This is a genomic window from Runella defluvii (assembly GCF_014195535.1).
GTDB lineage: Bacteria > Bacteroidota > Bacteroidia > Cytophagales > Spirosomataceae > Runella > Runella defluvii.
The window spans coordinates 1-230686 of the sequence record NZ_JACIBY010000012.1; the positions used below are offsets into that span (position 1 = coordinate 1).

Here is a 230686-nt window from a genome sequence, read left to right on the forward strand (position 1 = left end):
TGTCTATTCGTGGAATAAATATTTGAAAATCAAAGACTTACGGGCTGTTTTTACGAGAAAAGGCAATTCAATTCGAATCTCGCCTTCGTCACCAAAAAACCCCGATAGCGTCAGTTATCGGGGTTTTTATTTGCCTAAAACGTAATGCTAAACGTTTGAAGTAGCTCTTCATCCAGCTTTGAAATGATGGGCGAAAATGCCCCAACAAACTGTTTTTGAGGTGTTAAAATGAGTTTTTCGATGGGGGTAGAAGGCAGTAATGTAATGGCTGTTACCGAGACAATGTAGCTTTCGTATAAAATATCTACGCGAAAAGTCGCCTTTGCCAGACCAAGCGATGGAGCATGAAGGAGTGTGCCCGTTAATACATTGTTTGTTCTGTTACTTTCCAACTGAATAAATCCTTTTTTTTGCAGCGATTCGGCCATGGCTTCCACGATAATGGGGGTGTCCATGTCTTTAATTTCAACGGTTTCGACCCAAGTCACTACGCCTTGGTTGGCAATAAAGCGGTCTTTTTTTATTGTTTGAGCAATTACATTTGCCGAAACAAGGTTTAATAATTCCCACAAACCAAGGAAAACAAGTATTTTATGCGTCATATCATCAATTTTATTGGAATCTCACCTTACAAAGAAACCGTTTTACTGGCATTAACGCAGCTTTTGCCCCATTTCGTCCTGTTTAGGCTCGAAAATTTATCGCCCGAACAAGAAGCCGACGAATGGCGGAAAACGTGGATTGCCTCTCTTGAAGCTGACGCCTGTATTTTGTACAGTGATGGCAACTCCGAACACCTGTCGTTGTTGTTGGACCGACTTTGGCGCGCCCCTGGCACAAACATTTTTACCCTCGATATGGCCGAATTGGAAGAAGATGATTTGACTTCATCATTTTCTATCAATAAGGTGCTAAAAGAACTACTTCCTGCGGATTTTTAGGTTTTAGGTACGTTATAACCAGTTACTGATGAGATACCATCAACGAAAACAAAAATCCCGCCAGTAAGTTTACAAGCGGGATTGAGACTAATTGTACATAAGAACTTTCGTTCGCATACCTTAACGGACTCATACAGGGTTTATTTTAACATTTGCTTCATAAAACCATCACATTAGACAAAATTTCGAGACTTTTGTAATTTGCAGGGGGAAAAAGTGATTTTATGGATTCAAATTATAAATCTTCTGAAAATCAACGTAATGAATTGATTGAAAGAATTATATCAATTGATAATGCAGAGGCGTGCAGAACTTTTTTTAAGACTCTGCGGGAAATGATTGATGTAACCAATCTTTCAGAAAATGATACAAAACTAGGTTTCAGTATTCCTGAGGGGAGAAAAGCAATTGTTGCTAACCTTAATTTCTATGTTGCCTTCGAGATTTATTCAGTTAAAAATCAAGTTTCATTTTCTTTGATTTTTCGTAAGTCCGATAGAGAGCGAGTAGAGTTAGTTGATAAAATCAAGATTGAAGATACTCTAGCCAAATCATCCCCGTATTTATTTGGTACTATTAGTTTTGAAAATTCCCATTTACTACAAAACCCAATTATTCTTGACTATTGGCAAAAGTGTCTTTTGGAGGTTCGGGAGGATGCAAAATCTAGCTTAAGGCATGGATGGCACAACCCGATCGTTTATAAAGCTGCTATGGATGATGGTTTTCGTGAGGAAATTTTTGCAACGGTTTTAAAGAAACAGAAACATAAATATTGGGTTTGCCATTCTAATCCAGACTACTTTGATGGTTCCGCGGAAATCGCTGAACAAGAGTTTATTGATTTTGAATTTCAAGAAAAATTTCAAAATGTGGTTAATGTCGGCGATAAAGTGTTGTTTTGGATTTCAGGCAAAAATGCTGGTGTGTATGGTATAGGCGAAATTTGGGAAGCTCCGTACAAACGATTGATGAAGGGGCAAGGAATGAACTACGCTAAGGACTCTAATTCCGTTCATAAATTTAATGTAGAAAGGTTAAGGGCATTTATCAAGGTTGTTGGTCGATTATCAGACTCACCCATTTTAAGGGAAAAAATCTTAGCAGAGGAGGAATTATCAAAAGTTAGAGTTTTTGTTAATCCTCAAGGAGTTACAAATTCTGAAATTACGGAAGCTCAATTCAATAGAGTGCTAAGTTTGACGAAGCAATCTTTTGTTTTTTCGGAGCCTAAGGAAACTTATAGTGTACCCAAAGTGATAAACCGCCCCGCCATTCCCCTCAATTACATTTACTACGGAGCGCCAGGGACGGGGAAAACCTACGAAGTGCAGCGGTTGTGTCAGTTGTATGCACATAAGATAGTGACGTTTCATCAATCGTTTGGTTATGAGGAGTTTGTAGAAGGGATTCGACCCGAAACAATTGGTGATAAAATCACGTATAAAGTTCGGAAAGGCGTTTTTTACGAAGCATGTTTGGAGGCATTGCGGGCTGCCGATTACCAAAGTTTTGAAGGCTGTATTGCTGACACCGCCGAGAGCCGTCAAAAACGATTTGCTCAGGCGCCTGTTGTACTTATGGTGATGGATGAAATCAATCGTGCCAACGTCTCAAAAGTGCTCGGAGAATTGATTACGCTTATTGAGCCTTCAAAACGATTGGGGGCCGCCGATGAGCTTTGGCTTACGTTGCCGTATTCGCAAGAAAAATTTGGGGTGCCTGCCAACTTGTACATTGTCGGGACGATGAATACCGCCGACCGTTCGATTGCTTTGTTGGACACTGCCTTACGTCGTCGTTTTTATTTTAACGAATGTTTGCCCGATGTGAGTGCCCTTAGCGAAAAGGTGATTGAAAATACCAATGTGGGGAAGCTTTTGACGACGCTCAACGAACGGATAGAGTTTTTGCATGACCGTGATCACGTCATCGGCCATGCGTATTTTCTGAACATACAGACTTTTGAGGAGTTGTGTGAACTGTTTCGTTTTCAGGTGATTCCGCTGCTGCAAGAATATTTTTACGACGATTGGCGAAAAATTCAATTGGTTTTGGGAGATAATGAAGCATGGGGTAAGCCGCTGGATGCCAAACTCATTCAAACCAAACGACAATATACTGCCAACATGGAACGAGAACTTTTTGGTGAAGACCTCGACAATGCGGACGCCGTCGTGACGTATCAACTCAATCCGATGCTCACGGAAGGGCGTTTTGGTGAATTACCCCGAGATATGTTCCGCCGAATTTATGAAAGATAACCTCATTCAGCGTCAAGTTGAGCTGTCGGCCCACGTGGTGGCTTTTAGCCGCTTTTTGAGGGGAAAAGGCTTACCCGTTGGTCCTGACCGTGAAGCCGATGCGCTCAAAGCATTGGCCGAAATTCAGTTGGGAGAGGAAGAACAATTTTACTTGGCAATGCGGAGTGTTTTTCCTCAAAATCGAAAGCAACTACGCGAATTTGACGAATTATACACAAAGTATTGGAAAGAATTAGCAAAGGCAGTTGATTCGAAAATTAAGGACGAGGCCAAAGAAAGCGAGCAGAAAAAGAAGAAGCCGAAACAAAATGGAGAAGCGGCTTTTGAGGCGTTGAAAAATTGGCTAAATGGCAATAAACAATCGCAGACGGAAGAGTTGGCGTCGTATAGTTTGGGAGAACCTCTGACGTTGAAAGATTTTGGTTCTTACACCGACGAAGACCTTCACGAAGCCCGCCGTTTGGTGCGCCAAATGGTACAGCGAATGGCCAAAACCATGAGCCGACGGTATGAAATTACCAAAAATGGCGGGCAGTTGGATTTACGGCGAGTGTTACGAAACAATTTTCGGAAAGGTGAAGAAATCATCGATCTTTTTCACCGAAAACCCGCCCGAAATAAAATCCGTTTGGTATTGCTTTGCGACGTCAGTAAATCAATGGATTTATACAGCCGCTTTTGGGTACAATTTATGTATGCTTTTCAAACGTTGTATCAGTCCATCGAAACCTTTGTGTTTAGTACAAAATTGGTACGAATTACGGAGGATTTAAAGGAAATGGATTATACTCAAGCCCTTGAAAACCTCTCGGAACGCGTTCCCAATTGGTCGGGTGGGACGGATATTGGAACCATGCTGCGGCAATTTGTGGACGAATACGCGATGCGAAAGCTAAATTCACGGACGATTGTCCTAATTGTCAGCGATGGCATGGATACAGGAGATGGAGAAGATTTGGCCAAAAATATGGAGCGAATTCGGCGAAAGGCGAGGCGGGTGATTTGGTTAAATCCTTTGGCGGGTTCGCCCGATTTTCGCCCCGAAGTGAAAGCGTTAAAAGCGGTTTTGCCCCATTTAGATTTACACGCTCCTGCCCACAATTTGGAGAGTTTGAAACGAGTCATTGAGCAATTACGTTAGGAATAAAACTTGAATATGAAAATAACTGTATTAGCGTTTGGGATTGCCAAGGAGATTATTGGCCAACTCGAACTGACCTTACAACTGTCCGAAGAAGCAACGGTGGCAGATTTGAAAAGCCATTTGGTCAGCCAATTTCCCGATTTTCAAAAACTGGCTTCCCTGCGCGTAGCTGTCAATACCGACTATGCGGACGATACCCAACTGCTCCATTCCAACGATGAAATTGTACTGATTCCCCCCGTGAGTGGAGGATAAATTCGTGGTCTTGGTTGCTCACAACCAAGACTTTATTACTTAATTCGTAGTGTTGGTTGCTCATAACCAAGACTTTATTACCTAATTTGTGGTGTTGGTTGCTCACAACCAACACTTTACTTCATAATTTATTAGAAATAAAATGAAACTCATTGAATGTCCGCGCGATGCGATGCAAGGATTAGAAAACTTTGTACCGACCGACGCTAAAATAAATTACTTAAATAAACTCCTTCAGGTAGGTTTTGATACGCTTGATTTTGGAAGTTTTGTTTCTCCCAAAGCGATACCTCAGATGCGTGACACGGCTGAGGTGGTTGATAAATTAGACTTATCGACTACTTCCACCAAATTGCTAGCCATTGTTGCCAATGTTCGTGGAGCAGAGGATGCAGTACCATTTGGGCAAATTCAATATTTGGGTTTTCCGTTGTCGGTTTCAGAAACGTTCCAGCAAAAAAACACGAACAAAACCATTGCAGAGGCTTTTGGCGAAGTGGCAGAAATTCAGAATCTATGCCAAAAAAAGGGCAAAGAATTGGTGGTTTACCTTTCGATGGGTTTTGGAAACCCCTATGGTGATGCTTACAGTCCCGAAATCGTGGAGGAGTTTACCGAAAAATTGGTTCAACTAGGGATTAATATCATCGCCCCTTCTGATACGATAGGTTCGAGTACTACCGACGAAATTAAGACGTTGTTTGGGCATTTGGTGAAAAAATTCCCAAATGTGGAATTTGGGGCGCATTTGCACGCCAAATCGTCGCACACCCCTAAAAAAGTGAAAGCAGCTTACAAAGCTGGCGTTAGACGAATTGACTGTACCGTGCGTGGTTTTGGGGGCTGCCCATTAGCCGATAATAAGCTTGTTGGTAATTTGGCAACTGAGCTGGTAGTGAGTGAATTAACACAGCTTGGCGTCAATTTGCCCATTGATGACCTAAAACTCGCCCAAGCCATGTTGGCATCTCAATATGTTTTTGGCTAAATGTCACAAATGCGACAAATGTTAAGCTTCTCCGAAGCTGTTTTTCGACAATTCTGCCTCGGAGAGGCGCAACGTTTGTTGTCACAAATGCGACAAATGTTAAGCTTCTCCGAAGCTGTTTTTCGACAACTCTGCCTCGGAGAGGCACAACGTTTGTTGTTACCAATGTTAAGCTTCTCCGAAGCTGTTTTCGACAATTCTGCCTCGGAGAGGCACAACGTTTGTTGTGACAAATGTTAAGCTTCACCGAAGCTGTTTTCGACAATTATGCCTCGGAGAGGCACAACGTTTGTAGTCACCAAAGTTAGTTTTTTTGATATTTTTGCCTCGGAGAGGCACAACCTTTGTCGAATTACGTTTGTGGAAGTTTGTTTTTGGGTTTTTTGAAAAGGGGAACTGTACTACAAGGTTCACCAAACATAAGCGATTGCACAACGGGTTGAAGTTTGCGCGTCAATTCTACGTAAGCCGCCGTCGGAACGGGGTGTTTGCTACAACCTTTTACCACCACGCGAACATCGCGATAAGCCTCTACATCAATGCGATTAATGGCATCAAAATAAAGTTTTTCGTCAAGATCGTTGAGGGTTCCAAACACTACAGTATGGGCGTGAGGCTCAAGTTGTAATGTTAGCAACATGTATGCCCAAGTTGGGATGATGGCGTCTTCGGTGCAAGTGATGGCCACATTTTTGCCTGCGTACTGTGCCCAATCGTGACTTTTGAGGAACTCACGAAAGTCTTTTTCCTTGAGAATCATCCCCATAAAAAGGTTGTCTTTGAGGTCATACACGACACGCTCGCCTTGGTGGTAATAATCTTCCAAATCCAAGGTAACAAGCCCACTATTGGCTACTTTATTAATTATTTCTTCCATTGATGCTTTTTTTCTTCCTGAATGAACACCAACTCACGGGCGAAAGTTTAAAGAAATAGTATCTTTGCAGTTTGCAAAAGCAATCCGAATGAATTTTAGTGAAGTTTTAGCCTCCAATCCCCTTTTTCAAGTCATTGCTGATAGCGCCCGTGAACTGGGTGTTGAAGCCTATGTCATTGGTGGATACGTGCGTGATTTAATTTTGAATCGTCCTTCCAAGGACATTGATATAGTGAGTGTTGGAAGTGGTGTGGAGTTGGCCGAAAAAGTGGCAGAACGGCTTGGAGTACAGGTGATTGTATTCAGAAATTTTGGTACTGCCCAACTCAAAACGGACGACCTTGAGGTGGAGTTTGTAGGGGCGCGCCGCGAGTCGTACCGCAGTGAGTCCCGCAAGCCGATTGTGGAAGATGGTACGTTGCAAGACGACCAAAATCGCCGTGACTTTACCATCAATGCCATGGGAATCAGCTTAAATATAGCGAACTATGGCGACCTCATCGACCCATTCAATGGGATGAGTGATTTGCGGAAAAAACTCATTCGTACTCCCCTCGAACCTGGCATTACTTTTTCAGACGACCCGCTCCGAATGATGCGGGCAGCCCGTTTTGCAACCCAACTCAATTTCGACATTGAGCCAGATACGTTTGACGGCCTTGTGCAAATGGCTGAGCGTATTTCCATCATTTCAAAGGAGCGTATCAATGACGAACTCAACAAAATTATTTTAGCCAAAACCCCTTCTTACGGCTTTAAATTGCTGCATCAAGCGGGAATTTTAAAATTAATATTCCCTGAGTTTGTAGAGCTACAAGGGGCTGAATACCAAGATGGTAAGGGGCACAAAGATAATTTCTATCATACGCTTCAGGTACTTGATAATATTTCGAAACACACCAACGACTTGTGGCTGCGTTGGGCGGCAATCATGCACGACATTGCCAAACCTGCCACCAAGCGATTTGACAAAAAAGTAGGCTGGACATTTCATGGTCACGAAGAATTGGGCGCTAGAATGACTCCACGCATTTTTCGCCAAATGAAATTGCCCATGAACGAAAGTATGCGGTTTGTGCAAAAACTCGTTCGCCTTCACTTACGTCCTATTGCCTTGTCAAAAGAAGAAATTACCGATTCTGCTTTGCGTCGATTGTTGTTTGACGCGGGCGATGATTTGGAGGCATTGATGACGCTTTGCCGCGCCGATATTACGTCTAAGAATCCCGATAAAGTTCGTAAGCATTTGGCCAATTTTGACAAGGTTGAGCAAAAACTATACGACCTCGAAGAACGAGATAAGATTCGGAACTTCCAGCCCGTCATTACGGGGGAGGTCATCATGCAAGCCTTTGCCCTCAAGCCTTCGGCTGAAGTAGGCATTATCAAAACGGCCGTTCGGGAGGCGATTCTTGATGGAATCATTCCTAATCAGTACGAACAAGCGTTTGGTTTGATGGTGGAAGAGGGAAAAAAACTCGGCCTCGAACTCAAAGTCGTTGCCGAATAAAGCTTTTTTGAACCATATAAGACATATAAGGCCATATAAGTTTTTTCTTATAATCACTTATATGTCTTATATGGTTGCAAAAAAAGAGCCAAAAAAAATTACTTCTTATAAGCAGGCATTTCATCAATCCCAAGGGTTGTGAGAACAGGATTGAGTATGCAAGGAGTAATCAAAATCCTAAACACCTTATGTCCTGCTACTTCAAAATCGCAGTGGTATTTATTCTTCATTTTAAGCCCGCGATAGACCGCCGTATAATTGATTTTTAGTGGCCAACCGTTTAAGGCGAGTTGGGCTGTCAAATTCTCTACAGTCTTCTTTAAGTTTGAAAAATAGCAAACAAAAGGCTCCCGTTCGCGCAGACCCGTAAGGCTACCGATGTAGGTAATTCGTACTTCGTAGATGGTTTGTTGGAGCATATATCTGTCACTTTTTTCGAGAAAAATCAACAAATGTTGATTTTATGCAATAAAATGAAAAATAGTGAGATTATTTTTCAATGCTAAAACTATTTCTGCCTGAGCGTCGTTTTTATATCAGTTGCGTTTATCAACGACAAAAGCCGCTCTGTCAAGTAGCGGCTTTTGTTATTTTGGGCAAGTTACTATTCTTCTAAAGAGCTCAGGCAGTCGTAACTTTGGTGCCTCTCAAAAACTCTTCAATTCCCATTCTTTTCTTGCCTTCCAATTGTAGTTCGTCAATGGACAACCAACCATCGGTAGTTTTAAAACGTAGTACGTGTTTGTTGTCCGTAAATAAGTGGCTACCGTTGTCAGTTGGTACGTGTGTTGCCACTGAGCTTTTGTAAATTTTACACAATTTGCCATTTAAGGTAGTCCAAGCGGCAGGATAAGGCGATAACCCCCTGATAAAATTCCGAACCGCTTCAGTGGACTGATTCCAATTGATTTCGCAAGTTTCTTTAAAAATCTTAGGGGCAGCTTTGAGGACTTCGCTTTGCGATTGGGGTAACTGCGGATAGTTTCCTGCCTCTACGGCATTGACAGTCCGAACGACCAATTCCGCTCCTTTGTGCATCAATCGTTCGTACAAAGACCCAACGTTATCTTCGTAGTGAATCGGTTCAGTTTCTTGAAAAATGATGTTTCCTGTATCAATTTCGTGCTCAAGAAAAAAGGTAGTAACGCCCGTTTCGGTTTCTCCGTTGATAATCGCCCAGTTGATTGGCGCTGCCCCGCGAAACTGAGGTAGGAGAGAGGCATGGAGGTTGAATGTGCCTTTAGGGGGCATGTTCCAGACAACTTCTGGCAGCATCCGAAACGCCACAACAACCTGCAAGTCGGCTTGATAGCTACGTAATTCTTCCAAAAAAGCAGGGTTTTTTAGCTTTTCAGGTTGTAAAACAGGGATACCTTGAGAAACGGCATAGTGTTTTACAGGAGAGGGGGTGAGTTGCAGACCACGACCAGCAGGCTTGTCGGGGGCGGTAACAACGGCCACCACGTTGCACCCGCTTTCTACAAGGTTTTGAAGGCTACTCACTGCAAACTCAGGAGTACCCATAAAAATGATTCGAAGCTTTGACATATACACTGAGAAAATCGTTTTGTCGATTATTAGATATGATTTTTAGAGTAATTTTTTGGATACAAACGGATGTAGTCTTGATTCCCGTTGCAAATATTGCTAATTTTGTGGTTCAAATTTCGACCATGAACCGACACAACCAATTCTTTTCGGTCTTTTAGGAAGAAGTGACAGAGCTACCCCATTTGTAGTAGAGCGGTCATTTCACCGTTCTTTTTTTTTGTCTTTAGTGGAAGAAATAAGTGATAGGACAGATATATAATACTAAACAATTAACGTACACAACAGCACTATGGCTAAGTTACAATATTACACCGAAGAAGGTCTCAATAAGCTCAAGGCTGAATTGCAGGACTTAAAAACACGCGGTCGGCAGGAAATAGCTCGTGCAATAGCCGAGGCCCGTGATAAAGGTGATTTGAGCGAAAATGCCGAGTACGATGCAGCCAAAGATGCGCAAGGCTTACACGAAGCAAAAATCGCTAAATTAGAAGAAATAGTAGGTAACGCGCGGGTCTTGGATGAATCGTCGATTGATACATCGCAAGTGAGCATATTATCAAAAGTAAAAATCAAAAACTGCCGTAACAATGCAGTTGTAACCTATACATTGGTGGCAGAGGAAGAGGCAGATCTTAAACAAGGAAAAATCTCAGCAGGCTCACCCATTGGGAAGGGCTTGATGGGGAAAAAAGTAGGCGAAAAAGCCCAAATCCAAGTACCAGCTGGGGCAATGGAATTTGAAGTACTTGATATTTCTCGGTAATTTTTTACCAATAAGACATCATATATAGACTAAGGGGACGCGGGAACGCGTCCTTTTTTGTCTTTTAGTGAAAATATTTTTTTGCTAAAAATGAGTTGTAAAAAGGGAGATAAAAAGGCATTTTTTTGAAAATACCTTTAAACTTGGATGCCGTCAAAGGAAAAAGTAATAAAATAGGTGTTTTTCTCTTTGGATTAGCTTAAAACGCAACTAAGTATAAAATATAAATAATTCAATAAAATATTTAAAAAGTTATGAAAATAGATTTGTGTGTGCCATTTTTGTCGCATTCCAATAGTTTTCTAAGTAGAAAAGCTAAGTATTCCAATAATCAGATTAAGTAAAATGAACTATCAACCACCTGTTTATCTGACGCCTCATTTGTACATGACCAATGAGGAAGAAGAAATTATTGATGCACTGGTTGACCATCACGAAATGCCCAAGAAGTTTGACGTTGACAAAGTGATTTCTTACTTCGAGGGTGAAAATTTTTGCCTTGTCCTTTATTTTGCCAATTTACAAGACCGAGGATTTCAAAAGTTTGTGGTGAATGACTTTTCAGTGAATGTCGAAGAAATGTATATGTTATCGGCATCATTTGGCAAATTGCTCGAACAAGAAGTAAACATTCATGTACTCAGTCAAGCCAAAAATCGGGTTGATCATGTCATTCACATGGCGGGTACTTTTCGGGCGTTGTTTAGAAAAAAAGAAGTTGTCGATTAGGTTAGATTCAATCCATCAAGCATCAACAAAACCAAGCACGAAGCCCGACTTAATTAGCTAAGTCGGGCTTCTGCATTTAAAGGTTATTTTTATACACTTTGCCGTCTTTCATTATAAACTTCAAAAATTCTTCGGGCTTCGTGACAATCTCTAACTTTTCGAGGGGATTCCCGTCGTAGATTAATAAATCGGCATACGCACCTTCTTTAATGACTCCGAGCGGGGCGGGGTATGGGTTCAGTTTTCCCGTTTGGGCAAACAGTTCGGCATTGAGGGAGGTGGCTTGGCGAAGGACTTCGACAGGGCTGTACCAACGAAGCCGAGAAGTAAATTCTTTGAGAGCATCGGTTTCAATGCCAATTTTACCAAAGACATCGGTACCAAAAGCTACTTTTACCCCGTATTTTTTTGCCAAAGCCATTTCATTGAGTGCTCCTTCTTTGACAAGTTTGAACTTTCGGGCGTTCGACGAAAATTGGAGTGGAATGTCCGCCCAGTAACTTTGAGGTACCAAAAAAGCGCCTTTTTCCTTCAAAAGCTGCATGGCCTCTTCGTCGATTAGGTGGCCATGTTCTATCGTTTTGGCCCCAGCAGTCAATGCTCTTTTGATAGCATCGGGATAATAAGCGTGAACCGAAACGTAGGTGCCCCAATCGGCCGCCGCCTCGACTCCCGCTTGTAATTCGTCGAGGGTAAATTGAACCGTATGCAAGGGGTCAAAGACGGTAGAAATACCTCCACCTGCCATCATTTTGATTTGTGACGCACCTTGTCGAAGGTTTTCACGTACGGCATTAAGGACTTGTGGGCGGCCATCGGCTAGGTACCCCCAGCCTTGCGTTTGAGCTACGTTTACGGCTTGTCCTGTCCAATTCGGGTTTGCGTCATTGCGATTCCGTAAATCTCCATGCCCCGAAGTCTGACTGATAAAAGCCCCTGATGGATAAATACGGGGGCCTGGAATGGTTCCCTCGTCGATGGCTTCCTTGATGCCAAAAATAGGGCCGCCCATGTCGCGAATAGTGGTAAAACCTAGCATCAAATACGAGTGAACAGATTTAGTAGCGCGTGCGCTCACATAAGCCCAATGAGCGGTGTTGCTAACTGCACTCATCGAGACGTTGAGCATAATGTGTAAATGCGCGTCCGATAGTCCAGGAATGAGTGTTTTTCCTTTGCCATCAATGACTTTTGCCCCCTTAGGAACGGTCAAGTTGTTGCCCACTTGCTTAATTAAATTGTGAACAATAATCACTTGAGCATTGGGCGTCACCGACTCGGAGAGCCCATCCCAAAGAGAAACGTTTTTAATGACAACTACGCTGTCGCTGCTGATTTGAGCTAAAAGAGAAGAAGAGGCAAATAAAAGTAAACCAAGTAAAATACGCTTCATAAAAAAGAGTTAAGGTGGTTGATGAACGATTAAGTTTAGGCGAAGAGACTAAGCTGGAAATTATCAAAAAAAAATGAAAAAGCGTTGTTTTAGGCAATAAAAAAGGTGCCGAAAATCTTCGGCACCTTTTTTAAAGGAAAGTTATTTTTAAACCTACACATTGAAGCGGAAGTGCATGATGTCGCCGTCTTGTACAATGTATTCTTTGCCTTCTACGGAGATTTTGCCCGCATCGCGGCAACCTGCTTCAGTTTTGTATTTTTCGTAATCGGGAAGTTTGATAACCTCCGCACGGATAAAACCACGCTCAAAGTCAGTGTGAATCACTCCTGCTGCTTGTGGGGCTTTCCAGCCGCGCTGAATCGTCCAAGCCCGCACTTCTTTGACACCTGCGGTAAAATAGGTAATCAAGTTCAAAATGGCGTACGAGGCACGGATAAGTTTGTAAAGTCCCGATTCGGTAAGACCATATTCGCCTAGAAACATTTCACGCTCTTCAGCATCTTCCATTTCAGCGATTTGGGATTCGATGGCGGCGCAAAGCACAATTACTTCGGCATTTTCTTCGGCCACGGCTGCTTTGAGCTGATCTACGTACTCGTTGCCCGTCTGAATGGATGTTTCATCCACGTTGGCTACATAAATAACGGGCTTGATGGTCAGAAGTTGAAGATCGGCAATGGCTGCTTTCTCATCGTCCGTCAAACCGACAGCACGTACGCTTTTTCCTTGAAAGAGCGCATTTTTGACGCGTGTCAGAATTTCGAGTTCTACTTTGGCTTTGGCATCACCTACGCGGGCTGCTTTTTCTACCCGAGCAAATTTTTTCTCGATAGAATCAAGGTCTTTGAGTTGAAGCTCAAGGTCGATAATTTCTTTGTCACTAACGGGGTTGACGCGGCCTTCTACGTGAACAATGTTGTCGTCCGAAAAACAACGAACCACGTGAATAATCGCGTCCACCTCACGAATATTAGCCAAAAACTGGTTGCCAAGCCCCTGGCCTTTGCTGGCCCCACGAACCAAACCTGCAATGTCAACAATCTCAACGATGGTTGGAACGGTACGTTGTGGATTAATGAGGCGTTCGAGGACAGTGATGCGCTCGTCGGGTACTTCAACCACTCCGACGTTGGGCTCAATGGTACAAAAAGGATAGTTGGCAGCTTCGGCTTTGGCACTTGATAATGCGCTAAAAAGGGTGGATTTACCTACGTTGGGCAATCCGACAATACCACATTGGAGAGACATTAGTTGATTTACGATTATTGATTGACGAATGTTAGTGCGGGCGTATGATGGCCTTTCGCTGCAATCCGTACAATACTAATTGGCGATTATAAGTAATGGTAGCAAAATTAGTGCTTTTTGTGGTGGCTACAAAACCAAAAGCCTCTGGGCAACCAGAGGCAGGGCATAGGATAGGTCAGGAAAGGTTGATTAATCCCACTTCAAATCGCTACCTGTGTAGTCTTCTTCTTCACGTACGGCGTACTGAGAAAAATCTATGTCGGGCATCAATTCGGTTTTAATGTGGGCTACGGTTTCTTGAAGGGCATCTACAAACTTATCGAAGTCTTCTTTGTAGAGAAACATTTTGTGTTTTTCGTAAGCAAACCCATCTCCTTGCGGAAAACGGCGACTTTCTGTAATCGTCAAGTAGTAATCATTTGAACGAGTTGAACGCACATCAAAAAAGTAAGTTCTTTTCCCTGCCTTTACGCGTTTCGAGTAGATTTTTTCTCTGTCTTTGTCTTCCACTATCCTTTTGAGGTTTAGAGTTATACCAAACGCTAAAGTACGTCTTTTGTTGTTGGTAGTCAAAATATTTTCAAAATAAAGTTGTTGGTTTTTACGTTGTTATAGGCTGGGGTTGGTATGTCAATTTGTAAAAAACGTAGTTCGTGTTTGTTTTTTGCTTAATTTTCAGCCCTTAAACTCAAAAAAGGTTGCATTTTTTTGAGTATGCGTTCAAGGGGACTCCTAGTCAAATTGTCATTTTTGGTGAAAAATAACCCGAACAAATCTATGTATTCTACCACTTTTTATGTACTTGTATTGTTGTCGCTGATCAAAGTAAATCCAGCATCAGCCCAATTGTTGGGGAAGGAAGAGCAAGGAAGAGCATCATTTTATGCACAAATCTTTAACGGGCGCAAAACATCATTAGGTGAGCCATTCAATCAGAAAGAATATACTGCCGCGCATCGTACATTGCCTTTCAACACCATGGTGGAGGTCACAAACCTTTCCAATAAGCGCACGGTGATTGTGCGTATCAACGACCGCGGGCCGTACCACCGCACCCGCCTGATTGATTTGAGTCGTTCGGCGGCACAATATTTGGGAATTTTGGGCTCTGGCGTTGCCAATGTCACCCTCCGCGTGGTTGGGATGGAAGGAATGGTGCTGCTGGGCCAAAATGAAATGATTACCGACACAGGTGACATTATTGAGCGGGCTTTGTCCAATTAAAGTAAAATTTTCTCCTTCTTCCGTTTTAAGTTTACAGTCTCCAAATAATGTAGTTTATTAGCACGATATTTGTGCTTGCAACGGCTGTAAACTTAAAACATCCTTGCTTGGCTTCACACCCCAAAAACCTTTTAACGACATGAGCGCTCGCAAATTTGACATTGCAACGGTAAGACAGTACGGAAATTTAGAGTTTTTGGCGAGACAGCTCGTCGAAGGGTTTATCACGGGATTACACAAATCGCCCTTTCACGGTTTTTCGGTCGAATTTGCCGAACACCGCTTGTATAATACAGGAGAAAGTACGCGACATATCGACTGGAAGGTGTTTGCAAAAAGCGACCGCTTGTTTGTAAAACGCTACGAAGAAGAAACAAACTTGCGTTGCCATTTGCTGGTCGATACGTCGTCGTCAATGTATTATCCTGAGCCTAATCACGATAAAATTACGTTTAGCGTGTTGGCGGCAGCAAGTATCGCCAATTTGCTACAGCGCCAAAAAGATGCGGTAAGCTTGTGTACATTTTCGGATAAAATCGAAGTTCAAACTCCGATAAAGTCCACCCCATCACACGTTCATAAGGTGTTTTTGGATTTGGAAAATGTTCTTAAAAAGCCCAAAGAACTCCGTAAAACGGCCGTGGCAGATGTATTGCACGAAATCGCCGAGAAAATCCACAAACGCTCGTTGGTGGTGATTTTCAGTGATATGTTTGAAGACATAAATCAAGCCGAAAGAATTTTTTCGGCCATGCAGCATTTACGTCACAACATGCACGAAGTGTTGTTGTTTCACGTTACTGACCGCCGTACCGAAGAGGAATTTGCTTTTGATGACCGTCCGTACGAGTTTATTGATTTGGAATCGGGTGAGCGGGTGAAAATTCAGCCTGGACAAGTGAAAAAGCAATACCAAGAAGCCGCCAAAAAATACTACCACGAACTTCGACTCAAGTGTGGGCAATATAAAATTGATTTCATCGAAGCCGATGTTGCCAAAGGCTTAGACCAGATTCTGACGGCTTACTTGGCCAAACGAGCAAAAATGCGGTAGTCTTTACTCAAGACTACCCGTCCAGCCCAGTTTCTGCAATTCTTTCGCGCTCATCTTTACGACCCGTACTTTAAGCGTAATCGGCTTGAGAGGCGTGTCTGTTGAGTCGGTTTTGACGGCAACGATGGCGTCCACAATGTCCATCCCCTTAAAAACTTGCCCAAATACCGTAAATTTATCGTCGAGGCGCGCAAGCCCATTTTTGTTTTGAACAATGTAAAACTGACAACCCGCCGAAAGCATATCGGGGTTGTTGTCGCGGCCTGCTCCCACGGCGCCATACACGTGCCGAATCTTTTTATCGAACTCTGGCTTGAGTAAATAGGGAGAATTGGCAAAACCTTCGGGCGTATCGGGGCAACCGCCTTGGGCAACAAAATTATTGATGACTCGGTTGAAGGTCAGTGAATCCCAGTAATGCTCTCCCGCTAATTTGGTAAAACTTGCTTTGTGGTTGGGCGTTTCGTTGTACAACCAAAAGTAAATATCCCCCATGTTGGTTTTGATATGACCAACATCGTATTTTTTTTCTTTAAATGTAAAACCAAGTAAAACGGCCGAAAACAGGGCTGCCAGTAAACTTTTGTACATGATGCGCGGATTTTAAAAGTTATGTTGAATCATCAGCTAATGTACGAAAGTAAGGGGCAATTTTGCAAAGGGCAAGTTTGCCAGATAAGCAAATGGGCAAGTTGGCAAGTAGGCAAATGAGCAAATTGGCAAAAAAGCAAATGGGCAAACCAACTTGCCCTTTGCCTCTTGCATACTTGCCTCTTGCTACTTGCCCCTTGCATACTTGCCTCTTGCATACTTGCTACTTGCATACTTGCTCCTTATTCTTCCTCTCCTTCGCCTTTGGTCAGTTCGGCTTGCAAGGTTTGCGCGCCTGTGATAACGATGGGTAAGGTTGGTTTTTGGTTGAAAATAACTTCTACAAAACCATCTTGTGAAGCGCCCGTTTTGACGTCGATGGGGCGATAAATTCCTTGTGGAGTTTTGACAAATACGTGAGCTGTCTCTCCCGTGCGAACAATCGCGGTTTCGGGGAGGGTCTCGGCTTGGCGCGGCGAGGATACCACTTTCCCATTGACGTATTGGCCTGCCAATAAGCGGGTTGCGCTGAGGGTGGCGTAGGCATCTACGGTACGGCTGTTGGGGTCGAAGGTAGTTCCTAAGCTGCTGATGGTGGCTGTGCCATTGTCAAACGTTACTTTTTGACCTACTTTTATGCGGGCTACATCTTTCTCAAATACTTTGAGTACCAAACGCGCACCCGTCTGATTAATGATTTCAAACAACGATTCGCCGCCATTAATGGACTTTCCAAGGGTTGTTTGAACGCTCTTAACTACGCCGCCAATCGGAGAGCGAAGGGCGATGGTGCGTACAATTTGATTTGTTTTGAGCGATTTTGGGTCGATGCCTACCACTTGAAGTTTTGCTTCGATGCCTTGTTTGGTCGCTTCCAAAACGCGCATTTCCGATTCAGCTTGTTGTAGTTTGCGTTTGGCTCCTACTTCTTCCTGCGATAGGGTCGTTTGACGTTGGCGTTCTTGTTCGGCAAATTGAAGTTGGCCTGCCGTTTTCCAATAATCTTCCTGTAACTGAATGAGTTCGAGGCTTTCGATGGTGGCAAGTGTACTCCCTTTTCCGACTGAATTGCCAGACAAGGCCCCAATACTACGGACAATCCCTGTGAGCGGAAAGCTCACACTCGCGCTTTGTTGAGGCGATGATTCAACCACTCCATTGAGAACGATGGCGTCAAATACCGTTCGGGTTTCGGGACTACCGAGGCTAATACCAAAATTCTTTTCTTGTTCCGCCGTGAGTTTAAGTTCGGTTGGGGCCTTTTCGGGAGCTGCTTCTTCGGTTTGGGCGGTTTCGGTCTTATTGCAACTGCTCAGAGCTGTTGTTAGGCAAAGGGCAAGGGGCAAGGGGCGAAGGGTAAAATGCAAAATGCGAGAGGCAAATGGCAAGGGGCGATGGGCGAGGGATAAAATGCGAAGGGCAAAATGCAAAGGGCGTATAGAGTGAATTAATGTGTTCATTGGAATTGTGTTGAAGTGGTTAGTCGTCATTCGTCATTCAAAAAATCGTCATTCTATTCAATACCTAGCCATTTTTCAAGCTCAATGACGGTTTGGGTAAAGCGCAATTGTTCGGTCAAATAAGCCTCACGGATTTGCCAAGCTTGACGGGTATTTTGGAAAAATTCTACGTATTCGATGTCTCCCAAACGAAATTGCTTGTAGGCGGTTTTAAGCAATAACTCTGCTTGAGGAAGTGCCGATTGTTCGTAATAATTGAGCGTTGTTTGAAGTTTTTGGAGACTTTCTCGTAAAATTTTGGTGTTGGCTTCGGTCTGAAACTGAATGGCTTTGAGCTGATTTTCGCTGGCTTGCTCGCCCACTTTTGCCGCCTCGATGCGCGCTTTTTGAGGTTTATTGGTCAACGGAATCCCCAAGCCACCAGAAAGGTACATAAAGCCAAGTTTGCCTTCAATGGATTGATTAGCGGCGCCAATTCTCCAGTCGGGTTTGAGTTGTGCCCGTTCTAAGTCCGTAAAATTACGACTCAATTGCGATTCTTCCGTCGCAAGGGCAGCGTACCGATTAATTCCTTCTTGGGAGGGCGTGGGGCGTTGTAAATTGAGCAACGTATCAATCATTAAGGATTCATTGCTGTACAGCAAAGTTTGTAAACCCATGAATGCCAGCTGAATCTCGCGGTCAATGACCGTCCGACGGTTCTGAATCTCACGCCGATTGGTTTCGCTCGCCACCACTTCCAACTGGTTGGTTTCCCCCGTTTTGTAACGAGATTTGGCGGCCTCCAGCGCTTTTACGTACAAGGTGTCTTGCGCTTGAATTAGTTGACGATTTTTATACAAAAACAGAATTTGATAATACTGCTGCTTGACGCTGAAAGCCAATTCATTGCGCTGGATTTCTTGTTGTTTTTGAGTTACATTCACTTGTTGGGCCAACACTTTTGCGCGGTTTCGATAGACGCCGAAAGGCTCAAAACTCTGCACGGCGCTGAGCGTATAATCAAAAGGACGGCTTTGAGTTTGCCCCGCCGCCAAATCGGCAGAGAGCTTGGGCAGCTGCCAAGCCGAACCTATCAATGCCTTTTGCGATTGTTGAGTTAACTCAGTTGTTTTTAATGTTAGGTTATTCTGTGAAGCTCGTTCAATCGCCTGTTGTACGCTGATTTGCGCGTGGGAAACAATTATTAATCTAGGCATTAACATAAGCAAAAAACATACTGTAATTGCTTTGATGCCTATTTTGTCACCCTGAAAGGGTCTAATCCCTCCAACTGAGTAGGCGACAGAATTGATAGCCTGGGGAATAATTGGTCTTTTCAGGACAGCAAAACCCGCTAATCTTCTTGTATTTCGTCGTTTAAGAATTTCCATGTTGGGTTGAAATCATTGATTATAGCTTCTTTTTTGTCTCTTTTTAAGAGTTTTATCTCTTTTTCTGATTCAATCGCATGCCATACATATTGAAACCGTTGCCAAAAAACTAAATAGATACATTTGTATTTTCCCGCAAATGTTTTCTGAGGCCCTTTGGAATCTGCTTCGTGTTCTTGAAGTCTTCGTACCAAATCATTTGTCATACCTGTATAAAGTACAGTTTTATTGTAATTTGTAAGGATGTAAACAAAGTAGTTATGAATTTTAGGCATGGCGATTATGAGTAATATCACGTTTAATAACTTTGACATTTCATGATGGTTTGCTCTAATAAATCTTATGGCAAACAGACATGTTTTTAGACCCTTTCAGGGTGACAAAGTCTCTGATTTTTTCTTCGAAAACAACGCATACAGCACAGGCAAGACAACCAGCGTAAGGAGCGTAGCGGATAAAATCCCGCCAATCACAACCGTGGCCAGTGGACGCTGTACTTCGGCTCCTCCCGAATTGGAAATAGCCATGGGTAAAAAACCTAAGGAAGCTACCGTCGCCGTGATGATTACGGGCCTGAAGCGTACCTCGACGGTTTTTAAAATACGTTCTTTTAAGTTAGTAACTCCTTCTTTTTCAAGGTCGTTGAGGTAGCTGATAAGTACAATTCCGTTCAAAACTGCTACCCCAAACAACGCAATAAATCCAACCCCAGCCGAGATACTAAAGGGCATGTCGCGCATCCAGAGGGCGATGATTCCTCCGATGGCTGACATGGGAACGGCGGAGAAGATTAAGAGCGATTCTTTTAATGAATGAAAGGTAAAGTAGAGCAACGTAAAGATGAGGAAAAGTGCCAACGGGACGGCAAAACTTAGGCGTTCTTTGGCGCGTTGAAGGTTTTCAAAAGCACCCCCGTAGGTATAAAAATAACCCGATGGTAAGGCCACTTTTTTCTCAATCGTAGCCTGAACGTCGTTGACGACGCTTTCAACGTCGCGGTTGAGAACGCCAATACCAATTGTAATGCGCCGACGGGTTTCTTCGTGGGAAATCTGGGCGGGGGCTTTGCGGAAACCAATGTCAGCCAACTCTGCCAACGGAACCGTTCCCCCTTGTGGCAATGGAATGAGCAATTGTCGAACGTTTTCAATGTCTTGACGATGTTGCGCATCCAACCTTACGACTAAATCGAAACGGCGCTCTTGTTCATAGACGGTTCCAGCGGTTTCGCCCGCAAAACCACTGCGAACGAGGCGGTTGATGTCGGCAATACTTAGGCCGTATTGGGCAATTTTCGCTCGATTGTAGTTGATACTGATTTGGGGTAAACCCACAATTTGCTCCACACGTACGCTGGCGACGCCCTCAATTTTTTCGATGACTTTGGCCGCAGCGTTAGCTCGTTCGTACAACACATCAAGGTCGTTGCCAAAGATTTTAACCACCACATCGGAGCGTACTCCCGTAATCATTTCATTAAAACGCATCTGAATGGGTTGGGTCATTTCTACGCTGGTTCCAGGGAGTTCTTCGGCCAATACCGCCGCCATTTTTTCGGACATTTCTTCGCGGTTTTTGGCATTTTTCCACTCTGAAATGTCTTTCATGTTAATCATTTGATCCACCATTTCAATGGGCATGGGGTCAGTAGGAATTTCGGAAGCACCCACTCGCCCTACAATCTGTTGAATTTCGGGGAAATGTTTTCGGAGAATTTGATGGGCTTTGTTAGCGGAATTAATTGTTTCTGTCAAAGAAGTTCCCGATGCCGTGCGGAAGTCAATCGCCAAGTCGCCCTCGTCGAGGGTAGGGACAAATTCACCGCCAAGACGGTTAAAGACAAGAAGTGAGATTACAAAAAGTCCCAAAGTAATGCCTACTGTGGCTTTTCTCCATTGTAACGACCAGATAATGAGGGGTTCATATCGGCGGTATAACCAAGCGAGCACGCGCTCTGAAAAATTCCAGTGTTTGTGTAAGTTTTTGCCCATTACCAACGACGACATCATCGGAACGTAGGTCAATGATAAAATGAACGCCCCAAAAATGGCAAAACCAACCGTCATGGCCATGGGTTTGAACATTTTTCCTTCAATTCCGACCAGTGATAAAATAGGCAGATACACCATCAAAATGATGATTTCGCCAAAGGCTGCCGAGGTACGAATGCGTTTGGCGGTTTCATACACCAACTGATCGCGTTCGAGTGGGTCATCGACATTATTGCGTTTGTTGTCTTCGTACCAAACCTGAAACCGATGGACGATGGCTTCCACGATAATCACGGCACCGTCCACAATCACCCCAAAGTCAATCGCACCCAACGACATTAGGTTGGCAGAAATGTCGAAGGTATTCATCATGCCAATGGTGAATAACATGGCCAACGGAATGACCGAAGCCGCTACCAACCCTGCCCGCAAACTACCCATGAGAAGTACCAGTACCACAATCACGATGAGTCCCCCCAAAAGCAGGTTTTCGCTGACGGTAGTGATGGTTTTATTGATGAGTTTGGTGCGTTCAATAAACGGCACAATTTCAATGCCTTCAGGAAGAGTTTTTTGAATGCGAGAAATACGGTCTTTGACGGCATTGACGGTATTGGCGGAGTTGGCACCTTTGAGCATCAATACAATTCCTCCCACGGCTTCGCCTTCGCCATTCCGTACCAATGCCCCGAAGCGGTTGGCATGACCGAAATCAACCCCCGCTACGTCACGCACCAAAACGGGGATTCCGCTCACGTTTTTAATCACAATTTGCTCAATGTCGCTGAGACTTTTTACAACCCCTTCGCCACGAATAAACTGCGCTTGACCGATTCGTTCAATGTAACTTCCGCCAGTGTTAGCGTTATTTTTTTGCAAGGCATCATACAACTCCGATAGCGTGACATTGTGCGCGCGGAGGCGTTCGGGATTGACACTTACTTCGTATTGTTTGACGTATCCACCAAAACTACTGATTTCGATCACTCCTCCAATTCCGACTAATTGGCGTTTGACAATCCAGTCCTGAATAGTACGAAGCTCCGTAAGGTCATATTTGGACTTCGCCCCTTTTTTAACGGCCAAGGTGTATTGATAAATTTCTCCCAAACCCGTTGTGAGGGGTGCAATCATGGGTTTTCCGAACTCTGCAGGAATATCGGCTTCTACTGTTTTGAGTTGTTCGGTTATCCATTGTTTTCCTCGGACAATGTCCACCTCGTCCTTAAAAACGACCGTCACCACCGATAGCCCAAGTTTGGATACCGAGCGAATCTCGGTCACATCGGGGATGTTGGCGAGCGACAATTCGATGGGCGTAGTCACAAATTGCTCCACTTCTTGGGCAGCCAATGTCGGCGTGAGCGTCAAGATTTGCACTTGGTTGGTGGTGATGTCAGGAACGGCGTCGATGGGCAACCGCGAAAGTGAGTACCCTCCCCAAATCACCAGTGCCACCACTGCCAATCCGATGACCAGCTTGTTTTTGATACTGTAATGAATCAGTGAATCAATCATATTTTGTTTTATTTTTGTTGAAAATTGAAGTTGTAATCTTATGCAAATCACTGTCACCGTCCCCGAAAAAAAAGCAGAAGAGTTTTTGGCGCTCCTCAAGGAACTTGGTTATAAACACAAGTTGGAAACGCCTAAAAAATCGAAACCTAAAGAACCACGATTGTAGGGAAATCGGTGGCCGATGCTTTGATTGATGAATGGATTGAGAATTTGCCCGAGTGACCTATTGTTAACATAGATGAAAAGCGGGAAATGCAGCATTGAAAGGATACACTTCTCCCATCAAAGAAAAAAGCCCTAGGCTCGGGGTGGACAAATGAGTGCCTTGAATGATAAAAAGGCGTAGGAATTGAGCCAATGAAAATTGGCGGAAGTTAAGAAGGTAACGACAGTTTGGGCATCAAACGATACAGAAGCCGATGGCAGCACAAAAAAACTGGCTACACTGTTGAAATCAAAACTTGGAAGATGGTGCTCTTTTTGTTTGGTATGCTCCGAATCGGCGGAATAGTGCATCCACAAAAAATCAAGAAAACTTAATGAAGCAGGGCGCTCCGCCTTGTGCTCCTCAAAATGTTTCCACACGTCAGGTGAATGCAACAACTCAGTCGCCGACCGAGGAAGGAGACTTTGTGCAAACACAATGGAGGCCAATAAAAACGCGAGCGTGGCTTTCATTCGACGGCGAAAAATGGAAAAGCAAATGTAGAGTTTGGGCCAAAACAATGTATTGATTGAAGTAATAATCTTTAAAATTTAGAATTAGTATAGATATTGTTTATCGTAATGTATTGATAAACAGTTGGGTATGTGCTCGTATGGATGGCTTCTTTGGAAAACATGATAGGTATCATTTGATATTGTTGGCTTGAAAATGTTATTTTGTGTGGTTCTATTTAAACTCAATCTAAATAAATTGCGTTATATGACTCAAACCCTTTTGAGAAAATAGACTGAACCACCCGTCCAATATGAAAACCATCGCCGACTTACAACTGGGAGAAAGAGCTTTTGTGAAAGAGTTTCGCCAAGAAGATTTATCGTTGAAACTACTCGAAATGGGTTTTTTGCCTGGCATTGAGGTGATGCTCGATTTTGTGGCACCTTTGGGCGACCCAATTGGTGTGCAAGTAAACGGCTATTGTCTGGCAATGCGCAAAGAAGAAGCGGCTACGGTTATTGTTGAAGAAAGCATTTAATATCCCTTGAAAAAGAATCCCATCATCGCCATCGTCGGCAATCCCAATATCGGTAAGTCATCGTTGTTTAATCAACTGACTGGATTGCGTCAAAAAGTTGGAAATTTCCCGAGTGTTACGGTAGAAAAAAAATCAGGCCCTTGGATGCTCAATGATGCTACTGAGGCAGTGGTTGTTGACTTGCCAGGTCTGTATAGTTTATATCCAAAAGCGCTGGATGAGCGAGTAGTAATTGATATTTTGGCCAATCCCTCCCACGAAGATTATCCTGATGTAGTAGTGGTGGTGGCTGATGCCTCCAACCTCAAACGTAATTTGCTGTTGTTTACCCAAGTAGCAGATTTAGGTTTACCCGTTGTTTTGGCCTTGAACATGCTCGACGTAGCGCGGGATAAAAACCTGCAAGTCAATGCCGTAAAATTAGCGATGAAATTGGGCGTGCCCGTCGTTCGCATCAATGCGCGGGTAGGAGAAGGCTTAGACCAACTCAAACAGGCCGTGGTGCAACAGCTAGAAAGTCCCAAAATTTCGGTTGAGAAATATTATTTTAATCCTGCGGAGCAATTCCCCGAATTGATTGACGAAGTAAAACGCACGAACGCTATTTCCAATAATTATTTGGCATTGCACCACGTTCAGCAACACGATATTTTTTCGTTTGTACCGCAGGAAAAGCGGGTTGCTTACGATAAAATGATTGAAAAACACGGCTTCAAAGAAAGTGGTTTTCAAGCAGCCGAAACCATGCACCGATATGCGGTCATCGATGGTCTCGTCAAAGATTCGGTAAAAACAGTGGCAGAGTTTCTAGTGAAACCATTGTGGACGAGGCGTTTAGATAAAGTTTTACTTCACCCTTTTTGGGGATATGCCGTTTTCTTGGCGGTGCTGTTGGTCATATTTCAAGCCGTATTTACGTTTGCCAGCTATCCCATGGACCTGATTGATGCAGGAATGGCGTCGTTGAATGATTGGTTAAAAGCAAAACTTCCAGAAGGCGCATTGACCGATTTATTGACCGATGGACTGGTGGCGGGCATTGGCGGGGTTGTGATTTTTATTCCTCAAATCGCCTTCTTGTTTTTCTTGGTTTCGTTGCTTGAAGAATCGGGCTACATGGCTCGGGTGATGGTCATTATGGACAAACTTATGCGAAAATTTGGCTTAAATGGTCGGAGTGTGGTGCCCCTTATTTCAGGAGTAGCCTGTGCCGTACCAGCCATTATGGCAGCCAGAAGCATCGGAAATCGCAAAGAACGACTGTTGACAATATTGGTCACGCCGCTGATGAGTTGTTCGGCTCGTTTGCCGATTTACACGGTGCTTATTGCGCTGGTTGTGCCTTCTACGGCAGTACTTGGTTTTTTTACCCTCCAAGGACTAACGCTCATGGGCTTGTACTTGCTGGGGCTAATCAGTGCCTTGGTATCGGCTTGGGCCATCAAAGGAAGAGTTGAAAGCGCCGAAACGGGCTATTTTGTCATGGAAATGCCTACCTACCAAATTCCGCGCTGGTACCATGTGGGTATTGCCGTTTGGGATAGTGTTAAATCATTTGTGACCCAAGCGGGTAAAATCATCGTTGCCATCTCTATTATTCTTTGGGTGCTGGCTACGTATGGCCCAGGCGATGCCATTTCAAAAGCAGAAGAAACCATTCAAAAAGAGCAACCTACGCTGACAGGAGCTGAAATGGAAAACGCAGTAGCAGCGTACAAGTTAGAACATTCGTACGCGGGTCATTTTGGAAAATTTATTGAACCTGCCATTGCGCCTTTGGGTTATGATTGGAAAATTGGCATTGCGTTATTGGCTTCGTTTGCCGCCCGCGAAGTGTTTGTGGGTACTATGAGTACCATTTATAGCATTGGAAGCGAAGCCGATGAAGACAACGGAACCATCAAAGCCCGAATGCGTGCGGAAATAAATCCTAAAACGGGCGAAGCCATGTACACACCCGCGCTGGCGTTTTCGCTGTTGGTGTTTTACGTATTTGCGATGATGTGCATGAGTACAATTGCAACTGTAAAGCGCGAAACCCACGGCTGGAAATGGCCCCTCATTCAGTTGGCATACATGACGGTTTTGGCGTATGGGTTGGCGTTCTTGACTTACCAAGTTTTACAGTAAAAGATTAAAAATATAGCTGCTGTGCAATTCGGTACGTATTACAATGCGCTTCCACAATATCGGCCAAGCGCGGAGAATAGCCTCCACCCATCGAAACCACAACAGGGATATTGCGTTGTTTACACTGAGAAAATACAAACTCATCACGTCGATAACAGCCCTCGCGGGTTACTTTCAATTTTCCCAATTTATCCGTCTCCAAAATATCAACCCCCGAAATGTAAAAAACAAAATCGGGCCGTTGTTGGTCGATGAGGAAAGGTAATGTCTCATAAAGCAAGCGGAGATAGTCTTGGTCTTGCGTTCCCGTAGGGAGTTCGATGTCGAGGTCTGATTTTTCTTTGAACAAGGGATAATTGTCTTTGCCGTGCATTGAAAAGGTAAAAACCTGAGGGTTGTTCTGAAAAATAACGGCCGTTCCATTGCCTTGGTGCACATCCAAATCGACCACCAGAATGTTGGTCGCAAGTTGCTTCGAAAGTAAATAATTGGCGGCGATAGCCACATCGTTCAACAAACAAAACCCTTCGCCACGATCAGCATAAGCATGATGGGTACCGCCTGCGACATTCATCGAAACGCCAAACGTCAACGCAAAATGACAACATTCAATCGTTCCTTGGGCAATGCGTGTTTCGCGCTCAATGAGTCGTTGATTCAGCGGAAAACCAATCCGTCGAACCATTTTGTCAGAAATTCTCACGTTTTTTAAATCTTCCCAGTAGGTAGTATCGTGTACCCCCAAAATCCAATGTTCGTCCAAGTGGCTAGGAGAGAAGAAGTTATCGTACGTGCAGGTGCCTTCATACAGGAGCTGCTCGGGAATAAGTTCGTATTTGGCCATTGGAAAACGATGAGGTTCTCCATTGGGGCCTTTGGGAAGCGGATGACAAAAAATTGGGTCGTGGGCAATTTTGAGCATAAAAAAGATGAAATGATTTGGGCCAACTTTTCGTTAGTAGGTTATAAAAAAACCGAGAATAAACCATGAAAGTTAAATTTCAAGCACTTATTTTAGGAGTAACGGTCGCAATAATAGCCACTGCCTGCGCACCTGACCCCTTGAAAGATTTGACGGTAGAGGAAACCCAAGTTTTTATTACTAATTACGAACCTACGGTCAATTTTGCTAATTACCAGACCTTTAGCTTGGCCGATACTGTATATGTAATTCAAAATCAGCAGACGGGCGTTTCGACTTCTACGCAAGATTATTCGGCATTAGACCGTATCACATCAACCATGACGCAGCGCGGATACAAGCGAGTAACGCGTGAAGCAAAACCAGATTTGGGCGTTAGTGTAGCTCGTATCAGAGAAACGCAAACGGGGCTTGTCGCCAATTATAACCCATGGAACAGCTACTGGGGATATACTGGCGGCGGCGGATTTTATTATCCTCCAACCTACTCTTATTATCAAACTTCAGAAACGTATTGGTATTTGGAAATGGTGGATTTAAAAAATGCGACCAACGGGCTGCAACCCAAGGTGGTTTGGAATGCCCAGATTCGAGGAAATGGCATTTTTGACGCAGCGTCTTTGACGAATGTGATTGACAATGTATTTAAGCAGTCGATGTATTTGAAAAAGTAGTAAAACAACAACTTATGATGGTTGGCATGAAAATTAGAAAAGTAAAAACAATAAGCGCCATTGTGCTCTGCTTTATGGGGGTGTTTTTGGTAAATATAGCTGAGGCACAACAAGTTATTGACCGACCTCAGTTATTCAAAAGAGAGTCGCCATACTTGAGATATACCTCGTATCGTGTTTCTTTGACGGGAGGTTTGGGAGTTGCCACGGGTTCGCTAGGTGATTTTATGGCGGCCAATACGTTTCGTAACTATTCATTGGCCGTTGATTTTGTTTTCCCCAAAAACAATATGTCGGTGGGGTTTGCGATTGGGTCACAGTATTTTGTGAACCGCTTGCCTCGCCAGGTGTATGAATATGATAATGGCGCAATTTCGGCCGTGCAAACGCGTACAGTCACGGCTTATCCGATTACGTTGACGGGTAGCTATCACGTTGGGGATGTCAATGCGCGTGTTCGACCGTATGTGCAGGCGGGATTGGGGGCAGCGTTTGCCGAAGTAGCCAATTACTACGGAATGTTATCAACGGGCGACAATGGCTTTAAGTTTGTGGCACAGGGAGGCGCTGGAGTGCGCGTGTTGCTGAGCAAAACAGGAAATGTGGGGCTTGAACTGGGGGCAACCTATCAGCACATCCCTTTTAAAATAGAAAGCGAAGGAATCAACGCCGCTTCATCTATCAATGCGCGGGTTGGTTTGTTTTACCGTTGGTGGTAGGCGTTTTTTGAGTTTGGGGCTTTTGAACTCCCAACGGGAAAACCCCCAAACTCAAAACCTATTTACTCCTCAATGGTAATGGTGTGCCCGATTTGCGCTAAAGGCTCAAATTGAGCCGTGGCTGAGCAATATTTCTCCATCGAAAGCTTCACCGCACGTTCGATTTTGGCACGGTCGAGGTTATTTCCTTTAAAGAAATAATGAATAGTGACCGAGCGGAAAGGTGAGCGTTCGGTCGTTTCTTCTTTTACGCGGTCGCCCTCTACGGTGATTCTGAAGTCGGTAACTTCTTGGCGTTGTTTTTTGAGAATAAGCACAACGTCAATCGCACTACAACTCCCAACACCCATCAACAACAACTCCATGGGGCGTACCCCCGCGTTTTGGCCACCAATGGCTGGCGACGCATCGGTGTGTACTTTTATATCTGACGAACCTGTGGCCTCGAAGTGAAACCCATCGTCAACGCGAACTAATTCTACTTTCATACGTAGCTTGGCTTGTGATTATAATGAAAATACAACTATTAAAAGCACTTGGTTCAAAAAAGCTTACTACATTGTTGGCGAAGTAGTACTATTTTTTATCCGCAGAAAGGCGTTACTCGGTGGTTGACCAATGGGCATTTTTGTAAAAAAAGTGAAAACTATTTGTTCGGAAAATAGTTTTGATTGCATGGCAAATCATGACGTAATTATTGTAGGCGCAGGCATGGCGGGGCTTACCTGTGCTACTTACCTAAACCGTTTTGGGGTTTCATCGTTGGTATTGGAAGCATCGGATGCCGTGGGTGGCCGCGTTCGTACCGATAAAATGGATGGTTTTTTACTAGACCGTGGATTTCAAATTCTTCTAACGGCATACCCCGAGGCGCAAAAACTGCTTGATTACCAAGTCCTTGATTTAAAAAGCTTTCGTTCGGGGGCACTAATACGCCTCGACGGTACTTTTTCGGTCATGAGCGACCCTTTTAAAGAGCCTGCTCAATTGGTCAATACGTTGCTTTCTCCCGTAGGTTCGTTAGTGGACAAACTCAAGGTTTTACAGTTGTCGAATGAGGTTTCTAAGGAGTCAACGGAAGCCTTTTTTAACGATAAGTCCACCGATACCCTGTCGTATTTGCGCGATTTGGGTTGGAGTGAAGGCATGATTCGGAATTTTTTTAAACCCTTTTTTGGGGGTGTTTTTCTGGAAAATGAATTGGCAACGTCGAGCAATTTTTTTCGATTTGTTTTCAAACAATTTTACAACGGTGAAGCCGTAATTCCCGCTCAAGGAATGCAGGAAATCCCGAATCAGTTGGCGGCCAAACTTCCCGAGGGTGCGGTGCAACTTCAAACAAAAGTTGCTAAAATCGTTGGAAATACGGTGACTTTGGCCGACGGTCAAACCCTCACTGCAAAGGCCGTAGTGGTAGCAACGGATGCTTTGCAAGCAGATCGACTTTTGGGCCGAAACGTTCAACGGAGTTTCAACAAAACAACCTGTACGTATTTTGCCGCCGAGCGTTCTCCGTTGACGGAAAAAATGCTGGCCTTGAATCCCAATCGCCTTTCAACTGTTCACAATATATGCATGCCAAGCGACATTGCGCCTTCTTATGCCCCCGCAGGGAAAACGTTGGTTTCGGTGAGTACGCAGGGATTAGAAGGGGTAGATGAACAAAAGCTGACGACGCACATTGTCAAGGAGTTAACAGAATGGTTCGGAGCGGATGTCAAATCGTGGAAGCACTTACGAACGTATCATTTGCCCGAATCGTTGTTGAGCTTTCCTGCCAATTCAGCAGCAACTGAATTAAAAATAACCGATACTTTGTACGAGTGTGGCGACCACGTAGCGTATCCGTCCCTCAATGCCGCAATGGCAACGGGAAGGAAAGTTGCGGAGATGATTGCGGGAATTTGATTCAATAAAATCAATCAAGGTAAATTAAGCTCGGTCGCATTCTTTTTAAAACACATAGGGAACAATAGAATAAACACATAGTAAACATAGACAGTCTTTTGTGTGCTATGTGACAATTCTACGTGGACTATGTGTTTACCTTGGTTGCTGATAAGAACTAAGCCAATCCCCGCCAATGTTGGTTTGATTCACTAGCCGAACGCCCGTGGGGAGTAGGGGAGCGGCAGTGCCTTTTTGTATAGCATTTGCACTCTTAAAAATGTGTATTTCGTCAAAAACTCCTTCGTTTAGAAACGTTTGTAATACCAACGTTCCTCCTTCTACGATAATCGATTGGATTTTGCGTTGGTATAAATCAGCTAGCAAATGTTTGAGAAAATTTTCGTCAAAATCAATTTGAACAAAGGCCGTATTGCCTTGTTCTTCGTTCTTGAAAGCGTTGTAACAGAGGGTCTTTTGTGAATTGTCAAATAAGTGTAACTCCTGCGGGAGCCGTAACGTACGGTCAATGACAATTCGAGTAGGGTGGGGGCCTTCCCAAAGTCGGGTATTCAATTGGGGGTTATCGTAAAGCGCCGTGTTGGTGCCTACCAAAATGGCATCTTCTTCACTACGCCATTGATGACTCAATACCCTTGATTGCAGGCAACTGATAGAAAGGGGCTGTTTGTGCTCGTCGGCAATGAAACCATCGGCAGTTTCGGCCCATTTCAAAAGGAGATAAGGGCGTTTTTGCTCAAAAAATGTAAAAAAACGGGCATTTAGTTGCCGTCCTTCTTCTACCAAAATTCCATTAATTACTTCAATCCCTGCCTCCCTGAGTTTTTGAATACCCTTCCCTGCCACCAGCGGATTGGGGTCGTCGTTGCAAATGACAACTTGTTTGACTCTTTTTTCGACCAACAAATCTGCGCAAGGCGGGGTCTTACCAAAATGTGAGCAAGGTTCTAGGGTAACATAGACGGTGCTTTCGGGCAATACATGTTCATTTCCCCGTGCAATCGCGTCATTGACGGCATTGACCTCCGCGTGCCAATCGCCGTAGCGACGGTGCCAGCCTTCTCCAATGATTGTATCATTGTGCACAATCACACAGCCCACCATGGGGTTGGGGCTTACGTTTCCTCGTCCAAGTGCGGCTAGTTCAAGCGCACGAACCATGTATTTTTCCATCATTTGAAAGCAATTTGATTCATTGTCTTGGGGTGTATGAATAAATACAGGAGATGGTAGCATTTAGTAAACATAGACCTTTGGATTTGTGTGCTATGTGAAAATTCTATGTGGCCTATGTGTTTACGTTTGCTGAGTCACCTGAAAAGTTTCCTATACCCAATCTGAAATAAACGAGACAAAAAAACGGAGAACTCATTACTTTTGCACACTTTTCTGAAAAATAGACAAAAAGTAACTATTTAATCTGATACTGACGTGATAACAACCATTATAGGAATTGGACTTTTGGGAGGGTCGTATGCCCTTTCTTTGCGCGATAAATACCCAAAAATGCACTTTATTGGCGTTGATGCTTCTGAAGTTCATGGGCGATTGGCGGTGGCCAAAGGCATTGTGGATGAAATATTGCCGCTCGAATTGGCCGTACCTAAGTCGGATTTAGTCGTTTTGGCTGTTCCCGTTAACCACATTGTTACGCTAGTCCCGCAAGTGCTTGATTTAATCGGCGACAAGGGGACAGTGATCGATTTGGGTTCTACCAAACGGCTAATTTGCGAAACGGCAGATACACACCCAAAGCGTGACCGTTTTGTGGCGGCCCACCCGATGGCGGGAACGGAAAACTCAGGGCCGTCGGCGGCTTTTCGAGAGTTATTGCCCGAAAAAAACGTGATTTTGTGCGATTGTGAAAAAAGTAGCCCCGAATGTGTGGCGTTGGCAGAGGCATTGTTCCGCGATATTGGCATGAAAATTCACTACATGACTCCTGCAGAGCACGATTTGCATCTGGCGTATGTGTCTCATTTGAGCCACGTTACCTCCTTTGCTTTGGGCTATACCGTGCTTGAAAAAGAGCGTGACGAACAGAATATCTTCGATATGGCCAGTACGGGCTTTAGTTCAACGGTGCGTTTGGCCAAAAGTTCACCCGCGATGTGGGCACCTATTTTTGACCAAAATCGGGAAAACCTCTCACGGGCGTTGGGGGATTATATTGAGTTTTTGCAGCAATACAAGCAGTTTATCGACGACCGCGACGTAAAATCAAGCTTTGATTTTATGCAGCGGGCCAACGACATCCGCCGTATTTTGTCAGGAATTGAAAAACGGTAATGGCTCATCCGCATGACGAATTTATTTCGGGTACTTACCCTAATTTTTATAGTTTGGTTTCCTTCGGCAGTCAATGCGCAAACGAAGGAAGCCAAGCCATTTGTGCTTGGAAAAATTGAGCAGATTCAGTCGGTAGAGTTGGGTGAACAACGCACCTTAAATGTTTATTTGCCCGACGGCTATTCTCCCGATTCCGCACTGCGATACCCTGTTATTTATTTGTTGGATGGTTCTGCCGACGAGGATTTTATTCACGTGGCGGGCTTGGTGCAATTTTGTAGTTTTCCTTGGGTAAATATCTTGCCAAAAACCATCGTCGTGGGGATTGCCAATCGCGACCGTCGTCGAGATTTTACCTTTCCAACGACCGTTGAAAAAGACAAAAAAGACTTCCCTACTACGGGAGCTTCTGCCAAGTTTATTGCATTTTTAGAAAAAGAAGTTCAGCCATTTGTTGACCAAAATTATAAAACGAACAACAGTAAAACACTTGTTGGGCAGTCACTTGGAGGTTTGTTAGCCACCGAAATTCTTTTTAAAAAACCGCACCTTTTTAACCAATACGTAATTGTTAGCCCAAGTCTTTGGTGGGATAAGGAATCGTTGTTGGTCACCAAACGCCAACCGTTGACGTCTTCAACGAAGGTATTTGTTGCGGTCGGAAAAGAAGGGAAAGTGATGGAAAGCGACGCAAAAAGCTTGTTTGAACTGCTCAAAAAAGACCACAGTAGCTTGCTGAATGCCCTGTACCATTATCTTCCCAACGAAAATCACGCTACTATTTACCATCAAGCCTTGTACGAGGCATTTGTGCAGCTTCAAAAAGCGCCTTAAATCTGGTACGTGAACTACTCTATACTTCTTTAGCAACTGTTTGTCGTTGCAAACGGTAAATAAAGTCATAATCTCTCTTACATTTGTGCAGGATTATTCCAAGCTAAACCAAGTAGATGAGTAACAAAATCTTTGACGATGCAAGCCTCAGATAAAATTCAGATTTTAGACACAAAAAACGAAGAAGCATTGCTCGGTGGCGGTGCCAAGCGCATTGAGCAGCAGCACAAAAAAGGGAAACTTCACGCCCGTGAGCGCGTAGAGTTGTTGCTCGACCCCGATTCTTTTGAAGAAATTGGGAAGTTTGTCATGCACCGTTGCAAGGATTTTGGCCTCGACAAAGAATATTATTTGGGCGACGGCGTCATTACGGGTTATGGTACCATCGATGGGCGTTTGGTCTATGTTTTTGCGCAGGATTTTACGGTTTTTGGAGGTTCTTTGTCCGAAACTCACGCCGAAAAAATCTGTAAAATCATGGATTTGGCCATGAAAAATGGCGCACCCGTCATCGGTCTCAACGATTCGGGCGGGGCACGTATCCAAGAAGGCGTGTTGTCGTTGGCAGGTTATGCCGATATTTTTTACAAAAACACCCTCGCTTCGGGCGTCATTCCCCAAATATCGGCCATTATGGGGCCGTGTGCGGGCGGTGCTGTCTATTCACCAGCCATCACCGACTTCATCATGATGGTAGAAAATACGTCGTACATGTTTGTGACGGGGCCCAACGTGGTAAAAACCGTTACCCACGAAGACGTAACTTCGGAAGAATTGGGTGGAGCAATGACGCACGCGTCAAAATCGGGAGTGACGCATTTTGTGAGTGCCAACGAAGTGGAATGTATCAGCGATATTCGCCGTTTGTTGAGCTATATGCCTCAAAATTGCGAGGAAGAAGCTCCTGCGTTACCCTACGAAGGTGGCAATGAAAAGCGGGCAAAACTAGCTACAATTATTCCCGAAAATCCTAACCAACCGTACGATATGCGGGAGGTCATCGGTGAAATTGTTGATGAGGGAAGTTTTTGGGAAGTACATAAATATTTTGCCGAAAACATCGTCGTAGGCTTTGCTCGCTTGGGTGGTCGTAGCATTGGAATTGTTGCCAATCAGCCCGCCGTGTTAGCAGGTGTTCTCGACATTGATTCAAGCACCAAAGGCGCACGTTTTGTGCGTTTCTGCGATAGTTTTAACATTCCGTTGCTCGTACTTGAAGATGTCCCAGGCTTCTTACCTGGTACCGACCAAGAGTGGAATGCGATTATTACCAACGGCGCCAAATTGTTGTACGCCTTTTGTGAAGCTACTGTTCCGAGAGTAACGGTTATTACCCGCAAAGCCTACGGCGGGGCTTACGACGTAATGAACTCAAAGCACATCGGTGCCGACATGAACTACGCTTGGCCAAGCGCCGAAATTGCGGTGATGGGGGCAAGTGGGGCCGCTGAAATTATCTTCAAAAAAGAAATTGCTGAAGCGGAAGACCCTGCGGCCAAATTGCAGGAAAAAGTCCAAGAATATACCGAAAAATTTGCGAATCCGTACCGTGCGGCTCACCGTGGCTACATCGACGAGGTGATTTATCCTGAGCAAACGCGCGAAAAATTGTTGCGCGCCTTCAAAATGCTTGAAAATAAAGTGGCGACGCTTCCCAAGAAAAAGCATGGGAATATTCCTTTGTAGGACAGCTGCCAACCTTCCCGAAAGTTTTGAACTTTCGGGAAGGTTTAAAACTTTCGGAAGGTTTTGAACTTTCGGGAAGGTGAGCCTACTCAAAAAACTGAGCGTGGAAATTCATCATAAAGACTTCATCCGTGGCGCGGGTTACGGCGGTGTAAAGCCAACGCACAAACTCACGGTTCAGTTGGTCTTCGGGCAAAAAACCTTGGTTCACAAACACCGCCTTCCACTGCCCACCTTGTGATTTATGACAAGTCAGGGCATAGGCAAATTTCACTTGTAACGCGTTGAGGTACACGTCCTGACGGATTGCTTCCGTTCGTGCTTTTTTCGTTTTAAGGTATTGGTAATCTTGCGAAACAGCATCGTACAGCCGCCGATTTTCTTCTTGACTCAGCGACGGACTTGGGGAGTGTAGTGTATCTAAAAATATTTTTGCTTCAAACGGCGGTTGGTCTTCGTAATCAAGCAATTGGAGCTCGACGGTGGCAAAACGGAAACCGTGAACTTCTTCTTCGCGGCGGATTCGTTTTACTTCCACAAAATCCCCATTGGCTAGAAAGCCTGCGGGGGAGTCTTCGCCTAAAACGGTGTAATTGTTTCGAACAATCATCAGCAAATCGCCCGTATCTAATTCTTCTTCGGCTCCGTTGATTTGCCGCCTTACAAACTGATTGAGCTGTACGGCCTCGCGGTTTGAGCGGGTGATAATCGTCACATTTTCACGTCCATATTTATCATACGCATACCGCAAACCATCTTCAAGGCGGTCGCTGGGCATTTTGTAAAAATCCCGTAAGCCTTTGGTTTGTAGTTGAATAGAAAGGTTTTCTTTGGGCAACGAGTCCCGCAAGCGCGTCGCATTGTGAAGAATGCCAGAATCTTGCCCTTGGCGGGTCACCTCGGTCAGTTCTTGTTCATAGACGCTCATGTAATAGGCGGCTTCGAGCACCGACTTATCGAGGGCAGGGCTTATGTCTTTGTTGACAGGAGGGAGCTGTGCCACATCCCCCACAATCAGCATTTTGTTGCCAATTCCCTCAAAAACGTATTCTACTAAGTCCGACAGCAACCCGCGCGAGCCAAACTCCGCTTCGTCCGAAATCATGGAAGCTTCATCGACGATAAAGAGCGTGTCGCGGTGTTTGTTGGATTGTAATTCAAAGTGCAAAGCGCCAGTATAAGCATCTGCTACCTGGCGATAAATTTTTTTGTGAATGGTCAACGCTTTTTTGCGCGAGTAATTGGCCATTACTTTGGCGGCTCGGCCAGTGGGCGCAAGCAAAACTGTCTTAAATCCAAATTTGGGAATTACTTTGATGAGGGTGCTAATCAGTGTCGTTTTACCCGTACCCGCATACCCTTTCAGCAAAAAACAATCACGTAGGTTTTCATCTTCCAAAAATTCGGCTATTTTTAGGAAAAAATGTTCTTGTCCAGCAGTGGGCTCGTGCGGAAAACTCTTTTTGAGTAAGTCAGACGGCGAAGGAGGCGATGTTTCTTTCATGTATCCAAAACTACGGCAGGAATGCAAAATTCACAACCATTTAAAATTATTCCCAACTAAAAGTTGCCATTATAAAAGAAAAAAAACTATTTTGATGCCAATAACGCGTTCAAAATGGAAACGCCACCTTGTAAAACCCGTAGTTAATCTTTTATAAATCCTATAACTTAACCTTCCAAATGAACATTAAAAATGTACTTCGCGACAAGTCTCGCAATGCGATTTTCTCAGTAACCTCCGAAACAACCGTGTATGAAGCGCTTCAACAAATGGCTGAAAAAAACATTGGAGCGGTATTGGTCATCGACGAGGGAAATCTTACAGGGATTTTTTCGGAGCGGGATTATGCCCGTAAAGGAATTTTGCAAGGCCGCTCGTCCCAAAGCACCCTAATCAAGGACGTGATGACCTCAAAACTAATTACAGTGAGCTCCGAACAAAAGTTGGAAGAGGCCATGTTGATTATGTCAGAAAAGCACATTCGCCACTTGCCTGTGGTAGATGAGGGCGAGCTGATTGGAATTATTTCTATCAACGACGTTGTTTCAAGTATCATCAAGGACCAAAAAGCGCGCATCCAATCGCTCGAAAGCTATATTTCGGGTAGCCCATATTAATATATGCGTATCTTTGCAGCCTTGTAAGAAAACCATAACTGTTTTCAACCGTTGGAAAAGGCGAGAGAAGAAGTAGCACGACTTTATGGAAACCGACTTCGCATACGTGTTTGCGGGGTGTGTATCCAACATAATAAAATATTGATGTTGAGTCACCGTGGTATCGGGAATACCGATGTTTTTTGGTGTCCGCCTGGGGGAGGTATCCAATTTGAGGAATCAACCTTAGAAGCCCTACAGCGTGAGTTTGTGGAAGAAACAGGCTTAGAGGTGGAAGTAGGGAATTTGTTGTTTGTCAACGAATTTATGCAACCACCTCTACACGCGTTGGAATTATTTTTTGAAGTGAAAGTGGTCGGTGGACAACAGCACCTTGGAAGTGACCCCGAAATGACCGATGCCAACCAAATCATTCAAGAAATGAAATGGATGAGTATCGAAGACATAAAAAAATATCCTGCGAACGAAGTTCATGCCATGTTTAAGTATTGCGACTCGCTGGAAGCTATTTATGACTTAAAAGGGTACTTAGGACACGTCCCTGCCGAAATGCACGAAGAACGTAGCACAAGACAAATCGTATTTCAAAACTGATGATTGGTACGCAAGTGGCTATTACTCCATTGTTGGAGATCAAAGACCCTTCTTTCAACCCCGATAAGTGCGCCGAGTACGAATTGATGCTGGAATTGGGAGTTGAACGTTTTCGGTTTTTTGTATTAGAAAGCAAAACCAAGCACGTTCTGTGTTTGGAAGATTATTCTATTGGCGGACTCCCCATGGAAAATAAATGGGTGGTTTGGCTAAAACAATTGTACGAAGAGCACCCATTTTTGAACAGTAACCTTTGGAAGAACGTATCTGTGTGTTTCAATACACCTTCATTTACCTTAATTCCCGACGTCTTTTTTAGAAAAGAATATGCCAATAGTTACTTGGGATTGGTGCAAGGGGAGGTGCCTGAAGGGGAACATTTGTTGCACCACGAGGTTCGTAAACTTGGTGCGCGCAATGTGTTTATGGTAGAAAAAGAAATCTGGGAATGGTTTCTGACAACTTATACGCAACACGTGCCTCATTTTATTCACCAAACGAGCGCGCTTATTGAAGGAACGCTCAGCTTGGCGTCGGTAGAAAAAACACGGACTTTGCTGACCTGTTATTTTGAGGACGACTTTGTGACGTTGACAGTTGCAAAAGCAGATAAGTTGCTGTTTTGTAATAAGTTTGGTTACAAATCGGCCAACGATATGGGGTATTTTGTGATGTTCGTACTCGATTCTCTCGGCCTTGCGCAAGAAAATGTGCTTTGTAACATCTACGGCGAAACAACCCCGTACTCAGAAGATTATCAATTGCTCCAGAAGTTTTTGCCTTATCTTCAATTAGGTAAAAATCCGACGGGTTTCTTATTGAAAGAAGTTTTTGAAGACCTGCCCGAACACCGTTATTTTAGCCTTTACAACGTTTATTTTGCAACCCAACCTCCCAAAAAATGACAGATCGCATCGCTCTTTTTCCTGGATCATTTGACCCATTTACTAAAGGCCATGAAGACATTGTCTTGCGGGGGCTTAATCTGTTTGACCAGATTATCGTCGGAATTGGACATAACTCTAACAAAAAGAGGTATTTCTCCCTGGAGGCTATGCAAGGGCTGATTGAAAAAACCTTTGAAGCTTTTCCGCAAGTAAGTGTTGTTACTTATGATGATTTGACAGCCAATATGGCACGCTCGCTTGGGGCTCGGTTTTTGGTAAGAGGTTTGCGAAACACCACGGATTTTGAATACGAAAATAGCATTTCACAAGTAAACCGCCACGTGTACCCCGACGTAGAAACGGTATTTTTGATTACGTCGCCCCATTTAGCCCCCATCAGTTCGACGATTATTCGCGAACTACACAAATACGGACATAATGTAGATGAGTATCTGCCTTATCAATTGTCAGAAGTTACCATTTAGGTACGTTACGGTGCGGATTTTTAGGTGCTTCTGGGTCATAGCTGACAAAAATATTAATCCAAAGCAATCGACCCCAACGAAAAAAAAGTGGTTGTGAAATGATAATGACGGGGATTAATACGCCCAAAACGTAAAAAATGTTCATTTCCCACATTACTACACAAGTAACAAACACTGCCGCAATCAGTGCGGTATAAAGCGCGTAGCTGCCGTACATCCCTCCAAAATAAAAGCCAGGTTCCCGCTCGAAAGGCTCGTTGCAGACTTCGCAGTGGTCGTTCATTTTGTCGAAGTCTTTAAAATTGAACGGATTATCGTTTTTAAAAAAAGCACCCTCGTGGCAATGCGGGCATTTGTTGCCAAAAATACTGTACAGTTTGGTTCCTTTTAACATAAGTGGCATCGTTACTGCCCAAAAGTACGCCTTTTTTACTACAACTTACAGCAAACTGCCGTTGAGTAGCCCTTTTTCAAGCGCAACCCCAAATGCCTTCGACCGAAGGGCGTCGGACGCTTGTCCCCAATCACGCAGGTTGTGCGCGTTACTGCCCAAAAAGTCCACGAGCCCTTCATTGATGAGCCGTTCGGCTAGGAGGCGAGTCGCGGGATGATTCGATTGCCAAGCCCCAAGATTTACCTGAAAAAGAACGCCACTTCGATGTAGTCGAAGCACTTGGTTAAAATCTTGTTGCAAATAGTAATAACGCTCGGGATGGGCTAAAACGGGCGTCAGTTGCTGTTTTTGTATGAGTGAAATGGCATCATTTAAGAACGACGGAAGTCCCACAATGCCAGTTTCAAAGAGTAAGTAGTTGTTGGCAATCGTTAAAAGTGGTTGTTGGGTGTCAAGAAGTGATAAAAAAGAAACATCAAGGTAATATTCGGCCGCTACTTCTAGCTCAATTGGGATACATCGGCGAATGAGGGCGTGGTTGAGTACCTTTTTGGCAATTTGAATATCTTCAAAACTGTTTGGGTAATAGTCGCCCATGATGTGGGGAGTGGCAATGACTTTACGAATACCTTTGGAAGCCATTTCATGCAACAAAATAAGCGCGTCTTCGAGGGTTTCGGGGCCATTGTCTAACTTTGGCAGTACGTGCGCGTGCATATCTACCGTAAAAGCAGAAGAACGTGGGATGGTGTCGGGCGTTCGGTTGCGCTTTAAAAATGAGAATGGCATAAACGAATCAAATCATGGAAAATCTATATGCTTTTTAGGTATATAATTCCCATGAATTGTGCCAAACTAGCCCCTGAAAAAAAAATAAATTCTTTTGCCTTTTAAAACATAAATACGTGCTTTTTTAACTCTTTTGGTACATCAAAAAAAGCAAAGTAAAAAGTGTGGTATGTAAATTGCTAAAAGGAAATTTGGTCAAATTGGGGCAACTCAAGGTCTTTTGGGGAGACAATAGGGTTCGTTACTTGCCAGTCGATATTGAGCGTAGGGTCATTCCACAGAATACCTCCTTCGGCGGCTTTATTATAGAGATTGGTACATTTATAAATAAATACCGAATCCTCTAAAGCGACAAATCCGTGGGCGAAACCTTCGGGTACATAAAATAGGTTTCCGCGGGTTGCGTCAAGCTCAACGGCCTCGTATTGACCAAAGGTGGGGGAGTTGGGGCGGATATCAACGGCAAAATCTAACACACGACCCATGACAACCCGAACCAATTTTCCTTGGGCGTGCGGCTCGCGTTGAAAATGTAAACCACGTACTACCCCTTTTTTGGAAAAAGACTGGTTATCTTGCACAAAATGAGTGGGCAATCCGTGGGCCTCGAATGCTTGCTTATTGTAAGTCTCAAAAAAATACCCTCTTTCATCTTTATAAACCGTTGGTATAATTTCTAGCAATCCTTCGAGCGATTTTTTGATAACTTGCATAGGTGAGTTAAGATTGAAAACTTCGACAAAATTAGATAAATTGAACGAATGACGAAAAAAAGAATATATTGGATTTGCCAAGTTGGAGGATGGACGGCGCTAATTCTTTCTGAATTAGCGATTTATACCCTCGAAGGAGAAGTTACAACAGGGGACTTTTTTTTCGCTCTGGCTAATATTTTAGTGTGTGTTTTACTCACCCACTTTTACCGCCTTATCGTGCGAGAGCAAAATTGGGTGAGCTTACCTGTTTATCAAATCGCCCTCAGGGTTATCATTTCTGGTTTAAGTTTAGGGCTTTTAATGACCCTGATGAATTACCCAATTGATTTAAAAGTCTTAAAGGATACCTTTAAAAGTCAACCTTATATCTTTTTTGCCGATTGGCTTTCATGGAGCAAAAGCATGTTTATGTGGGTGTTGAGCTACACGGTTTACCATTACGTAGAACACAAACTAGATGCCGAAATCGAGCGTATTTTACTCAAAACTTCCATCAAAGAGTCGGAAGCCAAAGTACTTCGTTCTCAGCTGAATCCACACTTTGTTTTTAATGCCCTCAATTCGATTCGGGCGTTGGTGTCGGAAGACCCTTCCAAGGCACAGCAAGGTGTTACGCAGCTTTCTAATATCCTTCGCAATTCGTTGTTGGCCGACCGCCGAAAAACCGTGGAATTACGGGAAGAACTCAAAACAGTAGAAGACTATTTAAGCCTTGAAAAAGTTCGTTATGAAGAACGTTTGAAAGCCGACTTCCACATTGATCCCAAAACGGTTTACTTACAAGTACCACCCATGATGCTGCAAACCTTGGTCGAAAATGCCATCAAACATGGTGTCCAAAAAGCCATGAGTGGGGGGTTTGTGCAAGTAACGACATTTCTTGAAGGCGATTATGTACACATTCATATCCGAAATACGGGCATTTTGGCCAAAAAAGACAGCATTGACAAACAAAAAGAAGCCAGCGGATTTGGCCTTGAAAATACCGAACGTCGCTTACATTTGTTGTACGGAGAAGATGCCAAGTTCCGAATCTTTCAAGAATCGGAAGAGGTGGTTCGGGCCGAAATCATCGTTCCTACCCAAACCGAAGGCGTTTTTAAGAGTGGCTCCAGCCTTTCTTTTTCAAAATTGACATCCCAAACGTCGTAAGAGAATCTACTAATATATAACCAATAACCGTGGCTTGCCCACTTAACTACCACGAATGAAAGCCCTTATTATTGATGATGAACGGTTGGCGCGAAACGAATTGCGTCGTTTACTTGAAAATTTTCCTAAAATTGAAATAGTGGGAGAAGCTGCCAACGCCGACGAAGCCAAAAAACTCGTAGAAGAGCTTCGCCCCGACTTGCTTTTTTTGGATATTCAAATGCCTGGCAAAAATGGATTTGAATTGTTGGAGTCGCTCGAAGATGATACCATTCCCGAGGTGATTTTTACAACTGCCTACGATGAATATGCGCTCAAAGCGTTTGAATACAATGCCTTGGACTACATCCTCAAGCCGATTGATTTGGCGCGTTTGAGCGAGGCCGTTCACCGCGTTTTTGAAGAATTTGACCGCAAGCACGAAGGAGAGTCGGTGTCTGAACGTAAAATTTTGGGCGAAAACGACCAAGTCTTTATCAAAGACGGCGAAAAATGTTGGTTTGTAAAATTAGGAAAGGTGCGTCTGTTCGAGTCGATGGGCAACTACGTGCGTTTGCATTTTGATGATCAAAAACCGTTGGTTCTCAAGTCATTGAACGCCTTAGAAGAGCGACTTGACCCCGTATGCTTTTTCCGTGCGAATCGCAAGCACATCATCAATTTACAGTGGATTGACAAAATTGAGCCGTGGTTTTCGGGAGGGCTTTTGGTTACGTTGAGAGGAAGCGGGGAGAAAATAGAAATTTCGCGCCGCCAAGCCATCCGTTTCAAAGACATGCTGAGTTTGTAAGAAATAATACAAAATGGTGCGGCCCTTCTTCGTCTAGGAGAAGGGCTTTTTTGTCTTACTTATTACGTTCAATCGTAAACTGCACCAAGCCTTCTAAGGAATTACGATACGCCGATTCGGGGAATGAATGCAAGATAACCTTAGCCTCGTCCACCAAGCGCTGCATGGCCTGTGTAGCGTACTGAATGCCACCCGATTCGCGAACAAATTTGATGACTTCTGCTACTTTTTGCGGCTTGTCGCTGTGGTTTTTAATGAGATTGATGATGTGGCGTTTGGTACTCCAAGAAGACTGACTCAGTGCATGGATGAGCGGAAGCGTCATTTTTTTCTCTTTGATATCAATACCGAGCGGTTTGCCAACTTCCGCATCGCCAAAGTCAAAGAGATCATCTTTGATTTGGAAAGCAAGCCCGACTTTTTCGCCAAACTCCCTCATTTTTTCCACTAAATCTTCGGTCGCACCTGCCGACTGGGCACCTACGGCGCAGCAAGAAGCAATGAGCGAGGCCGTTTTTTGCCGAATGATTTGAAAATAAACTTCCTCCGTAATATCTAACCGACGGGCTTTGGCCAATTGGAGCAATTCCCCCTCACTCATTTCACGAACGGCATTTGATACGAGCTGTAGGAGCGTAAAGTCTTTATTATCAACGGATAAAAGCAGCCCTCGTGAGAGCAAGTAGTCGCCTACTAATACCGCAATTTTATTTTTCCAAAGGGCATTGACCGAGAAAAAACCGCGACGGTAGTTGGAGTCATCCACCACATCGTCGTGCACAAGGGTTGCAGTATGAAGCAATTCGATAAGCGCAGCACCACGGTAAGTAGCTTCTGTAATTGTACCACTTACGCCCGCCGTTAAAAAAACAAACATGGGTCTCAGTTGTTTGCCTTTACGACGGACAATGTAATTCATGATTTGGTCGAGGAGCATCACCTCGCTTTTCATAAACTGCCGAAATTTGCTTTCAAAAGCATCCATTTCGGAGGCAATTGGCGCCTGAATATCTTTTATTGAGAGGGACATATTATCAGTGGGCTATTCAGTAAACAGTGAATGTGGGGAAAATAGTTTAGCTGAAAGTGCCTGCAACTTTAACCTTTTTTTGATTTGTTGTCTAACAAACGCCAAATTTGGGACAAAATCTATTAACATTACACCAAAGTGGCATAATTTGTTTGGAATTTGTGAAGAAAATAAAAAAATCAGGCTAAAGATAGATGTATGAGAGCATTAGTATTGGGCGGTGGTTCGCTTAAAGGGGCATTTCAAGCGGGAGTTATTCAAGCTATTTTAGAAGAGGGTTTTGAACCCGACATGATTTACGGAGTCTCGGTCGGCAGTTTGAATGCAAGTTATTTGGTAAACGAAGCGGGGCGTCAGACAATTGAACATAAAAAAATCGATTGGCCGCGTTTGAGTCGCCTCCTCATTGAGTTTTGGATCAAAAATATAACAGGCCCCGAAGCCATTGCAAAACCCCGCTCACGTCTTACATTAGGTTTTGATACGCTTACGAGCCGTTTTGATGGCCTCTTGGACAATACGCCCCTAAAAAATTTGCTGCGTTCAAACGTGGATGAATTTATTTTACGCACAAGCCCCATCAAGCTCAAAGTAGGTGCGGTGGACGTTATCAGCGGAAAAATGGTGTATGCCACGCCCCAAGAACCCGATTTTCTGGATTATGTACTTGCAAGCAGCTCTTTGCCTACGATTATGCCGCCTGTCTTAATCAAGGGTCAACGAAAAACGGCCTTGTTAGATGGAGGGTTGAGGGTGGTTGCGCCTCTAAAAGCAGCCTTGGAAGACGGAGCGACTGAAGTGGTGTGCGTGGCTTGCCACTCCGAACATATTTACGGCGAAACGGTCAATTACCGAAATGTACTGCAATTGATGGAGCGAGTAAAGGACATCAACGTCAACCAAATTGTAAACAGTGACATCGCTTGGGCGCAAAGCTATGTCGAAAATGAAAACCTAAAGGGGCGACCGCTGAAGCTAAAGGTGATTCGTCCACACGAACCTTTGCATTTGGACATGCTCAAATTTCAATCGGAAGATATTGTACGGTTGATTGTACAAGGGTACAAAACTGGCGTCGAGTATATTCAATTAGAAGACAACAAGTATTTTTTTTCAAAGTAAGTAGTTATGCAAATTACCATTCGTAAAGGTACACCCGAAGATGTGCCGCAAGTATTCGCTTTGGTTCAGGAGCTTGCCTTGTATGAGCGTGCACCTGAGCAAGTCACCAACACCCCCGAAATGATGTTGAAGGATGGTTTTGGCCCAGAACCCATTTTTGGCCTTTTTGTGGCGGAGGTAGATGGACAAATCGTCGGGATTTCGCTCTATTATTATCGGTACTCGACTTGGAAAGGAAAACGACTCTATTTGGAGGATTTGATTGTGACGGAGTCGATGCGGGGGCATGGCTTGGGAAAGATGTTGTTGGATACCACCGTTCAAGAGGCAAAAGATACCAATTGCACAGGAGTGATGTGGCAAGTGCTGGATTGGAATGAGCCGTCCATTAAGTTTTATGAGCGCTACGGCGCGCGTTTGGATGGAGAGTGGATCAATTGTCATTTAGATTTTTAAAGGCCAAAGAAGGATGGGTATTGCTGAAAATATACAACAAATAGTAACTGAAATTTCACCTGCTGCACGGCTCATTGCTGTCACCAAAACCAAGCCTGTTGAGATGCTCATGGAGGCATATCAGGCTGGTTTTAAACGGTATGGCGAAAATAAAGTGCAAGAAATGGTGGGTAAATACGAACAAATGCCGAAAGACATTGAATGGCATTTGATTGGACATTTACAAAGCAATAAAGTCAAATACATGGCTTCTTTTGTGGCCATGATTCATTCGGTGGATAGCTTGAAATTGTTGCAAGAAATCAACAAACAGGCGGCCAAAAACAACCGAGTGATTGATTGTTTGTTGCAGGTATTTATTGCCCAAGAAGAAACAAAATTTGGACTTTCTGAAGAAGAATTAGAGGAGCTACTGGTTTCAGAGGAATTAAAATCAATGCAAAATGTGCGTATTGTAGGGCTGATGGGTATGGCATCAAACACCGATGATGAAGCCCAAGTGCGGTTGGAATTTAGAGGGTTAAAACAGCTTTTTGACAAGCTCAATGCACGTGCGGCTGATTTTCCTGCAAATGTTGACTTCAAAGAAATTTCGATGGGTATGAGTGGTGATTATCTGCTGGCGGTAGAAGAGGGAAGTACGCTCGTCCGCGTAGGTAGCGCCATCTTTGGCTCACGCTAACTGTGAAGAGGGATGCTCACATCCCGACGCTTTTGTGTGAAGGGTTGCTCACAACCCAACCAAGAGTGAAGAGGGTTGCTCACAACCTGGACTTAAACGAGAAAGCCCCAACCATGCGGTCGGGGCTTTCTCGTTTATTCAGTACAGCAGAACTTAGGCGATGACGACACAATCGCCGCGTTCTACTTCGTGTTCTACTTTCTTGTATTTTACATCTTTTACCACACGGCCATCGCGGTACTGAACCGTTACTTTTTGGTTACGGTCGGCGATTTTAATGGCACGTACAGGCATCGTTTTTTCGGTCTGACGAGCAGCGTAGGCATCTGGGCCACCTACTTCTTCAAATTCCTCGTCCTCGCGGTTGGTATGAAGTTCTGGCTCAGGCTGACGCACTTGGCGTTGCGATTGCTGCTGTGGTGGTTCTTCTTGTGGAATGAACGATTTCACTAAGAAACTTACCGTCTCAAAATTGACTTTGCTCATCAACTTCTTGAACAATTCAATCGACTCAAACTTATAGATCAACAACGGATCTTTTTGTTCGTAAGCTGCGTTTTGTACCGACTGTTTGAGGTCGTCCATGTCGCGAAGGTGCTCTTTCCATTCTTGGTCAATCAGCGAAAGAACCACAAATTTTTCCATTTCACGCACAATCTCACGACCATTTGATTCAATGGCCTTCACGAGATTGACGCCAATTTGCGTGCCTTTGATACCGTCGGTGAACGGAATTACGATTTCTTGGATGGTTCCACCGCGTTCTTCGTGGATTTGTTTCAGTACAGGCAACACTTGCTCTGCAATGAACTTATTTTTATTCGCATAGTGGCTCTCAGCTGCTTCGTACAAGCGTTGAATACGCTGCTCAGGTTTTAGCTTGTTGTAGTCATCGCGCGTAAATGGTGGTTCAATGCCAAAATTGGTAATGACGGCTAATTCGAGTTCTTCGTAGCTACCTTCGGTGTTATTGATGATGTCGTTACAAACATCGTACATGGTGTCGGCAATGTCAATTGCAAGACGATCCCCAAAAAGGGCATTCCGACGACGTTTGTAGATGCTTTCACGTTGCATGTTCATGACGTCATCGTATTCGAGGAGGCGCTTACGTGTACCGAAGTTGTTTTCTTCGACTTTTTTCTGCGCTCTTTCAATCGACTTTGACACCATCGAGTGCTGAATCACTTCACCTTCTTCCAAGCCCATGCGGTCCATCACACCTGCGATGCGGTCAGAACCAAACATACGCATCAGCCCATCTTCCAATGACACAAAGAACTGCGACGTTCCTGGGTCTCCTTGGCGACCAGCACGACCCCGCAACTGACGGTCAACGCGACGGCTTTCGTGGCGTTCGGTACCAATGATGGCCAAACCTCCCGCTGCTTTTGACTCTGGTGTAAGCTTGATGTCGGTACCACGACCTGCCATGTTGGTCGCAATCGTAACCGTACCAGGTTTCCCTGCTTCCGACACAATTTCGGCTTCACGTTGGTGTTGTTTGGCGTTCAAGACTTGGTGTGGAATCTTACGGAGGGTAAGCATACGGCTCAATAACTCCGAGTTTTCGACCGAAGTTGTACCCACCAACACTGGGCGTCCTTTGCCTACCAGCTCAACGATTTCATCCACCACGGCGTTGTATTTCTCCCGTACCGAACGATATACTTTATCTTCTTCGTCTTTACGTGCAATCGGAATGTTGGTCGGAATACTAACCACGTCCAATTTATAAATCGTCCAGAATTCACCTGCTTCGGTTTGGGCGGTACCTGTCATACCACAAAGCTTGTGGTACATACGGAAGTAGTTTTGGAGCGTAACCGTGGCGTAGGTCTGTGTAGCGTCTTCTACTTTTACGTTTTCTTTGGCTTCAACGGCTTGGTGCAACCCATCTGACCAACGGCGACCTTCCATGATACGGCCCGTTTGTTCGTCAACGATTTTTACCTTTCCGTCCATCAACACATAGTCCACGTCACGTTCAAACAACGAATAGGCTTTCAACAACTGCTGGATGGTGTGAATACGCTGCGTTTTGACCGAATAATCGCGCAAGACTTCTTCTTTGCGAAGAAGTTTTTGTTGATCGGTAAGCTCAGAATCTTTGTCAATCAAATTCAAATCAATCGACAAGTCAGGCAATACGAAGAAGTTAGGGTCTTCGGCTGAGCCTGTCATATAGTCAAGCCCCTTTTCGGTAAGCTCGATGCTATTGTTCTTTTCTTCAATGGTAAAATAGAGTGGAGCATCGGCTTCTGGCATTAACTTTTGGTTTTCTGCCAAATAGATTTTCTCCGTTTCTTGCATGAGGGTTTTAATACCCGTTTCACTCAAGAACTTAATAAGCGGTTTGTATTTTGGGAAACCACGGTGCGCGCGGAAAAGGGCCAAACCTCCTTCTTTTTTGTCGCCAGCCGCAATTTTCTTTTTGGCTTCATTGAGCAAATCTGTCACGAGGCGTTTTTGGGCTTCGACAATGCGCGATACGCGGGGTTTAAGCTCGGCAAAATCTTGTTCGTCGCCACGAGGCACAGGGCCGCTGATAATCAAAGGTGTACGGGCATCGTCCACCAAAACGGAGTCAACCTCATCGACCATGGCAAAGTGGTGTTTGCGTTGCACAAGCTCTTCGGGCGAGTGCGCCATGTTGTCGCGAAGATAGTCAAAACCAAATTCGTTGTTGGTTCCGTAGGTGATGTCAGCCAAGTAGGCTTGGCGGCGCGCGTACGTATTGGGTTGGTGGCGGTCGATACAATCAACGCGCAAACCATGAAACTCAAACAATGGGGCATTCCACTCACTATCGCGGCGGGCAAGGTAGTCGTTGACCGTCACGACGTGCACGCCTTGGCCTGCGATGGCATTTAAGAAAGCAGGTAGCGTTGCAACGAGGGTTTTACCTTCACCCGTAGCCATTTCGGAAATTTTCCCTTGGTGCAATACCGTTCCACCGATGATTTGCACATCATAGTGAACCATGTTCCACTTAATAGGGTGGCCTGCCACATCCCAAGTCGTTCTCCAAACAGCCTTATCGCCGTCGATGGTAATATGATTCTTCCTAATTGCGAGTTCGTGGTCTAAAAGACTGGCAGTGACCTCAAGACTTTCATTTTCGGTAAAACGACGCGCCGTTTCTTTGACAATGGCAAAGGCAGTGGGCAAAATCTGCATCAGGACTTTTTCCAACTCCTTGTCGCGCTCAAGCCCTAAGCTATCAATTTTTTTGAAAATGTTCTCTTTGGCATCAACGTCCATGTCGATATTGGTAGCCACTTGCTGGCGCAGCGCGTCTATTTGGTCGTCGATGGCCTTGAGTTCATTCGCAATAAAAGTCTTGAGTTCTTGCGTTGCGTTTCGAAGCTGGTCATGGCTGAGTGTACGTAGTTTAGCAAATTCAGCATTTACTTTGTCCACGTAGGGGGCAAGTTCTTTCAAATCACGTTCCGATTTGGTCCCAAACAGCCCAGAAAAACTTTTTGTGAGGAATTTAATCATTGTTACTGTATGAGTCAACCAACAAAGGCCAACGGTTTATGTATTTTTCTATATCACAAATATCGCACCCGCTTCGGGAATTTGCTACAAAATTAGCTTTTTGTCAGCAGTTTAATGACATTTTAAGGGTTAGATTGCTTGTTTCGGTCAAAATGTCAGCCTTAAATTAAAGTCGGCTTGCTCGTTGAGCAGGAATAAACGACACCAAAATCGTGATGGAAATGACGGTGACAGCCGTAATGACAAAGTCTGGCCACTCCATTTTTACGGGATAAGCATCCACCACCGAACTCACCATTCCCATGGAGACAAGGCCGTAAGTTTGCTGAAACCAACAAACAATGATGCCCAAAATCAATCCAATAAACGCTCCAGTGAATGCCACCAAGCTGCCTTCTAGCAAAAAGATACGTTGAATGGTGGAGGCAGTGGCACCCATGGCAAACAGCATTTTAATATCGTCTCGTTTTTCAATCACCAACATCGAAAGCGAAAAGAAAATATTGACTGCTGCCACCAAAATAATGAGTCCAAGGGTGACGGTAACAAACAATTTTTCGATGCGAATGGCGCGTAAAAGATCGGCGTTTTGTTCATCGCGGGTACGCACTACAAACTTATCTCCAAGTAGGGTTTGGATTTGAGTTTGTACTTGATCTGCCTTTGCACTGGGTTGAAGCTGAATTTCAAGCGCTGAACGTTGGTGGCCATACCCAAGTAGCTCGGTGGCAAATTCAAGAGGCACAATCACGTAATCGTCAAACCGAAGTTCGAGCATATAAACGCCTCCCACGCGAATGATTTGTTGGTTAAAAGCGTCAGCATTGGTCAAATTAAGCGTTTTTACGTCCGAACGAGGGTAGGCGAGTTCCAGGGGGGTAAACAAGTTGTTGACCGAAATGCCCAGCAGCTGCTGCACCGTTCCTCCGACAATTGCTTTGGGTTCATTGTCGGTAGTAAGGGCAAATTTCCCTTCAATCATCGCGGTATCTAACTGATGGCGCTGAATAAATGTCTCATCCACTCCCTTGATTTTAGTCACTACCCGACGGTCGCCGTAGGTGGCAAGTGCATTGTCTTCTACTACTTGGGTAACAAACTTAACACCTTCCGTTGCCCGTAATGCTGTCAGCGTTTTGGACGAAAGGGTAAACCGCTTGCCTTGAGCGGGCGTCACTTTAAGGTCGGGGTCGAAACTTCGAAATAGCTGTCGATTCAGTTCTCCCATGCCATTAAAAACCGACATCACAATCACCAACGCCATTGTCCCAACTCCCACACCCAACATCGAAATGTTGGAAATGAGACTAATAAAGCTTTTCTTTTTCTTTGAAGTAAAATAACGACGCGCTACAAATAAGGGGAAATTCATTTATCTGTTTCTTGTTTTCTGTTTGGTCTTTTGGGTTCCCAAAGAAGTAACCCATTGTTATTTTGCCCTTTGCTCCTTGCACACTTATAACTCCTAACTCCTCTCTCATCACTCCTCTCTTACACATTTGCGTCTCTTATTTCCCAATTACAAGTGTCCAATCACAAGTAGGGCAGGCTACGGGAGGTTTAAATTCTTGAATACCTTCGTTTTTTACGGCTCCAATTGGCGTTGAAACACCATCGCGGGGGTTAAACCAAGTGGCTTTGAGCTGAGGGATGGAGAACTTGGAAAGGTCAATTTTTAATGGTTTTCCTGTTGGAGAATAAGCAAACATAAAATCTTTATTTTCACCAACGGCTGCCATTTGATACCCAGCATCTTCGGAGTTGTCATTTTTTAGAACGCCTTGGTCGGGTATTAGTTGCGCCCAAGGATAGGCTTCAAAAAGTTTACGCATGTATCCCATTTGCCAAGCCCCTTCGTGATTTGTGGCTGACCGCCAATGCGTGCGGGCTACCGAAATGGCGGGATTGCGGTTTGGGTCAAAAAACTGCCAAACGTTATGATCGCCGTAGGTATGGCCTGCACCACCCGAAAGCATCGCCCACCAAGCGGCCTGCCGAACATCGTGCGAATTGAAATAATCTTTTTCAGGTTTCCAATCAATCGGATGGTCTTCGTAGCGTGGTTCACCATCGAGGGTAGGCTTTACGGGAAAAAGTTGGTAATTCTGGCGCTGCATGACGTAGTTTTTGGCGTTTTTTGCCGAGTGCCCTGACTGAAACATGTTGAAATTGAGCCAGTTTTCTTTGTGAAAAAACGCGGCTGAATTGCTGCCGCCTGTTGGATGGTAGGTCATAAGTTGAGTGCCTCCGTGACCCGCTTTGAGGCCCTCGGCCATGGCATTGATGATAGCAAAATGTTTTTCGGTTTCGGGGTTACGGTCGCCGCCCAAAATCCAAACGATGGGCTTGCCTTTATAACGCTTTCCAAGCCATTGGCCATATAGTCGGGCATTTTCGGGGGTAAAAACCTCGGGGCCGACGCCCCATTTTTTGTTGAATTTATCCCCCCACGTAGGCAGCATTCCAATCACAAGCCCCAACGAAGCAGCTTTGTTTACTACATAATCAACGTGTTGGAAATACAACTCATTGGGCTGCGAAGGGTCATTGTTTTTTAAGGGAAGCTGTCCGTATTGGTTGGGCTGCCCCAGTCCGTCAAACTCTGCCAAAGCCACGGCCTGAATGACGGTAAAGCCTTGTTCTGCACGACGTTTGAGGTAAAAATCAGCCTCGTCTTTGGTCAACCGATGAAACAATTCCCAAGCGGTATCTCCCAACCAAAAGAACGGTTTGCCATCGCCGCGCGAAATGACCCGTTTGTCGGGAGCGATGTATAATTTTGACCATTGCGCTTGTTTGGGTGCAGGTTGCGCAAAGCCATAAACACTCAGGCAAACTACCGATGAAAAGGCCAACAAAAATCGTTTCATGAGGTTGAAATGGTTCAGTTTAGGGAGGCGAAAGTACTAAAAAAAGCCGACGGTTGGTCGGCTTTGGGGAGGTTAATCTAGTTTGGTTACTTTCAAATTTACTTGCTGTGTTGGGGAGGTTATTCGTAGGAAATAAAGCCCCGTTGGCAAGCGCGTAATGTTAAGCTGCTCCGTGTGATTGTCTGTTTCGGCGACAAATTGACTTTTGTGATGCACTCGCCCAGTAACGTCCACCCATTCATACTGAATTTCTTGGTGTTTGGCTTGTTTCACGCTGAGAACGGCGGTGGCAGCGGCTGGATTGGGCGTAATACTAAATAAAGGAGCGTCTGGCGATGAGTCAACGGAACGCCTAGCCGAGGAAGCCCCCATCTTTGATTGAATACGAAACCAGTGTTCTTGGTAAGAAGTGGATGACCCTTGAGGAAACCGTAGCGAAGGGGTTAGGCCCATCCCTTTTTGAGGCCAATAACGAATACTGAGTTTGTACAAACCTGCTGGTAGTCCATCGTCGTAGCGGTTTTGTTTATTTTCGCTTTCTGCATAGAAACCAAAATTAGGGTGGTTTTGGGCGTATAACTCCGAAAAACCGTCTCTATTGGCGTACATAAAATAGGGTACATTATTTTCATGCGTATTGAAAGAAACGGGAATGCCAATCTCTGGAGTCGCTAGCATGTCAAACGAAACCGATCCTTCGCTAGAAACATCACAAATGTCAACGTAAGCTGTCCAAAAACGAGGTTGAGTTTTGTTGGGATTATCGAGATAATAGATGCTAGGGTTTGTTTGTGAGCTAAAGGCCAAAGACGGGCCATTGTCGGGGGTAACAAATTGCGAGTTCCAAGCAGAAAGTGCGACATTTTGCCCCTGTTTGGTTGCACTTTTTGACTGGCCAATGTTGATGAGAACCACCTCAAAAGGTTTCCAAAAAATGGTTTTAACGGGGCTTTCGGCCGATTGAATGGCGCCTGTGCTGCATTTTGCCGTAAAGGTTCGACTAGTTTGCGTGGACGAATGGATGTCGATAAATGGTGCGTTTTCTCCTGTGCTCCAAAGGGTAGCGGAGGTGGGAGGACAACTGGAAGTGAGCCGAATTGTTTGGGATAAACAGACTGTATCTCGTGGGCTTGCCGTGATTGTGGGTGGCGACAGCGATTCATCTTTTACCATCAACGTAAATGCTTTGGCCGTGAATGTTCCAGAACAAGCAGAAGTGACCACCAACCGATACTCACTGCCATTGTCGGCGACAGTTACGTTGGGGAGTGTATAGACAAAGTCGGCATTGGTAGCGGTCGCGATGGTATCAATTTTCAAGTCAGAATAATCACTGTCGTTTAATTTTTTACGCTGCCATTTTATGGCTACAGTACCTGTATAGTTGCGTTTTACAGTTAATGAAACGGTTGTGCTTGGTGTCACAGGATTAGGGGTATTGGCCGTAACGTCCGAAAGAATAATGGGGTTGCTACATTCGGGGTAAGTGGTAAACGAAGCATTATTGTAGCCAATCAATGAAATTCCGCTTTTTAGGTTTTTTAAGCATCCAATTTTGTGACTGTCGAATTGTAAATAAGTAAGTGAAAAGGGCAGGGATGGAAGGCAGGTGATTTTATTAGAAGAACAACGTAAATCGATTAAAGTAGAGGGTAGTGTCGGAATTGTTGAAATTTTATTGTTGATTAAATCTAGCCTTTGTAACCTGTTTGGAAGCGTAGGTAACTGTGTTAAGGAGTTATTACTGATGTATAATTCAGTAATATTATCAGGCAGAGAGGGAATGGATTGTAAAGCATTAGCCCTTACTTCGAGTGTGCGTAAAGTAGAGGGCAATGTGGGTAATGTTTTGAGTAAATTTCCAGAAACATACAGAGACTGAAGAGACGCGAATCCTTCAATGCCAGTTAAATCGGTTATATTGCTGTAGGCTATTGAAAGGGACGTGAGTGATGCGGCAGGTGGCAATAAATAATTACAATCATCGATACAGTTTGAACAATTTCTCCGAATAGCATTGGCAAAGTTTATGTCATGAATAAAAGTACTACAGGCTGATGGCTTAGGAATTATTTCACCTTTTGAGTTGAAAACTTTTAAATTCAAATTTTCACTTGACACACATTTGATTTTTTCTTCATCAATTTTAATTGAAGATACCGAGTTTGGCAAGGGAGAAAGGCAGGTAATAGGGTTGTTAGAAATGTCAATTGATTCCAGATTTGGAAAAAAATGTAAGTCCACAATTTTGGTAATATTCTTTCCTGAAATGGCTAATGATTTTACTTTTTGAGCTTCATTAGTATTTATTCTCATACAATCATCAAAACAGCTCGGACAATTCTCTGCAATGGCTTTTTGTAGATTTGTGTCCGAAATTCCACAAAATGGAAGAAGAGAAGAATTTGCGCTTATGTAAATCCCGTTTACTGAATTTGGCAAACAGTTTATTTTTGTATTATAAATACTGAGATTTCTTAGCTTTTGGGGGAGGAATGGTAAACACTCAAACTGCGGGTTCTGGTCGAGATTAATTATGTTTATCTCGGAAGGTAACTCTGGGAGTTTTGTTAAATTATTATTGCTACTTGATAAATAAGTAAGGCTCTGAGGTAGTTTTGGTAAAGCCGTGAGTGAGTTGTAATTACAAGTAAGATTGGAAATTGAAGATGGTAATTCATCTATTTTTAACATATTGTTTGAAGAACAGTTTAAATAGGTCAGTTTTTTGGGTAAATTATTAAGATTTTTTATTGAATTATAAGATATATTTAAGTAGGTTAAGTTACTTGGAAGTTCTGGAAGAAACGTTAATTTATTGTCATTGCAATATAGAGTTTTAAGTGACTGAAAACCAATGATTCCTATCAAGTCTTTTATGTTGCTATAGCTGATGCTCAAACTCTCAAGTGCTTTGGCGGGCGGTAAAAGGTTGTTGCAATCATCCAAACAAGTAGGGCACTGTCGTTTGATTGCCTGGGCAAAGTTGATATCAGAAATACGTTCTGGACATAATTCAGGAGTCTTTATTAATTGCCCACTTTTATCATACACTTTGAGATTGAGGTTGTGGGCAGGTAAGCAGGTTATTTTTTCAGTATCAATGGTCAATGAAAGAAGGTTTTCGGGTAAAAATGGAATGCAAAAAATATTATTATTGCTTATATTTAATGTCTCAATATTGGGGAAGTTTTCAAGCCCTACTAAACTGTTTATATTTTTGCCTGAAATGTTAAGATTTGTTATTTTTAAAGCTTCCTCATGGTTAATTTCGAAGCATGAGTTGAAGCAATTACTACAAACTTCACGAATCGACAAGATTAAATTTGGATCACCTAAACTGCAAATAGGTAGTGGATTCGTATAATTAGTGCCTAATATAAGATTATCAACTTTATTGGGAAGACATTTGATTTCAGCATTTCCGTATATTTCTAGGTACGTTAATCCTTGGGGTAAAAAAGGTAAACAAGTAATTAGGGGATTTTGACTGCAATTTATAACTTGTAAAGATGAAGGTAGGTCTGGAAGTGAACTTAATTGATTATATCGGACATTAAGTTCAATAAGTGAGTTTGGGAGGTTAGAAATATGGGATATTTGATTGACTGAAACGTCTATTCTTTGTATCAAAATAGGCGAATTGTCGAATTTTGTTAATTTGTTATTTCGTAATATTATTTTTCTTAGATTTTTGGGTAGATTTGGTACCTCGGTAATATTATTTGTGTTAAAATCTGCCTCTTGTAAACTATCTGGTAAATTATCTATACGAGTTAACCTTCCGTTTGTCCAAGTTAATGAACGTAGATTCTTGGGAAGGTTAGGTAATTTTTCTCCTGTACAATTATTGCAGCTTAAATTGGTTAAGGATTTTAATTTTATTAATTCATCTACAGCACTGCTTTGAAAAAGTGATATTTGAGTTAAGGATTGAGAAGGTGGTAAAAGAATATTGCATTCATTAATACAATTATAACAATAGTTTCTTATGGTGTTTGCTAAATAGCTGTCTAAAATTTTGACACATTTTTCAGGAGTAGGTATAAGTTGACCTAGTGAATTATACACTTTTAGCGCTGGCAGTGAATCGGGGATACAAGTAATTTTGTCGGTATCAATGGTTATACTTGTTAGGCTTTTAGGCAGCTTGTGGAGACAAGTGATAGGGTTATTGCTGATGTTTAAAGACTCAAGCGATGTGAATAACTCAATATCTTCAAGCGACGAAATATTCTGTCCAGATAAATTGAGATTTGTGATTTTCTCAATTTCTTCCATTTTTAATTTTAGACATTCATCAAAACAAGAAGGGCATGTTTTTTGGATAGCACTAATAAAGTTGATGTTGGATATTCCACATAGAGGAAGTTCTTTTCCATTGAGATAGATAGTGCTGCCTTTAATTTTATTTGGGATACAACTTATGGGGTTATTAGTAATTGAAATGCTATAAATTGAGTTAGGAAGCAGTGGTAAACACGTAATTGAATTATTATCGCAATAAAGTGATGAAAGTTGAGATGGTAAAGAAGGTAACTTGGTAAGTGAGTTAGATTTGACATCCAGCGTGCTTAATTGAGAAGGAAGAGGAGGGAGTTCAATTAATTGATTATTGTAGGCTATAAGTGAGTTCAGATTGGATAATGACGCAGGTAATGTACGAAGGAGGTTATTACTACAAACTAGGAGTGTAAGTGTTGAGGGGAGTTTTGGTAAAAAGGTAATTAAATTATTGTTACAATATAACTCTCTAAGAGCAGCGGGTAAACTGTCAATTTTAGTAAGCTTGTTTTGTGCCAATTGCAGATATTGAAGGTTTGGGGGAAGATTAGGCAGTGACGTGATTTTATTGTTCTGAACATCAAGACGTAACAAGGAATTTGGCAGATTATCAGGTAAACTTTCTAGTTGAGCATAGCGACATGAGAGGTTCTGTAGGGACTTGAAATGTTCAATTCCGCTAAGTGAGTTAGTCGGAAGCCCATCAAGTTCAAGATAAGTTAAAGTGAAAGCATAGGGAGTTAAATTATTACAATTGTCAAAACAAGCCGAACACCTGCTCTTAATTGCGGTGAGTAAAACGGGATTGCTTAACGTCACACAAATCCCCATCCCTTCCGTAAGATTTCCCCTCGCATTATAAACCTTCAAGCCTGAAACGACTGTGGGTAAGCAGTTAATTTTATCGGTATCTAAGTACAAAACAGACAGAGAACTGGGTAAGGCTGGCAAACAGCTGATTTGATTCTCCTGACAGTACAAAGTCGTGAGGCTGTTTGGTAGAGTGGGTAATTGGGTGAGTTTGTTGGATAAACAAAACAATGTTTTAAGACCCACAGGCAAGGCATTTGGCAGGGCCGCCAACTGATTGTTGGAACAGGTGAGCGATGTTAGCGTGTTGGGGAGTTCGGGTAAGTTGGTAAGCTGGTTGTTGTTGCAGGCTAAGGCCGTTAGGGTAGTGGGAAGATTGGGCAAAAATGGTAGCTGATTGTAGCTGCAAGATAGGGTGGTCAAACCCGCAGGTAAAGTTGGTAAACTCGTGATTTGGTTGACATCGCACTGGAGGGTCGTCAGGGTGGACGGGAGGGTGGGTAATTGGGTAAGTTTGTTACTGTGGCAATTCAGTGATTTTAACGACGTAAACCCACCAATCCCAGTTAAGTCACTAATTCCTTTGTTAGAAATGTCCAAAGACGTTAGGCTCGTTGCGGGGAAAAGCAGCTTGTTGGCGCCGTCAATACAAGTTGGACATACCTCTCGAATGGCTCCTGCAAAGGCATTGTCGGTAATGGTTTGGGCTTGCGTAGGAAGCGTTCCCAAAACGCTCGTCAAAACTAAAAAAAGCCATTTGCAAACGTTTGATGCAGTTAATGAAGGTAAAATAGGTTTCATGGCAAGGATATTTTCAGTAGATTTACTCGGAATAGCAAGCAATTCTAACTCACAAATTCTAGATAAACAAGTTAAAACCTGATTTTTTCGTTAACCTAAACTTTACTCTTCATCATGCTTCATCGTTTTATTTTTCCAACCCTTATTGGTTTTTTAGTACAATCGTTCGCTTTTGCCCAAAATTTCTCAACGGAAGAAGTTGCCAAGTTGCAACAGCAAGCCAACCAAATCACCATCGTCAAAGACAAGTGGGGAGTGCCTCACGTATATACGAAAACCGACGCCGACGCCGTGTTTGGGATGATGTACGTTCAGTGCGAAGAGTTTTTTGCTAAAGTAGAAAACTCATTGATCGTTAGACTTGGACGACAAGCAGAAGTGAACGGGGAGTCGGATTTGTACCAAGATTTATGGGCAAGGACGTTTATTGACCCTACCAAAGCGCTTCAACTGTACCATCGCTCGCCCAAATGGTTACGCAAATTGTGCGATGCCTACGCCGCTGGGATTAATTTTTATTTGATTTCCCATCCCCAAATAAAGCCTAGGTTACTGACGCGCGTTGAGCCTTGGATGGCATTGATGAACAACATCCCTTCCATTGCCAACAGTAACTTGACCGAGGCTGAATTTCGGACATTTTACGGGAAAGACGCCAGCGTTTCATTGGCTTCTGTAAATCCATCGCTCGAACATGACTTTCAGCAAGCGGGTGGGTCAAATGGCTGGGCGATTGCGCCTTCACGGACACAAAACAAAAACGCTATTTTACTCATCAACCCCCACTCCGAGTTTTATGGCCGTATCGAAATCCACCTCGTTAGCGAAGAAGGACTTAATTCTTACGGAGCTCCATTTTTGGGGCAGTTTAATATTTTTCAGGGATTTAACGAACATTTGGGCTGGATGCACCCTGTGACGCTGTCGGATGGGAAAGACCTGTATGCCGAGGCCGTAACCCGAAAAGGAAATGGCTATGTTTATCAGTACGAGGGTAAATCGAAAGCAGTTGATAGTTCAAAAGTAACGCTGAAGTACAAAAAAGGAGAGGAGTTGTTGTCAAAAACATTTACTATTTACCATACTCACCACGGCCCAGTGGTGGCAGTACGCAATAAAAAGTGGATAAGTCTCAAATCCCAAGAGTCGAATATTGATTTGTTGGCAGTAAACTGGCAAAAAATGAAGGCAAAAAATCTGACGCAATTTACCAAGGTGCTCAACAAATGCGTGATGGTGGGGAATAACATTGTTTATGCCGACCGCGATGGAAACATTGGCTACTGGCATGGCAATTTTGTGCCAAAACGTAACCCTTCCTACGATTGGAAACGCCAAGTGGACGGCAGTACGAGAGATACCGAATGGCAAGGAACGCACGCATTGGAGGAATTGCCACATTACATCAATCCTGCCAACGGCTGGGTACAAAACTGTAATTCCACGCCTTTGTATGCCGCAGGGAAGTTTGATTCGGTTATGAATCAAAAGCCACTTTATATGCTTCCTGACGGAAATACGCCAAGAGCAGTCAATGCCGTTCGGGTGTTAAGTCAGCTTCAAAATGCGACCTTAGACGACGTAATTAAAGCCGCTCACGACCCTTATTTGCCAAATGCTGCTCGTTTTATTCCTCCGCTGATTTCCTCTTTCGAGAAGGTGAAAAATGATACGGTTTTTGCTTCTTTGGCAGGGGTAATCAAAACGTTGAGCGCTTGGGATTATCGTACGGATACTTCCTCCGTAGCAACGACCTTGGCCGTATTATGGACAGAACGATTGGTTCAAATAAACGTGGCCAAATTACCAAGACCCATCACGAATGAAGAACAATACTCCGTAACCAACGGCTCCAATTTGTCGGTTGATTTTTTGTCGCCTGCCGAACAAGTGAAGATGCTTAGTCAGGTAGTGATGGATTTGCGGAAAGACTTTGGTACTTGGGAGGTTTCCTGGGGAAAAATCAATCGTTTTCAGCGTCCAGCGGAGGGGAAACCTTTTAGTGATACAGAAAAAAGCTGGGCAGTACCTGCTACACCTGGGTACATGGGCTCGCTCAATGCGTATGTGAGTCGGAAATCACCCCAAACCAAGGCCCGTTATGGCGTCACAGGTAATACGTTTGTGGCAGCAGTTGAATTTGGTAAAACATTGAAAGCCAAAACTGTGCTGACAGGTGGAGCTAGTACCGACTCGACTTCGATTCACTATACCGACCAAGTCAATGGATATATCCATGCGCAGTTTAAGGAAATCTTTTTTTATAAAAAGGATGTTTTGGCAAATGCCGAACGAACCTATAAACCTGGAGAATAATGTTTTTTATGAACCATATAAGACATATAAGAGCATAAAAGGTCTTCTTATAATCCTTTAAATGTCTTATATGGTTCAAGAAAATAAAAAACAGCAATCGTCGGCAAAAAGCCTAAACATGTCCCCCAAAATGCGTTATCCGCAGAATCTTTCTGGCAAACCATTACTTTTTGCATCATTTTTGCGTTATCTTTAAACGTATTCTTCGTACAAGGAGTTATTTTACTATTGACTAAACACCAGCCAATAAAAAAATCGAGTTTATGACAACCCCAACCCTTTCCGTACTGCTGGAGCGCATTGGTGAGTACAAACGGAAATTTTACCTCAATCAGCTCATCAAAGGCGTCATCTTTGCAGCCGCTTTTGTTTTGTCAGCCTATCTGTTTGTCAACACGTTAGAGTACTTTGGGCGATTTAGTTCGGGCGTACGTGCGGCGCTTTTTTATGGATTTATTGGCATTTTGGGCTATGCCCTTGTGCGCTGGGTAGCCATCCCTATTTTTCATTTGTGGGGGTTGCGTAAATCACTGTCGGACGAAGAAGCCGCCAACCAAATCGGAAGCTTTTTTCCCGAAATTGGCGATAAACTTGTCAATACCCTCCAGCTTCGCGGCTTGTCGGGACAGCAAACCGACTTGATTGAAGCCAGTATTCAGCAGAAATCAAAGCAATTGATGATTGTTCGGTTTTCGGATGCTATCAAAATCGAGCAAAACCGCCGTTACCTCAAATATGCGGTTTATCCATTGGCCGCAATTGCGTTGGTTTTGGCCATTAATCCCCGCTTTTTTGCAAGCAGTTCTGACCGTATCATTCACTTTGAAAAAGAATTTAACGACGCTCCTTTTACTTTTCAATTAGATAATCCAAATCTGAAAGCGTTTCGTAATGAGGATTTTACGCTTCGGTTGTCGTTGGCAGGTGGGGCTTTGCCAGAAGCTGTGTATGTAGTGCACAACAAGGCAAAGTTTAAACTTGATGCCGAAGACAACAATACGTATTCTTATACCTTCAAAAACGTGCAACGTCCGATTGATTTTCAATTTGAGGCAGCGGGTTATAAGTCAAAAGAGTATGAATTGACCGTGGCCGAACGCCCAAGTTTGCTTTCTTTTGATGTTACGTTAAATTATCCTGCGTATTTGGGAAAACCTGCTGAACAGTTAAGCAACGTGGGGAATTTGACGATTCCTGAAGGGACAACCATTAGCTGGGATTTTAATACGGATGCCACCAAAGACATGTCATTGGCTTTTGAAGGTGATCAAAAAGCCTATACGGCCGAGAGCAAACTGACGGGGGGCTACGAGTTTAAACGCACGGTGCGCCGCTCGGGAAATTACGAAATCAAACTCAAAAACGATGATTCGCAAAACCGCGAGAAAATAAGCTATTTCCTCAATGTCATCAACGACAAGCACCCAACATTGACCCTTGAGAATTACCAAGATACGACCCTGTATAATTATTTTGTGTTGGGAGGAAATATAGCCGACGACTACGGGTTTTCTAACCTGCGGGTCTTTTATAATTTGCGCCGCAAAACCGATAAAACCGACCCTAAAAAAGTGGCTTACAAAGGATTTAGTATTCCTTTTAATAAATCTACGACGAGCCAAACGTTCTATTTTCAGTGGTATGTTGATAGCCTTCGCCTGACACCTGGCGACCGCATCGAATACTACGTTCAGGTGTGGGACAACGACGGCGTAAACGGGCCTAAATCCGCTAAGTCGCGCATGATTGATTTTGCCGTTCCGTCGAAAGAAGAGGTGCGGGCTGAAGCCGAAAAATCGGCCGAAAAAACTGAGGCCCAAATCAACAAAACCCTTCAAAAAGCAAAGAGCTTACAAAAAGAAATCGAAAAGCTCGACCAGCGTTTGAAGAGCGAAAAAGAGTTGGATTTTAAGGACAAAAAACAAATTGAAGACTTGTTGAAAAAACGCGATGAACTGCAAAACGATATGAAAAGTATGCAGGAACAAGCGCAAACTTCGCAAGAAAAGCAAGATAGATTTTCGGAGCAAAGTCCTGAGATGAAGCAAAAAATGGAACAGTTGCAAAAACTGATGAAGGAATTGCTCGACCCAGAAACGCAAAAATTGTACGAACAACTTGAAAAATTACTGGATCAACAACAGCGCGATGACAAAATGCAGGAGTTGATGAACAAGCTGAAAAACAAGGAGTTCAACGCGCAAAAGGAAATTGAAAAAGCCCTTGAGATGTTCAAACAAATGCAGGTGCAGCAAAAAGCCGAGCAAATTCAGAAGGATTTGAACGAAATGGCGGAAAAAGAAGAAAAACTTGCCGAAAAAGCCGAGCAGTTGGCCAAAGAACAAGAGCAGAAAGAGAAAGACCAAAAGGGCAAAGACCAACAAAATAAAGACGGTCAAAACAAAGAACAGGAGCAGAAACAAGAAGAGCTCAAAAAAGAACAGGAAGAGTTGAACAAGGAGTTTGATGAGACCAAAAAAGACATCGAAGAACTAGAAAAACTCAATGAAGAGCTAGACGATAAAAATGACATTGATATGGGGAAAGAAGACCAAAAGGATGTCGATCAGGAACAAGACAACAGCTCGAAACAGTTGCAGCAAAAGCAAAACAAGAGCGCCTCTAAATCGCAGAAAAATGCGGCGAAGTCGATGAGAAAAATGGCGCAGAAAATGCAGGAGTCGATGGAAAGCGCTGAAATGGAAGCGATGGACGAAAACATTGACAACCTCCGCGATATTCTCGAAAACCTCATTCATTTGTCGTTTGACCAAGAACGCGTAATGAAAGATTTTCGCGGCGTAGGGCTGCAAGACCCTCGTTTTGTGAAATTGGCACAAGACCAACTCAAGCTACAGGACGACGCCAAGGTGATTGAAGATAGCCTCTACGCGTTGGCAAAACGGGTGATGCAAATTCAGACGTTTGTCACCCGCGAGCTGAACGACATGAAGTTTCACATGACCGAAAGTACGCGTTTTATTCGCGAACGCCGTCTGAATATGGCCACCAGCAAGCAGCAATTTGCCATGACGTCGATGAATAATTTGTCGTTGATGTTGAGCCAAACCCTCCAACAAATGCAAGCTGCTATGATGGCTATGAGTATGCCAGGGAAAGGTAGCAAAAAAGGAAAAGGGAAGAATCCAGGGCAAAGCATGGGTGATTTACAAAAGCAACTAAACCAGCGGATTCAGCAACTTCAGAAAAACCAACAAGGTGGCCAAGGTGGCATGGGAGGGCGCCAAATGTCGGAACAGTTGGCTAAAATGGCGGCTGAACAAGCCATGATTCGTCAGATGATGAAAGAACTGATGGATTCGCAGAAGGGGACAGAAGCTGGTAAAAAGCTGGGAAATGAAGTCAAAGATTTGATGCAAAAAATGGATGAAACCGAAACCGATTTGGTGAATAAACGGGTGAATCCTAATTTGATAAAACGCCAAGAGGAGATTGTGACGCGGTTGTTGGAGTCAGAAAAAGCGCTCCGTCAGCAAGAAGAAGACAACCAGCGGAAATCGGAAACGGCCAAGCCTCAACCCAAAACACCGCCTGCGGCTTTTGAACAATACGTCAAAGAAAAGCAACGCCAAACGGAGTTGTTGCGCACGGTGCCGCCAAGTTTTGCACCTTTCTACAAACGAGAAGCCGACAATTACTTCCGAAAAACGGGAGGGAAGTAAGGATAAAAGTACTGATACATGAAAAAAGGCGGGTTAACCCGCCTTTTTTCATGTATTCCAATTGCAAACACTTACACTTATTTATTTCAATACGCCTATTTGTCAGCGCGAGTCGTATTCTTTACTTCTGTTTTTGTGGAAGAAGGCGCAATAACTGTTGATTTGGCTACTGCAACGTTTTCTACGACAACGGCTGGAATCTCTACGTTTACATCCTGCGTTGGAAGCATTGAGATTAAGCGCAAATCATTCTTAGAGAACAATACAGTTGACGTAGGCTCTGTGAAGTTATCGTGTGTTGGCAAAGATGCCATCAATTGTTCGGCAATCTGTGTTTGGGTGCGGAGGCTTTTGCCATCTTGTGCCTCTGCAAAATGTCCAAGTGTCGAAACACTTAAAACAAGGGCAATCATAATAGATTTCATAGTGGTACTCTGTTTAAAATTAACGATTTAGCAATCTGCTTTTGGCTGTTGTGGTGTATCAGAGATGTTGTTGTTCTGATGACAATGCAAATGTGCAGCCTTTTTTTGGGTTGAAGAATTGAAAATGGATAAGTGGATTATTTTAAGGGATGAGCGGTTGGTGAAATTTTAAAAAACAGAATAATATTCTTAAAATATACCAATTATACGCAATTGAATATAAATAGTTAAATGAAAAATAAATAAAATACAATTTAAAACAAAATAAAATTTTGTTTATTATATAGTATTATTCCGCGACGATTGAACTTTGGTAAGATGACAGGTAGGTGCTGTAGAAGAAAAATAGATAAATCATTGTTTTTGTGATACTTATACTTATTTTCACCGTCGTAAGTGCAAATTCTCCTTTTCACCACCAATCCCCTCATTACGTACTATGTCTTCAGGTGTCAAAACGCTTGCTTGGATTCTGCTTGTTGGCTGGATAGGTGGGGCTACCTACTGGCACGTTTGTAAAATCAAACTCCTGTGTGATGGTCCCTCAACTATGACTACAGCTCCCACTTATGTGAATCCCCCGCTGTCTATTGTTGATGGCGCCCAGCTCAACCTAAGTTCGCCGCTGAATTTCGGTTTTAAGAAATCGGTAGCCGATCCCAACTACGCCAATGTGAAGAAAGAGCTAGATTCGTTGGCTGCTTACCTCAAAGCAAACCCAGGTCGGAAACTGACCGTCACGGGCTTGTATGCGTCCATTGAGCAAAACAACACGACTTTTCCCGACTTGGGATTCGCCCGGGCTGATGCGCTCAAGAAGTACCTTGTTGATGCAGGTGTGCCAGCAGCGCAGCTCCAAACGGCAAGTAGGTTGATTGATTTGCAGTTTAGCATTGATGATTCTACGCATGGAATGGAATTTGGTTTTGATAGCCTTGCCCTTCCAAAATCAGAAGAAGCGCTGGCCGCCGCCGAAAAATATGAGGATGTTTTTAAACCAATGGATTTGTATTTCAAAACGGGAAGTTCTGATTACATCCATACACCCGACAATGAGAAGTTTTTGGACGAAGCTAAAAAATACCTAGCTACGCACAAAGATAAAAAGCTGTCGTTGACGGGGCATACCGATAACGTGGGGGCTGACGATAAAAACTTGGCACTTTCGGGCAAACGTGCCGCGGGTGTGAAGTCAGCTTTTGTGAAATTTGGCATCGCTGCCGACCAACTATCGACCGAAGCCAAAGGAGAAACGCAACCCAAGGCATCCAATGATACTCCCGAAGGCCGCAAAGCCAATCGACGTGTAAGTATTGTGGTTCAATAAACATTTACTCATTCAAATTTGACTTCTATGTACGGACATTTTAATCCTTTTGAACAAACAGGTGCGTGGTGGCAGCATATACTCATGGTTGTGATAGCGGCGGTGTTGGGGTACATTATTGGCTATATCACCAAAAAAAGCGAAGCAGAAAGCCTAGAGGCAGAACTAGCTTCTTTGGATGCGTCAGTGGATGATTGCCAAAAAACGCAAGTGATTTCAGTAGCGCCTGCACCTGTCAAGGTCGAGACTGCAACGGTGGTACCTGTCGCAGCAGCAATTGCACCCGTGGTTGTTCCTGCGCCCGTTGTCGTTCCTGACGATTTAAAAATTGTGGAAGGCATTGGGCCAAAAATTGAGGAATTACTCAATAATGAGGGTATTCTGACTTTTGCCCAACTTGCAACGACCTCCCCAGAACGTATCAAAGAAATATTGGTGGCTGGAGGCTCGCGTTTTCAAATGCACGATCCAACTACTTGGCCTGAGCAATCGGCATTGGCCCGCGACGGCAAGTTTGAGGAATTGAAAACGTGGCAAGACGAACTCAACAAAGGCCGCAAGGGATAATGGTTTTACTTTCAAACAGACTTTTACCATGATTATATTACAAGTAACTCCTTTAAGTCAAAATTTTTGGGTCGCAGGTTTAGAAGCAATTGCACTACTTGCGTTGGCTGCTTACATTGGTTGGTGGCTAGGACAGCGAACCTTTGCCGTCAAAATAGAAGGTTTACACGCTGATATTGACGCAAAACGCATCGCGTTAGACGATTGTAAAAAGTCAAAAGTGTTGGTCAAGGTAGCACAACCACCCGTTGAAGTTCCAGTAGCTCCTGCGCCACTGGCGGTGGCGGCCCTTGCTCCCGAACCCGTTGTGCCTGTCGTGCCCGATGATTTAAAAATTGTAGAAGGTATTGGGCCGAAAATCGAAGGGCTACTCAACAACGAGGGCATTGTTACCTTTGCCCAACTTGCTGCCACTGCCCCTGAGCGCATCAAAGAAATATTGGACGCCGCAGGGCCCCGCTTCCAAATGCACGACCCAACTACTTGGCCAAAACAATCGGCCATGGCGCGCGACGGCAAATGGGATGAGCTAAAGGCTTGGCAAGAAGAGCTGAATAAAGGTAGATTGGAATAAATAATCCAAACGCTCCGCTCTAAAATTTTACACAATTAAAAGAAAGCCCCTTTTTGGGGCTTTTTTATTACCGTTTAATAAATCGACATACCGCTAACTAAGTTTAACATCCAGTTTAGGCAGCATTCAAGCTAGTTTTGATGAGTACATCGCGTACTAATCAGGTAATTAGGTTTTTTTCAATACTTTAAACTGTGATTGTTATGAAAATCCTTCCTGTTGTCAGAGGTGGCATCGGCCTCTTTTTTCTGCTTTTTTCTTCTTCCAATTTTCTGAGTTGTGCTTGTTTGGATGCGACCGTAGGCGAACCTGCCGAAACGGTTTCTGGCCAAGTAGTGGTCAATGTAACGGGGCTTGAACAGCTTTCAACCAGTGGCGAAAAAAAATACGTTACGGTGAGCTATTCAGGGAATCTAGAAAACAGTGATTCAAAATTTGGCGAGACGGCTTTTAGCGTCAATCGCTCTTACGAAATCAAAGCGGGGAGTGTACATCCCAATCCTTCCATTACCCGAGTTGCCCTGAAATACGGGACGTGGACTGTGCGGGTTCAGGCCGACAGTTGGTCGAGCCAATGTAGCTGCAAAATGGACGATAAACACAGTCCAAGGTTCGTTTTTACCTATCCAAACTCCCAAGGAGTGTGCCAGTAGCGTACGCATTAACCTTTTGTTTTACACCTAAACTTTCATGTTATGAAGTCAACCCAATTCGATGTGTCGTATCGACAACTCAAGGTTATGCTTTGGGGAATGTCGTTTATTTTATGCCTATTTCCTCTAAAAATGGGCCGTGCCATGGCCGATGCCGATGTGGATGTAAAAATCCCGATTGAAGAACTTCAGCGTTTGATTCAGCAACTCGAAGACGTTACGCAAGGGCTAACGGGGCAGTTGGGGATTGAGCTACGGCGAACGGTAGATGAGCTGAATGATAAAATTACGCAGCAAATTAGCAACATCAAAGATGCCTCCATCGACGTCTTGAAGGCGGCCTCTGCCGAGATTCGCGCCATTATTCAAACCCTCACCCAAGAAGCTCGAAAACTGCTGGCGGAGGTCAATCAAATGGTACGCGATGCCGTCAAATGCCTTGACGAGGTCTTGGCAAAACGGATTGCACAAATCAAAGATACCATGATTGAGCTCATTGATAAAACCTCGGTCGTCATCCAACAAACGATTGACAGAGTGCGCATTGGGGCCGTTGAAATTATTGACCAAGGTACAAATAGTGTGGTGGTTGTGCTTGACAAAACCCTCGAAAATGCCATACGTATCGGGTTATTGGTGGCTATTTTTATTTTACTTTTTTGGATGGTGCGTACCCTGTACAAACAAAACATCAATCGGATGCAAACCCACCAAAAAATAGTGATGGGGTTTGTAACAGTGGTAATGATCGGGATGGGCACGGTGCTGCTGTCAAGTTCGGCCATGGCCAAAATCGCAGGAAAAGAGATTAAAATCCCCAAATGGGAAAAGTACTGCGAAGATGGCGACGCTTATTATGCCCAATTCGTGACCCAAAAAAACAACGGAGCAAGCACTGCCGATTTGCATATTATTGGCATGAAAGCCCTCGAAGCCCTTGACATGTGCCGCGTAGCCACGGTCAGTGCCGAAGTAGCGCGAAGTAAGCAAATGGCTATCAACGAGATTTCGGTGATTCTTTATCCACCCGCACCCACGCCCGAAACGATTCCAACGTCAGACCCGCTGGTGGCAGATTGTAAACCAAGTAGCCCGTCGGGGCCAAAAAAGCCATTTTACCCAGGTTGGTATTCTAAGTATGATTTTTTGAAAATAGCCACCTTGGCGAAAATGCAAGAGGAGAAAAAAATCAACGTGAAGGACATTTACGTGCGCGTTTCACCTCAATTGATGACCGTTTCGCCAGCCCAAGTTGAAAAAACGTACAAGCAAAAAATTTCGACCTACACAAAAGTGTCTCCACAATCGCTTGAAGTGCAGCGGGTTACTCCACTGATGTTTAAATACAATGGTGCTTTGCAAAAAATAAACTCCCAACGTTAACGCTCTAAAATTATGCCAGGTCCAGCTGTCCATCACTTGGTTTCGGATGAAGTGGCTAAACGCATAGACGCCCTTCATCTGACTCCCGACGCCGCAAAATTACTAGCTGATTTTGCCCCGTATTTACATTTTGGTGCCCAAGGCCCCGATCCTTTGTTTTTCAACACCAAAGATTTGAGTCCCGAACTACGCACACTCGTCAGGTTGTATTTTGACGCGGTGGATTTTATGGAAGAATTCAAAAAAGAAATTTTGAAAATCATTCCCCCTGAATTAATTGAGGCTGTAGAAACCCTCGAAGCGGTTTGGGATAACGTCGCGGCACGTTCCTCGACCATCACCGAAATCCAACAACTTTTGGGCGAGTCGCAGGCATTGCTGGGGCTGTTACAATCGACTTTACAACAAGCGGCGATTAAGTATTTGACCGACACGGTCAATGTTTTTAATCAGCTTAAACACCCGATTCAGGACGTGGGACAACCCCATGATAGTTGGTGGTGGTTCGATACGCTGCATTATCGGCGCACGGGACAGTTTGCTCAAACCCTGCTCAAAAATGCGACACCTGGCACAGCCGAACACGCTTACGCCATTGGTTATTTGACCCACTTTGCAGCGGATACGGTGGGGCATCCGTTTGTCAATATCATGTCGGGAGGGCCGTACCGAACCCACGCCCAGCGCCACAAATTTGTGGAGAATCACCAAGATACCTACGCTTTTAAGGAAATGCGCTCGGGAGAAGAGTTTGTAGAAAGTAACCTTTGGAAAGACTACGTGATGGGGAGTGAAACAAAGCTGCCCGATGGGGTGAGAAACCTCATTTTGAAAAGTATCAAAGAAGTCTATTTCAAAAATAACGACTCGCAATATGGGGCTGAAATGACCGAGGAAGACCTCGATGATGTGTATCGAATGTGGCTAAAATGGTTTAAAAATACGACGCAAAGTGGGGAGTTGCCTCCGCCAGTGCCTTATTCGTTTACGGCCGAAATTGCGGAAGTTTGGGAAACGTTTACCGACAACGTAGGTGACATTGGTGACATGGTGTCGGGTGCCGCTCCAGGTGATTTTAGCTTGGCGTCTATTCTAGAGTTTTTAGCGGCATTGGTACTTGGTGGAGCGTTGTTGGCGGCGGCATTGATTGACTTTTTGGCGGGTGCTATCACTACTCTGGGCGCAGCCCCCATCCGATTTTTGATTTCTCTGGCCTACGAAAGCCTCTACCATGCCTTCATGAATTTCTATCAAGGAGTGGTGCTGAACGGCCTTGCTTTTCCTACCAAAGCACAGTTGGGGCATTATTTGTCAAAACATACGGTAGCGAGTTATTTACCCGACAACATGGGACAAACCGCCAATAGTTTGCTTGCAATGTATCCCACGCGATTTTTTGAGGTGGAAGGTTTGGAGCAAGATTGCCACTTGGTGTATCCTGTACCAGCGCTTGCCAAGCTCGAACCCGATGCCACGACGGGCGCGCCGAGTAGCTACTACAAGGCCACCAATTTGCATTATATTCAAGGACAAATCAAATTTGAAAAGGAGATTTATAAAGAACTGAAGGAGTTTAGGGACAAAATTGCACCCACTGATACCCCCTCCGACATTCAGATTCGGTTTGACCGCATGGAGCGAAAAGTGGTAGGAGACACGCTCGGGAATGCCATTGATTTTTCGGTTTTTCTGTACCGTGAGTTCCTAAGTGGTGAAAAGATTCCTGATTTTAATTTGGACGGAGATAGGGGAGTGGGGTATTTGTGCTGGCGCAAAGTTAAGGACGATACGGCGCTCAACGACCCTGCTGCGCCGACGGTGGCAGTGTTGCCCAGTGAAACGGTGAAGCACGTTCAGACCGACATCATCAGTCCAAATTCTTCTACTATTCTCTAAACCAAACTTCTTATGGACACCCTTAAATTTATTCGTGAGCGTCGTCAAAAGGCCAAGAAAAACATAGAAATTTTTCAGAATAGCCGTGATTTTAAAGAAATGCGTCAGCACGAAAAGCGCCCGCCCAAGCCCTATCGTGATAAAACATTTTTGTACATCAAAGGGTATGATTCGGATACGGGCAACCGCCCCATGCCCAGTGGTACGGTGTTTTGGATGAGCCCCGATATTGAAATTTTTGACGGAACAACGCCCATTGCCAATAACCAGTTGGTAGCAGGAAAAAACTACCAAATTGCCGTTACCGTTCGGAACGGTGGTGATTTGCCCTGTTATTCGTGCCACGTTGAACTCTTTATCTGCAATCCATCCTTGGGTTTTGATCCCATACACGGCACATTATTGGGCGTACAAACGGCACAAGTGCAAGCCCAAGGCGATACTACCCTTTCGTTCCCAATTGTGGCAACCTCCACCATGATTGGGCATCGGTGTCTTTTTGCAAGGGTGTTTAGTTTTGTCAATAATGATTTGCCCAGTTCAGCTACTACTTTTCCTGTGGTAGAAGATAGGCACATTGGTCAGCAAAATCTGAACATTATTCAGCAAAATAATTTTGTTAAAGTGCTGATGACAAACGAGTTTGCGGCTCAGAAAAACTTTCAAGTTAAAGTGGTACCGCGTAAAATGGACGTCATTAAAGGCACGCGAATACCGCAGCTTCGGAGACTAATCTCGCCCCTTCAGGCTGTAGTTCTCCCCGAATTTTCAATTAAACCCTTAAAAGTAAACGCAGGAATTGAGATAAATAGAATGCGAGCAACTACCCCAAACCGTGCCTTATTGGTAAGAAATCCCGCTTTAGAGGTTGCTAACTTGGCCGTTTTGGCTCCTGTGCGAAAAAATTTGTGGGATTTTAAATTGGAGAAAGGTACAAGAGAGCTAGAGGTGGCGATTCCTGATTTTAAACTTAAAAACAACGAAGCCGTAGTGGTCGATATTGAACTAACAGATGCTGACCAAAACAAGGTGGTGGGTGGAATTCGTTTTGTAGTGACGGCTTAGGTTAATTTCCCCAACCCTTTTTAATAGTGAGGTTGGGGAAATTTTATTTACTCAAAAAAAGGAACGCCTTTGGGGGCGTATTTTCGCATTCCTTCTTCGTTGATGTCAACGCCAATGCCAGGTTTTTCTGAAAGTGGAATGTAGCCGTCCTTCACCATGGGGCCGTCGAACGTGACAATTTCCTTAAACATCGGGTCTTCGTGGAAGTAAATTTGCCATTCCAAAATGAGGAAATTGGGCACGGTTGCGCACACGTGAGAAGCCGCCATTGCTCCCAAATACGACGCTACCATGTGCGGCGCAAAAGGGACGTAATAGAGGTTTGACAGGTTGGCAATCCGCTGGCCTTCGCCGAGTCCGCCTGCTTTTTGCAAATCGGGCATGACGATGTCAACCGCTCCTAATTCCAATAATTTACGAAAACCGTGGGCTAAATAGTGGTTTTCTCCCGCACAAATGGGCGTTTGGGTTGAATCGCGGACAATTTTATAGGCTTCAGGATTGTCGGCGGGAAAGGGCTCTTCCAAAAACAATAGCTTCAAAGGCTCCATCATTTTGGCTACACGTTTGCCCGTTGTGGTGTCATATCGTCCGTGCATATCAACACAAATATCGACCTTAGGGCCTACTGCTTCCCGAACGGCAGCGATTTGGTTGTACATCCGTTCGAGTTCGCCATTGCTGGCCGTCCAGTTGTACGAATCAAATTTATTGGGGTCGTTGCGTTCGTCAATGTCAAATTTTACGGCCGTAAAACCCATTTTTGCGGCATTTTTGGCCGCTTTGGCAAAATCATCGGGTGTGGGGCCGCTGGTACGGTAGGCACCTGTATCGCAGTAAACGCGAATTTTATCCCGAAACTTTCCGCCTAACAACTGATACACAGGAAGTCCGAGGGCTTTGCCTGTGAGGTCCCAAAGCGCCGTTTCGACGGCAGAAAGTACCGCAATGTACATGCCCGCTTGTGACCCTTCAAAATAGCCCGAACGACGAATGTCCTCAAAAAGTCGGTGTACGTTGAGTGGGCTTTTTCCCTTGATACGGTCGCCCATCATTTTGACCAAGTGGTACGTCCCTGGGGTTGCGTCAACGCCTTCGCCGCAGCCGTAAATTCCTTGGTTGGTATAAATCTTCACAAACAAGCTGTGCCCGCCACGAATAAATCCGCATTTGATGTCAGTGATTTTTAGGTCTGAAGGGGCCGACGAAAGGGGTGTCCGTTCGATGGCGGTTTCCAGTCCTTGTCCAAAACTTTGGAGGGTCGATAAGCCAAGCGCCGCCGAAATAGCGCCCTTGGTTAAAAAGTTACGGCGTGATGTCATGAGGTACTGATGAGGTTTATGTAAACTGATAGGTAATGTTGCAACTGAAGTCGGGGAGGCTACCACGTCCGTTTTTTGAGGTATTCCTGAATTTGCTCTTTGGGAACGGGCAATTCGTTGATGTGGGCGTTCAACCATTGCGAAAAGTCCTTTTCAATTTCGTCAGACCAGCGGTTGTCAATTTGCCCAGGGGTATATTTTTGTTGACGGAGACGTTCGTGCCCAAACATGTCACGCAGACGAACAATTTCGGAAACCGTAACTACTTTTTCGGCCAAATGAGGGGGTATAAAAGTGACAGCACCATCGCGACCAAGTACAATATCGCCTGGTATCACCATGACTTTTCCGATGCGGGTTGGGCGGTTGATGGCCACGAGGGTCGTATTTAAGTCACCGTCAGGGTTGTTGAGGTGATGCGAAGGGTGGTAGCTCCGAAAAAAAGAGGTAAATCCACCAATTTCTTTTAGCCCTGCAATGTCACGGATAGCACCTTCATAAACAATTCCATTGCCCGTTTTGGCATAAATAGAATTTCCCAAATTGTCACCAATCGTCGGGCCGTTTTCGTGGGCACCTAGCTGGTCAACCACGTACACGTCTCCTCTGACGAGCATGTCAATCGGCCAGGCGTTTTGAGATTTGATACGTCCGTCTTTTTCGTGCCCTTTTTTGTCAATAACCCGATGAACATCAGGGCGTCCAGGCATAAAAGTAGCCGTAAGCGCCCGTCCAATCAGCACGCTATCGGGATTAATACATTGCCAACCTTCGGCGTATTGATAGCGAAAGTTTTCACCTTTCATAACGGCCCAAGCTTCTTCGTGGGTAACCAAACGCATTCGTTTTAAAATGGCATCGGGCACTTTGGGGCGGCCATCGGCAAAGCGTTCGCCTTTCCATTCGGGGGTGAGAAACAGGAGCTCTTCTTTGGAAATTTGTTGGGCAAAAGCAGGAAAATAAAGGCAACTGCATAGCAGTAGCACCTTACAAAGGGATACGAATTTCATGATTACTGATGATGGTTAAGGTTACGAATCTACGACTATAAAAGAAGGGTTATAGTTCAACTTACTTTATCCGTATAGGATGAATGTGAAACAAAAAAGCTAGGTTTAGATTGCCCAATCTTTAGCCATGCTTCTGTATTTAACTGCTACGAAACTATTCACCCCCCAAAAAAGGTTTTGGGAGAAACACAGATTCAACCATGACGACGGAAAATATACTTTTTTCACCCCTGAAAATAAAGGGAATTACCCTCAAAAATAGAATTGTAATGTCGCCCATGTGCCAGTACTCAGCCACCGATGGTTTTGCGGATGATTGGCATTTGGTTCATTTGGGCAGCCGCGCGGTAGGCGGTACGGGCCTGATTATCACGGAAGCAATGGCCGTGTCCCCTGAAGGGCGCATTTCGGCGGGCGATTTGGGAATTTGGTCAGATGACCACATCGAACCCCTTCGTCGGATTAATCGCTTTATTCATAGCCAAGGAGCAATGTCAGGTGTACAACTGGCCCACGCGGGCTACAAAGCAAGTTCGGCAGTGCCTTGGAACGGTGGGCGCTACGTTTCGGTAGAAAATGGGGGTTGGGTACCTGTTTCACCCAGTGCGACCTTGTTGAGCGACCATCAAACGTACTCGCAAGAATTATCAACTCCCGACATTGAAAAGGTAATTTTGGATTTTAAAAAAGCGACCCAACGGGCGCTAGAGGCAGGGTTTGATGTCATTGAAATTCACGCGGCGCATGGGTATTTATTGAACGAGTTTTTATCTCCCGTGGCCAATCACCGTACCGACGAATACGGTGGTAGTTTTGAAAACCGAGTACGGTTATTGCTCCAAGTGGTAGAGGCTGTGAAAGAAATAATTACGTCCGAAACACCCCTTTTTGTGCGCATTTCGGCCACCGATTGGCGGGAAGATGGCTGGACGGCTGATGATTCGGTGCGATTGGCGCATTTGTTGAAGGACGCAGGAGTGGACCTCATTGACTGCTCAACGGGTGGTTTTGTTGCTCCTTCCGCGATTCCCATTGCCCCCAATTACCAAGTACCATTTGCCGAACAGATTAAAGCTGAAACGGGAATTAAAACGGGAGCAGTAGGGCTAATTACGTCGGCAGAACAAGCCAATGAAATCCTTCAAACGGGCAAAGCCGATTTGATTTTTTTGGCACGAGAAATTTTGAGAAACCCTTATTTTGCCCAAAATGCCGCGTATGAGCTAGGAGAGGACGTAGAAGTGCCTGTTCAATATTTGAGAGGAAAACGGAGCTAGATTGGATAGCGCTTTTGCGTGAAGTGTCCATTCACGCAAAGGCGCGAAGTTGAAAAGAATTGTCATTTGCTAGTTTGTCATTTTGTGAAATTCTCTAAAATCAATGCCAAAAAATACCCAAAAAAAAGCGCTCAATTTTTTTGAAAAACAAGAGTTTAACAAAGCTTTGCCCCTTTTTGAAGAAGTTGCAGCAAACGATAATCGTGCTGAAAACTGGTTTAATGTGGCCACTTGTGCCGTTATGGCGCGGCAACTTCCCCAAGGACAAGAAGCATTGGCCAAAGCCACGACTTTGGCAGACAAAGAATCAAACCCCGATGGCCTTTCGGTTGGAATGATGCACTTTTATTTTATGTGCGCTTTGCGAGATAGTGGTTTTGTGGAGGAGGGTATGAAAGAATTGGAGGGGTTTCGGGAGGGCTACTCTTCCTTGAAAATTACGGATGACATGTTTTTGAGTATTCGTGGTTTGCCTTCCCTTCAACAATTTTTGGCAATGGGGGTAGGTCTGCTTAAAATGCAGACGAAGGTGCTGCCGCAAGAATGGTTAGCCCAATTTGGAACTACCCTCGATGCCGAAGGACAAGCCGAGATTGCGGCCTTTGTAAAAGAGCAATTCTAAACTAGCTGGGTCTTTGCGACGCTGCGTACTCAAAATTGTTGTCCTAAAGTGGAATTTTGAGCGTGACACGCGTGCCCAAGCTTTGCCCTAGTTCATCTAGTAAATCGTCGTAATGCATCAATTCTTGGGAGTTTAAGGACGAACTTAAAAGCCTAAGCCGCTCGGAAGTGGCAGCCGTTGAAAACGATTCGTGCGAAGCGAATCGTTTTTGTTTTATTTCTGCTGATTTTGCCCTTCCGACACCGTTATCCTCTACTACGCAAATGATATGTTCTTCCGTTTCGTCCATCGAAAACATGATTGACAACCGTTTGTCGCCATTTTTATGCAACAATCCGTGTTTGATGCTATTTTCAACGAAGGGCTGAATCAACATGGGCGGAAGTTGGTGATAATCTTCATCTAATTGATTATCGAGTGAAATTTTGTAGCTGAAACCTTCCGAAAAGCGCATTTTTTCGAGTTCAAGATATTTCGTAAGAAGCTCAATTTCGGTGGCCAGCGTGATGCGTTTTTTTCCTGAAATACTTAAAATTTGGCGAGTAAGGTAGGTAAAATTCCCCATTTGCTCATTGGCAAGGGTTTTGTCACCGTACATAAACTGTTCTTGAATGCTATTGAGGGCATTGAACATAAAGTGGGGATTCATCTGGCTTTTTAGGGCTTTCAGTTCGCTTTCGGTCGCTTTTTGTTCAATTTCAATGCGGCGTTGCGCTTCTTCGAGTTGGGTGGTGAGGAGTTCGTTTTGTTTTTGGGTTTTAAAACGCATAAACAACGCGTAGGCCAAAATACTTCCAATCAGTAAGAACGCCAGAATGGTATAAATAATGGCCGTTTTTCTTCCCGATTCAAGCTCCGAAATTTGTTTTTGTTGAGCCAACGATTTGATTTCGCTGTCCTTTTTTTCGGTTTCGTATTTGGTATTAAGTTCTTGGATGGTTTTGTTTTTCTCCGAACTAAATGCGCTGTCTTTCAGGATACTATATTTTTCTAAATGCTCGAAAGCGGCTTTAAATTGATTGGTTTGGGCGAATCCTTTTTGCATTGCAAAATAAATATCTCGAAGCGCCTCATTGTCCTGATTTTGAAGGGCAATGGCCTTGGCTTGTTGCAAAAACGTTAGCCCTTTGGTAGAATTACCAAGCGCAGAGTAGGTTTTACCTATGTTATTGAGGTTTTTCCCCCTGACAAAATCAACGCGGTGTTTTTCTATTTCAATCTTGGCTTTTTCAAAATAATCAAGGGCTTTGGGGTATTGTTTTAACTCAAAATAGGTTTTGCCAAGGTTGTCGAGCGTAAGCGCAAGTCCAAAACCGATGTTCAATTTTTGACAAATAGCAAGAACCTCGTTGTAGGTTTGAATCGCTTTGGGGTATTGTTTTAATTGAAAGTAAGAATTGGCCAAATTAGTCAAAATAGCCGCTCTATTTTGGGTAAAGACTTGCCCATTTTTGAGTAAAAGTTGGTCACATTCGTTCAATAATTTGATGGATTTTTGGTCTTCAAAATTATGAGAAAAAACGTTAGCCAAATTACTTTTTCCGATGACAATATTTGAGTAATCGTTCCTTTTTTCGGCGATTCGGAGCGCTTGGAGGTAAAAATTTATCGCTTTGTCGTTGAGGGTACGGCTAAAATAGTAATTCCCCAAGCAGTTTAGCGACCGAATTTTTCCCAACTCATAACCCAATTTATTGGACAACTGGTTGGCTTCTGTCGCCATTTTTAACACCAAGGTATCGGCCCGAAAAGTGGCAGCTACACAAGCGTCCACGAGCAATTCTACCCGAACACTGTCTTGAGGGCTGTGTTTTTTAATATCAACGAGCAGTTGTTCGTACGTTTTCTGACCCCAAAGGCTTTGGGTCATGAGTACCAAAAGAACGAGAATAGAGGGTTTCATTATTGGAAGCTATTGTTAAACGCGAATACCAGCAATAAAATCATCAAACTCTTTGACTTTTTCGCGGGCAATGGGCACACTCAAACCGTTCTCAAATTCGACAGAAGCACCGTCTTTTTTGTTGTATTTTCTAATTTGGTGCGTATTGATTAAAAAAGAGCGGTGAATTCGATAAAAGCGCGCGTCGTTACTGAGCAATTCATCAAATTCCTTGATTTTTTTACTCACCAATGTCTTTCCGTTTTTGGTGACGACGTGGGTGTAGGAGCCATCGGCTTCAAAAAAGAAAATATCCTCCAATTGCACAAAAACAAGACTGTCTGACATCGGAAGGGCTATTTTTTGAAGGGTAGTAACGCTTAAATTCTCTCGTAACGTTTGGAAGCGTTGCGGCAATTGAGGCTGTCCAATGAGCTTGGTTGCTTTCTCAACGGCGGCTACAAGTTTTGAAATGCTAACGGGTTTGAGAATGTAATCCACGGCCGAAACTTCAAATGCCTGGAGTGCATATTCCGAATAAGCCGTACAAAAAATAACCTGAAAAGTAGGCTGATTGAAGTAGTCAAACAAGGCGAAACCGTTTTCTTCGGGCATTTCGATGTCCAAAAATACCACATCTACGGCGTGTTTATTAACCAATTTGACGGCCGATTTTACGTCGGCGGCCTCTTCAAGTACGCGTACAGCAGGGCAGTGTTCCGAAAGAATTTGTCGAAGCAATGAACGCGCAGAGGGTTCATCATCGACAATAATTGCATTGACGAGCATAGGTAGGGGATGAAACGAACGGCTAAAGATACTTCATGTTTTGGTATATTTTAAAAAATCGCATCTCTGTTTTTGGGTTTATGAATTGAAATAAACAGTTGGTGGATGGTAGCCTACGTTTCGTGAACTGGGCAAAAGCAGCGGAGTTCTTCCGTGTACTTTTGTGCTGTCAAATCGCTAATCAATTTTAAATCAAATTATTACCTCTATTCTTACAATGAAAATAGTATTGAGTTTTGTCGCAACCCTTTTGACAATGAACGTAGCTTTTGCACAAGCGGCACTTGAATTGACGGAAGACAAGCCCTCTGCATTGAATGGTATTGAATTTAGTTACACCATTCGTAACGAACGTACCGAAGAGACCTATTCGCGTTATGAAGTGTCGGTCGTAGCACAAAATAAAAGTGGGTGTATGTTGATTTATTTCAAAAAAGAAGGAGATAACCTCAATAGTATATTTGAAGGTGACCCGTCGGCCATTGCGCGTTTTGAATGTACGAATGCAACTGGAAAGCGCCTGACTTCTAAAGGTGCCAACGTAAAGGCTAAACCTTTCTACGTTCCGTACACGGTAAATGGCTCTACGACCAAAGTGGAAGGGGGATATTTGTTGAAAAACGGCTCACGGGTTTCTACAGACCTCATTGTGATTGTGCCTAAAGGAGAACGTCCCAAATTCAAAGTTCGCCCGCAAGATTTTGCTGAATTGACTGACTAATTATTAACAAATGTTGCACTTTAAACTTTCTCCAAATATGAAATCATTTCTTTTCCTTGCTATGTTGTCGTTCTCAACGATGCTTATTGCCAAACCTTTAGCAGAAGTAGTTGATGAAAAAGAAGGGTGCTTTACCGTTGTCCTATTACAGCCAAAAAATCAAAAAACGGTAGCGCACGTGACCAAAGTTGTAGCGTCGATGCTGGGTGTATCTCAGAAAGAGGCCAAAGCGATTGTGGCAAGCGCACCTGTTTCGATTCTGACAACTCCTGCCAAAGAAGAAGCCGCAACGATTAAGTCGGCTTTGGAAGCAGCGGGGGCTGAAGTGGAAGTAAAATAAAGTAGATAGGGTGTTGGGCATAACCACCAGTACGTTCGGTATTGGTGGTTTTTTTAGCATTTGAGTCAGGTCTTACTGAATTAATTTCCAATTTTCTTCGTCAAAGGGTAAAAACTCTACGCCCAAATAAATGTCCTCAAGCGAAAGTTGTACATCTATTGAATGAAGTTGAACGGTATCTTGCAGGTTATTGTAAGCGCGGTATTCCCAAACGTCAAGCGTATTTTTGAAAAATACTTCAACCAAAGGCAGGTATTGGTGTACTAAAACGTACTCTTTTAGGGTGTCAATCATGCGATAACGCATAAATTTTCCCCCACGGTCGTAGGCTTCAGTATCTTGTGACAATACCTCAACAATCACAACGGGGTTATTGGCCGCATTCTTTAACTCTTCAAAATAAGTAACCTTGCCACAAACTACCGTCACATCGGGGTAAACATAACGATTGCGTGAAGTCGCAACGCGCAAATCGCTGTTGTAGGTAAAGCAACGTTTTTTTCTGAGAGCTATATTTAAACTGGTGCCCACGTTATTTGAAATCAAACTGTGCGTAGGTGTACCACCTGCCATGGCATATACTTCGCCGTCGTGGTATTCGTATTTGGTGTCCGTTTCTTTTTCCAACGCAAGGTATTCTTCGATACTAAAACGTGGCTGATATTCTGGTTGTCCCATATTGTTCCAATAAAATTTCAAGGTAAAGATACAAAAAAGCGGCTTACCCTCAATATGAAGGTGTAAGCCGCTTTTAGTTTTTCTTTTGGCAACTTTTATTTTGCTCCTGCTGGGCAGTGTTCTCTCAAATAGTTGGTAAACAGTGTATTTAAGTGCTTCGACGTACCATCGCCTTCGTAAATTCCGTGCGAGCGATTAGGGTATGGCATAAACTGAAACTGTTTGTTGTGCTTGATAAACTCATTAACCAATCGCTCAGCATTTTGATAATGAACGTTATCGTCGCCCGTGCCGTGGATGTACAATAGGTTTTGGTTCGATTGTAGTTTGTGCGCGTGCGTGATGGGCGAACCAGCTACAAAGTCTTCACGGTTTTCTTGCGGAATACCCATGTAGCGTTCTTGGTAAATGTTATCGTAGGTCAATTGGTCGGCTACGGCAGCTACAGCAATGCCTGTTTTGAACAAGGCAGGGTATTGGAACAACAAGTTGAGGGTAGAAGAACCACCGCCGCTCCATCCGTGTACGGCTACGCGGCTGGTATCAATGAACGAGTTTTTCTCAAACATAGCTTTGGCGCCCATCGCCATGTCACGAATATTGATGACGCCAATCTTACGATAAATGGCTTTTCTCCAGTTTCTTCCGCGGGGTGAGGGTGTGCCACGGTTGTCAACCGATGCGTAAATGTAACCATCTTTGGCCATGTCACCAGCGTAGAGTCCATTGCGCCCTGTTCCCCAGCTATCGCGGACGGTTGCGCTGGCAGGTTCGCCATAAACTGTGAAAACGATTGGGTATTTTTTGGTAGGGTCAAAGTTGGCAGGTTTTACCATCCAAGCATCCAACTCAATGCCATCTTCGGTTTTTACTTTAAAAAACTCCACTCGTTTGGGGGCATCGGCTTTGGCTGCTAATTTTTTTGAAATATCGTCGGCGTCTTTCAAAGCTTTGTGTTCAGGTAAACGAATCCACTCATTCATGGGCGATGTGTTGGCATTGGAAAACGAATGCGAAGCCCACATGGCGTTAGGGGAGAGGTCGTAGCGGTGCGAGCCCGACTGGTCAGCAGGGGTAACGCGCTCTGCTTTTTTGCTGCCATCGAGTGGGGCACGGTACAAATAACTCTGCGTGGCATTTTCGGGCGAGGCCATAAAATACAACTGATTATTTTTTTCATCGACCAACACCACCGAAATAATGTCATAGTCGCCAGCAGTGATGCACTTTTCACTTTTACCGTCGCGGGCTACGCGGTACATGTGACGCCAGCCGTCTTTTTCGCTCATCCACAAAAACTCTTTTCCGCCGTTGATCCAATCCCAACCTTCGGGCGTTTCGCTCCACGAATAGCTACTTTTGGTTTCTACCCAAGCATCGTCGCGGTCGGTATAAAACTGGGTAGTTTTTCCAGTTTTGATGTCGGCTGCCAAGATGCTCGACTCATTTTGTTTACGGTTCAACTGCTGCATAATGAGTTCATTGGCACTTCCCCATTCCATGCGTGGAATGTAGGTATTGCCAGGGTCACCAGGGGTGTTCATCCATTTGGTGAGGCCACCGTTGGCATTTACTACCCCAATTTTGTAAGGAGAAGGGCGTTCACCTACTTTTGGATATTCTACTGGAACGTTGAAAGCGTAAATGGAGTCGGTATTGTTAATCATCAAGAAGTTGCGGATTTTGGTGGCATCAATTTGCCAATACGCAATGTTTTTGCTGTCGGGGCTCCAACGGAAACCATCGCGGCAGTCAAATTCCTCCTCATATACCCAGTCAAACGTACCGTTGATGAGGCGGGTGGTGCCGTCTTTGGTGAGTGCGGTAATTTTGCCCGTGGCAAGGTCTTCCGAATACACATTTCGCTCACTTACGTAAGCTACTTTTTTACTATCGGGAGAAAACTTGGCAAACATAAGCGACGAAACGGGGCGGCCTTTCCCGACTTGGGTAAGGGTATTTTTATCTAAGTCCAAAACCCAATAATCACCGCGTGTATCGTAGCGCCAAACGCGTTGGGTATTGGTATAGATGAGGACTTTACGGAAATCGTTAGAATACGTGTAACTACGTACGTTCAAAGGGTCGGTTTTGCCCGTTGGTGTAAGTTGAGCGGCACTTACGACCACTTTTTTTTGCAAATCAGGCAGGTTATACTGGACAATTTCCTTGTTTTCTACGCGGTAATAGGCATTGCCGTCTTTGGTCCACTGGACACCACGGTTGAATTGTGCGAATAACGTACTGCTGATGAAGAGAAGTGAAAGAAAAAATGAGGTGTGTTTCATTGGTTACGGTATTTAGCCATTGCTTCTTTTATTTTAACGATTCGATTTTCGGGATTTGGGTGCGTGCTTTGAAACTCGGCGGGGCGCTCGGAGCCACCAGCTTGGGCCAAAATTTCCATGACCTGAATCATTGCTTCGGGGTCGCGCCCTGTTTGAATCATGTACTTAACCCCAAAATCATCGGCTTCCAATTCGTCATCGCGTCCGTATTTTAGGTTCATTAAGTTCGCGACATACTGGGCGATGTAAGCGCCGCTACTGGGGGAGTTTGGGTCAGACATCACGGTCGAAGCCGCTCCTGCCAATCCACCTACCAATTCTTGCTTGGCCATTTGCTGGGCCGAATGCCGCCCTACCACGTGCCCAATTTCGTGTCCCAAAACTCCCGCTAATTGGTCTTCAGTTTTGAGTCGTTTGAGCAAACCCATCGTGATAAAAACCTGTCCGCCTGGGATGGCAAACGCGTTGATGGTTTCGGGGTCAGCCAAAACGTGAAAGTCAAATTGGTAAGGAGAGTTTTTGGCTTCGGTATTTTGAACGATGCCTTGCCCTACTTTTTTGGCCAAAAATTGCACTTTTTCATCACGGTATAGGCCGCCATACTCGGCCGCCATTTGGGGCGCACTTTGTAAGCCGATGGCAACTTCTTCTTCGGGCGTGAGACTTACTTGTTGCTTTTTGCCCGTCACGGGATTGACTTGGGTTTTGCTGAAATACCCAAAAAGCGCCACGACAGCCATGATAATCCCAATCAAAAGCCGTCCACCAATTCGCGTACGTTGCATAGATGTTTAGGGTTGAAAATCGAACTTCCCGAAAGGTACAACTTTCGGGAAGTTGAACGGTGAAAAGTATTAAAATAGAAGCCCCGCAATCGTAGCCGACATGTAAGAGGCTAATGTGCCACATATCAGGGCCTTAAAGCCCAAACGTGCCAAGTCAGACCGACGGCTCGGAGCCAATTCACTGATGCCACCTACTTGAATGGCGATGGAGCTAAAGTTGGCAAAACCACAAAGGGCAAAACTGGCAATCGCAATTGTTTTGGGGTCGAGTGTTTCTTTGATTTTTACAAGGTCAAGGTAGGCTACAAACTCGTTAATAACCATTTTGGTGCCCATCAACGAACCCGCAGCTTCTACGTCTTTGGCTGGAACACCCATCGCCCACGCAAAAACAGAGAACACTTTACCTAGAAGAAAATCGAGGCTTAATTGTGGAAAAGCAAACAATCCACCTGCTTTGCCAAGGCAATAATCAAGAAGGCCAATCAAGGCGATAAAACCAATCAGCATCGCAACCACGTTGAACCCTACTTTAAGTCCTTCGCTGGCTCCTGCCGCAATGGCATCGAGGAGATTAGCGTGGGCTTTTTTGATTTCTAATTTTACAACCCCTTTGGTTTCAGAGTTTTCTGTTTCGGGAAATACAATTTTGGCAATTACCAATGCCCCTGGCGCAGCCATCAAACTGGCCGCAATTAAATAGGGAGCAGGTACACCTAATTTGATATACGTTGCCATCACCCCGCCCGCGATACAGGCAAAGCTACCCGTCATGGAAGCCAAAAGTTCCGAGTTGGTCATCCCTTTTAAATAAGGCTTAATCATGATTTGGGCTTCCACTTGTCCCACAAAAGCCGAGGCTACGTTTGACAAAGCTTCAGCACCGCTGACGCCCATCAACCATTTCATCAGGCGTGCCAATACCGCCACAATGCGTTGCATCAGGCCAATGTGATAGAGCATATTGACCAATACCGCCACAAAAATGATGGTAGGAATAATGCTAAAGAAAAAGATAAAGCTATTGCTTTCACCAAATGCTTTGCTGAGAACGGTGGCATTGACCAGCGGACTAAATACAAACTCGGCTCCTTTGTCAGAAAAGCTCAGCGTTTTTTGGACAGCACGTCCGAGCCAGTCGAAAATATTTTGTCCGACGGTCGTTTTTAAAATAAATACGGCCAAGCCAAACTGCAAACCGAGCCCTACGCCAACCGTGCGATAGTTGATGGCTTTGCGGTTGTTAGACATGGCGTAAGCAATGCCCAAGATAAAAACGATACCAATGAGTCCAGTAAAACGTTCCATGAAGTGTATTTGGTGACTTATAGTTAGGTTTAAAGTTGATTGAATCAAGCGAGTAAAGATAGGAAGGGCATTTGTTTTTTGGTAATTCTTCGCCCTTTTTCCAAAAAATACTACCTTAATTTGCCCCAAATTGGGGTAAAATTTGAACGATAGTAGGACTTTCTACAACTATTTAGCAAGAATTTTAGGGTATTTTGCTTTACAGTTTGTAGTTTTATGGCTGGAAAATTAACTCATCCTATATTAATACCATGGCGTTATTCGATTTAGATATGATGCAGGGCCTCTACGCAAAACTCGGTGAACGAGTGGAGGCGGCTCGTAACGTAGTAGGACGTCCTTTGACCTACACAGAGAAAATTTTGTACGCTCACCTTACCCAAGGTGATGCCACTACTGTTTATGAGCGCGGCAAATCATACGTTGACTTCGGACCCGACCGTGTAGCTATGCAAGATGCCACTGCTCAGATGGCCTTGTTGCAGTTTATGCAGGCTGGCCGTCCGAAAGTAGCAGTTCCTTCAACAGTACACTGTGACCACTTAATTACTGCCCAAGTTGGGTCTTCGGAAGACTTAGGCAAAGCGGTAGTTGAAAACCAAGAAGTGTATGATTTCTTATCGTCGGTTTCTAATAAATACGGCATCGGTTTCTGGAAAGCAGGGGCGGGTATCATTCACCAAGTAGTGATTGAAAACTACGCTTTCCCAGGCGGTATGATGATTGGTACCGACTCACACACCGTAAATGCGGGTGGTTTGGGTATGATTGCGATTGGGGTAGGTGGTGCCGATGCGTGCGACGTAATGGCGGGCCTTCCTTGGGAGCTTAAATTCCCTAAATTAATCGGGGTTAAATTGACAGGTAAACTCAATGGCTGGACTTCTCCAAAAGATGTTATCTTGAAAGTAGCTGGTATCCTTACTGTAAAAGGTGGAACGGGTGCGATCGTAGAATACTTCGGTGAAGGAGCAACTTCAATGTCGTGTACGGGTAAAGGTACTATCTGTAACATGGGTGCTGAAATCGGTGCCACGACTTCGACGTTTGCTTACGACGAGTCGATGGAGCGCTATTTGCGCGCTACGGGTCGTGACGCCGTTGCTGACCTTGCTAACTCGGTTAAAGAACACCTTACGGCGGATGCAGGCGTTTATGATGAACCAGAGAAATACTTCGATCAAGTAATCGAAATCAACCTTTCGGACCTTGAGCCACACTTGAACGGGCCTTTCACTCCAGATTTGGCTACGCCAATTTCTAAAATGAAAGAAGCCGCTGCGGCCAACGGCTGGCCAACCAAAGTGGAGGTAGGCTTGATTGGTTCTTGTACCAACTCGTCGTACGAAGACATCGCTCGTGCGGCTTCATTGGCAAAACAAGTAGCCTCTAAAAATCTTAAAACCAAGGCTGAATTTACCATTACACCAGGATCTGAGCAAGTTCGCTACACGATTGAGCGCGATGGTTTCCTCGAAACATTCGATGAAATCGGCGCAAAAGTGTTTGCTAACGCTTGTGGACCTTGTATCGGTATGTGGGCACGTGTTGGCGCTGAAAAGCAAGAGCGTAACACCATCGTTCACTCATTCAACCGTAACTTCGCCAAACGTGCCGATGGTAACCCTAATACGTTGGCGTTTGTAGCGTCTCCAGAATTGGTGACTGCGTTGGCCATTGCGGGTGACTTGACGTTCAACCCATTGACGGATACACTAATCAACGAAAATGGCGAACAAGTAACCTTGGACGCGCCAACGGGTGACGAATTGCCACCGCGCGGTTTTGACGTAGAGGATGCAGGATACCAAGCACCAGCAGAAGACGGTAGTGGTATTCAAGTAGCAGTTTCTCCAACGTCAAATCGTTTGCAGTTGCTTGATCCATTTGCTGCTTGGGAAGGTACTGACCTTAAAGGTTTGAAATTGTTGATTAAAGCCAAAGGAAAGTGTACAACTGACCACATTTCAATGGCTGGTCCATGGTTGAAGTACCGTGGTCACTTGGATAACATTTCTAACAACTTGTTGATTGGTGCGGTTAACTTCTTCAATGAAAAAACGGACAACGTCAAAAGCCAAGTCACAGGAGAGTACGGGCCAGTTCCTGCTACCCAGCGCGGGTACAAAGCCGCAGGAGTGGGCACGATTGTAGTTGGAGATGAAAACTACGGCGAGGGTTCATCACGCGAGCACGCGGCGATGGAACCACGTCACTTGGGCGTTCGTGCGGTATTGGTAAAATCGTTTGCCCGTATCCACGAAACGAACTTGAAGAAACAAGGGATGCTGGCCTTGACGTTTGCGGACAAAGCAGATTATGACAAAATCAAAGAAGACGATTCAATCGACATCGTTGGATTGACAGAATTTGCTCCTGGCAAGCCACTTACGTTGGTTCTCAACCACGCTGATGGCTCAACCGATGAAATTACGGTAAACCATACCTACAACGAACAACAAATCGAGTGGTTCAAGGCAGGTGCGGCCCTTAATATCATTCGTGCGCAAGTAGCAGGAAATTAATATGATTTAGACTTCCCAAGTTGCCAAAACTTAGGAAGTCTTTTTCTTTTACAGACCATCCAAGATTGACTGATTAAGTTTGTGTCAAATTTGGATGGTCTTTTTGCATTCTTACAGACCTTCCAAGTTTGGCCATTTGTTGCAGATGAAACTTGGAAGGTCTTTTTGCATTCTTATAGACCAACCAAGTTTGGCTATTTGTTGCAGACGAAACTTGGAAGGTCTTTTGTATTCTTACAGACCATCCAAGTTTGGTTATTTGTTACAGACGAAACTTGGAAGGTCTTTTAACGCCCTGAAACCCTTTTCAAAAAGGCTGTAACATCTTCAAACTCTTGAAACAGGCTCTTCTCAAAAAAGTATTTACTACCAAGGAGCAAAAAGCGCATATTATTTTTGGCTAAACTCAAAACCCAACGGGAATTAGTAGAACTCTCACAGAATTCTACCTTACTCCAACAAACTCACCAAGCAGCAGAATCGTTTGCTCGGAAAATGGTGGAAAATTTGTAACTATCACAGCCAGCTAAAGTAAAGCCCCTTATAAATACGTAGCTTTGTTTGGGTGGGTCTTGAAAACATGGACACTCATTTTACTTTTAAGTAAAATTTGTATCTTTGTTGTATGAAGTTTGAAATCGTAGAATTAGAAGAGTTTTCTGGAAGGAAAGCGTCTGTTTATTCTGTGTGGATCAATGATGAAAGCACCACGTTGTTTGACCGATTTGTAGAAGAAAATCAAATGCAGCACCCACTGGAAATCCAATCTATCGTTGACCGTATCGAAATCATAGGGCATAGTACGGGGGCAAGGGAGCATTTTTTTAAACTCAACGAAGGTACGCTTGGAGATGGTATCTGCGCGCTTTATGATTCTCCCGATAAAAAACTACGATTGTATTGTATTCGTTACGGTGCTTCGTGCATTTTGTTGGGAGGAGAGGAGGAGGGTTGAAAAATGTACGAGCATTGCAGGACGATGAAAAACTTAAACAGGAAAACTACCTGCTGCGCTATATCTCCAAACAAATCACAAAAGCATTTAAATCAGAAGATTTACGCTGGACAACCGACGGAATGAGATTGGAAGGAAAATACATTTTTGAAGATTAACGCAATGAACATAGAACCAAAAAAATATCGAAGCGAAATAGTAGGGTCTTTAATGGCAAACCGTAATCCTACCGAGTTTGAGAAAACCAAGCGCAATATGCTCTTAGCAGCACGAATTGACGAAGCACTGAAGGCAAAAGGGTGGAGCAAAAAACAGTTGGCTGATACGATGCACAAAAACCCTTCCGAAGTGACCAAGTGGTTATCTGGTACGCACAATTTTACTTTAGAAACCCTCTATTTGATAGAATCTTATTTGGGGGTCACCCTGTTTGAAATCCCAAACACCACGCTTGTAACTGTATAACCTACCCAGCCAACCAAAGTAAATACCCTTATTGATGCGTAGTTTTGTTTGGAAGGTCTTTTAAGGTCCAGCAACCCTTTTCAAAAACGCTGTAATATCCTCTAAAAACTCTTTGGGTTTCTCGTAGTGGACATTGTGTCCTGTATTTGGATAAATTTTGTGTGTGATGAATTTTGAATGTTGCTGTTGTAGGGCAGCGTTATCTTTCTCGAAGGGAAAAAGGTCGTTGGGGGAAGTTGGGTCGATGATCAGGAGAGGAACGTGCAGGTTTCGATAAATAATTTTCGGTTCAATCAGTGACATTGATTTTCCAAACAAAGATGCTTTGGTGGGACGTAAAATGGTTTCTTTAAACTCAACCTCGTTGCGCATGTGAAATAGCTTCTCGACACCCGCCCCAATCGTCCATTTACCCTCCGAATCCTTTCCTAGCCAAGCCAACAGCTCAAACTGAGTGCCCGACGACGAATAATCGTAATAGGCTTTGTATGCCTCAAATTCTGTGTCAAAAGTAGCAGAGGCAAATCTATCCGTAAATATACTTTTTACTTGAGCATTCAACGTACTATCAGGCAGTTGATGGTAGTGGGTGTTGGTGGCTACCGACCCGCCGTCTTCGAGGACCAAGCCTAGTACCTTTTCGGGATAAGCGTCATAAAATGCCGTAGCAATGAAACCTCCCCTTGACCAGCCTCCAATGACCGCTTTGGGCAGTTTTTTGACCGACATTAGGGTGTTAATATCGTCGGCGATGTGATAAAGCGAGACGTCGTGAGTGGGAATGGGAGTTTGGCCGTGACCGTAATAATCAATCGCAATGACGTAATACCTTTTTTGAACCAATTCTTTTGCAAGGTCAGCAAATTCGTAGGCATTAGTGAAGCTACCATGCACCCAAATGAAGGGGGTATGTCGCGGATTTCCCCATTCGAGGTAGTGCATTTTTACGTTTTTGGTATGCACGAACCCGCCGTGTTTTTTCTCAAATTGTGTAAAATCAACCCGAGCACTATCGTACTTGGCTTTGATATTAACTGGGTGAGAAGGGCTTTCTTGCGACCAAAGTAGGAGGGAAGAGAAGCCAAAAAACAAAAGGAATAACAATAGTCGCATGGTGTGAAAAAGCTGACAAGAGATTATAAAACGGAGCGTATGGCAACTCATGTTCTCATCAGCATTTACTCCGACGTTTTTTTAGTAGTAAAGCAGGAGTTAATAGTTACACTAATTAGCTTTGTTAACTGTAATTTTTTTGTAATCAATGCATAATGTTAGTGTGAACATTCTGAAATATGTTGCTGAAACGTATGTGGAATATTTTTTACTTTTTACAGCATTTTGTTTGTTGGAGTTCTGATTTTTTGGGAAATATGCTATCCTTTTTATAAACAACTACAAAAAGGGTAAGGCATAAAACAATTTGTAGAACCCATAAGAATTTTGTAGTCTTAACAAACCTCTTGTTACTATTCTTGAAATTATAATATTTCTCCCAACCCCACCCTTTTCCGTCTAATTCTGATGGGTTTTCAAGGTAATAATTTTCAATTTTTAACAGATATTCACCTATCCACTTTATATTGTCATAAATAAAAAGTACGCTTATGCCATATACTAACGTGGAAATAAAGGGTATAAAACTGATTGCAATCAGAAGCTGAAATTCTTCATCTCGTATATTTGCTAAAACCCATCCAGCCACTCCAGTAATGATAGTGATTGAGTACTTTTCTCTAGAGTTGGCCTCATCCAATAGCTTCCCCACTTCATTATTCAACTTTCCTACTTCTAGTTTGAGATATTCCTCTTGTTTATCCTCCAAACGGATTTTTTCAGGTTCGTTTGTTTGTGCCATAATTCTTTTGTTTGCCTTAAAAATGAAATTTAACAAGCATAATTTGTTCAAAATTAGATACTTATTTATTTGTTGACAAGGCTTTAATTAATTCTTTATAGTCCTTTTTCAAACTATCATTCTCTTTCTTAAGCTCAATCACATAACGCGTCAATTCTTCTACTTTTTCCAACAATTTTGCCGTCATTTCCTGCGTACTGACGCCCTTTTCAACCGCTTCGCTTGCGGTGGGGATGCCAGGCAAATGCTCATGCTCTTTAATATATTCATCTAACTGTGCTAATGGCATTAATACATAGCCTTTTTTAAAAACTCTGTCTGCCCATTGATTTTCAGATTTGTATTTCATCTTAAAGTTAGAAACAATAAACTCTCCTTTCTCTCCCAGCTCAAGGAAATCCAATCCGTTAATTTTTAGGGCAGGTTGATTAAATGCCGCCCGCATGTTGATCACGCCTTTAACTTCTAAGCGGAACTTTGGGTCATGAACTCCGATGCCAACTTTGAGGTTGTTATTCTCAAAATCTCCAAGAACGATGGCGTCATTGATAGAAACACGTGCATTGTAGCCAATGGCACCGGAACGTTGAAGCGTACCCATATTAGCTCCAAAACCATTAGCGCTACTGCCAAGAAATACATTTCCTTGACCTGATGTAATTCCTATTCCTGCGGTACTTCCTAAAAAGGTGTTGTTTGAACCTGTCGTGTTGGTTCCTGCATTTGTACCTACAAACATATTGGCTGTGCCAGTCGTGTGAATAAGCTTATTTGTACCAAGTTTAATTACATCTGTCGGCAAAGTCGTTGATACTTCTGCTGAATACATTTGTTGAACCTCTACGGCTGATAATGCACGATTATATACTCTTACTTCATCTAACGAGCCTGAAAAATAATAAGGGCCGAATGTTAAACGCCCTATAGCTAGAGGTGTGTTGAGCGTATTTAAAGTTACGTTAGTGCCTGTTCTTTGTAATGCACCATCCAAATAAAGTCTCATGGTGCTTCCGTCATGGGTAAATGTCATCAGATGCCAACGACCGTCGTAGTATTGCAAATCATCTGTTACAGCAATCATATTAGTGTTTGTGGCAAAAAAGCCTAAATACCTGGTAGGGTTAATATTATCAGTATAAGTACCTAAAATACTCGAATTATTGGTGGTTAATGCTCCCCATGAAAGCATATATTGGGGTGAGCCTGAGGGCAAAGTCGTTTTAAACCATAACGACATGGTTCTTGCGGCATTTCCAGTTAAAATATCCCAACTTGCTGTAATACATCCATTCGAGCCATTGAATAAATAAGCTTGTCCTACATTTCCATAGCGGTCTATTGTAGGGGTAACTCCACCCACAATAGTACCGTTACGGCCGTTACCGCTGGCATCGTTTACATTGCCAGTAAAAGGGTAATAGGCTACCAAGCCATTGGTAGGGGCTTGTGAAAAAATGGGGCTATTAAAAAAGGTGAGCCCCAGCAATATCAAAACGATTTTTGTTGAATAGTTCATAGTTACCTCATTTAAAATCATGGTAAAATAATTGTACCGCTATTGTCATAAACTAAATACCCTGCTCCTTTGATAATCAGCTTGGCATAGCCAATGGAGTTTACATTTACTTGATGGTTGATAAACACTTCATCATTTACGGTGGGTACCCTCCCGCACATCCAGGTATTGGGGTCGTTCCAATCGCCTACTTGTTTGGAAATGATAACATCACCCGTCAGACAGCCGGATATACCACCAATGAGAATGGATGCTGTTCCCAAATTAGGACAGTAGGTACTTTGGCAAGTGGCTGTAAAGACCGTAGATGAACCGTAAACGGGTACATTGGTAGGCGTACCGATATTGCCCGATGACCAATTAACCGTGCCATCCGTACACCCAAAAGCAAACAATGTGACCGATTGGCCATACCTGACAGAGGGCGAGGAATCCAACGTTTTAACGGAAAGTTGTACGGCAGGACATTGAATGATGGAAACCGTAGTGCGGGCAAAACCATTAGTGGCACAGCCCGGTACCACGCACTGAGCCGTGTATTGGGTAGTTGCCGTAGGATTTACGACAATTTGGCTGCCGTTTTGATTCACGGGTTGCCACTGAATACTCCCCCCCATACAGCCCGTAGCCAAAAGCGTGCTTGGTTGGCTCGGGGCTACCGCCTCCGGGCTTGCCGTTACCGTTGGGTGCGGGCTGCTGCCTTTTATCTGCTTACTGATACGATTGCCGTTGGCATCGTAGGTAAAAGTAATAAGTCTCTGACTGAACCCAAATTGGGACAATAATAATACTATTAATACAGGTAAGATCTTCATATATTTATTCATTATTTACCAATCTTAGCTTGTCCTCTAAAGTATATTTTATATGGTGTGCCATTTCCATAAATTTCAGAACCAACAGCAGTACCAGCATTACGCCACAAAGTTGCTTTTGGTTTATAGTCAAAATCTAAATCATCGTATCCAGCAGTTGCTTCTATTGTATTAATATTTACTAAAGTTAATTTTATTTGACCAAGCACTAATGCTCTATCATCGAATTGAGCTAGTCGTACGGGAGTGAAAAATTGGAAATATTTTGATGATCCAACGCCATTTGGGAAATCATTTGCAGAAATATCGCTAAAATCATACCCATTTAATGGTACTGAGACAGCATGCCCGCTACCATATTGATACCAAGCTTTAGCTCTCTCAAAACCCCAAGTGCCACCTTTATGGATAGCTTTTGACATATGGTTAAACATCATCACAAAAGCGCCTGTCATTGCACCATTTTGAAAGTTGCCCCCCGTGAGCTCTGAGGTCACTCCACCAACAATTGCCGCTGCAGCAACTTTACTTCCAAAATCCGGAAAGTTATCTGCAATTAAATCTTCTGTTCCACCAGATATTGCTCCTGTAATAAATCCGTGAATAAACCGCCCACCTCTTGCTTCAGTCATTGTCCCTTGCACCGTCGCATGTCCTAATACTTTAATGCCATAGTATTGTGTCTTTTCTAACATGGTGGCATTGTCTGCTAATTTGCCAGCCCATTGTCCCACTCCATACGTTAATCCCGCACTTGCGGCACCTATTATTGCACCTTTAAACCCCGATTTTAAGGCGTCTCCAAGCCCACCACCATTGAGTAATGTTCCTGTGACATTTGAAGCAAATCCTGCGGCGGCTCCTGATTTAGCAGCCACAATCCAAGAATTAGCACCAATTCCTCCAGTAAAATAGGTTACAGCGATTGCCACGGCAATTGTTAACAATGGTTTCCAGTTCTCTTTTACAAAATTTACGACCGCTTTAATCGCTTTAAAGATTTTCTTAAAGAAATATCCGCTTGGGTCGGTATAACTTAGGGGGTTATTCCCAACATAACTATACCGATTTAAATCCTGTAAATCAGTCATGTCCTGCACAAACGGATCGGGCTGTAAGAAACGGCCCAATACCGCATCATACACCCGTCCATTCATGTCAATCATGGCAAAGAGGTCATAATGCTCATGGTTGGTAAAGCCTCTTTCGTGGCTTCCGTTGTAGCTTGCAGTCAGCGGAGTCCAATCGGCATTTCTCCGCTGTCCCCACGCATCAAAACTCATTTCTTCCAGCAATACGCCTCCTGCTCCCGTAAAACCTGTGTTGGATCCTAAATGGTCTTTGAGGTAGTATTTGAGGGTCGTGGTGGTAGTTGCTCCCTGTGTTTCCACTACCTGCATTCCAATGCCACCGATAAAATGGGTGGTTTTGGTTTTGCCGTTGCTGAAGGTTTCAATCTCGGTAATGCCGCCTATGTAGAGTTTCGTGCGCGTCAGTACGTTGCGTACGTACATTTTCTGCATGATACGTTGCTGATCGGGACCGTAAAATACCTCTACCCGTGCGGTATCGTTGGAGATTACTTTTACTTTATTGAACGAGGTGTAGGTCGTGTTGATATTGAGCGTAAAGGAACATTGTACGTTGGCGTTGTTGGTCCGCACGTTTAGCAATCGGTGCGGGCCGTTGTTTACCCCGCCGTACTCATAATATCCCACGTCCGATTTGTAGGTGATATTGCCCAGTTCGTCGTAGGTAAGGGTCGTGGCCGTAACGTTATCAATTTTTGTCTCTTTCAAACGATTGACCTCATCGTACAAAAACGACTCGGTTTTGTTCCGTTTTTCATCCCGCCGTTGGGTCAGGTGCGCCAAGTCGTTGAATTGATAGGTAAAATGCTGCAAAGTAGTGGTGTTGTAATACGAACGGATGGATTGCAGGTACTGCGTAGCGGCTTCAAACTGCTGTTCGGTTCTCACGCCGTTGCCAAACTCCTGCAACAGAATATTGCCTTTGGCATCCATCGCATTCACTCGCCAAAAAAGACTGTTGTCGGCGTTGTTTCTTAATTCCGACAAATACCCGTACGCATTATAGACATTCTTCAGCACCAAACCTGTCGCGGGATAGCTCAACGTATTGGGTCTTCCCTGCGCATCATACGTGTTTGAAGTGGTGTACGTCTGACCGTTTACCGTAACGGTTTCCTGATTCTTTCGCCCCAGATTGTCATACGAAAAGGTATGAGAAGACACATAGCTGCTGACCGCGCTTAGTTTTCCAATGCCTTTGTTGCCCGTATCGTAGGTATTGGTCGTCGTACCGTCCACATCCACACGGGTCAACATTCGTCCCAAAATATCGTAGGTCATCGTCACGACATTGCCGTTGGGATAGGTCTGTTTAATCAATTCGCCAAAACCGTTGTATTCGTACAGGTACGTCCCCATGTCGGGGTCAATCATCTTGGTTTTTAACCCCCGGGCATCGTATTCGTTGGTAGTGGTATTGCCTTTGAAGTCTTTGATGGTCAATACCCTATCACCGGCATCGTAGGTAAAAAACACATTGTTGCCCTCATTCCAACGACTTTCCACTACCCGATCTTTAACATCCTCTACATCGGTTTTCTTTTGATTTTTGAAATTGAAAAAATCAGTTATCGGCCCTCCATAGGCTGACGTAGCGGTGCGAATTCCGCCCGTTTTGGTCTCTTTCATTGCCACAACCCGCCCCAACACATCCAATTCTTTTTGGGTGTAGCCAGTCGAGGTTTCTCCTTCGTAGTAAGGAAAATTGTCTTTGATTATTTCCCGAACATCGGGTGAATCCGTTCGGCTAAAGGTATGATCTATCAGCACCCATCGCCCGTCGAACCCCTTCGATTTTGTCTGCACTCCCCGATTGTAGGAATCAAAATGCTCTACTGAAATCTGCCCAACGCTATTTTGGGTATAAGTCAGGAAAACGGCATTGGCAGGGCTTTGAAAATTCGCCGCGCTTGCTTTTCGGTACGAAATGGCTTTCCAAGTTCCATCAGGCATAGTTTCTTTGATTGCCCTTGAAAACCCATCGTATTCAAAGGTAGCAGTTAGCCCATTGGCATCGGTTTGGGTCAGTGGCAAGCCAAATTTTTGTTCATAGGTAGCTGTAGCAGTATGGCCTAATGGGTTAACCGTTTGAACGACAAAGCGTTTGGTGAGGGCATCAAAGGTCGTTTGGAGGGTTCTGTTTTGAAATACTGAACCCGTCCAGGTATTGGTAGTGCTTTGCGTAATATTGCCGAATGTGTCGTAGGTGTAAGTTTTTATGACCCTTTTATCAGCGGCCAGATTGGCATCGGAGGTTTCTTTGGTCAGTAAACCGGTCGTCGCATCGTATTCAAAGGCAGCCTGCCGAACTTCCGTCGTAAGATTCGGGGCAATTTTATGAACGGTGGCTTGGGTGAGCCGCCCCAATAACCATGATGCCGTATTGTCGGTGTAGACGTTGACCGTTGAATCCTTAAAACCTTGTCCGTAATCAGCGACAATGTACGTGGGATTCCCATAGGCATCGTTTAATTTTCGGGTTTTTCGGGTTTTGGTATTGACAAAATCTTCAATGACTTCTTCCTGTTCGTAGGCATGAAAGCTCGTGGGGTTGACCGTTGGATAACCAATCAAGACGGGATTGTGCGCCGTTCGTGAGATTAAGACGTTGTTTTGGTAAAATCGTTCGGTTTTAATAACCGTTTCGCCCGTATATTTCCATTGGTCACCCCCCTGACGGTAATAGCGTACGTCATAGATTCCCGTGATGGTGTCCGTTTCAATAATCTTGGTAAACCCTCGGAAACCACGCCCTTCTACGTTGATGGTCGCTCCGTTGTAGTGGTATTTTTTGGCCGTCTCGTCGCCCGTGGTAGTGATGGTTTTGATTTTTGAAACCATGTACAGCGGCGACTGAATATCCACATTCGGGAATGTTACCTGCCCTGCTTTCTCATAAAGCGCCGAATTGAGCAGGTTATCATATTTGATTTCAGTGGACAAGCCCGCTCCATTCGTTATTTTCTTAATGGTAAAGCCCTGACTTTGCCGCATCCTTTGGACAAACCATTTGTTTTCCAGGGTATTGAAATACAGAAAATCGCTGTGGGAGCCTTGCTGGAAATTACCCGTGACGGGCTTGGGATTTGTCCCGGTGTCTTTGAAACGCGCCAAAGGCCAAACATCGGCCAATGGAGAAGAAAAGTCATTAAATCCGAATTGACCTTTATTCAGGTATGTTCGGCTGGTACCATTGACAGTTTCATAGAAAGTCAAATCCACCAAACCATCCGCATTGAAATCATTGGGGAAAACATTGGGATAGGTACTGATGATTGATACAATCTTAGTGATATGTGCCGATTCAAACTTTTTATCACCCTTATTGGGAATGATAACTACTTTATTACTGTCGGGTTTAATCACTAAAACCTCGGGTAAATTGTCGGCATTCAAATCTACCAAAGCAATCTTATTGGTTGCGCCTATCAGCCAAGGTGTCTGAAGACTTTGGCGCTGCCCTGCCGTAATTCTCGCTCTAAATTGATTTTTACGAGTACCCACATCGGCTACGGTTCGATTGGCCTCCGGATAAATGATTACATTATCGCCGGTTACTTTATCAAAAATGAATATATCCGTCAGCCCGTCGCCATTGATGTCATCAAAAAATTGTTCCGGTGCTGCGCTGTTTGGCCAGCCTGCATTATAACCGCTGAGGTTGAGCGCAGGCTGAACCACTGTACCATAATAAGCCTGAACGGTGGCGGTATTGGTCGGTAGATTGACGGCGATACGTGCTTCAGTCAGGATGGGTTTATTCGTCCCGGCTTCGGTTTGCAGGTCAATAAAATCAGAAATGCCGTCTTGGTTGATGTCCACGATATAATCATCCCAAACCGAATCCCCAATCGTACCCAACTTCGTATAATAAGTACACGGGTAAGTATAAGTTGCCCCGGCTACGGGGACAGGAGGGTTAGAAACAAGAAATAAGCTGTTGGTCGTTCCGGGAGTAGTTGGGAGCCAGGTAACAATGATGTCATTGATGTTATCGCCGTTTACCTCTCCGGTTTGTACCCGTAAATTACTGCCGCCTCCGGGAATACTTGTCGTACTTCCGCTGGATGGCGAGAGAGTAAAATCACCGCTGCCATTGTTAATATAGAATTGAAATACGATGTCAGCCGTGTTGGCCGGAATATCCCAAGTCGCAATATCGGTCATCCCGTCTCCGTTAAAATCGCCGAACAGTCTTTTTTCGGCGGTCGTGTTGGGGATGGTGTTTACTACTTTGGGGGTTCCTAAGCCTAATTCAATATTGGACCAATCAAAAACTGTCGGTTCTAAACAAACCTGAGGAGTGCTGCCATCACATTCCTGCATTTGGGTAAGTAACGAGTATTGGTTGTAGGTGTAAGAGAGCTTGTATTCTCTCACGAGTGTGGTCTGATAGAACACCTGTACCGCACTTAATCGCTTTTGGTAGGTATTTTTCTGTTGATAACGAATGCCGTACACCTCCGATTTGTCCGGGCGGGTCTCCCATACAAATTGAATTTTATTATAAGGAGTAAGTGAACCGGCAGCATTGCCGGTATATTCAATTTTATCGGGGTAAACTTCCCCCGTCGTTGCATCCTGTGTATAAGAAAAGGTCATGTAATTTCCTTTTCGGTCTTCGATGCGATTGACCAACCACTGATACGCTACATTTTTGGTCGGGTCAACAACACGGCTGTTGGTGGTATTGCCATATTCAAAAATCAACCCTGATTTAGTAAAAACCTTAAAATACTGAGGACTCAGCGTAGAAGCATTCTCATATAAAACTACTTTACTGAAACTGTTTTGCTCGGTATAGTAAACCGTCTGGTTGTTTCCGTAATTATCGTCGAATGGGATACTCGTATTAACAGATTCAGGTGCCAAAACCAATCGTTCTCCATCTAAACTGAATCGGTCAGATTTATTGTAGGCAATGCCCAACGAAACCGCCTTGGTTTGCTGATTGGCATCAGCTGTTTCGTCTTGAGCGCGGGTCTTTGAACTTCGCGTAATACTCGAAAGTCCACTCAACGACCAGCCCAAGCCCACAAAACTATTACCTCCCTGACTGCTGTAACTCAAACCCACTTTGGGCTGTAACCCGGCCGTTCCGGCAGGAATTACAAAAGGGATATAATAAGTAGCTGCCCCTCCATCCGAAACGCCAAATGAACCTTGGGTATAGCCGAAGTTATTGCCCGGCACGGGTGCTTGCGCAATGAGATTTGTAGCAGTAAGATAAAGTAAAAAATAGCCTAAGAAACGCGAGATGTACAGGTGTGGCATAGGTTAGAGCGTATCGTTGAGGATTCGGCTTCTAAGCTACTAAAGGGCTATTTTAACTCCAAGAAAAAAAATAAAATGTTATCAAGTGGTAAGAAAAAAAGCAATAAAAAAGCCCCTCAAAACAGCTGTCTTGAAGGGCTTTTTGTGGTCACGTAGGGACTTTTTAGACCTACAAAAACCGCTGTTTTAGCCATTATAAGCCCATAGCTTATTGAATGCACCCCAATTTGAACCCATTACCCACAAAAAAAAAGAGGTAATGCCGCAAATCTGGCTAAGGGTACACTATCCGACTTTCCCAATAAAACATTTATTTGTTTATCCTTCTCAATAACTTGCCCTTTTAAAAAGTTCACCATTTCTTCTAAGTCAGATAAACGACGTATTAGATAATTGTCTTCACTTTTAAAGGGAGTTTCCGTTTGTAATACTACAGTATTACTATAGCCAGCTTTTTGCATTACATCATTAACGGTTACGCCAATCACCTTTGCGTATTTTTCAATAGTTTTTGGGCTAACATTCGCCCGTTTGTAGGTCGCGTACACTGATTGTCTGTCAATTGATAGTAGTTCAGCAAGTTGTTCAGCAGACAGTTTTTTTTCATCTGCTAAATTCCTGATAGCCAGTCCGATGTGAATTTCATTCATACTATTATTAAAATTATTTCAGTTAAAGTATTGCATTTTGTAATATTATACTATTACATTTGTTCAACAAATCGCCACGAATCGCAACGATTTACAACAAAATAACGCAAAACCTAAATAAAAGTGCAAGGTCAAGACGATTTTTTTTGTATGAAGAAAACTTACCAAACGTTGACATTGGAGCAAAAACGGCTCCTTGCCAAAGAGTTGTACGACTATCACGATAGCATTGTACAGACTCAAATTATGTCCGAATATTCGGAGAAGTACAATGTCGGACATCGGACGTTCAAAGAGCAAATTGCCGAACGGCGTCAGATGAAAGAATCACAAGCCCAATTTGTGATCGAGTCATTAATCCCTCACACTTCGCAACTAGGTATTCGTGAATTGTTTCGCCGCTTATTCGATGCCGAACCCGAAGCGTTTGGCTACATTATCGACGCTGCGGATGCGCTTGCCCTTGAAGAATCGGAGAGTTTGTTTAATCGCTGGAAACACAAAAAACTATTGCCAAGCTAATGAAAATTACAATCAACATCAACTTAGACGTGGTCAAAGCGATTGCCGTGAGCGCAATAGCTTTCTTTCCAGTCGTAAATTATGTGCTTTTCGGCGGCTCTCCTTGGTGGGCATTGATTTGGGCCACAATCGTTTTGTTTTATACTTCCAAGAAATAGCGCCATGACTAATATTGAACTACGAATACAAAATCTTCAAAAGGAGAAAGCACGCCTAATTCTTGAAAAGGGCGAACTGGAAGCCAGGTATAACAGCATTGATGAGCGCCCCAAGTGGGTATTTTGGCTAGTTTTCCGAAATAAGTACGAGTTATTGAACGCGCTTCAAATGCAAATCAGGGCTGTGCAAGATTTTATTGATGACATAAACCGTAACCTTCGATTTCTGCACCGAGCCAAAGCAGCAACCGACGAATCTGAGAATAATGGCCATTGGAAGATGAAAAATTGACCAACAATTCTTTGAGGTATCATCATGAAAATCATACCAAGAATTAAAGAAGAACTTACGGAAGCTGAGAAAATCAAGGAAACCGCCCATCAGTATCGTCAAGGGCTTTGGCTTGGTTATCACAAACGAAAAACCGACGAACACCGCATTAAAGATTTTCATAATTATATGCTAAAAATGGCGGATGAATGGGAAACGAAGTACCTAAAAAAAATAGGCCATGAACCTGGGTGATATGTACGAATTGGCCATGGCCAAATTGAATGACGACCCTCGTAATACCTACCTACTACAACACATAGAGCGCTACGTAATTGCCCTTGAGGCAGAACATCACCGACTCACTACCGAACTTGAAACTATCAAAAACGCCGACCGAAAACGTGAACTTGGGCAGTTGGCCAAACAAGTTATTCTTCAATTAGAACTACAATCTTTCGAGTCACTTTAATACCAAAATCAAATCAAAATCATGGCTTTTCACGAAGACAATTCTACGGTCTTTTTCACCGTCTATGACTCAAAACTTACGCGACGTTTTGAGTCTCCCAACAACAAAACCATTTCCCGTATCAATCGCAATGGTCGCCAGGTACACGAGCAATACTTCAAAGCCATTGAAGGAATGCTCTATGACATCGAACTAAAAGAATCCGATTTTGGCCGTCAATGGTTCCTATGGTTTCAAGACGGCATGGATAAGTTTGTTCTGCAACTTGATTATCGTTCTAAGGAAGCGAAGGATTTCTTTTCGAGACTTCCAAACACCAAACTTGATTACTACATCCGAACCGAAGTATTCAAGAACGAAAAAGGGAAAACGCAATTATTCACCAAACAAGGCAAATCATCGGTACCATCGGCTTTTACGATCGACAACCCAAATGGCCGTCCCCAAATGGTAGAAACTATGGACGCTGAGGGCAAAAAGAAATGGGATGATACGGCTCAAATGAAGTTTTACGAAGAGCTCGTCGCCAAAATAAACGAAACTCTGTATCGTCTCCACGGCATCCCCGCGCGTCTGCGTTCGGCCAACACTCCCGAACAAAGTTTCTCTACTCACGACGCTGAACAATCCGACCCGTTTGATTTTCCCGACGTTGGCCAAGACCAAGACAGACCTTTCTAAATCATTCTTCATTTTTTTTCAAATCAATAAACAACTACAATTATGCAAGTCCTAGTACCTGGGCACAGATATGTTGCTCACAATTTTGAAGACAAAAACGGGCATGGCCAAACCATCCAGTTTATTCACAAAGAGCCAAAAGGAAATCCAACACAGCTTGAAACAGTTTCGGATGGCACAACCAATGAAGAACTACTTTCTATTCTTATCGACCGCATGGCTTTTCTCCAAAATGCGTTTCCGTGTCGCGAAAACGCTATTGTGATTACCAAGTTAGAAGAATCTTTGATGTGGCTCAATAAGCGCACCGCAGACCGATTGAAGCGCAATGTTGAAGGAAAGCAAATTGCATAGCTATGCCATCCAAAATCTGCCCACAATGCAACAAAGTATTTACGCCGCTTATTCAGTGGCGTAAATACTGTTCAAACGCTTGCAATCAAAAAGCGTATAAGGCCCGTAAACGTCTCACCCAAAACGAACTGTAACAATGCACTGCTTTTTACAAATCATTGGCACCATCTATCGCGGTGAAAGCCCTTACGAAATGACTTTACCAATTAGTGATATACGTCGAATCATTAAGAATAAAAATGGCAAAGCAATCATTAGAACTATTGCTATCACACAAGAAGCCATCTACACAGAACACAACTACGATGATTTCATCGAGTCACTCGCATCATTTCAGAAAGTGGAAGTTATTGAAATCCTAATCAATTGACTAAACATCAAATAACTATGAGAAAACATGCTTTTTCATTCAACGAGACTTCTATGCCTTTTGCTTGGGGAATGGGCATTACTGATTTTGATATTGGAGATTACTTAGGTGTCCAATTGGATAATAAAAACACACTCTGTACCGCCGATCATATGTCAGCCGAATGCTTTGTAGTTCAAATTTTAAGCATTGAAAAAGGTTTAGGAAGAACACTGTTTTTAACAGATTTAGGCTTAATACCAGTAAGTAACCTTAAAAATGGGCAATTGTGTAAGGTTGATATGAGCCGACATCTATTTAGCCCTCCGATAAAAATTGCATTATCAAAGCTACTTGAAAAGTACAGAGCAAATGAAGGCTTTTAATCTCAGAAACTTTGATTTAAAAATTTTGGACTGGATCGTGGTTGATATTGTTCGAACTCAAGGTACAATTGATAGTGAAGCAGGACTTGGATGGGTTGCCTATGATGTATGTGTTCAAGTTACACAGGTTAATGATATTACTGTTTGCTTTGAGTTTAACAAAGAGCGCCATTTTGCTTTAAAAGATGATGTCAGACGAACTAATAGACGGCCGAGTCTATTTCAAGAACTTGACAAAATCATCTACATAAAGAAAGCTATACCATCTTGGGAACATAGTCTTTATCTACGAAATCAGGCGAAAGCCTAAATTGGTTTATCTAAGCGTCGGTTCCCGTAAAATACCCCCTAAATCGGCTGGAAACGGGGTTTTGTAAAAAATCAACTCCAAAATCACCATGACATTCAATCCTCAAAAACGCGATAAAACCCTAGATACCATCGTTGGCAAAACGTTGAAATGGGACTTTGCCCGAATTGCAAAATTCAAGCCACATTCGGTGGTAAGTACTCAGCGGTATGTAAAAACGACGGAGTACGAAGTAAGCGCAACGAGCAAGGCCAATCTACTCCAAAACAAGATGGATACGGGCTACAATGGCTACATGAGCGAGGCGACCCGTCGCCATGTCAAGGGGATTTTGGAAAATTGGTTGACAGCGATCGAGTTGAATGTAAGTATGGCTTTTCCCACGAGCTTCCCGTCAGAGAAAGTTTATCCGACGTTTGTGACCCTAACATTGCCTTGCAAGCAAATGCACGATGATCGAGACATCAAAGAGGATTGTTTCCATCCCTTTATGAATGAAATGATTCGCAATTGGAAGGTAAAAAACTACTTGTGGGTGTCAGAAACTCAAAAAAACGGCAACATTCACTTTCACGTACTTTTTGACAGGGCCGTACCAGCTTTGCGACTCCGACAAATTTGGAACAAGCACATCGACAAATTCCCTTATTGCTACGTTCAGGATTACGCTGATACCCAAAAGTATATCTATCGAAACGGTTTTTTTGTTCGTCCTGAAATGCTTGAGCAACGCATCATTGCCAACATGAAGGCGGCAAAAGACCAAGGCCGCAAAGTGACGAAATCTGAGGCCAAAAAAGTAGAGAGTAAACGCCAAAAAGAAGCCTATGAGAAAGGCGTGGCCGCAAAATGGAAAGATCCTAATACCACCGACATCCATTCGCTCAAATCTATCAAGAAATTAAGCGCTTACGTCTCCAAATACTTCACGAAGAAACCTGAAATTGTAAAGCCTAAGTTGGCCGAAAACCAAAAGTTGGTGGAAGAATCAGGAAAGTATTTCATTGAAACGACTCCCGACGAATCACAGGAGGTAATGTGGGGGGATTCCAATCGCGTCCCTTACACACCTGTTTTTCAGGTTAGAAAGATGAGGGGCAGAATTTGGGGCGCATCGGCGGCGTTGAAAGCGCCTGAAACCAAACCAGTAGCTTACCAGTGCGTAATTAGCCGTCGAACCTGCGAAATGGTTTCATACCAAACGACGGTGACGAATATAAAACCTGTGACGGTGACTTCGACGGACATTTTTGGTACCGTAACGTCAAAAACGGTTAAGCGTAGAGTGACGGAGCACATCAATTACGAATCGCCCGAATACCCCGAACCGATTTTGAACCACGTGGCATTACGATACTTGGATACGCTGCGAACGAAAGTAGTCACTGAGGATGAGATTAAAAAGGCATCTGAACGAGCAGGGCCGTTGTTCGTTGAGATGAAAGGGGAGGTGATTCCGCTGAAAGACCCACAACGAACGAATATGGAAGCCTTTGCGCCTGAACTGTACAAAGAATATCGGGCGCATTACGTAACAGTTTTTCAAAACCTGTATGCCGCTTAAAATCCGTGCCTCATATCGACAAAAATATACAAACGCCCGTTCAGCAGTACGGAGACTGGCAGGTTATGCCCGACGGCGAAATTATCAATTTTCGACGGCGGCTCAGAATCTACCCCGACCGCCTAACTGAGCCTGATTGGTGGCTCAGCCTTAGAACTAGGGAATGGATGAGCTCCGAATGGAACTACTTTATCCCTGCCTGGTTCTTAGCCTGTCAAACGGCTGGAATTACAGAAATTCCCAATTTTAAACTTAACTACTGACATGATTACAGAATTTGAACAGCTATCATTTAAAGACAACTGGAACAACAAATTAAGTTGCCCATCATTCACGACGTTTCGGTTGCACAATTCGCGCAAGTATCGTGTTGGAAACAAATTGTCAATTCTTCTCAAAGGTAAGTTCTTGAAAGATGTAGAAGTGATTGAAGTTCGTAAGCTCAAGCTATATTCAGTCAACGAGTTTGTCGCTCAGATTGATACAGGTTATTCACGCGATGAATTTATTGCAATGGTTACGAATATGTATAAAAACAAAGGCATTGATTTCAAAACGGCCGATTGGGATTTAGTACTACTCCGAACCATTGAGAAAACGAAAATTAAACCTCAAAACGAGTTGTTTCACCAATGAAAGGTGTCTATAAATTTATTGTACTTGCTTTTGATAACAGAAGTGCATTTAAGACCATAAAAGAGTTTCCTCGGAGTGATGGGATGATTTTCGATGATGAGGACGCGGCTTATAGATATATCCAACAATCACTTACAGACGATTGGGCTACTCAGTTTATTGTGTGTAGGTTTTTTGCTGAAGACATTCATAATGAAAGCCCTATACAACTTCATAAAGTTAAAAGTGTAGGATTTAAAGAGAAAAAAGTAAGCCGTCAATTAAATCTATTCGATGTATGACACACGCAGGATATTTTGAGGGAATTGGCGGGTTCTCGCTCGCTGCGGAATCTGTTGGAATCAAAACCATCTACACTTGTGAACTTGATGATTTTAGAACCGCCTGGCTTACTTACCGATTTAAAAACGCAATCCATGAACGAGATATACGAACAGCCGTTGGCCATTACGCAACCATTTTTACAGGAGGATTTCCCTGCCAAGACATTTCATTGGCCAACCCAAATGGAAAAGGATTGGAAGGTAATAGGAGCGGATTATGGTGGGAGTTCTACAGGCTCATTTGCATACATCGACCGAAATACGTGGTGCTGGAAAACTCCCCAAACCTCGTTAATCTCGGATTACTCGACATTCTCAGGGCCTTTGCCCAAATCGGGTACAATGCAGAATGGGAAGTTATATCAAAAAGAGCGGTTGGTTACTCGGATGAGAGGGAACGAATTTTTGTCGTTGCCTACCCCAACGAAATCCGACGGTATCACCATCGGCAAGTTTTCGACCGAAAGTATTATGAAATGTGCCTCAAAGAAATTCAACAAAAGAAGTTCTTTCAATCTCAAACTTTCAGAGTTCCTAGTATGGAATTTCTGCGTCAAGCCCTCACCGTCTCTATTCAGGAAGATACAGGGCTTTCCAATAGGGTGGCTAAGGCCGAAATAGAAGCCTACGGCGACGCCGTCAACCCAAAAGTTGCTGCCTTAGTGCTGAAAATGATTCAATATTTTGACCAATCAACTAATCAATACCCATGCAAACAAAACGATTCACTCCAACAAAAGCCAAATTGCCCGAAAACGAACGGGTAATTGGTGGGGATGCTTCCCCGAAACTCTTTAAAAAAAGAGACGTAAAAAAAACAGAAGTTGAACTCTCAAACCATTTTAAAAACCGTGGCAAAAAGTAGTAAAATTGTGGACACGTCAACCAATGTATCGTTTGGAAGTCGTGCCGATGCGTTTTGGAAAAGTGAAGGATTTGCCGATTATCTTTCGTTTGTTCGGCCAAAATTCAGCCTTCCAAAATCGCTGCAAGCAAATTCAAGCGTAGAAATTATTCAAAATCGTTTCAGTATTCGAGACCTGAATTTTGGGAATTGGGTTACGAACGAAGATAGATACAACTATGTAAACAGCTTGATTGTCTGTTGCTATGACCTGAACAAAGTTGTAGGGTTCAATTATAACATTGGATTTGGTTATTTGGCGGTCTCCTTCGGAGCACGAGGCAAAGGCCGTGCATCCGCTCATTATGAACCTTGGTGGAAAATCATCAACATTACAAGATATGAAGATGATTCAAGCAGTAGTAAAATGGCTCGTTTTATTGCCACTGGCGGAATGGGAGCCTTTGCCCATGAGTATGGGCATTATCTTGATTACTTCGCAGGGAAATTTCTTGATAAATCAATTGCCTATTTTGCGGTTACTGGCGGTCGGATTGCTACAAAAGACCGATTAAACGTCGGTGGTGAAATCAGAAAAACCGCCGATGATATTTTAGAAACCATCATTTGGCGAGAACCAAACAAAACGTTGTCAAATTATTACCGACGGCTTTTTGAACTCGTCGGTCGACTAGACGACATGGGCGAATATTACTTACGACGAAATGAAATGTTTGCCCGTTGGTTTGAAGCCTGGGTATCATGGGAACTGAAAAAGCAGGGCATAACAAACAAACTTTTGGCTCAGGGAAAATACGACGAACGAATTTATCCAACTTTCCAAGAAATTGAAAAAGTAGCCCCGTTATTTCGACGTTTTTGTGAGCAAATCAAAGCAAAAATTTAAGCAAAAAGCCTCCATTTGGGGGCTTTTTTTATTGCATAAAGTCGTGATTTTTAGTATTTTTAAACCATAAAGGGCGGGGTGATGGCTTTTAGATGAGACTTGTAAATAAATGCCTAAATCTCCTACGGGCGTAGCCTTTAAGCCGAACTCTCAAGCAAACAAGCGGTGTAAAAAACGCGGAATCTCAGCCGCGTTACTTTTTTTGAAAACATGAGCACGTATCAACCACAAACGCCTGGGCCCACGCCAACAATTTCTGAATTGATTGAAAAGTTCAGAGTATTGAATCAACGTACTAAAAATAGAGTACGACGGGAGTTCAATGACAAGTTTGGATACTCCGACTCAGATACGACATTCCAGCGGCTCATGGAGCGTCGTTTGTTCTTATGCTACGATGAGTATTTATTTTTAGTCGATACGATTCTACTCCATTATGACTTTTATGTTTGGGCAAAAAAAGAGCAATAATCCCGCGTTTGCACTAACAAATTGCCAACATTTACCAACTTTCACCCACCATTTTGAAGAATTTTACGAAACCATTGAATTTCGGTAGAAAAAACACCGAAAGTCATGGCCGAAAATAACACTCCAGCTTCTGATTTTCTTGCTCAAAACACGGTGCTTTCGCAGGAATTACCACAAGAAACCGCCGAAAATGAAACTACTGAGCAAGAACAAACCAAACAATTCCCCCTAAGATTACCTATTTCAACGATTACAGACATCACCAATGAGGTAAAATTGCGGAAAAATCGCGGCGAACTCATTGAAACTGCGATGTATTGCCGTCATGTGCTACAACACCACAAAAAAGTTAGTGCTTACGATGCCGAAATTGAGCCATTACGCGCCGAAAACGCGAGGCTTACGCAGGAAAATCTACTTCTACGTTTACCTAGCGAAAACACGGCGCAACCTAGTGAAATGCCACAAACAAAGATGAAAGAGTTGAAAGCCCTCGAAATGGCCGTAAAAGAAGCGTCGAAAACAATGGCAGAAAGTGGCTATTACACCGTCGAATACTACGAAACCTTGGTCGCTGAGTACTTCCGACAAATACTTCCCCAAATCCACGAATAAAACGCGAAAACACCGCGAAAACAATAGAAAAATGAAGAAACTAGCAATTATCGAAACGGGTGAAAACGATGAGTTTATTGGCGTTGTAACAACTTATTTTGAGACTGAACCCGAAGCATTTGAAACGTATTTTGAAACGGTTCAGAAATCCGTGCAAGATTGGGCGGAGTTCACAAAAAAAATCAACTACGGAGTCATTTCTTATCTCCACTCAATTGGTGCCTTATGGATTAATGAGCAAAACGAGTTTCAGACTGATTTTAAAAACTTCACGATTAGCAGTGTCATCGACGGACTTTTGGCTAATGAGCGGTATTTACCGGACGAAATCACAACCCACATGGGATACATTATCGTTCAAAAATCGGTCAAAACGCTGAAAAAGTTGTTTCCGAAAGGTCGTGAACTTCCCATTGATATTGGTGTTGGGTTGAAGTATTTGGGGCCATTGCTTCCCACTTACGTAGCGTACTCACGTCGTGACCCTGAAATGTCACGTATTCTTGATACGCTTTTGCCTGAACTTGAGTCGTTTTTGCAACCGTTAATTAATGACAACCATGTTTCAAGCGCCAACTAATCCGTTTGAAGGCTCACCGCTTTCGAGTTTCCTTTCTACGCCGCCACGAACAGTTGCCCCGCCCGAACCACCACCACCGCCCGAGCCCGAAGTAACTGAACCGACGCAGCAAACGCAACAAACGTCGTTGCTTTCGAGCGTCTTTGGCGCAAATACCGCGACGCCCGAACCCGAACGATTGAGCGCCGATGAAATCCGCGCACGTGCTGAGGTGCAAACACGTACCTATGGTGCGGTTATTTTGTTAATGAATGCACTGATTGAGTGCATCAAAGTTTCAATGACGCTAAAAAAGGGCGAATACGCCGCGTATTTGGAGCTGAAAAGTAATTTGGCTTCTGACGGCGTTGTAAACGTGTATGAATCAGACCCCGCCGTAAAAGAAATTTGGTTGAAAGGCAAACGGTTTGACGAAACACTCGAAGCCATTGAAGCAGAACACGAGTTAGAAGACGCTGAAACAAAACTGTTATTCAAAGCCATCAAAGCCGATTTAGAGCGTAAAAACCGAAAAAACGAAATTGGCGATGACAGCGTCTGGGGAACAATGTTTAAACTGATGCTTACCAGACAATTAACAAGTGCTTTTGAATTAATAACGATGTTTACGCGTCGCAGGGCGCAACGATAACCATGAAAGAATTACGAGATTCGGCGGCAATATTACACGTGGGAATGAAACGAACTGGCAAAACAACGGCTTCGTTGCAAATGATGGTTGAGTTTGTCGAGAAACAAAACAAACCAGTGGTTGTACTCGATCTTGGCAGCCATCCTTCGTTTGATAATTTTCGACGAATCACCCTCGATGAATTGCCCAAAATCCATTCATTGACAGGAAAGAAATACTTTGTGTACCGTCCGTACGAGAGTTTACAAGTATTCCCCGAAATCTTGGAGTTTTGTACGATGGTTTCCAAGTATGTGCGTAATGCAGTGGTTTTTTTTGAAGATTTTACGACTTACGTCGAAGGTAATTTTCACCCAATAATCAAAGGGTTGATTCTCAATAGTCGAAATTCCTGCAATGACTACGTTTTCAATGTGCATTCCTTTTCCGACGTTGGCCCGTTTATCCTCAAACACTGTGAAATCTATTTGGTACGAGAAACGATTGATGACCCCAATGATTTACCAGCAAAAATCCCCTACACCATTCGGCCAACCGTGAAGCAAGCGTTAGGGCTTATCTTAAAGGAAAATCAGCGAAATCGTAACAAATACGCGTATCGAATCATCTATAAAGAAGAAAATCGAATTGGGTAATGGCTCGCAATGTAAAAAACGAACGTGCTGGCAGTCTAACAGAACTCGCAGCTGAATTAGGCGTTACTTCTGACACGTTGGTATCTTGGATTGACCAAACGACGTTGCTTGGCATGGTCAAAGCTGGGTACAACCCTTTTACAATGCGTAGATTATTACCGCCATCAGTGCTAAATTACTTGCGAAAACGCTGGGGTTCTAACGATTTTAAAGAGTAAACATTTTTTTAAATTTGACAAATGACCAAAAAGCCCTTATCCATTGGATTTGGGCTTTTTTTATGGGGTGATTTTACCACGAAAATTCGGGGAAAACACGGGGAAAACGCGGAAAAAGTCGGAAGAAAAGCGGAAACAACGGGCAAACGCAAAAATCAGAAAATCGGCCTCATTCTCATCCACTACTTTAGCTCACGATTTTGGTGTTGACCCTTGTGAGTGGCAGGTTAAACACCGCAAGGGTTCAACACAAAAACGACCATAAACACGACTCGATCATGTAATTAAATCACCAAATCAAATCACCAAAATCACATGGAGTATCAAGTTACCAAACCAAGTTTTGTTCGGGTCAACTGGACACAAGTTGCTTTCACGTTCGCGGCTTGTTTTGCTGCTTGCCTTTTGGCGGGTGGGGCCTTGTATGCAGTTACCTATTTTATCAACCGTAAACAAAAAGTTTCCTACAATGGCAACGACACCCAAACGAGACAGCAAAGGCCGCTTTACGAAAAAGAAAAGCACGTCGAAATCAAAAAGCCGCAAATCGACCGCAAAGAAATCGACGAAATCAACGACGAAATCCAAACGGAAGAAATCCACAACAAGCAAGAAAAAAAGCTTGATGGGAAGATTGTTCAGCTAAAAACCATAGCCGAACATGACACTGGAAGCAGCATTGAAGCAACAGGGGATTGACCCAAACTCAATCAGCCCTACGACGAAAGCACAATTGGAAAATGTGCTATTGCAAAAAGGTCAGGAAATATTGTTGATAGTAATTCAAATTCTTATCAACAGCTCGAAAAAACCACTGACCACACGTCAAGATGAAGCAACTGCCATGGCGGCTATTCAAGCAGCCGAGGTCGAGGCGGAAGCTAAAGCAGACTCAGAGGCAAAAAAGAAAAAGCGCAATGTTTTCATCATCGTTGGAATTTCGTTGGTAGTTGTCGCTGGCGTCGTTGTCTATATTGTCCGAAATCGTTAACATGGCCCAAACCTCATTTTTTTCTACGCTGTTTACCACTGGGAGTAGTGCGACGGCTGGCGGCAATCTTATTGGAGATGTAGGAGATATTGGCGTTGGATTGGTTCAGAATCGAGGCAAGCAGATTGAGGGAACTTATAAAGTTGAACTTCAAAAGCTACTTAATGACCAAACCAAAACAAAAGCCGAATTAGATACCGAATTGGCCAAGTTAAATGCAAGTCGAGACGCGGCCATTGCGCAAGTAAACGCCGACAATCTCAAGTTATACCTGGGCTACGGCTTGGCAGCTATTGTAGTAATTGGCGTAGTAGTAGCGGTCGTAACTTGGATTCGAGACTAAATCATGTGGATTCCAATAGCCCTTGCCGCCTTAAACATTGGCGTTCAGTTATACACTGGTATTGCCAATAATCAAGCCCTAAAAAACGAGGCAAAAACTACGCTTGCAAAAGCTACGGAGGCTAACGAATTGGCCGTGATTCAGTCGGATGCCGCTTATTTGGCTGCTTTGTCCGAGTCAAATCAGAGTCAAGCGGAATTGGAAGCCCAAAAAGCAGTTACCGAAAAACGACTCAATAACTTGAAAACAATTTCGGTAGTAGTCGCCTTGGTTTCTGCCGTGATTATCATCGTCTATTTTGTCAAACGCAAATCTTTATACTAAAAATGACTGACCAAGAACGCATCGAGGCACTTACGACGAATCTGAAAGCGTCGTTAGCACTCAACAACTTGAGACAGGCACAACTTGCCGCGACTCAAAAGAAAAAATCAACATCTTTTCTCACCCGGGTCAAGAAATTCTTTTCCTAACCCATCAACTTTCACCTATTAACAGCTTACAATAATGGCATTTCAAACTAACCACACCGCCCCGGGTGATTTCGTGGCGGATGCACAACTCAAAGATGGTTCTAGCCTTGGTACTTGGTTATGGTTCAACTTAGGAAGTGGAACAGGTACACAAAACGTCACACTTCGTGCGCGTAAAATTGGTCGTAATGACCGTTTTGCAGTCGAGCGAAAATTAGGCACTGGCGACTGGACACTCGTGGGGCGTGAATCCCTTCGTATGTATGCAGAAACCGCGCCGCCGACGGCTGCTGATAACGCCGCCCCTGATGTATCAAAGACGTACACCAACATGCAAGCATGGCTTGACTACGTTGCAAGTACTGCCGAACTTCAAGCGCTTGGCTACGCTACAGGTGGGCCAATTCCTGCAACGCCAAACAGCTTTTTGATTCCATTCACAATGGATGCAAACGGTAAAGTCAAACCTTACTACGAACCGATTGACCCCGCGAAACAGCAGCAAGAATTGACTGACTTGTTAAAGTCGTCTTTGGTTTCTGCCAATTCACAATTCTTAGGAGCAAGTGCCACAGCTGATGCGCCTACTACGCCAACGAGCACCGCAATGAGCGTTGTGAAAGTAGTGTTGATTGTGTCGGGTATCGTTGGCTTGAGCGTTTTGATTTACAAGCTCGCTACAAAGTAGAAAGTGCAATTAGTTAGATAGTTCTTAAAAACCGACCTGAACCGTACTTAGGTAGGGTCGGTTTTTTTATTCCACGAATATTATGCTTTCAATCCCTGCATCCAATACGGTTATCTACGCAATAACTGGGCTAAAGCTCTTCACCGAGCCAAATCCTCTATCTGAGCAAGTCTTATTTGCTACTGATGTAAAAAATAAATACAACCCGTGGATTACAAAACAGCAAGTTGGTTCAACAACTGGGAACTCTGTTAAAACATCGACAGGCACTTGGATTGAAGTAACAACGAGACGTTGGAAAAAACGTGCATTTGATTCGGTAAGAGTCAATATCAATGCGTGGTTTAGGCTTGAAGACCAATTATTTTACACCGAAACCGAATCTAATGTCATTGAGCAAAAAACACTTGACGAACGTTTAGCTGAGGCATATGATACATTAGAGCCTCAATACAAAGCGGTGGATGTATATACCAATCGTGAAGGAATTACGATGTTGACGTTTGGTAACGGATACAAGGTGTCTATTGAAGACTATGAAAAATTGTCTTTGGTAGAAAAAAAGAACTTAGCAAAAAAAGCTGAGCCAATCGTAAGCCAAATTGTGCCGAATACAACAAATACAAATGTAAAATCGGCTACAATTCCAACATGGGCCAAAGCATTGCTAGTGGTTGTAGGAGTTACAGGCATTGGAATTGGATTCTATCAACTTTTTAAAAAACGTTAATTATGGCACTAACAGTTGGCAAAAAAGTACGCGTAAAAGCAGACGTGCCGCAAACAATTGCTTACGATTTCCCTGATACTATCAATGCTAATATCGTAAAGTATTTTAAGGCTGGTGAAGTAGTTGGGACAATATCAAAAGCAGAAATAGACCAAGGAGGTGACGGCGTAAATTACGTTGAAATTATCCTTACAAAGTACGTGATGGTTCCAGATGCCGAATATGATGTGAATATCGTATATGTGCCTTTTTCTGATATTGACATAATTTCAGAAGATGTTGATACCAATGATACAATCGTTTACGACCAAAATGGCAATAAGTTACCCGGTTCTGCTTATGAGTATCCTGATGCTATTCCTACTGGCGATGAAATGAATGGAAAACGAGTATTTGTTGTGAAAAAAGAAGCAGTTTCAACATCTCAAAATTCGTTTCCCACATGGCTAAAGTATGGTTTATGGGCGGTGGTTATTCTTGGAAGTGTAACGGCTTTGGCGGTGTTGTACAAAACCCTCTCGAAATAATATGGCAGCTTTCATAGGAGGCGCAATCCTCAAAACAAAAGCAGATAGCACAAATACCCCAAACGGAGCGTTTAAGGTTTTTGCATCGGCAAACGGCAAAGCAATCGGAACGTTGAAACCATCTTCGTATGTAGGGAGTTTCGTCCAATCGGTCGGTGAGTGGACACAAATTCGACTACGTAATCCTATCAGCGGAAATCAATACGGCTGGATTTTGTCCGACAAATTGGTTCAATGGCAAGCACCGTATAATTACTACATCCAAAACGGACGTACAGGGGTAAACGTTCGTAATGCTCCGAGCCTTACGTCAGGTGTTTTGAAGAAACTGAACGGTGGTATGTTGGCGGGAAAATCGGACGGATACAATGAAAACGGATTCGTTTTTCTTGCGCTCAATGGCGGTGGTTACGGTTGGATTAGTGCCGATTACATAACAAGAAGTAACGTAACCGCTCAACCTACAACGACTGGAACTGAAACACGTCCACCTGATTTATCAGCGCCGACGGAAACAAAAGACTATCGGCAGTTTTTATTGCCAGGTATCATTTTTCTTTCGTGCATCACCCTTTTAATGCTCGTTCGCTATGCTATCAAATTCCAAGAATAACGAATGGTACGTTCAGGCGTTCAAAAGCCGACCGTTTCAGTACCTTGTATTGGCCTTGGTGTTTTTGGTCATTGTCTATTTTTTTGGTAGAAAATCGGCTCTTCAAACTGCCAAACTCGACCAAGTGAACTTACCGAGCAATAGAGACGAAATCAATACCATTACACGCGAGCAATTAGAAGAACTAATCTCAGATTGCAAAACGTACTTTGATGACATTTCCCTTTTGCCTGGTTCGACTTATTACAAGGTCAAATTAATACAGAAACTGTTGACCCTGACAGATTACGAACTACGGTTGTTGAACAATATTTACAATAATCGTTATGTCCCGCTGAAAAACGATAACCTATACACTGAAATCGAAAACGATTGGTGGGGAACCGAAGGAGCGTGGAGAGATAAAATTTTGGCGCGGCTCCGAACCATTGGAGCTGGAAAAACAACGACTTAAATTCTTGTGTCATGGATATTACTCAAATCCTTACCAACATTGACAAACTGACCAAAGATGGGATTCCCTTAAATGTCGGTGTAGAACAAAAAACGCTGACGACAACTGGTACCTACCTGATAGTTGGTTTTGCTCTGGCTGGTTTATTAGCAGGTGGCGTCATGGCCCTAGCTTATACATACTCTAAAAAATCACGATAATGCTCATACTCCTTTCATACGTAAAAGAGAATCAAGCGGCATTTGGAGCAAAAGTGAGCCAAGTAGCGTCGAGCCTGGGCATTGACCCCAACGAATTGATGATTGTGATGTACAAAGAAAGTAAACTCAATCATCGTGTAGTCAATAGCCAGTCAGGCGCTACGGGGCTTATCCAGTTTATGCCATCAACCGCGCGTTCATTAGGCACCACGACGGCAGCGTTGGCCGCAATGTCAAACTTACAACAACTTGACTACGTTGAACGATACTTACGTACGTACAAAGGCAGAATGAAGCGATTGATTGATGTGTATTTGGCGGTTTTTTATCCTGCGGCGATGGGTAAAGCAAGTAATTATGTGATTGCAAAAAGCGGTTCAACAGTTTACAACCAAAACGCAGGGCTTGACATCAATCGAAATGGTGCGATTACAATCAGCGATATTGAAAGCTGGTTGCTCTCTCAACTACCCAAAGAGGCTCAAAATTATGAGTCAAAAAAAAAAGCAATCGGATAGTGTATGCCGTTATAGCGGTTGCGCTAAGTGTGTTCACATACATTGTGCTCACCAAAACAAACCTTAAACAGTACTTCAATGCGTAAACAAGCAGGTATTATTCAATTGGTAGCAGGTATTGTAGTGATTGTGTCAGGCTTGTTAGCGATGTATGCCAACTATCTTACCATTCAAGAACATTTGAAAAAGAACCCATGAAAAAACCATTTTTCACCTTTTCAATTCTTGCCTTAATCGTGGGTATAGCATCGGCGGCATTGTATTACTACCGAAACCTATACCCGCTCAACCGCAAACAAAATCGAACTTATAAAATCGTATAGCGATGGCTGAGGTTATTATCAAACGACGATACACAAACTATTTCTTTTACGACCCGAAAGAAGCTGAGGCGTTTAAGAATATTCGGACGGAGTTGATGAGTCGATATGGTGCTTTGGTGAAACAAGCTGTAACCTTGACCAATATTCCGTTGACGGTTTTTCAGGGAATCATCTTGATTGAAAACGCAAAACTTGACCCGAATTTCATCAATCCTTTTGGGTTCGTTGGCTTAGGACAAATTAATACAGACACGGCATCGGATGTGATTATTCGAGAAAAGAAAAAGAAACGCTTGAGCAACGATGAAGTGACAGTTTTGAGAAAACAGCTAGGCAACCGAATTGATGTATTGTTTGCGGCTGATGTTGACCCTAAAAAAGCAGGAAATCAGCCAATTGATTTGGGCTACTCAATCGTAAATAATACTGACCTGAAAAATGTAGAGTTCAATTTGTTGGTGTCAGCAATGTACGCGAGCCAATTGATTGATGAAGAAATTGAACGGACTTCCGACGGGGAATTGGTACGATTAGACAGGGTCATTGTTCGATACAATCAAGGGTACTATTACAAAGTGCCTAAAGCCATGACTGATACGCTGATTGCACAATTGCCACGAGAACCAAGAAATTATATCAAGAAAATGGCAGGTGCCAACGGGATGATGGAGACCCTTTCGTAACGATGATCATTGGATTTTGTCATAATGGTGAAAATGAACGCGTAAAAGGCAAAATAACCCAATGGTTTACGCAAACGCCCTATACGCACTGTGAATTATTCATTGAACCGCACGGGTTGGCGTTGTCAGCTCGCACGGATGGGAAAGGGGTCAGCTTAAAGCCTGCAAAAGAAGTACTGAAACGCAGTAGCAATTGGGATTTTTTGCTCGTTCCTACTGCCGATCGAAAGAAATTTAACGAGTGGGTAATGGCTGAAATTGGAAAACCTTATGACTACGGAGACATTGTAAAAATGGTTGTGCCACTTCCAATCAATATCCGTGAAAGTTGGTTTTGTTCGGAGCTGTGTTACATCGCGGCTCAAAAAAATGGAATCTATCATTTACCAAATTATCCAAAAGAATTAATACACCCTGGGGCATTGTATAAGCTACTTACGAGAGCTGGTGCGCAACCCGTGGATGCTTATTCAACTTTGTACCAATAGCCATGAAGAAAAAAACAATCCTTATTCTCTTCCTATTTGTCGTCATACTAGGTATTACGATTTGGTTCTTCAATGAGGCAAAAAAACAACGTGCCGAAATCGGTGAAAGGCTTGAATTGCCAGAGGCTTTACCTGCTATAGTAGCTCCCGTTGGTTTTGCGGGTGGTGGCGGTGGTGGCGGGGGAAATGGCGGGGGTGGTTATTCCTTCGGTATTTCAGTAGCCCGCGACCCGCAATGGTGGCCGCATACGTGGCGCATCACGCTTAACGAAAGCCAGGGCGCAATCCGAAATTTTACGATTATTTTCAAAACTGAGTCTGGTACTGAAATAAGCCGCCGAACGGTCGCAAATCACAATAGCTTTCTTACCCCGTTCTTGACATTTGTACCGTTCAATGATTTTATCAGTGCGGTGGGTACGTACAAAATGACAGTGAGTACCGTTGTCGGAGGTGTAACATACAATGCCGATGCCACGTTTACAATCGCAACCGACGATTTACCATCAGGTTATGCACTTCTTACGTCGGTAGCCCGCGACCCGCAATGGTGGCCCTTCACGCAACGGATTTTTTTGCACGAGTCAGTTAGAGGTACGCGTGATTACTTGTTGACGTTCAAAAACGGTAGTGGTACTACGATAAGTAGCAGAACCGTTTCAGGGCTGAACACAAGCACGGTTCCGTTCTGTACGTTTACGCCGAGCAATGAAGGAATTACTACCCAAGGCACGTACCAAGTTACCGTATCGGTAGTTGTGTCGGGTACGACTTACACGCACACTTCTAGTTTCTCACTCAACGCAGACGATTTTACCGTTGGAACGGGCGGTGGTACCGTTGGTTCAGGCACGACTACGGGCGAAATTGCAGGTTGGGTAGAACCGAATGACCCGAACGCAGATGTCGAAATGATTGTAAGCCCCACGCATATTACGGGGCGCTTTAAATTGGCAGGTGGTTCAGGTGCTTATAACATCACCGCGAAACTTGGCGCTGCTTCAGTAGGTTCGGCCAACAACGCCAACTATGGCAGCTATGTAGAATGCACAATCAACAGATTCTACAATCAGCAAGATTTGGCAGGGCAAACGTTAGCGTGGGAGATAGAAAAAAGTGGCGTAGTTACTACCGTTTCATTCTTCACGCCCGAAATGGTGTGTCGTGAGTACGAACCCAAAAAGAATTTCAACGGGCAAGCGGTGGAGTATCCCGACATTGTGGATAGAATCCTCATGCTTCGTTACACCAAACCATTTAATAGCGCTCGAATCAAATTAGAAGACGTGGGCGAAAATATGGGAATGGTGGCATTCTACTGGAAAGATGGAAGTCAGTATTTTGATGGAACGTCTTGGAATGGCTCAATTCTTAGCCCACGTCCCATTCCTGCCATGCGTCATTGTCAGGTTATCAAATTTTTGGTTGACCCTGCATTTGGCAATATCAATAATGCCGACAATAGCTTATTTCATGGAGCGCTTTCTTACAACAAACAAGGTAGTCGCCTCGAATTTTGGGTACGAACCGCCGCAAGTCAAAACAATAACAGCTAAAAATCATGCCAGCAACAATCATTCCCCGCGCCAATCAATGTTTGTGGAAAAATAATCAAGCAGTAGGTAAGTTAGCCGCTTATGATGATTTGGCCACGGTCAATCTTACGACAAAGTTTTTCGATAAGCCGTATGCAACTGCACAACGAAATGAGGCTCAACGTACGCGCATTGGCTATAATATTGACGCGTCAAAACGCCTCACATGGCTCTATGAAGAGGCCATCAAAAATCTTGTAATTGGAACTTTGGGAAAATCGGCGCCGAATGGTTTGCACACGCTAAGTAATGCCGAACTTGACCAAATTGCAACCAACATTGCAGGAATGTCAGGCGAATTTATCATTGCCGATTATGAACCTCACGACAATAATTACATCCCTTACGATACCGTTGGCGATGACTGGGTTTGGGTGTCTTACCAACACCCCGATAAAATCAGCTACATAAGCCAAAAAGTAAAACAGCTTACACAATCAGGTAATTTCTTTAGAAAGTTCCTAGATTGGTTTCAAGCAAAAGGATTTACTTTCGGGGGTAAATCGTTGGGGTTGATGACGAACAATGGCGTCTGGCAAAATGGTAATGTAAGCGTTGATGATTACATTGCTTACTACGCAAACCCTAATGCAGCTTCAAATTTTCAAGACGGAAGTTCTATTGCAAAATGCGGATGGGGCTACTCGTCGATTACTTACAAACCTGATAATGCAGGGGGAAGCGCCTACGCAGGAAACGTTAATTTTGGGGCTGTACCTAGTTATCTTTCCTCGTTATGTGGCATTAATAGAGGGTTGGCCAAAGACCCGTCGAAAGCGGTGTTGTACATACTTTGGCCTCGTGAAGACCAAGAACGCCTGAATTATCAGCAGACCCGTTATAAGCCCAAAGCCCTAGACAATAGTACCAATCCACAAGGATATGTACGAATGTTGGACAATCGACTCACGTATCCAACAAATCTCATCGCAGACAATACTTTTTGGGCAGCTTGTGTCCCAAACGTGGTTCGTCTTCATGCCTGGATATTGCCCAACTCCGAAGATCCGCAGGATATTCTACGCTATGCAAAGCGTAATTGGAATCACGCTTGTCAATCGTCCGTACTTCCCTTCGATTTGGTCAACTACGATGGGAACGATAATCCACCATGTCCAATATCTGGCCTTGATTACTACGGAGATGAAGCGATTGGTTTCAATGCTATCATGCAAGGGCTAAACCGTTTCGGATTGCATCAAGACATTTTGGATGGAACACAAACAGGAAGTTGCCCAAGTTTTGAGTTCAAACGTGATGGGGCAAGTACCTGGACTACTGTGGGAGCCATTTCCGATTTGTCTGAATTTGCCCGTAGTTGGAAGTTCAAACAACCAGTCTTAAAAGTATGGACTAAGCCGGGTAATAACAAACGCGTCGTTTTATTTCAGCACCCATTTGCTGAGGCGTATGAGCCAATTCAATACCGCGCTACAATAGGAGGTACTTCTTACGAATATACTGCCGAGGGCCTTAATACCCACGCTTTTAGAATTGATTAACCATGGCGAAAAGAAGAAAAGAAACGAAGAAAGAGTGGGTATTGATTATCCTATTTTTGCTCGTATTCGTGGTAATAATTTGGAGTTGGCTTTCAAAGCCCAAAGCTGAGCCAATAGCAATTGCAAACGTAACACCTGAACCGATGCCTGTACCAACAATCGCATTTGTTGGCGGCGGCGGCGGTGGCGGTGGTGGCGATTCCCCATCAATTGAATCAGGAATGATTGAGTTTGACGAAAATGAATTTAATAACGAAGAATTTGCATAATACATGAAAACAAAATTGATTCTTTCCCTTTCCCTTTTCGTAAGTATTATTGGTGTTGCTCAAGCGCAAGTTACAAAACTCCAAACCCAAGCTAGTATTGATAGCTTATTACCAAGCAATACCTCAAAAACTATTACGACAGCGCGTTTAAGAGCAGCATTTTCCAAAACCCTGAATTTCGCTGATGTCGCAAATATTTCCGGTATTAACCTTTCCAAGTTGGCACAAAGTGGCGCTACTACAGGGCAAGTTCCGAAATGGAACGGCTCTACGTGGGTACCGTCTGCGGATGCAGTAGGAAGCTCTCCAACTTGGGGAAGTATCACAGGCACACTAAGTACCCAATCCGACTTAAATTCGGCGCTTGCTGGAAAAGAACCACTCATTTCAGTTGGAGGGTTGGCCTTAAATAAAATCTCACTCTCAGGAGCTACCGAAGGGAATGTTCTTAAAATTAGTGGTGGGGTTCTTACTTATGCCACCGATGCCACAGGTGGTGGGGCAAGTGGAAATGTGATTTCTACTGTCGGGAATATTGCCAGCCTTAGAACTCGTCTAGGTGCTTATGCAGGAGAACTAGTGACAACATTGGGTTACTACACTGCAAATGACGGTGGTGGATGGGGGTACATTTGGAATCCGACAACACTATCAACTGACAATGGTGTTAACATTATTGATTCAAACGGGGCAGCGGCGGGAGCATGGGAGTTTGCCTATATGGGGTGGATTAATTCAAAACAATGCGGTGCGAAAGGCGACTACACAACAGACGACACACAGGCGCTTCAAAGAGGGATTGATTACATTGTTGACAAGTCTGGACGGTTGGAAATTTTGAGAGGAATTTTCAGAATAACGAGTGTCTTAAATGTTGGCACTCTTTCACCTGTTAGCAACCCATATACAGAAGTTTCATTCACTATAAAAGGCACTGGCCCCACATTAAACAATAATGCAACAGAGCAACAGTACACCAACGGAACGCTTATCCTACTAGAAGGTACTGGACATACGGCTATAATGAACGTTCGTGCGGGTGCTTCTCGTTTTGCAAAATTTGAGGATTTTACGCTCTCATGTGCGACAAAAGGAGGCGCAACACACGGTTTTCTTTGGTCGCAAACTATATTTTCACAGCATAAATTAGTTCGAGTTCATTCTTGGAACGCTACAAATGCCTTTTCTGTAATGCAATCAATTGGTGGAACTGGCTCAAACGGAGAGTTTTCACAGTTAGATTTCTGTCAGGGTTACGGAGCAAGCAGATTCTATTATATGGACGCTACCTCTGGTCAGGCGTTCAACCAACGTTTTAACGATTGTTCTGGAAGTGTCGATAATGCAGGCATTATGTTCGAGATTGGAGGTAGTGGTTTGGGGTATGGATTAGATATTACTAATTTCTCAACCTCTAATACTTGGAATCCTTCTACTGGAACTGGTATTACTCTTCTGAAAAACAACGGAATTTCTGGAATAGTAAACATTAAAGGTGGACGATTTGAGGCGCTGACGACACTTACAAGTTATAGCCTTGGTACTTATAATATGTCAGGTGCTGTAAATATAGAAAACGTGCATTTTGATGGTATGGCGTCAAAGTTAAGTCGGCCTTTTATTGCTGCAAGTTCTGGCAACACAGCCAATTATAATATCAACATTCATCAGTGCAAATTTTCAGCAACCACAAGCGACGCTACAGCGGATATACTACTAGGTCAAAACGATGCGACGAAAGTACGCATTACCCGTAGTCGTTTTGAAGGCTTTAAATCTCTGAATGTATCATCGTCCAGCGACGAAAGAGGCTCTGTAACTATAGATGATTTTTCTGAAATAAAAGACACTAGAACGGGCGATTGGATGCCACTTGCTAGAAGCTACAATTACCGATACCTAAATGGCTTGATAAGTCGTACAATTATTGGAGAACATATTGAGCAACCTAGCGGAATAGCCGAGAACCTTCTTTTACAAAGTAATTTTGGGGTAAATTCGGGGTCTGCGCTTGCGCCTTGGGGACATACAGGTGCAAGCACATTCTACGAAGTCCGTAAAATTGGATATGGAGGAGTTAATTTTGTCTCTCCCCACTCAATCCAAGCCATTTTCAGAGCGAACAGCGGCGTTTATCAAGAAATTGACGCTGCTACATTTTCACAACCAAAAAATACGTATTACTATCAAGCAGTAGTATCAACTGAGTATCAATACGGGGGAACAATCACTTTCTTGCTGAAAAACGCTACTACTGGTACTGTGTACGATACATACACCTTAACGGGGGGGAATAATCCTGTACCATCCGTGAAAACAATAGTAACCCTAGTTGCAACTGATGTCAATGTTGGCGGTAAGTTACGCTTAGAAATATTGAACAACCGAAGTGACTTAGGTATCCTTAACATATACAGTCAACACGTGGCTAAAAACCCAAATGCCTCGTTTGTAGCTACTTCAACATCAGCAATAACAGGCTATACAGATTGGTCACAGTCTAGCGATATGTTGCGAGTATATGGGCGCTTAATGATTCCGCACAAATCAGATGAAACAGGTAGTTTGGCAACAACGATTGCCGATTATGAGAATGTAGGAGGTTCAGAGTGGTATGTTTCCAGTACGACAGGACGAGCCAAATATAGGGCTTCAAGCGCATGGAATGAGCTTCCTAACACAGATTTTGGCACGGCAGCCCCCACGACCGGGTCGTGGCCGCGTGGATGGATTCGTTATAATGCAACCCCCGTAGAAGCTGGTACAGCAGGTGCAAAGTATGTCATTGAAGGATGGCAGTGCATCACTGCGGGAAGCCCAGGTACGTGGTTACAAAAACGTTATTTAACAGGGAACTAATTCTAAAACAGCAATGAAAAATCCATTAATCCTTATGCTAGGAATGGCGCTCGCTTGTGCCGTTACTGGCTATACACAAAGTACGCAGTCCGAAGCGCAAGCGGCGGTTGACTCGCTGTTGCCCTACAATACTACAAAAAGTATTACATCTAGTCGTTTGCGTCAAGCATTTTCAAAGGTGATTAATTACGTTAGAATTGTTCAAAATACGTTAGGAGGAAAGGCAAACTCAATTCACTCTCATGGATTGACAGATTTGTCACAGTCTGGCGCAACAAATGGTCAAGTTATTGGATGGGGTGGTAATGCCTGGATTCCACGTGATAAAGGCTTTGTTAGTCCCGAAGATTACGGCGCAATAGGAAATGGCACAGCAAACGATTTATCTGCATTACAAGCATTTTTCAACGCAAACAAAACAGGCAAGGTTGTTCTTACAAAAGGGAAGAACTACTTTATAGGCACTGGAACGCTTGTGATAGAGGGTTCAGGAAATGAATTAAATAGCCTTACAATTGAAGGATATGGCGCGAAAATAACATCTAGCAACCCTGCTACCACAGCAACCGTACTTTTTGACGATTGTATGAGAGTGTCAGTTCGTGGCCTTGAAATAGACGGTACCACCGATTTTGATGGTTGGTATTTTGGTGCCATGGAGGATTGCTATCTAAAAAGACTACGATTTGGTAACCAAAATTTAGACACGATAGATGAAACCTATTGGAGCGTATGGCGCCGCTGCAAAATTGCGAACGGGATTTATATACATACGGGAACGGCAGGGGATAGGACAGAGTTCAACGCAAATAGCTTTTATGACTGTAACATCTGGTTTGACACCTATGCTTTTCATATCTATGGCAATCAAACAGCTCAGAATTGTAATTTTTACAGTTGTGATATTTCGTACCAAACGGTTGGTCGTATGGAGATTGAGCAAGAACTACTCGACTCTCAATTCAATTTTTATTCGTGTTATTGGGATGATGATTTTTCTATCCCAGTGAACACTAAGAATATTGTGATAAATACCTACGGGTTTGGTAATAATCCCAATAGCGGAAATATTGGTAGCCATGCTACACTTAAAACAGGAAGTCAGAATGACGTAAGTAGTTCTTATGGAGGTCGAACGGGATCACGGATACCAAACTCATCCTACAATCTTATTGTGAACGGTGATATGAAGGCAGGAACTTCACAAATAGCATCGGATTGGGCCAGTATAAATGTACAAAATGGACATGGTGTGTATCGGAAGTACATTCGATTAACTGACAATACAAGTAGCATAAAAACGACAGAGTGGAAAGCGGTAAAAGCCCCGTTCTCTGGTTATTATGCTGTTACGATTATAGGGCGTAACGTAGGAGCCACAAACGTAGTATTCTCTAATGTGGTAAACAACGTAGATGTGTATTATAACCCCGTGTCGGTCAACGATGCAGCCGATTTTGTGGTGTCAACAGGCAAAGTTTTTTTGCAAGCTGGAGACGAATACAAGTTTAGGGTTTTTACTCAAGCAAGTGTAAATAATACGCTTGACATTGCCTATGTTGGCCTGACCTATGGCCGAACAGGTGGACTTACGACCGTTTCGCATCCAGAAGCAGGAGCCATTAAAACAATTGAAAGCTATTACGAAGGCGCTACGGCGGGGACGCTTTTCACGCTACCAATCGCAGTCAATGAGCGTATTTCGGCAAAATGCACCTGTTATGGCGCTGACCCTACTTACCCTGACGGGGCCACCTTCAATGAATCGGTGATTGTAGCAAGTAGAAGTGATACCCAGTACACGTATTCAATCACTCCTCAAACTACGGTGAAGACAGGAGCAATCTCAGCCGCTCCCTCTTTTAGCTTGACCGAAAGCGGTGGCGTACTATCAGTGATAGCTACTCCAAGCGATGGACTGATTAGGCTAAATTGTGAGTTGAAAGGAGTTTTTAAGCAATAATAACATGAAAGAACACATGATTGAATTCGTACAGTTCAACACGAAGTTGACGACGATATTGGCCGCGTCTATTTTGACGATACTGAAGCAATTTATTATTGAGCACGTTTTCTCAGATGTGCAGTTCCTGATAGGAATCACCCTGCTTTTCACACTCGATAACTTATCAGGAACCGTAAAGGCATTTGTAAAAGGAGAGTTTGACTTACCCACATATTTCAAAAAAACAATTGTAAAAATTGCTGCTTATGCGTTTTTCATTGGAGGTGTCGGAATCTTGCTGAAAATGAAAGTTGACAACCAAAAAGCAGAATGGATTCAGTGGGTTGATGATTATCTCTACATGGGGGTAGCGTTGGCAGAATTTTGGAGTATTGTGCAGAATATAAATGCTATCAGCCCTGGCTTATTACCATCTTGGATTACCAAATTATTCAAGGACGCTGCGGAAAAAGGCCAACTCTCTAAACCTACTTTTACGCCATGAAACGGTTATTCATTCTTGCATTTTTGTTCACTGGATGTGTAACAAAAAAACAAATACTTTCTGAAATAAGAAGTTACAAAGCGTCTCAAGATTCCATTCTCAATCACCAAAAAATAATGTACAGCTATGAAAAATCAAGGATTGACTCTGTGTATAATCACATTACTGACGATGAACTTTTGCGTCGGATTGATTCCATCACACGCCCAAAACCAAAAAATTAGCCTTGAAAGAGCGCAATTGATTGAACTGACAAAAAAAGCTGAAAAAGCGGCTTTGTACGAGTCTGAGAATACCAGTTTGATTGTTCAGAATTACAACCTTAAAGCTTCCGAGACAAACCTACAAAAGGAGCTTGAAGCAGCTCGAAACGATGCTGAAACATTCAGAAAACAGCGAAATCAAAATCGGTGGGCGTTAGCGGGGTTGCTTATCGCAATTGCAACCAGTATTGGATTCAAAATCAAAAAACACATTCGATAATGTTACCCGAAGAAACCCTTACATACGAAGATTGGATTGGCGTAGGTACCAATCCGACCAATACCAACACGACCACCGATACGTCAAGCCCATTTTTTAACATCAACGGCGGTGGTTCGTCGGGGAGTAGTAGCGGGGGAAGTTCGGCAGGAAGCGGCACCACTACCACAACAACTAGCCCGTTTTTCAACATCAATGGCGGCACGTCGTCGGGAAGTAGTGGCGGGATTTTTGGCTCACTGAGTTCATTGCTAGATAAAGCGTCGAGCCTGGCACTTACTGCACCGAAGCCCGAAGAGAAAAAACAGGAAGAAAAAAAGCCTGAAACCCCAACCGCCGCACCCGTGGCCGTGACAGTCCCCGAACCAGCGCCGACCATTAAGCCGTGGATGTGGTACACGGGAGCCGCCGTTTTAGGATTGGCCATTATTGGCACGTTTATTTATTTCCGAAACCGATAAATTTGAAATACAACCATGAAAAAGAAAACCACGACCACCAAACGCAAAGCGACCGCCCAAAACAAAAAATTTGGAGCCAAAGCAAAACGCACCAACGAACTTGCATTTACGCAAGCTTACTTGGACGGGAAGAAAGGCAACCGCATCAAGTCGCCTAAAGCCTACTTGAAAGCCGCGGCAAGCCGCGTTTGGAAGTAACTCAAACAAAAAAGCCGCTCGGTATGAGCGGCTTTTTTGTTTGCCGTTTACTCAGTTTTGTTGTTGTTCCGATTTGTTATAACTAACTTTTGGCCTAAATACTTTAACATGAGAACGGTTTTATTATTCTGCCTTTTATTGTCATTTCAAGCGATAGCCCAGGACAAAGGCGACTTGATTTTTATCTTTCAGAAAAGTAAATATGAGTTTGTTAGCAAGCAAATGGAGCAAACGCAGTTGCTAGAAAGTTTTCGTCGTCACGCCAATTACACTCTTTCTTTCCCTCGTGATATACCCGTATATTTTTGTGATTGTGGTATTGAAAATGCGTTTTATCAGCCTATTGGTAATGGTGGTTATATTAAAATGTGTTATGAGTATATCAATGCCATGTTTAATAAACTAATTCAAAAGAACGGTAAGGATGAAGCAGGCATAAAATTGGCGGCATCGGCGGTATTGGTTCTCTACCATGAATTAGGTCATGCCATAGACCATCAATTTGATCTAGCAACGACTGGGAAACACGAAGATTTAGCGGATGAATTTGCATTATGGCTTTTGTTAAAACATCCAGCGGCTGAAACCCAAAAAATTGCTTACTACTCCATCCTAAACTGGTACTACTCAGCCAAATCATTAGAAAATGCCATTTTTATGGGAAGGGCTAAATACGCCGATACGCATTCACCGTCTTTAGAGCGTTATTTTACCCTTTTGTCATTATTTTGTGGGTCAAACATGAACCGTGCTTACCAATGGCAATTAATCGGTGATGATATTTTTAAGCCTTACCAATTGCCTTTATCGAGAGCAAAAAGGTCAAAGGACGAATATGAAAACTTTATTAATGACTGGAAAAGGGTGTTGGGGCCATTCTTAAAGTCAAATAGTTCAAGTACTGATACACAATATGCCGCTGTCGATACAGTTGTTGCCCCATCAAGGCATTATCAAATACATCCAAGTCAACTCCAAAACACAAGTACAGGTAAGGTCGGTGTAGCTCTAAATGTAACAGGTTTTGGATTTGGGCAAAGGCCACCTGTCAACGATACATTTAACGAGTCAGGACGAATTACGTTCCAAATTACTGTCGATGAAATTGGTAACATCACTGGTATAAGAACGAAAGAATCAACCGTAAGTGAAAAGGTTGTCGAATTATACAAACAAGCCGTTTTGAAAATGAAGTTGGTACCAAAGTCTGACAATGTACTTTCTACTTCCCAAGGAACAATTACTTTTAACATCAAAGGTCAATGAAAAAAGTTGTTTTTTTTGCTGTTGTATTATTTATTTCAAGTTGTGCCGAATTACATCAAAAACAGTCCCCAAAAGGTGATACAACAAAAGTTTTAAATGTGGTCAAATCCATTCATTTTAAAAGTTTGAAAGAAAGTAGCTTTGGAAAAGTTGATTTGTCTGAAAATGATTCTACTATCGAAGCAAATTACTTACCTTCTAATTTTGATGTTACCATTGATTCTTTGGAAAGGCAGTTTGGCACATATACCGTATATAAGAAACAAGTCTATTTCGCCGACTTAAACGGTGATGATATGATAGATGCCTTAGTAGAATTCAGTTTTAACCCTTACGGTGGGAACGGGTTTCAGTCTTATTTCGGAGTTCTTATCAATAAAAAAAACGATTATTTTTTAGTTGACTCTTTAAATTCGGGAAGCCATTGTGGTGAGCCGATTTTAAAGATAGATTCAATATCAAATTTGAAGATTTATGCAAGCGGCCTCGCATATCGTCATAATGACAGTTGTTGTTGTCCAACTGAGCCCATAAAACGACAATATGTGTTAAAAAACAATAAAGTTTTGATGATTAAATAAAAAACAGCCCCGCCAATCTGACGGGGCTGTTTTTGTTATACGGAGTTGGTACCTCTAAATAAGCCCATTTCTACGTAAATCACTCACGATTGAAGAAGTGAGCAATTTGGCATAATGCTTTTCAGTAATTTTGATTGACTTATGCCCAAGTATTCGTGACACGGTTTCAATCTTTAGCCCAACATTCAGTAAGTACATGCCTGCCGTACGTCTTGCTAGGTGTGTTGTAAATTCATCAATCTTTTCGGCCTCAAAGCCTGCAATTCTAGCCGCTTCTTTTAGATACTCATTCATCTTTTGATTTGTGATAACGGGTAAATTGTAATCGTACTTTTCCAGTAATTGACGAGCCGAGACAAGCAATGGTATTGAACTTAATTCAGTTGTTTTGCCACGATAAATCATAATCCACGTAATACCTTCATTGTCAACATGAAGGTGCTTTTTGGGCGAAAAAAGCAAAAGTTCATTGTAAGCCATCCCTGTGTATGCCTGAAAACAAAAGCAATCTACGGTTCTTTGTAATCGGTCATCATAAAAAGGGCATTTTGCAAATTTTTCGAGTTCATGTTTATTTAAGTAGCTCAATGGCTTTTGTTTTGATCGAGCGACCTTTAGTGACTTCGTCGCATTATATGGCAAAGCACCCTCAACCACCGAATAATCCATAATTCTTTTTACCGCTTGTACCGCACGTGCGGCATGGCTAAGGCTATTTTTAAGGTTTTTGATATGGTATTCGTAATAATCTTTTAACCATCTTGGAGTTACTTCAACCAATTCAATGTCTTTTCTTTTGAGGACACTTTCAATGTAAGTTTGAAGCATAGCTCTACGCGAATACCATGATTTCATGGTGCTTGGATTCAGCGATATACTCAAGTCTTGAATGCACTTGTCGTAAAAAGCCAAAAGGCAAGATTGGACAATTGGCGTCTTTTTGGTGTATAGTTGTTTGATGATTTGAGCCGTAATGGCTTTTTCCTGTTTGCGTAGGTCGTTGAAAATTTCTGTTAATTCAGCCCTGATTTGGGTGAGGCGTTCATTTTTTTGCCTCACATCTTCCGAATACCCTTTGATAGATTGTTGTTTATGTTGCCAGTCATCGGGGAAACACGCAATCCCTGTAGCAAAGTCGGGTGCGCATATTCCGTCAACCCTAATTCTGCAATACAAATAGTGAATTTCTGCCTTGGAGGCATTTTTTTTTGAGCGGATTTTGAATCTAACGCGGAAAGACATTCTTTTTTACGATTGACATGATTTTGAACAATAAAGGTTAAATCAGCCAGAGCTATCAAAAACCCTACAAAAAGGCATAAAAAAATTTAGAATTTAGTAAACGGTCATGTATCCGTTTTAGAAGAACAACGCACCTGATTTTGGGGTACTTTTCGTTGATTTATGTAGAAGGAGATTATAACAAAAAAGCCCTCAAATTGAGGGCTTTTAGGCTAAAACAGTGAGCTATTTTGCTCTTTCGTGGTCACGTAGGGATTCGAACCCCAAACCTTCTGATCCGTAGTCAGATGCTCTATCCAATTGAGCTACGCAACCGTGTTATTTTTTTTAATTATTTCCCGTTGTTTTGGGAATGCAAAGGTAGGGGTATTTCACCCCTTTGTCAAGCCTTTTTTTGATTTTTTTTGAAAATATTTTTTGTCGAACCTGCGTTTTTGAGCTAAACACGCTGCTTTTCAGAAAGATAAGTGTTGAAAAAAAATAAAAAATTTTTACTTTTTTTCAACAAAACCTTCGCCCGCTGCCGCCATCGCTCGTAATTTGGGGGTGGGGCGGAAGCGCTCCCCGTAAGTTTCGGCAAGACGGTCGCATTCGGATACGAAGGTGGAAATGCCCACGTAGTCAACAAAAGACAGCGTGCCGCCCGCGTAAGGAGGGAAACCCCAGCCGAGAATCGAGCCCAAATCGGCGTCAAGGCGCGTTCGTATCACACCTTCTTCAAAGCACCGCACCGTTTCTATCGCCTGACGGTACAACAAACGCGTTTTTACTTCTTCCAACGTAGGCTGTTGGGTACTGACGGGAAATAATTCCGCCAAACCTTCCCATAAGTGTTTTTGGCCACCTTCGGGGTATTCGTAAAACCCTGCTTTGGCTTTTTTACCCAAGCGCCCCATTTCAGTAAATTGTTTCCCAATTTGGTAGCTAGTGTCGGTTTCGGCCAGTACGCCGTCTTTTACGGCTTGTCCCGCGATTTTATATACCAAATCAAGTGCCACTTCGTCCGAGACTGCCAACGGCCCTACGGGCATTCCTGCCAGTTTTCCTGCGTTTTCAATGAGCACAGGGTTTACGCCGTCTTTAAGGAGCTCCATTCCTTCGGATGTGTAAGTGCCAAAACAGCGCGACGTATAAAAGCCCCGCGAGTCGTTGACAACAATCGGCGTTTTTTTGATTTTACGGGTGTAATCTATTGCTACTGCTAAGGCGTAGTCAGAAGTTTCTTTGCCGACAATCAATTCCACCAACATCATTTTATCGACGGGAGAAAAGAAGTGAATGCCAATGAAATTGGCAGGATTCGCTGAGGCTTTGGCAAGGCCCGTGATGGGCAAGGTGGATGTATTGGAGGCAAATACGCCGTTGTTGACTAATTGAGGTTCGGCTTCTTGGGTAACGGTGGCTTTTAGCTCGCGGTTTTCAAAGACGGCTTCGATGATTAGCTCACTACCCGCCAAATCATCGGCGTTGGCTGTCGGTTTGATTAAGTCCAATACGCCTTCGGCTTTCAATGCGTCGAATTTGCCGCGTTCTACGGTTTTTTTTAACAAACTACGCGCGTAGTCCTTGCCTTTTTCAGCTGCTTCTTGGCTGACGTCTTTTAAAATGACTTCGATGCCCGCCAGCGCACTGACGTAGGCAATGCCCGCACCCATCATGCCCGCCCCCAAAACACCCAATTTTTTTACCTCCGTCTTGGCGATGTCTTTGGGGCGGCTTGCGCCTTTGTTGGCTTCGTTTAAGCCCAAGAACATGGTACGAATCAGGTTGCCTGCTTCTTTGGAGGTAGCAACTTTGACAAAATGACGGGCTTCAATGGCAATACCTCGGTCGATGTTGACCAACAATCCTTCGTAAACGCACGACATGATGTGTTGGGTCGAAGGGTAATTTCCTTTCGATTTGTCCATCATCATTGCTGTGCCTACCGTAAAGGTTTGCATTCCGACAGGGCTTAGCACTGCGCCATTGGGAACCTTGTAGTTGTCTTTGGCCTGAATTTTACCCGTTTTTTTATTGATTTCGTCCCAAGGTTTTAGCGGTTTTGGATTGGCTGCAATCCACGAAAAAGCCTTTTCGAGCATTTCTTCGCGGGTTTCGGCGACGGCATCGACAATACCCATACCTAAGGCATCTTTAGGGGAGAGTTCTTTGCCTTCCAAAATCAATGGTAGAGCGGCCTGCATTCCAATCATCCGCGGCAATCGTTGCGTACCACCCGCACCTGGTAGTAGCCCAACTTTTACTTCGGGAAGTCCCAGTTTGGTTTTGGGGTTGTTGAGGGCGACTCGGTAATGGCAAGCCAGACATATTTCTAAGCCACCACCCAGCGCCGTGCCATTGATGGCCGCGACTACGGGTTTGCCGTTGGTTTCGATGCGTCGAAAAAGCTCGTTGAGTCCTGCGGAGATTTTGAGCATTTCGGCGGGGTCGCCTCCTTGATTGCGCAAAATCATTTTTAGGTCAGCTCCTGCCACAAACTCAGGCTTGGAGGATGTAATGACGATTCCTTTCACGTCAGCGTCAGAGAAGGCTTTTTTGAGCGCTTCTCCAAAAGCAGGAACGGAGTCGTCGTTGAGGACGTTCATGGGCGAGCTTGTCATGTTCCACACAATCATCGCTACCCCGTCTTTTACTGAATAATCAATGGCCATTGGTTGTTGATTGATAAGTGAGTATCTGATTTTTACATAAACTTGAAATTGTATGCCAAAGATACAATTGGGGAGGCAAAAATTTGAAGCTGGTAGGCGGTATAGGCGGTTCCTTGGGTTTTCAAAAATACCGAGTACTGGTTTTTGCGACCGTAGAGGTTATAAACGGTGAAAATCCAGCTGCCAATCCAACGTTTGTCTTTGAGCGATGGGTTGTTGATTTGCCACGAAAAATCAAGACGGTGGTAGTCTTTGATACGGCCTTGGTTGCGTTCGGCATAGTAGGGGTAGGCTTTCCCTTGGAAACTCACAAAGCCGTTGGGGATGGTGTAGGGGCGGCCTGTCCCGTAGGTGAATGTCAACGAAAGGCTGTGGTATTTGTTCTCACTGAAATTGAGCGACATGTTCACGTTGTGAGGACGGTCGAAGTTGGCAGGATACCATTTGCCATCGTTGATACGTTCGGTGAAGCGAGGGCCTTCGTCCACCAAATTAAATACCCTTGAATACGTGTAATTGACCCAACCCGTCATTTCGCCTTTTTTCTTGGTGAGCATTAATTCTAAGCCGTACGATTTACTCCGTCCCTGCAATACTTGGGTTTCGATGTAGTTTTGCAACAAAAAATCGGCACCTGGTTTGAAGTCTAGCACGTTTTGGGTGGCGCGGTAGTAGGCTTCTAGCGAAAACTCATAGATGTTATTTTTAAGGTTTTTGAAATAACCAACTGTCCACAACTGACTCACTTGCGGCCGAATATGGGCATCACTCATTTTCCAACGCGAGGTGGGAAGGGGAGTGGTGGTATTGGAAACCACTTGTAAATACTGACGCATGAGGTTGTAGCCGAACTTAACCGACGACAGTTCGTCGATGGTATAACGCAGCCCCACGCGTGGCTCAAAACCTCCGTAGGTTTGGAGGGGTTTGCCGCTTCCGTAAAAAGTGGAGTCGATAATGCTGGCTTCGGATTTGGGGCTACCGTCGGCGTACGAACGCACAGCGGCGGGGCCTAAGGCCATAAAATACGAATAACGCAGTCCTACCGAAACGGTTGTTTTGCGGTTTATTGAGATTTCATCTTCCGCGTGTAGCGCCAATTCCAGCCCATATTCGTTGGGAACGCGCAAAGGGTTAACTCGGTCGTTGGCGCCAGGGTTTAGCGTGCCTGGCTGCAACTGATAATGGGTCATGTTTGCCCCAAATTCTATTTTATGGGCTTTGTTGGGGGTATAATTAAAGTTGGTCTTGGCCTGTCGCTGAAGGATTTCGGAGCCAATCGTTACTTTATTATCGCTGTTGAGTTCGGGCAAAAGGATGGTGGGGCGATATTGGCTAAAAACGGCTGTGGTTTGCACGTTGAGACGGTCGTGGAAGGCATGAAACCAGCGAGCGGTAAAGTTGAGGGTGTTGTAATCGTATTGGGTAGAAACGGAATTGATGTTATTGATACCGCCAAGAAGGTCGGTTTGGAAGAAATCGGTGCTGTAATAATTGGATAATGAAAAGGTGTTTTTATCATTGATTCTCCAAAAGAGTTTGGCGGCGGCATCTCCAAAACTCGCCCGAATGTTTTTTAATTTTTGAGGCCCCCACTGAAACGCAAAATCGTTGAATGCCCCGCGCCCCGTTATCAATATCCCCACTTTTTCTTTGACCAACGGGATTTCGGCGGTCAAACGGTTGGCGACGAAACTAATGCCGCCTTGGAGTTTAAATTTGTCCAAGGATGGGTTGGCCATCGAAATATCGAGTACCGAAGCAGCTCGCCCGCCAAACCGAGCAGGGGCAGTCCCTTTGTACAGTTCCATGCTAGAAACGGCGTCGGGAGGAAAAACAGAAAACAAACCAAACAAGTGAGTTGGGTTAAAAATAGGGGCGTCGTCGAGTAAAATTAGGTTTTGGTCAACGGCACCACCGCGGATATTGACCCCGTTGGAGGCTTCCCCTACGGAAGTGACCCCAGGGAGCATTTGCAAACTTCGTAGCACATCGACTTCTCCCAAAATGGCAGGGAGGCGTCTGATGGTTTTAATGTTCAACTGCGTTACTCCCAGCAAAGGCCGAGCCACATTTTCGTCCACGGCTTGGGTAGAAATAACAACTTCTTCGAGCTCTTTTGCCACGTTGAGAAGTTTGACGTCTAAGTGGATGTTTTGGTCAAGTGTGAGTTTTAGGCGGTGCGGACGGTATCCTAATCGGCTGATGACGACGGTGTAGTCGGCTTTACTAAGCATGATGGTGAAAGTGCCCGTAGAATCGGTATAAAGCCCAGATTTGTCAAAATTTAGGCGGATGGCGGCATTGCTGATAAGTTCGCCCGTTAGCGAATCACGAACGATGCCACTCAGTTCAAACGGTCGGGTGGGGGGGTGCTTGACGCGTTGTTGGGCCCATATATACCCCGTACCCGCCATTAGCCAGAGAAAAAGAAGTAGCCTTATTTTCATTCCAATTGTAGTGTTTTCTCAGGTGTTAAAATAAAATGGGGTATTTGCTTTCTCACTTTTACAAAAGCCATCCTGCGGGGCGAATGGGCGTTCGGGTAGCACTTTGCACACAGGGTGCTAAAGGAGGGCGAGACTCAAACAAAGGAGGCATGGGAGGGGTGTCGGGCTCAAGTGAAGGTTCTCGCCCAAGCATGAGGTACTTGTAGGCGTTAGAATAAGGGCGTTTATCAATAAAATGACGGGATTTTGCCACCCCTGCCGTCCCGAAATAGCCAACTACTTCTTCGGTGCTGTCATCTATGTTTCTAACGTTACCGATAATGGCAGAGGGTGGTGTATCGGTCAGATTACCCGTGTTTTGAGCTTGGTCGCGCAGGAGTTTGTAATATTCGTAGGCATTAGGAGAAATGGATAGTTGCTGGATTTCGACCAGCGCTGCCCGATTGGCAAATCCACCTCCCATTACATAGAACGGAATTTTGGCAACTTGCTGGGCCTGAACTTGGCGACCATTGGAATAAATATCCGAAAAGACGGTAATTTCATTGCTGTAAAAAATCTCCCAACAAGGGGCATCACATCGGTAATCGTATATCGTCCGACTGTTACGCTCAGGAATACACACAAACGTTTTTGAGTCCAGTTTTCCGCCTTCGCAAGTGGCACATAAGCCTTGCTCCTCGTAGTCTGTCCAGCGCCACAAATAGAAGTTGCGCTCATTGGCGGGGTCTTTAAAATCAACGTAAACATCTAACGAAGAAAAAGCAACTCGTTTTCCTGTGCGGTCTAGGATGCCATCACGGTTGTATTTATGGTAGATTTTATCAATTTCAGGGGAAGCCCTCAGCTGTTCTTTTTCTGACTCATATACTTTTCCTGTGGGGGTTCGGAAATGTAATTGGTAGGTTTGACCGACTTGGCCATTAAAAGTAGCGGGAGCTATATACACGCCACTTTCGTATTCGGCTAGTTTTACAACCGAACCGTCGCCTACCCTGACTTCGACCTCACAATTTCGCAGCGGCACAGAGTAATAGGTGGCATTTTCAGAACGAGCTGTTTTCAAGGTGACAGTCAGACCGTATCCGTTGGTTACGAATCCATCTACGGTGATGACCTCCGAATTGAAACGATAGTTTACATCATAGACTTCAACGCACGAAACCCACAGCAAACAGAGAATAATAAAGGTGATGGCTCTTTGTAAAAACATCCCGAAATGTAACAATTTAGGACGAGTTTTCTGAGGAATATCTTATTCAGTCTTTTTATTTTACTACAATGTGCAGACTAATCACGCTATTTTATAGATGAATGGATGAGGTAAGTCCCACTTTTTTCGTTGGGAAATAGCGGTTTCATTGCGTAAATTACCCCCAAATTCTAAAACCATTTTCGATGAAAAACCTCATTCCCAGCACCCTTGTGGTGTGTTTGGCTTTGGGAGGTTGTAAAACCACTCCCGAACAAACAAAAGTGCTCACCCAAGCTGAATATCCTGCCGCTCCCGTTGCCGCCAAAAAGCCCAAAACTTTCACCAACCACGGCTATCAGCGTGTGGACGATTATTATTGGTTAAAGGATAAAACCAACCCTGAAACCATTGCTTACCTGAAAGCTGAAAATGCCTATGCTGATACGGTGATGGCTTCGACCAAAGCGCTTCAAAAAACGCTTTTTGACGAAATGAAAGGCAGAATCAAAGAGGAAGACCAGTCGGTGCCGTCGTTCGATAATGGATACTATTACTATTCTCGCGTTGGGAAAGGTCAACAATACAGCGTTCATTGCCGCAAAAAAGGCAGCCTTGACGCTGCTGAGGAAGTCATTTTTGACGAAAACAAAATGGCCGCAGGAAAAGGAGCTTTCATCATGGGAGGCTATGAAGTAAGCGATAACAACAACATTGCGGCTTATGTTAGCAACACCACAGGTTCTTATGCTGAGTTTGAGCTGCGTTTTCGGGATTTGCAAACGGGCAAAGAGCTCCCTGACGTTATCAGTCGCATGGGCGGTAGCCTTGCGTGGGCGGCCGATAACCAAACAGTGTTTTATTCGGTGCCTAATGCTGCCCTTCGTTCGCACAAAATTTATAAACATATAGTCGGAAGCAACGCCAAAGACGAACTTGTATATGAAGAAAAAGACGAGCTATTTAACTGCTACGTGGGTCGTTCAAAAACCAAACGCATCATTGCGATTCAGTCGGGAAGTTTCACTAGCAGCGATACTCGAATCCTGCCCGCTGACCAGCCCAATGGAAAGTTTACGCTGTTTTTGCCGCGTCAAAAAGACGTTGAATACAACATCACCGACCACCCAGCACATTACTATGTGTCGTGGAAAGACCCACAAAACAAAAACCAAAAAATATACGAATTGCCCAAAGAAGGCTATGAAAACCGCAGTACGTGGAAGGAGATTGTTGCACATGACCCCAAAGCAAAAATCGAAGGGATAGATATTTTTGAAAAGTATATGATTATCACCAAACGAATCAATGGGTTGCTAGAGATGCAGGTGAGGGAACTGACGACGGGGAATAGCAAAACGATTTCGTTTCCAGAACCTGTCTATACCGCCTATCCGATGGGTACGCCTGATTTTACTTCAACGAAATTCCGTTACGCTTATACTTCGCTCAACCGCCCCACTACGACCTACGACTACGACATGCTGACCAACAGCAGCACAAAGCTCAAAGAACGTGAAGTGCCGAGTGGGTTTAACCCCGACGACTATGAGGTAAAGCGCCTTTGGGCAACGGCCAAAGACGGTGTTAAAGTCCCGATGGCTGTTGTACATAAAAAAGGAATCACGCTCGACGGTACCAATCCGAGTCTTTTGTATTCGTATGGGTCGTACGGGTATTCGTCGGATGCGGGTTTTAATGCCAATATCTTTAGCTTGGTCAACCGTGGTTTTGTCTATGTCATTGCGCAGATTCGTGGCGGGTCAGATTTGGGCGAACAGTGGTACGAAGACGGGAAATTGCAGAAGAAAATGAACACCTTTACCGATTTTATTGCCTGTGCCGAGCACCTTGTGAACGAAAAATATACGTCTCCAGAAAAATTGGCCATCAACGGTGGAAGCGCAGGGGGCTTGTTGGTAGGAGCCGTGACCAACTTACGCCCTGATTTGTTTAAAGTAGTGGTGGCGGAAGTGCCTTTTGTCGATGTGATAAATACCATGCTCGACCCTAATCTTCCGCTGACGACTCAAGAATACGAACAATGGGGTAATCCGAACATCAAAGCTGACTACGATTATATCATGACGTACTCACCCTACGACAACCTCAAAAAAGGAAATTATCCCAACATTTTGGCCACGGGTGGTTTAAATGATTCGCAGGTTGGTTTTCACGAACCTGCCAAATGGGTCGCCAAAATACGGACGCTTAAAACTGACCAGAATGTAGTCCTTCTCAAAACCAACATGGACTCAGGTCACGGCGGTTCGACGGGGCGTTTTGATTACCTCAAAGACGAAGCCTTCAACTACGCCTTTATCCTTAGCCGATTGGGAATAGGGAAGTAAACCAGTTTATATTACCCAAAGACTACATTTATTTCTTGATGGCATTTGCCTTATTGCTGGTAAACACATAGTCCACAAAAGACTGTCTATGTTGACTATGTGTTTATTCTACTATTTTCTATGTGTTTTAAAAAGAATGCGACCCTATCCTGCATTTGTTCGGATACTCCACGGTGGAATAATCAAACTTGGAAAGTTTAAAAGTTTTTAGTCAATACAATATTCAATTGACGATTTTCTTTGGCCGCTTTTTCGTCCATTTTACGACCGACAACTACCCCCAAACCCAGCCCAATGGGTAAGCCAACTCCCAATAAACCCATGTTTTTGGTAGCTGCCCCTATCGCTACTCCAATAGGTAGGCCAATAGCCGCCATACCCATACTCATCCAAATCGTTTGGTAGTAGTTTTTAGGGACAATTTTTACCTCTTTTGCCAAAAGGTTAACAATAGTTGATTGCTTCATTTTAATGAATTTCCCAAAGTCGGTTCCTGAGCCAGCAAACGAGTTGATTTCCACAACGTGAGCATTGATGCAGTCGATGAGTTGGGAAGGAATTTCTTTTTTTCTTAACTCAATTAGTAAAGTATCAAATTGGTTGTAAGTAGCTTCTAATTTAGGCGTATTTCCAATCTCAATTTGTGTTGATAAATGCTTGATTTCCATGAGAATGTTATTCTGGGGTTGTTAACTATTGACGTTCGTGAAATGCTGTTTTCTGTTGTTTCATGAACGTTTGCCATCCAGCTGGGAAAATAGCCTGATTGTTTTCGGTCATAGCTTCCATCTTTTGTTGAATGGAGGCTTGAATTGCTTTAGGAAGTGAATAAAACGCTTTGTCCACTTGGGTTTCTCGTTCAAAATCAAGGACTCCATTTTGATGTCGAATGGCGTATTTTTGGTCTTTGTAATAAATGATAAATTTGATTCTTCCGTCGTCGTATCCATTAGCCCCTTTCGTTCCATAGACAATGATTGGGTCAGGTATTCCATCTTTATCTACATCATTAAAACTGCAATATTTCGTCCAAAACCAGATGTTACTTTCTTGTTTTTCTTTGGCAAGAACAAAATCATTGATTTCCCAAAGTTTGATAAAAGAGGCTTTTTCTACTTTTAAATTAATTGCTTTAATTTTGGTATGAAGAGTGTCTTTTCCGTTTGCAATTTTATCAATGTTTTCAGTCAATAAGCAATAATATTGTCCAGCTTTGTCGGAGTATTTGTACGCGCGATAAATAGGAAAGTTGATCCCAAAGTTTTTTTGAACACTACTCGGAAATAGCGTATTAATTTGCTGGTTAGTAAGTATTTCTATTTGAAAAAAAAGGGGAGTATAGGAGGTTGTAGCAAGCAATAAAAGTAGTAAAAATCGCATAAATAGGTTATTAATGGAGTAAATGTTGGCCAATACCTGAGATAGTTGAGGTATTGGCCAAATTTTTAAAAGTTACTGTCCAATCACAATTTCTTTTTCCTGATAGCCCCCCCGCGTTGAAAGTAGCTTAACTTTTGCTTTAACGCTTCCCGTTTGGTTGAGTTTTACACGAAAAACGCCTTCTTTCGTCTCGTTAGGAGCCGTATAACCCGCAAAAATGGTTTTATCAAACAAGGTTGGTTGGGTAATCACCACTTTTGCTTCTTCAAAACCTTTCAACAAGTTCTTGTCAATGTCGAGGGTGAGGCGGTCTTCTTGAACGATTTTAACGCGTTTGGCTTGCTCAAGGGCAACGGGAAGTTTTCCCGTATTGCTCCATTTAACTCGAATTTCGTATTCTTTGTTTGGAAGTGCTTTGACCGAAACGTCCTTAAACTCCACTTGCGGAAGCTCCAGCGCCATGCCTAAGTTGAAAAGAGATTGTTTCGAAATCCACGTTTCCAAGTTCCAAGCTGGGCCATTTTGGGCAAAAAACTTGGGATGGAAGCCACCAAGTTCGACTTCTCCCAAAACGGGGTGCGTAAATTTTGTCCAAGGTTTAAAGCCGTTCTTTTTATTGGCTTCGTCGTCCCACATGAGGCCGTCATATTCGTCGTATTGGCCATCTTTGTCGTAATCTTTCATGGCGCCACCGTTCCAAAGCTCATCACCGTACCAGATGGAACCGTAATAAAAATACCCAAAATCAGGGCCGTGGCCAAAGAGAGGTTGGGGTTTTGAAGGGTCACCCGTCACGCGGTCGGTTTTGCTGCGCGTCGCATAGGTGTAATAGACATCGCCCGCCCACGGATAGTTGGTGTGCGAAAGCCCAAGGCTGTCCATGTGTTTGTAAATAGCCAAGTCAGCAGGAAACATACTTTCTTCGCTTTTCGACGTTGATGGTGGGCGCAAGTGCATGGGCACCCGCGTATCCATCGAGTTGACCACCGAAATATTAGGATGTTGAAGCAACCACAATACCGTCGAACGCGTTTCAATCTCGCTCAACGGATAATCACCCGCTCCACCTTGGGTATAGCCCCTGCCCGTGAGGTCGCCACCTTGGTCGGGGCGCCAGTTTTCGGGGTAGTTGCGGTGGTTGTCGAGTCCACCTATTCCGTCTTCGTTGTATTTGCCATCGCCGTCGTTATCAATGCCCTCGGTATAAACGAGCCATTCTCCTTTTCCTTCTTGAACGCGTTTCATCAAGCGCGGGTCGCGGGGGTCTAGGATAAAGTCTGCCTTCTCTTTTTCAGCTTTGGTGACTGCTTTTTTACGAATTTGGTAAATCACGCCGTCGCCGTCGAGGTCTTCTTCGGGATCTTCGTCGAGCAAACCATCACGGTCATCGTCTTTGGGATGCACGGTACTGCGATTTCGCTGGGCCGAAAACAAATACATGGTTGAGCCATCAGGATTATTTTCGGGACGTAAATAAATGGTTTTTGTATCAATCAGTTTGGTGATGGCGGCGTCTTTGCCGTAGTTATCGAGCAGGTGTTTGGTGAGCCATAAAATTGCTTCGCTACTGGTCACTTCACCACTGTGGCGGCCTGCTTCAAAGTAAGCGGCAGGTTTGTCGGTATGCTTGCCCGTTTTTTTGTTGGTGAGGGTCATTTGAAGAATAGGACGACCTTCGTAGCTTTTCGCAACTTCGTATAAGTCAACGAGATTGGGGTATTGCTCGGCCCATTTACGGTACCAGTGATACATCACATCGGGTGAGTGATAGACATCAAATGCAAGTTTGTCAGTAGGGGTGTACTGGACGTCTTTGAAATAATGTTTTTTGAAAAAACTTACCCCATGACGTTCTCCTTTGACGGTGTAGAATTTGTTAGCGGTGTCTTGTTCGGGCCATTTTGGTTCGGGATAATAGGATTTTTGAGCCCAAATACTGACAGAAATCAGTACGAGCGAAAGAGTAGAAAGGGTTTTCATTGGAATTTAGAGAGTGTTGTTGAATGGGCAAATTAGCTATTTTTGGCCAAAAATTAGTAGATATTACGTTTAACCTAACCAATAAAAATGAACCTAAAGAAAGTGGTGTCGCTGTTGTTAGCGATTTTGTTTACCTATTTTGTGGTCGTACAGTACAACGACCCCGACCCTGAGCTGTGGATGCCGATTTATGGGATTGCCGTCGCGGCTAGTTTGAGTATATTTTTTGGGAAAGCCCCCAACCGCTACGTATTTTTCATTTTGGCGGGAGCTTATTTTTTAGCGGCTTTTCAGCAGTGGCCACCTAAGTACGAAGGGGTATTTTGGGGAGAAATGGCCATGCGTTCCATCAACATCGAACTCGCCCGTGAGTCGTTGGGCTTGGCCATCAGTGCTTTAGGAATGGTTATTTTGGGCTTTTTACGTAATTAAGTTTCACCTTCCCGAAAGTCCGTTATACCTTCCCGAAAGTTCAAAACCTTCCCGAAAGTTTTGAACTTTCGGGAAGGTGCTACTATCTTACTTGATTTTTACCTTAGTGGCTCCGTAGCCAAACTTCTCTTTTTGAGCGTCTTCGTAAAACTTTACGTTTTTGTGCTTGCTCATTCGGCGGTGGAGTTCAGTACGTAAGACTCCGTTTCCAACGCCGTGAATAAACGTAATTTCGTCCATTCCGCTGGCGATGGCTTTTTCGAGCTGTTGCTCAAATGTCTTCAATTGAATCGCAATCATTTCGTTGTTATTCAACGCCAAAAAATCACGCGTCAGTTTTTCGATGTGCAAATCAACGACCGAAGAAGGACGCTCAATGGGCAGAGAAACAGCAGGTTCTGGCTCGTTTTTCTCCATCATTTTTTCTTTCAACACCTGCGCATTGAGCGGCTGGTCTAGCTTTTCGTCGGCGTCGAGCTGAAAGAGGTACGCGTCCTTTTCAAGGATGGATGCTTTGCGTTTGTTTTTAAAGAAAGTGTTGGCCCTAAACTTAATACGCTTCGTAAGCGGAGCCCTTTCGGGCGAAAACCCAACGGTGAAATAGAGGCAATGAAACACAAACGTGCCCCAGTCTTCAAAATCTTTGATCAGTAATTCGTGGACTTTAAGGGCGCTTTTGGCCTTGAGATACCCTCCCGAAATACCTCTTTGGTGGCGTTCGGTGGGAGTAGCGAGCGAATAAGGTAAATCCCAATCGGTATTGTTGACGAGATGAAGAACGATTTCGCGGTCGTTCAGCGGAACAAACGCCATAAAAATCCCCTTTTCAGCACGGATACCCGTGGGGCGGCTATCAGTAGCTTTATCGGGCGTGGGTTGGGGTTTTACCGTACGAAAAGCCTGTGCTTCAACGGCTGAAACGACAGCCAATTCACGCTTTAAAACGGGCAAACGAAACCCGTCTTCGATTTCGATTTCGATGACGTTGTTGGGTAAAATTCGGGTAACGATACCCTCTTCTTTGGAATGGATTAATCGGACTTTATCGCCTATGTTCATTGTGGTAATGTTCGTTGTTTTATTGTTTTTTAAAGCTTCATGACTCCTGTAGTCGTATTCTTCCTTCATTTTCATACAAAACGACTTCGTCCTCCAATAGTTCCCGCAGCGTTGCGATGGCGGCTTGTTCGTTTTTTAATCCAAAGGCTGCTACTAATTGCTGGGGAGTAAGCGGACTTAGCTTCAAAAGTCGGAGCATTTCGGCCCGAATGGGGGCATGTTCGGCGGGAGATGCGGCTTTTTTCTTTTTGGCTAAACAATTATCGCAAATGCCACAATCGGCGTCGCTTGGTTCGCCAAAATAGTTTTGGAGTAATTGCGTTCGACAACGATTTTGTTGTTTTACATAATTGATTACGGCTGCAATTCGTTGCAAATCAGTTTGATGTTTTTCTTCAATCGCCAGGGCATTGATGGGCATTTGGAAGGCATCGAAGCGGGGAGTGGCAAAGCCAAATTGGGGCTTAACTCGCTGTTTGTCATAGACAATCATGCCAAGGTCATGAAGCCCTTGCAGAAGTTTGACCACATCGGCTTCCATTGTGTAATGTTTTTGCCCAATGGCAGTTTCCGAAATGGGGACAAACTGGTTAAATAGCTCACCCCCGTACATACGCAGCAACAGTTTGATAAAACTATCGTATTGAGGGTACTTGAGTTGGAGTTCGTACAGTGAGCGGTTATCGACCGTAATATGAACTTTAGAAACGCTATTGTAGGCTTCGCTCAATTGTACAAAGCCCTCTTCTTCAAGGAGTTTAATGGCAAAGTGGGTTTCAGAGAGGGGCAACCCAAACGTGCCTGTAAAGTCTTGTAAGTCGAAGTCAAAGGTTTCAAATTCGCCCCCTCCCACGGGGACTTTATAATAATTGGAAAGCGCCTGATACACACGACGGAGCAGGTCGATAGGTGGATATTTTTGGTCAACATTTCGGGCTAATTCGTCCAAATCATGCTGCGAATACAAGGCCACAGCGTAGGCGCGCTGCCCATCTCTCCCTGCCCGTCCCGCTTCTTGGTAGTAAGCTTCGAGGGTGTCGGGCAAATCAATGTGAATTACCGAACGAACATCGGGCTTGTCGATACCCATACCAAAAGCATTGGTAGCGACCATCACCCGCGAACGGTTGCGAATCCAAGCTTCTTGCTTTTCGCTGCGTTGTTTATTGGGAATACCCGCATGGTAAAAATCAGCCCGAATGCCGTTTCGATTAAGCCAATCGGCAACCTCTTTGGTACGACGACGATTACGAACATAAATGATGGAACTTCCCTGTACGTTTTGTAAAATGCGGAGCAGTCGAGCGTCTTTGTTTTCTTCAAAAAATGCGGAATACGACAAATTGGCTCGCGCAAAGGTTGATTGGAAAACGGCGGGTTCGCGCATTTCCAATTTCTCACAAATATCTATCTTAACGGGGTCGGTGGCAGAAGCGGTCAGGGCAATCAGGGGAACCGTAGGAATCAACTGACGAAAAGCCGCAATTTGTAAATAGGCTGGACGAAAGTCATACCCCCATTGTGAAATACAGTGTGCTTCGTCGATGGCCAAAAGCGAAATTTTCATTTGCTTGACCCGCGTCAAAAAAATATCGGTTCGTAAGCGTTCGGGCGAAACGTACAGGAATTTAGTCGTTCCGTGAATGCAGTTATCAAGCACAATGTCGATTTCGTGCCAATTCATTCCCGAATAAATGGCTGCTGCCATGATACGCCGCCGCTTGAGTTGCTCCACTTGGTCTTTCATGAGGGCAATCAATGGCGTAACGACAATACAAACACCCTCTTTTGCCAACGCAGGGACTTGAAAACACACCGACTTTCCCCCGCCTGTTGGGAGTAACGCGAGCGTGTCTCGCCCCGACAAAATACATTGAATAATATCTTCTTGTAGCGGACGAAACGAATCGTAATTCCAGTACTGTTTTAAAATGTCATGAATCATACTTCCCTAACTCCAATCGAAACGCAAAGGTAACAGTTGGGGTGGAAAAACGTCTTTCTCCCAAAAAAACAAGGCGCGACATTTGTCGCGCCTTGCCATGAGAATACAATATGGGTTTTTCTTACAGACCCAATGACTTCAAAACTTCAGTCACTTTCGCAGCTGCTTCTTTGAACTCGATGGCTGAGAAAACTTGCAAACCTGATTCGTTGATGATGCGAGCACCTTCTTCAGCATTGGTTCCTTGCAAACGAACGATGATAGGTACTGGAATGTTTCCGATGGCTTTGTAGGCTTCAACTACCCCTGTTGCTACACGGTCGCAACGAACGATTCCACCAAAGATGTTAATCAAGATAGCTTTTACGTTCGGGTCTTTTAAGATAATACGGAAGCCAGCTTCCACCGTTTTTGCGTTAGCGCCACCACCTACGTCCAAGAAGTTCGCAGGTTCACCACCCGACAACTTGATAAGGTCCATGGTAGCCATTGCCAAACCAGCACCGTTTACCATACAACCTACGTTTCCGTCAAGTTTTACGTAGTTAAGGTTGCTTTCACCTGCTTCTACTTCCAAAGGATCTTCTTCGTTAGTATCGCGCATGTCGGCTAGGTCGGCGTGGCGGATGAGTGCGTTGTCATCAAGGTTTACTTTGGCGTCAACGGCTAAGATTTTATCATCCGAAGTTTTCAACACAGGGTTGATTTCAAACATGGCCGCATCCGATTCGATGTACGCACTGTAAAGCGCCGAAACGAATTTTACCATTTCTTTGAAAGCATTGCCAGTAAGACCAAACGCAAACGCAATTTTGCGGGCTTGGAAACCTTGCAAACCTACGCGAGGATCCACCCACTCCTTGATGATTTTCTCAGGCGAATGTTCGGCCACTTCTTCGATGTCCATACCACCTTCAGTACTTGCCATGATAACAGGGCACCCTTTAGCACGGTCAAGAAGAATTGACATGTAAAACTCTTTAGGCTCCGAAGCCCCAGGATAGTACGCATCTTCTGCCAAGAAAATCTTGTTTACTTTTTTTCCTTCTGGGCCTGTTTGGTGCGTCACCAACACGTGTCCGAGGAGGTTAGTAGCTGTTTCACGAGCTTGGTCAGGTGATTTTACCACTTGAACGCCGCGTTGTTCGCTACCAACAATTTGACCCTTTCCGCGTCCACCTGCGTGGATTTGAGATTTAATAACGACAAACTTAGAATTTGTACGTTCTGCGATAGTGCGGTAGGCTTCTACTGCGCGTTCTGGGGTATCAACCACGATGCCGTCTTGGACTCTGACACCGTATTTTTTGAGTATTTCTTTTCCTTGGTACTCGTGGATGTTCATACTATTATTAGGTGAGTGTTTGTTTTTTTTAGTTTGGCCGTGCCAAATTACACAAAAGTTTTAACTTGGTTATTGAATTTCGGCATATAATTCAGCGTTATTTGTGAAACTAACCCTCAATGTCTTGCTAAAACGTCTCCTTTATAAATTCTGGAAATACCGTTTTATGGTATCTGAGCCCCCAATTATTACCATGCAGGGGCTCTATCCGCTACTTTTGCTCTTGTTGTTGAGTATGGTGGCTTTGACATACCACATGGTTAGAATTCAGTTCAAAGAAGCGGTCGATTTTTCAATGGATTGGAATTTGTTTTTGAGCTGGATTCCTCTAATCGTCGCTTTTATCGTGGATGTCACTGTTAAGCGTTTTCATAAGTGGTATGTATGGGTGGGGCTTTGGAGCGTTGTTTGGGTTTTGTTTTTTCCCAATGCGCCTTATATGATTACGGACCTTGTTCATTTGTCGGTGGACATGGGGAGCGACCTTACTTGGCACGATATGATTATGCTTTTTTTTTATGCGGAAGTGAGCTTATTCAACGGGCTTGTCTCCGTATATTGGATGCATCGAAGCTGGCAAAAAACGTACTCCAAAGCCATTGGAAATCTCTTACTACTCGTCAGCTTCCCTTTAGCTGGTTTTGGAATTTATTTAGGAAGAGTTCGTCGATGGAACAGTTGGGACATCCTGCATAATCCACAAGAACTGTTCAATGCCATTTGGCAAAGCCTCACCGACCGAACAGCGCTCATCCTGAGCCTTGAGATTGGGGTATTGCTCGGAATGCTTTACTTGGTTCTATGGGCATTGCTTCGTTTCAGAATCCGACATATCAATGATTAGTAGCACAACTTCCCGAAAGCTCTATAACTTCCCGAAAGCTTAGAGCTTTCGGGAAGTTAGTTACCGCAAAACCTTTACGCCTACGTTTGTGAATGCTTGAATAATCTCCGAAGATTGTTCATCGGTGATAAGTACGTTTACCAAAGTCAAAGGGGCAAAAGTGAGGTATTTGTCTTTGCCTAATTTTGAAGAATCACACAGTAAATAAGTGACTTGGGCGTTTGCTGCCATCGACAGCGTCATTTCGGCTTCTTTTTCACTGACCGCACTGAGTCCTTTTTCAACCGAAATCCCCCCAACGCCCAAAAAAGCTTTGTCGGCTTGGTAGCGTCGAATGTGTTCGATGGACATGCTACCGTGAACCGCTTGTCTTTCCGCATCCACTTCGCCGCCTATGAGATTAATGGAAACGGCGCTGTTGAGGAGCTCGTGTACCACTGGTAACGAATTGGTAATGACTTTGATGCGTTTGTCCCGAATAAAGCCACACATCCTAAAAACGGTGCTTCCGCAATCCATAAAAATAACGTCTCCGTCTTGAATTTGTGCCGCTGCAATGCGACAAATGTGGTCTTTCTTATCGGCATTGACTGCTGATTTTTGAACAAAACTAATGGGCTGATTGACCAAACTTAACTTCATAGCTCCTCCGTGGGTTCGATAAAGCAGGCCGTCGGCAGCCATTGTCCCTAAATCGCGACGTACCGTAATCTCCGACGTTTCAAGCACTTGTGCCAATTCCTTGACGTCAACGTCGCCTTTTTCATCCAATATTTTAAGGATGATTTGCTTTCTGCTTTGATAACTCATGGATTTTGCTTTGATTTGTTCAAAAATAATCAAAATTTATCAAAAATAATCATTTTTATGAATCCTAACGTTCAAATCATTGAGGAAAAATTGCTTTCGGACAATTGGTACGTTCTCAAAAAAATCACGTTCGATTACCAAAATAAGTCGGGCGAATGGCAACGGCAGTCGCGAGAGGCGTACGACCGTGGCAATGGTGCGGTGATTTTGTTGTACCATCCCCAAAATAAAACGGTGATTTTAACGCGTCAATTCCGAATGCCTACGTACGTTAATGGAAACGAAACGGGAATGCTCATTGAAGCCTGCGCGGGGCTTTTGGACAAAGATAACGCGGAAGATTGTATTCGTCGAGAAACGGAAGAAGAAACGGGCTACCGAGTTTCGTCGGTGCGAAAAGTGTTTGAAGCCTACATGTCGCCTGGTTCAGTCACCGAAATTCTTTACTTTTTTGTGGCGGAATACGAAGCTGCTATGAAAGTAAATGAAGGAGGTGGGGCCGAACATGAGCATGAAAACATAGAAGTGCTGGAGTTGCCGTTTGATCAAGCCCTAAACATGATAAAAACGGGGGAAATCAGGGATGGGAAGACAATAATGCTGTTGCAATACGCGAAATTAGAAGGGTTGATTTGAAAAATGTTCAATTGAGCCATCAGTTTGAAAATGCGATAATTTGAAAATTAAGGTTTACGAAATTCCATTTTCAAATTATCACATTCATGAATTTTCAAATTATCCTTTCTCCTTGTGGTAAAGGGTCAGTCCAGCAATGGGGGTTTCCATAATGTGCCCGATGGTCATGCCTTTGTCGGCAGCGGCGCGGCGTAGGATGTCATTGTAGTAAAAAGCGACCGAACCAACGAAGTGAATTTTGTGCTGGTTGTAATTGGGTAGCTTGGCGACATACTTGTCCAAAAACTCGCCGAAGGCATCATAAACCAATTGATAAGCAAAGGGGTGGTTTCGATTGTCAAAAAGGAATTTGGAAAAACTGGCGAAATAGCGGTTGGGAAATGGTTTTTTGTAGGCATTTTCCAACACGATTTCGCGGGTAAGTCCGTAACGTTTGGCAAACTTTTCGGCCAAGTCGGTAGGCATTTCTTTGTGCAAAAAGGCTAAAACGGCTTTTTTTCCTAAATGGCCACCGCTACCTTCATCGCCGAGCCAAAACCCGAACGAAGGGATTTTGTCAGCGATGTTTTTGCCGTCGTATAAGCAATTGTTGGAACCCGTTCCCAATATACAAGCAATGCCCGCTTGGTGTCCACAAAGGCCACGGGCAGCCCCCAACATATCACTATCGACTTCAACGAGGTGCGCGGTTGGAAAAACGGCCTGCAAGCCTCGACGAACGATGGCACAAGGTTCTTCGCCAGCGCAACCTGTGCCATAAAAGTAGATTTCGGTTACTTCGCCAACGATGGAAGGCAAAAGGTTTTGTCGAAGTTCGTTAGCTATCGAATCGGAATCTTGGAAATAAGGATTGAGACCAATGGTTTTAGCCTGTTGGACATTATTTTCGTGGTCGATAATTCGCCAGTCCGTTTTGGTCGAACCGCTGTCGGCAATTAATATCATTCGGAGCTACGTTAGTAATGAAATGGAGGCTACAATAACGGGCGCAAAATTGGCTAATTCGCCGTCACGAACCAACTCTTTGAAAAAAATGTAATAAGGAAAACCTATAAGGTTTGTAAAATCGACGAGAGCGAAACCTTATAGGTTTGGGAAAGTAGAATAAATAAAACCTATAAGGTTTGAAAAATCGACGAGAACAAAACCTTATAGGTTTAAAAGACGTAGCCGCATGAATACGATTCAAAATAAAGAAGTACGTTTTGAAGATTTAGGTACAATTGATTACCAAGAGGCTTGGGATTATCAAGAACGCTTGTTGGCCGAAACCGTCGCCATCAAAACGCAAAACCGAAAACTTTCCGTTGAAGAACAACAACTGACGCCCAATCACTTGTTGTTTTGCCAGCACCCCCACGTATATACCCTCGGTAAAAGTGGTCATCAAGAAAATTTATTGATGAACGACGAACAACTGAACGCAGCGGGAGCGCAATTTTATAAAATAAACAGGGGAGGAGACATTACGTACCACGGGCCTGGGCAACTGGTCGGGTATCCTATTTTAGACCTGGAAAATTTCTTTACCGACATTCACAAATACATGCGCCTATTGGAAGAAGCCGTCATTTTGACTTGTGCCGATTATGGACTTTCGGCAGGGAGAATCGACGGCCTAACGGGAGTTTGGTTGGGGCATGAAGATGGACAAAATCCCCGTAAAATTTGCGCGATGGGTGTCAAGTGTAGTCGCTGGGTGACCATGCATGGATTTGCCTTTAACGTCAATACGGATTTGAACTTTTTTGGGAATATTATTCCCTGTGGTATTAGCGACAAAGCCGTCACCTCTTTACAGCAAGAGCTTGGTAGAGAGCTCACTATGGTCGAAGTAGCAGAGAAATTAAAAGGGCACTTGGTGAGATTGTTTGAAATGGAATTGTAACTTATTTTACCCAAACTTTGATGCCATTCATGGGTTTGAGCGTAATCAGTGGAAACATTTTGGGGTTGTGGGTGTCATCGGGTACGAACGTGAATCGTTTGAGTAAGGATGCCAAAATCAGTTGCATTTCGATAAGGGCAAATTGCTGACCAATACAAATGCGTGGCCCCGCGCCAAAGGGTAAGTAGGCAAATTTGGGGCGATTTTTGACGTTTTCGGGGGTGAAATGAGTGGGGTCAAAAGAAAGCGGATTGTGCCAAAATTCGGGGTTACGGTGAAGCTCGTACATGGGTAAAAATACGATGGTACCTTTCCGAATTTCAAAACCCTCAATTACATCATCAGCGATGGCTTCGCGAGCAACAGCCCAAGCGGGTGGGAATAACCGCAAACCTTCTTCCACCACTTGACGAGTGTAAGTGAGTTGCAAAAGTTGTTCCCAAGTCGGAACAGTGTCAAAAATTGAACATTCTTCACGGATTTTTTGAACCATCTCTGGATGTTTCGATAGTTCCAACAACAACCAATTGAGGCCGTTGGCGGAAGTTTCATGCCCTGCGGCAAACATCGTAATCGCCTCATCCCGAACTTGTTGGTCGTTCATTTGCTGACCCGTTTCTTCGTCGGTACAGTCGAGGAGCATTTGTAAAAGGTCATCTTGCGGCTGATTCGAAGCGCGGCGTTGTTCAATTATATCAAAAATGAGGCGATTAAAATAGCTCAAATCAGCCCGAAAACGACGATTAGCGCCGTTAATAGCCATCCAAGGCTTGAGAAAAGGCTTCCGAATATTGGCAATGATAAATTCTTGGGTACGATTGATTTGCTGATAAATCGTTGCCTTATCTTCGTTGGTAATGGTGGTAAACAAGGTTCTGAGCGCAATGTCGGCGGTGATGGCCATCATTTTTTCGTCGAGGTCGATGGCTGATTGGTTTCGGTTTGCTTCAAAATCGTTGACAAACTGAGTGGTTAATTCTGCCATGATTTGATACAACCCCAGCATTCGTTCACGGTGAAAAACGGGTTGAATCAGACGCCGTTGCCGCAGCCAAAAGTCTCCTTCGCTGGTTAGCAGTCCTTTCCCGAGCACTTTACTTAACTCTGTAAATGCCTTTCCTTTGGCATAACCACGGTGATTTTGTTGAAGGACGTGCCGAAAGAAAGCGGGGTCTCTCGAAAAAACGATGTCTCTAAACAGGCGTAATCGAAAGGTATCCCCACAGGTTGAAAAACCACTTCTGATGAATGAAAGCGGGTCTTTGGCAAACCGAAGTGGTATCGTTAGCGGGATTTTGCTGGGGCTATATAGAGGGAGGACAGGCATTTGTGAATTGATTGAAATTCAAGAATTTAAGTTGTACTAATGAATACAGGTCTTAATAGCATTCCTTTTAAAACACATAGAGGACAGTTATAATTTTACGACAAAATAGTTGTATAAAAATCTAGATTTTATTTTTATATAAATCAAATAATAGATTGAAATATAATTTGTTTTTCTTATTTAATACCTTGTTTGAAAAGTAGTATGATATTTTTTATCCCGCAGATAAACGCAGATTAAAATTCAACGCGGATTGGCGCAGATAAGCTCATTAGCCGAATTAATCACCCAAAATCTGCGGTTATCTGTGGTTTTAGAATCAGCGTAAATCTGCGGGTAAATTATAAAGAAACTTAATAAACAACGTATTTAATAACTGTGTATTCAGAAATGACTTGTTTTTGGGTAATTTCAAAATAGTAATACTTTTGTAGAACTTTAAGTAAGTTAAACTATAAAAAAACACTAAAATGAGAGTCATAACAACTCTTCTCTTCTTTTTTGCTTTTACGGCTGCTTTCTGCCAGAGTGCACAAATTACACCAAATGAAATTGTTGTGCCAACTGTTACTACATTCCCAACCAGTTCAACTGGTAGTATTGTATTTAAACTTCCTGAAAATGCCCTGTTTACCTACGATGGGACAAGCTGGAAGCAGTTACAGGCCGTTTCTCAAGAAGGTTTTTCAAGTTCGATTGGTTCCTACAACAATTGTTGTACATATCCTAATTCGCCTTCTGTTGCCTATTTAAACACCCCAAGTTTTAAATATGGAAATGGTACATTGACAAATAATTCATATCAGGTTGATAAAAGTGGTGTTTATCAATTTTCTTCCACATTTACAGCAGGCACGTTCGACTCAAACCCTGTGAATTATTTCTTGACAATATATATTTTTAAAAATAACACAATGTTTAGACTAAATTCTTTTACAAATTTGTCTTCAGCTACAAATTCTACTTCACAAACATCGGATTATATCTACTTGAACTCTGGGGATATAATTCAACTGAAAATAGCCCATAATTACACAGGGGGGATGTCTCCAAATGCTACTGGTTCTCATTTTAGCTTAATAAAAATATACTAAAAGTCGGGGTTTATAACAATCGAACATCAGCTGATTGGAACCAACTCCACCTTCAAATACCCACCTGCTGCATTGGGCGGAGTGATGACTTGAGGAATGCCATTCACAATGTCGAGGGTTGGCTTGTGCGTATGTCCTGCCAAAATACCAAGCAAATTGGGACAAGAAAACACTTCTTTGTGGAATTGCAAGGTAGTCTGAGAATGACCCGTTTCAGGCCAGCGCTCGCGGCGTTCGAGTTGGTAATTCTTGTCGTTTTGGGCGTTCCATTTTGGGTGCCCACAGCCAAATCCTAAAGAGCGTTCGGGGGCATAAAGTGGGATGTGAACCATGAGCACAACTGGTTGCCGGGTGGCAACCTCTTTTCGGAAAAAAGCCAACTGTTCAGGGGTAATTTGGTACGTAGAATTATCAAGTGCCAGAAATCGGATGCCATTGATTTCGCGAGTGCTCATCAGAGGATGGTCGTTTTGGTACATTGGTCGAAGTCTTTTTTGTATCCAAGTGTCTCTCAACGAGTGGCTTGAGCCTTCCATGCCTTCGTAATGCCAATCGTGGTTTCCTGTCACGTAGAGGTGGGGAAGTTGCGCTTCCTTTAGCTGAGACGCCACCCATTCTACGGCAGCCTCCGAAGGAAAACTGAAAATGTCACCAATCAAAGCGACCAATTTGGATTGCTCTTGTTTCGCTATTTCAAGCGTTTTTCGAAAACTCTCCTCTGGATTGGTAGCTGCTCCCGTTTGAAAATGAATGGTTTGGTTGTAAGCTTTGGCCATTCTTCCGCTGAATTGCTGAAAAGGAACGCCGCGCTCATCGTCTTTAAACAAGTGCGTATCTGCCACCATCGTTATGCTAAAACGTTCTTTGATGGCTGAGTGGTAAAATCGCACTACGTTTCCATCGAGGGCAAAACTGCCCCGATTTTGCTCGGAAGCTACGTTCGGAACTTTCAATCCAGCCACTCCTAGGAGCGCCATTCCGCTTTTTAGGACATTTCTTCTCTTCATTGTGGGTTTAGCGTTTAGTAGTTAAATAGAGTGTTTTTGCTTCTTCCAATGCCTTAAAGATTTTAGCACGTTCACTCGTAAGCGACTCCATTAAACTGGGCTTTTGTCGAAACAATCGAAGGGCTTGCCAAAGGTGAGTAAGTCGGGTAAGACGATCCCAATACCAAAGCACAAAATAACCAAGTAGAGGTAGCGATGCGACAAAAAGGAGAGTAATCCAGCGCTGCTGAAATAGGGAGTGAACAATAAATGCTTCAAAACCATAAAAAATCGGGAAAAGTAAAATCCCAACGGTCATCATGATTGGGGCACGATAGCTAATGTCTGACGAAATCAGGCGTGCAATTTTTGAAGGTAAAATATACGGTATGTAATTGGTAATGAGGCCAAACAAATAGAAAGGAAGGCCAAGTAAAAGCGTAAAAAGTGTGCTGCTCAGATGATTATACAACCGTTTGGTTTGGGTGAAAATTCGGTCAGAAAGGTGAAGTTTTTGAAGTGAATCCAAGTAATTTGTCATCCTCACTTGCAGTGATTTTAGCCTGTCAGGATGCTGCGTTTCAAAGTATCGAACAGCGGTAATGAGCTGTTTAATGAGCCCAAATTCGTCTTTTTTTACTTTTTGGTTGAGTTGAAGTTCATCAAAAAGCTGGTTTTTGTACAGTTTTTCCACCTGCAACACCAAGCTGTCCTCTTCCGCATCCTCGGTGATAATGACGGTTTCTGTAAGTCGTTGCTGAATCAAATCGGTCAGGGTTTCAACGGCTTCAAACGAATCGGGACGGTAACTTTCCTTAAAGTCACGAACGTGAATGGGCTCGCCTACGTTGACAAAAACCTCCGATCGAAAGTGCGTAGGGTCAGAATAATTGAGGCCGATGGGTAAAATTTGAACCCCTAAATCAAACCCGTGCTCGGCTTCAGTACCAAGGGCAATGCGGGCCGTTCCTGTTTTTATTTCTCGCAAACGTCGCTCAATTTCGCTTGTCCCCTCGGGAAAAATCAGAATTGTTCCTTTGGTTTCTAAATAATCATAACAGCGCTGAAAAGTTCGCTTGTTGAGCTCGGCGGGCGAAAGTGTGCTGGTCGCTGTGTCCTTTTTTCGATACACAGGAATGACGTGGAAGTACCTAAAAATGGGGCGCGTAAACCGATTGAAAATGCTGCCATTGGCAATAAAGGCGACCCGTTGCCGCACCAAGGTAGCGATAATGAGCGGATCCATAAACGTATTTGGGTGGTTTACGGCCAAAATGAGTGGCCCTTTCGCCTGATGCAATTTATCAAGTCCATCCACCTGAAACCGTCGAAAAAATACCCTAAGGGCAATTTTGAGGATAAATTTCAATAACGTGTAAAAAAGCATAAGGGCTAGGGGATTAGTTTTTTGCTCAGAATAATACTATTCGTTTCTAGGCACGAATGCCGTCCCAAATCACGCTGAAAGTCATTTCCCAATCGGCAGCCGAAACAGGTTTTTGGGTATAAATCGTTTGTTTAGCCAGTTCATGCAACATGCCCGATACCAGCGTTACCAAAAGCTCGGGATTCGCCTCTTTGATTAAACTTTGGCGTTGTCCTTCGAGTACGAGCTGGTAAATAGGCTGCAAGGCGTGGTCTTCTTCTTTGCGGGTTGTATCGTCTTCTTGAAAATAAGGAGAACGAAAATATTGTTCTAAAAAAGCACCGTATTCTGGGTTTTGAATATTGTTTTCCAGAAAATTACGGGCCATTTTTTTAATTTTTATTTTCAAAGGTTCATCTCCCGTGAGTTCTTGGGTAAGGTCGTTGGTATTTTCGTGCATTAGGTACAAATACAACTCCCGAATCAACTGATTTTTGTCTTCAAAATAGATGTAAACCGTTCCCGTCGCTACGCCTGCTTCCTTCGCTAAGTCCGACATTTTGAGGCCAGCCAAGCCCACACGGGTTATCATCTTTAGGGCCGTTTTCAGAATCAATTGTACCTTACTTTCGTCTTTGGTTCTCATGGCAGCTTATTTTTCACTTTTGGAGGCGTTGATTAATTCATAGGCACGCTCAACGTCCAAATCGCGGGCTTTTCTGACATCTTCAAAACGGTATTCAATGGGCACATTGGGCTGTACACCGTGGCCAATGTCGGCTCCAGGAATGTTAAGTACCAATTTAAACACGGGAATGCGCACTTTTGCCTGCGTATGCGGCAGGGTCAGGTAGGGGGAAATAAACGCATTGCAGCCGTGGCGCCCGCCGCCCGTTTCGCGGCCTATGACTACCGCCCGAGGGTTGTACTGTTGAATCATGGAGGGGAAAATGGCCGCAGCGGAAAACGACCCGCCATTGGTGAGCAAATACACCTTCCCCTTGAAACCATAGCGACGGGTGGGTTTTTGAACGCGCTGGGCGGAACGGCTGCTTCGGCGACCGTCGGGGAGTTTTTTTGACCAAAAATAACGCGTAAACCAGCGTGGAAATTTGTGCCCGTAATAGTGTTGGTACGAAGGACGAAGGGTGATGGCCGCCGCCGTGTCATAGACTGTATAATTGGCATCGAGGAGGTACGACATCAAATTAATACTCGCGTCTGATTTTCCTCCACCGTTGGCCCGCAGGTCAATGATTAAGTGTTTGATATTCTGGGTTTTTAATGCTTTGAAAGAACGGCGATAAAATCGTCGATAACGGTCGTCACTAAAGGTGTTGATGTCCAAAATAGCCACTGTGCTGTCTTTTTCTGATAGCTTCAAAGTACGCAATTTTGGATTGGTTTTGACCATCAATTTGGGCGTTGCTACGGGCGTTTTTGGTGGTTGATTGCTGGCCGTTTTGACAGGAATGCTGGCTTTTTTGGTAGGTTTGGGTGGTTTGTTAAAACTAAGTTTAAGACCCCTTTTTTTACCTAACGAATCTTGTACGGTGACTTCAAATGTTTCTTTATTTCCGTACAAATAGCGATAAAAACCGCCAAAGTTACCGTTGATTACCGTCGTTTTAAACGTTTGATTGTAGCCGTCGGAAGGAACGAGTTGGCGCATTTTTGCAATAATATCAGCCGCAGGTTGCCCATCAATGGATACTACTTCGGTGCCAACGACCAGGCTAGTGTCGTCTGTTCGATTTTGGAGAATACGAAGCTTGTTTTCAACGTAATACAGCCCCAAAGGAAATTCTTTTGGTTTGTTTTTCTTGATGTATTTTGAATACCCTTTCGACGGATAAATATCGGTATGACCACAACGGATGTACGAAAAGATGGGGTTGACCGTGCGCCGAAACTCCAGCTCTGTCATGGGATGGTCGAGCAGCTTTTCGGTTTGGTCAAAAACCCAACGAATAGAATCAGGGGAGGTGTAACGATAAATACCTGGGTGAGATTCTTCCAACGCATGACGCATGAGCTTAAAATCTTGCTTGATTTGTTCAACACTGTAGGTAGTGTCTGGAACGTATTTGCGGCTACATGAACTGAGCAGAAGAAAAATCCCAAACAGGAAGGTGGAGGGGACGAATTGTTTTTTTAGGGTCATGATTGATTGTAATATTCATTGACTGCTTTACAAAAAAATACATAAATTGCTTGAAAACAAAAAACCTAGACACTCGGTTTGATTTCTCATAAACCATAAATAAAAACGTATAAGGCTATGGCACGTCCTAATCTCGACCTCATTGCCGCTCTTCGTCGAACGGCTCGTAAGATTGAACAAGGCTCTCCGTACCAATGGGGACACATGGGGAGCTGCAATTGTGGAAATTTAGCGCAAGAAATTACGAAGCTTACCAAAGCCGAAATCCATGCCCATGCCCTGGCCAACGGCAGGGGAGATTGGAATGAGCAATTGAATGACTATTGCCCTACGAGCGGGCTACCGATGGATTTGCTCATCAATGAGATGATAGACGCAGGGTTGGATTCGGACGATTTGAAGCATTTAGAACGACTGTCGGACCGACGAATTTTGAATCGTTTGCCCGAAAATAAGCGTCATTTACGTCACAATTATCGCGATGACGTGGTGCTGTATATTTCGGAGTGGGCAACTATGCTGGAGGAACAGCTTTTGAGTACCATAAAACTTCCTCAATTTACTTGGGAAACGGAAGCCGTTTATGTTTAGTTAAGAAAAAAAAGGCAAACCAAAACTAGTTTGGTTTGCCTTAACGTAAAATAGAAACAGTGGTTATTTCTTATCCCACCACACCTTAGAGGTATATGAGTTGCCGTTGGCAAGGCGCTTAACGGCTTCGTCATAGTTGGTTTTGTTTAGTAAAGTCTCACGAGACGAATAAATAGCTCGGCGTGGAATTTGGCCGTTAGTCGAGCCTAAATTTGGTCCTGCTTTCAAAGCAGGATACCCCATTCTGCGCCATTCGATAAAAGCTTCGTACGAACGGCCAAACAGCTGAATCCATTTTTGGGTACCGATTTTTTCCAACTTTTCGTCTTTACTTAAACCCGTAAATGAGAGCTCCTTTTGAAAATCAGCGGGTACTGTGGTGATGTTGTATGGGTTTTGTGCCAAAGCAGCTCTTACCCCATCCTGATAAAATTTCTCCGCTTGGTCAGGCGTCGCGCCCCAGTTTTCGAGGGCTGCTTCGGCTTTGTAAAAACAAACATCTGAGTACGACATGGCCAAGCACGCAATGGCAGGGCTGTAAGCTTTGTTAAAAAACGTTGTTTGTGAGGCAGTTGAATAGTCGTCTTTGATGATTGTTTTCAAAAGCTCATCGGTAAGAGCCACACCGATTCCTTTGTAAGCGGGGGTACCAGCCTTCACAGAATTGACCGTGGGTTGCACAAGGCGAGCAAGGCGCGGGTCTTTAGAGTTCACCAACTGAGCTACCAAGGGTGCTGCTAAGTATTTAAGGTCGGGGCTACCCGCCAGCCAATGGTTCAACACTGGGTGTACGTTGGCGTTGGTTGCGTCGTTAAATGTTGGTACGGCCGCATTGTCGGTATTGCTTTCAAGCAGGGGTTGACCCATGGCTTCGGTAACGGTTTTTTGGGCCAAAGCCGCGTCAGCGTAACGAATACGCATTCCAAGGCGCAACTTGAGTGAGTTGCCGTATTTTTTCCACTGCGTAAGATTGCCTTTGAAATAATAGTCAGCTGCCCCGTAGCTATCGTCGGTTGGCGTAATTTGAGAGAGCGCCGCGTCCAAGTCTTGTATCAACTTTTTATAAATAGCATCTTGCGTATCAAACTTCGGTTGATTATTGACCGCATCTACCCCCAAGGCAGTTTCGGAGAAAGGAACGTCGCCGAACAAATCCGTCAAACGTTGCCAAATCGAAATCTCAACAATCCTTGCAATGGCTAGTTTGGTACGTGCTTTGGGGTCATTTTCACGTCCTTTGAGCAATTGAGTTCTGATTTGCGAAATATTCCGAATCAGGGCATAATGGTCGTTCCAAAGGTTATCGTCGGTTTGTTGGATGTACCTAGAGCTCGAAATAAGCACGCCACCCGCCCAGTGTTGTATCCACGAGCCAAATTGGTTGTTGGGGTATTCGTAACCTTCCGAAAAAGCGGCGTCCTTTTGAGCTTTGGACAAAATAAGCCCTGGGTCGATGGTGGAAAGGGTCGTAGGAGGCGTATTGATTTTTTCAAAATCTTCGGTACAGCCTTGCGCTACAAAAAGCGCCCCAATCATCACAAGTGATTTGATTTTTATAGATTTCATGAGTTGAAAGTCGTTAGAGGAAAGAGGTGGTTAGAGTTCTAAATTCAAGCTAAAGCCAAAATAACGTAACAATGGCAACGAGGTGGACTCAAGACCCAGCGAGGAATTGTTGACGTTGAACGACGAGGCTTCGGGGGCGTAGCCGTCGGTTTTGCGTTGCAAGTAGAACAAATTGCGTCCATAAACTCCCGCACGAATGTTGCGGAAAGGCGTTTTGCTGATGATTTTAGACGGCAATTGATAGTTGAAAGTAAGTTCTCTGAACATGATATAGCTTGCGTCGTTGAGCATCTCTTCCGAAACAACGTTGTCTTTGTCAGGGGCAATTACGTTCCAGTAGTCTTGAGCTCTTACTTGTTTGGTATTGGTTTGGCCTGTGCTTGTCCAAGTACCGTCAGCGTTTTTCTGGGCTACAACACCATCGGCGACATACGAGCCATCGCGCCCAGGAAGGGTCTTTTTGATGGTTCCGAACACCAATTCTTCGCGCAAACTTTGTGAAAATATTTTTCCACCTTGGCTTACGTCCATCAAGCCAGACAAGCTGAAGCCTTTGTAGCGGAAGGTATTGTTAAACCCTCCAATCCAGTTGGGTAACGCACTGCCAATTTCGTACAACAACTTCGCATTGGTTTTGAGTGGCAAACCTGTCGTTGGGTCAATCAAACGATTGCCTTTGTCGTCGCGCAACCATTGAAAACCGTTACCGATGATGGTTCCGAATGGCTTGCCTGGGGTGGCGATAACTTGCACGTTGCGGTCATCGCCCAATAAGAAGGTAGAGACTCCTTCGGCCAATTCAACGACTTGGTTGCGGTTTCGCGAGAAGTTGAAAGTAGCATCCCACGAGAAGCCTGTTTCGGTCCGCACGGGCGTTCCTGTGAGGGACAATTCAATGCCGTGGTTACGAATTTCGCCCGCGTTGATGCGGCGTGACGTGAAAGTACTCGACGGAGGCAAGGGAATATTGAGAATTTGGTTTTTTGTACTTGCATCGTAGTACGCAAACGTCAATCCCAAACGATTTTTGAAAAAACGTGCCTCAAGACCTAATTCAAGCGACGTTGTTAATTCGTTTTTGAGGTTAGGATCGGGAATAATTGAGGTAAACGAACCCAAAGGCTGCCCCCCGTGTGGTGTTTGGTCGAGCGCATAGTTACCCGTCAATTGATACGGGCTTCCTGAACTTCCCGCTTGTGCCCACGAGGCACGAACTTTTAAGAAACTCAACGTAGAATTTTGGAGGTTCAAGGCATCGGTTACGACCAAGCTACCGCTCACAGCAGGGTAGAAAAAGGAGTTGTTGGCGGGAGAAAGGGTAGAAGACCAGTCGTTGCGGGCAGAGAAATCAACAAATAAATAGTCCCGAAAACCTACTGAACCTGCGGCATAAACGGAATTGATGGATGATTCAGAAAGGTTGAAAACGTAGGAATTGATGAGGGTATTGTTGATGGAATACAAATTAGGCGCAATAAATTCCGTCCCCGTATTTCCTGTGGTACGGGCATAAAATTTCTGGTGGTTGGCACCGAGGTTGAGCGACAATGAAAAATCTTTTGACAACTCAGGGGTCAACGACAGCAATACGTCGCTGTTGTCTTCGCGGACGCGCGTTACTTCTTCAATAATATCACCATTGCGGTTTTGGCTTTGGTAAGTGCCTTTTTCGCGGTAGCGAAGACGCTGGTCAGTATAAAAGTCAGTACCTGTTTTGGCCGTCAAACGAATCCAATCATTAAACTGATAACTCAATTTTATCAAACCAATCAAACGCTGACGGTCGTCGGAGTTGCGGGTATGGTCGCGCGTCCAATAAGGATTGGCTGTTGAAGAGTTGGTAGCGTACGTTTTTTCCAACCCAATAAAAGGAGTGGTGCCGTAGCCCAGTTGTTTGCTTACATCTTCTGCCGTCCAAGTTGAGTTTTCCAAAATGCTCATGGGAATGGAGCGCGGTTGGCTGATCCAAAGATAGGCGGGGTTGTCGGCCGCATCCGAAACCGTAGGGCGATTGTTTCCCCGTTGACCGATGTAATTGGCTTTTACGTCAAGGTCAAGCTTGGGAGTAAGTTTCGCTATTGTACGAAGGCTAATGTTATTACGGTTGAGGGTATTCCCTGGGGTATAACCGTCGATTTTAGTATTTCCAAACGATAAACGATAATTGACATTGTCGTTTCCGCCTTCAAGGCTAATGTTATTGGCCATCTGTCTTTCTTTGTTGAAAAACGTTTGGAAAGTGTTAGGTTGAGGGGTAAGGCTCAATACATTTCCCCATTGGTCTTCGTACTGTTGTCCTTCCATTTTGGCTCCCCAGCTGGCACGTGTAAAGCGGTCGCGTCCGCCACTCATTTTGGGAATACCTTGAATATTAGCGGCTTTTGCGGCTGCCCACGTATAAATTTTGCCATCGTTACCACGGAAATGCGTAAACGTTCCGTCAAGTCCTTGACCGTATTCGTCTTGAAAATCAGGTAAAACTAGCGCGTCACCGACCGAATAATCAATGCCGTATTTGATGCCTACGCCCTTGCGTGATTTGCCCGATTTGGTCGTAATCAAGATGACCCCGTTGCTTCCGCGCTGACCGTATAGGGCGGCGGCGTTTGGCCCTTTCAAAACCGACATGCTTTCAATGTCTTCTGGGTTGATGTTGGAGATTCCGTCGCCGTAGTCGATTCCTCCCCAGCGGCTGGGTGAATTTACGTTGCTGTTATCCATCGGAATCCCGTCGATGACGTAAAGTGGCTGGCTATTTCCCACCAAGGAATTGGCACCCCGAATCACAACCCGCGACGACCCGCCTGCCCCGTTGCCTGCGCGTGTTACTTGTACACCCGCAATCTTCCCTGCCAATGAGGTAGCTACGTTGGCTTCTTTGGCTTGAGCAAGGCTTTCACCGTTGATTTCCTGAATCGAATACCCCAAGGCGCGTTTGTCGCGTTTGATACCCAAAGCCGTGACAACCACCTCACCGAGGGTTTGGGTGTCTTCGTTTAAGACAAGGTTGATTTCCGTCTGATTGCCAACCACAATTTCTTTCTTGATGTAGCCAACAAACGAGAAAACCAGGGTTTCGGAAGGTTGGGCGACAAGGCTATATTTCCCTTCGCCGTTGGTAGAAGTTCCGCGGTTGGTTCCTTTGACCAATACGCTTACCCCCGCCAAAATCTCTCCTTTGGCATCGGTGATGATTCCCGTAATAGGTTGCTCAATCGCGAAGGGTTCATGGCTAACGGACGCTTTTTTCTCGACGGGTTGAGGAAGGGGTTCTTGCTTTAAAATGACTTGTTTTCCCGCTACTTCGTACGAAACTTGCAGCGGACTAAGCAGCGATTCAAGTACTTTGCTGAGGGGCTCGTTGACGGCATTGAGATTGACCTTGCGCTCCGACTTAATGAGGCTAGGGCTATACAAAAACTTTACCGATGTAAGCTTTTCGATTTTTGTTAAAACTGCCTTTACCGATTGTTCGTCGGCTTTAATGGTAATGCGTTGCTGAAGCAACTCTTGGGCGAAAGTTTCGCGGGCGTAAGACACACCAATCAGTAATACTGACAGTAGTAGCAGGGTGCAGGTTACACAAACCGTCCGCATCGCCAAACTGCGTAGTCGTAAAGGATTTCTCATAGAAGAGGGATGATTAGGTATTAAAAAATGAATATAAAGAGTGGAACTAATGGCAACCTTTGGAGTAAATAACAATCTGGGCATCAATGGTTTCTGAGGTGGCGTCTATTGCTTGGCAAATCAGTTTGATTTTTTGGGCGAGCGATTCCTCCGAAAGGGAAGCCGTGAGGGTGCAAGAGGAGAGAAGCTCGGCATCATAGACAATATGGATGCCATAAGCTTTTTCAATGAGGTCTAACACCTGCGGAACGGGTGCTTCTTCAAACTCAAATGCGGGCAGGGGAGTAGGCTGAGCCAAAAGCTGGGGCTCGGGTACCAAGGCCCTCGCCAGTCGGAGTTCTTGCCGATTGAGCGTAATTTGCTGGTTAGGAGTCAATACAATTCCTTCCAATTCGCGGTTGCTCAACTTTTGGGCTTTCGAGGGGTCGTTTTGGGTAAATACCGAGACTTTGCCCGTCTTTACTTGGACTTCCACTTGCTTGTCGTTGGGGTATGCTTGTACCACAAAACTGGTGCCTAATACTTTGGTGACCAGTTCGTTGGCATACACAAAAAATGGCGAATTGGGCTGTTTTTTGACCTCAAAAAAGGCTTTTCCCGACAAATAAACACTGCGATTTTTTTTTCCAAAAAAATGATCAAAACTCAAACGACTTTTGGCAAAAAGGGTGACTTGTGAGCCGTCAGGGAGCTGAAAATGAAGAGGCTTATCGCCTTGGTTTACCTTCTCAATTTTTGACTCATCGAGGGTTGCCACGTACGCTTGGTAGGGTTGAGCGCGGCGCTGAAATGATTGCTGTCCCCACCAGCCGATACCTATCAAACCTACCACACTGGCCGCTGCCACGTACCGAATCCACGGTTGACTCCACAGCGAGCGAGTAGGCGCTTCCTCTTCGTCGTGCAGTCGGTTGGTGGCCTGAATGCGCGACAACAACATCGCTTCTGTTTCGGGGGTGAGGTAAGTACGGGTATAATCGTTCAATCCCAAACGCACGGCTTCGAGCAACTGCACTGCTTTGTTCCATTCTTCTTGTTGGGATGGGTTTTCAGCAAGCCAGCGATTCCACCAGTCCGTTGAAGCAGGGGTAGGGGTAAGTTGGCACTTTAAAAAAGCATCGTCGATGACAAAATCTGCTGCCGAGTAAAAAGCGTATTGGTTTGGCACAGTGTTTAGGATTTTTGTCCGTAGATGACCAATCCCGCGCTTCTATACTCACTTACTGTTGAAAAAATCGTGAAAAAGATAAAAAAGAGAAGGGAGTAGCCAGCTTCTTAATTTTTCGACTGCCCTAAAGACCAGATTTTGAGCAGATTGCCGATTCATGGAAAGAAGCTCGGCGATTTGGGTGTATTCCATATTTTCGACAAAACGCAGTCGGATGGCTTCCTGCTGACGCGGAGGGAGTTGGCTAACAAGGCGTTTGATTAACTGTTCGCGATCAAAAGACTCCTCTTCTTGCATCAGGAGTTCATCGCTCGAAGGCTCGGCCCAGAGGTCATCAAAATCGGGTTGAGAAACAAACAAATGCGGACGCTCGTGGCGTTTGAGAAGGTGTAATATGCGGGTTTTGAGGGATTTGAGCAGGTAATACCGTACGTTTTCTGGAACCGTAAGGCGTGTTTTTTTTGCCCAAATTTCGGCAAATACATCGTGAATGCAATCCAAGACAAAAGCTTCAGAAACAGGCACTAAACTAAGTCCATAACGGTACATGGCTCTGACGTGAAGGCGATAAAGCTGGGTATATGCGTCGTCGTCACCCTGCTGAAAATCCTGCCAAAGTTGTTGCTCGTCGATGGGGGTATCCATGTTAATTCTTTGGGTAAGGAAACAGACTAGCCGCTGAGGTACGGGTTTTAATCGTCGTCTCAGGGGCTAGTCAATCCTGTCATTGGGTTACTTTTTTCCCAACGAAATCATATTGGCAAACAAACGATAAGCACCAGGTACGCCCGCAGGTAACTCGCGGAAAAATACAATACCTGTGTAAATGAAGTGGCCTTTTCCGTACTGGGTATAAATCAAACTTCCTTCTTTGGCTGCTTCGCCTGTGTCGTTGGCCGAGAAAAGTGGTACGTAGTTTTTGTCCCATTCTACGGCAAAATAGATTCCACGCTCTTGTATCCAGCCTTCAAAATCTTTGGTTGTTATTTTATTCGGCGTATTCAAAATCGGGTGAGCAGGTTGTAAAATCCGCATTTCGGCATCTTCTTCGGTCACGCGGTCGCGGCCAACTTTGAAGGGATACGGCCCCATTTCTTGTACTTTGAGCGTATTTCCAAAACCACCCGCCGTCACGTATTGAACCACCATTGTACCGCCATTTTTGACGTATTCCATCAGTTTTGGTTGAAAATATTTGATGCGCTCTTCGGTGTTGTAAGCGCGCACACCTACCACGATGGCATCGTAAACTGACAAGTTTTTGTTGAGTGCTCCTTCGTCGAGCAACGTCACTTGGCAGCCCATTTGGCGAAGTGCTGCTGGAACTTCGTCGCCCGCACCCGCAATGTACCCAATGTTTTTTGCCTTGTTTTTGATGTCCAATTTTACCAAAGCGGTGGTTGCACTTGGATAGATGGTTTGGGTAGGAATGTGCTTGTATTCTACCGAACGAAGGCTGTACGAATTTTCGCCGTTGTCAGTCTTGGTAATCACTTTGAGCTTGACGTCACTTTGCTGGGCCGATGGGAATACTTTGACCGAAACCGTTTGCTCTTGGTACTTTTCGCGCATTTCAAACGGCAATTGCATAGGTTCTACGCCCCAGCCCGCAGGTACGTCAAACGTCAACGTACCTTTGACATTGGCGCGGTGGGCTTTTACGACGATGTCCACCGTTTTGGGTTGATTGTCAGCAAAAACATATACTTTTTCCGAAACGTTTGCGGTGGCTTCTGGCCGAATTTCAAATGGACGATAAACTTCGCCGTCCACGGGGTCGGTTGATTTAAAGACCCACGGTTTGGTAAAGGTGAATTTTTGACCACTGATTTCAAAGGTAAACGCCGTTTGAAGCGTAGGAATGTTTTCGGGGGTTGATAATTTCGATTGGTCGTCGATTTGGAACGCTCCGTCTTTGATGGGTTTGACCAACCAATAAGGCTGGCTTATGGGCGTATTGACAGGAACGGTAGGCGCAAATGAAAACACCGAAAGCTCGTTGTTTTTCATTTCCAACGTCATGGTAGTGTCTTTTGATGCCCCAATAAACTGCAAACGAGTGAGTTTAATGGGGAAATCGCTGCGCTTAACAACGCTAATTTTCAGCGGTGCGCGGTCGCCCACGGCCACCGCATAATCCGTCGGATTTGTTTCAAACCAAAGGCCAAGGCAATTTTGAAGTAATACTTCTACTTCGGCCTTTTTTTGTTGCACATACAGGTTTTTTGCGTCGAGTTTGCCCAATTCTTCATAAATTTTTACCAACACAGGCACCGACGACGCGGGGTAACTTACGTTGTAATTTCGGATGGCTTGGTCGATGAGCTGGGCAACTTGTTCGCTGCCTTTGACGCGGCTCCAAGTAAGATCAACGCCATCAAACACATCTTTTTCGGCAGGCACACCGTCTTTGTGAAGCATAAAATCGACGCGGGCATTGCGGTTGGCTCCCGAGCCAAACCCTTGACTTTTGTGCGAACTGCGGCTTTCGGCGGCAATTTCGGCGTGCGATTTTCCGATAAGCGGGTTATAGCCGCCAATGTCCACCGTTATGAATGTACCTTTGTCAGTAGGCTTTTGGTTGTTAAAACCTGGAGAAAATGAGTTCCAAACGATGCGCTTGGGTTGCCAAGTTTGTACTTCTTTGAGCTGCTCAGGGAATTTGGTGGGGTCGTTAGCCATTTTAAAGGCCAATTCTGCCAAAAAAGCGGAAGAGTTGTGGTGACCATGTCCCGCGCGGGCATCAGGCGGAAAGCGCGTGATAAGAACGTCGGGCTGGTTTTTGCGAATGTGATATACGACATCCGATAGTACGTTATTTTCCCCCCAGAACTTCAAGGTTTCTTCGCGGGTTTTTGAAAAACCAAAATCGTATGCCCGCGAGAAAAGCTGCTCTGCGCCGTCAATCCGACGGGCGGCCAACAGCTCTTGTGTACGAATAATGCCAATGTACTCGCCTTGTTCGGGGCCGATGAGGTTTTGGCCACCATCGCCACGGGTAAGGGCAAGGTACTGCGTCTTTACGAGCCTTTCTTTGGATAAATAGGTGAGTAAGAGGGTGTTTTCGTCGTCGGGGTGAGCAGCAATGTGCATGGCACTACCTACGACATTCAGTTTTTTTAGGTTTAGTAAAATTTCACTCGATGTGAGGGGCTTTACTTGGGCGTGGATGAAGTGACAAATTGTGGTAAGCAACAAGCAATGAAAAAGAAATAGGGGTTTTCTCATGGTTTAGACGGTTTGCGAGTATTTTGACAAAACTACAAAATCTAAAGAAAATGTAACAATGTGGCGGATGAGTTTTGCGGTAGTGGATGCTCAGATTTTCTAATGCTGTTCTAATTTCGTTGTAAGATTATTCTAAGGCGCAAACCTTACATTTGTCTTCTAACAAAAAGATACAACGGTATGGAAGCACTATCACCACTCTTATATTCGGGACTTGGCAGTATTATTTACGCACTTATTAAATTTGATGGACGAATGCAGTCGGAAGAATCATTAAATGCCCGTTTGATTTTATTGGATCAGGGGCCTTTGGGCGTTCAAGCCATTCATTCCTTTCAGCTTTGTGAGCATTACCGAAAATCAGTTGAAGAGGCGTATCATTCGGCCATGAATTGTTTTGTATCTCACAAAAAAGAACTGAACCACGAGGTTAAACAGTACTTTATCGGTGTGATGAAAAAAATTGTGAAATCGGATAATCGAGTCACCAGGAAAGAAGTTGAATTTTTGAAGAAATTTAGGGAAGATTTGCACAATATTTGAGCAAATAAGTAAGGGGTCAAATTTGTATGTAAGGTTATGGATAATAAACCACACCTTCTTTTGGTAGAAGATGAAGCAAAAGTCGCAGCTTTTATCAAGAAAGGACTAGAAAAACACAGTTTTGCCGTCGAAATAGCAGAAGACGGCCGCGCGGGTCAGCATTTTTTTGATCAAAGTAGCTACGATTTGCTCATTCTGGACGTGAATTTGCCCCACATGGACGGGGTTGAATTGGCGACGTATGTACGTACTAAGAATCCAGATGTGCCTATTCTCATGCTGACGGCGCTTGATACCACCGCCGATAAACTGGCAGGGTTTGACGCGGGGGTAGATGACTATCTCGTAAAACCGTTCGATTTTATGGAGCTCGTCGCGCGGTTGCGGGCTTTACTCAAACGTTCCCAAAAATCAAACGAACAGCCCACCAATCGATTAAAAGTGGCTGATTTAGAGTTGGACTTGGATCAAAAACTGGCACTCCGTGGCGGAAATACGATTGAACTTACCGCCAAAGAATTTGCTTTGTTGGAGTATTTGATGCGAAACCGTGGGCGGGTTGTTTCAAAAATGGATATCGCTGAGCAGGTTTGGGACATAGATTTTGATACAGGAACCAACTTTATCGAAGTGTATATCAATTATTTACGCAAAAAAATTGACAAAGAGTCTCCCACCAAACTCATTCATACCGTCGTAGGAATGGGCTATACTTTGAAAGAAAAATGACCATCCGTGGGCGTCTGACGCTTCTCTTTACTGCGGTAGTTTCCGCGCTGTTGTTGGTGTTTTGTGTGGTTATTTATTTGTTGTCGGAGCGGCATCGCAGCAATGAGTTTTACGAACGACTCAAGGCCGAAGCTACCACGTCGGCTCAGTTGCTCTTTGGGACGGAAACGGTTAGTTTAGAGCTTTTTAAGCTATTGGATAAAAATCATTTAACCGTTTTGACGGAGGAGGAAATTATCATTTACAACGACCGAGATTCGTTGGTTTATGAAAGCGGTACCGATTATTTGCAGGTGACAAAAGCGCTTTTGCAACAGGTTCGGGAAGAAAAGGAAGTCCGTTGGGTGCAAAAGGGGCGTGAAGTAGTTGGGGTTTTGTTTGTAGATCAACATAACCACCTTGTCGTGCTTGCTTCGGGCGTTGATATTTATGGGTTTAGCAAAAACCGTAATTTACTTTTGGTACTTGCAGTAGGCTGGTTGTTGGCAAGTTTTGTGGTGTTTTTTGTGGGCTGGGTTTATGCCTATCGCGCCTTGTTACCGCTGAAAAAACTCATCGGAAGGGTAGATCAAATTTCGGCCAATCGGTTGGATTTACGGGTGGACGTAGCCAATAAACAAGATGAGATTGGGCAATTGGCCGTGCGATTTAATCGGATGTTGGATCGGTTGGAAGAGGGTTTTAAACTGCAACGCGCTTTTGTGTCGAATGCCTCCCACGAACTTAGAACGCCCCTGACGGCAATTACGGGGCAGATAGAAGTGGCATTGATGGACGAAGACCCCAAAGAATGGCAAGAGACGTTGATGTCGGTATTGGAAGATGTGCGTCAGCTCAACCAGCTTTCCAATGGGTTGTTGGCGTTGGCCAAAGTGAGCATGGACGAATCGGTGGTGAAATTTGAAAAAGTACCTATTGATGAAATATTTTGGCAGGTTCGCAGTGAGTTGTTGAAGGTCTATCCGCATTATACGGTGAAAGTGGACTTGAGCGAATTTTCAGAAACAAATTCCCATTTTGTGGTTGAAGGTAACGAAGCATTGCTGAAAATTGCGTTGGTCAATTTGGTAGAAAATGGGTGTAAATTTTCGCCAAATCATACCGTTTCTGTTCGCTTTCAGGCACTACGAAATACCATTGAATTACATTTTCATAACATTGGCCCACCCATTACCCAAACCGAATTGCCTACTATTTTTAAGCCTTTTCGGCGAGGAATCAATGCCCGAAATATCAATGGACACGGTATTGGTTTGCCGCTGACGGAGCGCATTGTTTTGCTTCACCACGGTCATTTGCAGGTATATTCTACCCTTGAGGAGGGAACAACGTTTATTATGACGTTGCCTTTATGAACCATATAAGACATATAAGGGCATATAAGTTTTTCTTATAATCTCTTATATGTCTTATATGGTTCAAAGTGTTTTCAAAGTAGTTGCACTATTACCCCACCTTCACCAACTCCGTCTCAAAAATGAGCGTAGCTTTGGCAGGAATTGGCCCGTAGCCATTTTTACCGTAGCCAAGTTGGTAAGGAATCAAAAGCGTATATTTTGCGCCCTCCTTCATCAAAGCAATACCTTCGTCCCAACCTTTGATGACGCGGCCTTCGCCCAAACGAAAATCAATGGGCTGACGGCGTGAATGCGATGAATCAAACACTTGGCCGTTTTGGAAAGAGCCTGTGTAATGTACCGAAACGTTTTTACCAGCTACTGCTTCTTTTCCCGTTCCTTCATTGTTCACGACGTATCCAAGTCCCGAGGCGGTAAATTGTGCCGTTGGGTAGTTGGCCAATGCCCATTGTTTGAACGTTTCTACTTCTGCTTTTTCTGCATCTTTTTGTTTTTCGGCAAGCTGGCCAATGTGGGCATCAAGTGCAGCTTTGTCGGCTTTAAAAGCTTGGGCTTTTTCGCCTTGACGAACAATTTTTACGCTATTAATGGCATCGTTGGTTTTCATTTGATTGACCACATCTTGTCCATCAATGACGAAACCAAAAACGGTATGTTTGCCGTCGAGCCAAGGAGTTGGCACGTGCGTGATAAAAAACTGACTACCGTTGGTGCCTGGACCCGCGTTGGCCATCGACAATACGCCTGGACGGTCGTGGCGTAATGTGGCATCAATTTCGTCGGGGAAACGGTACCCTGGGCCGCCAGAACCAGTACCTTGTGGGTCGCCCCCTTGAACCATAAAATCAGAGCTATCGCCGTTGACTTTACTGATAACACGGTGAAATTTCAGTCCGTCGTAAAACGGTTGTCCCAATGGTTTGGCGCTGTTTTCCATTGTTCCCTCGGCCAACCCTACAAAATTGGCTACCGTCATGGGACATTTTTCGTACAATAACTCTACGGTAATTTCGCCCTTTGCGGTGTCGAATATGGCGTAGATTCCTTCTTTTTCAGTCATTTATTTATGCAAAAAGTTAATACTATCAAAAGCAAGAATTGAGGTGCAAAGTTCCGAAAAATGCGCATTAATCCCTAGTTTGACTTCTCAAGTAAGCTTTGGCCGATCAATTTTGCCGAAGTACGAACGGCAATGGTAAAGCCAAAGAACGGCCCAAAATCCTGTCCAGCCATTAAACTGGTGAAATAAAGGCCAGGGATATTGCTTTGAAAATGAGCATCTAAACACGGAAAACCGTTGGTGCAATGAAGCGATGCCAGCAGGTCGGGGTGTAGAAAAGGCAATTGACTTGTTTCTACTTTGTAGCCCGTTGCCGTAATTACGTGGTCAACCTCGATTTCTTCGCCTGAACTTAATCGGATTTTTAACGAATTTTGTGGTGTAACCTCTGCACTAACCAGTTGTGTTTGAGGGTATAAGGCTACATTTTCTTGGTGAATCCGCGCATCGAGCCAAGGTTCTAACTTCAAACGACCTTCGGCCCACAAACGATACCGATATTCTTCTTTGCCTTCGGGAGAAAGCTCTCGAAACCACGTTGGATGATTGCCAATGGTGTTGACAACGTCCATTACCCAGCCCCAGTGTGCTTCAGAGAATTGTGGGGTTTCGTGGCGGTAACTGACGTGAACTTGGGTAGTTCCTTTCTCACGAAGAAGGGCTGTCCACTCAAACGCACTTTGGCGTCCGCCAATAATCAACACCCGTTTTTCTGAAAATGCTGCTAGGTCAACCGCGTGGCAAGTGTGTGAAAAATAGCCTTGGGGCAACAGTTGTGTGACTTCGGTAGGCGTGAATGGAAAATAATAAAAACCAACAGCGACAACTACATGCTGGGCTTCCAGGACGCTTCCGTCGTCTAATTTTACCAAAAAATAATCTTCTTTTTTCTGTAAATCAGTGACATATGCTTGGTGAATGGGGAGCGCAGTTTGCTGCATAAACCACCGCACATATTCCAAATAAAAATCAAGCGCGATGGGTTCTACCTCCGCTACAGTCAGTCCACGTTCTTGTAGAAAAGCCTCCATTGTATGTTCCCCTGCGACATCGAGGTGCCAATCGCATCCTGAGCGTAAGAACATTCCTTCGGGCATGTTTTTCTCCCAAAACTCCATCGGCTTGCCGACTACTACGTGAGAAACCTCTTGTTTTTTGAGGTGTGCAGAAAGGGTTAGGCCAAAAGGCCCCGCACCGATGATGAGCGTATGTAACATTTGAGTACGAAGGTTTACCCCAAAAAGGACAAACTAACGCGCAGCTACTTTCTCCAGAACCTCAAAAACGCCTTTTTCGTCGTTTGATTTTGCCTGAAAACGAGCCGCTTTCTTAATGGCGGGGTGGGCGTTTTCCATGGCGTACGAATGGTGCGCTTGTTGCATCATTTCGAGGTCGTTGAGGTAATCTCCAAAGGCCATGGTTTGCTCGGGTGTGATGCCGTAGCGTTCTTGTAAGACTTTGAGTGCCTGACCTTTGTTGGCTAGTTTGTGCGAAATGTCAAGCCATTTTCCTCCCGAAACCTTGACCTGTAAGTCGTTTTCAAAGGGTTTGAAGTAGGAATAACTGTTATTGGCAGAACCGTCAAAATCGCACAAGCTAATCTTGAGGCATTGGTCATCCTCAATGGTGGTTAAATCTTCAACAAGTTCGTATTGCTCAAAATGCCTAGTTACTTGGTCCCAAAATTTGGGAACATTACTTTCAACGTACGCTTTTTTCTTGCCACATAAAATAGTGTAGGTATTGGGAATGTTACGGGCAATTTCAACCATTTGACGCGCAATCGAAAGTTCCAACGATTGAACGTAGAGTTCTTGTTCGCGATGCATAACGTAACTGCCGTTTTCGGCCACAAAAAACATATCATCCTTGATGGCATCGAAGTACTTGGCAAGGTTGTAGTATTGTCGCCCGCTGGCAGCGGCAAACAGAACTCCTTGCGCTCGGAGCTGAGAAAAGAGGGTGAAAAAGGAAGCGTCAAGTTCGCTTTTGGAGTTGAGCAACGTACCGTCCATGTCCGTTGCGATGAGCCTAATATCGGTCATTGAGTGCGAATAATGGTGAAAAGAGGCTCAAAATTGCACAAATTCTTCTAATACAATGATAAAAAACTGAACCATATGAAGACATATAAGGGATTATAAGAAAAACTTATATGCTCTTATATGTCTTATATGATTCAAATTTACATGCTAAGGCGTTACCCGAAACCAGTCAAAATCAGCATATCCTGAATCGTTGATTTGGGTGGCACGGGTGCAGAAAATGCCCATTTTGGTTCCAATCCACATACCCACCTCGGCCGTAAAAACTCCGCTACAATCGGTGAAACGCTCGCCATCCGTGCTGTAACTAAATTGGCATTTTCCGCCTTGACTCACGTTAACGCGCAAGTAAACAGGCTTCCCTTTCTCCACCTTACCAATGACCGTTTCTTCTTCAGGAGCTTTGTCAGAGGCTTTTTTGCAAACGGTATAGACCAGCGAAACCTCCCCATTTTTCGAGGATTTTAGCCCGACACTCGCGTAGCTTTTACCCATAATGATAAGCCCCGTTTTTTCATTTTCTAGCTTTGGATTGGGGCTAAAAGTGAGTTTGGTGGTTGCGGTAAAGCTTTCGGCAGGGAATTTCTGCATAAGAAGGTTCGGGACGTCCCAGTAGTTTTTGGCCTCGTCGGGAATTTTGTCGGAATAAAGCCGCAGAAAACCAAGATTACTTGTTGTATGCCAAGTGCCCTTTGGATTGGCTTGCCACTGCCACTGAAGCCCAAGCTGTATCGTGTTAAATTCGTCGGATTCGGGGGGAGTAATGACGGGGTAAGTTTTACCAACATTGGGTTTTTTATACGAAACTACGGGTTCGCCGTCACCGTCTTTATCAGTCCCAATTACGGGCCAATCGTTGGCCCATGTCATGGGTTGGAGGTGAACTACGCGCCCATACACGCCTTTATCCTGAAAATGCAAAAACCAATGTTCGCCCGATGGCGTATCCACCCACGCGCCTTGGTGGGGGCCGTTGATGGGGGTATTTCCTTGCGACATTACCACTTTTCGTTCGTAAGGCCCATAGACGTTTTTAGAGCGAAGCACCAGTTGCCAGCCCGTTGCTACGCCGCCTGCGGGAGCAAAAAGATAGTAGTAACCGTTGCGTTTGTACATTTTAGGGCCTTCAACGGTGGGGTCTTTTTCGTGACCATCATAAACAATTACCCCTTCATCGAGTACGGCAGTTCCTTCGGGGTTCATTTTTTTGATGGTCAGAATGCTTTTGATGCCCGCGCGGCTACCTGCCCAACCGTGTGCTAAATAAGCTTGTCCGTCTTCGTCCCAAAAGGGGCAAGGGTCAATCAAGCCTTTGCCTCCTTCGACCAATACGGGTGTTGACCAAGGCCCCGTCGGATTTTTGGCTTTGGTCAAATAAATTCCAAAGTCGGGGTCGGGATAGTAAATGTAAAATTCGCCTTTGTGGTAGCGAATGGCAGGTGCCCAAACGCCATTTCCGTGTTGCGTCTTTGAAAAATGGTCGAATGGAGGCTGTCGCTTGAGGGCATGACCAATGAGTTTCCAATTGACTAAATCGTTGGAATGAAGAATGGGTAAGCCTGGTACGGCATCAAAGCTGGAAGCAATCATGTAAAAATCATTGCCCACTCGACAGGCATCAGGGTCAGAATAGTCTGCGTGGAGAACGGGGTTTTTGTATGTTCCGTTGCCAAGGTCAGATACCCATACGTTGGAGATTTTCGGTTGCTGGGCTTGGGCAACAAAGATGACGGAACTGAGCAAAGCGCTCAAGGTATTTTTTAGATTCATAGTGTCGGATTTAATTTGAGTGAAGACTAGGTTGCTCGGTGGCAGGGGTTTCTCAAAACCCCGCTCCAGAGCAAGCTTAAGTGGAGGTTTTGAGAAACCTCCAGCACTGTGTCAGGGGTTTCTCAAAACCCTGCCTCCAGAGCAAGCTTGAGTGGAGGTTTTGAGAAACCTCCCGCATGGTTACTTCCACCATTTTCCAATTGAGTCGTTGCCCGATAGGATTTTATCGAGGGTATATTTTTTGAGGTCTTTGGTAGAAAGTTGCTTGCTCCATTTGACTCGGTTTTCGGTTTTTCCGCCCTCGCCATTTGACGCGTATTCGGCGTATAAAGTCGTTTTTTCATTTTCTGGATTTCGCCAATTGTCCCAACCTTCAGGGGTGATATGGTTCCCCATTTCGGTACGGATAAATAGGGTTTGCGAATAAGGCCGCCAAGGTCTGCCCAAATACACTTTTTTGGCTTCGGGCGCTGCGGTGAGTTTACAGTCGAAAAAGACAAAACCGAAAGGCTGGTAAGGGGGTGTTGCCGCAGCCGTAATAAACGAATTGGTAAGGCTATGAATGGTACATTTATCGAAAACGGCAATAGATTTTCCGAAAATAAAATCGGTTGTTCCTTCAATGTAGCAGTTCTGGTAGTACTGACGGCTACCTTCGCGGGCGGCAAAAAGGGTGTCTTGGTTTCCTTTTAAAACGCAATTTTTACATACAAAGCGGTCGCCTTCAACGTGCAATGCCACCGCTTGCCCTACGCGTCCTGCGGTGTTTTGAATCGTTAGGTTTTCGATGACGATGTCGGGAGCATCCACCAGAACAACAAAAGATGTGTAGGTGCTAAACTTGTCTTTTCCTGTGGCGTCTTTGCTTCCATTGGGATATGACTTCCCCGAATAATCATTGCCCGTAATCACAACGCCTTCTTTGCTTTCGCCAATGAGGTGAATATTGGGTTTCCAAGCTGGAATGACGAGTTTTTCGTTGTACACCCCATTTTTGATGTACAACGTAACGCGCACTTGGGAGTGGTCGCGAAAGTTATTGACGGCTTCTTGGATGGTTTTGTAATCGCCGCTACCGTCTTGGGCTACCACAAATTTGGTGGGATAAGTGGGCGGCGGTGGGGTAGTCGATTGGGCAAAAATAAAATGCGTGCAAAGGCAGAGGCAAAAAAGCAAGTATCGAAACATGGGCGTTATTTATTGGTAAAAATCAGTTCTTTTTCAGAGGCACCTTCTAAAAACTCCGCTTTGGTTTTGGCGTTTTTAAACTCGGTATTCTTAACGCTGATGTTTTGGGTGCGGTTGCCATTGATTGAAAACAATACGTCCGAATTTTGAGCGTATTGGATACCGTCGAACGATAGTAGGCTACTGTTTAAGACGGAGATGACAGGTTTGGTTTTAACCGATTGGAGTTGTGCATTTTTGATAGAAATTCCTTTGGCATCTACCAATTCAGCCCCGACTTGGGTTTGGAGCGTTAGGTTTTCCATTTGGATATCTTCAATGGGCATTTCGGGAAGACCTCGGACAAAAATGCCCTTTTCGGCACCGTTACACACAATATTCTCAAATTTCATGTGGCGGAAAATCGGCGTACCTTCGTTGACCTCAGGGCGTTCGTCGCGGGGGCTATCAGTTGCAAATTTGACAAAATAGTACATATCAAAAAAAATGGCCTCTTGGGCGATATTTTTCATGTAAATGTTTTTGGCATAAATATGCTCAACGACCCCGCCACGGCCCCGTACCGATTTAAAGCGGAGCCCTTTGTCGGTGCCCATAAACGTACAATCATGCACAAACAAGTAGCGTGCACCGCCACTCATTTCGCTACCAACGACAAACCCACCGTGTCCGTTATAGACCGTATTGTAGCGAATAATGCCATTTTCGGTCGGCATTCCGCGCTTGCGGCCTTCTTCGTCCTTGCCTGATTTGATGCAAATGGCATCGTCGCCTACGTCGAGGGTACAGCCTTCGATGAGGAAGTTTTTGCAGGATTCGATGTCCATGCCGTCGCCATTGTGCGCATACTCGGGGTTTTTAACGAACAGATTCCGCAAGGTCAAATCTTGGCACATCAACGGATGCAAGCACCACGCAGGCGAGTTTTGGAACGTAACTCCTTCGAGCAAGACCTTTTTACAGTTGGTCAAAACCACTAAATTCGGACGCAAAAAGTCTTTCATGTCCATAAAATCGTTGAGCGATTTGCCAGGTACCAACAACATGCTCTTGTTGCCCACGCTGGCTTGCTTAAATTGCTCGCTTGGGTACCACGTTTTGCCGTCGTCTTTCAACACGCCTCCCGAAGCCACTTTCTCTTTCCATTGGCTTTCGGTGAGTTGGCTTTTGTTAACAGCCCGCCAAACATCTCCGTTGCCATCCACAATTCCTTGCCCCGTAATGGCTACATTTTCGAGGTTTTTGCCCGAAATCGGGGATTGATTGCGCGCGGCATTTTTGCCTTCATACACGCCTTCAACAATGGCATACTGGGTTTTGTCGGTGGTGAAAAGTAACGTAGCAGTTTTTTTAAGGTGCAGATTTACGTTGCTTTTGAGAACAACGGGACCCGTTAGCCAGAGCCCTGGAGGCACCAATACGACGCCGCCCCCTTTCTTGCTGCATTCCTCAATTGCGGTATTGATGGCCTGCGTATTGAGCGTAATGCCGTCGGGCTTTGCGCCAAAACGGGTGATATTGATGGTGTCTTTACGGAAGGCAGGTTGGGCAATTTTTGGTAGATTCTTCCAACTATAGAGCGTGGCGGATTGCGCCAAAAGCGCGGAAGAAGTAAATGCTAACAGGGTAGCGACAGAAAGAAAATGTAGTGGTTTCATTCGATGTAAAAAAATACAGGTACCGAGGGCGTCGATACCTGTATTGGCTTGTTATTGATAACCTTTGTTTTGGGCAAACTCCGTTTTGTTGGTAACGGCGTCCAATTGCGTTTGGGGAATTGGGCGTACAGTATGGTGCTCTTGCAAGTTGATGGCGTTGTCTGGTGCGTAGGCTTTGATACGTTCCATCAATTTACCTGTTCTTTTCAAATCGAACCATCTGATTTGTTCTCCCGCCAGTTCACGGGCTCTTTCGTCAAGGATGAAATCAAGCGTTACTTGCGCGGGTGTGATTTGCATCGCTGCTGTTTTGCCCGTTTTGGCTGCTCGCATCCGAACGACATTGATTAAATCGGCGGCGGCTTTGGTATCGCCCAGTTTCATTTGGGCTTCAGCAGCAATCAAATACACTTCGGCCAATCGAATCACAAACACATCACGGGCGCTTTGGGCTTCGTTGAGGCTTGGGCGCGTTGCATCCATAAATTTGGAAAGTGTAGGATAGCGTAAATTGTCTTTTACCAAGCCGTTGGTATTATAAATTTTGCTGCGGTCGTAGGTTTGGTATTTACGCGTTTTTTCAAAGGCATCCGAAATTTCTTTGCGGCTACAAACCACGGCAGTGTCTCCAATGGCCATGCCCGTGGGGCGAGAAGTGGCGTTGGCGTACCAAACTTCCATAAACGAACCCTCGTAGCGGGCATCGTTGTCGTTGTACAAATCCAATAAAAACTGCGTAGGCATGTAGCGGTTAAATGGACGCCCATTGGTAATGTCACGGGTCATACCTGGGCGGTCATCGTATTTCATCAAGAAAAGTAAGTGCCCGTTGTTACTTCCACGACCATGCCCGTAGGGGTTAGACGTAGAGTTGGCTAAGTCGTTGATGGCCAAATTGGTGGAGTAGTCGATGGCGTAGATTACCTCTTTGTTTTTGAGGTTAGTCATTTTCCATAAATCAGCGTAATTAGCCTCCAATTTATAGGTGTTAGAGTTAATGACTGCTTGCGCCATTTCGAGGGCTTCTTTGTTCATGCCGCGGGTCAAGTACATCCGAGCCAAAAATGCTTGAGCGGCGCCTTTGGTGGCGCGGCCGTATTGGGCTTGGGTGACGGGTAAGTTGGCTACGGCAAATTTTAAGTCTTCAAAAATGAGTGCATAAAACTTATCTACGGGCGTACGATTGGCTGTGGCGACAATGCCGTTGGTTTCTTCGGTGGTAAAATGAACGTCCCCCCAAGTTTCGACAATATGCCAATAATAAAAGGCACGTAAGAACCGCAACTCGCCTTCGCGTACGGGGCGCACTGCTGGTGACAAGCCTGCTTTTTCAATGCGAGTAATGCCTCCATTACAAAGATTAACGGCGGCGTATAACTCCCGCCAAAGATTAGTAAGGGCGGTGTTGTTGCTCTGGAGATTGAGGTATTGGGTCAAATCACGATACACTTCTCCCGCGCCTGAGGTCCAAATATCGGTACCAGTTTCCGCAATATTGTACCCTTCTTCTTTGCCATACCACCAGCGTTGGTAGGAATAAGCGGCATTGACCAACGTTTCAAAGCCTTCGGGTGTGGTAAAAACGGTTTCGGCAGTTTGCCCACTGGGGTTATATTCTTCCAGCACATTTTCGCAGGAAGCGAGCGACAACATCAAGGCCGCTACGATGCCAGTTCTTTTTAAGTATGATTTCATAAGTTCAATGATTCGAATGTGGTGGTTAAAAATTGGCGTTGAGCCCGATGATGTAGAGCTTGGTCATAGGGAAGTTTTCAGAACCTCCGCGTTCGGGGTCATAGTCGAGTTTGGTAAATGTATGCAAGTTTTTACCCGTAGCATACACGCGTATTCCCTTGATAACCCCACCTTTAAACACCTTAGCAGGAAGGTTGTAACCTAATGAGACATTGCGAATTCGGGCAAACGAACCATCTTGGTAACCCAACGTAGAGAGGTATTTTAAACCACCATTTTTGTTAGGTCTTGGGTAAGCATTCGTGGGATTTTCGGGCGTCCAGTAGTCCAATCCCGCCGTACTGTTGCCTACGCCTTGGGCGTCAAAACGAGCGTAACGGTCGGCGTTAATCATCTGACCAATCCGCGCAAAAATGAAGAAGTTTAGGTCAAACCCTTTGTATTTTAGGGTATTGTCGAGACCGCCGCTCCATTTAGGGCGTGGCGTTCCTAGGATAGTACGGTCATTGACTGCATCAATTTTGCCATCGCCGTTTTGGTCTTGTACCTTGATTTCACCTGGCAATTGCATAGGAGATAGTTTCGCCGCTTGGTCTGCTTCAGAAGTTTGCCAGATGCCCGTTTTTTGATAGTCGTAATACACATTGATGGGGTAGCCAATAAACCATCCGTTCCCAATGTCGTTACCGCCTGTTACTAACTCGATGATTTCTTCTTTGTTTTTGGAGAATGTAAAGTTGCTATTCCAAGTAAAATGCTCAGTACGGATGTTGGTCGTTCCGATTGCGATTTCTACGCCTCGGTTGCGGGTTTTACCAATGTTTTGTTTTACGGTCGTTACACCCGTCGTTGGAGGTAACCCACGGTTAAGAAGCAGGTCAGTGGTACGAGTATCGTAAAAATCGACCGATGTTTGGATTCGGCCATTCAACAATCCAAAATCAAGACCAATATTTTTGGTATCGGAAAGCTCCCACGCGAGCTCGGCATTTCCAACAACGCGCGAAAATGTGTAGGCAGGAACCGCAATGTCGTTGAAACCAAAAGCCACCCGTGCCAGGGTTGTTTGGGTAGCGTAAGGCCCAGAAGGGTCGTTTCCTGCTACTCCGTAGCTCAAACGAAGTTTCAAATCGCTCAAGCCTTTCACGCCTTGCATAAATTTCTCTTCAATAATACGCCACGCAAAGGCTGCCGAAGGGAAAAAGGTCCATTTGTTGCCTGGGGCCAATTTGGAAGAACCATCCTTACGAGCAGTAAGAGTCAATAAATATTTGTCGCGGAAAGCGTAATTGAGCCGCCCTGCGTACGACAAAAGGTTGTTTTTAGAGTATTCTGAATTGATTTTGATTTCTTCAGAGGCGCTTCCGAGCGAGTAAAAAAGCTGGGTAGAAAGCAACTGATTAACGCCTGACGCCATCACTTCATCCGAAGAGTTGCCGAGGTAGCTAGCTACTCCCGTAATGGTGAGAGTGTGTTGTCCAAATGTACGTTGGTACGTGGCTACGTTTTCCCAGTTGATGCTTTTTCCGTTGCTTGAAGAATAGCTCGCGATGGATTTGCCCGTCAAAGAACGGTCAATAGATTTAGGCGACGAGTAGGCTCCATTGCGGTTGAACGATAAGTTTACCCCTAGTGTGCTGCGGATGTTCAAGCCTTTAATGGGGGTAAATTCTAAATAACCATTGGTAAGCGAACGAGTCGTGAGAACGGAATTTTTGAAAACATTGGGTTGTTCATCAGCCAAAGGATTAGCCGTTTGACCATCCAGCATGATAAAATTAAAATTGCCATTTTCATCGTACAACGAACCGAGTGGACTGATTTTGTTGGCTTGATTGAGCGGGTCACGACGAACACTTTGGTCGTAGTACGTAAGTTGGCTTTGAAGCCCAATCTTCATCCAATCGTTGATGGTATAATCGACGTTGAGACGGCCCGTGTAACGTTTAATCTCGTCGAGTTTTAGGATGCCTTTTTCATTATAAAAGTCAACGGAAATGTACGATTTGAGGCGGTCAGTACCTGCACGTACGCCTAATTGATAGTTTTGTTGGAGGCCCTTGTGAATCAAAGCATCTTGATAGTCGGTCCAAATGCCCTTTTGTAAAGCGTCATACTCAGCGACGTTGGTAAAAATGGTAGGGTCGTCGGTAGGGCTTTTCCAAACGCCAGCTGCCCGCCAAGCTTCCCTTTTTAAATCACGGTATCCATTGATGTCCATGGCTTTGGGGTACATTGTCACCTGTGAAATTCCAGAATAGGTATTAAATGAAATTTCTGGACGACCTGATTTCCCCTTTTTAGTGGTGATAAGAATAACCCCGTTTGCCCCCCTCGAACCGTAGATGGCAATCGAGGAGGCATCTTTTAGGATATCCATGGTTTCAATATCGTTGGCATTGATGTCTTCCAAATTACCATATTGGATTCCATCAACAATGATGAGGGGAGCATTGTTGCCGCCTATCGAACGGTTGCCTCGAATACGAATACTCACACCCGCACCTGCTTGTCCACTATTACGGGTAATATCAGCACCTGCAATTTTACCTTGGGCTGCTTCCAAGACATTCGCCGTGGGTACTTCTTTGAGTTGTTCGCTTTTGAGTTGGACAACAGCACCCGTCAAGTCTTTCTTCTTGACCGTTCCGTAACCGATTACGACGACCTCTTCTAGGGCATTCACGTCAGGAACGAGGGCTACATTGAGGGTCGTTTTTGCACCTACCTCGACGTCTTGGCTTTGGTAACCCACAAATGAAAAAGTGAGAACGACTTTTTCACCTTCTGGGAGTGACAATTGAAACGCGCCTTTTGCATCGGTTGACGTGCCTCGTACGCTGCCTTTGATGACAACATTGACCCCAGGGATTGGCGTGTTTTTCTCATCTTTCACGATTCCACTGACCGTTTTGTCAATCGGGGCTGAGGCCACGACCGAAATTGGCGAGGTCGCTTCAGGCTCAATCACTACATGGCCATTGAGATAGCGGTAGGATAGGTGGAGCGGTGTGAGGAGTTCGTTTAGTGACTCAGTTAGGGTTTTTTGGGTAAGCGAAATGCTCACATTACGGTCAGAGCCAATCACTTTTGAGCTATAGACAAACCGAGCGTTTGTTTGCTTTTCGATTTGGGCTAGTACATTTTTAAGTTTTTGCTCTTCGACTTTTAAAGTCACCGAACGGTGCATTAATTCTTGCGTATAACCGTCATAGGCAAAGCTCATGCCTACGCAAGAAAGAAGCAGAATGAAGGGAATGAGGGATAGTTTCATAAGCCGCAGAAACGTTTTGGAGCGCCAGCATTGCTTGAAGCTTATTAGAGTAAAATTGTTTTTTTTCATACCTTTAAGGTGTTTTGTTGGTGGAAAAATCAGCAAAAACATTTCCTGTCGGGATAGGATTCGCGGTCTGACTCCGAAGGAAATGCCTTTAGAAGCACCAGTTTGTGTTGGAAGCACGGCTGGTGTTTTTTCTTGAAGAGGGTTACTCAATTTGTAGAAATAAGTGCATAGTGGTAAAAAGATTAGGAGGTTTGAAATGTTGTTATGTGTTGAAAGAGAGCGGATTAGTTGCAGCCTTTTCCACTCAAAAGAATAATCGTTCCTTGGATTTCGTATTGGGCTTTTAACGCAGCACAAATCAGGTCGAGTTGGTTATAGAGGGATTGGTTGGACAAATCTGCCGTAAGCAAACAGTTGTTTTGTTGTTCGTTTTCTACCACGATGTCGATGCCATAGGCCAATTCAAATCGTCTAATGACTTCGGACAGGGGCGTATCGTCAAACTGAAAGGTCAATGTTTGTTTTTCTGATTCAGGCGTTTCAAGTAAGGTCGGTTTATCGACTAGTCCCGTTACAAAGTGCTTTTGTTCATCATAGTAAGTCGCGGCCTGATTGGGACTAAGCACAACGCCATTAGCGACGGGGCTGCGTTTTTCGGTTGATTGTCCATACACAGCCACCCGTCCTGTGACTACTTCTACGCGCACGTCTTTGGTTTTGGAATCGGTACGAACAAAAAAGCTCGTTCCCAATACTTTGGCAATGACACGGTCGGTATGAACATAAAATGGCCGCGATGGCGATTTTTGAATGTCAAAAAAAGCATTGCCGTTTAGATAGACAGTTCGGTTACTTTTACTAAAATGTTTTGGAAAACGAAGGGTGCTGTTAGGCAATAACTTGACTTTACTGCCATCTTCCAGTTGGACGAGCAACGGGGTGGTGGCGTTGTTGGTACGGCTCAACCAGTCACTAGCAACGATACCAATGGTTTGAGGTTTTTTTGTTGTCTCGGTGACTGACCACCATACGGTAATAAGTAATAACGTTGCAGCCACCCCCACCCAGCCGTAATTAAAACGCTTTGGTAGAGGGTGTAAGTCGTTAATGGAGTCGTCATGGTCCATTTTTGACTGGATTTGCTCCCAAAGGCGTTCTTCTAGTTCGTCGGTATTTATGTTTTTTTCTAACTCACCCGTTTCGGCCTCCAGTAGCCCGTACCAGTGCTCAACAAACGATTTTTCTTCGGTGGTACACTCTCCTCGGAGGTATTTCTGCAAGAGTTGCCTAAAACTCTTTCGGCTCATAAATGTAGTGCTGTGTTTTCAATCTATAAGTCAACGAAAGCACTATAAGGCCGCAAATACTTTTATTAATTCTATGTTAAGTACAATTTAATTGATGTAAAGAAGAAAATATTCTTGATAAAATACTACATGAAGAAAATCAAGGATAGAAGTGTTGGAAGATAGTCACGCAGATAATGACGCAACGACTTGAGGGCTTGGCTTAGGTGGTATTCTACTGTTCGCTCAGGTACTTGCAATTTGCTCGAAATTTCTTTGACGGATTGGTATTCCAAGCGGTTCATTTGAAAAATTCTACGTGTTTTTTCGGGCAAGTCGTTGAGTTGTTGTTCCACCACTTGTATCAACTCTGCCAATTCAAGTTGTTCTTCCGTGATGGAGCTAATTTCTGAATAGTGGAATTGCGCGTATTCAGCGAATTTTTCTTGTACTAGATTTGATTTAATGTGATTAATAACTGCGTACCGAACCGCCGTAAAAAGATAAGCATCAAGGCGGTCGATTTGTAGAGTACTACGGCGTTCCCAAAGTTTAAGGAAGATGTCTTGCACGAGTTCTTCAGTGACGGCAGCATCTTGAAGTTTGCGGGTGGCCAGACCAAATAGTTTTTTCCAATAACGCAGATAAATTTCACGAAAGGCTTTCTCATCTCCTGTTCGGAGATAAACTAGGAGCATTTCGTCGGTTAGTGATTTATAATTCACCTGACTTTATTTGGTAAAAAAGGATGGAAGTTTTAAAGGATTTGAAACCATTGATGAGGGTTTCTTTCAATCCGAAGTTTGGGTAATTAATTGAACAGAACAAATAAATAGTTGGCTTTTTTTATGCAATCGTTGTCGGGAACGTTGCCAGAACATAGCACAAACGCGAAATTTTGGTTCAAGTTGACACAGGGGGGCATGAGAGAAGGGTAGTTGTAAGGGTATTACATCCACCCCCTTCGACGGAAATAAATCAGCAGCCCAACGGCCAATATAGCCATGCCGCCAAGGGTGTAGAAGTAGCCATTGGGTTGGCGTAGCTCGGGCATGTGGTCGAAATTCATGCCGTAAATTCCCGCAATGAACGTAAGTGGCATAAACACCGCCGAATAAATGGTCAAGGTCTTCATCACGCTGTTCATCCGCGAACTGAGGGTTGAATAATGAATGTCAATCAGCCCTGTTAGTAATTCACGATTGGATTCAATAGAATCAATGGCGTTTGTAATGTGGTCGTGGACATCCCGAAAATAAGGAATAGTGCTTTTCTGAATGAGTTTTGAGTTTTCGCGCAAACCCTGACTCAGCATATCGCGCAACGGCCACACGTACTTTCGCATGAGGGTGAGTTGGCGTTTGAGGTTGTACAATTGGCCGATGGGGTCTTTGTGTTTACTTTCCAAAATCAAACCTTCCAATTCTTCGAGTTGCTCGCTCATTTTTTCCAGAATTTCGAGGTAATTATCGACAATCAGGTCAACGAGCGAAAAGAGCAAATAATCGGCGCCGTTTCGCCGCGTTTTTCCCACCGAAGCCTTGATGCGTTCCAAAACGGGAGCGAAAATATCATTGGTCCGTTTTTCCTGAAACGAAATCAGGTAATTGGCCCCCAATAAAAAGCTGACGTGTTCGGCGTCAATGCTCAGTTCTTTTTCGTCCCAGTACAGCATTTTCAACGATATAAATACGTAAGCGTCGTTGTAAAACTCTATTTTCGGCTTCTGACGCGTATTCATGATGTCTTCCAACAGCAGTGGATGGATGTGGTGAATCTGCCCAACGGCTTCAATTACCTCGGGTTCGTGAATTCCGTCCACGTCGAGCCAACTGATGTAGGAAGCATCGGAGGCAATCTGGCAATCGGCTACTTTGTCAATGGTACGTTCTTTATGGTATTTTTCATTGTATTCAACCAGCTTAATAGTTGTATCCTTGACGACTTCGGGGCCGACATAAATCAATGTACCAGGCGAAAGACCAACTTTTGAAGAAGACATAATTTATAGTGTCGAATGCAAAATGCAGCGTGTCGAATGTGTGTTGAGGGTTGCTCACAACCCGAATAGTATAGGCATCATGCGGGTGCTCCTGTCAACCCTCTACATTCATCTATTGAATGAATGGCAAAATTTTTTCCACATCTTCGGGGGTATCGATGCAATGACTCTCGTAGGTGGTAAGGCCCATTTTAATTTTGAAGCCGTTTTGCAGCCACCGTAATTGCTCCAAGGACTCGGCCTTTTCGAGCGGAGAAACAGGCAAGCGAGTAATTTTCTCCAAAATATCAGCGCGGTAAGCATACATCCCCACTTGTCGGTAATAGGTATGATGTTTGTGCCACTCTTGTGGGTCAACTCCTTTTAAATAAGGAATGACTTGGCGGCTAAAATAAATGGCTTCGAAGTGTTCATTAATAATCACTTTGGCTTCCCCAATATCAAATAATAACTCAGCATCAGTCACAGGAATCATTTGAGAAGCTAATTCAACCGAGCCATCCAGCATAGCCCCCAACTCGTCGATTTGCTCAGGAGCCACAAAAGGCTCATCACCTTGAATGTTGATGATGTAGTCATTGGGCATAGTAGGGGTATGATATGTATTGCCCTCTGCTCCTTGTCCTTTGCCCCTTACGTTCAAGTAGGCTTCCCAGCACCGATCCGTGCCACTTGGGTGGTCGGGGTGGGTCATAACTGCTTTACCACCAAAGGATTCGACGTGCTCTAAGATGCGAACATCATCGGTCGCAACAATTACTTCGGAGAGGCATGTGGCCTTGGTGGCCTGCTCATATACCCGTTGAATCATCGTTTTTCCTTTGATGTCGATGAGGGGTTTTCCTGGGTAGCGCGTTGAGCCATAACGCGCAGGTATAATTCCAATAATCATAATCAATAGTTTTTCGTTGCTAAATACACTAATTTTGCGGAAAATTCACAGTACAAACGATTATGACCGAATACAATCACCGCGAAATCGAAAAAAAATGGCAGAAGTTTTGGGAGGAAAACCAAACTTATAAGACCCAAATCGACCCAAGTAAGCCTAAGTATTATGTCCTCGACATGTTTCCGTATCCTTCGGGAGCGGGTCTGCACGTAGGGCACCCACTGGGCTACATTGCTTCTGACATTATTTCGCGATATAAAAGACTCAAAGGGTTCAATGTGTTGCACCCAATGGGTTTTGATAGCTTTGGATTGCCCGCCGAGCAGTATGCGATTCAGACGGGTCAACACCCAGCCATAACGACCGAGCAAAACATCAATACGTTCATTTCTCAGCTAAAAAATATTGGGTTTAGCTACGATTGGAGCCGTGAGATTCGTACTTCCGACCCCAATTATTACAAATGGACGCAGTGGATTTTTATGCAGTTGTTTAACCACTACTACGACCGTGTGGCCGACAAAGCATTGCCAATCAGTCATTTGGTTGAGCAATTTGCACAAGGTGGTTCGGCAGCAGTGAACGCCGTTTGTGACGAAGACGTAACGGAGTTTAGCGCGGAAGAGTGGAACGCCATGAGCGAAAAAGAGCAACAATTGGTCTTGTTGAAATACCGCTTTACGTTTCCCGAAGAATCGTTTGTGAACTGGTGCCCAGGCTTAGGAACGGTACTTTCAAACGACGAAGTGAAAGACGGCGTTTCGGAGCGTGGGGGCTTTCCTGTGGAGCGTAAATTGATGAAACAGTGGGCAATGCGGATTACTGCCTATGCCGACCGTTTGTTGAATGGACTAGATACAATCGACTGGCCTGAACCATTAAAAGAACAACAACGCAACTGGATTGGCCGCTCACAAGGGGCATCGGTAAAGTTTGCTGTTGATGGTCAAGATAAATTGATTGAAGTATTTACGACCCGTGTCGATACCATTTATGGGGTAAGTTTCATGGTGTTAGCCCCTGAGCACGAATGGGCAACAGAACTGACAACCGCTGACCAAAAAGCCGACGTAGAAGCCTATATCAAGTGGGCTGCCAGTCGCAGCGAGGTGGACCGCATGGCCGAAAAGAAAGTGTCAGGCGTGTTCACGGGAAGTTATTGTATCAATCCGTTCAGCGGTGAAAAAGTACCTATCTATTTGGCCGATTATGTTTTGGCAGGATACGGAACAGGGGCTGTGATGGGAGTTCCATCGGGCGATCAGCGCGACTGGAACTTTGCAACGAATTTTGGTTTGCCTATTATTCCGATTTTAGATACGCAAAAAGACACGGACCAACAGGCCGATAATACCAAAGAAGGACACTACATCAACTCGGGTATCATCAACGGCATGACTTACCAAGAAGCGACTGACACACTTATCAAGTGGTTGGAAGAACGTAAATTGGGTAAGGGTAAGGTACAATACCGCTTGCGTAATGCTGTGTTTAGTCGCCAACGTTATTGGGGCGAACCTGTACCTGCTTATTTCAAAGACGGTGTTCCGTACTTGATTGATGAGGCAGATTTACCGTTGGAATTGCCAAAAATTGATAAATACCTTCCCACCGAAACGGGCGAACCGCCACTAGGCCGCGCCGAAGGGTGGAAATACAAAGGAGAATACGATTATGAATTGAGCACAATGCCAGGCTGGGCGGGTTCGTCGTGGTACTGGTACCGCTACATGGACCCTCAAAACAACGAGGCATTTGCTTCCAAAGAAGCCATCGACTACTGGCAACGTATCGACTTCTACTTGGGCGGCTCCGAACACGCTACTGGACACTTGTTGTACAGCCGTTTTTGGAACAAGTTCTTGAAAGACTTGGGCGTAGTTCCTCACGAAGAATTTGCGGCTAAGTTGGTGAACCAAGGTATGATTCAGGGACGTAGTAATTTTGTGTATCGCTTGAAATCAAGTGATAATGCAAAACCCGTTTTTGTAAGTTATGGCTTGAAAGACCAGTACGAGACGACCAAATTGCACGTGGATGTAAATATGGTAGAAAACGATGTTTTGGATACCCAAGCCTTTAAAAACTGGCGGGAAGACTTTGCCAATGCTGAATTTATTTTGGAGGAAGGCAAATACATCTGCGGCTGGGAAGTGGAAAAAATGTCAAAATCGAAGTATAACGTCGTAAACCCTGACACGATTGTTGATAAATACGGCGCTGATACCTTGCGGATGTACGAAATGTTTTTGGGGCCATTGACCGACGCCAAACCGTGGAATACCAACGGCATCAGCGGAACGTCGAACTTCTTGCGTAAGTTTTGGCGCTTGTTCTTTGAGGACCAAACGGGTAAATCAAAATTGGTGGATGCCGAACCAACCGCCGACGAATTGAAGGTATTGCACCGCACCATCAAGCGCGTGGAGGAAGACATTGAGCGTTATTCGTTCAACACGGTTGTTTCTACGTTCATGATTGGGGTCAACGAATTGAGCGATTTGAAGTGTCACAAAAAAGCCATCTTGAAAGAAATGGTCATTTTGTTGTCGCCGTATGCCCCTCACATTACCGAAGAACTTTGGACGGCATTGGGCAACGAAGCAGGAACATTGACCACCGCTCCGTTTCCTGTGTTTGAGCCTAAGTATTTGGTAGAAAGCTCGTTTGAGTATCCAATCCAAATCAACGGTAAAGTACGTGCCAACCTCGCTTTCCCTGTCGATATGTCAAAAGAAGACATCGAACAAAGTGTATTGGCCAACGAAACCGTTCAAAAATGGTTGGAAGGAAAAGCCCCTAAGAAGGTGGTAGTGGTTCCGAAACGGATTGTAAACGTCGTTTTGTAATCATATAAAACATCCCGAAAGTTTTAAACAAAACATCCCGAAAGTTTAAAACTTTCGGGATGTTGGCTTTACACTTTTACTGCGTTGTCTTTGAACCACCTTTTACACTCTTCTAAACTTGACTGACCAGAGGCCACTTTTAGGATGAAATTGTAAAGTTCATCGAGAGGCAAATCTTTTCTCAGGCGATAGCCATTAAGTTTCAAAAATGCAAGTGCTGCTTCTAAACCAGTTCTTTTGTTGCCATCAGTAAAGATATGGTTACAGATAATGTTGTAACAATATACAGCAGCTTTATCAGATGTAGTGGGATACAGTGGTTCTCCAAACATTTCTGCTTGGACAGCCTCCAACAAATAATCTAAATTTTCTTCGTGCAAAAAGTTATTGGGAGGCATAAAGTTGCCACCATGGGCAGCCACAGTTTGTTCATTGATATAGGTTACATCCTCCTTATCTAAGTAAATCATCATTATGCTAATGCCTTGAAGACCTCACCATATTCTTCAAAATCCTCTTTTACAATTTCCTCTAACCGTTTCTTTTTAGCTATTTTTAACTCTTCCCCAAGCTGTTTGATTAAATCATTAACATACTCAGGTTCTTGAATAGCCAACTCTTTGAGGGCTTTTTCAATCATATTTTTATCCAATACAGCTGTCATAGTGGTGGTTATTAAAATGCTTGAACTCGATTTCTAAGCAAAGATGCAATTTATTTCATATTGACACGTGCTTTTTCAATGGTTTCCTGCCACTGATTCATATCTACTTTTTTTAAGAATTCATTCAAATCTCGCACTTTTTCTTCTACTATTTGATGACCTGTTGTGCGTGTTGCGGGGGCTTTTTTTGTCTTAGTTTTCATCGCTTATCTTTTTAAGATAACAAAATAGTCATACAAACGATTTGATTGAAACGGTTCAGATTCTCCTTCACTACTGACTCCTAAAATTACAAATTCCTTTTCTAATTCATCCAAATCTCGGCTGATTATCAAACGATACAAACGCTGTCTTCGTTCGTCGCTACCTTTAAATGCTATAATTTTGCCTGGATTTGCTTCAAGGAAATTTATGATTATCCCCATTACCGTTGCTAAAATTGTTTTCATGTCTTTATTTCGGCTCTCAGTAATGTCTGATAAACGCCCCTCTTCGAGTACATCTACCAGTGCCAAATTGTAAACATTTTGGAAGTCTGATGTAGTAAAAATAACCCTTTTATTGACTTCTTTTTCGCGACTTATACTTTTGAAATCGTAGCGTATTTCGGTAATTGGGTTTTCAAACGGATACTGTGGCTCATCCATCTCCAAAAAACGTTAACAAATGAAACTTTCAATGTCTTAGGACTTTAAAAGTTTATAAAGTAACCCCTTCCAAGGTTTAAAACCTTGGAAGGGGTTCTGTTTTACCCCAGCCTCACCAACTCTCGCAAATCATTGTTAGACAAATCGCCCAACCATGTTTCGCCGTCGGTGACGGTGAGGTTGGCGAGTTCGCGTTTGTTTTGAATGAGTTTGTTGATTTTTTCTTCAAAACTGCCTTGCGTGATAAATCGGTGTACCAATACATTTTTGGTTTGGCCAATCCGAAAAGCGCGGTCGGTGGCTTGGGCTTCCACGGCGGGGTTCCACCACAAATCGTAGTGAATCACATTGTTGGCCGCCGTTAAATTGAGCCCTGTTCCTCCCGCTTTGAGCGACAAAATCAAAATACGGGTGGAGCGATTGTGCTGAAAATCATCCACCATTTCATCGCGGTTTTTACGACTGATACCTCCGTGAAGGAAAGGGACTTCCAATTGCATTTGCTCCTGAAACATCGTTTGTAACAACGTCCCCATTTCTTCGTATTGCGTAAATAGAAGCGTCTTTTCGCCATTTTCGAGGATTTGACGAATCAAATCCAACAGCAATTGCGTTTTTCCCGATGCTTCAGGTTGAGCGCCGCCTTTTTTGAGGTAGTGCGTGGGGTGGTTACAAATTTGTTTGAGGGCGGTCATCATTTTAAAAATCAACCCACTGCGTTTGAACCCATCTTTTTGACCTTCAATGCCCCGCAACGCTTGGTCCACTACACTTTGATACAAAGCCGCTTGCTCGCCCGTGAGGGTACAAGCTTGGTCGATTTCAATTTTGTCGGGTAAATCTTGGATGATTTTTTTGTCCGTTTTTACCCGTCGCAAAATAAACGGCTCGGTCACGCGCTTAAACTTATCCAAGGCGTGTTGGTCGCGATCAATCTCAATCGGAATGGCGTAATCACTCACAAACTTTTTCAGATTACCGAGGTAGCCTTTGTTGGCAAAATCAAAAATTGACCAGTATTCGGCCATGCGGTTTTCGACGGGTGTACCACTCATGGCGATTTTGATGCCCGATTTCATTTTTTTGACGGCTTTGGTTTGGGCAGTATTGGGATTTTTGATGTTTTGCGCTTCGTCAATGACCATCACTGCCCATTTTAGCTTGCTCAAACCCTCTTCCTCACTGCGTACCACGCCGTAGGTGGTGAGCAAAATATCGGCGTCTTTGAGCGGAACCAAACTTCGTCCCGAACCGTGGTACAGGTGCAGACGAAGTTCGGGGGCAAATTTGCTGATTTCTTTCGACCAGTTGGTAAGCAAAGTCGTTGGCACTACAACCAACCCTTTCAATTTTTTAAAAGCCCCTTCTTGCTTCATTTTCAGGAGGGTAGTGATGACTTGCAGGGTTTTTCCCAACCCCATGTCGTCGGCAATGAGACTACCCATTCCCAAACGCGCATTTTTATAAAGCCATTCGTAGCCGCGTTGTTGGTAGGGGCGTAAGTTGGCGGCAAGGCGCTCGGGAAGTGCTACGGTTTCGTTTTTCAACAACGATTTCATCCACTTTTGCGCCGATTTGGTGAGGGTTACGCCCGTACCGTTAAATTCTTCAGTAAGAGCCGTTTGTAACAGTTCATTGCTATCCAACGAAGGCGGATTTTTGAGCTTTTCGAGTAAGGTTTTGATTTCTTTTTCGTCAAAATACGCGTATTGGTCTTTGATTTTTACCAACCCTCGGTAGTTTTCAATCATCCGTACAAAGCCTTGGGTATCAATGTGTTCGTCGCCCACGGCTACTTCCCAGCGGAACTTGAGCATATTTTCCAAACTGATAATCGACGAAGCCGCCACTTTGCCGTCTTCCTCGCTGTCGAGCGTCATGGTAAGCTGCGGACGGAGCAATTTTTGAAGCGATTTTGGCAACTGAATTTTGATGCCAAACAGTCGAATCGTTGGCAAAATTTTCAGAAGAATATCGGCAAACACCTCGGAGTCGAACTGCAATGTTTTCGCTCCATTGCTGGCAATCAATTGATTAAGTTGCGGAAAATGCTCCGCCATCATGGACAAGTCGCGCATCACCCCCATGCGAACGGGGGCATAATTGCGTTCGGCCATGAACGTTTGGAGGGGAATCGGGATGTTGAGTTCAGACTTTTTATGTTCTACAAACAGGTTGACTTTAAAACCCTCCTCCAGTTCTTCTACTTGCACCAACGGCACGTAATCGCGTTGGGCAATGAAAAATTTATTTAACCACAACTGAATATTACTCGGAATTTCGCGGGACTCAAAACCTCCAAAGAAAACCATGGCGTTTCTAAAAAATAAGTCGTCGGTGTCGGTGGCTTTGTAGTCGTAATGGTCATTGAATTGCCGTATGTGCTCAGTCAAAATGAGCGAAGACAAGGCATTCATAAAATCCGTTTCGGTGGGAACAAAGATGTCTCGTTTCCCAATTTTGTAATAAAGAATATCGGGAGGCAATACTGCTCGTACGTGAGCCGACAGAGTAGCGACTTGGTCGTTGACAGTGGCTGGAATCCAGCGTACTAAGTGGTATTCTCGCTTGAGTTTAGCGCGTAACAATTGAGGAATAATCGCACCGCGCTCAAGGAGTTTGAGTGAAAAACGATTCAAAAAATAAAGCCCTTTGAGGGTAGGAGAGAGCTGTGGCAACTGCGACGAAGGCAAATGATGAATCCAATCGACAAACTTGGGGAGTTCGTCAAATTGAAACACAACTCGCTCGCGGGTATCTCTGAAATTGGCCTGCAAAAAGCCCAGCGCTTCGTCCATGATGATTTCGCCGCTTTCTACCGCGTCCAAATCTTTGTCATATTCTTGGTCACTCGGTTCTTCAGAAACAGCCAGTTCGCGCGCTTTTTTTGCAGTATGAATGTGAAATTTTTGTAAAACCTGTTTGAAATTACCCGTTCGGTAAAACAAAGGTTTATCCCCTAAAAGTGACAATAAATTATCCGAAATATCGGGAAGTGTCGAAAAATCCAGCGGGGTATATAGGGCTTCGTTTGGCTGAAAAACGGTTTCTTCCGAGCCTTCAAACGGTTGGCGAATATCGGCTACGTCGAGCGTTTCTACATCTTTTTGGTCAGAGGACGCAAACCCCAGCGTTTCCAAGCTTTTGAACAAATCAAAATCACGGAGTTCAAAAATCAGAAAAGGATTTTTGTCAATTTCATTAGCGACCAAAAACAGCACCGCCGCGCGGTGTTTGCAAGGATCGCCCCAATCGGGACACGAACAATCGGAATGAAACGCTTCCCACGAACGCGGAAATAGAAAAACTCCTTGATGTTGACAGTCGTTAAACAACTCGGTAGGCAGCTGACGATTCAGCAATTGTGTCAAATACAGCGGATTCTCAGTAATTAAACTCAACAATCGGGCTTTGTCAGACGGAGAGAGTGGGTCGATATTGAACGAAATCTTATAAGGCCGAGGGCTGGTACCTTTTACCCGCGCCGCGATTTTGTTTCCCTCAAACGCGATGCTTTGGACCGAGCCATTGTTGGCATACGTACGACCTCTGGCCAATCGCCCGCTTTCATCGAGCCCTTCCAGTATCGTGATCCATTGTTGTCCCCACCACGTTTGTCCAAACGTACTTTTACGTTGAAATGCCATTCGTTTTTCGATTTTTTGCAAAAATAGGGAAGGATGTGGCAAAGTAGAACAGGATTCTGTTTCTTTGAATAGCCTTCCAATGCCTCGGCCTAGTAGTTCATTTGATTAATTTCTCGTTTTACTTACATGAAATCACCATTTTCGACTTCCCTCTTTTTAAGTTTGTTGCTGTCTTTTGGAACAATTTGTGCTCATTCTCAGGATTTTTCGACAAACTATTTTAAAATTCACATCAACGAAAAAGGCTGGATTACCAGCATGAAAAATACCACTACCCAACCTCAACGGGAATTTAGTCCTGCCGAAAAGCCGTCTCCGTTGCTTAGCCTGTACGACAGTAAGAAAAAGTACTATTTTAAGCCCATCAAAGCTACCTTTCAAAAGTCGAAAAAAACGTTTTTGTTGCACTATGCCAACGGCTCCGTAGCAACAGTATCGGTGGTGCCTCATTCAAAATACATCAAGCTGACACTCCTTGCGCTTAGTCCTCGAAATGGGGTTGATAATGTCCAATGGGGCTCTTACCATACCAACATTACCAACCTTTTTGGGGAGGTGATTGGCGTAGCGCGCGATACCAGCGACACCGTCAATTACGCCATCGGGATGTTGGCCCTTAATGACATTACCATCGGAGGTACGGCTGATTTAGAAGGGGATGCTGCTCCTTTTCAGTACATTATTCATACGCCCGATAAAAAACAGTTTCCGCTTCCTGCGCATTTGCACGAAGGGCAAGTATTCCCGATTGGTGGTGATGGCATAAGCGACGTGGCTTTTTATTCTCATTATGAGCCTTACTATCGAATTTTGTACGGAAATGCTGCTTTTGTGGACAAAGAAGGTGAAATCTATTTGACGTACCACGCTCGCAACCGCACCGTTAAAAACGACATTTTGTTTTCGCTTATTCCATTTTTGCCCACCAACAAACCCAACCACCAAGAAGTGGAGCCGCTGCCAGGCGTCGATTTTATTGGTTCGTCCATTGCCCTTTGGGGAAGCCCCGATAGCACCGCTTTGTTGGATGTGATTCAAAACATCGTTTTGTCCGAAAAGCTACCGTATCCTACCATCAATGGCAAATGGGTCAAAGACCCCGCCCGATATATCCCCGACGTAAGTGCCAAAGGCGGGCTTTATGACAGCACTCTTTCGTACGTGTCTCAAATGGGTTTTAAAGCCATTGAAGCCGAAGATTTGCCCTATTTTAAGGTGGACCGAGGCAATGGAGGTTACATTGATGGGCTAAATTTTGAAAAGAAACCGTTTAAAAAAACATCGGGGAGCCTGTCACATAAAGAATTTACGGACTTAGCCCGCCCCAAAGGGATTTTGGTTGGCCGTCATACCATTGCAACCGCCCTCGCTCAAGGAACAAAGGATGCCAGCCCGATACCGAGCGATAGTTTGTGTTATCAGCAAAAACGGGTGTTGATGAAAGCGATAAGCGCCACTGACACGCTCATCGAAATCGACGACCCAACGTATTTGGACGAAATAGCCAGTTGGGAAGGACATTGTGAAAACTTAAACATGGTTAAAATTGGGCAAGAACTAATCCACTATTTAGGGGTTTCTACCACCCCGCCTTATCGACTTTTGCGCGTCAAAAGAGGGTATTGGGGTACAACACCGTCGGCGCACTCAGCTTCTGAATCAGTGTATAAGCTTCAAGTAACCATCAATTATGGCTACGACGGCTTGATTCCGAACATCTATTTGCAAGATAAAATTGCGGCGTATTACGCAGACGTGAGCCACATCAATGGCATTCACTTTATGGACTTAGACGGGCAAGAGTTTTTGTTTAATAGCGGTCATGGGTATTATTCGGTGAAGCGGTTTTTTCGGAAAATGTTTGAACGCGCGGACGTGCATCGCATCCCCTACCTTAGGGTGTCGGGCGCTACTTTGTCGGAAGGGTCGTGGCATTATCAAAGTGTGTGGAACGTAGGAGGGGGCACCAACATGTATGACCTCAAAAAACGAGTTTGGGGCAGCACCACCAGCGAAGGGAAAGACATTCGGGATGTGGCTTTTTCCAATTATTTTCCTGCCACGTTTGGGGTGAATTTTGGAATGAACGCAAACTCAACGGTAGCTGATTATGAGCACATTCAAGCGATTTCGGTTGGAGCTGGAGCCACTTATTTGATGGAACTTAACCAAAAGTCAATCGAAAGTTGTCCCCAAAAATACGACATATTCAAAGCCATCCGAACGTGGGAAAATGCCCGTGCGGCCAATGCGTTCCCTCGTTGGGTTAAAAAAGAATTGTCGAACCCCGACAATCAATTTCATTTGGTACAAATTGATACCTACACTTGGAAGCTGTACAAAACAGACCGAGACGGACAAAATCCAACGTTGTTTAGCGTCTTGAAAAGAGACACTAAGTATCCTTGAAACGGGCAAAATTTTAATTAAACGTAAGAGTAACAGTACGTTTAGGCGTTTTAGTTAAAATTTTTATCAAAAAATTCATAATTCAAGGGTTAGGTTTGCTGATTTTAGGTCTCGTGTCAGTAAAGGTCCTATTTGAACCCATGAAACCCAGACCCAAAGACGAACATACCCAACAACTCTGGCAAGATTACCGCGCAGGTGACCCCGCTTCGCTGGCGCAGTTGATGCAGTTGAATTACTCCGATTTATTTCATTGGGGAGTGCGCTTTTGTCCCGAACGGGAGATGGTGAAAGACTGTATCCAAGAGCTTTTTTTGAGTCTTTGGCAGATACATGCGACCATCGGAGAGGTCGAAAATGTGCGGGCTTATTTGCTGAAGTCGCTTAAAACGAAGTTGTTGAGGGAGTTGTCAAAACAACACAACCATTTTTACGAATTAAACGACGACTACGATTTTGATGTGTTGTTTTCTGCCGACCTGCGCATGATTGAGGACGAGTATGAAGTATATCAACTCAAACGATTGGAACACGTATTGGGACAATTGCCCGAACGCCAAAAAGAGCTTATTTATCTAAGATTTTACCAAGATTTGAGCTACGATCAAATTGCCGAAACCATGCAAATCGGCCGACAATCGCTGTATAATTTACTCCAAAAGGCACTGACAAGTTTAAGAAAACACTGGCAAGTGGGGCTCAACTTGTTATTGGCAGCCATGTGGGTGCGATAATCAATCGGGGCCTTTGGGAAATTAACTGAAATGCATTACACCAATCAAATGAAAAAATACGAAGAATATAATGCCTTAGATTTTGTTAAAGACGACTCATTCCGAGATTGGGTACGTGGGAAAGGAAGCGATGAGGGTTTTTGGATGCGCTTTTTACAACAACATCCCGAAAAAAAGGCGGACATTCGTCAAGCGGAGTTGCTTATTCGGGCCATGAATGTAGCGCCCGAATCACTCTCTGAAAAAGAAGTTCGCCAGGAGGTGACTCAATTTTTAGAAAAAATTACCAAACCATCTGACCAAGACGTCCCAACTCCCGTACGGTTATGGTGGCAACGTCCTCTCTATCAATTTGCGGCGGTCGTGGCCTTCGCAATTCTTTCCTTTGGCGCTTGGTGGGCTATGAATGTGGACGAAAAAACGCCACTGATGAGCTCAATTCCTACGCCTGACAATTCGCTGGCCGAAACGGTGAACGAAACGGAGGGGTTCTTACTGTTGACCCTAGAGGATGGCTCCACTGTCAAACTGAGCCCTCATAGTCGATTAAAGTACGCGCCGAAGTTCACAGGTGAAAACCGCGAAGTGTTTCTGACGGGCGAGGCGCTTTTTGAAGTAGTGAAGAAAAAAGAACCTTTTTTGGTACAAACAGGGAAGCTAACGACCAAAGTATTGGGAACTGTTTTTACGGTAAGGGCTTATAAATCAGACAATCGTGTAACGGTGCAAGTGCGGTCGGGAAAAGTTTCGGTGTATTCGATTGATGAGAAAACCCCTGCGGTGATGACCACCACCAAAGGCGTGATATTGACGGCTAACCAAGCGGCGGTTTTTGAAGAAAAAGAAAAACAACTCAGTAAAACGTTGGTGCTAGAACCAATTGTGTTGCGCCCCGAAGCCATTATAAATCATTACGCCTATGACGAAAGCCCACTTCCGCAAGTTTTAAATCAATTAGAACAAGCCTATGGGATTCATTTTCAGTTTGACAATGAAAGCCTTAAAAACTGTAAAATCACCGCAACGCTTTCAAACGAATCCTTATATGATAAACTTAATTTACTCTGTAAAATCACGGGGGCAACCTACGAGATTGTGGACGGCCAAATCATCTTTGACGCCCAAGGATGTATTTAAAAAAAAATCGGCAGTGGTTCCAGCACGGCCGATTTGGATTTAACTTTTTTCAAATGTGTGTCTAAGCTATCTAAAAAAAGATGGTAGTGAAGATGAATGTCTCAAAACCAATGTTATAAACCCAGACAAATTTATGCAAAACCTTTTTACTGGTCAATTTTGGCTTCGAATTATGAGGTTTACTTTGACGCAACTGATGGTTGCTGTGCTATTTTTGAGTATATCCCATGCCCACAAAATGCACGCTCAGGAACTCCTGAATCAACGACTCACGCTAAGTTTTGAAAGTGCTGAAATCAAAAAAGTGCTTCAGCGCATCGAAAAAACGACGAATGTGCAATTTATGTACAGCTCCAACGTGCTAAAAAGTACGCAGCGTGTATCTCTAGCCGTTAACAACGAACGCTTGGCGGTTGTACTTGAAAGCTTACTCACGCCCATGGAAGTGGCATACGAAGTAGCAGGTAATCGTATCTTACTCAAACGAGTCAAAGCTGAAAAAACGGCCACGTCCAATCAAACGTCTGTCCACCCAAACGAATTCGCCCCCATCGACCGACAAATAATCGGAAAAGTAATCGATGAAAGTGGGGGAGGGTTACCAGGGGTAAGTGTGGTGGTAAAAGGCACAGCCAAAGGGGCTATTACAGACAGCGATGGTAAGTACAACCTCAGTATTCCAGAAGGGAACGTCACGTTGGTGTATAGCTTCGTTGGTTATGAAGCCCAAGAACTTGTCGTTGGGAGCCGTACTACCGTAGATGTTACCTTAAAAGTGGATGTCAAAGCCCTGAGCGAAGTCGTGGTAGTGGGTTATGGTACCCAAAATCGGAAAGACGTAACGGGCTCTATCGCCTCTATCAGCGCACAGGACATCAAGGACATGCCCGTAACCAACGTGGCAGAAGGAATGGCTGGAAAACTTCCTGGGGTGTTGATTCAGCAAACTACAGGTGCACCTGGCAACAGCCCTTCGGTGAAAATCCGAGGGTTTGGGTCAATCAGCGCAGGAAATGGGCCGTTGATTGTGGTGGATGGGCAACCCCTTAACTCAGGCGATCTAACCAACGGTAGCGGTCTTAACCTGATGAATCCCAACGATATCGAAAGTGTCGATGTACTGAAAGATGCCTCCGCTACCGCTATTTTTGGTTCAAGAGGAGCCAACGGGGTAATGATGATTACGACCAAGCGGGGTAAAGCAGGACGCAGCCGTATCAATTTTGATTATTATACGGGTGTGCAAGAAATTAGCAAAAAAATGGACATGCTCAATGCCCAACAATTTGCGGAATTTAGCAAAGAAGCCTCCAACAATGCTTATTTAGAGCGCGTAACGGGTGCGCAAGCTTCTGACCCCAACAGCGTACGCGCCGCAGGAAACCGCTATCGTTATCCACGTGGCGAATACCCTGGTATCGACTTTGACAATCTTGCCGCTTTGACTTCATACGACTACCAAAGCCTGATTTTTAGGCAAGCACCCATTAGTAGTTACCAGATGTCGGGCTCGGGTGGGACAGATAAAGTTCAGTACATGGTTTCGGGAAATTATTTGAAACAAGACGGTATTATCAATACTTCGGGTTTAAAACGCTATACGTTCCGTTCCAATATCGACGCCCAATTGTCGCCAAAATTGAAAATTGGAATGAGCGTTAGCCCTTCTTTTACGACCGAGCGCCGCGTCAATTCGGATGGACACTGGGCAAGTAATGGGGTCATCAACGCCGCTTTATCGCAAGCACCTATCATTCCAATTTACCAAGCAGATGGCGTGACCTACAACTCTCAAGCTTCGATTGCAGGAGCGTATGACTGGGCGGGGGTAACCAATCCCGTGGCTAACATTACGGAGTTAGACAATACGGCAACTACATTGCGCTTGTTGGGCAATACATACGCAGATTTGACCATCTGGAAAACCCTCAAATACCGCGCTACTTTTGGTGCTGACTTAAATTATTTCCGTCAAAATCAATTCCAGACATCGGCCATTCCCCTGAATCAATTGTTGCCACCCAACGCGAATTCAGGATCTTCGGCTACGCGTCAATCCATCAACTGGGTTACAAGCCATACGTTAGGTTATAATGTCAGCTTTATGGCCGACCATTATGTGGATGCTTTGGTGGGTTTTGAAGCACAAAAAAATGATTTTGAGTCCAATAGTGTCAACGCTAACCGATTTCCCAACGATATTGTACGTACAGTCAACGCGGGCGTTATCATCGGTGGTAGTTCTTTGCGCGATCAGTGGTCGTTGGCCTCCTATTTTGCCCGCGTAGGATACACGTATAAAGACCGTTATTTGGTCAATGCTTCTATTCGCCGCGATGGTTCATCTCGTTTTGGGATGAATCAGCGTTATGGAATCTTCCCATCAGCTTCTATTGGCTGGCGCGTTACAGAAGAGCCATTCATGAAAAACATTCCGACCATATCCGAAATGAAACTCAAGGTGAGTTATGGTTTGGCAGGAAACAATGCCTTTTCTAATTATGGTTCAATCGGTATTTTGGGGGCAGACAACTACGTGTTCGGAAATGCCCTTGTCAATGGTTTGGCCACTTCTACCATCGGTAACGATAACCTAACTTGGGAAAAAAGCCGTCAAACGGATATTGGTTTGGAGTTAGGTTTATGGAAAAATCGAATCTTCTTCACTGCCGATTACTATTCAAGAATCACCACCGATTTGCTACTTTCGGTACAAGTTCCTACCCTCACAGGTTTCTCAACGGCTAGCCGTAATATTGGTAAAGTCGAAAATAAGGGAATGGAATTTGGCCTTGTGACTCGTAATACAACTGGTAATTTGAAATGGACGACAGATTTGAATGTTTCGTTTAACCGCAACAAAGTATTGGCACTCGGGCCCACAGGCGATGCCATTAGAAGTGGTACGGGTGTGGGGGAAACCAACATTACTGTCATTGGGAAACCACTTGGAAACTTCTACGGCTATCAGCAATTGGGCGTATTTAAAGACCAAGCCGATTTAGACAGCTACCCACACGATGCCACGGCGCGCCCTGGTGATGTGAAGTTTGCGGATATCAACAACGACGGTAAAATCAATGCTGACGACCGCACGATTATCGGAAATAACCAGCCTGATTTTATTTATGGTATGACGAATACCTTGTCTTTCAAAGGTTTTGATCTTGGAATTACCGTTCAAGGAATTCAAGGTGGGCAAATTCTAAACTTGAGCCGCCGTTTTATTGAGAACTTAGAAGGAAGTCAAAATCAATTATCGACCGTACTTAATCGCTGGCGTTCACCGCAAGACCCAGGCAATGGGATTGTCCCGCGTGCCAATCAACGAACGACGGGCAACAATAACGCTATTTCGAGCCGTTGGGTTGAGAGTGCAAGTTACTTCCGAGTTCGTAACATCACCCTAGGTTATAACTTGCCAAAAGCAACTCTTGAGCGCGTTAAAATCCAAAGCCTTCGGTTGTATGGTGGTATCCAAAATGCCTTTACTTCCACCAAATACCTTGGCTTCAATCCTGAAGTGAGTGGTTACGAAAACGCCCTTACGGGTGGGGTCGATTATGGCTCGTATCCATTGGCGCGTACCTATACCATAGGTTTGAATATCGGTTTCTAATCCCAAAAACGGTAACACAATGAAAAGAAGATACATATACCTTACCGCCGTCGTACTAAGTCTGAGCGGTTGTAAAGAGAGTTTTTTGGCACTTGCCCCTATTTCCTCTACCAGCACTGCTACTTTTTATAAGACTGGCAATGACATGGTGATTGCCCTCAATGCGACCTATGGCTCACTTCAGTCCTCGGGACAATATGGCAGTTACTACGTAGTTTCAGAAATACCATCCGACGATACCACACCCGTATTGTCAGGTTCGGTTACTGACCAAGACGAGTTTGATAAGTTTTATCTCCGTACCACCAATCCTTTCTTAGCTACTCGCTGGAACGACGGCTACCGTGGTATTTACCGCGCCAATGCCATTATTGATCGGATTGCCGCAGTTACAATGGACGAGAACCTTAAAAAGCGGGTTGTTGGAGAAACCAAGTTTTTGCGGGCGCTGATGTATTTTAACTTAGTAAGGGTATTTGGCGATGTGCCGTTGGTGCTGAAAGAAACAACCGACCCTGCCGAAGGATATAATTATGACCGAGCGGCGGTAGCAGATGTATATGCCCAAATCGTCAAAGATTTGACTGAAGCTGAAGCAAGCCTTCCTGACCGATATACAGGAGCTGATGTAGGGCGCGCGTCCAAAGGGGCGGCCAAATCGTTGCTCGGGAAAGTATATTTGACCCGTAAACAATATGCCGAAGCAGCAACAAAGCTTAAAGAGGTCATCGACGGTGGCGTATATGATTTGTTGCCCAACTACGCAGATGTATTCAAAGCGGCCAACAAAAACCATAAAGAATCGATTTTTGATATTCAATACAAAAAAGGTTCAATCGGAGAAGGAAACGGCCTCCCCAATACCTACGCTCCTGAAAACTCAGGTAACGCAGTGGTACAGTTTGGAGGAGGAGGGAACAACCGCCCCACCGCCGATTTTGTAAATGCCTACGAAGCGGGAGATTTACGCCAAAATGCCTCAATGGCAACGGGTTATACCAACGCCCAAGGAGTGCGTGTTGAATATAATTACGTCCGTAAATATTCGGATGCTCCCACCGTCAGTGGTGATTCGGAAGATAATTTTCCTGTGTTACGCTATGCAGATGTGTTATTGATGTATGCCGAAGCCCTCAATGAAACGGCCAAACCTGCGGAGGCCCTGCCTTACCTCAACCGCGTTCGTCAAAGAGCGGGGTTAGCCGCAAAAGGCACGTTAAATCAGGCCGAAATGCGCCTAGCTATCGAGCAAGAACGCCGTATGGAGCTGGCGTTTGAAGGACATCGTTGGTTTGATTTAGTACGAACAGGCCGCGCTATTTCCGTACTAACGGCCAAGGCACAAGCCATTGGGATTAAAGCCAGTTTAACCGAAAATAACCTCGTTTTTGCCGTTCCGCAAAGCCAGATAGATATTAATCCATCCAAGATTAAGCAAAATCCAGGGTACTAATGTTAGCAATAACAGCCTATTACTCGGCCATTTAAACTATATCTACCATTGTTAGAAATACAAAAAGCGCAGCCCTATGATACGGGGCTGCGCTTGCTTTTTGTCAGTAAAGTTAAGTGCTAGAAGATTTATCCTTCTTTCAAATTCACCGTTTTGGTAGGGTCAATTTTGAGCCAGAGCAACGCGGCTACGAACAAACAACCCGCAATTAGAAACAGGGGTATGTTGAAGTTTTTGGTGTTTTCGACCACCATTCCAAAGATAATCGTGATGAAAAACCCGCCCATTTGTCCCGCGAAATTCATTGAGCCAGCTACCGTTCCAGCATTTCGTTTGCCAATATCCACGCACACCGCAAAGGCAACGGGCAGGGCTAAGTCTTTGGTCAATACACAAATGGCTAACAAATAACCCGCTAACTGGTCGTCGGGCGTCAGGCCAGCGGCTAAGAAAAAGAAACTGGATAAGCCCAAACCCGTGAGTGCAACGGCGCGACGGCCTACTTTTAAACCGTATTTTTTGGTGAGAAAATCGCTGAGAATACCACCTACTACGCAGCCAATAGCGCCCAAAAAGTAAGACAATGAAATGAAGTTTTTTGACTGTTCTTCGGTCATGTGGCGGCCTTCTTGAAAATAGGTTGAAGACCAATTGGTGAAGAAATAAGAGCCGTAAAAAAACAAATGACACATCAACATCAAGGCCCAGATGTCGGGATTGAGAATAATGGTTTTCCACGGAATGGCGTGGTCGGTCTGTTTGAGATTTCTACCCGTTTCAATCTCCAGAATCTCTTCTTCGGAAATGCCTTCCATGGTGTGGGGTTCGTCGCGGAACCAAATAAACCAACCCACTGCCCAAAGCGCTCCCACAACTCCTAGTACCACAAATGCCCAGCGCCAACCCACCGCATGAACCAACGGAATGACCAGCAGGGGAGTGAGTGCGCCGCCGATGCGTCCCGCCGCCCAAATGGCCGATTGGGCACGACCTACCTCGATGGCAGGAAACCAGCGCGAAATGGCAATGGTGGCGTTGGGGTAAGCTCCTGCTTCGCCCATACCAAAAAGAAAACGTACGACGAGTAAATACAAAAAGTTGAAGGCAGTACCCGTCAGGGCAGTAAAGCCCGACCACCAAAGTACCACCCGCGTCAAAACGCGACGGGGGCCAAGGCGATCGCCCATGGCCCCCGTCGGGATTTCAAATAGTGCATAAGCCAATGAAAATGCGCCTAAAATCCAGCCTAATTCTTGGTTGTTTAAACCTAAATCGGCTTTGACGTACTTGCTGACAACGTTCATACAAACGCGGTCAAGAAAAGTGATAATCGAAAGCGCGAATAAAAAAGCAAGCGTTCGGTAGCGATATTTCATGGATTAAGGTTAGTTACCACATCAGCGAATAATTGATTTTTGACGCTGCGGGCACTACTAACTCTTGATTTCCGCCAATGGTTCGGATAGCCGCTCCGTCAGCCTGAATATAGTAACTTTTATCGACAACAAAGGTATTGTCGCTGATTTTTACGATTTCTTTTCCTGAAGCCAAACGGCATTTCAACGTAGCAGGAATAGTTCCTGTAATGCGAAGCTCACGGTTCAAGAATTTGCTATCAGCATCGGGGCGAATTTGGTCTTCCACTTTTACGCCAGCTACGTCATACTTGAACGTAGGACGACCTGCGGCGTCGATTTCGTATCCGCGTTGACGGAAGCCATCGGTTTCGCCGTAGGAAGCAGGCCAAGCCGTTTGGTCACCCGCAATCAATGCTAAAGTTGGCTGGTTGTTGAGGTTTAGCACACTTCCCTGAGGAATACTCATACCATTACCACGATCGTTCCACATGGGCGTCACGTCCAAGAAATCACCTTTCCACACGCGGGCCAATGCTCCTTTTTCAAGGTTGACGGCGTAGTGAATCCCTGTAGGCTCACCAACCGAAATCCCGTGTGAAACGTTTTCGTTGGCAATACGGAAAAAGCTACGGTGAACTACTGGTGTGCTGCCTGGGGCAACAAGGATAGGGTTGGTAGGATTGCTAAGGTTGACAGAACCTAATCCTTGCAATTCGATGGCACGGTTAAAGTCGCTTTCTATCGACAACCCGAGCGATGACTTTGCCCAGTCGGTGTTTTTGTTATACACATATTCAAAAGGCACTTCGCCCGCTGGTAAATTAACTTTAGCTTGGCCTTCCCACCATTTCCATTTCAAGATTTCCTCGTTGTTTACCCGAAGGATGCCATTACCACCGTTGTGTACGGTTTGGAAACGATATTCTCCAGCGACAGGTACAACCAATTTTCCTGTAAAACGCAACAGATAGCCGTTGTCTTTGTTGGCGACATCGTACGTAAGTTTTTCCAGCGAACCCTCTTTGACCAATTTGGTTTTGCTGTAATCAGGCTCAGCCATAAAAATGCCATCGTACTGAGCAAACTTTAGGTCTTTTAATTGAGGTACTTGCTCGCCGAATTGTTTTACAGAAAGGTTGCGGAAAGCTACGCAGCCGTGGTCTCCTTGAATAAGAATAGGCCCCTTGGCTACTTCTCCGTCAAGGCTGCCGCGGGTAGGGCCAGCAAGTTCTACGTTTTCCTGAACAGTGATGCCGTTGACCTCTATTTTTATGACTTTTGCGTTAGCGATTTTTTTACCAGCACCGTCGAAACGAGGAGCTTGGAAAATGATTTTCATGTGCTGCCACAAACCTGGGGCTTTGCTGGCATTCATGCGAGGGGCATAGCCTTCGTACCCCTTTTGTCCAGTGGGTCTAGATTCATCCCAACGCTCGTAGATAGCACCCAAATCGTGCGCGTGGGGTTGACGTACGCCCCAGCTATCAAATAATTGGATTTCGTACCGACCTTGTAGGTAAAAGCCTGAGTTAGACCCTCTGGCCATCATAAAGTCAAACTCTACGTCGGCATCACCGTGTTCAAAATTTGTCACTAAATCGTACTGACGACCGTATTTCCCTTTGGGATGAATACAAGCCAACACACCTTTACCCGCGGTAGTGCTCATGGCATTGTTTTGAACAAGGTCAACTACGGCATCTCCTACAATCGACCAGTTGGCAGAGGGGTTTTTGAAGGAGCTCAGGTCATTTAAAGAAACGGTTTGGCTTTTTACGACTAACGAAACAAGACTAAAAAGCGGTACTAATTTGCGTATCATGTTGGTTTGTTAAAATGTGCCTTTCGGCAGCGATGGTATTGGATTACGTGTTAAAGTCAAATCGCACTAAAGCCGAACAATGTCAGCGCCAATGGCATTGAGACGGGTGTCAATATTCTGATAACCACGGTCGATTTGCTCGATGTTATCAATAATACTTACTCCTTTGGCCGACAGGGCAGCAATCAACAACGATACTCCCGCACGGATGTCGGGGGAGGTCATGCGGATACCACGAAGCTGTGTAGCGCGGTTAAGCCCAACGACTGTGGCACGGTGGGGGTCACAAAGAATGATTTGGGCGCCCATTTCAATCAATTTGTCAACGAAAAACAAACGGCTTTCAAACATTTTTTGGTGAATAAGCACCGTCCCTTTTGCCTGAATCGCTGTCACAAGGACAATGCTCAACAAGTCAGGCGTAAAACCTGGCCAAGGTGCATCGGCCACAACTAGCATCGAGCCGTCGATAAACGATTCTACCTCGTAGTGTTCTTGAGAAGGGATAAAAATATCGTCGCCTCGGAATTCCATTTGAATACCCAGTTTTTGGAAAACACCTGGAATAACCCCCAAATCAGGAACGGAGCAGTTTTTGATGGTGATTTCGCTTTTGGTCATGGCCGCCAACCCAATGAAAGAACCAATCTCAATCATGTCGGGAAGCATGGTGTGTTCCGTTCCAAAAAGTTCAGACACCCCTTCGATGCTAAGTAAGTTAGAACCTACGCCTGAGATTTTTGCTCCCATGCGGTTCAACATTTTACAAAGTTGTTGCAAATAAGGCTCACAAGCCGCGTTGTAAATGGTTGTAATGCCCTCGGCCATAACGGCCGCCATGACGATGTTTGCAGTACCAGTTACCGATGCTTCGTCGAGCAACATATAAACGCCCTTCAGCCCGCTGGCGTCCACTTGATAAAATCCGCCGTCGTTGGCATCATAGTCAAATTTTGCGCCCAAACGTTCAAATCCCAAAAAGTGAGTATCCAAGCGGCGGCGGCCAATTTTGTCACCACCTGGGCGGGGAATACGCCCTTTTTTGAAACGCGCTAACATAGGGCCTAAAAGCATCACCGACCCGCGAAGCGCGGCCGCTTTTTGGCGATACATTTCGGTTTCCATGAATTCGAGGTTGACGTCAGAAGCCTCAAAGCGAATGGACGAGTCGCTCAAACGGGTGCGTTTTACCCCCAAATCTCCCAATAAATCAATGAGTTGGTTTACATCTCTGATATTGGGAATATTATGAATAGTAACAGGTTCTTTGGTCAGTAAGACAGCACATAAGATTTGCAATGCTTCGTTTTTGGCACCTTGGGGAGTAATCTCACCTTTCAATGAATGCCCACCTGCTATTTTGAATGAAGCCATGTGTTGGAAATAAGCGTTAGGGGGATTGAAATAAACGTTCGGTTCGTATCTTTTTTGCAAAGCTATCATTTTTTAAAAAAAGATAACAATTGGAAGAAGCACCGAGGGCATAAAAAAAAGTCGTGGACAGCAACTGCCGTCCACGACTTTCGCGTGTGCGTTCCTCAAATAATAAGGCATGGTATGCCTACAAACTAAAAGTATTTGACCAATACCTTTGGCTTGCAAGTATATGTACGCAAAAAAGTGAACGAGGGTTGCTTCTTTCTTTAAAAAAGTTCAAAAAACATTCTTGGTTTTATGAATAAAGCGGAAATTACTTTTATATTTGTCTCGCTATAGGTAGTTTCTCTGTTTCTCTCGACTTGCTGTGTACTTGTCATTTGCTAGACGGAGTATTAGATCGAAGGCCGTCCATAGCGCACCAAGTCACATTATATCAAATTAATGCACAATGAACATTTATGTAGCAAATGTCCCGTTCAAAGCGAACGATGACGAATTAAACGAATTATTTGCGGAATTTGGGGAGGTATCGTCTGCCCGCATTATTATGGACAAGTTCACAGGCAAAAGCCGTGGTTTTGCGTTTGTCGAGATGCCTAACGATGAAGAAGGAAATCAAGCGATTTCACAACTTAATGGTTATGAGTTTTTAGGTAAAGTACTCGTTGTAAACGAGGCTCGTCCACGCGAAGATCGTCCACGCACGGGTGGCGGTGGTTTCGGTGGTGGCAACCGCGGTGGCGGTGGTGGCTACGGTGGCGGTGGTAACCGCGGCGGTGGCGGTGGTTACGGCGGCGGCGGTGGTCGTGATAACGATTATAAGAAGCGCTGGTAAGCTTACAACAATATTGAGAGCAAGAGCCGATTCTTTGGAATCGGCTCTTTTTTTGTCTATTCCAATGGTAAAGCTGTGGAATGTTTGATTTCGGTCATCACAAACGAACTTTGGGCGTTGCCAATGTTATCGAGTTTAGCCAATTTATTGACGATAAAATGCTGGTAGGCTGTCATGTCTTTGACCATTACCTTTAGTAAGTAATCAAAATTTCCTGCTATGTGATAACATTCAATCACTTCTTTAAGTGAAACTACCTCATGCTCAAATTTTTTGAGGTAGGGGTGACTGTGCTCTTTTAGCCATACATTACAAAATCCTACCAGTCCTTTCTCTACTTTGTGCTTGTCAATCAGCGCTACATATTGGGTGATAATCCCTTCTTTTTCTAAACGTTTGATGCGTTCGTGGACGGGTGTGGTGGTTAAACTAAGCTTTGATGCCAGTTCTTTGGTGGTCAATTGGGCATCTTCTTGGAGGTACTGTAATAGCTTACGGTCAATCGAATCTAAAGGACTCATAGATAGTCAGTGGTTTTTTCTAAAGATATTCAAATAGAGAAATCAAATTGGAAAAATATTCTATGAAATTACAAATTGTAGCATATATTTCTAAAAATAAGAAAAATAGTGGATAATGATTCGTGAGAATGGTTGCTTTGCCTATCAACAAAACGACCAACTTCGTATGAAAACACATGAATTTAGTCCCGAAAGTCTAATGATGTCGTACGGGTACAAACCCGAACTCTCTGAGGGAGCAATTAAATGCCCTATTTTTCAGACTTCTACTTTTGTATTCAAACGTGCTGAAGAGGGCAAGGCATTTTTTGAAGTAGCTTACGGCTTGCGTCCAAAAAATGAAAAGGAAGAACAAGGGCTAATTTATAGCCGATTGAACAACCCCGATCTCGAAATTTTAGAAAATCGCTTGTCATTGTGGGAAGGGGCCGAAGATTGCGCTACGTTTGAAAGCGGGATGTCAGCCATCACAACGATTTTATTGGAGTTCCTAACTCCAGGTGATTTGCTGCTTTGTAGTAGTCCACTGTATGGGGGAACTGACCATTTTATCAAACATTTTTTGACTAAATACAGCATTCACTATTTGGAGTTTTCGCCCAATAGCACCGAAGAAGAAATCAAACAAATGATATTCCAATCAGGAAAGGCAGACCGCTTGGCCATGATTTACATTGAAACGCCCGCAAACCCCACCAATGCACTCATTGATATTGCCATGTGCCGTCGTGTGGCAGATGCTTTTAAGATGTCCGAGCGCCCAATTTATATTGCAGTCGATAATACTTACATGGGGCCGCTTTGGCAGCATCCTTTAAAATTAGGGGCTGATTTTTCACTGTATTCTGCCACAAAATACATCGGTGGACATAGTGATGTCATCGCAGGTGCTGTGTGTGGTAGTAAGGAAGTGATAATGAGGGCAAAAACGTTACGAACTTTTTTGGGAAATATGGCGGGACCTTGGACAGGGTGGTTGTTGCTACGGAGTTTGGAAACGCTCAAAGTACGGATGGAACAACAAGCTGCCAATGCCAAAGAGGTTGCAACCTATTTACAAACCCACCCTAAAGTCAAAAAGGTACATTATTTGGGGCTTCTGACCCCAGCAGATGGCAATCAGTACGAGATTTATTGTCGTCAATATTCATCTTCGGGTGCCATGTTGGCCTTTGATGTGGTCGGTGGAGAAACAGAAGCCTTTCGGTTTTTGAACGCGCTTAAACTGATTAAACTTGCCGTGAGTCTAGGAAGCACCGAGTCTTTGGCCGAACATCCTTATACTATGACCCATGCAGGCGTAGAGATAAGCCATAAGCTATCATTAGGCTTAACCGAAAGCATGGTACGGCTGTCAGTCGGCGTTGAAAACAGCAAAGATATTATCTGGGACATCGAGCAGGCGCTTGCACAGGTGTAGTAAAAAAGTAAACTATTGCCATTGGAGCGAACCTATTTTTATGGTAGGTTCGCTTTTTTATTGTACTTTCCAACCATTTTATTGTGAAATGCGTCTAAAGTGATTGAATAGTAACATTTCCCTACACCGTTTTTAATATTTATACTATGAAACGATTATTGTTTACCCCACTATTAGTAGCCTTGAGTATTTACTCAGTTTGGGCACAGTCAACTCTCGATGTTCGTACCCAATGGGAAAAAGGCTATGGAGCCTCTTTGTTGGGTGAGGTTGCCTTAGGATGGCCTGTGAGTAAGGCAACGCCAAACGGAAACATACTTTTTAGTTTTCCGTACCGTCTTTGTGCTTCTAAGTGCAGTACTACCATTGTTTATAGAAGCATTGTCCGCGATAGTCTTTACAAAACAGATGGCAGCTATGTGCCTTCGCAGGGCGGCACATTAGCTTTTGTGAAAGGATATTCAACCAAATTAAGCGGTGGTTGGGATGAGGCTACCAATAAATTCTATACAACCAGCACTTATTACTCCCCTAATTTCGACGAGATAGGAAAGGTTACCCAATCGCAACCAGCATATATTAGCTCGGTCAACCCCCTGTCAAATGGTGCGCTCATCATGAGTACCACGGCGACAATGGGAGATTATAGTGATAGCCTCGTTCGGTACGATGCGCAAGGAAAGCGGGTTTGGGCAGTTGCTACGGCCAACTATAACCGAACTCAAAATGAAACCACTTGGCGCGCAAGTGCTACCGTCACTCCGATGTATCACGGTGAAGAAGCCGCGTTTATCAGCTCAAAATCTGTACGGGACATCAATAATTTTAATACAATTATTTCCCAGCAGACTGACTTGAAGGTGCTTACTGGAAACGGAACCGAAAAGTGGAGTGCCATCGTCGAATCGCCACTGACGTACACCAAAGTAGTGGGAACGGATACGCAAGGACAGTGGTATGTTTTGACGCAGCGCGATTCGTTGGGGCGTGTGTTGACGTTTTCAGGAGAGGGCGTGAAAGTAAACGAAGTGGTGATTTCGATTCCTAATTTGAATAATAATATGGGAGTAGAAATTCAAAAAACGGCCGATGATGGTTTTGTGCTGTATTGCCGTAATGTTTTGAATACGTTTTTTGCCAAATATAGTAAAACAGGGGCGCGTGAGTGGAGTTATCAGATGCCTACCTACGTTGATCAGTTAAAAATCACTTCGACTGGGAACATCATTGCCTATACCCAATACCTGAATCCGTACAATTTAACCATACTTTCGCCAACGGGGGCAGAAAAAAACAAGCTGTCACTTTTTCATTTGATGGAAGGTAGCAATGGCTGGCTCTATGGGACTACCTTGGATAAATTGTACGCCATTAATCCACTAGGCGAAATCGCGTGGACGATAAACCGCGCAAGTGCACGGGCTGTTGCAAGCGAAGATGTAGATGGGGGCATACTGCTGACTGAAACATTTTCAACAAAGAACCCAACTGCCAGTCCGTATCTCGGCACGTGGAATCTTGATGTGGTTAATACATTTACCCTTAGCAAATATTCAAAAGAAGGAAAATTGCTTTGGAAAACACCAATTAATAAGACAGTCACCGAGCCAGACTATCAGGTTCGTTTTATGGCAGGTGCTTACCCCTCTAAAGAAACAAAAGGCGCTTACTTGCTCACTTCTCAGGTGATTACGATGAGTAAAAATGCCAGTATTGGAAATCAAAGTAATGTTAACTACAGTACTTCGGTTATCAAAATAACGCGTCCTTGCTATACCCAATTGACGGCTACGTTAGCCACTGCTTCGCCATCTTTGTGCGGAGGACAAACGGTGAAATTAGAAGCAAACCCCGATTCGTTGGGCTTTTTGACCTACCAGTGGCAGCGCGACGGGCAGGCAATCATTACCAATCGCCAATCTACTTTTGAAACCACCACCGAAGGTGTCTATCGGGTGATGGTCTCTGACTCAGTTTGTGGAACAAGCGCACTTTCTTCAACCATTGAAATAAAATCAACACCCAATGCCTCCGCGACTTTGGTGACAAATCCACCTGTATATGCCCCCAATAAAGCCAAATTGCAAGCCAATGAAGGAGCAGGGTTGACTTATCAATGGTTGAAAAATGGACAGGAAATCGTGGGAGCGATGGCGTCGAGCTATGAAACAGCCGAAAGTGGCGCGTTTTCGGTGAAAGTAAGCCGCGATGGATGCAGCCGTACATCGCCCCCGTTGACGGTAGAGGTAATGCTACCGTTGGGAGTGGAAGGAACGACCGAAGCCGAACTGCATATTTCTCCTAACCCCAATGTGGGACAGTTTGAATTAAAACTCCCGACAGGGTGGGAGCGGGCTCAAATAAAACTGCATGATGTTTTGGGACGTGATATTCCTGTAAATCAGTCCAATGGCCGAGTAACTGTACAAGCGGTGGCTGGTATGTACTGGCTCAAAGCTCTGTTTGAAGGCCGCGAACTCACCCAAAAAGTGGTTATTCACCCCTAAAATTACTGTTAATTCTAAGGCTATTCTAATCTTGCCTTAATACGCCTCTAATATGGGTGTAGTACCTTTGTCATGTCCTAAAAGAAGGACGTATTCCAAAAATCATAAATCGTTACAATCATGAAATCGTTAATCACAACCATAGCAGCTGTTGCATTATTGAGTACCACATCCGTAATGGCCCAACTCAATTCACCACATAACTACAAGCGCCCTGTTTCGCAAAAAAGCACAACAAAAAGCGCAAACATTGTGGTTGAAGACCGAGTAGCCCCTTTAAAATTGAACAACAACGTAGCATCGGTACACAATTATAAGCGACAAGGAAGTGCTAATTTTCAGCAAGAGTCAATTGTGGCTTTGAGCGCACCAGTGATTGGTAATAGCCCACAAAATCCGACGGCATTGCCTAATTATTACAAGAGCCAGTTTAAACCAACGGTGTCAGAAAATAGAAGTGCAATAAAAGTGAAGAAAGACGACGTGCGGACTGACACATTGGCAAGATAAGTTTTTAAGAATCCACACTGTTTCTTTTCTATTGTGAGTTTAGAAGAGGAAATATTTCTACTAGTTGAAGAGCCACGAGAGATTTCTCCCGTGGCTCTTTTGTATCTTGTTGGCGGAGGTTATACCTTTTGGCAAAAATAGATAATCTCGCTACCAGGTAAGGCAAAACGCTTTGCTTCTTCTTTGCTAAGTTCGTCCATCACAAAACGGTCTTCGGTTACTTTAAATCCACCTTTTTCGAGGCGTTGGCCGTAATCGCGCCCAAAAAGGCGCACGTGGTCATCTTGCCAAAAAAGCCTTTCACGCTCTTTGGGGTCGGTGATAGTCGGGTCTTCAAACGTGGTAGCCCTCGACCAATCTTGCGGAGACTGAATAATGGCCCAGCCGCCAGGTTTGAGCACCCGATAAAGCTCGGACATGGCCTTGATGTCATCCTCAACGTGCTCCATGACGTGGTTACAGAAAGCCACATCGAAGGTGTTGGCTTCAAATGGAATTTGGTGGATGTCCATTTTGACCTTTGCCAAAGGCGATTCGATGTCAGCCGTGATGTAGTCGATGTTTTTTAAACGTTCAAAACGGTCGATAAAACAATATTCGGGAGCTACGTGAAGGAGTTTCAGGTTGTCTTTGAAAAAGTTGGTTTTCCGTTGGAGGTACAAATACATCAGGCGGTGGCGTTCGAGCGACAAGCAGTTTGGACAAAGGGCATTGTCGCGCCCAGAGCGGCCATAAGGTAAAAATTTGCGGAATTCGCTGCCGCACACACTGCATTCCACTCCCTTACCACTGTAAAAAATAGCCAATACGCGTACGCCAATGTGACTAACCAACTGCAAGTACTTACGCGGGATATGCCGCAAAACCCAACTAATAACGTCTTTCATTCGTGAATTTTATCAAATTTTTATTCTACAAGTGCTGCAAAGTTTTTACTTTTCGCCATAATTCCAAAACCAATTACGACACCACTAACAAAGATGATTCCAAAAACATCGAAACCGCCTGGTAAAAAGCTCATCAAGCGCATGAGTTCGCGTACAAAATCATACATTTTGGCACCCATCAGTCTATTAATGATTGGCTATGGCTTGTGCGTTTTTAGTGAAGCAGGCCACCTCAAGCATACAAACGCTCCCTTTCGTCAGTGGTTTATGATGGGAACCTACAGCTTGGTGGTCATCAATGCAGGGCTTGGCTTCTTTGGTCAGGCAATTGTATTTAGGATTCAATACCAATTCCGACAAGAAACGCGGCGAAAGTTGAAAAAGATGCAAAAGGAGGTTGAGCTTGCGCTGAAAAAGAAAAATGCCGCTCAAGGCGGCAAGATTGTTTAAGCTTTAGCGGCGAACTCAGCCTTGATAGCTTCAACGTCCACTCTCTTAATTTCTGGTTTCCAGCTGCGTTGTTTCATTAACACTTGCTTGTTCTGTGGAATCATTACGTTGCGCTTACTTTTACGCAAAAGTTTAGTAACTGCCATTGTCGTATTATCTAAATGTATTGTATGTTTCTTGTAAAATGAGCCGCAAAAATACGGATTCATTTTTAAAAAAGTAAGCTCTTTCGCTCTTTTTTTTCGGTAGAGACGCTACTTTTGTGGTTAGAAAAGTCCACAGTTCATTGGCCACCCCTGATGGTCAATGAACTGAATTCAAAAAAAGCACTGTGGACTGTGGACTATCAACTACCGACTATAACAATGAGTAAGCCCTCTTTGGCCCGTGGAACGCGCGATTTTGGCCCCGCGCAAATGAATAAGCGTAATTACATTTTTGATACAATTCGACGCGTTTTTCAGCGATATGGGTTTCAGCCACTCGAAACACCTTCCATCGAAAATCTTTCCGTTTTGATGGGAAAATATGGCGATGAAGGAGATCAGTTGCTGTTTAAAATTCTGAACTCAGGTAATTTTATTGAAAAAGTTACCGAAACCGATTTGCAAGAGGGGTATAAAAAAATGACCCTCAAAGTGTCGGAAAAAGGACTACGATACGACCTTACCGTGCCTTTTGCGCGTTATGTGGTGATGAACCGTAGTGATTTGGTGATGCCCTTTAAGCGCTATCAAATTCAACCTGTGTGGCGTGCTGATCGTCCTCAACGCGGTCGCTATCGTGAGTTTTATCAGTGTGACGCCGACGTGGTAGGCACCGATTCGTTGGTGTGTGAGGCCGAAATTGTATTGATGATTCACGAAGTGTTGCGTGGTTTGGGCGTTGAAAATTTTACGGTAAAAATCAATAACCGTAAAATTTTGAGCGGAATTGCCGAGGTAATTGGCGCCCCAGGACAGGAAGGCCCGATGTGCGTGGCCATCGACAAATTGGATAAAATTGGAAAAGAAAAGGTAGAAGAAGAACTGGCGTCGCGGGGATTCTCGGCAGAAACCATTGCCAAACTTCAGCCCATTTATGAACTAACCAACGACCAATCAACGATTTTTGAGCGCTTGAAAGCGTGGTTGGCTGATTCTGAAATTGGTACGAAAGGAGTGACTGAGTTGGAAGATGTTTGGAATAAAGTAACTCACTTTGGCCTCAATGCACCACAAATGGAACTCGACGTGACGCTCGCGCGCGGTTTGAGCTATTATACAGGGGCGATTTTTGAGGTAAAAGCGAACGGTGTACAAATGGGAAGTATTTCGGGTGGTGGTCGTTATGACAACCTAACGGGGACATTTGGCATGCCTGGACTTTCGGGGGTGGGGATTTCGTTTGGGGTTGATCGTATCTATGATGTGATGGAAGAACTCCAATTATTTCCCGAAAATCAGTCGGTTTCTACCCAAGTGATGATTACCAATTTTGATGCTGCGGCTGAGGCACACGGCTTGGGGGTTCTTCGCCAATTGCGTGAGGCAGGTATCAATGCCGAATTGTACCCCGATGCTTCAAAACTCAAGAAACAATTTGATTATGCCGACCGTAAGCGCATTCCGTACGTGCTAATCATTGGGTCAGAAGAAATTCAAACGGGAACGTACTCGCTAAAAAATATGCACTCAGGAGAGCAACAGAAATTGGACTTAGCCTCTATCTTGGCTTTATTTGCCTAACGACTACTGGCTGTCTTGTCCACAAAAAATCCCCGTGAATTCAATTTCGCGGGGATTTTTTGTGGAGCTTTATTTCTTTGAAAGCTTCGATTGTTCTTCATAAAAATCAATGAAACTATCTAGTTGCTCTACAGCCATCTTGCGGGCGATAATTTTCTTGTCTTTGTCTAACACATACACCATGGGCGTGTTTACCACGTCAAATTCTTTGCGGAAATCAGTTCTGAAACTGAAATCATACCCGTGACGCCATGCACCTACGCCAAAATCATGGATGTATTTTTTCCAATTGTCGGGCGAACCCGTCACTGACACTGCCAAAACTTTAACGCTGGACGTATATTTTTCCGAAAACCGTTTTAACTCAGGAGTTGACTGTCGGCAATGCCCACAATCGGGGTCATAGAAAAACACAACGGTGTATTTCGATTGAATGTCTGCTAGTTTAAAACCAATTCTTGCGGTATCGCTGAGGGCAAGTGCAGGCATGGACTTGCCGACGAGCAATGGTTTCATAATTGCTACCCTGCTGCGGATATTCTGCACCGTACTGGAGTCGGTGATGGGCATAATGCCGCCTAAATAATATTTTTCGGCCAAGTGTACAAACACAGCATCGCCTCCAACAGTATTTGGGGTTTCGGCTTGGTTGGTCAGATACCAAATACAATAGGCCTGCATTTCTTTGCTTCCACCTTTCAGTGCTTTTCCGATCACATAGTCGCTGGCCTGAATGAGTGAATCTGGCGCTGGAAACGTCAGGTTTTGAAGGTAGCGTTCGAGTTTGCGTTGGAGAAAAGGCGTGCGAACGAGGCGTTCGTCACTAAAATCAAAATTGTCCCAAAAATGCGCACGGTAATAGTTAAACAACCAAGCCGAATCAGGGCGGCCATCGGGGCGTTTGGGAGGCGTAGGAAGCGCAATTTCATTACTAGCACTCAAAATTTTCCCCGTAAAGGTAGCAGCGTTTTCTTTGACAAACTGATGGTAATATTCCGACATTTGACGACGAATGGTGCCAATTTTTGCTTGACTTATCATGTCTTGCCGCACCTTTGCTTGGGCTTGAACCAAGGTTAGTTCTTGGGAGTAACCAAGCATTTTTTGCTGGTAGTTGAAAAAACGCTCGTTGTCGGGCGAACCTTCTATTTTCATGTTACCAACAATACTTAATGTATCGCTGACAAACGAAAAGTGCTGTTCTGGACCCACGATAAAATCAAGTAAGCGGCTTTTGTTGGGTTTTAATACCATGTAAAGGCCCTCTGGTAGCGATTTTGAGCCCGTAAAACTCAAAACACCTTTGTCGTCAACAAGGGCAGTATCTTTGGTGATGGTTTGGTCATACCCAAAATAGTGAGCCAAGGTATAAGCGCCAGGCTTGAGCCCTTTGATAGTGCCTTCGATTTTGTAGCCACTTTGTGCCCAGCTTTGGCTGTATAACAAGTATGTAAATAAAAGTAAAGCTATTTTTTTCATAGTAGGTAGGTTACGAGGGGTAACCTCCCGAAAGTTCAAAACTTTCGGGAGGTTCAAAACGAGCTATTTAGAACTACTTTTTTTCTGTTCTTGCGCAATTTGATTTTTGTAAACATTCAAAAACGGTTCAATATCTTCGACACCGAGGCGGCGGGCAATGATTTTCTTCGATTTGTCAAGAATATAAATCGTAGGTGTAGAAAAAACATCGTAGTCGGTACGATACACGACCTGTCTTGAAGCGACCAATCCGTAGCCATTGGTCAGGTTTTCGAGCTTAAATTCTTTGATAAATTTCCGCCATTCATCTTCGCTACCATCTACCGAAATGGTCATTAGTTCTACCCCTTGCGAATAAAGCTTCTCTTGCAAAGCTTTTAGCTTGGGTGCCGATTCGCGGCAGTGACCACAAGTCGGTGAATAAAAAAACAATACCTGATAATCGGCTTTTACGCCATGAATGTACTCAAGACGGTCGGCGGCGCGGTAGCTCATTACCCCAATGTCAGGAATCACTTTGTTGACCAAAAGTGGTTTTAGAACCTTGATGCGGTCACGAACGTTTTTGAGGGTACTCGTGTCTGAAACGGGCATGATTCCCGTGAGGTAATATTTTTCGCCCATGTGGACAAATACGCCTTCGGTTCCAACAATTTTGGCGTTTTCGTATTGGTTGGTAATGAACCAAATACAGTACGAAATAATGTCTTTTTTCTTACCCGCAATGGCCTTGCCAACGACGAAATCGGCTTCTTTGGTAATAGAATCTTCCGACTGAATCGTCAAATCTTGGAAATAACGTTTGAGTTTTTGTTCAAGGAAAGGAGTCTGAATCATTCGTTCATCGGCAAAGTCAAAACTATCCCAAAAGTGAGCTTTATAATAATTAAACATCCACAAAGAATCCACCTTTCCGTTGGCTTTTTTGGGAGCAGGTGGAATTTCGGGTTCTGCCGACGTTTTGAACAACTTCACCGTAAAGCTGCCCTCGTTGTCACTCATAAATTTATCATAGAAGGCTTTCCGTTGCTCTTGCAAATCTTTGTACCGCTTGTCAGTTTCGGGGAGTTTGCTGTCTCTCAATTGTTTATACTGGTTGTCTTTTTCCCGCATAAACTTTTGAAACTGGTAAAAGAGCTCGTTGTCGCGGCTACCAGAAAATTTGGTGCTTGAAATCAAATCGGTGGTATCGCATTGGAAGCTAAATTGTTGGTCATCAGTGATTAATACGCGAAATAAATTTTTGCGATCAGGAAAAACGACCTCATAAACACCACCTAGCAGCGGTTTTTCACCTTCAAAAACAAACTTTCCGTTGGCGTCGATTTTGGCAGTGTCTTTGGCATAAATCTGGGTTCCATAGTAGTTTGCCAAGATACAATCTCCACTCTTAAAATTCTTCACTTGTCCTTCAATTCGATAATTGCCTTGTCCATTCACGCCGTAAAAGACGCAGAGAAGAAGAAAGAAAAGCGTACTCGTAAATTTCATGTTGATTTTATTTTATTGTAATCCCAAAAATAGCGTAATTATTTTTAGTTACTTAAACGAAATTTTCGCGTTTTTAGCGTTCGATTTACAACCCAGTTTATGTTTTATATTCTCTCCAAGACATTTGACGTATTATTAATGCCCCTGACAATGGTTTCAATCGCTATTGTTTACGCAATGTTTCTCAAAAACCGTACCCGAAGCCGTTGGATTACAGGATTGTCCCTCTTTTTTTTGTATTTGATGAGTAGTCCCATCTTGGTGAATGAACTTTTGAAGGCATGGGAGACGCCTTCTCAGGCGATTTCGAGTGAGTACCAAGTGGGGGCTGTGTTGACGGGCGGCATCATCAAAAAGTATGACTATCAAACAAAGCAAGTGTGGTTGGGCAAAAGCGGTGACCGAGCTACGCAGGCTTTTGAGTTGTACCGATTGGGCAAAATCAAAAAAATAATCATCAGCGGAGGCGAAGGGTCTTTTTTGACCAATAAACATACTACTTCCGAAAACGACGGTATCCGACAATACTTGATTTATTCGGGTGTACCTGCCGAAGATATTATTCAGGAACCCATGGCGCGCAACACACGTGACAATGCCGCTTACACGGCAAAAATCCTGAAAGAACAATTAGGAACCAACAAATGTGTCGTCATCACTTCGGCATTTCATACGCCAAGGGCGTTGGGATGTTTCCGAAAAGCGGGGGTAGAGGTGGTGCCTTCTCCTGCCCACTTTCTGCAAGAGAATTACGACATCTGGATTGACAAGTTTTTCCCTTCGGAAGAAGCGCTCGTTGCGTTTTATTTCGTTTGGCACGAAATGGTTGGCTACACGATCTATAAAATAATGGGATACTTGTAGAAGAAAAATAATACATCTGGGGAGTCGGATGACACCACCAGATGTAGAATAGAATGTACTACGTACTTAAGATTTTTACCATTCGCAACATGTCTTCATTGATTGGTTTTGGCAATCGAATGGTGTCACGGAAAGGGGTATATACCAGTTCGTTGTTGATGATTCCCACCATCATATTTTTCTGGCCGTTCATGAGTCCTTCTACGGCACCCAATCCAAGGCGACTGGCCAAGATGCGGTCATAAGCTGTAGGAATACCTCCCCGCTGAATGTGACCGAGGGTGGTTACCCGAATGTCCATATCAACTTCCAAGCGTGCCTTGATTTTATCGGCTACTTCGGCGGCGTTTCCTTCTTCGTCTCCTTCAGCTACGACGATGATAGACGATGATTTTGAACGGTTCCAGCCTTGTTTGAGGGTTTCTACCACTTCCGAAATCGGCGTGAGTACTTCGGGAACCATTACAATTTCGGCCCCGCCAGCAATTCCGCACTGGATGGCAATATAGCCAGAGTCACGACCCATTACTTCAATAAAAAACACGCGGTCGTGCGAGTCTGCCGTATCACGAATTTTGTCGATGGCTTCCAAGGCCGTATTTACTGCCGTATCGTAGCCAATGGTATGGTCTGTTCCGTAGAGGTCGTTGTCGATTGTTCCAGGGGCACCAACAGTCGGGATGCCGTACTCGTCAAAAAAGATAGTTGCCCCCGTAAAAGTTCCGTTACCACCAACGGCTACAAGTCCTTCAATGCCAAATTTTTGAATTTGTTCGTAGGCTTTTTGACGGCCTTCTTTGGTCATGAACTCTTTGCTTCTAGCCGACTTGAGGATGGTACCACCGCGTTGAATAATATTGCTAACAGAATGAGAAGTCATCTGATAAATGTCACCGGCAATCATGCCGTTGTATCCGCGTCGGATGCCATATACTTCGATACCATAATAGATGGCGCTTCGAACCACAGCGCGAATACACGCGTTCATACCAGGGGCGTCGCCACCAGAGGTAAAGACTGCTATTTTTTTAATCATAAGTTAGGTATTAAGGTGGTTAGTTATTTCAGCAGTTAATAAGATACACAAGCCGTATTAGCTACTTCAAACACACAAATTTATTTTGTATTTCGGTGAAATACCGAATATTTTGAAAATTTCTTCAAAATTTAACCGAAGCATCTCCCGCGTTATGGGCGGAAATCTATCATTTTTGATAACTGATTTCTAGGTAATTTTGACGATGACTTATGGAAATTAAAATGCGTAATGGTCTGTTAGTCAAGAGTTAATGTTTTGTTTTGTTATTTGTGCGAAAAAATTTTCACTCCCTCTACTTCTGCCCTAAACTGGTAATTTTTAGCAATAAATTCGGCCAATTCGGGGTAATTATGGTGTCCATATTTTTTTTGGTTATCCATCCAAATGGTTCTTGGAGTGACAGCATCCACAAAAATAGCAGGTTGATTTCGTTTCAAATCACGCAAATACCGTTGATAGTAGTGTTTTTGATAGGAATGGTACATCCCGCTACGAGGTGTATGGTTTTCGTTAACTCCTTGGGGCATTTGGGTAGCTACGTATAAATCGCACGACCATCCCCAGACGGCCATGTATTGTCCAGGGGTACCATATTGGAGAATTTGGTGGGCAACTTTTGCCCGTGTAACATCGGCAGGGCGTGGCGTAGAAGTAAATTTATTTGTGGGCCTATTATGCACCGTATTGTTAACAAAAAGCACAAAAAAAGCTACTTGGGTCGAAACCATCACCCATTTGGTTTGAGATGGGAGGTGTTTTAAAAAAAGGCTAAATAACAGCAAAAAGGGCAAAAACAAGTAATGAAAGTAGTGCTCGTAAAAACTACCCGTTCGGGAGATAGCTAGGTTGGCCATTAACAAATATCCCCCCAGCATCACCCAAAAATAAGCGTCAAGCGAAATGCCGTTACGTATGCGCTTTTTGATGATTATTACAAGACCAGCCACCAAAGAAAGCAGCATAAAGGGATAGAGAAGCCACTCAAATCCGCAGCCTTTGTTGATAATTACCCAAGGGAGGCGGAAGAAGTTAACGAACTTACTTCGTTTTACAACACTGCCAGCAAGGTTGTCTTTATAGGCCAAATTGGCCTCGATGTAATACGTATAAAAATCGTCTAAGACGTCGTTTTTGGCCAGAAAAAGGCACCAAACAGCCCACAAGCCCACAAATCCCAGCGTTAAGTAAAGAAAATGGGAGAGGAGTTTGGAACGTTGGTACAAAAACAATTGGACACAAGCATAAACGCCAATGACAAAAGCCATGGGTAAGGCTTGGAGTTTGCACAAAGGAATCATGCCAAGTAGTACCCCAAAAATCACTAATTCGCTTGCCTGAAAACCTTTTTTTTGATTCCAATAGGCTAAGAAAAATACCGTGGCGTTGAGGACTAAAATGGAGGTGATTTCGCTGTAGAAAATGATAAAATCGGGATATTGGGCCAAACTGATAAAGGAAACAAAGGGAAGCAAAGCCCACTGAGCGGTGGCAGCAAGGTTTAGAGCTTTGGCCGTGAAATAACCGATTAAAAGCCCCAGTAGGGTCAGAACCCAACTGAGAATATGTGCCAAATGAAAATCGAGGGTAAACCCAAGATGGGCAAATCCACTCAATAAATAACTGGTCAGTGGCCCGCCCGTGGTAGGGTCGATGGAGCGATACACCACAGGGTCGATGGAAAGCGTTAGACCTTGGGCCAGCATTTGGCTTTCGTCGGGGTCGAGTTCATGGTTAAACAGAAAAGCTGGAAGCCGCATGAGGGCGGTAAGCGCCACTAAAACGACAATAAAAACGCCATCCGAAAGCGGACGTTTTCGAAGCAAAATCCAAACACTAAATGCTGCAATGAGCAGGTGACCTACGAGTTGGAAAACAAATGGGTTTGTACTAAACTGGACCTCCAGAGGATTCATAACAACTGAGTAATGGATAATGCTAAAGGTGGATTATTGAACAGACACTAGCGGGCGACATAAATTTTTACACTATCTATTTCGGCTTTGAATACATAATTATCGGCAACAAACTTGGCCAATTCGGGATAGTTTTGGTGCCCATATTTTTTGGGGTCATTCATCCAAATGGTTTTACTGGTAATGGCATCAACAAACACTTTTGGCTTAGTCCGTTGAAGGTCGTGTAGGTAACGTTGGTAATAGTCCGACTGCAAAGGATGTTTCATAGCACTCCGAACCGAATGGTTTTCGTTGACTCCTTGGGGCATTTGGGTTTCAACATGGTATTCACATGACCACCCCCAGACGGCCAAATAATCGCCTGGTTTTCCATATTTTAAGATAGTTTTACTAACATCTCCCAATTCGTTTTGACGAGAATACGCAGTTTCATAAACATTAAGGGGGAAGTGATTGACCAGACGCTTAATTCCATCCCCCAAAAACACTAATTGAGTCAGCAGTACCCCCCATTTCCAAATGGAAGGGAAGGTGAGTTGTTGGAGAAATAGCCCCGTCAACAAACAGCCAGGGATAATAAAGTACAAAAAATGGTGAGGGTAAAAGCTGCCCGTCCGTATAATAACCGCTATGACCATTAAGAAAAAACTGAACATCATCGGCCAAAAATAGTAGTTGCTTTTGGTTACTTTGGTTAGGACTGTTTTTGAAAAAAGCGTGAAAAAAAATACGAATCCAAGTACTAAAAATGGAACAAACCAATAGTTTAGCTCCGCAGTTTTTTTGTAAATGATAAAGGGAAAACGTACCAAAAAAAGCCAGGGGCTTCGATACGACTCATCGTTAAAATGCACTTTTAGCTGTGCATTGCCCACGATGTAATAAAGGAAAAAGTCGTCAAGTAGCCCATTTACTTGCATGTATAATAACCATATCCCCGCTACGGCAAGTACACTACCAGACACAATAACTGCGTGAAGAACCCATTTTTTCTTTTTTAACATAAAAAGCAACACCAAACTCCAAACACCAAGGATAAAAGCCAAGGGAATAGCTTGTATTTTGCATAAAACAATCACGGTGATTGAGACCCCAAAAGCAATCAATTCGGTGATGGTATAAGTTTTAAGATGCCCCCAGCGAACAAGAAGAAAGATGCAGTAGCTCAGTAAGATACTCGCAATTCCCTCGCTGTAATAATGAATATAGTTGGCATCTTGGGCAAAACTAACAAAGGCAATCGTGGGGATAACGGCTAGTTGGGCTAGGTAGGTTGGTACTAAATAGTTGAGGGCTTTGTAGAGGAAATAAATGGCTGTTAACGTAACAAGCCAACTCAATACATGAGCAGTGTGAAAGTTGAGCGGAAAGCCCAGCAAATGAACAAGTGTCAAAAGATACGTATTGATAGGCCCGCTGGTAGTTGGATCAAAAGAACGATAAATTAAGGGGTCAACTGTTAGCGTTAAGCCTTGAGCTAACATTTGGCTTTCATCGGGATTGAGAGGGAGGTTGTACAGAAAAATGGGCAGGCGCATAAATCCAGAAAAAAGGAAAAGCGCTGATATGAAAAAAAACTCACTAAAGGGGCGCTTCTTTAAAATGAGCCAAAGGGTAAAGCTTCCTAAAAAAATATGTCCAATCAACCACCAAAAAATAGGAGAACCGCCGAAGTCGAGCCAACTTGAAAATTGCATAGAATACGATTTGTAATCGCAGCAAAATAACGAAAAAATACTTTATTGATAAAATAAATCGGTATTTTGCTAAAACAAAGAGCCATCGGAGGGTTTTCTCCGACGGCTCTTTATAAGAATACTGTATCAGGAAATTAAAACCCTAATCCCAAGGCCATTCCGCGAAGCATTGGGTTGCCTGGGATAGCGGCACCACCCGTTGCAGCACCTGTGGTTAGGTTGACAGCATAAACGCGTGTTGTACCACCCGAACGGAGTAGCGCGTAGGCCATGCCACTCATGCCACCAATGTCAAAACCATTTCCACTTTCGGCTTGGATACCAAGTGAACCTACAGGAACAAGTGTGCCGTTGTTTGGTGGGTTTTGGGTGTATAGCATGGCATTACCGCCCGTTGTTTCAATGTTGTAAAGGGTGGTCGTAGTAGCACCTGCAAAGTTGTTGGTATAAGCAGAAGCTGTCACACTTGGCGTACCTGGGTTGATGTTGCCATCTACGGCTGCAGTTGCGCCAGTATCGGGGTGTAAACGAAGGTTTTGGCCTGTGTTGCTCACGACGCGAATGCGGTCAACGGTTGGGTTAAAGTCAAATCCAAAATCTGTACCTGACAAAGTAGAAGCAAATGGCCCTGCACCTACTACCGTGGCCGCGCCGTTTGAGGTATTGATGGTATAAAGGCGGCTAGTGCTTCCTAGTGCGTACAATTGACCATTGGCAGGACGGAAATCAATCCCCAAAACCATTTCACCCGACTGCAAACCTGTGATGGCTTTCGTGATAGGCATTGGATTCATTGGGTTGAAAATGTGGAGGTTATTCGTATTGTCAACCGCGTAAGCTGTAGGCTCCGTTGGAATGGCAATACCGATAACGTTGCTAGGTAAGTCACCTAATTTCTGCATACGACCTGTCATCAAATTGACTTGCTGTAATTCAGTGTTTCCGCCAAAAGTAACCGAAGCAATGGCGTTTCCGTCAGGAGCAATGTCAAATCCACCCACTGCAGTAATGTCTAAACCCAATGAGCCTACCTCGGCCAACGTACCGTTATTAGGTGGGTCTTGGCGATAAAGGCGGTCTGTGGCAGGGTCGATGTCATACAAAACAGTCGTAGTCACACCTGCTTTATTGTTGGTATAAGCACCTCCAGCAATCATTGCACCTGCTGCACCGTTGATGTTGCCATCTACGGCTGCTGTCGCACCTGTTTCTGGGTGAAGACGAAGGTTTTGTCCTGCTTCAGTAACAAGACGGATACGGTCAACAGTTGGGTTGAAGTCTAAGGCTACCATTGAACCATTGAGAGCAGGAGTAAACGGAGCAGTACCAATGGCACGTGCCACACCTGTCATCTGGTTGATAACATAAATGCGGCTACCGTCGCTGACACCGTACAACTGTCCCGTAGCTGGACGAAAATCAATGGCTAAAATACGTTCCCCTTGCATCAAGCCTGTGATACTGACAGTCGCAGTAGGGGCGTTGGTTGCCCGTACATTGAGGGCTAAAAGCTGATTAGATGAAGTCAAAGCGTAAAAAGGCGCATCGGGTAAAGTTTGAGGATTTGGAGCCATGCGGTGGTCTTGGCAGGCATTGAAAACAAAGACCGCAACGATTGCCGCCATTGCAGAAAGGAGGAGACGTGATTTTGGTGGATAAGTCATGACTTAAGTTAGTTTTGCTAGTTGGGTTGTACATTTATTTCTAAACTGTATGTATCTACGCAGAACTACCTTTTCTGGATTTAAGCGAAGGAGAAATTTTCAAAAAAAACCTCTCGAAAGCTCCAAGACTTTCGAGAGGTTGACTGTAGTGCGCCGAAAATGTCTTAATATACTTCTACTTCGGAAATAACTGGGCAAGCTTTTGATTCTGTGATACTTACTCGTATTTTTTGAGTTGTAACAGGGGCAAGTTTAAGAATACGCTTGTAACCAATGGTCGTAGCGTTGGCGATTTTTTGCCATTGACCATTTTGCCAAGCTTCAACCGTAAATGCTTTTACCCGTTGACCCAATTGGATGTGTTCTTTCAACGTTACATATTTCACGGTTTGTGCTTTGACAAGGTCAATTTCTACCGAACCTGTGGTTACGTCATCGTTGGTTGTCCAGTAGGTATTTTTATCGCCGTCGGTGACGTTTGAGGCTGCATAATTCGCTACTTTACCACGGTGCGAGCTGGCCGTTGCTTTGGTTTTTAGGGCCAAATTGGTTTTAAACTCACGGTCAATCATCTCTTTCCAACCTGTCAACGCTTTGACGTCGTTTTCGTGAATCAAGCCACGGCGGTCGGGCGGAACGTTCAATAATAAGGTTGAACCTCTTCCCACCGACGTGAGGTAGATGTCGAAAAGGTTTTCTGGTGTGCGAACTTTCTGGTC

At 44.2% G+C, this 230686-nt stretch carries 203 protein-coding genes and 1 tRNA gene (1 of these 204 cut by a window edge); 112 read left to right on the plus strand and 92 right to left on the minus strand.

Annotated elements, in window-relative coordinates; translation table 11 throughout:
* Positions 1-134: 134 nt before the first annotated feature.
* Positions 135-602: a hypothetical protein gene (locus FHS57_RS22865; protein ID WP_183977766.1), complete on the minus strand. Its 468-nt coding sequence runs from the start codon at positions 600-602 to the stop codon at positions 135-137.
* Here FHS57_RS22865 and FHS57_RS22870 point away from each other — a divergent pair.
* From FHS57_RS22870 to FHS57_RS22890, 5 genes are all read left to right on the plus strand, one after another.
* Positions 594-941: a hypothetical protein gene (locus FHS57_RS22870; RefSeq protein ID WP_183977768.1), complete on the plus strand. Its 348-nt coding sequence runs from the start codon at positions 594-596 to the stop codon at positions 939-941. The two genes, FHS57_RS22865 and FHS57_RS22870, sit on opposite strands and share 9 nt — an antisense overlap.
* Before the next feature lie 713 nt (positions 942-1654).
* Positions 1655-3205, plus strand: a complete 1551-nt coding sequence (locus FHS57_RS22875; protein WP_221225706.1) for an McrB family protein — start codon at positions 1655-1657, stop codon at positions 3203-3205.
* Positions 3195-4346, plus strand: a complete 1152-nt coding sequence (locus FHS57_RS22880; protein WP_183977771.1) for a vWA domain-containing protein — start codon at positions 3195-3197, stop codon at positions 4344-4346. Before FHS57_RS22875 ends, FHS57_RS22880 begins: the two co-directional genes overlap by 11 nt.
* Before the next feature lie 15 nt (positions 4347-4361).
* Positions 4362-4604, plus strand: a complete 243-nt coding sequence (locus FHS57_RS22885) for a MoaD/ThiS family protein (protein ID WP_183977773.1) — start codon at positions 4362-4364, stop codon at positions 4602-4604.
* A gap of 142 nt (positions 4605-4746) precedes the next feature.
* A complete protein-coding gene (locus tag FHS57_RS22890) occupies positions 4747-5592 on the plus strand; it encodes a hydroxymethylglutaryl-CoA lyase (RefSeq protein WP_183977775.1) in 846 nt (281 codons plus the stop codon).
* 352 nt (positions 5593-5944) lie between these two features.
* Here FHS57_RS22890 and FHS57_RS22895 read toward each other — a convergent pair whose 3' ends face one another.
* Positions 5945-6469, minus strand: a complete 525-nt coding sequence (locus tag FHS57_RS22895) for a DUF2480 family protein (RefSeq protein ID WP_183977776.1) — start codon at positions 6467-6469, stop codon at positions 5945-5947.
* Between the two features lie 88 nt (positions 6470-6557).
* Between FHS57_RS22895 and FHS57_RS22900 the strand changes: the two genes are divergently transcribed.
* Positions 6558-7979, plus strand: coding sequence for a CCA tRNA nucleotidyltransferase (locus FHS57_RS22900; protein WP_183977778.1), 1422 nt, complete (start codon positions 6558-6560; stop codon positions 7977-7979).
* Positions 7980-8077: 98 nt separating this feature from the next.
* On the opposite strand, the gene FHS57_RS22905 is transcribed toward FHS57_RS22900, so the two are convergent.
* Together FHS57_RS22905 and fmt are read right to left on the minus strand one after the other, a co-directional pair.
* Complete coding sequence (locus tag FHS57_RS22905) at positions 8078-8398, minus strand: hypothetical protein (RefSeq protein WP_183977780.1); 321 nt, start codon at positions 8396-8398, stop codon at positions 8078-8080.
* A 202-nt stretch (positions 8399-8600) separates the two neighbouring features.
* The gene (gene fmt, locus FHS57_RS22910) at positions 8601-9527 is read right to left on the minus strand and encodes a methionyl-tRNA formyltransferase (RefSeq protein WP_262889959.1); all 927 of its coding nucleotides are present in this window, start codon (positions 9525-9527) and stop codon (positions 8601-8603) included.
* A gap of 292 nt (positions 9528-9819) precedes the next feature.
* On the opposite strand from fmt, the gene greA reads away from it, so the two are divergent.
* Both greA and FHS57_RS22920 read left to right on the plus strand, forming a co-directional pair.
* Positions 9820-10293: a transcription elongation factor GreA gene (greA, locus tag FHS57_RS22915; protein ID WP_028526160.1), complete on the plus strand. Its 474-nt coding sequence runs from the start codon at positions 9820-9822 to the stop codon at positions 10291-10293.
* Between the two features lie 345 nt (positions 10294-10638).
* Complete coding sequence (locus FHS57_RS22920; protein ID WP_157607748.1) at positions 10639-11022, plus strand: hypothetical protein; 384 nt, start codon at positions 10639-10641, stop codon at positions 11020-11022.
* Positions 11023-11098: 76 nt separating this feature from the next.
* Here the strand turns inward: FHS57_RS22920 and FHS57_RS22925 are convergent, their stop codons facing one another.
* From FHS57_RS22925 to FHS57_RS22935, 3 genes are all read right to left on the minus strand, one after another.
* The gene (locus tag FHS57_RS22925) at positions 11099-12415 is read right to left on the minus strand and encodes a metal-dependent hydrolase family protein (protein ID WP_183977782.1); all 1317 of its coding nucleotides are present in this window, start codon (positions 12413-12415) and stop codon (positions 11099-11101) included.
* 153 nt (positions 12416-12568) lie between these two features.
* A complete protein-coding gene (gene ychF, locus FHS57_RS22930) occupies positions 12569-13666 on the minus strand; it encodes a redox-regulated ATPase YchF (RefSeq protein ID WP_028526163.1) in 1098 nt (365 codons plus the stop codon).
* 189 nt (positions 13667-13855) lie between these two features.
* Positions 13856-14176 carry a DUF3276 family protein gene (locus tag FHS57_RS22935; protein WP_028526164.1) on the minus strand — a complete coding sequence of 107 codons (321 nt, stop codon included), beginning with the start codon at positions 14174-14176 and terminating at the stop codon, positions 13856-13858.
* Between the two features lie 267 nt (positions 14177-14443).
* Between FHS57_RS22935 and FHS57_RS22940 the strand changes: the two genes are divergently transcribed.
* Together FHS57_RS22940 and FHS57_RS22945 are read left to right on the plus strand one after the other, a co-directional pair.
* Positions 14444-14890, plus strand: coding sequence for a septal ring lytic transglycosylase RlpA family protein (locus tag FHS57_RS22940; protein ID WP_037301947.1), 447 nt, complete (start codon positions 14444-14446; stop codon positions 14888-14890).
* Between the two features lie 139 nt (positions 14891-15029).
* Positions 15030-15944, plus strand: a complete 915-nt coding sequence (locus tag FHS57_RS22945; RefSeq protein WP_028526165.1) for a DUF58 domain-containing protein — start codon at positions 15030-15032, stop codon at positions 15942-15944.
* A 3-nt stretch (positions 15945-15947) separates the two neighbouring features.
* Here the strand turns inward: FHS57_RS22945 and FHS57_RS22950 are convergent, their stop codons facing one another.
* The 6 genes from FHS57_RS22950 to FHS57_RS22975 form a co-directional block, all read right to left on the minus strand.
* Positions 15948-16535, minus strand: coding sequence for a peptidylprolyl isomerase (locus tag FHS57_RS22950; protein ID WP_183977784.1), 588 nt, complete (start codon positions 16533-16535; stop codon positions 15948-15950).
* Between the two features lie 242 nt (positions 16536-16777).
* The gene (locus tag FHS57_RS22955) at positions 16778-17995 is read right to left on the minus strand and encodes an efflux RND transporter periplasmic adaptor subunit (RefSeq protein WP_183977786.1); all 1218 of its coding nucleotides are present in this window, start codon (positions 17993-17995) and stop codon (positions 16778-16780) included.
* A gap of 53 nt (positions 17996-18048) precedes the next feature.
* Entirely contained in the window at positions 18049-19194 is a 1146-nt protein-coding gene (locus tag FHS57_RS22960; RefSeq protein ID WP_229601431.1) for a TolC family protein, read from the minus strand.
* A gap of 137 nt (positions 19195-19331) precedes the next feature.
* Positions 19332-19682, minus strand: a complete 351-nt coding sequence (locus tag FHS57_RS22965; protein WP_229601432.1) for a GIY-YIG nuclease family protein — start codon at positions 19680-19682, stop codon at positions 19332-19334.
* A gap of 57 nt (positions 19683-19739) precedes the next feature.
* Complete coding sequence (locus FHS57_RS22970) at positions 19740-22877, minus strand: efflux RND transporter permease subunit (protein WP_183977790.1); 3138 nt, start codon at positions 22875-22877, stop codon at positions 19740-19742.
* Between the two features lie 297 nt (positions 22878-23174).
* Entirely contained in the window at positions 23175-23555 is a 381-nt protein-coding gene (locus FHS57_RS22975; protein ID WP_183977792.1) for a hypothetical protein, read from the minus strand.
* A 293-nt stretch (positions 23556-23848) separates the two neighbouring features.
* Here FHS57_RS22975 and FHS57_RS22980 point away from each other — a divergent pair, with 293 nt between their 5' ends.
* Together FHS57_RS22980 and feoB are read left to right on the plus strand one after the other, a co-directional pair.
* Positions 23849-24076: a FeoA family protein gene (locus FHS57_RS22980; protein WP_037301893.1), complete on the plus strand. Its 228-nt coding sequence runs from the start codon at positions 23849-23851 to the stop codon at positions 24074-24076.
* A 6-nt stretch (positions 24077-24082) separates the two neighbouring features.
* Positions 24083-26206, plus strand: coding sequence for a ferrous iron transport protein B (gene feoB, locus FHS57_RS22985; protein ID WP_183977794.1), 2124 nt, complete (start codon positions 24083-24085; stop codon positions 26204-26206).
* Between the two features lie 4 nt (positions 26207-26210).
* Here the strand turns inward: feoB and FHS57_RS22990 are convergent, their stop codons facing one another.
* Entirely contained in the window at positions 26211-27128 is a 918-nt protein-coding gene (locus FHS57_RS22990; protein ID WP_183977796.1) for a histone deacetylase family protein, read from the minus strand.
* Positions 27129-27193: 65 nt separating this feature from the next.
* Between FHS57_RS22990 and FHS57_RS22995 the strand changes: the two genes are divergently transcribed.
* Together FHS57_RS22995 and FHS57_RS23000 are read left to right on the plus strand one after the other, a co-directional pair.
* Entirely contained in the window at positions 27194-27802 is a 609-nt protein-coding gene (locus FHS57_RS22995) for a DUF4136 domain-containing protein (protein WP_183977798.1), read from the plus strand.
* Between the two features lie 26 nt (positions 27803-27828).
* Positions 27829-28521: an OmpW family outer membrane protein gene (locus FHS57_RS23000; protein WP_183977800.1), complete on the plus strand. Its 693-nt coding sequence runs from the start codon at positions 27829-27831 to the stop codon at positions 28519-28521.
* A 62-nt stretch (positions 28522-28583) separates the two neighbouring features.
* On the opposite strand, the gene FHS57_RS23005 is transcribed toward FHS57_RS23000, so the two are convergent.
* Complete coding sequence (locus FHS57_RS23005; RefSeq protein ID WP_028526173.1) at positions 28584-29009, minus strand: OsmC family protein; 426 nt, start codon at positions 29007-29009, stop codon at positions 28584-28586.
* 187 nt (positions 29010-29196) lie between these two features.
* On the opposite strand from FHS57_RS23005, the gene FHS57_RS23010 reads away from it, so the two are divergent.
* Positions 29197-30429, plus strand: coding sequence for an NAD(P)/FAD-dependent oxidoreductase (locus tag FHS57_RS23010; protein ID WP_183977802.1), 1233 nt, complete (start codon positions 29197-29199; stop codon positions 30427-30429).
* Positions 30430-30564: 135 nt separating this feature from the next.
* Here FHS57_RS23010 and ribD read toward each other — a convergent pair whose 3' ends face one another.
* Positions 30565-31605, minus strand: coding sequence for a bifunctional diaminohydroxyphosphoribosylaminopyrimidine deaminase/5-amino-6-(5-phosphoribosylamino)uracil reductase RibD (ribD, locus tag FHS57_RS23015; protein ID WP_183977804.1), 1041 nt, complete (start codon positions 31603-31605; stop codon positions 30565-30567).
* A 255-nt stretch (positions 31606-31860) separates the two neighbouring features.
* Between ribD and FHS57_RS23020 the strand changes: the two genes are divergently transcribed.
* The 3 genes from FHS57_RS23020 to FHS57_RS23030 all read left to right on the plus strand — a co-directional run bounded on the left by FHS57_RS23020 (position 31861) and on the right by FHS57_RS23030 (position 35238).
* Positions 31861-32718: a prephenate dehydrogenase gene (locus FHS57_RS23020; RefSeq protein WP_183977806.1), complete on the plus strand. Its 858-nt coding sequence runs from the start codon at positions 31861-31863 to the stop codon at positions 32716-32718.
* A 12-nt stretch (positions 32719-32730) separates the two neighbouring features.
* Entirely contained in the window at positions 32731-33552 is an 822-nt protein-coding gene (locus FHS57_RS23025; protein WP_183977808.1) for an alpha/beta hydrolase, read from the plus strand.
* Positions 33553-33690: 138 nt separating this feature from the next.
* Positions 33691-35238 (plus strand): acyl-CoA carboxylase subunit beta, encoded by a 1548-nt coding sequence (locus tag FHS57_RS23030; RefSeq protein ID WP_183977809.1) that lies wholly within the window; start codon positions 33691-33693, stop codon positions 35236-35238.
* Positions 35239-35323: 85 nt separating this feature from the next.
* On the opposite strand, the gene FHS57_RS23035 is transcribed toward FHS57_RS23030, so the two are convergent.
* Complete coding sequence (locus FHS57_RS23035) at positions 35324-36742, minus strand: ATP-dependent DNA helicase (protein ID WP_183977810.1); 1419 nt, start codon at positions 36740-36742, stop codon at positions 35324-35326.
* A 179-nt stretch (positions 36743-36921) separates the two neighbouring features.
* Here FHS57_RS23035 and FHS57_RS23040 point away from each other — a divergent pair, with 179 nt between their 5' ends.
* From FHS57_RS23040 to coaD, 4 genes are read left to right on the plus strand one after another with little or no spacing between them, the layout of a single operon-like run.
* Positions 36922-37359 carry a CBS domain-containing protein gene (locus FHS57_RS23040; RefSeq protein ID WP_028526180.1) on the plus strand — a complete coding sequence of 146 codons (438 nt, stop codon included), beginning with the start codon at positions 36922-36924 and terminating at the stop codon, positions 37357-37359.
* Between the two features lie 51 nt (positions 37360-37410).
* On the plus strand, positions 37411-37953 hold the full coding sequence (locus FHS57_RS23045; protein ID WP_183977811.1) for an NUDIX domain-containing protein: 543 nt from the start codon (positions 37411-37413) through the stop codon (positions 37951-37953).
* Positions 37953-38858 (plus strand): DUF3822 family protein, encoded by a 906-nt coding sequence (locus tag FHS57_RS23050; protein ID WP_183977812.1) that lies wholly within the window; start codon positions 37953-37955, stop codon positions 38856-38858. Before FHS57_RS23045 ends, FHS57_RS23050 begins: the two co-directional genes overlap by 1 nt.
* Positions 38855-39325: a pantetheine-phosphate adenylyltransferase gene (gene coaD, locus FHS57_RS23055; protein ID WP_183977813.1), complete on the plus strand. Its 471-nt coding sequence runs from the start codon at positions 38855-38857 to the stop codon at positions 39323-39325. Before FHS57_RS23050 ends, coaD begins: the two co-directional genes overlap by 4 nt.
* Here the strand turns inward: coaD and FHS57_RS23060 are convergent.
* The 3 genes from FHS57_RS23060 to rfbC form a co-directional block, all read right to left on the minus strand.
* Positions 39315-39719, minus strand: coding sequence for a DUF983 domain-containing protein (locus FHS57_RS23060; protein WP_183977815.1), 405 nt, complete (start codon positions 39717-39719; stop codon positions 39315-39317). The genes coaD and FHS57_RS23060 overlap by 11 nt on opposite strands.
* 45 nt (positions 39720-39764) lie before the next feature.
* Entirely contained in the window at positions 39765-40508 is a 744-nt protein-coding gene (locus tag FHS57_RS23065) for a tyrosine-protein phosphatase (protein ID WP_183977817.1), read from the minus strand.
* Positions 40509-40687: 179 nt separating this feature from the next.
* The gene (rfbC, locus tag FHS57_RS23070) at positions 40688-41221 is read right to left on the minus strand and encodes a dTDP-4-dehydrorhamnose 3,5-epimerase (protein WP_183977818.1); all 534 of its coding nucleotides are present in this window, start codon (positions 41219-41221) and stop codon (positions 40688-40690) included.
* Between the two features lie 48 nt (positions 41222-41269).
* Here rfbC and FHS57_RS23075 point away from each other — a divergent pair, with 48 nt between their 5' ends.
* Together FHS57_RS23075 and FHS57_RS23080 are read left to right on the plus strand one after the other, a co-directional pair.
* On the plus strand, positions 41270-42376 hold the full coding sequence (locus FHS57_RS23075) for a sensor histidine kinase (RefSeq protein ID WP_183977819.1): 1107 nt from the start codon (positions 41270-41272) through the stop codon (positions 42374-42376).
* Positions 42377-42431: 55 nt separating this feature from the next.
* The gene (locus tag FHS57_RS23080) at positions 42432-43166 is read left to right on the plus strand and encodes a LytR/AlgR family response regulator transcription factor (protein WP_122930971.1); all 735 of its coding nucleotides are present in this window, start codon (positions 42432-42434) and stop codon (positions 43164-43166) included.
* A 55-nt stretch (positions 43167-43221) separates the two neighbouring features.
* Here FHS57_RS23080 and FHS57_RS23085 read toward each other — a convergent pair whose 3' ends face one another.
* On the minus strand, positions 43222-44196 hold the full coding sequence (locus tag FHS57_RS23085) for a polyprenyl synthetase family protein (RefSeq protein ID WP_028526188.1): 975 nt from the start codon (positions 44194-44196) through the stop codon (positions 43222-43224).
* Between the two features lie 198 nt (positions 44197-44394).
* On the opposite strand from FHS57_RS23085, the gene FHS57_RS23090 reads away from it, so the two are divergent.
* From FHS57_RS23090 to FHS57_RS23100, 3 genes are read left to right on the plus strand one after another with little or no spacing between them, the layout of a single operon-like run.
* Positions 44395-45318 carry a patatin-like phospholipase family protein gene (locus FHS57_RS23090; protein ID WP_183977820.1) on the plus strand — a complete coding sequence of 308 codons (924 nt, stop codon included), beginning with the start codon at positions 44395-44397 and terminating at the stop codon, positions 45316-45318.
* A 6-nt stretch (positions 45319-45324) separates the two neighbouring features.
* Positions 45325-45774 (plus strand): GNAT family N-acetyltransferase, encoded by a 450-nt coding sequence (locus FHS57_RS23095; RefSeq protein WP_028526189.1) that lies wholly within the window; start codon positions 45325-45327, stop codon positions 45772-45774.
* A 13-nt stretch (positions 45775-45787) separates the two neighbouring features.
* Positions 45788-46456, plus strand: a complete 669-nt coding sequence (locus tag FHS57_RS23100; protein WP_183977821.1) for a YggS family pyridoxal phosphate-dependent enzyme — start codon at positions 45788-45790, stop codon at positions 46454-46456.
* A gap of 153 nt (positions 46457-46609) precedes the next feature.
* Here the strand turns inward: FHS57_RS23100 and secA are convergent, their stop codons facing one another.
* The 4 genes from secA to FHS57_RS23120 all read right to left on the minus strand — a co-directional run bounded on the left by secA (position 46610) and on the right by FHS57_RS23120 (position 58725).
* Positions 46610-49960, minus strand: coding sequence for a preprotein translocase subunit SecA (gene secA / locus FHS57_RS23105; protein ID WP_183977822.1), 3351 nt, complete (start codon positions 49958-49960; stop codon positions 46610-46612).
* Between the two features lie 166 nt (positions 49961-50126).
* Positions 50127-51332 carry an ABC transporter permease gene (locus FHS57_RS23110; protein ID WP_183977823.1) on the minus strand — a complete coding sequence of 402 codons (1206 nt, stop codon included), beginning with the start codon at positions 51330-51332 and terminating at the stop codon, positions 50127-50129.
* A gap of 136 nt (positions 51333-51468) precedes the next feature.
* Positions 51469-52830 (minus strand): glycoside hydrolase family 140 protein, encoded by a 1362-nt coding sequence (locus tag FHS57_RS23115; RefSeq protein ID WP_183977825.1) that lies wholly within the window; start codon positions 52828-52830, stop codon positions 51469-51471.
* A 72-nt stretch (positions 52831-52902) separates the two neighbouring features.
* Positions 52903-58725, minus strand: coding sequence for a leucine-rich repeat domain-containing protein (locus tag FHS57_RS23120; protein WP_183977827.1), 5823 nt, complete (start codon positions 58723-58725; stop codon positions 52903-52905).
* A gap of 114 nt (positions 58726-58839) precedes the next feature.
* Between FHS57_RS23120 and FHS57_RS23125 the strand changes: the two genes are divergently transcribed.
* Positions 58840-61041: a penicillin acylase family protein gene (locus FHS57_RS23125; protein ID WP_183977829.1), complete on the plus strand. Its 2202-nt coding sequence runs from the start codon at positions 58840-58842 to the stop codon at positions 61039-61041.
* A 263-nt stretch (positions 61042-61304) separates the two neighbouring features.
* A complete protein-coding gene (locus tag FHS57_RS23130; RefSeq protein WP_183977831.1) occupies positions 61305-64724 on the plus strand; it encodes a DUF4175 family protein in 3420 nt (1139 codons plus the stop codon).
* A 95-nt stretch (positions 64725-64819) separates the two neighbouring features.
* Here FHS57_RS23130 and FHS57_RS23135 read toward each other — a convergent pair whose 3' ends face one another.
* Entirely contained in the window at positions 64820-65149 is a 330-nt protein-coding gene (locus FHS57_RS23135; RefSeq protein WP_183977833.1) for a hypothetical protein, read from the minus strand.
* A 439-nt stretch (positions 65150-65588) separates the two neighbouring features.
* Between FHS57_RS23135 and FHS57_RS23140 the strand changes: the two genes are divergently transcribed.
* The 7 genes from FHS57_RS23140 (at position 65589) to FHS57_RS23170 (ending at position 72614) form a co-directional block, all read left to right on the plus strand.
* Positions 65589-66476, plus strand: a complete 888-nt coding sequence (locus FHS57_RS23140) for an OmpA family protein (RefSeq protein ID WP_183977835.1) — start codon at positions 65589-65591, stop codon at positions 66474-66476.
* Positions 66477-66503: 27 nt separating this feature from the next.
* On the plus strand, positions 66504-67043 hold the full coding sequence (locus tag FHS57_RS23145; RefSeq protein ID WP_183977837.1) for a helix-hairpin-helix domain-containing protein: 540 nt from the start codon (positions 66504-66506) through the stop codon (positions 67041-67043).
* 28 nt (positions 67044-67071) lie between these two features.
* A complete protein-coding gene (locus tag FHS57_RS23150) occupies positions 67072-67617 on the plus strand; it encodes a helix-hairpin-helix domain-containing protein (RefSeq protein ID WP_183977839.1) in 546 nt (181 codons plus the stop codon).
* A 203-nt stretch (positions 67618-67820) separates the two neighbouring features.
* The gene (locus tag FHS57_RS23155; protein WP_183977841.1) at positions 67821-68270 is read left to right on the plus strand and encodes a hypothetical protein; all 450 of its coding nucleotides are present in this window, start codon (positions 67821-67823) and stop codon (positions 68268-68270) included.
* A gap of 42 nt (positions 68271-68312) precedes the next feature.
* On the plus strand, positions 68313-69653 hold the full coding sequence (locus FHS57_RS23160; RefSeq protein ID WP_183977843.1) for a hypothetical protein: 1341 nt from the start codon (positions 68313-68315) through the stop codon (positions 69651-69653).
* 12 nt (positions 69654-69665) lie between these two features.
* Positions 69666-71549, plus strand: coding sequence for a zinc dependent phospholipase C family protein (locus tag FHS57_RS23165; protein ID WP_183977845.1), 1884 nt, complete (start codon positions 69666-69668; stop codon positions 71547-71549).
* Between the two features lie 12 nt (positions 71550-71561).
* Positions 71562-72614, plus strand: coding sequence for a hypothetical protein (locus tag FHS57_RS23170; protein WP_183977847.1), 1053 nt, complete (start codon positions 71562-71564; stop codon positions 72612-72614).
* A 47-nt stretch (positions 72615-72661) separates the two neighbouring features.
* On the opposite strand, the gene FHS57_RS23175 is transcribed toward FHS57_RS23170, so the two are convergent.
* Positions 72662-73936 carry a mandelate racemase/muconate lactonizing enzyme family protein gene (locus FHS57_RS23175; RefSeq protein WP_122930953.1) on the minus strand — a complete coding sequence of 425 codons (1275 nt, stop codon included), beginning with the start codon at positions 73934-73936 and terminating at the stop codon, positions 72662-72664.
* 59 nt (positions 73937-73995) lie between these two features.
* Positions 73996-74946, minus strand: coding sequence for an RraA family protein (locus FHS57_RS23180; RefSeq protein WP_183977849.1), 951 nt, complete (start codon positions 74944-74946; stop codon positions 73996-73998).
* A gap of 200 nt (positions 74947-75146) precedes the next feature.
* Between FHS57_RS23180 and namA the strand changes: the two genes are divergently transcribed.
* Complete coding sequence (gene namA / locus FHS57_RS23185) at positions 75147-76223, plus strand: NADPH dehydrogenase NamA (protein ID WP_183977851.1); 1077 nt, start codon at positions 75147-75149, stop codon at positions 76221-76223.
* Between the two features lie 103 nt (positions 76224-76326).
* Positions 76327-76845 carry a hypothetical protein gene (locus FHS57_RS23190; protein WP_183977853.1) on the plus strand — a complete coding sequence of 173 codons (519 nt, stop codon included), beginning with the start codon at positions 76327-76329 and terminating at the stop codon, positions 76843-76845.
* A 43-nt stretch (positions 76846-76888) separates the two neighbouring features.
* Here the strand turns inward: FHS57_RS23190 and FHS57_RS23195 are convergent, their stop codons facing one another.
* Together FHS57_RS23195 and FHS57_RS23200 are read right to left on the minus strand one after the other, a co-directional pair.
* Positions 76889-78748, minus strand: coding sequence for a tetratricopeptide repeat-containing sensor histidine kinase (locus FHS57_RS23195; protein WP_183977855.1), 1860 nt, complete (start codon positions 78746-78748; stop codon positions 76889-76891).
* Positions 78749-78763: 15 nt separating this feature from the next.
* Positions 78764-79516 carry a LytR/AlgR family response regulator transcription factor gene (locus FHS57_RS23200; protein WP_183977857.1) on the minus strand — a complete coding sequence of 251 codons (753 nt, stop codon included), beginning with the start codon at positions 79514-79516 and terminating at the stop codon, positions 78764-78766.
* Positions 79517-79772: 256 nt separating this feature from the next.
* Between FHS57_RS23200 and FHS57_RS23205 the strand changes: the two genes are divergently transcribed.
* Together FHS57_RS23205 and FHS57_RS23210 are read left to right on the plus strand one after the other, a co-directional pair.
* Positions 79773-80237: an ABC transporter permease gene (locus FHS57_RS23205; protein ID WP_221225708.1), complete on the plus strand. Its 465-nt coding sequence runs from the start codon at positions 79773-79775 to the stop codon at positions 80235-80237.
* Positions 80238-80274: 37 nt separating this feature from the next.
* Positions 80275-80577: a ribosomal protein L7/L12 gene (locus FHS57_RS23210; protein WP_183977861.1), complete on the plus strand. Its 303-nt coding sequence runs from the start codon at positions 80275-80277 to the stop codon at positions 80575-80577.
* A gap of 72 nt (positions 80578-80649) precedes the next feature.
* On the opposite strand, the gene FHS57_RS23215 is transcribed toward FHS57_RS23210, so the two are convergent.
* The 4 genes from FHS57_RS23215 to FHS57_RS23230 form a co-directional block, all read right to left on the minus strand.
* Entirely contained in the window at positions 80650-81255 is a 606-nt protein-coding gene (locus tag FHS57_RS23215) for a Uma2 family endonuclease (RefSeq protein WP_183977863.1), read from the minus strand.
* A gap of 95 nt (positions 81256-81350) precedes the next feature.
* A complete protein-coding gene (locus FHS57_RS23220) occupies positions 81351-83543 on the minus strand; it encodes a S9 family peptidase (RefSeq protein ID WP_183977865.1) in 2193 nt (730 codons plus the stop codon).
* The gene (locus tag FHS57_RS23225; RefSeq protein ID WP_183977868.1) at positions 83540-84328 is read right to left on the minus strand and encodes a M48 family metalloprotease; all 789 of its coding nucleotides are present in this window, start codon (positions 84326-84328) and stop codon (positions 83540-83542) included. The genes FHS57_RS23220 and FHS57_RS23225 overlap by 4 nt, the downstream gene beginning before the upstream one ends.
* A gap of 69 nt (positions 84329-84397) precedes the next feature.
* Positions 84398-85636, minus strand: coding sequence for a NupC/NupG family nucleoside CNT transporter (locus FHS57_RS23230; RefSeq protein ID WP_028526213.1), 1239 nt, complete (start codon positions 85634-85636; stop codon positions 84398-84400).
* A gap of 251 nt (positions 85637-85887) precedes the next feature.
* On the opposite strand from FHS57_RS23230, the gene FHS57_RS23235 reads away from it, so the two are divergent.
* From FHS57_RS23235 to FHS57_RS23245, 4 genes are all read left to right on the plus strand, one after another.
* Positions 85888-88161, plus strand: a complete 2274-nt coding sequence (locus FHS57_RS23235) for an aconitate hydratase (RefSeq protein ID WP_183977870.1) — start codon at positions 85888-85890, stop codon at positions 88159-88161.
* Positions 88162-88786: 625 nt separating this feature from the next.
* Entirely contained in the window at positions 88787-89116 is a 330-nt protein-coding gene (locus tag FHS57_RS23240; protein WP_221225709.1) for a hypothetical protein, read from the plus strand.
* Positions 89113-89274, plus strand: coding sequence for a hypothetical protein (locus tag FHS57_RS31695; protein ID WP_221225710.1), 162 nt, complete (start codon positions 89113-89115; stop codon positions 89272-89274). The genes FHS57_RS23240 and FHS57_RS31695 overlap by 4 nt, the downstream gene beginning before the upstream one ends.
* A gap of 4 nt (positions 89275-89278) precedes the next feature.
* A complete protein-coding gene (locus FHS57_RS23245) occupies positions 89279-89581 on the plus strand; it encodes a helix-turn-helix domain-containing protein (RefSeq protein ID WP_183977873.1) in 303 nt (100 codons plus the stop codon).
* Positions 89582-89641: 60 nt separating this feature from the next.
* Here FHS57_RS23245 and FHS57_RS23250 read toward each other — a convergent pair whose 3' ends face one another.
* The 6 genes from FHS57_RS23250 to FHS57_RS23275 all read right to left on the minus strand — a co-directional run bounded on the left by FHS57_RS23250 (position 89642) and on the right by FHS57_RS23275 (position 100782).
* Positions 89642-90694: an alpha/beta fold hydrolase gene (locus tag FHS57_RS23250; RefSeq protein WP_183977874.1), complete on the minus strand. Its 1053-nt coding sequence runs from the start codon at positions 90692-90694 to the stop codon at positions 89642-89644.
* Positions 90695-90902: 208 nt separating this feature from the next.
* Complete coding sequence (locus tag FHS57_RS23255; RefSeq protein WP_183977876.1) at positions 90903-91436, minus strand: hypothetical protein; 534 nt, start codon at positions 91434-91436, stop codon at positions 90903-90905.
* Positions 91437-91497: 61 nt separating this feature from the next.
* Complete coding sequence (locus FHS57_RS23260; RefSeq protein ID WP_183977878.1) at positions 91498-92952, minus strand: LamG domain-containing protein; 1455 nt, start codon at positions 92950-92952, stop codon at positions 91498-91500.
* Positions 92953-92969: 17 nt separating this feature from the next.
* Positions 92970-93767, minus strand: coding sequence for a hypothetical protein (locus FHS57_RS23265; protein WP_183977880.1), 798 nt, complete (start codon positions 93765-93767; stop codon positions 92970-92972).
* Between the two features lie 11 nt (positions 93768-93778).
* On the minus strand, positions 93779-100132 hold the full coding sequence (locus tag FHS57_RS23270) for a SpvB/TcaC N-terminal domain-containing protein (protein ID WP_183977882.1): 6354 nt from the start codon (positions 100130-100132) through the stop codon (positions 93779-93781).
* A 236-nt stretch (positions 100133-100368) separates the two neighbouring features.
* On the minus strand, positions 100369-100782 hold the full coding sequence (locus FHS57_RS23275; RefSeq protein WP_183977884.1) for a helix-turn-helix domain-containing protein: 414 nt from the start codon (positions 100780-100782) through the stop codon (positions 100369-100371).
* Between the two features lie 150 nt (positions 100783-100932).
* On the opposite strand from FHS57_RS23275, the gene FHS57_RS23280 reads away from it, so the two are divergent.
* The 45 genes from FHS57_RS23280 to FHS57_RS23505 all read left to right on the plus strand — a co-directional run bounded on the left by FHS57_RS23280 (position 100933) and on the right by FHS57_RS23505 (position 130404).
* Positions 100933-101304 (plus strand): hypothetical protein, encoded by a 372-nt coding sequence (locus tag FHS57_RS23280; RefSeq protein ID WP_183977886.1) that lies wholly within the window; start codon positions 100933-100935, stop codon positions 101302-101304.
* Positions 101304-101462 carry a hypothetical protein gene (locus FHS57_RS23285; protein WP_183977888.1) on the plus strand — a complete coding sequence of 53 codons (159 nt, stop codon included), beginning with the start codon at positions 101304-101306 and terminating at the stop codon, positions 101460-101462. The genes FHS57_RS23280 and FHS57_RS23285 overlap by 1 nt, the downstream gene beginning before the upstream one ends.
* A gap of 4 nt (positions 101463-101466) precedes the next feature.
* Entirely contained in the window at positions 101467-101754 is a 288-nt protein-coding gene (locus FHS57_RS23290; protein ID WP_183977890.1) for a hypothetical protein, read from the plus strand.
* Positions 101755-101778: 24 nt separating this feature from the next.
* Positions 101779-101988 (plus strand): hypothetical protein, encoded by a 210-nt coding sequence (locus tag FHS57_RS23295; protein ID WP_183977892.1) that lies wholly within the window; start codon positions 101779-101781, stop codon positions 101986-101988.
* Complete coding sequence (locus FHS57_RS23300; protein WP_028525635.1) at positions 101975-102205, plus strand: hypothetical protein; 231 nt, start codon at positions 101975-101977, stop codon at positions 102203-102205. Before FHS57_RS23295 ends, FHS57_RS23300 begins: the two co-directional genes overlap by 14 nt.
* A 21-nt stretch (positions 102206-102226) precedes the next feature.
* Positions 102227-102886 carry a hypothetical protein gene (locus FHS57_RS23305; RefSeq protein ID WP_183977894.1) on the plus strand — a complete coding sequence of 220 codons (660 nt, stop codon included), beginning with the start codon at positions 102227-102229 and terminating at the stop codon, positions 102884-102886.
* Between the two features lie 42 nt (positions 102887-102928).
* Positions 102929-103240: an Acb2/Tad1 domain-containing protein gene (locus tag FHS57_RS23310; RefSeq protein ID WP_183977896.1), complete on the plus strand. Its 312-nt coding sequence runs from the start codon at positions 102929-102931 to the stop codon at positions 103238-103240.
* Between the two features lie 387 nt (positions 103241-103627).
* Positions 103628-103975 carry a hypothetical protein gene (locus FHS57_RS23320; protein ID WP_183977900.1) on the plus strand — a complete coding sequence of 116 codons (348 nt, stop codon included), beginning with the start codon at positions 103628-103630 and terminating at the stop codon, positions 103973-103975.
* On the plus strand, positions 103962-104285 hold the full coding sequence (locus tag FHS57_RS23325; protein WP_183977902.1) for a hypothetical protein: 324 nt from the start codon (positions 103962-103964) through the stop codon (positions 104283-104285). Before FHS57_RS23320 ends, FHS57_RS23325 begins: the two co-directional genes overlap by 14 nt.
* Before the next feature lie 88 nt (positions 104286-104373).
* Positions 104374-105849 carry a rolling circle replication-associated protein gene (locus FHS57_RS23330; protein ID WP_183977904.1) on the plus strand — a complete coding sequence of 492 codons (1476 nt, stop codon included), beginning with the start codon at positions 104374-104376 and terminating at the stop codon, positions 105847-105849.
* Between the two features lie 5 nt (positions 105850-105854).
* Positions 105855-106112, plus strand: coding sequence for a hypothetical protein (locus tag FHS57_RS23335; protein WP_183977906.1), 258 nt, complete (start codon positions 105855-105857; stop codon positions 106110-106112).
* Between the two features lies 1 nt (position 106113).
* The gene (locus FHS57_RS23340) at positions 106114-106485 is read left to right on the plus strand and encodes an ASCH domain-containing protein (RefSeq protein ID WP_183977908.1); all 372 of its coding nucleotides are present in this window, start codon (positions 106114-106116) and stop codon (positions 106483-106485) included.
* Positions 106482-106766, plus strand: coding sequence for a hypothetical protein (locus FHS57_RS23345; RefSeq protein ID WP_183977910.1), 285 nt, complete (start codon positions 106482-106484; stop codon positions 106764-106766). The genes FHS57_RS23340 and FHS57_RS23345 overlap by 4 nt, the downstream gene beginning before the upstream one ends.
* Positions 106763-107575, plus strand: coding sequence for a DNA cytosine methyltransferase (locus FHS57_RS23350; protein ID WP_183977912.1), 813 nt, complete (start codon positions 106763-106765; stop codon positions 107573-107575). The genes FHS57_RS23345 and FHS57_RS23350 overlap by 4 nt, the downstream gene beginning before the upstream one ends.
* Before the next feature lie 84 nt (positions 107576-107659).
* Positions 107660-108559, plus strand: a complete 900-nt coding sequence (locus FHS57_RS32110) for an LPD1 domain-containing protein (protein WP_183977914.1) — start codon at positions 107660-107662, stop codon at positions 108557-108559.
* 210 nt (positions 108560-108769) lie between these two features.
* The gene (locus FHS57_RS23360; RefSeq protein WP_183977916.1) at positions 108770-109030 is read left to right on the plus strand and encodes a hypothetical protein; all 261 of its coding nucleotides are present in this window, start codon (positions 108770-108772) and stop codon (positions 109028-109030) included.
* Positions 109031-109135: 105 nt separating this feature from the next.
* On the plus strand, positions 109136-109645 hold the full coding sequence (locus FHS57_RS23365) for a hypothetical protein (protein ID WP_183977918.1): 510 nt from the start codon (positions 109136-109138) through the stop codon (positions 109643-109645).
* 31 nt (positions 109646-109676) lie between these two features.
* Complete coding sequence (locus tag FHS57_RS23370; protein WP_183977920.1) at positions 109677-110225, plus strand: hypothetical protein; 549 nt, start codon at positions 109677-109679, stop codon at positions 110223-110225.
* A complete protein-coding gene (locus tag FHS57_RS23375) occupies positions 110206-110856 on the plus strand; it encodes a hypothetical protein (protein WP_183977922.1) in 651 nt (216 codons plus the stop codon). The genes FHS57_RS23370 and FHS57_RS23375 overlap by 20 nt, the downstream gene beginning before the upstream one ends.
* 2 nt (positions 110857-110858) lie before the next feature.
* Positions 110859-111491, plus strand: a complete 633-nt coding sequence (locus FHS57_RS23380; RefSeq protein WP_183977923.1) for a hypothetical protein — start codon at positions 110859-110861, stop codon at positions 111489-111491.
* Positions 111491-111709: a hypothetical protein gene (locus FHS57_RS23385; RefSeq protein WP_183977924.1), complete on the plus strand. Its 219-nt coding sequence runs from the start codon at positions 111491-111493 to the stop codon at positions 111707-111709. Before FHS57_RS23380 ends, FHS57_RS23385 begins: the two co-directional genes overlap by 1 nt.
* Positions 111710-112024: 315 nt before the next feature.
* Complete coding sequence (locus FHS57_RS23390; RefSeq protein ID WP_183977925.1) at positions 112025-112408, plus strand: hypothetical protein; 384 nt, start codon at positions 112025-112027, stop codon at positions 112406-112408.
* Positions 112371-112700 (plus strand): hypothetical protein, encoded by a 330-nt coding sequence (locus FHS57_RS23395; protein WP_183977926.1) that lies wholly within the window; start codon positions 112371-112373, stop codon positions 112698-112700. The genes FHS57_RS23390 and FHS57_RS23395 overlap by 38 nt, the downstream gene beginning before the upstream one ends.
* Before the next feature lies 1 nt (position 112701).
* Positions 112702-113043: a hypothetical protein gene (locus FHS57_RS23400; protein WP_183977927.1), complete on the plus strand. Its 342-nt coding sequence runs from the start codon at positions 112702-112704 to the stop codon at positions 113041-113043.
* A gap of 3 nt (positions 113044-113046) precedes the next feature.
* Positions 113047-113367 (plus strand): hypothetical protein, encoded by a 321-nt coding sequence (locus FHS57_RS23405; protein WP_183977928.1) that lies wholly within the window; start codon positions 113047-113049, stop codon positions 113365-113367.
* A gap of 183 nt (positions 113368-113550) precedes the next feature.
* The gene (locus FHS57_RS23410) at positions 113551-114204 is read left to right on the plus strand and encodes a hypothetical protein (RefSeq protein ID WP_183977929.1); all 654 of its coding nucleotides are present in this window, start codon (positions 113551-113553) and stop codon (positions 114202-114204) included.
* 82 nt (positions 114205-114286) lie between these two features.
* The gene (locus FHS57_RS23415; protein WP_183977931.1) at positions 114287-114934 is read left to right on the plus strand and encodes a hypothetical protein; all 648 of its coding nucleotides are present in this window, start codon (positions 114287-114289) and stop codon (positions 114932-114934) included.
* Positions 114935-114936: 2 nt separating this feature from the next.
* Positions 114937-115461 (plus strand): hypothetical protein, encoded by a 525-nt coding sequence (locus tag FHS57_RS23420; RefSeq protein WP_183977933.1) that lies wholly within the window; start codon positions 114937-114939, stop codon positions 115459-115461.
* 1 nt (position 115462) lies between these two features.
* Positions 115463-116074: an SH3 domain-containing protein gene (locus FHS57_RS23425; protein WP_183977935.1), complete on the plus strand. Its 612-nt coding sequence runs from the start codon at positions 115463-115465 to the stop codon at positions 116072-116074.
* On the plus strand, positions 116052-116528 hold the full coding sequence (locus FHS57_RS23430) for a hypothetical protein (protein WP_183977937.1): 477 nt from the start codon (positions 116052-116054) through the stop codon (positions 116526-116528). Before FHS57_RS23425 ends, FHS57_RS23430 begins: the two co-directional genes overlap by 23 nt.
* Before the next feature lie 11 nt (positions 116529-116539).
* Entirely contained in the window at positions 116540-116728 is a 189-nt protein-coding gene (locus FHS57_RS23435; protein ID WP_183977939.1) for a hypothetical protein, read from the plus strand.
* The gene (locus FHS57_RS23440) at positions 116728-117246 is read left to right on the plus strand and encodes a transglycosylase SLT domain-containing protein (protein WP_183977941.1); all 519 of its coding nucleotides are present in this window, start codon (positions 116728-116730) and stop codon (positions 117244-117246) included. Before FHS57_RS23435 ends, FHS57_RS23440 begins: the two co-directional genes overlap by 1 nt.
* Positions 117247-117571: 325 nt before the next feature.
* Positions 117572-118252: a hypothetical protein gene (locus tag FHS57_RS23445; protein ID WP_183977943.1), complete on the plus strand. Its 681-nt coding sequence runs from the start codon at positions 117572-117574 to the stop codon at positions 118250-118252.
* A 2-nt stretch (positions 118253-118254) separates the two neighbouring features.
* Positions 118255-118740 carry a hypothetical protein gene (locus FHS57_RS23450; protein WP_183977944.1) on the plus strand — a complete coding sequence of 162 codons (486 nt, stop codon included), beginning with the start codon at positions 118255-118257 and terminating at the stop codon, positions 118738-118740.
* A gap of 2 nt (positions 118741-118742) precedes the next feature.
* Entirely contained in the window at positions 118743-120296 is a 1554-nt protein-coding gene (locus FHS57_RS23455; protein ID WP_183977945.1) for a hypothetical protein, read from the plus strand.
* Between the two features lie 5 nt (positions 120297-120301).
* Positions 120302-121837: a hypothetical protein gene (locus FHS57_RS23460; RefSeq protein ID WP_183977946.1), complete on the plus strand. Its 1536-nt coding sequence runs from the start codon at positions 120302-120304 to the stop codon at positions 121835-121837.
* Between the two features lie 2 nt (positions 121838-121839).
* Positions 121840-122106, plus strand: coding sequence for a hypothetical protein (locus FHS57_RS23465; RefSeq protein WP_183977947.1), 267 nt, complete (start codon positions 121840-121842; stop codon positions 122104-122106).
* 3 nt (positions 122107-122109) lie between these two features.
* The gene (locus FHS57_RS23470) at positions 122110-124965 is read left to right on the plus strand and encodes a putative phage tail protein (RefSeq protein WP_183977948.1); all 2856 of its coding nucleotides are present in this window, start codon (positions 122110-122112) and stop codon (positions 124963-124965) included.
* Positions 124966-124978: 13 nt separating this feature from the next.
* Positions 124979-126928 carry a hypothetical protein gene (locus FHS57_RS23475; RefSeq protein WP_183977949.1) on the plus strand — a complete coding sequence of 650 codons (1950 nt, stop codon included), beginning with the start codon at positions 124979-124981 and terminating at the stop codon, positions 126926-126928.
* A gap of 16 nt (positions 126929-126944) precedes the next feature.
* Positions 126945-127415, plus strand: coding sequence for a phage holin family protein (locus FHS57_RS23480; protein WP_183977950.1), 471 nt, complete (start codon positions 126945-126947; stop codon positions 127413-127415).
* 126 nt (positions 127416-127541) lie between these two features.
* Positions 127542-127898: a hypothetical protein gene (locus FHS57_RS23485; RefSeq protein WP_221225711.1), complete on the plus strand. Its 357-nt coding sequence runs from the start codon at positions 127542-127544 to the stop codon at positions 127896-127898.
* Entirely contained in the window at positions 127898-128359 is a 462-nt protein-coding gene (locus FHS57_RS23490) for a hypothetical protein (RefSeq protein WP_183977954.1), read from the plus strand. The genes FHS57_RS23485 and FHS57_RS23490 overlap by 1 nt, the downstream gene beginning before the upstream one ends.
* Before the next feature lie 15 nt (positions 128360-128374).
* The gene (locus FHS57_RS23495) at positions 128375-128557 is read left to right on the plus strand and encodes a hypothetical protein (RefSeq protein ID WP_183977956.1); all 183 of its coding nucleotides are present in this window, start codon (positions 128375-128377) and stop codon (positions 128555-128557) included.
* A 108-nt stretch (positions 128558-128665) separates the two neighbouring features.
* Positions 128666-129823, plus strand: coding sequence for a DUF4344 domain-containing metallopeptidase (locus tag FHS57_RS23500; protein WP_183977958.1), 1158 nt, complete (start codon positions 128666-128668; stop codon positions 129821-129823).
* Positions 129820-130404: a hypothetical protein gene (locus FHS57_RS23505; RefSeq protein WP_183977960.1), complete on the plus strand. Its 585-nt coding sequence runs from the start codon at positions 129820-129822 to the stop codon at positions 130402-130404. Before FHS57_RS23500 ends, FHS57_RS23505 begins: the two co-directional genes overlap by 4 nt.
* A 54-nt stretch (positions 130405-130458) precedes the next feature.
* Here FHS57_RS23505 and FHS57_RS23510 read toward each other — a convergent pair whose 3' ends face one another.
* From FHS57_RS23510 to FHS57_RS23530, 5 genes are all read right to left on the minus strand, one after another.
* Positions 130459-131646, minus strand: a complete 1188-nt coding sequence (locus FHS57_RS23510) for a site-specific integrase (protein WP_183977962.1) — start codon at positions 131644-131646, stop codon at positions 130459-130461.
* A gap of 241 nt (positions 131647-131887) precedes the next feature.
* A tRNA-Arg gene (locus FHS57_RS23515) sits at positions 131888-131961 on the minus strand.
* Between the two features lie 176 nt (positions 131962-132137).
* Positions 132138-134300, minus strand: a complete 2163-nt coding sequence (locus FHS57_RS23520) for a 3-hydroxyacyl-CoA dehydrogenase NAD-binding domain-containing protein (protein ID WP_183977964.1) — start codon at positions 134298-134300, stop codon at positions 132138-132140.
* A 32-nt stretch (positions 134301-134332) separates the two neighbouring features.
* Positions 134333-136750, minus strand: a complete 2418-nt coding sequence (locus FHS57_RS23525) for a TonB-dependent receptor (protein WP_183977966.1) — start codon at positions 136748-136750, stop codon at positions 134333-134335.
* Positions 136751-136808: 58 nt separating this feature from the next.
* The gene (locus FHS57_RS23530) at positions 136809-137963 is read right to left on the minus strand and encodes a DUF4249 domain-containing protein (RefSeq protein WP_183977968.1); all 1155 of its coding nucleotides are present in this window, start codon (positions 137961-137963) and stop codon (positions 136809-136811) included.
* A gap of 185 nt (positions 137964-138148) precedes the next feature.
* Between FHS57_RS23530 and FHS57_RS23535 the strand changes: the two genes are divergently transcribed.
* Entirely contained in the window at positions 138149-140293 is a 2145-nt protein-coding gene (locus FHS57_RS23535; protein ID WP_183977970.1) for a S9 family peptidase, read from the plus strand.
* A 197-nt stretch (positions 140294-140490) separates the two neighbouring features.
* Here the strand turns inward: FHS57_RS23535 and FHS57_RS23540 are convergent, their stop codons facing one another.
* The 3 genes from FHS57_RS23540 to FHS57_RS23550 all read right to left on the minus strand — a co-directional run bounded on the left by FHS57_RS23540 (position 140491) and on the right by FHS57_RS23550 (position 143653).
* Positions 140491-140961 (minus strand): hypothetical protein, encoded by a 471-nt coding sequence (locus FHS57_RS23540; RefSeq protein WP_183977973.1) that lies wholly within the window; start codon positions 140959-140961, stop codon positions 140491-140493.
* 25 nt (positions 140962-140986) lie between these two features.
* Entirely contained in the window at positions 140987-141673 is a 687-nt protein-coding gene (locus FHS57_RS23545) for a M949_RS01915 family surface polysaccharide biosynthesis protein (RefSeq protein WP_183977975.1), read from the minus strand.
* Positions 141674-141745: 72 nt separating this feature from the next.
* Entirely contained in the window at positions 141746-143653 is a 1908-nt protein-coding gene (locus FHS57_RS23550; RefSeq protein ID WP_183977977.1) for a M14 family metallopeptidase, read from the minus strand.
* Positions 143654-143740: 87 nt separating this feature from the next.
* Here FHS57_RS23550 and FHS57_RS23555 point away from each other — a divergent pair, with 87 nt between their 5' ends.
* Complete coding sequence (locus FHS57_RS23555) at positions 143741-144085, plus strand: transmembrane 220 family protein (RefSeq protein ID WP_183977979.1); 345 nt, start codon at positions 143741-143743, stop codon at positions 144083-144085.
* An 87-nt stretch (positions 144086-144172) separates the two neighbouring features.
* On the opposite strand, the gene FHS57_RS23560 is transcribed toward FHS57_RS23555, so the two are convergent.
* The 3 genes from FHS57_RS23560 to sucC form a co-directional block, all read right to left on the minus strand.
* Positions 144173-145144, minus strand: a complete 972-nt coding sequence (locus tag FHS57_RS23560; RefSeq protein WP_183977981.1) for a Smr/MutS family protein — start codon at positions 145142-145144, stop codon at positions 144173-144175.
* Between the two features lie 37 nt (positions 145145-145181).
* Positions 145182-147089: a RecQ family ATP-dependent DNA helicase gene (locus FHS57_RS23565; protein WP_183977983.1), complete on the minus strand. Its 1908-nt coding sequence runs from the start codon at positions 147087-147089 to the stop codon at positions 145182-145184.
* A 121-nt stretch (positions 147090-147210) separates the two neighbouring features.
* Entirely contained in the window at positions 147211-148434 is a 1224-nt protein-coding gene (gene sucC, locus FHS57_RS23570) for an ADP-forming succinate--CoA ligase subunit beta (RefSeq protein ID WP_122930931.1), read from the minus strand.
* Positions 148435-148537: 103 nt separating this feature from the next.
* Here sucC and FHS57_RS23575 point away from each other — a divergent pair, with 103 nt between their 5' ends.
* Entirely contained in the window at positions 148538-149278 is a 741-nt protein-coding gene (locus FHS57_RS23575; protein ID WP_310587015.1) for a DUF1361 domain-containing protein, read from the plus strand.
* A 60-nt stretch (positions 149279-149338) separates the two neighbouring features.
* Here FHS57_RS23575 and FHS57_RS23580 read toward each other — a convergent pair whose 3' ends face one another.
* Positions 149339-150088 carry a DeoR/GlpR family DNA-binding transcription regulator gene (locus FHS57_RS23580; RefSeq protein WP_183977985.1) on the minus strand — a complete coding sequence of 250 codons (750 nt, stop codon included), beginning with the start codon at positions 150086-150088 and terminating at the stop codon, positions 149339-149341.
* 57 nt (positions 150089-150145) lie between these two features.
* On the opposite strand from FHS57_RS23580, the gene nudK reads away from it, so the two are divergent.
* A complete protein-coding gene (nudK, locus tag FHS57_RS23585; protein ID WP_183977987.1) occupies positions 150146-150724 on the plus strand; it encodes a GDP-mannose pyrophosphatase NudK in 579 nt (192 codons plus the stop codon).
* 99 nt (positions 150725-150823) lie between these two features.
* Here the strand turns inward: nudK and FHS57_RS23590 are convergent, their stop codons facing one another.
* The gene (locus FHS57_RS23590) at positions 150824-151669 is read right to left on the minus strand and encodes an N-acetylglucosamine kinase (protein WP_183977989.1); all 846 of its coding nucleotides are present in this window, start codon (positions 151667-151669) and stop codon (positions 150824-150826) included.
* 229 nt (positions 151670-151898) lie between these two features.
* On the opposite strand from FHS57_RS23590, the gene lipB reads away from it, so the two are divergent.
* A complete protein-coding gene (lipB, locus tag FHS57_RS23595) occupies positions 151899-152612 on the plus strand; it encodes a lipoyl(octanoyl) transferase LipB (RefSeq protein WP_183977991.1) in 714 nt (237 codons plus the stop codon).
* Between the two features lies 1 nt (position 152613).
* Here the strand turns inward: lipB and FHS57_RS23600 are convergent, their stop codons facing one another.
* Positions 152614-153939 carry a cytochrome P450 gene (locus tag FHS57_RS23600; protein ID WP_183977993.1) on the minus strand — a complete coding sequence of 442 codons (1326 nt, stop codon included), beginning with the start codon at positions 153937-153939 and terminating at the stop codon, positions 152614-152616.
* Positions 153940-154409: 470 nt separating this feature from the next.
* Between FHS57_RS23600 and FHS57_RS23605 the strand changes: the two genes are divergently transcribed.
* On the plus strand, positions 154410-155033 hold the full coding sequence (locus FHS57_RS23605) for a hypothetical protein (RefSeq protein WP_183977995.1): 624 nt from the start codon (positions 154410-154412) through the stop codon (positions 155031-155033).
* A gap of 26 nt (positions 155034-155059) precedes the next feature.
* On the opposite strand, the gene FHS57_RS23610 is transcribed toward FHS57_RS23605, so the two are convergent.
* The 4 genes from FHS57_RS23610 to FHS57_RS23625 are packed head-to-tail and all read right to left on the minus strand — an operon-like array spanning position 155060 to position 159549.
* The gene (locus FHS57_RS23610; RefSeq protein ID WP_183977997.1) at positions 155060-156040 is read right to left on the minus strand and encodes a metallophosphoesterase family protein; all 981 of its coding nucleotides are present in this window, start codon (positions 156038-156040) and stop codon (positions 155060-155062) included.
* A 7-nt stretch (positions 156041-156047) separates the two neighbouring features.
* Complete coding sequence (locus FHS57_RS23615; protein WP_183977999.1) at positions 156048-157406, minus strand: lysophospholipid acyltransferase family protein; 1359 nt, start codon at positions 157404-157406, stop codon at positions 156048-156050.
* A 46-nt stretch (positions 157407-157452) separates the two neighbouring features.
* On the minus strand, positions 157453-158031 hold the full coding sequence (locus FHS57_RS23620) for a TetR/AcrR family transcriptional regulator (protein ID WP_183978001.1): 579 nt from the start codon (positions 158029-158031) through the stop codon (positions 157453-157455).
* Positions 158032-158037: 6 nt separating this feature from the next.
* Entirely contained in the window at positions 158038-159549 is a 1512-nt protein-coding gene (locus tag FHS57_RS23625; protein WP_183978003.1) for a S41 family peptidase, read from the minus strand.
* Positions 159550-159666: 117 nt separating this feature from the next.
* On the opposite strand from FHS57_RS23625, the gene FHS57_RS23630 reads away from it, so the two are divergent.
* The gene (locus FHS57_RS23630) at positions 159667-160140 is read left to right on the plus strand and encodes a hypothetical protein (RefSeq protein WP_183978005.1); all 474 of its coding nucleotides are present in this window, start codon (positions 159667-159669) and stop codon (positions 160138-160140) included.
* A 63-nt stretch (positions 160141-160203) separates the two neighbouring features.
* Here FHS57_RS23630 and FHS57_RS23635 read toward each other — a convergent pair whose 3' ends face one another.
* The 5 genes from FHS57_RS23635 to FHS57_RS23655 all read right to left on the minus strand — a co-directional run bounded on the left by FHS57_RS23635 (position 160204) and on the right by FHS57_RS23655 (position 169732).
* Positions 160204-161706 carry a SusD/RagB family nutrient-binding outer membrane lipoprotein gene (locus FHS57_RS23635; RefSeq protein WP_183978007.1) on the minus strand — a complete coding sequence of 501 codons (1503 nt, stop codon included), beginning with the start codon at positions 161704-161706 and terminating at the stop codon, positions 160204-160206.
* 30 nt (positions 161707-161736) lie between these two features.
* Complete coding sequence (locus FHS57_RS23640) at positions 161737-165336, minus strand: SusC/RagA family TonB-linked outer membrane protein (protein ID WP_229601433.1); 3600 nt, start codon at positions 165334-165336, stop codon at positions 161737-161739.
* 46 nt (positions 165337-165382) lie between these two features.
* Positions 165383-166504, minus strand: coding sequence for a FecR family protein (locus FHS57_RS23645; protein WP_183978009.1), 1122 nt, complete (start codon positions 166502-166504; stop codon positions 165383-165385).
* A 48-nt stretch (positions 166505-166552) separates the two neighbouring features.
* Positions 166553-167149: an RNA polymerase sigma factor gene (locus tag FHS57_RS23650; protein ID WP_183978011.1), complete on the minus strand. Its 597-nt coding sequence runs from the start codon at positions 167147-167149 to the stop codon at positions 166553-166555.
* Between the two features lie 87 nt (positions 167150-167236).
* Positions 167237-169732 carry a PIG-L family deacetylase gene (locus FHS57_RS23655; RefSeq protein ID WP_183978013.1) on the minus strand — a complete coding sequence of 832 codons (2496 nt, stop codon included), beginning with the start codon at positions 169730-169732 and terminating at the stop codon, positions 167237-167239.
* Between the two features lie 180 nt (positions 169733-169912).
* Here FHS57_RS23655 and FHS57_RS23660 point away from each other — a divergent pair, with 180 nt between their 5' ends.
* The 3 genes from FHS57_RS23660 to FHS57_RS23670 are packed head-to-tail and all read left to right on the plus strand — an operon-like array spanning position 169913 to position 172359.
* The gene (locus FHS57_RS23660; RefSeq protein WP_183978015.1) at positions 169913-170275 is read left to right on the plus strand and encodes a hypothetical protein; all 363 of its coding nucleotides are present in this window, start codon (positions 169913-169915) and stop codon (positions 170273-170275) included.
* 36 nt (positions 170276-170311) lie between these two features.
* Entirely contained in the window at positions 170312-171004 is a 693-nt protein-coding gene (locus FHS57_RS23665) for a response regulator transcription factor (RefSeq protein WP_183978017.1), read from the plus strand.
* Entirely contained in the window at positions 171001-172359 is a 1359-nt protein-coding gene (locus FHS57_RS23670) for a HAMP domain-containing sensor histidine kinase (RefSeq protein WP_183978019.1), read from the plus strand. The genes FHS57_RS23665 and FHS57_RS23670 overlap by 4 nt, the downstream gene beginning before the upstream one ends.
* 91 nt (positions 172360-172450) lie before the next feature.
* Here FHS57_RS23670 and FHS57_RS32280 read toward each other — a convergent pair whose 3' ends face one another.
* The 12 genes from FHS57_RS32280 to kdsB all read right to left on the minus strand — a co-directional run bounded on the left by FHS57_RS32280 (position 172451) and on the right by kdsB (position 189241).
* Complete coding sequence (locus tag FHS57_RS32280) at positions 172451-173422, minus strand: peptidylprolyl isomerase (protein WP_183978021.1); 972 nt, start codon at positions 173420-173422, stop codon at positions 172451-172453.
* Positions 173423-173496: 74 nt separating this feature from the next.
* Positions 173497-174639, minus strand: coding sequence for an NAD(P)-binding domain-containing protein (locus FHS57_RS23680; protein WP_183978023.1), 1143 nt, complete (start codon positions 174637-174639; stop codon positions 173497-173499).
* Between the two features lie 33 nt (positions 174640-174672).
* Entirely contained in the window at positions 174673-175467 is a 795-nt protein-coding gene (locus FHS57_RS23685; protein ID WP_183978025.1) for an HAD family hydrolase, read from the minus strand.
* 147 nt (positions 175468-175614) lie between these two features.
* Positions 175615-177237 carry a glycoside hydrolase family 43 protein gene (locus FHS57_RS23690; protein ID WP_183978027.1) on the minus strand — a complete coding sequence of 541 codons (1623 nt, stop codon included), beginning with the start codon at positions 177235-177237 and terminating at the stop codon, positions 175615-175617.
* 180 nt (positions 177238-177417) lie between these two features.
* The gene (locus FHS57_RS23695) at positions 177418-178425 is read right to left on the minus strand and encodes a pectinesterase family protein (RefSeq protein ID WP_183978029.1); all 1008 of its coding nucleotides are present in this window, start codon (positions 178423-178425) and stop codon (positions 177418-177420) included.
* A 5-nt stretch (positions 178426-178430) separates the two neighbouring features.
* Positions 178431-180083, minus strand: coding sequence for a glycoside hydrolase family 28 protein (locus FHS57_RS23700; RefSeq protein WP_183978031.1), 1653 nt, complete (start codon positions 180081-180083; stop codon positions 178431-178433).
* A 51-nt stretch (positions 180084-180134) separates the two neighbouring features.
* On the minus strand, positions 180135-181778 hold the full coding sequence (locus FHS57_RS23705; RefSeq protein WP_183978033.1) for a RagB/SusD family nutrient uptake outer membrane protein: 1644 nt from the start codon (positions 181776-181778) through the stop codon (positions 180135-180137).
* 25 nt (positions 181779-181803) lie between these two features.
* Positions 181804-185052: a TonB-dependent receptor gene (locus FHS57_RS23710; RefSeq protein WP_183978035.1), complete on the minus strand. Its 3249-nt coding sequence runs from the start codon at positions 185050-185052 to the stop codon at positions 181804-181806.
* 293 nt (positions 185053-185345) lie between these two features.
* Complete coding sequence (locus FHS57_RS23715) at positions 185346-186368, minus strand: FecR family protein (protein WP_183978037.1); 1023 nt, start codon at positions 186366-186368, stop codon at positions 185346-185348.
* A gap of 125 nt (positions 186369-186493) precedes the next feature.
* A complete protein-coding gene (locus FHS57_RS23720; protein WP_221225713.1) occupies positions 186494-187045 on the minus strand; it encodes an RNA polymerase sigma-70 factor in 552 nt (183 codons plus the stop codon).
* Positions 187046-187296: 251 nt separating this feature from the next.
* Entirely contained in the window at positions 187297-188349 is a 1053-nt protein-coding gene (gene corA / locus FHS57_RS23725) for a magnesium/cobalt transporter CorA (protein ID WP_183978041.1), read from the minus strand.
* A 112-nt stretch (positions 188350-188461) separates the two neighbouring features.
* Entirely contained in the window at positions 188462-189241 is a 780-nt protein-coding gene (gene kdsB / locus FHS57_RS23730; RefSeq protein ID WP_183978043.1) for a 3-deoxy-manno-octulosonate cytidylyltransferase, read from the minus strand.
* A gap of 62 nt (positions 189242-189303) precedes the next feature.
* On the opposite strand from kdsB, the gene leuS reads away from it, so the two are divergent.
* On the plus strand, positions 189304-192090 hold the full coding sequence (leuS, locus tag FHS57_RS23735) for a leucine--tRNA ligase (RefSeq protein ID WP_183978052.1): 2787 nt from the start codon (positions 189304-189306) through the stop codon (positions 192088-192090).
* A 68-nt stretch (positions 192091-192158) separates the two neighbouring features.
* Here leuS and FHS57_RS23740 read toward each other — a convergent pair whose 3' ends face one another.
* The 5 genes from FHS57_RS23740 to FHS57_RS23760 form a co-directional block, all read right to left on the minus strand.
* Positions 192159-192563 carry a type II toxin-antitoxin system death-on-curing family toxin gene (locus FHS57_RS23740; protein WP_229601434.1) on the minus strand — a complete coding sequence of 135 codons (405 nt, stop codon included), beginning with the start codon at positions 192561-192563 and terminating at the stop codon, positions 192159-192161.
* Positions 192563-192754, minus strand: coding sequence for a hypothetical protein (locus tag FHS57_RS23745; protein ID WP_183978055.1), 192 nt, complete (start codon positions 192752-192754; stop codon positions 192563-192565). The genes FHS57_RS23740 and FHS57_RS23745 overlap by 1 nt, the downstream gene beginning before the upstream one ends.
* Positions 192755-192804: 50 nt before the next feature.
* Complete coding sequence (locus FHS57_RS23750) at positions 192805-192957, minus strand: hypothetical protein (protein ID WP_183978057.1); 153 nt, start codon at positions 192955-192957, stop codon at positions 192805-192807.
* A 3-nt stretch (positions 192958-192960) separates the two neighbouring features.
* Complete coding sequence (locus tag FHS57_RS23755) at positions 192961-193401, minus strand: DUF6934 family protein (RefSeq protein ID WP_183978059.1); 441 nt, start codon at positions 193399-193401, stop codon at positions 192961-192963.
* A gap of 101 nt (positions 193402-193502) precedes the next feature.
* On the minus strand, positions 193503-197048 hold the full coding sequence (locus FHS57_RS23760; protein ID WP_183978061.1) for a DEAD/DEAH box helicase: 3546 nt from the start codon (positions 197046-197048) through the stop codon (positions 193503-193505).
* 126 nt (positions 197049-197174) lie between these two features.
* Between FHS57_RS23760 and FHS57_RS23765 the strand changes: the two genes are divergently transcribed.
* The 5 genes from FHS57_RS23765 to FHS57_RS23785 all read left to right on the plus strand — a co-directional run bounded on the left by FHS57_RS23765 (position 197175) and on the right by FHS57_RS23785 (position 206400).
* Positions 197175-199457, plus strand: a complete 2283-nt coding sequence (locus tag FHS57_RS23765; RefSeq protein WP_183978063.1) for a hypothetical protein — start codon at positions 197175-197177, stop codon at positions 199455-199457.
* 140 nt (positions 199458-199597) lie between these two features.
* Positions 199598-200191, plus strand: a complete 594-nt coding sequence (locus tag FHS57_RS23770) for an RNA polymerase sigma factor (RefSeq protein WP_183978065.1) — start codon at positions 199598-199600, stop codon at positions 200189-200191.
* Between the two features lie 48 nt (positions 200192-200239).
* Positions 200240-201328: a FecR family protein gene (locus tag FHS57_RS23775; RefSeq protein WP_183978067.1), complete on the plus strand. Its 1089-nt coding sequence runs from the start codon at positions 200240-200242 to the stop codon at positions 201326-201328.
* Positions 201329-201461: 133 nt separating this feature from the next.
* Positions 201462-204947, plus strand: coding sequence for a TonB-dependent receptor (locus tag FHS57_RS23780; RefSeq protein WP_229601435.1), 3486 nt, complete (start codon positions 201462-201464; stop codon positions 204945-204947).
* 19 nt (positions 204948-204966) lie between these two features.
* Entirely contained in the window at positions 204967-206400 is a 1434-nt protein-coding gene (locus tag FHS57_RS23785; RefSeq protein WP_183978069.1) for a RagB/SusD family nutrient uptake outer membrane protein, read from the plus strand.
* Between the two features lie 128 nt (positions 206401-206528).
* Here FHS57_RS23785 and FHS57_RS23790 read toward each other — a convergent pair whose 3' ends face one another.
* The 3 genes from FHS57_RS23790 to murA all read right to left on the minus strand — a co-directional run bounded on the left by FHS57_RS23790 (position 206529) and on the right by murA (position 210954).
* Complete coding sequence (locus FHS57_RS23790) at positions 206529-207776, minus strand: MFS transporter (protein WP_183978071.1); 1248 nt, start codon at positions 207774-207776, stop codon at positions 206529-206531.
* A gap of 13 nt (positions 207777-207789) precedes the next feature.
* Entirely contained in the window at positions 207790-209580 is a 1791-nt protein-coding gene (locus FHS57_RS23795) for a 3-keto-alpha-glucoside-1,2-lyase-like domain-containing protein (protein ID WP_183978074.1), read from the minus strand.
* A 66-nt stretch (positions 209581-209646) separates the two neighbouring features.
* Entirely contained in the window at positions 209647-210954 is a 1308-nt protein-coding gene (murA, locus tag FHS57_RS23800) for a UDP-N-acetylglucosamine 1-carboxyvinyltransferase (RefSeq protein ID WP_183978076.1), read from the minus strand.
* 454 nt (positions 210955-211408) lie between these two features.
* Between murA and rbp the strand changes: the two genes are divergently transcribed.
* Positions 211409-211795, plus strand: coding sequence for an RNA-binding regulator (rbp, locus tag FHS57_RS23805; RefSeq protein WP_028526504.1), 387 nt, complete (start codon positions 211409-211411; stop codon positions 211793-211795).
* A 56-nt stretch (positions 211796-211851) separates the two neighbouring features.
* Here the strand turns inward: rbp and FHS57_RS23810 are convergent, their stop codons facing one another.
* A complete protein-coding gene (locus FHS57_RS23810) occupies positions 211852-212316 on the minus strand; it encodes an Lrp/AsnC family transcriptional regulator (protein WP_183978078.1) in 465 nt (154 codons plus the stop codon).
* A gap of 166 nt (positions 212317-212482) precedes the next feature.
* On the opposite strand from FHS57_RS23810, the gene FHS57_RS23815 reads away from it, so the two are divergent.
* The 3 genes from FHS57_RS23815 to FHS57_RS23825 all read left to right on the plus strand — a co-directional run bounded on the left by FHS57_RS23815 (position 212483) and on the right by FHS57_RS23825 (position 216753).
* Positions 212483-213736, plus strand: a complete 1254-nt coding sequence (locus FHS57_RS23815; RefSeq protein WP_229601436.1) for a cystathionine gamma-synthase family protein — start codon at positions 212483-212485, stop codon at positions 213734-213736.
* Positions 213737-213882: 146 nt separating this feature from the next.
* Positions 213883-216243: a T9SS type A sorting domain-containing protein gene (locus FHS57_RS23820; protein ID WP_183978082.1), complete on the plus strand. Its 2361-nt coding sequence runs from the start codon at positions 213883-213885 to the stop codon at positions 216241-216243.
* Positions 216244-216363: 120 nt separating this feature from the next.
* A complete protein-coding gene (locus tag FHS57_RS23825; RefSeq protein ID WP_183978084.1) occupies positions 216364-216753 on the plus strand; it encodes a hypothetical protein in 390 nt (129 codons plus the stop codon).
* A gap of 119 nt (positions 216754-216872) precedes the next feature.
* Here the strand turns inward: FHS57_RS23825 and FHS57_RS23830 are convergent, their stop codons facing one another.
* On the minus strand, positions 216873-217640 hold the full coding sequence (locus tag FHS57_RS23830) for a class I SAM-dependent methyltransferase (protein WP_183978086.1): 768 nt from the start codon (positions 217638-217640) through the stop codon (positions 216873-216875).
* Between the two features lie 93 nt (positions 217641-217733).
* Between FHS57_RS23830 and FHS57_RS23835 the strand changes: the two genes are divergently transcribed.
* Positions 217734-218090 carry a hypothetical protein gene (locus tag FHS57_RS23835; RefSeq protein WP_229601437.1) on the plus strand — a complete coding sequence of 119 codons (357 nt, stop codon included), beginning with the start codon at positions 217734-217736 and terminating at the stop codon, positions 218088-218090.
* Positions 218091-218455: 365 nt separating this feature from the next.
* Positions 218456-219817, plus strand: coding sequence for a histidine--tRNA ligase (gene hisS / locus FHS57_RS23845; protein WP_183978087.1), 1362 nt, complete (start codon positions 218456-218458; stop codon positions 219815-219817).
* Positions 219818-219886: 69 nt separating this feature from the next.
* Here hisS and FHS57_RS23850 read toward each other — a convergent pair whose 3' ends face one another.
* Both FHS57_RS23850 and FHS57_RS23855 read right to left on the minus strand, forming a co-directional pair.
* Positions 219887-221296 carry a thioredoxin-like domain-containing protein gene (locus tag FHS57_RS23850; RefSeq protein ID WP_183978088.1) on the minus strand — a complete coding sequence of 470 codons (1410 nt, stop codon included), beginning with the start codon at positions 221294-221296 and terminating at the stop codon, positions 219887-219889.
* A 63-nt stretch (positions 221297-221359) separates the two neighbouring features.
* On the minus strand, positions 221360-222787 hold the full coding sequence (locus FHS57_RS23855; RefSeq protein ID WP_183978090.1) for a TlpA family protein disulfide reductase: 1428 nt from the start codon (positions 222785-222787) through the stop codon (positions 221360-221362).
* 99 nt (positions 222788-222886) lie between these two features.
* On the opposite strand from FHS57_RS23855, the gene FHS57_RS23860 reads away from it, so the two are divergent.
* Complete coding sequence (locus FHS57_RS23860; RefSeq protein WP_221225714.1) at positions 222887-223651, plus strand: YdcF family protein; 765 nt, start codon at positions 222887-222889, stop codon at positions 223649-223651.
* Positions 223652-223709: 58 nt separating this feature from the next.
* Here the strand turns inward: FHS57_RS23860 and pfkA are convergent, their stop codons facing one another.
* The 5 genes from pfkA to FHS57_RS31855 all read right to left on the minus strand — a co-directional run.
* Positions 223710-224684 carry a 6-phosphofructokinase gene (pfkA, locus tag FHS57_RS23865; protein ID WP_183978128.1) on the minus strand — a complete coding sequence of 325 codons (975 nt, stop codon included), beginning with the start codon at positions 224682-224684 and terminating at the stop codon, positions 223710-223712.
* Between the two features lie 269 nt (positions 224685-224953).
* A complete protein-coding gene (locus FHS57_RS23870; RefSeq protein ID WP_183978093.1) occupies positions 224954-226603 on the minus strand; it encodes a hypothetical protein in 1650 nt (549 codons plus the stop codon).
* A 47-nt stretch (positions 226604-226650) separates the two neighbouring features.
* Positions 226651-228303: a hypothetical protein gene (locus tag FHS57_RS23875; protein ID WP_221225716.1), complete on the minus strand. Its 1653-nt coding sequence runs from the start codon at positions 228301-228303 to the stop codon at positions 226651-226653.
* Positions 228304-228437: 134 nt separating this feature from the next.
* The gene (locus FHS57_RS23880) at positions 228438-229967 is read right to left on the minus strand and encodes a DUF4394 domain-containing protein (RefSeq protein WP_183978097.1); all 1530 of its coding nucleotides are present in this window, start codon (positions 229965-229967) and stop codon (positions 228438-228440) included.
* Between the two features lie 164 nt (positions 229968-230131).
* Positions 230132-230686, minus strand: the end of a protein-coding gene (locus FHS57_RS31855; RefSeq protein ID WP_183978099.1) for an exo-alpha-sialidase. Its footprint extends 1869 nt past the window's final position; the window shows 555 of its 2424 coding nt (coding positions 1870-2424); its start codon lies off the right edge, out of view — the gene reads right to left on this strand; its stop codon occupies positions 230132-230134.

Bases quoted from the DNA above. Each gene is read 5' to 3' on its own strand.
- FHS57_RS23545 (WP_183977975.1), bottom strand. From the start codon at position 141,673: ATGCGATTTTTACTACTTTTATTGCTTGCTACAACCTCCTATACTCCC.
- FHS57_RS23860 (WP_221225714.1), top strand. From the start codon at position 222,887: ATGTTTTATATTCTCTCCAAGACATTTGACGTATTATTAATGCCCCTG.
- FHS57_RS23200 (WP_183977857.1), bottom strand. From the start codon at position 79,516: ATGCTCGTCAATGCAATTATTGTCGATGATGAACCCTCTGCGCGTTCA.
- FHS57_RS23630 (WP_183978005.1), top strand. From the start codon at position 159,667: ATGGCACGTCCTAATCTCGACCTCATTGCCGCTCTTCGTCGAACGGCT.
- FHS57_RS23640 (WP_229601433.1), bottom strand. From the start codon at position 165,336: ATGAGAAATCCTTTACGACTACGCAGTTTGGCGATGCGGACGGTTTGT.
- FHS57_RS23285 (WP_183977888.1), top strand. From the start codon at position 101,304: ATGAAAATTACAATCAACATCAACTTAGACGTGGTCAAAGCGATTGCC.
- FHS57_RS22960 (WP_229601431.1), bottom strand. From the start codon at position 19,194: ATGCCTAGATTAATAATTGTTTCCCACGCGCAAATCAGCGTACAACAG.
- FHS57_RS22865 (WP_183977766.1), bottom strand. From the start codon at position 602: ATGACGCATAAAATACTTGTTTTCCTTGGTTTGTGGGAATTATTAAAC.
- leuS (WP_183978052.1), top strand. From the start codon at position 189,304: ATGACCGAATACAATCACCGCGAAATCGAAAAAAAATGGCAGAAGTTT.
- FHS57_RS23310 (WP_183977896.1), top strand. From the start codon at position 102,929: ATGCAAGTCCTAGTACCTGGGCACAGATATGTTGCTCACAATTTTGAA.
- FHS57_RS23330 (WP_183977904.1), top strand. From the start codon at position 104,374: ATGACATTCAATCCTCAAAAACGCGATAAAACCCTAGATACCATCGTT.
- FHS57_RS23150 (WP_183977839.1), top strand. From the start codon at position 67,072: ATGATTATATTACAAGTAACTCCTTTAAGTCAAAATTTTTGGGTCGCA.
- FHS57_RS23830 (WP_183978086.1), bottom strand. From the start codon at position 217,640: ATGAAAGACGTTATTAGTTGGGTTTTGCGGCATATCCCGCGTAAGTAC.
- FHS57_RS23535 (WP_183977970.1), top strand. From the start codon at position 138,149: ATGAAAAACCTCATTCCCAGCACCCTTGTGGTGTGTTTGGCTTTGGGA.
- FHS57_RS23060 (WP_183977815.1), bottom strand. From the start codon at position 39,719: ATGTTAAAAGGAACCAAACTGTACAGTATTTTTGGCAACAAATGCCCG.
- FHS57_RS23440 (WP_183977941.1), top strand. From the start codon at position 116,728: ATGCTCATACTCCTTTCATACGTAAAAGAGAATCAAGCGGCATTTGGA.
- greA (WP_028526160.1), top strand. From the start codon at position 9,820: ATGGCTAAGTTACAATATTACACCGAAGAAGGTCTCAATAAGCTCAAG.
- namA (WP_183977851.1), top strand. From the start codon at position 75,147: ATGACGACGGAAAATATACTTTTTTCACCCCTGAAAATAAAGGGAATT.
- FHS57_RS23750 (WP_183978057.1), bottom strand. From the start codon at position 192,957: ATGAAAACTAAGACAAAAAAAGCCCCCGCAACACGCACAACAGGTCAT.
- FHS57_RS23300 (WP_028525635.1), top strand. From the start codon at position 101,975: ATGAACCTGGGTGATATGTACGAATTGGCCATGGCCAAATTGAATGAC.
- FHS57_RS23345 (WP_183977910.1), top strand. From the start codon at position 106,482: ATGAAAGGTGTCTATAAATTTATTGTACTTGCTTTTGATAACAGAAGT.
- FHS57_RS23190 (WP_183977853.1), top strand. From the start codon at position 76,327: ATGCCAAAAAATACCCAAAAAAAAGCGCTCAATTTTTTTGAAAAACAA.
- rfbC (WP_183977818.1), bottom strand. From the start codon at position 41,221: ATGCAAGTTATCAAAAAATCGCTCGAAGGATTGCTAGAAATTATACCA.
- FHS57_RS23880 (WP_183978097.1), bottom strand. From the start codon at position 229,967: ATGACTTATCCACCAAAATCACGTCTCCTCCTTTCTGCAATGGCGGCA.
- FHS57_RS23280 (WP_183977886.1), top strand. From the start codon at position 100,933: ATGAAGAAAACTTACCAAACGTTGACATTGGAGCAAAAACGGCTCCTT.
- FHS57_RS22945 (WP_028526165.1), top strand. From the start codon at position 15,030: ATGAGCGCTCGCAAATTTGACATTGCAACGGTAAGACAGTACGGAAAT.
- FHS57_RS23635 (WP_183978007.1), bottom strand. From the start codon at position 161,706: ATGAAATCTATAAAAATCAAATCACTTGTGATGATTGGGGCGCTTTTT.
- FHS57_RS23850 (WP_183978088.1), bottom strand. From the start codon at position 221,296: ATGAAAAAAATAGCTTTACTTTTATTTACATACTTGTTATACAGCCAA.
- FHS57_RS23210 (WP_183977861.1), top strand. From the start codon at position 80,275: ATGAAATCATTTCTTTTCCTTGCTATGTTGTCGTTCTCAACGATGCTT.
- FHS57_RS23395 (WP_183977926.1), top strand. From the start codon at position 112,371: ATGACACTGGAAGCAGCATTGAAGCAACAGGGGATTGACCCAAACTCA.
- FHS57_RS23410 (WP_183977929.1), top strand. From the start codon at position 113,551: ATGGCATTTCAAACTAACCACACCGCCCCGGGTGATTTCGTGGCGGAT.
- FHS57_RS23115 (WP_183977825.1), bottom strand. From the start codon at position 52,830: ATGAAACGATTTTTGTTGGCCTTTTCATCGGTAGTTTGCCTGAGTGTT.
- FHS57_RS23420 (WP_183977933.1), top strand. From the start codon at position 114,937: ATGGCACTAACAGTTGGCAAAAAAGTACGCGTAAAAGCAGACGTGCCG.
- FHS57_RS23350 (WP_183977912.1), top strand. From the start codon at position 106,763: ATGACACACGCAGGATATTTTGAGGGAATTGGCGGGTTCTCGCTCGCT.
- FHS57_RS22900 (WP_183977778.1), top strand. From the start codon at position 6,558: ATGAATTTTAGTGAAGTTTTAGCCTCCAATCCCCTTTTTCAAGTCATT.
- FHS57_RS22975 (WP_183977792.1), bottom strand. From the start codon at position 23,555: ATGAAAGCCACGCTCGCGTTTTTATTGGCCTCCATTGTGTTTGCACAA.
- FHS57_RS23815 (WP_229601436.1), top strand. From the start codon at position 212,483: ATGAAAACACATGAATTTAGTCCCGAAAGTCTAATGATGTCGTACGGG.
- secA (WP_183977822.1), bottom strand. From the start codon at position 49,960: ATGATTAAATTCCTCACAAAAAGTTTTTCTGGGCTGTTTGGGACCAAA.
- lipB (WP_183977991.1), top strand. From the start codon at position 151,899: ATGAATACGATTCAAAATAAAGAAGTACGTTTTGAAGATTTAGGTACA.
- FHS57_RS22870 (WP_183977768.1), top strand. From the start codon at position 594: ATGCGTCATATCATCAATTTTATTGGAATCTCACCTTACAAAGAAACC.
- FHS57_RS23325 (WP_183977902.1), top strand. From the start codon at position 103,962: ATGAAGGCTTTTAATCTCAGAAACTTTGATTTAAAAATTTTGGACTGG.
- FHS57_RS23455 (WP_183977945.1), top strand. From the start codon at position 118,743: ATGAAGAAAAAAACAATCCTTATTCTCTTCCTATTTGTCGTCATACTA.
- FHS57_RS23655 (WP_183978013.1), bottom strand. From the start codon at position 169,732: ATGAGAAAACCCCTATTTCTTTTTCATTGCTTGTTGCTTACCACAATT.
- FHS57_RS23145 (WP_183977837.1), top strand. From the start codon at position 66,504: ATGTACGGACATTTTAATCCTTTTGAACAAACAGGTGCGTGGTGGCAG.
- FHS57_RS23650 (WP_183978011.1), bottom strand. From the start codon at position 167,149: ATGGATACCCCCATCGACGAGCAACAACTTTGGCAGGATTTTCAGCAG.
- FHS57_RS23110 (WP_183977823.1), bottom strand. From the start codon at position 51,332: ATGAATTTCCCCTTATTTGTAGCGCGTCGTTATTTTACTTCAAAGAAA.
- FHS57_RS23125 (WP_183977829.1), top strand. From the start codon at position 58,840: ATGCTTCATCGTTTTATTTTTCCAACCCTTATTGGTTTTTTAGTACAA.
- FHS57_RS23340 (WP_183977908.1), top strand. From the start codon at position 106,114: ATGATTACAGAATTTGAACAGCTATCATTTAAAGACAACTGGAACAAC.
- FHS57_RS23025 (WP_183977808.1), top strand. From the start codon at position 32,731: ATGACGAATTTATTTCGGGTACTTACCCTAATTTTTATAGTTTGGTTT.
- FHS57_RS32280 (WP_183978021.1), bottom strand. From the start codon at position 173,422: ATGACTGAAAAAGAAGGAATCTACGCCATATTCGACACCGCAAAGGGC.
- FHS57_RS23090 (WP_183977820.1), top strand. From the start codon at position 44,395: ATGAGAGCATTAGTATTGGGCGGTGGTTCGCTTAAAGGGGCATTTCAA.
- FHS57_RS23620 (WP_183978001.1), bottom strand. From the start codon at position 158,031: ATGAGAACCAAAGACGAAAGTAAGGTACAATTGATTCTGAAAACGGCC.
- FHS57_RS23695 (WP_183978029.1), bottom strand. From the start codon at position 178,425: ATGTTTCGATACTTGCTTTTTTGCCTCTGCCTTTGCACGCATTTTATT.
- FHS57_RS23790 (WP_183978071.1), bottom strand. From the start codon at position 207,776: ATGAAATATCGCTACCGAACGCTTGCTTTTTTATTCGCGCTTTCGATT.
- FHS57_RS23140 (WP_183977835.1), top strand. From the start codon at position 65,589: ATGTCTTCAGGTGTCAAAACGCTTGCTTGGATTCTGCTTGTTGGCTGG.
- FHS57_RS23855 (WP_183978090.1), bottom strand. From the start codon at position 222,787: ATGAAATTTACGAGTACGCTTTTCTTTCTTCTTCTCTGCGTCTTTTAC.
- FHS57_RS23625 (WP_183978003.1), bottom strand. From the start codon at position 159,549: ATGACCCTAAAAAAACAATTCGTCCCCTCCACCTTCCTGTTTGGGATT.
- FHS57_RS23550 (WP_183977977.1), bottom strand. From the start codon at position 143,653: ATGAAAACCCTTTCTACTCTTTCGCTCGTACTGATTTCTGTCAGTATT.
- FHS57_RS22990 (WP_183977796.1), bottom strand. From the start codon at position 27,128: ATGCTCAAAATTGCCCACGACCCAATTTTTTGTCATCCGCTTCCCAAA.
- FHS57_RS23520 (WP_183977964.1), bottom strand. From the start codon at position 134,300: ATGGCCATTGATTATTCAGTAAAAGACGGGGTAGCGATGATTGTGTGG.
- FHS57_RS23230 (WP_028526213.1), bottom strand. From the start codon at position 85,636: ATGGAACGTTTTACTGGACTCATTGGTATCGTTTTTATCTTGGGCATT.
- FHS57_RS23685 (WP_183978025.1), bottom strand. From the start codon at position 175,467: ATGACCGATATTAGGCTCATCGCAACGGACATGGACGGTACGTTGCTC.
- FHS57_RS23870 (WP_183978093.1), bottom strand. From the start codon at position 226,603: ATGAATCCTCTGGAGGTCCAGTTTAGTACAAACCCATTTGTTTTCCAA.
- FHS57_RS23875 (WP_221225716.1), bottom strand. From the start codon at position 228,303: ATGCAATTTTCAAGTTGGCTCGACTTCGGCGGTTCTCCTATTTTTTGG.
- FHS57_RS23175 (WP_122930953.1), bottom strand. From the start codon at position 73,936: ATGACATCACGCCGTAACTTTTTAACCAAGGGCGCTATTTCGGCGGCG.
- FHS57_RS23505 (WP_183977960.1), top strand. From the start codon at position 129,820: ATGAAAAAAGTTGTTTTTTTTGCTGTTGTATTATTTATTTCAAGTTGT.
- FHS57_RS23075 (WP_183977819.1), top strand. From the start codon at position 41,270: ATGACGAAAAAAAGAATATATTGGATTTGCCAAGTTGGAGGATGGACG.
- FHS57_RS23375 (WP_183977922.1), top strand. From the start codon at position 110,206: ATGTTTCAAGCGCCAACTAATCCGTTTGAAGGCTCACCGCTTTCGAGT.
- FHS57_RS22920 (WP_157607748.1), top strand. From the start codon at position 10,639: ATGAACTATCAACCACCTGTTTATCTGACGCCTCATTTGTACATGACC.
- nudK (WP_183977987.1), top strand. From the start codon at position 150,146: ATGAATCCTAACGTTCAAATCATTGAGGAAAAATTGCTTTCGGACAAT.
- FHS57_RS23705 (WP_183978033.1), bottom strand. From the start codon at position 181,778: ATGAAATCATACTTAAAAAGAACTGGCATCGTAGCGGCCTTGATGTTG.
- FHS57_RS23445 (WP_183977943.1), top strand. From the start codon at position 117,572: ATGGCTGAGGTTATTATCAAACGACGATACACAAACTATTTCTTTTAC.
- FHS57_RS23660 (WP_183978015.1), top strand. From the start codon at position 169,913: ATGGAAGCACTATCACCACTCTTATATTCGGGACTTGGCAGTATTATT.
- FHS57_RS22875 (WP_221225706.1), top strand. From the start codon at position 1,655: ATGGATGATGGTTTTCGTGAGGAAATTTTTGCAACGGTTTTAAAGAAA.
- FHS57_RS23810 (WP_183978078.1), bottom strand. From the start codon at position 212,316: ATGAGTCCTTTAGATTCGATTGACCGTAAGCTATTACAGTACCTCCAA.
- FHS57_RS23835 (WP_229601437.1), top strand. From the start codon at position 217,734: ATGATTCCAAAAACATCGAAACCGCCTGGTAAAAAGCTCATCAAGCGC.
- FHS57_RS23320 (WP_183977900.1), top strand. From the start codon at position 103,628: ATGAGAAAACATGCTTTTTCATTCAACGAGACTTCTATGCCTTTTGCT.
- FHS57_RS23615 (WP_183977999.1), bottom strand. From the start codon at position 157,406: ATGCTTTTTTACACGTTATTGAAATTTATCCTCAAAATTGCCCTTAGG.
- FHS57_RS23160 (WP_183977843.1), top strand. From the start codon at position 68,313: ATGAAGTCAACCCAATTCGATGTGTCGTATCGACAACTCAAGGTTATG.
- sucC (WP_122930931.1), bottom strand. From the start codon at position 148,434: ATGAACATCCACGAGTACCAAGGAAAAGAAATACTCAAAAAATACGGT.
- FHS57_RS23500 (WP_183977958.1), top strand. From the start codon at position 128,666: ATGAGAACGGTTTTATTATTCTGCCTTTTATTGTCATTTCAAGCGATA.
- FHS57_RS23690 (WP_183978027.1), bottom strand. From the start codon at position 177,237: ATGAATCTAAAAAATACCTTGAGCGCTTTGCTCAGTTCCGTCATCTTT.
- FHS57_RS23555 (WP_183977979.1), top strand. From the start codon at position 143,741: ATGAACCTAAAGAAAGTGGTGTCGCTGTTGTTAGCGATTTTGTTTACC.
- FHS57_RS23225 (WP_183977868.1), bottom strand. From the start codon at position 84,328: ATGCAACGTACGCGAATTGGTGGACGGCTTTTGATTGGGATTATCATG.
- ychF (WP_028526163.1), bottom strand. From the start codon at position 13,666: ATGTCTCTCCAATGTGGTATTGTCGGATTGCCCAACGTAGGTAAATCC.
- FHS57_RS23435 (WP_183977939.1), top strand. From the start codon at position 116,540: ATGGATATTACTCAAATCCTTACCAACATTGACAAACTGACCAAAGAT.
- FHS57_RS22965 (WP_229601432.1), bottom strand. From the start codon at position 19,682: ATGTCAAAGTTATTAAACGTGATATTACTCATAATCGCCATGCCTAAA.
- FHS57_RS23600 (WP_183977993.1), bottom strand. From the start codon at position 153,939: ATGCCTGTCCTCCCTCTATATAGCCCCAGCAAAATCCCGCTAACGATA.
- FHS57_RS23540 (WP_183977973.1), bottom strand. From the start codon at position 140,961: ATGGAAATCAAGCATTTATCAACACAAATTGAGATTGGAAATACGCCT.
- FHS57_RS23130 (WP_183977831.1), top strand. From the start codon at position 61,305: ATGACAACCCCAACCCTTTCCGTACTGCTGGAGCGCATTGGTGAGTAC.
- FHS57_RS23040 (WP_028526180.1), top strand. From the start codon at position 36,922: ATGAACATTAAAAATGTACTTCGCGACAAGTCTCGCAATGCGATTTTC.
- FHS57_RS23245 (WP_183977873.1), top strand. From the start codon at position 89,279: ATGAACATAGAACCAAAAAAATATCGAAGCGAAATAGTAGGGTCTTTA.
- FHS57_RS23755 (WP_183978059.1), bottom strand. From the start codon at position 193,401: ATGGATGAGCCACAGTATCCGTTTGAAAACCCAATTACCGAAATACGC.
- FHS57_RS23760 (WP_183978061.1), bottom strand. From the start codon at position 197,048: ATGGCATTTCAACGTAAAAGTACGTTTGGACAAACGTGGTGGGGACAA.
- FHS57_RS22890 (WP_183977775.1), top strand. From the start codon at position 4,747: ATGAAACTCATTGAATGTCCGCGCGATGCGATGCAAGGATTAGAAAAC.
- FHS57_RS23220 (WP_183977865.1), bottom strand. From the start codon at position 83,543: ATGAAACACACCTCATTTTTTCTTTCACTTCTCTTCATCAGCAGTACG.
- FHS57_RS23050 (WP_183977812.1), top strand. From the start codon at position 37,953: ATGATTGGTACGCAAGTGGCTATTACTCCATTGTTGGAGATCAAAGAC.
- FHS57_RS23000 (WP_183977800.1), top strand. From the start codon at position 27,829: ATGAAAATTAGAAAAGTAAAAACAATAAGCGCCATTGTGCTCTGCTTT.
- FHS57_RS23035 (WP_183977810.1), bottom strand. From the start codon at position 36,742: ATGAAAGAAACATCGCCTCCTTCGCCGTCTGACTTACTCAAAAAGAGT.
- murA (WP_183978076.1), bottom strand. From the start codon at position 210,954: ATGGCTTCATTCAAAATAGCAGGTGGGCATTCATTGAAAGGTGAGATT.
- FHS57_RS23710 (WP_183978035.1), bottom strand. From the start codon at position 185,052: ATGAAACTATCCCTCATTCCCTTCATTCTGCTTCTTTCTTGCGTAGGC.
- FHS57_RS23010 (WP_183977802.1), top strand. From the start codon at position 29,197: ATGGCAAATCATGACGTAATTATTGTAGGCGCAGGCATGGCGGGGCTT.
- FHS57_RS22940 (WP_037301947.1), top strand. From the start codon at position 14,444: ATGTATTCTACCACTTTTTATGTACTTGTATTGTTGTCGCTGATCAAA.
- FHS57_RS23135 (WP_183977833.1), bottom strand. From the start codon at position 65,149: ATGAAATCTATTATGATTGCCCTTGTTTTAAGTGTTTCGACACTTGGA.
- FHS57_RS23360 (WP_183977916.1), top strand. From the start codon at position 108,770: ATGAGCACGTATCAACCACAAACGCCTGGGCCCACGCCAACAATTTCT.
- FHS57_RS23370 (WP_183977920.1), top strand. From the start codon at position 109,677: ATGAAGAAACTAGCAATTATCGAAACGGGTGAAAACGATGAGTTTATT.
- FHS57_RS23250 (WP_183977874.1), bottom strand. From the start codon at position 90,694: ATGCGACTATTGTTATTCCTTTTGTTTTTTGGCTTCTCTTCCCTCCTA.
- FHS57_RS23275 (WP_183977884.1), bottom strand. From the start codon at position 100,782: ATGAATGAAATTCACATCGGACTGGCTATCAGGAATTTAGCAGATGAA.
- FHS57_RS23560 (WP_183977981.1), bottom strand. From the start codon at position 145,144: ATGAACATAGGCGATAAAGTCCGATTAATCCATTCCAAAGAAGAGGGT.
- FHS57_RS23780 (WP_229601435.1), top strand. From the start codon at position 201,462: ATGCAAAACCTTTTTACTGGTCAATTTTGGCTTCGAATTATGAGGTTT.
- FHS57_RS23405 (WP_183977928.1), top strand. From the start codon at position 113,047: ATGTGGATTCCAATAGCCCTTGCCGCCTTAAACATTGGCGTTCAGTTA.
- FHS57_RS22880 (WP_183977771.1), top strand. From the start codon at position 3,195: ATGAAAGATAACCTCATTCAGCGTCAAGTTGAGCTGTCGGCCCACGTG.
- FHS57_RS23720 (WP_221225713.1), bottom strand. From the start codon at position 187,045: ATGCTCCTAGTTTATCTCCGAACAGGAGATGAGAAAGCCTTTCGTGAA.
- FHS57_RS23470 (WP_183977948.1), top strand. From the start codon at position 122,110: ATGAAAACAAAATTGATTCTTTCCCTTTCCCTTTTCGTAAGTATTATT.
- FHS57_RS23165 (WP_183977845.1), top strand. From the start codon at position 69,666: ATGCCAGGTCCAGCTGTCCATCACTTGGTTTCGGATGAAGTGGCTAAA.
- FHS57_RS23270 (WP_183977882.1), bottom strand. From the start codon at position 100,132: ATGCCACACCTGTACATCTCGCGTTTCTTAGGCTATTTTTTACTTTAT.
- FHS57_RS23215 (WP_183977863.1), bottom strand. From the start codon at position 81,255: ATGGGACAACCAGAATATCAGCCACGTTTTAGTATCGAAGAATACCTT.
- FHS57_RS23205 (WP_221225708.1), top strand. From the start codon at position 79,773: ATGAACGTAGCTTTTGCACAAGCGGCACTTGAATTGACGGAAGACAAG.
- FHS57_RS23475 (WP_183977949.1), top strand. From the start codon at position 124,979: ATGAAAAATCCATTAATCCTTATGCTAGGAATGGCGCTCGCTTGTGCC.
- FHS57_RS22970 (WP_183977790.1), bottom strand. From the start codon at position 22,877: ATGATTGATTCACTGATTCATTACAGTATCAAAAACAAGCTGGTCATC.
- FHS57_RS23255 (WP_183977876.1), bottom strand. From the start codon at position 91,436: ATGGCACAAACAAACGAACCTGAAAAAATCCGTTTGGAGGATAAACAA.
- FHS57_RS23295 (WP_183977892.1), top strand. From the start codon at position 101,779: ATGAAAATCATACCAAGAATTAAAGAAGAACTTACGGAAGCTGAGAAA.
- FHS57_RS23390 (WP_183977925.1), top strand. From the start codon at position 112,025: ATGGAGTATCAAGTTACCAAACCAAGTTTTGTTCGGGTCAACTGGACA.
- FHS57_RS23380 (WP_183977923.1), top strand. From the start codon at position 110,859: ATGAAAGAATTACGAGATTCGGCGGCAATATTACACGTGGGAATGAAA.
- FHS57_RS23095 (WP_028526189.1), top strand. From the start codon at position 45,325: ATGCAAATTACCATTCGTAAAGGTACACCCGAAGATGTGCCGCAAGTA.
- FHS57_RS22885 (WP_183977773.1), top strand. From the start codon at position 4,362: ATGAAAATAACTGTATTAGCGTTTGGGATTGCCAAGGAGATTATTGGC.
- FHS57_RS23170 (WP_183977847.1), top strand. From the start codon at position 71,562: ATGGACACCCTTAAATTTATTCGTGAGCGTCGTCAAAAGGCCAAGAAA.
- FHS57_RS23100 (WP_183977821.1), top strand. From the start codon at position 45,788: ATGGGTATTGCTGAAAATATACAACAAATAGTAACTGAAATTTCACCT.
- FHS57_RS23030 (WP_183977809.1), top strand. From the start codon at position 33,691: ATGCAAGCCTCAGATAAAATTCAGATTTTAGACACAAAAAACGAAGAA.
- FHS57_RS23430 (WP_183977937.1), top strand. From the start codon at position 116,052: ATGCTATCAAATTCCAAGAATAACGAATGGTACGTTCAGGCGTTCAAA.
- FHS57_RS23485 (WP_221225711.1), top strand. From the start codon at position 127,542: ATGAAAAATCAAGGATTGACTCTGTGTATAATCACATTACTGACGATG.
- FHS57_RS23415 (WP_183977931.1), top strand. From the start codon at position 114,287: ATGCTTTCAATCCCTGCATCCAATACGGTTATCTACGCAATAACTGGG.
- FHS57_RS23305 (WP_183977894.1), top strand. From the start codon at position 102,227: ATGGCTTTTCACGAAGACAATTCTACGGTCTTTTTCACCGTCTATGAC.
- FHS57_RS23745 (WP_183978055.1), bottom strand. From the start codon at position 192,754: ATGACAGCTGTATTGGATAAAAATATGATTGAAAAAGCCCTCAAAGAG.
- FHS57_RS23365 (WP_183977918.1), top strand. From the start codon at position 109,136: ATGGCCGAAAATAACACTCCAGCTTCTGATTTTCTTGCTCAAAACACG.
- FHS57_RS23765 (WP_183978063.1), top strand. From the start codon at position 197,175: ATGAAATCACCATTTTCGACTTCCCTCTTTTTAAGTTTGTTGCTGTCT.
- FHS57_RS23180 (WP_183977849.1), bottom strand. From the start codon at position 74,946: ATGAAATTCGTATCCCTTTGTAAGGTGCTACTGCTATGCAGTTGCCTT.
- FHS57_RS23235 (WP_183977870.1), top strand. From the start codon at position 85,888: ATGGCGTTATTCGATTTAGATATGATGCAGGGCCTCTACGCAAAACTC.
- FHS57_RS23580 (WP_183977985.1), bottom strand. From the start codon at position 150,088: ATGAGTTATCAAAGCAGAAAGCAAATCATCCTTAAAATATTGGATGAA.
- FHS57_RS23490 (WP_183977954.1), top strand. From the start codon at position 127,898: ATGTTACCCGAAGAAACCCTTACATACGAAGATTGGATTGGCGTAGGT.
- coaD (WP_183977813.1), top strand. From the start codon at position 38,855: ATGACAGATCGCATCGCTCTTTTTCCTGGATCATTTGACCCATTTACT.
- FHS57_RS23680 (WP_183978023.1), bottom strand. From the start codon at position 174,639: ATGTTACATACGCTCATCATCGGTGCGGGGCCTTTTGGCCTAACCCTT.
- FHS57_RS23290 (WP_183977890.1), top strand. From the start codon at position 101,467: ATGACTAATATTGAACTACGAATACAAAATCTTCAAAAGGAGAAAGCA.
- FHS57_RS22950 (WP_183977784.1), bottom strand. From the start codon at position 16,535: ATGTACAAAAGTTTACTGGCAGCCCTGTTTTCGGCCGTTTTACTTGGT.
- FHS57_RS23610 (WP_183977997.1), bottom strand. From the start codon at position 156,040: ATGAAGAGAAGAAATGTCCTAAAAAGCGGAATGGCGCTCCTAGGAGTG.
- FHS57_RS23785 (WP_183978069.1), top strand. From the start codon at position 204,967: ATGAAAAGAAGATACATATACCTTACCGCCGTCGTACTAAGTCTGAGC.
- FHS57_RS22955 (WP_183977786.1), bottom strand. From the start codon at position 17,995: ATGAACACATTAATTCACTCTATACGCCCTTTGCATTTTGCCCTTCGC.
- FHS57_RS23605 (WP_183977995.1), top strand. From the start codon at position 154,410: ATGAGAGTCATAACAACTCTTCTCTTCTTTTTTGCTTTTACGGCTGCT.
- FHS57_RS23155 (WP_183977841.1), top strand. From the start codon at position 67,821: ATGAAAATCCTTCCTGTTGTCAGAGGTGGCATCGGCCTCTTTTTTCTG.
- FHS57_RS23195 (WP_183977855.1), bottom strand. From the start codon at position 78,748: ATGAAACCCTCTATTCTCGTTCTTTTGGTACTCATGACCCAAAGCCTT.
- FHS57_RS23080 (WP_122930971.1), top strand. From the start codon at position 42,432: ATGAAAGCCCTTATTATTGATGATGAACGGTTGGCGCGAAACGAATTG.
- rbp (WP_028526504.1), top strand. From the start codon at position 211,409: ATGAACATTTATGTAGCAAATGTCCCGTTCAAAGCGAACGATGACGAA.
- FHS57_RS23240 (WP_221225709.1), top strand. From the start codon at position 88,787: ATGAAGTTTGAAATCGTAGAATTAGAAGAGTTTTCTGGAAGGAAAGCG.
- FHS57_RS23590 (WP_183977989.1), bottom strand. From the start codon at position 151,669: ATGATATTAATTGCCGACAGCGGTTCGACCAAAACGGACTGGCGAATT.
- FHS57_RS23670 (WP_183978019.1), top strand. From the start codon at position 171,001: ATGACCATCCGTGGGCGTCTGACGCTTCTCTTTACTGCGGTAGTTTCC.
- FHS57_RS23530 (WP_183977968.1), bottom strand. From the start codon at position 137,963: ATGTTTTTACAAAGAGCCATCACCTTTATTATTCTCTGTTTGCTGTGG.
- FHS57_RS22905 (WP_183977780.1), bottom strand. From the start codon at position 8,398: ATGCTCCAACAAACCATCTACGAAGTACGAATTACCTACATCGGTAGC.
- FHS57_RS23425 (WP_183977935.1), top strand. From the start codon at position 115,463: ATGGCAGCTTTCATAGGAGGCGCAATCCTCAAAACAAAAGCAGATAGC.
- FHS57_RS23460 (WP_183977946.1), top strand. From the start codon at position 120,302: ATGCCAGCAACAATCATTCCCCGCGCCAATCAATGTTTGTGGAAAAAT.
- FHS57_RS22895 (WP_183977776.1), bottom strand. From the start codon at position 6,469: ATGGAAGAAATAATTAATAAAGTAGCCAATAGTGGGCTTGTTACCTTG.
- FHS57_RS23700 (WP_183978031.1), bottom strand. From the start codon at position 180,083: ATGAAACCACTACATTTTCTTTCTGTCGCTACCCTGTTAGCATTTACT.
- FHS57_RS23820 (WP_183978082.1), top strand. From the start codon at position 213,883: ATGAAACGATTATTGTTTACCCCACTATTAGTAGCCTTGAGTATTTAC.
- FHS57_RS23450 (WP_183977944.1), top strand. From the start codon at position 118,255: ATGATCATTGGATTTTGTCATAATGGTGAAAATGAACGCGTAAAAGGC.
- FHS57_RS23005 (WP_028526173.1), bottom strand. From the start codon at position 29,009: ATGAAAGTAGAATTAGTTCGCGTTGACGATGGGTTTCACTTCGAGGCC.
- fmt (WP_262889959.1), bottom strand. From the start codon at position 9,527: ATGTCAAAGCTTCGAATCATTTTTATGGGTACTCCTGAGTTTGCAGTG.
- FHS57_RS23495 (WP_183977956.1), top strand. From the start codon at position 128,375: ATGAAAAAGAAAACCACGACCACCAAACGCAAAGCGACCGCCCAAAAC.
- corA (WP_183978041.1), bottom strand. From the start codon at position 188,349: ATGTCTTCTTCAAAAGTTGGTCTTTCGCCTGGTACATTGATTTATGTC.
- ribD (WP_183977804.1), bottom strand. From the start codon at position 31,605: ATGATGGAAAAATACATGGTTCGTGCGCTTGAACTAGCCGCACTTGGA.
- FHS57_RS23265 (WP_183977880.1), bottom strand. From the start codon at position 93,767: ATGAAGATCTTACCTGTATTAATAGTATTATTATTGTCCCAATTTGGG.
- FHS57_RS23510 (WP_183977962.1), bottom strand. From the start codon at position 131,646: ATGTCTTTCCGCGTTAGATTCAAAATCCGCTCAAAAAAAAATGCCTCC.
- FHS57_RS22980 (WP_037301893.1), top strand. From the start codon at position 23,849: ATGAAAACCATCGCCGACTTACAACTGGGAGAAAGAGCTTTTGTGAAA.
- FHS57_RS23665 (WP_183978017.1), top strand. From the start codon at position 170,312: ATGGATAATAAACCACACCTTCTTTTGGTAGAAGATGAAGCAAAAGTC.
- FHS57_RS23085 (WP_028526188.1), bottom strand. From the start codon at position 44,196: ATGTCCCTCTCAATAAAAGATATTCAGGCGCCAATTGCCTCCGAAATG.
- FHS57_RS23525 (WP_183977966.1), bottom strand. From the start codon at position 136,750: ATGAAAATAAGGCTACTTCTTTTTCTCTGGCTAATGGCGGGTACGGGG.
- FHS57_RS23825 (WP_183978084.1), top strand. From the start codon at position 216,364: ATGAAATCGTTAATCACAACCATAGCAGCTGTTGCATTATTGAGTACC.
- FHS57_RS23385 (WP_183977924.1), top strand. From the start codon at position 111,491: ATGGCTCGCAATGTAAAAAACGAACGTGCTGGCAGTCTAACAGAACTC.
- FHS57_RS22995 (WP_183977798.1), top strand. From the start codon at position 27,194: ATGAAAGTTAAATTTCAAGCACTTATTTTAGGAGTAACGGTCGCAATA.
- FHS57_RS23120 (WP_183977827.1), bottom strand. From the start codon at position 58,725: ATGAAACCTATTTTACCTTCATTAACTGCATCAAACGTTTGCAAATGG.
- FHS57_RS23065 (WP_183977817.1), bottom strand. From the start codon at position 40,508: ATGCCATTCTCATTTTTAAAGCGCAACCGAACGCCCGACACCATCCCA.
- FHS57_RS23260 (WP_183977878.1), bottom strand. From the start codon at position 92,952: ATGAACTATTCAACAAAAATCGTTTTGATATTGCTGGGGCTCACCTTT.
- FHS57_RS23400 (WP_183977927.1), top strand. From the start codon at position 112,702: ATGGCCCAAACCTCATTTTTTTCTACGCTGTTTACCACTGGGAGTAGT.
- FHS57_RS23770 (WP_183978065.1), top strand. From the start codon at position 199,598: ATGAAACCCAGACCCAAAGACGAACATACCCAACAACTCTGGCAAGAT.
- FHS57_RS23715 (WP_183978037.1), bottom strand. From the start codon at position 186,368: ATGAGCCGAAAGAGTTTTAGGCAACTCTTGCAGAAATACCTCCGAGGA.
- FHS57_RS22925 (WP_183977782.1), bottom strand. From the start codon at position 12,415: ATGAAGCGTATTTTACTTGGTTTACTTTTATTTGCCTCTTCTTCTCTT.
- hisS (WP_183978087.1), top strand. From the start codon at position 218,456: ATGAGTAAGCCCTCTTTGGCCCGTGGAACGCGCGATTTTGGCCCCGCG.
- kdsB (WP_183978043.1), bottom strand. From the start codon at position 189,241: ATGATTATTGGAATTATACCTGCGCGTTATGGCTCAACGCGCTACCCA.
- FHS57_RS23480 (WP_183977950.1), top strand. From the start codon at position 126,945: ATGATTGAATTCGTACAGTTCAACACGAAGTTGACGACGATATTGGCC.
- FHS57_RS23795 (WP_183978074.1), bottom strand. From the start codon at position 209,580: ATGATACGCAAATTAGTACCGCTTTTTAGTCTTGTTTCGTTAGTCGTA.
- FHS57_RS23465 (WP_183977947.1), top strand. From the start codon at position 121,840: ATGGCGAAAAGAAGAAAAGAAACGAAGAAAGAGTGGGTATTGATTATC.
- FHS57_RS23775 (WP_183978067.1), top strand. From the start codon at position 200,240: ATGAAAAAATACGAAGAATATAATGCCTTAGATTTTGTTAAAGACGAC.
- FHS57_RS23565 (WP_183977983.1), bottom strand. From the start codon at position 147,089: ATGATTCATGACATTTTAAAACAGTACTGGAATTACGATTCGTTTCGT.
- FHS57_RS23740 (WP_229601434.1), bottom strand. From the start codon at position 192,563: ATGATGATTTACTTAGATAAGGAGGATGTAACCTATATCAATGAACAA.